This is a genomic window from Parasphingorhabdus halotolerans (assembly GCF_012516475.1).
Lineage (GTDB): Bacteria > Pseudomonadota > Alphaproteobacteria > Sphingomonadales > Sphingomonadaceae > Parasphingorhabdus > Parasphingorhabdus halotolerans.
This window is the reverse complement of record NZ_CP051217.1, coordinates 517,991-745,542: the sequence shown is the minus strand read 5'-3', so window position 1 is coordinate 745,542 and position 227,552 is coordinate 517,991. Positions and strand designations below refer to the sequence as shown.

Genomic DNA, 227,552 nt, shown 5'->3' with positions numbered 1-227,552 from the left:
CAGATCAACAGCCAGCCGCGAACTGCCCCAGGCCAGTGTAATTCCGCCGCCGCCATGTCCGTAATTATGGACTATTTGTTTGTCGCCCAGCGCTTCGCGGCGCACAACAAACCCTGTGGGACGATAAGGGCGAAGCCCGACCAATTGTCTTATGACGCGGTCTTGCGAAACATTTACAGGTGAAAGGCATTTCTGCGGACCGGGTAGGGCGATGCCGGTATCAGCCACAGTGGTACATCCGTTAACAAATACGGTGCTACCGAGCGCAATGCCGCTGGCAAGAAGGGATCTGCGATTGATGGAACCAGATGCAAGCACAACGCTAACAATAGGCAGTTATTGCTCGCTGTCCAGTATCTCCATCGTGAACTGATCATTGGTATATACGCAGGTCTCTGCAGCGATTATCATTGCTTTTTTGGCAAGCTTCTCAGCATTTTTTTCATAGTCGAGCAGCGCTTTCGCCGCGGACAACGCGAAGTTTCCGCCCGACCCAATCGCCGCAATGCCACGCGTTGGTTCAAGCACATCTCCGTTGCCAGTGAGGATTAATGTCACTTCTTTATCAGCGACAATCATCATGGCTTCCAGATTGCGAAGATATTTATCAGTGCGCCAGTCTTTGGCCAGTTCCACCGCCGCACGCATGAGTTGCCCATTATGGCGTTCCAGCTTTGCTTCCAGTCGCTCGAACAGGGTGAAAGCATCCGCTGTCGCGCCAGCAAAGCCGCCAATGACAGAGCCATCATGAAGTTGGCGGACTTTGCGTGCATTGGGTTTCATCACCGTGTCGCCCATCGATACTTGGCCATCGCCGATTACGACAACTTTGCCACTTTTACGGACGGATAAGATGGTGGTGCCATGCCATTGTTGCATGCCGTGGTGTTGATCATTTGTCATATATGGGGATATGGGAAATCCTCGGCGCAAGTGCAACAGAGAGAATTTCAGCTTTGCATCATTATCCGGACTTCGTCTCCGGAATACATCCGCACATCCATGGATTCGATTTTCAGACCGGCGATTGCGGCATTGAATGTCGCCACGTGGGGTTCTTGAAAATGAGCGTTGAGATCATCTTCACTGCGCCAACGTTCACAAATATGGAAAATGCTTGGATCCGAGATATCTTGCGCGAAGCTGTAATGCAGGCAGCCCACTTCCTTATCGCTGGCTTTGGCAATTTCAATAACCGGAGATATTATATCGTCTAACGATTCGGAAGCGACTTTAATTACGCCTTGTACGAATATCATGTTTCAACTCCCACATGGCTGCTTTCCGGAATTGCGTTGCGATATGGCAAAAAAATGGCGACCAGAAGGCCGCCATCTTAAAATTCCACAACGACCTCAGCTCAAGGGCTGGTTGGCGTATTTTCACTGCCGTCGGCCGCGATAATAATACCAGCGATGACTGCTGCTGCAGCGAGAATTGCGAGAATGATTCCAGACCCGCCTTCAACATTGCTTTCCTCATCTGCTGATGCCGCAGCACGAACAGGCTGAGATGCTGGGGCTGCCTGTGCGAACACAGGTGCGCTTACCAGCGATGCGGCTGCTACTGCAGCCATTCCAATTTTACCGAAACGCATAATTTGCTCCTTCAGGGTTTCGCATTTCACTCAATACGTTGAGTGCTCTGCCATATCAAGTTACGTTAATCAACCAATATTTCCGTAGCTTAAACTTTTTTCAGCCGTGTGACAAAGATCACACAATAAGACAAAGCATGCCAAAATTCAGCTATTTTGCGTCGCCTGTTGTGATCCATCAATCCGCTTTTTTTGATGAAGTAGCCGCATTTTGGCTCAGGCCATAATTATTTTTCCGTCTGGAATAAGGCCTTTCTGAACTTTCCTCGTGGTTATTTTCTTGATGTCCCATAGCTGTTAACCATAAAATTTGAAAATTTCCTCGACCTTTGTGCCGATTCGAAACACACGGACGTTAACTAGTTATTTGCCGTGGATTTTATAACTAACAAATTGTTAACAACGATTCATGGAACAAATAAGAAAACGGTCGCTGGTATTGAGAGAAGAAGGAGCTAGGCATCCTTTCCGGCTTTCTTTGCCGAGGGAAATCCTTCAAGTAGCGGAAGAGCAGGTTTTGGCGGAAGCAGAAAGTTCGCCAGAGAAATTTTGGCAAAACGAAGACCTTCACCTTTTTTTGCTCAGTTTTGTCGCATTTTTTACGGCGTTCTCCATTTTTATTTTCTGATTGCTTCGCCGGTTACCGGATCATCACAGGCTAGATGAAGCTGTTGGCCCAGCCATGCTGCAACAACGCACATGGCCGCAACCAAAAGCAGTTGCTCCGCCGCGCTCACGCCGATCATGCTCAGCGCCAGCGCAAGAACGGCACCGATAACCATGCAACCAGAATTCACAACATTATTTGCTGCGATTGTTCTCGCGGTTTCACTGATCGGGACTGTAGTGGTCAGGAATGCATAAAGCGGCACGACAAACATGCCCCCAGTAATCGCTATTCCTGCAAGAATGAGCAATACCGGCCAAGCCGTTGGTTCTTGCATGAAAGTCGAGATAGAAAAAAATTCGCCAACGGGAAGCGGCGTCCATCCGCGCACGATAAAGTAGAACATCACCACGAAAATACCCATCGCGATGACGCTAACCGGCGCAAATCGTGCGGACACTTTGCTTTTGAGCAAACGATTGATCAATATGGAACCGATCGCGATTCCTATTGAAAAAATGCCAAGGAAGAGGCTCACAACTTCGGGCGAACCCGAGAAAACGTTTTTCACCAATGGCTGGAATTGGATGATCAAAACCGAGCCAATCGTCCAGAAAAAGCTTATTGCGATAATTGAGAGATAAAGCTTGCGGACATGGAGCGTCGCTGAAATCAACCGAAATGAGGATCGAAAAACATTGAAGTCGATTTTTTCCATCGCCTTCTGCGACGGTGCGTCGGGTACAAATTGTGCCGCTATACGACCGACGATGGCGACTCCGAGCACGGCAGCAATAGCCAACTCGACGCCATGGCCATTGCGATCAATGATCAGGCCGCCAAGCACTGTGCCAAACAGAATGGCGATGTAAGTACCAGCTTCCACCAATCCCGTGCCTGCCAGAACTTCGTCGATTTCCAGATGTTGAGGAAGAATCGCATATTTAATCGGACCGAAAAACGTTGACTGCAATCCAAGCAAAAACAGCGCTAACAGCATGATGGTCTCGGATTCAATGAACAATCCGACTCCGCCGATAATAGCGATGGCTATCTCCAGAGTCTTAACCAGACGGATGATACGGGCCTTGTCATAATTGTCCGCGAGTTGGCCGGCCAGTGCAGAAAACAGGAAAAATGGGAGAATAAAGATGCCTGAAGCCAACGCGTTAAATGATGTTTCCCGTTCAGTCGCGCCTTCCAGCCCATAGATTCCGTAGGTGACCAATATGACCATCGAGAATTTGAACAAATTATCATTAAAAGCGCCTAGCAACTGCGTAATAAATAGTGGCCAGAATTTCCTTTTGGCCAAGAGTCGCAAGGTTGATGTCATTGTGAAAATTTCCCGTATTTGATCATGGTCAGGTTGTGGTCAGATCGCGGTTAGACAGGGAGGAATAGATTTCAGCGGCACAGTAGCGAAGTTGAACCAGAGCGCAAGCCAATGCACATGCTAGCTATCAACTCGCAAGATTTGTACAGGTCTCAGTGACGATTGGATTTCACTTTCATTAAAATTTCTTTAAGGCAGTTCGGCATGTTGAACGTCCCGAACATATTGACTCTGTCCCGCATCCTGACCGTGCCGTTTCTGGTGTGGCTGTTATGGGAACCTGATTGGAAATTGGGTTATTGGTTGGCGTTTGCTCTATATGGCTTAATGGCAATTACTGATTATTTTGACGGCTATCTTGCGCGAGCCCAAGGCACAGTGTCGAAGCTCGGTATTTTTCTCGACCCGATTGCCGACAAGATCATGGTCGCCTCGGTTGTACTTATTTTATGCGCTTCGGGCGATATTGAAGGCTATCACGTCATTGCCGCTTTGGTCATTTTGCTGCGTGAAATAGCTGTTTCGGGATTGCGCGAGTTTCTTGCTGGTTTGCAAGTTAGTGTTCCTGTGTCACGATTGGCCAAATGGAAAACCGCCTTCCAACTTATATCGCTGGGTGCTTTGATATTGGCTGGAGGCTTGCCAGCGTTGTTGTGGATTAAATCTATCGGCTTGGTAACATTGTGGGCAGCAGCTATTATAACTCTGATCACAGGGTGGGATTATCTTCGCGTTGGCCTGAAGCATATGGATTAAATGGCAGATACATTGACGATCATATATTTTGCTTGGGTAAAGGAGCGTCGCGGCTGCAGCGAAGAGCAAATAGTTCGCCCGGCAGCCGGAACCACAGTTGCCGAGCTTTTGCAGCAGTTGCAGCAACACGATGCAAGTTATCGTAGCGTATTTGCCGACACCGCCAAACTCCGTTTCGCGCTGGACCAAAACTTTGTGCAACATAGCGAGGCTATCGACGATGCCGATGAATTAGCGATATTTCCGCCGGTAACCGGTGGATGATAAAAGTTCATGTCAGTGAAGAGGATTTCGACACAGGAGCTGAAATAGCTGCATTGGCGAATTATGGCGGTGGGGCGATTGCCAACTTTATTGGACTGGTACGCGGCGACGGAGATGTGACCGGTTTGGAACTCGAACATTACCCAGCGATGACAGATAAAGCGCTGCATGCCATTGCTGATACTGCCGCTGATCGATGGCCACTGCATGGGATCACTATCATCCATCGTGTCGGAAAATTGGTGCTTGGCGATCAAATTGTGCTGGTGTGTACAGCGTCGGACCACCGGCAAGCGGCATTGGGTGCCTGTTCTTACATCATGGACCGCCTAAAAACCGATGCTCCATTCTGGAAAAAAGAATGGCGAGACGATGGCAGCAGCGACTGGGTGGAAGAACGTCAGATTGATCTTGATGCAGCAGAGAAGTGGCAGAACAGCTGAATCGTAAAAAATGACCCGGTCAATGGGCACCGGTAACCCAATTTTGTCCTTGTCGCATAATTTCCGCAAGCAGCTTAAATTCTTCTTTACGCGGACTATTTTTGCGCCAGACCAGAACGATGTCGCGATAGGCATTTTCTGATTTTATCGGCCGAGCGATAATATCGGTATGCTCGAGGATGCCGCTATCGATCGCCATTTTTGGTAGCAGGGTGAAGCCGAGACCATTGTCTACCATTTGCACCAGCGTATGCAGCGAGGTGCCCATCATGCGAGCGGATGCCCGCAATTCCGGTCTGTTGCAAGCGGCGAGGGCATGGTCTTTCAGGCAGTGACCGTCCTCCAGAAGCAGCAATTGATTTTCGTCAATCAAAGCGGGATCAATCACGGCAGGCGGATCGCGTGGATCATCTTTGGGAAAAGCGAAAAAAATCTCGTCATCAAATAATTTTTCCCATTCCACGTCACCGCAGGGGAATGGCTGAGCCAGCAGGACGCAATCAACATGACCATGATGGAGCGAATCGCACGCGGACTGGCTGGTCTCTTCCTTCAAATATAGTTTGAGCTCTGGTCGTTCTTTGCGAAGTTGGGGTAACAATTTTGGCAAAAGGAAAGGGGCAATTGTGGGTATAACGCTCATACGGACGTTACCGGTCAACGGCTTCCCTGCCGATCGGGCCATATCCGAGAGCTCTTCCGCTTCCCGCAAAATTCGGTGAGATTTATCGACAATCAGATCACCCAGTTCGGTAAACCGGACCACGCGCCGGGTTCTTTCAACCAAGATCAGATCCAGCAATGTTTCCAGCTCTTTAATTCCTGCCGAAAGCGTAGATTGGGTAACAAAGCAGGATTCTGCTGCACGACCAAAGTGGCCATGTTCTTTCAATGCAACAAGATATTGCAATTGCTTGAGGGTTGGCAGGTAGGATGACATCATTGAGTCTTTCGATGAACAGACCGACATTATCCTCTTTTGCCGATTAGTGCGAGTATTAACCGGATGGAATATCAGCCAGTTGCAAGAAAGGACTGGAAAAAGCGGCACGGTAGCCTTAGCTTTTATGGACAACTAACGTTGGAGATAAACATGTTGCGAGAACTGGGTCGATATTTGGATTCTATTAAAGCCCGCGATCCCGCGCCGAGATCACGCTGGGAGATACTCTTATATCCTGGCGTTCTGGCCATTGGTCTCCACCGCGTCGCCCATTGGCTTTTTCGTGGCGAACTCTATTTCGTGGCGCGATTTGTGAATCATTTCGCGCGCCTGTTCACAGGAATTGATATTCATCCGGGTGCAAAAATCGGGCGTCATTTATTTATAGACCACGGGTTTTCCGTCATCGGCGAAACGGCTGAGATTGGCGATAATGTAACAATTTACCAGTGTGTAACGCTTGGCGGCACCAACCCAACGAACGGCGTGGGCGGCAAGCGCCATCCTACTATCGAGGATGACGCAATTTTGGGATCAGGTGCGCAGATACTCGGTCCCATTACTGTAGGCAAACGCGCGCGTATCGGAGCGAATGCTGTTGTAACGCAAGACGTGCCAGAAGGTGCGACTATGGTAGGTGTGCGTGCTCGGCCAACTCTTGTCGAAGCTGAGCAATATCAAAAAGATTTTGTTCCCTATGGCACACCATGCAGTGAAGTTTTCGATCCTGCCACGCAAAAGCTTGAAATATTACAATGTGAGATGGAGCAGTTGCAAAGACGTATCGCTGCCTATGCCGAAGAGCGGGACAACAAAGATGTCGCGCACGACGAACCTGCCAAAGTCGGTAAAGCAAAGTCTGGTGGAGATAGCAATTAGTGCGACATTTCGGATCCAATATCGCGATATTCCCGGATAGTAATAGCCGGGCATTGCAAGTTGGATTTGATCGAAAAGAGCTGAACCGGATATTAAATTTATATGGCCGCATGGTGGCAGCCGGTAACTGGCGCGACTATGCCATTGATATGGGTAAAGATGCCGCCATTTTCGCAGCTTTCAAGCGGGCGTCAGAACGGCCGCAAATCCGCATTGAAAAACGACCCGCCGATCGGAATCGTCAGGGAATGTGGTCTCTTCATGGCGAGCATGGACAAATGTTGAAACGTGGTGAGGATCTTGCTGGCGTTTTGGCCCCGCTGGAACGCAGGTTGATGAAGCTGGTGTCCGATTAGAAAACAATCGACGAATTTTCTGCACGGGATATCTTTTGTCAAAAAACTGCAACATGATTGACTTCTTACGGAAATGAAAAATTCATAAAGCAGTCCTCAAGCAAGTAACAATTGACCAGGAATGCTCTCCCATGAAATTAAAAGCTGTAATATGTGCCGGTGCTGCTATCGCTGCCTTTTTGCCACTGCAGGCTCAGGCTGCTCCAATCACAAACGAAGAAGCGTCAGCGCTTCTCGACCGGTTGAACCAGCTGGAACAGGAAGTCGTGTCACTGCGCGCAAAACTCAGCAATGTCGAAACCGTTCAACAGGCGCAAACCGAGCAGGTTGCTGCGGTTGAAAAAGTAGCGCAGGCCAGGAGCGAAAATTCCATAAAGTGGAAAGGCGCGCCGGAAATTAAATCGGATGACGGCTGGAGCTTCAAGCCGCGAGGCCGCGCTTTGTTTGATTTTGCAAGCCTTTCAGCGCCATCGGCAATAAATACTCCTGACGAAGGCTTTTCGAACGAAGCACGTCGTATTCGTTTGGGCGTTCAAGGGACAATTCCTGGCGGTTTCGGATATAAGATTGAGGCTGATTTTGCTGATGGAGTAGAACTTACCGACGCTTATCTTGAATACAGCAAAGGCAACCTCGCTGTTATTGTTGGCCAGCACAATAACTTTCAATCGCTGGAAGAGCTCTCCAGCTCAAACGACACCAGCTTTATCGAGCGTTCCGCATTTACCGATGCTTTCGGTTTCGAGCGCAAAGTTGGCGTTTCAGCCCAAATAGAATCAGGTGACGCGTTGATTCAAGGCGGTGTCTTCACAGATAATTTAAGTGATCTGAACGGCGCCAATGACAGCATCGGATTTGACGGACGCATTGTCTACGCCCCAAAATTCGGCGATACGCAATTGCACTTTGGCGGATCAGCGCATTGGCGCGATCTTGGCGACACGATCACATCGGTCCGTTATCGCCAGAGACCATTGATCCACAGTGTTGACACGCGTTTCATCAATACCGGTAATATTACAGGCGCGACGAGCGAGACCAGCTATGGTCTGGAAGCGGCCGTCATCTCTGGCCGGTTTCACGCCGCGGCGGAGACTCATTGGGCTAAAGTTAGTCGCACCGGCATGGCCAACCCGACGTTTTTCGGCGGATCCATTGAGGCTGGCCTGTTCCTGACGGATGACAAACGGGAATATAAAGGCGGCGTCTTCAAAGGCGTCAAGGTTAGCAACCCGGTGGGAAGTGGCGGGCTAGGCGCTTGGCAAGTCAATGTCCGTTATGATCGGCTGGATTTGGTGGACGCAGGTATCATAGGTGGCACCCAGGACGGTTATATGGCGTCGCTGATATGGACACCGATCGACTATGTCCGGTTTCTGTTGAACTATGGCCACCTTGAATATGGTAATGCGTTTGGCATCGTCGCAGGGGCTCCCAGTGATTATTCCGTAGACGTATTTGGTGCTCGCGCACAAATATCCTTCTAGAATATTATATTCCGCAAGAACGGAAAAGGGGCTGGTTGGAACCAGCCCCTTTTTTGCGTGCTTTTGTAGCAATCTGAAGCTAGGCTGCGCAATCAGAATCCAGCGCATAGCCGGCAGACCGAACAGTGCGAATAATATCCGCACCGCCGTTAGCATTTAACGCTTTGCGTAACCTGCGGATATGGACATCGACAGTTCGCAACTCAATCTCGCTATCCTGTCCCCAAACGCTGTCCAGTAGGCGTTCGCGGGAGAAAACCCAATCAGGATGCTCCAGAAAATGACGGAGCAACCGAAATTCGGTTGGACCAAGCGCAACGGCCTTGTCAGAACGTTTTACTTTGTGGCCGACGGTGTCCATCTCGACATCACCGAATACCAGTTTTTCACCGGCGAGGGCAGGGCGGACACGCCTGAGTACGGCTTTCACTCTGGCGACCAGTTCTCTAGGGCTAAATGGCTTGGTAACATAATCATCTGCGCCAGTTTCAAGGCCACGAATTTTATCTTCCTCTTCTCCACGTGCGGTGAGCATGATAATCGGGATATTGGCCGTATCAGAAGACCTTCTCAGTCGTCTGCAAACTTCAATTCCCGACAGATTTTCAACCATCCAGTCGAGCAATATGACGTCCGGTCTATGCTCTTTGACCAGTAGCAGCGCTTCTTCGCCATCTGGCGTGTGGATTACGTCATATTCCTCTTTCTTGAAGTTCCAGGACAATAGTTCCGCGAGAGCGGCATCATCCTCAACCAGAAGAAGTTTAGCATTGGGCATTGTTAACTCTTGACCTCGGCATCGTCCCAAATATCGGTGGGGCTATCGCCACGATCGCGTTCCGGCATTTGCTCGCCCTTCGCCGCGAAGTATACCATTTCCGCGACATTGGTGGCGTGATCACCAATCCTTTCGAGGTTTTTGGCAATGAACAGAAGATGGGCGGCCTCGCCAATAGTTTTGGGATTTTCGATCATATGCGTGATTGTCGCTCGGAAGATGCTGGTGTAAAAATCATCAACAATTTGATCCCGTTCGCTGACTTCTTCGGCCAGATCAGCGTCTCGCCGGGCAAATGCTTCGAGCGCATCTCGCACCAGTTCCGATGCCACTTTTGACATTGAAGGGAGTAACGAAATGGGCCCTAGTGTTTTGCTCTGAGTGATCAAGGGAACGCGCTTCGCTATATTTTTTGCGTAATCGCCGATCCGTTCGACAACCCCCGAAATCTTGAATGTCGCAATTAGTTCGCGCAAATCATCAGCCATTGGCGCCCGCAATGCGATCGTCTGGAAGGTTAGATCATCAATCCTGCGCTCCAGATCATCAATGATTTTGTCATCCTCGACCACTTGCTTCGCTAGTTCGAGGTCATGTTTTTCCAACGCCTGCATTGCTTTCGCAATCGCCTGTTCACTGCGGCCACCAATCTCGGCGACCATGCCGCGCAATTCGTTAATGTCCGTATCGAAGGCTTTTACGGTATGTTCATTGCCGCTGTTCATTTTTCGATATCCCTATGTTCTATTCAGCCGTAGCGGCCAGTGATATAATCACGGGTTTTTTCTTGTCTCGGATTGGTAAAAATATCCGAAGTGACACCATATTCAATCAGCTCACCGAGGTGGAAAAACGCGGTGCGTTGAGAAACGCGGGCTGCCTGCTGCATATTGTGTGTGACGATTACGATAGCATATTTGCCCCGGATCTCGTGAATTAACTCTTCGATCTTCGCTGTGGCAATGGGATCCAATGCCGAACAGGGTTCGTCCATCAGGATGACTTCGGGATCAACTGCAATGGCACGCGCAATGCAAAGACGCTGCTGCTGGCCGCCCGATAATGCGGTGCCGCTATCGAGCAGTCGATCTTTTACTTCCCCCCATAAACCAGCGCGTTGTAGAGAGTTTTCGACTATCTCATCCAGTTCTTCCTTACCCGTCGCTAGCCCGTGAATGCGTGGCCCATATGCAATATTGTCATAGATTGATTTGGGAAAAGGATTAGGTTTTTGAAACACCATGCCAACCCTTGCCCGCAATTGTACCACGTCCATATTAGCCGCGTAGATGTCATTGCCGTCTAGCGTTATTTCGCCGGTCACCCGAGCGATGGGTATCGTGTCGTTCATGCGGTTAAGGCAACGCAGAAACGTTGATTTCCCACAGCCCGAAGGACCGATAAATGCGGTCACATTTTCCATGTTCACATCGATGGACACATCTTTGATTGCCTGCTTGTCGCCGTAAAAGACATCAACATTGCGGGTCGTCATTTTCGGAGAACCTTCTCCCGCAGAGATTTTGCTATGCTCAACGTCAGTCATGCTATTGCTTTCATTAGAAATATCGCTGCTTAAACTATCGTTCATTGTGTCACCTACCAGCGGGTTTCAAAGCGGTTGCGTAAATAAATTGCCACTGCGTTCATGGTTAGCAAAAAGAGCAACAGCACGATTATGGCTGCCGAGGTCTTCTCAACAAAACCGCGGTTAACTTCATCGGACCATAAGAAAATTTGAACGGGAAGAACAGTGGCAGGGTCAGTAACGCCATTGGGTGGCGTCGCAATAAAGGCCCGCATCCCGATCATCAAAAGTGGCGCGGTCTCACCGAGCGCGCGCGCCATGCCAATGATAGTGCCGGTTAATATTCCGGGCAGGGCAAGAGGCAGAACATGATGAAAAACAACTTGCATCGGGCTGGCACCAATCCCTAGCGCTGCCTCACGGATGGAAGGGGGAACGGCCTTTATGGCATTTCGGCCCGATATGACGATCACCGGCATGGTCATTAAAGCGAGCGTCAGGCCACCGACCAGTGCAGCAGATCGCGGAAGGCCAAATACGTTGAGGAAAACCGCTAAACCGAGCAGGCCGAAGATGATGGATGGTACTGCCGCAAGGTTGTTAATCGATACTTCTATTAGATCAGTATAGCGGTTTTTAGGTGCATATTCTTCGAGATATAGCGCTGCCAAAACGCCGACCGGGAAAGCGAGCAAAAGGGTTATGAACATTGTTATTAGCGAACCCTTCAGGGCTCCCCATATGCCTACTTGCATAGGATCGGTGGCGTCTGAATTACCAAGAAAATTCCAGTTAAATCCGGTGCTCAGTTTGTTGCCGAATTGCGTGATTATCTTCTCTGCGCCGTCGCTTCCGTCGCCTTTATAAGCAACATCTATTTCTGATTCTACCGGAAGATATAATATCGTTTTCTGCTCAACCAGCTTGGGGTTTTCAAGAACGGCTGCTTTGGCAATTTGCCATGCTCCAGCTGAAAATAGTCTGGATCCATCGTTGCCATATTCAATGTCTATGGCAGCGCCAATAATGTTTTGCATGCCCAGAGAATTGATATTGGCTTCAGCATTGGCGCCTTCGTACTGGCTTGCTTTGGCGCTGCCAGTAAGGGCTGGAAAGTCGACTTCGAGGGGCAGTTCGGTCTGGGTAAATCCTTTAAATCCATTTCCCACCATGACAATCAGAAGAAATGCTAAAAAGCTTGCAGAAAGGACGATTGCGCAAAGTCCAATCGCCTTGAACCGGCGTTCGGAAGCATAGCGCTTTTTGATGCGCTTCTGCATAGCCTCTCCTTGCCAGTTGGTAGGCGTCGGGTCGACAGGTGATTGGGCTGCGTTATTCATAAGCTTCCCGATATTTCTTAACTACGCGCAGTGCGATCAGGTTGAGCAGTAAAGTAACGATGAAGAGCACCAGGCCAAGGGCAAAGGCAGCGAGCGTTTTTGGACTATCAAATTCCTGATCGCCGGTAAGAAGTTGCACAATTTGAGTGGTCACGGTGGTGACGCTCTGAAACGGGTTGGCAGTCATATTGGCTGCAAGTCCGGCCGCCATCACCACGATCATCGTCTCACCAATGGCCCGACTGACGGCCAGCAATACACCACCGACAACACCGGGTAATGCGGCTGGAATAAGCACTTTCTTGATCGTCTCGCTTTTGGTCGCGCCCATTGCCAGCGATCCGTCGCGCATAGCGCTTGGCACGGCGGCGATGCTATCATCGGCCATCGAAGAAACGAAGGGAATAATCATAATCCCCATCACAACGCCAGCTGCCAAAGCGGACTCTGACGACGCGCTTGATATGCCTATCGAGACAGCAAAGTCGCGAAGCGCGGGCGCAACCGTTAGCGCGGCAAAATAGCCGTAGACCACCGTCGGTACACCCGCGAGAACTTCCAATATTGGCTTCATCCATGCCCGGAAGCTAGAATGCGCATATTGTGTAAGATATATGGCGCTCATCAATCCCAGAGGGATTGCTACGATCATTGCAATGATAGCGCCAATGAATACCGTTCCCCAGAATAATGGGATAGCGCCAAAACCGGACTGACCTCTTGGCCCGGCAACGGCTTTCGGGTTCCATTCGGTGCCGAACAGAAATTCAATCGGCGAGACCATGGAGAAAAACCTGGCGGACTCAAATATGAGTGACAGGAAAATTCCGACTGTGGTTACGATCGCGATGAGAGATGCAAAGAGAAGTACCATCATCGTAACGCGTTCCACCTTGGTACGCGCTCGCATCTCCGGTTTGACACGAAGCCAGGCAAATACGCCAAAGGCAAAAACTAGCAAAGCTGCAGCGATACCGCCGATAGTCCGATAATAGGATGTCGCAGCGCGATAGGGCTCGACCATCGATTGGGAGAGCGGGTTGAATGCTTTGACTTGATTGCCATTCGCGATTGCGCGCGCCTCCGCCAATATTGAGCCACGGGCGAACGAGTCTTTGGGTAGTTGTTCCGCTGCCGGACTTGAGAGGGCTGCGTCCGTTATCAGTGATGGACTGGTGAAATTCCAAACCGTCAGGAAGACCAGTGCCGGTGCAATTGCCCAGAGCGCCACATACCAACCGTGATAGTTCGGGCGCGAGTGGATAGCGCTTCTGTCTGATTTGACGACAGCAAAGCGGCGCGCTTTTGCACGACCAAATATCCAGGCAATGCCGCCCAATCCGATGATAAGAAAAAAAAGTGCGGAACCTGTCACTGGAAAGCAAAATGCCTTATTTGAGAGCAGGGCCGCTGCGATGAAACAGCGGCCCTATTTTAGTAGTAATTATTTCAATTCTGAACCGGTCAACGTTGGCTGACTCTTGGCCGCCTCCGTCATTTTGGCACGCATATCATCAGGAGATGCGATAAGGCCAGCCTTAACCAAATAGCCATCCTTGCCACCTGCATTAACGAATTCGGTTACATAATTCGCCAAGCCCGGAATGACACCGACATGTTGTTTCTTCATGTAGATGTAAAGGGGTCGCGCGCCTGGATAACTGCCAGATGCGATCGCATCATAAGTCGGTTCAACGCCGGAGACCGCAATGCCGCGAACGCTATCGGTGTTCTCCTCCAGGAAGCTATAACCGAAAATACCGACGCTATTCGGATTGGCTTTCAGCTTCTGAACAATGAGGTTATCGTTTTCACCGGCATCAATATAGGCCCCGTCTGCGCGCACGTCATGACAGATCGCTTTATACTCATCCTCGTTGGAATCTTTAAGCGCTTTGGTCGCGGCGTCGGTTTTACATCCGACTTCCATGATCAGTTCGGTCAGCGCATCGCGGGTACCGGATGTTGAGGGAGGGCCATAAACACTAATAGCGATATCTGGCAGAGATGAATCAACGTCTGACCATTTCTTGGTTTCATTCTTCTTGCCATAAGGTTTTTCTGCGATCGCTTCATAAACCTGCTTGGGTGTCAAAGCGAATTTTATGCCATCATTCGCTTGTGCGATGGCGATGCCGTCGATTCCGATCTGGATTTCGACGATATCGGTCACGCCATTTTTCTTGCAATCCTCAAACTCGGACGCCTTCATCCGCCGGGAAGCATTGGCAATATCTGGTGTGTCTGCGCCAACGCCAGCGCAAAATAATTTCATGCCGCCGCCGGTTCCGGTTGATTCCAGAATGGGTGAAGTGTTGCCACTGCCGGCGAACTGTTCGGCGACCGCTTTAGCAAAAGGAAAAACTGTGGATGAACCGACGATTCTGATTTCGCTACGTGTACCACCTTGGCCGCCAGATGCCTGATCCTGACAAGCGGCAAGCGCAAGCGACGATACCGCTATTAGAGCGATTTTTTTCAACATTATGAAGTCCCCGTAAATTGAGATAAGAATATCAAATACTCAGAATCGTGGCTTCTATTTGCCGTCCGAGTGAGTCATTTTTAGGCCCGCGCAATGTCCCTGATATTACGGTTTTATGACTCATTTGTTACATCCGCATTGTCTGCGGCTGATTTGGCAATGGGTAAGAAAACGGATACGGTTGTTCCCTGGCTGATAACGCTACTTATCTCTAATCTTCCTCCATGGCGTTCAGCGATATGTTTTACGATCGCCAGCCCGAGGCCCGTGCCTCCAATTGCCTTGCTTCGGCCTTTATCGACGCGATAAAAGCGTTCGGTTAATCGCGTAAGATGTTCGGGCGCGATCCCGTCACCTTGATCCGATACGGACAATTTCAATATCGCCCCTGATCGATTTATCGTTGCGTGAACCTTTATGGGTGTCCCCTTCCTACCATATTTAAATGCATTGCTCACCAGATTCTGGATCAGTTGCGCCAATTGAGACCTGTCACCGACTATGAAGGGCATGTTAGTTGGCAAATCGACTAGATAATCCCGGTCTTTTTTGCCGCGACTGTTCAAAAAGAAACCCTTGGATTCTGCTATTAACTTCGAAAGATCGACAGGTTCATTTGGCAGCTGAAACTTCTCTGCTTCGATTCGCGAAAGCGACATCAGATCCTCAACCAGTCGTTGCATCCGGTCTGCCTCGTCGAACATAATTTTAAGAAATCTGGCTCTTGTATCATCATCCTTACCGGCTGCCGGATTCTGCAAGGTTTCTATAAAGCCCTTAATTGCGGCAAGCGGAGTGCGTAGCTCGTGACTGGCATTGGCAACAAAATCGGTCCGCATGCGCTCCGCAGCATAGCTGCTACTCTGGTCGGAAAGCTGGACAAGTTTGAGGCCATCATTGAGTGAATTTATTCTGAGTTCCCATCTCTGCTCGGCGCTTCCCACACCAACCAGCAATATTGGTTCTCCTGAATGATTGGTTTCCGGATTTGCCAATCGATCAGCCGCTGCGGGGTGACGGATAGCCACCCGGACATCTTCTCCAACAATGTGGTTGCCGAGAATTTTCCGGGCAGACGCGTTCGCCATCGCAACTTTCGCATTGCGAATGAGCATGACCGGATCACTGAGAGGATCAATCAGGTTTTGGTAGGCCTCAATGCGCCCTTGAGAGATGTAGCGCTCTCTCTGGCGATCCAGAAGAATTTTGTCGGCTATGTGTTTGTCAGGACTATCATATATCGCAATGGCGATTGCGCTTATCCCCGCCGCTGACATAATGATAATTTGCGCAAGAGTGCTGCCTGATTGCGCTGAAATCAACGCGCCTAATATCGTAAGCAATATCGCGATAAATATCCGGAAGGGGGAAAGAGAGCTCATTTTGACATGTTCCGTCCCGTGTTTAGGCTGACCGGCGCGATACTGACAATGATATTTCGAGATCATCCCGAATTATCTTGAATTATCCCGGTGTTAAAACATTTTCCGGATTTGTCCCGAATATGGACGCGGCGATCAGGCGTAGCAGTGTTTACTCGCCTTTAACGTCTTTCCGGCTTATGAAATGATTGATGAAAATTCTGGGCCGCTCCAGAACAGTTTTGGCAGATGTTGATATGACGACTGAAAATGACGGAAATGTTGAGCAACGCAATGACGCGGCTGAAAACCGTGGCATTGTATCACGCCGCCGTGCATTGATGATGGGCGCAGTCACCACCGCTGCTGTGGTCAGCATTAAGCCAGCTTTGGCGCAAACCGCCGGTTCCGTGCTCAATTGCGAGATTCCGGTGCCCGGTAATCACGCGGCTGGCGGCTATATTGCACCCGATGGCAAAATTGTCTCACCCGACACACCGGGCGCTTTCCCGCCAGCAGGTCGCAATTTTACCGGCGAACAAGTGAAGCGTGCGATGAATGGTCGTTCTCTGCCAGGCACCTCTTACGATCAATCCAAGGCTTATGTGAACTACATCCGCAGGTTGCAATCCGGACAGAGCGGTTTCACCTGTTATGCATCGTTGCAAATGCCGCGATAATCGGTTTCGTCACTACCGAAAATCCAAACGAATATTAATATTTCCATGCTAGCGCACTGACTTGTTTTAATTCAGTTGCTAGTGACCAGAAATGACTGCGCTTTACAAGGCTTTGATACCGGCTGAACTCATTCAGCATGATCTGGACAGCATGACGCTGATTTTCCAGAAAGCGTCCGGTATCACCCATATAGTTGCAGACCCCATTCCGGCGATTTTGGAAGTAATGGGACAGGAGCTTCTCTCCGTCTTGGAGATTGGTGCGCGGCTTGTGGATAGCTTTGATCTGGACGGTGACGCTTTGGAAGGCGGCTCAGTGGAAGACGTCCTGATCGCCCGTTTGGAGGAGCTTCGCGTTCTGGGCTTGGTCGAACGGGTCAGCGCTGCGTGAGCGACATGCATGAAGCATTACTCAGTATAGGCCCGGCGCGGTTTCGAATAGCCTCGCAATGGCGACAACCGGTTGAGTTGCTGAATAATCTGTATAAAGCATATCCTAAGCCGGAAGACGGCTTTGCCGACTTCACAGTTCGGCTAGAAGCACAAAAACCGTGGCGGCGCTTTATCAGGCCGTCGGTCCATATTAGCGGCGATTATTGGTTGCCGGATGCAGCGCCATTGCCGCTCGAACAGAGTCTGCTCGCGGCTGAAATGGGGATGAACTTGCAAATGGCGCTGGGTTGGCGACAGCATTTATTGCTCCATGCCAGCTCGGTTGAAAAAGATGGGCGGGCGCTGTTAATGACAGGTCTTTCCGGTTCCGGTAAATCAACCTTATCCGCCATGCTGGGAGAGCGTGGTTGGCGATTCATGGGAGATGAATTTGCTCTGGTTTGTCCGGCCACTGGCGATATCCATCCATTTCCGCGCCTCATCAGTTTGAAGAACGAAGCCATTGGCGCGATGCAAAAACTGATATCTGAAGACCGGTTTGGGCCGTTGATGAAAGACACGCCGAAAGGTGACATCCGCCATGTGGTGCCGAACATGGAGGCGATGGAGGCTCAAAAGCGGCCTGCAAAACCGGCGTTGTTGCTATTTCCCCGCTTCGGCTATGACGCGGCATTGCGCGATATGGGCAAATCGGAAATTTTCGTTCGTCTCACCCAAGCTTCGACCAATTACGTCGCATTGGGCGAGACCGGGTTTCATGCTCTGACGCGGTTTGTGGATAGCGTTCCCACCCGGGCGATGGACTATCAGTCGGGTGAGGAAGCGATCGCAATGATCGACAAGCTTTGGAAAAACCTCACATGATGCGCGATGCGATGTCTTTGGTCCGCGCCTTGCGTGACCCATCGAGCGTGGCTTCGCTGAATGGAGCAGGGTGGACGCAGCTTATCAGTATCGCTCGGGCTGAGTCCCTAATGGGAAGTTTGGCACACAGGCTTCGTGACATTGATGTTCCAGACCAAGTAAAACCAATCCTGCAAGACGCAATTGAAGCGCATGATCTGGCGCGAAAACAGGCGCTTTGGGAGGCGGATTGCGCCAGGCGTGCGCTCGCGGATTTGGACTGCAAGGTCGTGTTAATGAAAGGCACCGCCTATGTCGCTGCGAATTTGCAGGCGGGCATTGGCCGCAGCATCGGTGATCTGGACATCATGGTGGCGCGTGACAAGTTGCAGGAAGTAGAAGAAGCGCTTCTTGATGCAGGATGGGAATGGGTGAAACCAGACCCCTATGACGATCAATATTATCGCGAACACATGCATGAGTTGCCGCCGCTGATTCATCGCGAGCGGGACCGGATGATCGACGTGCACCATACGATATTGCCGCTGACCGCAAAGCCAAAGCCGGATGCCGCAAACATGATGGATTGCGCGGTAGGGCTTGATACCGGATTAGACGTGCTCGATCCCGGCGATATGATAGTACACTCTGCAGCGCATTTGATGGCAGATGGTGACTTGGCAGGGGGGCTGAGAAATCTCTGGGACATTGACCAATTGGTTCGTCAATTTACCAATGAATATCCCGATTTTTTATTGCATATCGCGGAACAAGCATGGCTTCATGAGTTGTCTAAGCCTGTTAATGGAGCGCTAAGGTTGGCAAACCAGTTATATGGAACACCCTTGATAGAATATAAATCGCCAATGAGAGTTCGATATAATCGCCGGTTCAGAGATAGGTTTTTCGTTCGCCGTCTGCTTGCCCGCGACGGCTATGGTCGCGAAACGCGAAAATTCACTCGGTTCGCGTTTTACGTTCGCTCGCATTGGTTGCGTATGCCGCCGCTGATGCTGGCAAGGCACTTGTGGACCAAATGGCGCAAAGGTGTCGCAGCACATAGCAAATAGAGATACAGGCTGGCATCGGCCCGCGCTGCATGGCATGGGCGTATGAAACTATATAGCTGCACATTTAATTTCGGAGTTCCTGCATGAGTAATCGCCCCTTAGCCGCCATAATACTGGCCGCCGGACAAGGCACGCGGATGAAATCGGAAAAGCATAAAGTGCTGCATCCGATTGCCGGAAAACCGATGCTGCATCACTTGCTGGACAGCTTTGCTGCGGCCAATATTGACCGGTCGGTCGTGGTAGTGGGTGTCAAACGCGAACAGGTCGAAGCCGCTGTGGCGGACTATCCAGTGGACATTGCGGTTCAGTCGGAACAACTCGGCACAGGCCACGCGGTATTACAGGCGCAGCCCGCGCTTGAGGGGTTTGACGGCGATATTATGGCGTGTTTCGGTGATGTCCCGATGGTGCAGCCAGAGACTATTTCGGCAATGGTGGCGCGATTGCATGAGGATGATAAACCCGCTTGTGTCGTGCTGGGCTTTCGGCCCGACGATACAAAGGCTTACGGACGGATTATTTCCGAAAATGGCCTGATTAGTAAAATGGTCGAGCATAAAGATGCCAGCGAAGCCGAACGCGGCGTGAACCTTTGCAATAGCGGGCTTTTACTGGCGCGTTCGGAAGATATGTTCGGGCTTTTGGCGCGCGTTGATAATGACAATGCCCAGGGGGAATATTACCTGCCCGATATGGTGACTGTCGCATTGGCTGAAAACCGCGCTTGTGCTGTCATCGAATGCGCCGAATGGGAAGTTGCCGGCGTCAATAGCCGCGCGGAACTCGCCGCCGTCGAGGGGGAATGGCAACAACGCCGCCGCGCGCAGGCAATGGCCGATGGCGTCAGCTTAATTGCACCGGAAACTGTTTGGTTTTCAAGTGATACGCAGGTTTCTTCAGATGTCATCATAGAACCCAATGTTATTTTTGGCCCCGGCGTTTCGATCGCCAGCGGCGCTACGATCTACGGCCATAGCCATATCGAAGGCGCTACCATCGGCGCGAACGCTAAGGTAGGCCCGTTTGCCAGACTACGCCCCGGCGCGGTGATGGAAGAGGGATCGAAAGTCGGCAATTTTGTCGAGATGAAAAAAGCCACGCTCGGCAAGGGCGCAAAGGCCAATCACCTGACCTATCTGGGCGATGCCGAAGTGGGCGAGGGCGCCAATATCGGTGCGGGCACGATCACCTGCAATTATGACGGCTATTTCAAATATAAAACTGTGATCGGTAAAGGCGCATTTATCGGAAGCAACAGCGCGTTGGTCGCGCCGGTGAATATCGGAGACGGCGCGATTGTCGGGGCAGGGGCGACTTTGACAAAGGACGTGGCCGCCGGTGATCTTGCGCTGGTGCGGGCGGAGCAGACCGCGAAAGAAGGTTGGGCAGACCGGTTTAATAAAGCGAGTGCCAAGAAGAAGGCTGGGAAGTAATTTGGACAATCAAAAATATCGTATCAGATTGCGACGAAGGAATATTCCTGAAACTGAGATTTTGGAGGATATCGGTTCTGTTGCCCACGAACTTAAATTAAAGTCTTTGACCCGAATTCAATACGATGAACGAGGGGCGTTTGGTGCAAGTACGGTGATACGTAAGTTTGGAAGCTGGAATAAAGCCTTGGTGGCAGCCGGCCTGAAAGTCAAGAATCGCCAAGACATCTCAAATGATGAGCTGTTTGAGAATCTTATTGAGGTGTGGACGAAACTAGGTCGCCAACCTTTTGGGAAAGAAATGTCGAATAAATCCAAAGGATCTAAATTCTCAAGTGGTACATACGAGAAGCGATTTGGATCTTGGAACGGAGCCTTACTTGCTTTTGCAGAATATTTGGACACGCCAGTGACCACTCTTCCTAACGATACATTGGAAGACACGAAGCCAAACGTCATGAAAAAACGAACAGCCAGAGATGTAAATTGGAGGCTGCGGGCAAAAATACTCATTCGTGATAATTGTATTTGTCAAATGTGCGGCGATAGCCCTGCCAAAACACCTGAATGCTTATTGCACGTCGATCATATTCTAGCATGGTCGAATGGTGGTGAAACTACAGAAGAGAACCTTCAGACGCTTTGTGCGGTATGTAATATCGGAAAATCAAATGCATTCTAGTTGACATGATATCACGATATGATATCAGTATATCATTATGGCTCGTATCCTAGCTGACCTCCCTGAAGAAGACGTGAAATGGCTCGACGCGCTTGCTGCCGAGCAGGGCAAATCGCGGGCGCAGCTTTTGCGGGAGGCGGTGGCGGAATATCGCGCCGAAGTCAGCAAGGACTGGATAGAGGCTGGTTTTGGTATTTGGGCAAAGCACGGCATCGGCATGAATGCAGATGAATATGACCGGAAGCGGCGCGCGGAATGGACCCGCCCCTGGGATGACGATTATGACGAAGTCCGCGCTGAATCACCCGACTGTTTCACAGAGGAAGATGACAAGGAAAGAGCGCATTATCTGGCGCTCACTAAAAAAAAGATTTCTGAGTCCAAGAAGACCAAGCTGTGAGCGGTTATAGTCTGGACGCCAATATCCTGATCGACGCGCTTTTGGGACATCGTCCGGCATTTCATGAAATGTCACGGATCGCCGCAAGTGGCGCGCGTATGTGGATTAGCCGGATGGCTTGGATCGAGGCGCTTTCCAAAGGTAGTGACGATGTTGTCCGTGAGACTGCCCAGTTTCTCGAACGCTTTGGCCTTGATGAAATTGATGATGAAATCGCTCATCGCGCTGCGGCCTTGCGCCGGGAGCGTCCCCGGCTTAAATCGCCTGACGCCATTATTCTCGCGACCTCGCTCATTCGGGGCCGCGTGTTAGTTACTCGAAATACAAAGGATTTTCCGGCCAATATGCCGGGCATCCGCGTACCCTATACGCTCTAAAAGAAAGCCTGAACTCTATGTGCGGAATTATTGGAATTGTTGGCAAGGACGCTGTCTCGGACCGGTTGGTGGACGGCCTGAAACGCATGGAATATCGCGGTTATGACAGCGCGGGCGTTTGTACAGTGCATAACGGTCAGCTCATCCGCCGCCGCGCAGAGGGCAAGCTGGCGGGTCTGGTGCAGGTGCTGAAAACCGATGATGCTGCGGGTAATACCGGGATTGCGCACACACGCTGGGCGACCCACGGCGCGCCGACCACCAATAATGCGCATCCCCATGCGACCGATGAAATAGCTCTGGTTCACAATGGGATAATCGAAAATTTTAAGACTCTTCGTGATGAGCTGACCGCGCGGGGCAGAACGTTTGAAAGCGAAACCGATACCGAAGTCGTTGCGCATCTGGTTAGCGAGCAGGTTGAAGCAGGAAAATCGCCGCAAGACGCAGTGAAAGCGGTTCTGCCGATGCTGCGCGGGGCTTTTGCTCTGGCGATCGCGTTCAAGTCGCATCCCGATATGCTGATTGGTGCGCGATTGGGGTCGCCGCTGGTTGTCGGTTACGGAGATGGCGAGACTTATCTGGGGTCGGACGCATTGGCTCTGGCGCCTTTGACGCAGAAAATCGCTTATCTGGAAGAAGGCGACTGGGTTGTTGTAACCCGCGATGGTGCTGCGATTTATAACGAGAATAACGAGCCGGTGGAGCGCGAAATCACGACGTCCGGCGTGTCGGCGGCAACCATCGAAAAGGGCAATTACCGGCATTATATGCAAAAAGAAATTTTTGAGCAGCCCACTGTGGTCGCCCAAACGCTGCGGTCTTATATCCGGCCATTGGAAGAGCAGGTTGCTTTGCCGCAAATGGATTTCGATCTGAAAGATATTAAGCGCGTTACTATTGTGGCGTGCGGGACGTCTTTTTATGCGGGCATGGTTGCGAAATACTGGTTTGAGACATTTGCGCGGGTTCCCGTTGATCTCGATTTTGCGTCCGAATTCCGGTACCGCGATCCGGTGCTGGAACAAGGCGGTCTGGCGCTGTTTATCTCGCAATCGGGGGAGACGGCCGATACGTTGGCGGCGCTCCGTCACGCGAAAGCCGAGGGCCAGAAAATCGCGGTTGTCGTTAACGTCCCGACCAGTTCGATGGCGCGTGAGGCTGATTTGTTGCTGCCAACCCATGCTGGTCCTGAAATTGGTGTGGCATCGACCAAGGCGTTTTCCTGCCAGCTAGCGGTATTGGCCGCCCTGGCTGCGCATCTGGCCGTCGTCAAAGGCAAAATGACCCGCGATGAGGAGCGCGATGTGGTGATGCATTTGACCGAAGCGCCTGCCGCTCTCAACGCTGCGCTTGCTCATGACGCAGACATTGCTGACATGGCGCATCTGATCGCACCTGCACGTGATGTGCTGTATCTGGGGCGCGGTCCGGATTACCCTTTGGCGTTGGAGGGTGCGCTGAAACTAAAAGAAATTAGTTATATCCACGCCGAGGGTTATGCGTCCGGTGAAATGAAGCACGGACCGATCGCGTTGATCGACGAAGCGGTGCCGGTGATCGTGCTCGCTCCATCCGGGCCGTTGTTTGAAAAAACCGTCAGCAATATGCAGGAAGTGATGGCGCGCGGCGGCAAGGTTGTGCTGATTTCCGATGCAGAGGGTATTGCCGAAGCCGGAGACGGCTGCATGGCGACCATTGAAATGCCGAAAGTGCATCCTCTTATTGCCCCTTTGGTTTACGCCGTGCCGGTGCAGTTGCTGGCCTATCACGTGGCTTGCGCGAAGGGGACCGATGTCGATCAACCCCGCAATCTGGCTAAAAGTGTGACGGTGGAGTGATAGGGTTTTGAATTTGCTCCTAATTCTTGCAGCACTTTCCGGCGCTTTAGCTGTCACAGCGGGAGCTTTTGGCGCACATGGCGCAAGCGGTGAAGCAGCGGAGTGGCTAAAGACCGGCGCGCAATACCAGCTTGTTCATGTCGTCGCCGCTTTATTTGCTTTGCAATGCGACTTTCGCGGCCCGGCATGGTTATTTGTAGTTGGAGGGGCGGTTTTTGGCATAACGCTCTATTTAATGGCGCTTGGTTTTCCTCGCTGGCTTGGCGCAGTGACGCCTATCGGTGGCGCATTGCTTATTGGCGGTTGGTTGTGGTTAGCTTATTCAGGTGTGCGCGGCGGATGATGAAAGTCACCGGCTCCTGCCACTGCAGCGCCGTTCATTTTGAAGCATCGATTGAGCCGAAGCCCGGGCTGCTCGACTGCAACTGCTCAATCTGTTCCCGAACCGGTTTTCTTCATCTTATCGTGCCGCACGAGAGGTTTACGCTGCTATCCAGCGAGGACGCGCTTACGAGTTATAAATTTGGCAGTGGGCAGGCGGATCATTTGTTCTGCAAGCATTGCGGGGTGAAATGCTTTTACCAGCCACGTTCGCATCCTGATGCCTGGAGTGTGAATTATAACTGCCTTGATACCGGGCATGGGTTGGAGCCGGTCATTGTCGCATTTGATGGGCAGAATTGGGAAGAGGCTAAGGCTGGGCTGGAGTGAGTCTGTGCTCCGACCTTTGAGCCGGAGCTTTCTTTAAGCAGCAACCGCTCTCCAAGATTCCGGGTAAAGTCCCGAACACAGTGTCACCGGCATCGAGCAATTTAAGCAACAAAAAAAAGACGGTCCGTATCGGGGGGCGATACGAACCGTCTATAGGGTTTGCGACCCTAATTTTTCAAGTCTGTGTTACGCCAAATCAAAACGATCCGCGTTCATCACCTTGGTCCAAGCGGCCACGAAATCCTTGACGAATTTCTCACCATTGTCGGACTGGGCATAGACTTCGGAAACGGCGCGCAGTTGCGAGTTTGAGCCGAAGATCAGGTCGGTGCGCGTTGCGTGCCATTTTTCGCCGCCGCTGGCACGATCGCTGCCGACATATTCCTCGTCACCACTGCCATCGACCACTTTCCATGCCGTACCCATGTCGAGCAGGTTGACGAAGAAGTCATTGGTCAACTGACCTACCTTGTCGGTAAGCACGCCATGCTTGCTGTTACCTGTATTGGCGCCCAGAACACGAAGACCGCCAACCAAGACTGTCATTTCCGGAATGGACAGCCCAAGCAAGCTGGCCCTGTCGAGCAGCAACTCTTCGGTTTTCACGCTCATTTTGGTGCTAAGATAATTGCGGAAACCATCGGCTTTTGGTTCCAGTGGCTCAAAGCTTTCAGCATCGGTCTGCTCGTCTGTCGCATCACCGCGTCCACCAGTGAAAGGCACGCTTATATTAAAGCCTGCATCTGTCGCTGCCTTTTCAACCGCTGCGGTTCCGGCCAGAACGATAGCATCTGCTAAGGACAGATTACCACGCAGTTCTTCGATTTTGTCCAGAACTTTTGACAGCTCGGATGGATCGTTTGCCGCCCAGCCTTTTTGCGGGGCCAGACGAACGCGCGCGCCATTGGCACCGCCGCGATGGTCGGACTTGCGGTAAGTGGAAGCGGATGCCCAAGCTGCTTTTACCAGTTCGGAGATAGTCAGGCCGCTGCCCAGAATGGCTGATTTGAACGAGGAGACATCACTGCCACTCGGCATGGAGCCAGCAGGGATAGGATCCTGCCAGATCAAGTCTTCAGCAGGAACTTCCGGACCAATATAGCGAACTTTTGGACCCATATCGCGGTGGCAAAGTTTAAACCATGCCCGGGCAAATGCATCATCCAGCGCCGCTTGATCGTTACGGAATTTTTCCGAAATCTTGCGATAGTCCGGATCCATTTTCAGAGCCATGTCGGCGGTCGTCATCATGGTTGGGACTTTTTTGGAAGGATCATGGGCATCTGGTGCCATATCTTCTTCCTTCTGGTTGATCGGCTGCCATTGCTGAGCGCCTGCCGGGGAATGGACTAGCTCGTAGTCATAATCCATCAACAGACGGAAATAGTCACCCGTCCACTTCGTTGGTGTATTGGTCCAGGCTCCTTCGATACCGGAAGTCGTGGTATGGCCTTTCCCGATTTCATCGGGATTGGTCATCCAGCCAAAGCCCATAAGCTCGAGTGCTTCTGATTCAGGTGCGCCGCTGAGCGTTTCTGGATCAACTGCGCCGTGCGCTTTACCAAATGCATGACCGCCAGCGGTAAGAGCGACGGTTTCTTCGTCGTTCATCGCCATGCGCTCAAACGTGACGCGCATATCGCGGGCAGATAGTAGCGGATCAGGGTTGCCGCCCGGACCTTCTGGATTGACATAAATGAGGCCCATCTGGATCGCAGCGAGCGGGTTTTCCAGATCCCATTCTTTATCAGGCTGAATGCGGGTTTCGGCACCGGAATCGACCATTACTTCTTCCGTGCCCCAGTAAATATCATTTTCCGGTTCAAACACATCGGCGCGGCCGCCGCCGAAGCCAAATACCGGTCCGCCCATGGATTCAATGGCGACGTTGCCGGTCAGAATGAACAGATCGGCCCAGCTAACTTGGTTGCCATATTTTTGTTTGATGGGCCAAAGCAGGCGGCGCGCTTTATCGAGGTTGCCGTTATCGGGCCAGCTATTCAGCGGCGCAAAGCGTTGTTGCCCGCTGCTGGCACCGCCGCGACCGTCTGCGGTACGATAGGTGCCCGCTGCGTGCCATGCCATGCGGATAAAAAACGGGCCGTAGTGACCATAGTCTGCTGGCCACCAGGACTGGCTGTCGGTCATTAATGCGGTCAGGTCAGCCTTCAACGCTGCATAGTCTATTGATTTAAATGCTTCGGCATAATTGAAATCTTCGCCCATCGGATCGGGAGAAGTACCGTTCTGGGTGAGGATGTTGAGTTGCAACTGATCAGGCCACCAGTCCTTGTTGGTGCGACCGAGCAATCCGCGGACGCCGCCGTCACTTCCTGTAAAAGGGCATTTTCCGCTCATTTCTCCGGTTTTCATGTCCATGTGAGTATCTCCTATGATTTTCAGGGGTTTTCGAAACTATTAGTATGGCATCACCATAACGCGAAAGTTTCAGTCAGCAAAATCAATTAAAACACTCTGGTTGATTGATATAATCGATTACCTGAAAGTTCGGCAGGATGGACTGACGTGATCTGCTGCAATGATTGACCGCCATCCGGATCAGGCATATAAGCTGCAGATCGAAGGAGGCGGCCATGCGGGTCGCCTTTTCTATTTTCTCGTGAAAGGAAATTCACATGACGATCACCCCGCTAATGCCCGTTTACCCCCGGTGTGGTTTTCGTCCTGTGCGAGGCGAGGGCGCTTGGTTGATTTCCGAGGATGGCAGTCGTGCTTTAGATTTTGCCAGCGGTATTGCGGTCAATATATTGGGACACGGCCATCCGCATCTGACTGCGGCGATACAAGAGCAGGCCGCAACTCTTATGCACGTCTCCAATCTTTACGGCAGTCCACAAGGAGAGAAATTCGCCCAGCGTCTGGTCGATACAACGTTTGCGGACACGATTTTCTTCACTAACAGTGGTGCGGAAGCGGTGGAATGCGCAATAAAAGCAGCGCGCGCCTATCACCAGTCGCAAGACAGTGAACGGTTTGAGATTATCACTTTTAAAAATGCATTCCATGGACGGACAATGGCAACGATCTCTGCGTCCAACCAGGAGAAGATGCACCATGGATTTTCGCCGCTTTTGAGCGGATTCAAATATGTCGAATTTGATGATCTGGATGGCGCGAAAGCGGCCATCGGTCCGAATACCGCAGGTTTTCTTGTAGAACCCATCCAGGGAGAGGGTGGCGTGCGTCCGGCTTCACAAGAATTTATGGAAGGTTTGCGCGATCTTGCCGACGAGCATGATCTGATGCTGGTGCTTGATGAAGTGCAATGCGGCGTGGCGCGGACCGGCAAGCTTTATGCGCACGAGCTTTACGACATTGAGCCTGATATCATGGCAACCGCCAAAGGCATTGGCGGCGGTTTTCCGCTCGGTGCTTGCCTGGCGACAGAAAAAGCGGCACGCGGCATGGTTGTGGGTACCCATGGCTCGACCTATGGAGGCAATCCTTTGGCTATGGCTGCTGGCAACGCGGTTTGGGATGTCGTCGCAAATGACGAGTTTCTGGAGAATGTCCGTACGATGGGTGATAAACTCCGAGCGGCGATTGAGCAGTTTATTGGCAATTATCCGGACTTGTTCGAAGGTGTGCGAGGCGAGGGCCTGATGCTCGGTATCATGATGACTCATCCGACCAGAGGATTTGTCGGTCATCTGCGTGATAACCACGGATTGCTGACCGTCGCTGCGGGAGACGATACTTTGCGTGTATTGCCGCCACTCAATATTACTGATGCTGAAATTTCGACGTTCATCGAAAAATTATCTGCAGGAGCGGCTGACTATGTTCAGCCGGAGGCAGCGTGATCCGACATTTTCTAGACCTTTCAGACGCTGGTGGTGATGCTATCGCAATGATGATCGCCGATGCGATTGACCGGAAAGAAGCGCGTGTTTCATGGCCGAAAGGCAAGGTGGATGCAGATGCGCCATTAGCTGGCCATGTGCTCGCCATGATCTTTGAAAAAAGCAGCACCCGCACGCGTGTTTCCTTTGATGTCGCTATTCGCCAATTGGGTGGCACCAGCATTGTGATGGATAGCGGGTCCATGCAGCTGGGACGCGGGGAAACGGTTGCCGATACCGCGAAAGTTCTTTCGCGCATGTGCGATGCAATCATGATCCGCACAGATGATCATGCGAAAATTGAAGAACTTGCTGCCAATGCAACTGTGCCGGTCATAAATGGCCTGACTGACCTATCGCACCCCTGCCAGATAGTCGCGGATTTACTAACACTCGTTGAGCGTGGTAAAGCGTTGCCTGGACTGGAGGTGTGCTGGCTTGGCGATGGTAACAACGTACTCAACTCGATTGTTGAGGCGGCAGGGTTGATGAAATTCAACGTCCGTATCGGCTGTCCGCAAGGCTATGATCCTGATCAGGCTTTTATCGAAACCGCGCAGTCTGCGGGCGTAAAAATATCCGTGCATCGAGATGAGATGGAAGCGGTCAGCGGCGCAGATGTTGTCATTACCGATACATGGGTGTCGATGGGGCAGGAGCATGTCCATAATAAAATGGCTGCAATGATGCCCTATCAGGTTAATGACGTGATGATGGAACAGGCCAAGTCGGACGCGCTGTTTATGCACTGTCTGCCTGCTCACCGCGGTGAAGAAGTCATGCCATCGGTAATCGACGGGCCGCAATCGGTCGTGTGGGACGAGGCCGAAAACCGCATCCATGCACAAAAATCCGTTTTGCGATGGGTGTTCAATCAAATCTAATGGCAGATATCTCGCTTATAGATCAAACGCTTTCCTTTTCCATCCCGGCAAAACATTGCCGCGGTAGGGCAGTTCGCTTGGGTACGGTGCTCGATGAGATATTGCTGGCACATAATTACCCTGAGCAGATCAAAGCCCTTCTGGCCGAGGCAGTTTGCCTTACCGCCATGCTGGGCAGCTTGCTAAAGGATGAAGGCTCGCAGCTCACATTGCAGGCACAGACAGAAAGCGGCGTTATCAGCCTGCTGGCATGTGACTATAAAAACGGTGGGCTGCGTGGTTATGTGCAGTTTGATGCCGAACGATTAGCTTTGCAGCCTATCGAACCAAGCCTGATGGCACTCTTTGGTAAAGGTTATCTGGCGATTACCTTTGACCAGCCGCCGCCACGGGGCCGGAGCCAGGGCATTGTTGCGTTAGAAGGTGCAAGCCTTTCGGAGGCAGTTCAGAATTATTTTCTTCAATCTGAGCAATTGCCGACAATAATCCGTGTCGCAGTGAACTGTGATGGTGCGCACAGCGTGGCGGGTGGCTTGCTGGTACAGTATCTTCCGGAAGGTGAGGACGGCAAAGAACGGCTGCACGTTCGGATGGATCATCCCGAATGGGAGCATGTCGCGGTCATGGGCGGTAGCGTTACGCCGAATGAGCTCACTGATCCAGCGCTTGCGCTGGAAGATTTGCTATGGCGATTGTTCAGCGAGAGCGACGAAGTGAGGGTTTTGAGCGGTAAACCGTGCGTTAAGGCTTGCCGCTGTAATGAAGATCATATCCGGGACGTCATTGCGCGTTTTCCGAAAGAAGATAAGGAAGATATGATTGGCGAAGATGGAACTATTTCGATTGATTGCGCGTTTTGCAGCAAGAAGTTCATCATCTCGGGCGCGAGCCTGAACAATTAAATTTGTTCAATATCCTGGTTAACGCGGTGATTTGTCCAAAAAGTCCTATCGAAGGCCGCAATTGGACGCGATAATTGCCACAATTGGGCGCTATAAAAATCTGATTCGAGGCGATTTTGCGATTCTCGATCACCACACGGAGTAGGGGCATGAAGTTTTTGAATTTGATAAAAACAGCCGGATTATCTTCCGTAGCGTTTTTTGCGTTCACCGTAGCAGCACCGGCGCAAGCACCGGACCTTGCGCTTTTAGATGGCCTGCAAAAGGGCAGCTGGACTCTGAAAGAACGTGGCGCGTCAGATAGCAGTAAGCGCATTTGTCTTGGTGATGCCAAATTGCTTCTGCAAGTTCAACACGGCAGTGCCAAATGTACTCGCTATGTCATCGAAGACAAGCCAAACGTCCTCCGCGTTAGTTACAAATGCGGAAATCTTGGACATGGTGTCACGGAAATTCGGCGCGAATCGAGTGGATTGATCCAGCTGAATTCCCAGGGCATTTCTAGCGGCTCACCATTCTCTTTTTCTGCAGAAGGTCGTAGAACTGGCGCTTGCTGACTTTAATTACTCCAGAAACTATACTGTTCAATCTGATGGATCCCCTAGCGCGAAATCCGCCGAAGCTATTTGGCGCTGGCTATCCCAACCACTTGCTTGTCTGCGTCAAGGTGGTTAGCGGGAGCGCACTATGGAAAGCACCAATCAAGTAACCCCGACCAAAACGGCAATAGTGCTCCTCTCGGGCGGAATGGATTCGATGGTTTCGGGCGCTTTGGCGCGGGAACAGGGCTATAAAATCATCGCGCTAACAATCGACTATAACCAACGCCACAAAATTGAGTTGCAGTCCGCCGTTCAGATTGCCGCCAAGCTTGATGTTGCCGAACATATCGTTCTCCCGCTTGATCTCAGCCGCTTTGGTGGTTCTGCGCTAACCGACAACATTGATGTACCAAAAAGCGGTGTGACCAACGAAATTCCGGTAACCTATGTGCCGGCGCGCAATCTTATTTTCCTTTCGCTTACCCTCGGATTGGCAGAGGCGCGGGATGCACGAGATATTTTTATTGGTGTGAACGCGCTGGATTATTCCGGTTACCCCGATTGCCGGCCCGAGTTTATTGAAGGCTTTGAGCGACTCGCAGACCTTGCAACCAAAGCTGGAGATGAAGGAAGCGGCTTCACTATTCAAACACCTCTGCAATATATGACGAAGGCGGATATCGCCAAGGTGGCGGTGCGACTTGATATTGATCCGGCGCTTAGCTGGTCTTGCTACGATCCTGCTGAAGGCAACCTGCATTGCGGCTATTGCGACAGCTGCCGGTTGCGGCAAAAAGGTTTTGAGGAAGCCGGTATTGCCGATCCCACCCGCTATGCCGCCAAATCATGAGTTATGCGGTCAAAGAGATTTTCCTGACTCTGCAGGGCGAGGGTGTTCACGCTGGCCGCCGGGCTGTATTTATGCGTTTCACCGGCTGTAATCTCTGGTCTGGTCTCGAAAAAGACCGGGCAAGCGCGGTCTGCCAGTTTTGTGATACGGATTTTGTCGGGATGGACGGCGCGGGAGGTGGTCGCTTCAAAACTGCAGCTGATCTCGCGAAGGCTGCGGCTTCTGTTTGGGGTAATGACCCGGAACTGCGCTTCATTGTTATCACAGGCGGGGAGCCGATGCTGCAAATTGATGAAGTCCTAATCCAAGCGCTGCACGATGCCGGATTTGAAATTGCGATTGAATCCAACGGTACGCTGCCAGTGCCCCGTTCAATTGATTGGATTTGCATCAGCCCCAAAGCAGGCAGTACAACCGTACAGCGATCCGGTGATGAACTGAAACTGGTATGGCCACAGAAAGGAAGCGATTGGCAGGATATGGCACATTGGGATTTTGCCAATCACCTTGTTCAGCCGATGGATGCGCGCGGAGATGATGCTGCGAGCGCGGCCAATCTGGAGAGCGCCATCGCGTTTGTCCAGGCCAATCCGAAATGGCGATTGTCATTGCAGACCCATAAAATTCTGGGATTGGCGTAGGTCACTAGTCAAACAAGCGCTTGGTTTAACGGACGGATAAGCATCGCGCAAAATTGGGACTTTGTACCGACTATTCCTCTGAACTCTCATCTTCGGCTTTAGCTTCTTCGCTGTTACCGGCCTCATCTCCCTCGACCGCTTCTCCATCAGCCAATGAATCGGTAGATTGCTGTGTATCAACATCCACCATATCATCGCTTATTGTGCCATCGATGACATCAACCTCATCCATCCGGGTTTCGGTCGTATTATCTGCTTCCGGCGCTTCATTGTCACCAGAACAGGCTGAAATCACAGATGATAAAAGAACGAGCGAAGCAAGGTGAGCAAATTTGATCATGATATTTCCTTGTTGATTTATGTGATGAATATAAGGCTTCGATGCTATTTGGCAATTTCCTGAAAAAAAGCCGCTGCGGTTTTTTTCAGCGCACTATCAAATTCCGCCATTTTTATTTTATGTCCTAGTGCTTTGAGACTGGTAACTGGATATTCGCTGATCCCGCAGGGGATAATACCGTTAAAATGGCTGAGGTCAGGATCAATATTGACCGAGAAGCCATGCATCGTGACCCACTTTCGGATACGAATGCCAATAGCTCCGATTTTGGCTTCTTGGCCATCAGGCGTATCGCACCAGATGCCGACGCGACCTTCTACCGCGCGCGCATCGATGCCGAACTCTCCCAGTGCTGCAATCACCCATGCTTCGAGCGCATGTACAAAACCCCGAACATCCGCATTGCGCCTTTTGAGGTCGAGAATGATATAGCCCACCCGTTGACCCGGGCCATGATAAGTATGCCGACCGCCGCGGCCAGTTTCAAAAACGGGGAATTGCGAACTGAGCAGCTCAGTCGGGTCGGAACTTGTACCAGCTGTGTAAAGCGGGGGATGTTCCAGAAACCAAATCAGCTCTTCCTCCTCACCCGCTTGCACGGCTGTATTGCGCGCTTCCATTTCTTCCAGCGCGTCAGGATAGGCAATCAGCCGTTCACTGGTGCGCCACTCAACTTGATTTACGTCATTCATAGAAATTTCGTGCACTCTCACGGCTGTGGTGGCAAGAGCAGGATGGAATTTATGAGTAAGAGGGTGTCGCCGTGAAGCTTGATCAAATGAAATGCTGGAACGATGCCATGGCGTTGCTGGGTGGCCACAAAGAAGCTGTGGCAGCCATTGCTGGCGTTTTTATTCTATTGCCAAATTTGCTCTGGGCACAATTTGTCGGTGAACCACAGATTGACGGAATGACGGATCCAGCTGAAATAAACGCTGCGCAGATAGCTTTTTTGGTCGATCATTCGTTCAGTCTATTTGCTTCAAATCTCGTCATAGCGTTCGGTACGTTAGCGCTTTACATATTATTTGCTCCCAATCAGCAAGGGACCGTAGCAGATGTTTTGAAAGCGGCCGCAGGCTTGTTTATTTTCTTTTTCATCGCGAATATCCTGGTTGCATTTGCGCTGTTTTTCGGATTTCTATTGCTTATTATACCCGGACTATATCTGCTTGGCCGTTTCGCGCTGGTGCCGATGGTGATAGCGGATCGTGGTGAGCGCAATCCAGTTGAAGCCCTAAAAGCAAATTGGGCGCTCACGATGAATAATGGCTGGTCGATTTTCTTTTTTCTGGCGATTATTATCCTGGTTGGCGGAATTACCGTGCTGGTGGCGGGATTGGTCGTTGGATTGATTAGCGGTCTGATCAATGGCGGGCAGGGTATTCCGCTCTTCGAAAATCTGGTTTCGTCGGGCCTAGGTACCGTGTTTCAGGTGATTTTAGTTGCGGTGATTGCTTCGATTTACAAGCAACTGACCGGTAAAACGTAGAATGTGGAAGAAATATTCAGCTGAGCAGCGGAATATGGGGAGCTGCGCTACGCGGCAAATGTCCAGACAAACGCGGGTCGGGCTGCATCCCAACTTCCTGCTTATAGGCTCTGAAACCGCTGTTTTGATAAAAACCAAGCGCCCTTGGGGAATCAAGCGTGCATGTATGGAGCCACACCCGCTCCACTCCTGATCGCCAGGCGCGCCGCAAGGCTTCGACCATCATCCAGCGGCCGTGACCGGACCCGTTCATTTCAGGCACCAGCCCAAAAAATCCGATTTCGCATTGTCCGGCTTCTCTGAAATCAAGCTCGATAAATCCAACTGCGCGGGAGCCATCGAGTATCTTATGGAGTTGAACATCATCATGTTGAATCACAGCGATAAGCTGATCCTTGTCCAACAAAAGCCGCGAGAACCAGAGCCAGTTTTCGCCTACCTTGCGAAACATTGCCAGATATTCATCAGGTTCTGGGTTAGGCCATTCTGAAATCTCCAACCCGGAAGGAATATCTGACAACGCTGGTTCTTTTGTCATTTCCAAATATGTCACAATAGTCGCCAAATGGCCTTCGGGTATTTCCATTACCGTCATATTCCTCGGCTAAGTCCACTTGGCCTCGGGCGGCAGGCTCATCAAAATGGCATCGACATTACCACCGGTTTTTAAGCCAAAAGTGGTGCCGCGATCATAAACCAGATTAAACTCAGCGTAGCGTCCGCGCCATACCAGTTGCTGCTCTTTCTCTTCGGGAGACCATTCCATATTCATCCTGCGACGCACCAGCTTCGGGAAAACATCGAGAAATGCCCGCCCGACATCTTGCGTGAAAGCAAAGTGGCGATCAAAGTCTACATCTTTCTCAAGCTCAAGATGGTCATAAAATATACCGCCAACGCCGCGATGGGCGTTGCGGTGAGGGATATAAAAATAGTCATCAGCCCATTTTTTAAACTTTGGAAAATATTCCGGGCTGTGGGGCGCGCATGCAGACCGAAACCGGGCATGGAACTCTTCCGTGTCTTCCTCGTAAGGTATCGGCGGATTGAGGTCCGCACCGCCGCCAAACCAGCGTTTGGTGGTGCACAGGAATCGCGTGTTCATATGTACAGCAGGAACATGGGGGTTTGCCATATGCGCCACCAGACTGATGCCGGTGGCGAAGAACTGCGGGTTTTCCTCCGCGCCGTGGATGGATTTTGCGAACTCCTCGCTGAATGTGCCATCAACGGTAGAAATATTCACTCCGACCTTCTCGAAGACCTTGCCCTTCATCAGTCCCTGTGTACCGCCGCCGCCAGGGCTACCATCGGGATTGGACCGGTCCCACGGAATATAGTCAAACTTGGTATCGCTGCCAGCCTCGGTTTCAATCGCCTCAAACTCGGCACAGATGGAATCGCGCAATTCCGTGAACCAAGCCTGAGCCGTTAACTGCTGTTCGTCCAACTGTGTCGTCATTGCGGGTAACGTCCTGTTTGCCTGAGTGCTTCTCCTAAAGCCATGCCAGCCGAAACAGCAAGGTTCAAGCTGCGCATGCCCTTTCTCATCGGGATTGTGATTCGGGCATTTGCGCGTTCATGTACACTCAGGGGAACCCCTGATCCTTCCGAACCAAATAATAATATATCATCATTTTCAAATTCAAACTCATGATACGGCATAGCGGCTTTGCTGGAGAGCAATACCAGTCTCGAAGAGCGAGAATCAGAAAATCCAAGAAATGTATCCCAATCAGCGTGGCGCGTGAAATCCGCCTGTTCGAAATAGTCCATCCCTGCGCGTTTCAAGCTTCGATCGCTAAACGGGAAACCACAGGGTTCAATGATATCGACAGCAACATCCATACAGGCGCATGTCCTTAGAATCGTTCCTAAATTTCCAGCGATATCGGGTTGGTAAACAGCTACTCTCATGGGTACGAGTGCATGGGGGAGAAAACAATGTGCGGTCAATCGAAAATTCACTGTTGGCAAACACCCCGTTTGGCGGCTATCAGGCGCGCAATTCGCTGCATGGTCAAACCGCTATTGAGGGATAGCGTATGATCGGGCAGTCTGGGGTATAAACCAAACTTTAAGGGCACGTTTGCATGGCAACTGTTGAAACGGCTGATTCGATAGGTTCAGACGAAGAAACCGAAGGCGTTCGCCGTCGGGATTTTATAAATATAGCGGCGGTGAGCTTTGCTGGCGCTGGCGCGGTGGCCACGGTATTTCCACTGGTCAACCAGATGAACCCGAGCGCCGATGTATTGGCGTTGGCGTCTATTGAGGTTGATATTTCCGCGATTGAGCGTGGGCAGGCGGTTAAAACCTCATGGCGCAAACAACCCATTTTTATCCGCAATCTTACAGATGCCGAAATTGCTGAAGCTAATGCAGTGGCAGTTGATGATCTCCGCGATCCACAGACTTTGGCTGAGCGCACGTCCGTCGGCAAAGAAAATTGGCTGATCACTCTGGGTGTGTGTACACATCTTGGCTGTGTTCCGCTCGGCGCGGCGCAAGGCGAAGTGAAAGGCGAGTATGGCGGTTATTTCTGCCCTTGCCACGGTTCGCACTATGATACCGCAGCGCGTATCCGCAAAGGCCCGGCACCAAAAAACCTTGAAGTGCCAGAGCATGAATTCCTATCAGACACCGTCGTGAAAATCGGCTAAGGGGCAGAAACAAATGAGCTTTCCTTGGGCAAAACAATATACGCCAACGACCGAATTTGGTCAGTGGATGGACGAGAAACTTCCGATACCGCGTTTGGTGTACGGAAGCCTTGGTGCTGGATACCCCACACCGCGCAACCTGAATTATATGTGGAACTTCGGTTCTCTCGCCGGGATATTCTTGGTTATCCAGATCGTAACAGGCATTATTTTGGCGATGCACTATGCTGCCAACGCTGATATCGCTTTTGATTCCGTCGAGCATATTATGCGCGACGTTAACAGCGGTTGGATGATCCGATACGCGCACGCCAACGGTGCCAGCTTCTTCTTTATCGCGATTTATCTACATATCGCTCGCGGGCTGTATTATGGGTCTTACAAAGCGCCGCGTGAGATGTTGTGGTTGCTCGGTGTGGTGATCTATCTGCTCGCTATGGCTACCGCGTTTCTTGGTTATGTGCTTCCTTGGGGTCAAATGAGCTTTTGGGGTGCCAAAGTGATAACCGGTTTGTTCGAGGCCATTCCGCTAGTGGGCAAACCCATTCAAGAGCTTCTTCTTGGCGGATTTGCACCAGATAACGCGGCCCTCAATCGGTTCTTCTCGCTGCACTATTTGCTTCCGTTCGTTACAGCTGGTGTAATTATCATGCACATTTGGGCTTTGCATATTCCCGGCTCCAACAATCCGACCGGCGTTGATGTAAAAGGACCGCAGGATACTGTACCTTTTCACCCATATTATACAGCCAAAGATGGCTGGACACTCGGCGTTTTCCTCATCCTGTTCACGGCGATGATGTTCTTCCTGCCCAATGCTTTGGGTCACGCCGACAACTATATTCCGGCGAATCCGCTTTCGACGCCAGCGCACATTGTACCGGAATGGTATTTCTGGCCTTGGTACGCGATCCTGCGCGCATTCACATTCGACTTGCTGTTCATTCCAGCAAAACTTCTGGGTGTAATGGCGATGTTCTCGGCAATCCTGGTATGGTTCTTCCTGCCTTGGCTTGATACGTCGCCGGTTCGCTCTGGCACTTACCGCCCTAAAATGCGCATCGCTTTCTGGATTTTGATCTTTATGACAGCGGTATTGTTCTACTGTGGCGGCGCACCAGCTGAAGAGCCGTTTGTGATGATGAGCCAGGTCGCAGGCTCGTACTATTTCGCTTATTTTCTGATCATTCTGCCGCTTCTCTCGCGAATTGAAAAGCCGTTGCCGCTGCCCAATTCGATCACGGAAGCGGTGACAGGCAAGCCGCTAGACCAATCAACCATTCCTGCCGGAGTGGCCGCTGGTCACGGCGTAGCGACAACGAAATAAGAACAGGGTTATATCGTAATGGTTAGAATTATCGGTGTTTTGGTAGGTCTGTTCTTTTCGGGCTGGCTACTTATTTCTTTTTTCATGGGCGCAGCCGCCTATATCAGTGAGCCACCGAAAGAGACGGTAGAGCACCAGTTCCACAAACATGCCAAGGAAGTTTCGTTCAAAAGTGACGGACCTTTGGGCAAATTTGATCGGCAGCAATTGCAGCGCGGCTTTCAGGTTTACAAAGAAGTTTGTGCCGCTTGTCACTCGCTTCGTCTGGTCGCATTCCGAAATTTGGAAGACTTGGGCTATAACGAAGATGAAGTGAAAGCGATCGCTGCAAACTGGGCAATTGAAGCACCTTCGATTGATCCGGCCACTGGCGAAGCCAGCACACGTCCTGCACTGCCCGCAGACAAGTTCCCCAAACCGTTCGCCAACGAGGTTGCAGCGGCTGCGGCAAACAACAACGCCATTCCACCTGATCTATCGCTGATTACCAAAGCGCGTGAGGGTGGCGCTCCTTATGTCTATTCACTTTTGACAGGTTATCAGGACCCTCCAGCTGATTTGCCGGAGGCAAATCGCCCCGGTCCCGGGCTTCACTACAATCCGTATTTTGCGAATCTTAACCTTGCAATGGCACCACCTATTACCGCAGCTGATCAGGTAAGTTATAGCGACGGCACCAAAGCGTCTGTCGATCAGATGGCCAAAGATGTCTCGGCATTCCTTATCTGGTCTGCAGAACCAAAGCTGGAAGCACGCCATCAAGCAGGCTGGGCGGTTATCGCATTCCTGTTGATAGCAACCATATTGGCCTTCATGTCGTTCAAGACGATCTGGGCTGACGTCAAAGCCGAGAAGAAAAAAGACTGATTTTATATCAGTTTATCGAAAAAAACCCGCTGTAACAGGCGGGCTTTTTTGTATCTGTGGTCACATTACAGAATGGAATTGAGCTTCAATTTGCCAGCACTCCAGCGATGGCCTTCTGCCATCCTGCCAAACGATGTGCGCGATCAGCGCTATCCATAGATGGTTCATATGAACTCATTCCCGAAATCATAGCGGAAGCGTCATCTAAAGTTTCGTAGATACCACATCCCACGGCTGCCAACATCGCAGCGCCAAGTGCCGTAGTTTCGATAAACTCAGGCCGCTCCACGGGAATGTTCAGAACATCTGCCAAATCTTGAACCATCCAGTCATTGGCGACCATTCCTCCATCAATCCGCAGGCTCTCCCAATCCGTGCCATCGGCAGAAAAGGCAGTTTTCAAGTCATGACACTGATGTGCGATGGACTCTAAAGCCGCGCGTACGATATGTGCTTTTGTGGCCGAAAAACTAAGGCCGGAAATCGTACATGTGGCATCAGCTCGCCAATGCGGTGCGCCCAGTCCGGATAGGGCCGGTACCAAATAAACACCGCCATTGTTGGCAACAGATCGTGCCAGTTCTTCACTTTCTCCGGCAAATTCAATCAGCCCAACGTCATCGCGGAGCCATTGCATCAGGCTGCCTGCTACAAATACGGACCCTTCTAGGGCAAAGGTTCGCTCGCCGTTCAGTTGGTAGAGAACGGTGGAAAGCAGGCGGTTCTCTGACTTTGGCGGGTTGTCGCCGCTGTTGGTGAGAATAAAAGCTCCGGTGCCAAAGGTGGCTTTCGTTTGACCCATAGCAAAACAAGCCTGACCAATGGTCGCTGCCTGCTGGTCGCCGGCAGAGCCGCAAATCGGGATCGCGCTGCCAAATAGCGTGGGTAGGGTTGCACCTAAATCCCCGGCACAATCAACAATATTTGGCAAAGCTGCTTTGGGAATATCAAACAGATCCAGCAGCTCATCATCCCAAACTTGCCCGTTTAGCGGCATTAGCATAGTTCTGCTTGCGTTGCTGGCGTCTGTAATATGTATGCCACCGGTCAGGCGAAAAATCAGATATGATTCAATCGTACCGAAGGCCAGATTGTCGCCTGCTGCTTTTACTTCCGGTACATTTTCAAGCATCCACCCGATTTTGCTGCCTGAGAAATAAGGGTCGAGAAGCAATCCGGTTTTTTGTTGAACCAATGGCTCCAATCCTTTGTCCTTTAAAGCATCGCATTTTTCGGCCGTTCTGCGATCTTGCCAGACAATAGCCTTACACAATGGCTCTCCTGAGCGTTTATCCCAAGCGACCACTGTTTCGCGCTGGTTGGTGATCCCAATTGCGGCAATTTTATCGGCCCCGCCCGCTTGCTCAACCATCTTCTGGCAGCATCGCAGGGTTTTTTCCCAAATCTCGGTGGCGTCATGCTCCACTAGTCCCGGGGACGGATAATATTGTTGTAGCGCCTCTTGCTGAGAACTGCGTAATTTTCCATCGCAGCCAAACAGCATGGCACGTGTGGAGGTGGTGCCTTCATCGATTACCAAAATTTGTTTTGCAGACATGCAGATTTGCTCCCTATTAACGATGGCACGCTAAATTATCGCTTCCAAAACGCAAGTCCGATTGCATTGTCGCATTTATTCACTATTGCACTGCAACATGTATGATTTGGCGATTATTGGCGGCGGCATCAACGGCGTGGGTATTGCCCGCGATGCAGCGGGCAGGGGGCTGAAAGTCCTTCTGGTCGAGCGCGATGATCTTGCATCGCATACGTCTTCGACCAGCACCAAGCTCGTACACGGCGGCTTGCGCTATCTCGAGCACTATGAATTCAGTCTTGTCCGTAAGGCGCTGAAGGAGCGGGAAGTGCTGCTGCGCGCTGCACCACATATCATCTGGCCGATGCGGTTCGTTTTGCCGGTAGATGAGGGCATGCGGCCCGCATGGCTGCTTCGGCTCGGTCTGTTCCTCTATGACCATCTTGGTTCCCGTTCGATACTGCCCGGTACAAAAAGCCTGAACCTGCTTAAAGATAAGCGCGGTGATCCGCTTCAAAAACGCTTGAAAAAGGGTTTTGCCTATTCTGATTGCTGGGTGGAAGACGCGCGCCTCGTAGCTCTTACCGCTAGAGATGCAAAAGAACGTGGCGCGGATATTCGCACAAAGACTGAATGTTTCGGGCTTGACCGCCAACAGGATGCTTGGTCATTGCAGCTCATTTCAAATGGCACGTCCGTCACCGAACAAGCAAAAGTCCTGATCAACGCTGCCGGTCCTTGGGTTGATCCGGTGACCGCAATGTATGACCAAAGCAGCAATGCCGCCAAGTTGCGTCTCGTTAAAGGCAGCCATATTGTGATCGCCCGCAAATTCGAAGGCGATCACAGTTATATTTTCCAGAATAAAGATGAACGGATCATCTTCGCGATTCCCTATGAAGGCGACCATACGCTGATTGGTACAACCGATCAGCCCTGGAGTTACGAAGAGGGGCCGGCCAAAATCAGCGATGGCGAAATTGATTATCTTTGTGATGCCGCGAGCGAATATTTCACCGAGCCGGTTACTCGCGATGATGTGCAATGGACCTATTCCGGCGTACGACCGCTATTCGATGACCATAGCCGCACTGCGGCTACAGTGACGCGGGATTATGTTTTCGACTATGATAATAAAGCCGGCGCGCCGGTGCTTTCCATTTTTGGCGGGAAAATAACGACATATCGTGTGCTAGCGTTGCAAGCGATGAAAACGCTCTCTAACGTGCTGAGCATCGACGCGTCCGACTGGACAAAAGACGCGCCGCTTCCCGGCGGGAATTTCGCAGTTCGGGATGCGGAGAAGCTGGTCGAAGAATATCACAATCAATGGGCTTTTTTGGAAAAAGCAACAATCCGTCGATTGGTGCGGGCTTATGGCACGGATGCAGCTTTGATATTGGCAGATTCTCAAACGTCCGCTGATCTTGGAAAATATTTTGGAGCGGGGCTTTACCAAGCAGAGCTTGAATGGCTGATCCGCTATGAATTCGTGAAAACAGCGGAAGACGCGCTTTGGCGGCGCTCCAAGCTTGGCCTTCACATGAACAACAACGAAAAGTCGAAAGTTTCGGACTGGTTCACGGCGCAAAACACAGCCGCGCAGTCACAGGCCAATGTTTCCTGATTGACGGCGCATCGAAGCGGTGGCAATAGCGCGCTTGCTTCTCTGCAAAGTGAGATGCGGGTGTAGCTCAATGGTAGAGCAGAAGCCTTCCAAGCTTACGACGAGGGTTCGATTCCCTTCACCCGCTCCAAGGCTCCCTTGTATCGCCCATTGTTAGATTTGGTTTTTGTTTGCCAGTCACTTGATGCGGAGGCTAGGAAGCAACTGTGAATATAAGCGTTTTCATGAACCGCAAGTTGATATGTTGCTCGGTCTCGCTGGTAGGGCTTTTTGTGACGATGCCCACCTTCGCAGCGGTTGGAGGATCTTCCAACAGCCAATTAACGGACGATTCGAAAGCCGTCGCCGGGTCTCAACGTGCTTCTGAAGCGACAGAAAATATCGGCACGAATACTGATTCAGAAGCAACCAATCCTGAGGGAGCGGCTTCCTTGTCCACTTTATGCGGCAACGGTCAAGGGAAGGCCGATGGTGCCGAGACTAAAAAGCGCCGAGGCATTTTCGGCATGGCCGATCGGCTGAGTACCATGACACGGAAAATCCCGATAGTGGGTGACTTCATGGTCGATTCGGCAAATAGCCTGTCACAGTTTGTTGCTTGCCGACTTTACCCCGAAGAACAAAAACAAGCTACGGAAGCAACGGACGAAGCAACGCGTGGCGCAAAAATCGGCAAGAAAGTTGAATGGCAAAGCACGATCAGGGAAAATGTATCCGGGAGTTCAACAGTCACTTCGAAAAACAAACTCGCTAACGGCACACCCTGCATGATTCTGGCAGACATTATAATCGTTGATGGCGAGGAACTAAAGGTTTCTAAAACAATGTGTCGCTTGACCGGGGCATCCCGCTATACAATTATGGCTGCATGAGTTCGCCTCGGTTGACTTAAAATTCCATCAGAAACTTTCCAGCGGATTAACCGCTTGCGCCAATTGATACAATTTGCGACAATTTTCGTCTGTTCTGACAAATTTCAGGGACATATCTCCTATAGAAGAATGTTTATGGTGATCGGAAATGATCGCTACCCTGAACAAGAACCTGAGGATTGTGATGATGAAAAAGACAATATTATTTTCGAGCGCAGCGGCAATGCTTTTTGCCGGTAGCGTTGCGATTGCAGCACCTGGCGGCAAAGGCGTGAACGCCGATGCCGATGGTGATGGCGTTATTAGCCGAGCAGAAATGATAGCATCTCTTGATACCAAATTTGCCAAGCGCGACGTCAACGGTGACGGCCAGATTTCAAAGGCTGACCGAGAAGCCAAACGGACTGAGCGATTTGCGGCAATGGACGCCAATGGCGATGGCGGCATATCGCAAGCGGAAATGGAAGCGCACCGCGCCGAACGCAAAGCCGAGCGATTTGCCCGCGCTGATGCCAATGGTGACGGTAAGTTGACTGCCGAAGAAATGCAGCAGATGCAAGGTAAACGCGGCGGGCGAAATGGCGCCAAGAGCATGCGCGGAAAGGGTCATAAAGGCCATCGCGGTGGCGGTGATCGTGGCGCAATGATGAAGCAGGTGGACACCAATGGCGATCAGATGATCAGCAAAGCTGAATTTACAGCAGCGGCCATGGCGCGTTTTGACGAGATTGATGCCAACAATGACGGCAGGATCACCAAGGAAGAACGTCAAGCAAAGCGCGCTGAACGCCGCGCCAACCGAGATAAAAGAGGCGGTTAATCCCTGAACCAATACTCTTTTATGCGAACGGATCGTCAGCCAATCTCCCTCCTCCCAAATTGCTGGCGGTCCGTTCCATTTATTTTTGCATGTGCTAGGTAAGACTTATGTCGAGCAAAACGCATATTCTATTGGTGGACGATGAAAGCTCTCTTAGAGAACCGCTCGCAGACTATCTGATCAAGCAGGGCTTTCGGGTGCAACAGGCAGAAGATGCGAGTATCGCCCGCTCTTTGCTCAACGCATATAATTTTGATATCATTTTATCGGATGTCATGATGCCCGGAGAAGATGGGCTCAGCTTCTGTCGCTATGTCCGCGAACGGACAGAAATTCCGGTTATTTTCATCAGCGCAAAAACCGAGGAAACGGAACGAATAATTGGCCTCGAATTGGGTGCAGATGACTATATCACCAAACCCTTCAGCCCCCGCGAACTGATCGCACGGATCAAGGTTGTGCTGCGCCGCGCCAATAACGGCAATAGCGTCAAAATATCGCGGCACGGTAATGTGTTCCAGTTTTCTGGTTGGACGCTGAAGATCGATCAGCGCGCTCTTCTTGATGCTGAGGGTGTTAATGTTCCGCTTTCTAGCGGTGAATATCAAATGCTTTTGGCATTGCTATCCCGTGCAGGGCAGGTGCTCAATCGCGACCAGCTTCTAGACATTACGCAAGGGCGCGAGGCTAACGCATTTGACCGCGCGGTTGATAACCAGATCAGTCGTTTGCGCCGCAAGATTGAAGCCGATCCAAAAAATCCCGAGATCATAAAAACCGTCTGGGGCGGCGGTTATGTTTTGGCTGGTGAAGTACAATCCTTGTGAGCCGTTTTCTTCCCCGAAGCCTGGTTGGGCAATTGCTTTTGTTAGTCGCTGCAATGCTTCTCGCCGCTCAAGCGATTAACGCGGTGTTGCTCTTTCGTGGTGCGGAAAATCAAAATCGGATTGAAGCATCTGCCTCTGCTGTAGCGCGGATTGCAGGCGAAATGGAACGCCTGGAAGAAAGGGAAACTCGCGGGCGGCGAGAAGGTCGAAATCGTCAACCCCGGTTTCGCAGAAATCGACCAGAAGTTTCGACTGAACCCTATGTAGATTCGAAATTTGAACGAATCCCGGAACTTGAGAAACGCGCGACGGAAGCAATGACCAATATGAGCTATGGCGTTGCAGATATTCGTGCATCTCAAGTCAAAAATCTTCCGCCTCCATTCCGCAATAGCGCTATTGGTATGCGTTTTAGGGAACGACCGCTGGGACGTGCTTTTGCTTCGCAGCGTGACAATCAGGAGATACAAGCATTTGTCTTGATATCTGCCAAGATGAAAGATGGCCGCTGGCTCAATTTGGCGTCTGCTCAGCGGGACCGTAATCCGCAGCTCATCAGAAATCTGATTTTTCAAACCGTACTGCTCTATTTGTTGCTACTTATTCCGTTGATAGTTTTAGGCCGCTTTATTTCCAAGCCGCTGAAGGCACTGACACAAAATGCTCGCGATTTCGATCCGAGCAAAACCGCTAATGACGTGGCGGCGGGTGGGCCACCCGACGTGCAGCACTTGATCGAAGCTTTCAATATGATGCAGTCTCGCGTCGGTGCGATGTTGAATGAAAAAGACGTTATGCTGGGCGCTATTGGTCATGATTTAAGAACCCCGCTGGCTGCACTGCGCGTTCGTGTTGAAAGCGTCGAAAATGTGGATGACCGCGAAAAGATGATTGCGGGCATTGAGGATATTGATCAGACGCTCGACGATATCCTGTCGCTAGCTCGGCTAGGGCGATCTGGGTCGGAGGCGGAACTCACGGATGTAAGCGCACTGATTGAAACTGTTGTCGATGAATTTGTGGACATGGGTAAGCAAGTGTCCTTTGAGCGAAGGGGACGTATCAATGCTCCATTGAGGACCACATTAATCCGAAGAGCATTGCGCAATCTAATAAGTAATGCTGTGAAGTACGGAAAGTCTGCCGATATTGCTGTGGATAAAACAGAAGATAAGCTGGTTATAACAGTGGATGACATCGGACCAGGGATTCCCGATGATCAAATGGAAAATATGTTCGAGCCTTTTGTAAGGGCCGACGCATCACGAAATCGTGCTTCCGGAGGTTCTGGCCTTGGCCTTACGCTGGCTCGAGCAATAGCGCGCGGTCAAGGTGGGGACATCACATTGAAAAACCTCGAAGATGGAGGTTTGCGGGCCAGCCTAATTATCTCGATTGCGTAAGGAAGATTACAATTTGACTTCTTCGGTCAACCTCAAATTAATACTCCCTGTTAGTTAGAGATTGGACTATTGTTGATGAATGACGACACTGGAGTGTATTTTGAATCCAATCCCAATAGATGAACTGGAAACAAGCTTGATGCATCTTATTGATGTGTTGAATGATGGTGATGGCAGGCGATAATTGATTGTGGGGCTAAAGTTAGGATCAGGACTCATTAACTGAGCCAGAAGATGACGGTTGCAGCGATTGCGATGGCTGACAAGAAGGTGTGTGCACAGCGATCATAGCGGGTGTGGATACGCCTCCAGTCTTTGAGTTTGCCAAACATGTTCTCGATTTTGTGGCGCTGGCGGTAAAGGGACTTGTCGAAATTTGCAGGTAACAGCCGCCCCTTGCGCGGCGGGATACACGGTGTGATGCCTTTGGCTTTCAGCGCCGCCCGATATTCATCGCTGTCATAGCCTGCGCGTCTCCCCGTGCCCCCGGCACGGCACGATGCTCGGTGTCGCCGATCATTGTAGCGGCATGCTCTGGAAGTGCCGGATATGTGAGCTTTGCACCAATATGGTCACTCGTCTGCCCTTCGGTCAGGCACAAGATTACCGGCCTGCCGTTACCATCGCACACGGCATGGAGTTTGCTGTTCAGGTTCGGTTCTCGCCGATCCCCCGGATCAGCTACGCTGCCTCACCCCTTGGTACGTCCAATATATCGGGAAACAGACCCTTTTTTAAAAGGCTGGCAGCGGTACGATGGGCTTTCAAATGGGTGGCGTCGATCATCAGGCAGTCATCGGCATCGCTGGTAGCAGCCAGAGTGGATAATATCTTGTTAAAGACGCCCAGACGGCTCCAGCGAACAAAGCGGTTATAGATCGTCTTGTGCGGACCGTAGGCAGCCGGGGCGTCGCGCCAGCGCAGGCCATTGCGAATGACAAAGATGATCCCGCTCAATATCCGCTGGTCATCCACCCTGAGAACGCCATGCGATAACGGAAAATACGGCTCTATCTTGCGCATCTGCGCTTTGCTCAACATGATCAAATCACTCATCAACGGCACCTCCTTCAGTGCCGCTACCGAATCAACCTTCTCCCAATCATGCAAGCAATTTAATAGGTCCTGACCCTAGTGATACTTCTAATAAGAGTCTGACCGATAATTATATTTTTATTAAAAAAATGGCTTATAATGGATTTTTTCGTTTAGAATATAGTGTCATCCGATATATAAACCCGCGTAAGACTGCCAAATACAGACTTCTAAGTTCTATATTTTCGATCTCACCATCCTAATTAAGTTATTGAAAATATGTGACTTAGTTTTCGGTCAGACACTAAGGATGTCACAGCACAATTATTGTACTGTGGCCCTTTTTTTTTGCGGAATTTTATTCCCATGCTATGTGTCGTTAACTCCCGCTCGAAACCATTTTCCGCCAGAGCCGGTAGCCCTTGTAGATCAGGAAGATGCAAAATATTAGCAGCGCCGTCGCGACGACTAATGCGATGGCCGGGTTTGTGAATGCGAGCACCAGCAATCCGCCAGCGGCAATATCTTCCCCGGTCGATACCACGGCATTGCTGACCGGTTCTGGACTGGTATTGACGATGGCGCGGGCTCCTGCCTTGGCACCATGGCTCATCAAAGCCGCACCGCCGCCAAGCAGGAAGATAATCACCTGCCAGGCGGGATCACTGGCATCGACGACGGCTAGCGCGAGCAAAGCGCCGCCGATCGGGCGAATGATCGTGTGAATCGTGTCCCAGACGCTATCGAGCCACAATATTTTGTCAGCAAAAAACTCCGCCAGTGCGCCCAATCCACTAATTCCCAAAACCCACGGATTAGCCAGCGCATCCAGCATTTGCAGGTTTTCCGGAAGACTGATCCATTGAAGGCGCATAGCCAGACCTGTAACAAATACCGTCAGATAAAGCCGCCATCCTGAAAGGAGGCTGACACTGCCGGCGAGACCCAGAAGTTCTATTATTCCCATATCATCTGATTGCCACGAACTGTGTGGCTTGGCAAATTTGAACTTTTGCCGACTTCAGCAATCCGATCGCCCTCAGTTTCCTTTTGCATTGGGTAAGGATGCTGTTCATATAACTTGCATGAACGATAATTCTTCGATTGATGACACCCCGAAACTTGACGCGCTGACTGGCAAGCCGATGCCAAAGCCAATTCCTGCCTCAACATTGGTAATCTTTCGCGACAAGCCCGGCGCGCAGGCTCCGGATCTTTTGATGGTCGAGCGGTCAGCGAAAATGGCGTTTGCGGCAGGCGCCGCTGTGTTTCCTGGCGGGCGTGTCGACGAAGCAGATTACGATTTTGCTTCCTCGCTTGGGCACGACGATATCGAAGAATATGGAGCGCGCATAGCTGCGATTAGGGAGTCGATTGAGGAAACCGGTATCGCGGTTGGTGTTAACGGGGATTTGCGTTCGCAGCGTGTTCTTGACGCACGGGCAGCCCTGCATGAGGGAACGATATTATCGGAAATCTGTACCCAATTTGACTGGCAATTGGAGTTGGAAAAATTGGTGCCATTCACCCGCTGGTGCCCGCCATTTGCCGAACGCCGGGTTTTCGATACACGGTTTTACATGATCTCGCATGATGACCATAACGCGGAAGCGACCGTTGACGAGACAGAGAATTATAATCTTTTCTGGAGCAGCGCGCAGGGTGTTCTGGACAAAGCTGCAGCTGGCGAAGTGAAAATCATTTTTCCGACCAAGCGCAACCTGGAGCGTCTCGCCCAGTTTAATTCTTATGATGAGGCGGTCAACCACAGTAGCCAGCACCCTGTCGAGATGGTCTCGCCGACAATGGAAAAACGGGATGGGTCCGTATTTCTTTGTATTCCGGAAGGTCTCGGTTATCCGATCACATCAGAACCGATGGATGCTGTGCAACGCGGGTTTGATAAAGAGCCCAAAGATTGAATTGGTGCGCCCGGCAGGACTCGAACCTGCTGCCTCAAGATTAGAAGTCTCGCGCTCTATCCAGATGAGCTACGGGCGCCAATTCGATTTTTGCTGTAGCGATGTTTTTCTCTGCTGCAAACCGGCATATGAAGTTGCAGGATAAAAGATTGAATATTGGCTGATGTTGGTTAAGCATCTGCTGATGGGTGATTATCACATTAAGCGGACCACTGCAGCCAGCCAGGTCGGTCATAGTTTTCGATATTTTGATTTTGTGATGGCTGCTTTCGTCACCATCCTTCTGCTCTCCAATGTCATTGGCGCGGCAAAGCCTACGTTCATCACGATAAGTGGCGAACAATGGGTTTATGGAGCCGGCATCCTGTTTTTTCCGTTGGGTTACGTGATCGGAGACGTGCTGACAGAAGTCTATGGGTATGCGCGCGCGCGGCGGGTTATCTGGGCAGGGTTTGCAGCGGTCACCTTCATGGCCTTTATGAGTTGGGTAGTTGTTGCATTGCCGCCTGCTGAGGGATGGGAAGGGCAGGCCGCCTATGAAAGTGTGTTTGGACAAGTCCCGCGGATCGTGGCCGCTTCGATATTCGCATTCTGGGCCGGGGAATTTGTAAACAGCTACGTGATGGCTCGGATGAAGGTTTGGACGCAAGGCAAAATGCTTTGGACCCGCACTATTGGCTCGACAATCGTCGGGCAGGGCGTCGATAGCCTGATTTTCTATCCGCTGGCTTTCCTTGGTGTTTGGGAGACATCAGTTGTTTTAACTGTGATGGCAACAAACTGGCTGCTGAAAGTGCTTTGGGAAGTTGTCCTCACTCCCGTGACTTATGCAGTGGTTGGATGGTTGAAAAAGCGGGAAGGCGTTGATGTATTTGATGAAAAAACCAACTTCACGCCATTTAGCACCTCGATTTGACTCGGTTTAACGCAGGTATCCGCTCTTTTCACAACGCCAGGCAAACCAGGCAAAGCCGACTGCGAAGATCGGAATGAGTATTGGCATGACTATTTCGGCACCGGAAAGCATATCCCAATATCCTTTGAACAGAAACAACCCGCCAAATTGGGTAAAAACAGCAAGCATGGATACCATGAACAGACGCACCGCTATCCGTTGGCGCAATAGCAGCAATACCGATGCGACAAACCCGGCCAGTACCGCAATGGCGAAAGCGGCGGTTAGCCAAAATGGTTGATCTATCATTAATTCCTGCTGATTGGCCGGTAAAGCTGCAAACTCGGCGGCGCTCATGGTGATTTGCCGAATATATTCACCTACACCCATGCCGTTCCAAAGGAGTGCTAATATTCCCACAATCCAGAACCAGATCGGCGGTTTTGTTCTGCCTATTGAAGTCATTTGTTCCGTCCTCCCCTTGCTCCTTGCGTTCTTGCGACTCTCCCGTCCCAATTTCAAGAAAATCGACTGATATTTCGTTCTTCGTCAGGCGTTTCTAGGCTAAAGAGTAGCGATGGTTGAACGCAACAAGCCGCTGATAATGACCGCAACTATGGCGGAAGCTGATTTCGCTTGGGCGGATAAACTGCGAAAGCGCTATTTTCCACCGGAGAGGAATATGATTGCAGCACATATCACTTTATTCCATCATTTACCGCCCGGTGCGCATTCAGAGATTAAGTCCAGTATCCTGGAATTGACGCGGAACAACAAGCCACCAGCAGCCTCGCTGCAACGCTTGATCCATTTGGGTTATGGTGTCGCTTATCAAATCCATTCCCCCGAACTACTGGCCATGAGAATGGAGTTGGCGGATCAATTTCACGGACTGTTGACGGTCCAGGATCAACAGACGCCCAGATTGCATGTCACCGTCCAAAACAAGGTGACCGCTAAAGAGTCCAAGCAGCTGTTTGCCGAGCTTTCTGCGGAATTTGAGCCACGGCCTTTCCGGATTAAAGGTCTAGGACTCAGTTATTATATGGATGGCCCTTGGGAAACCATCGGCCAATGGTCTTTCAGAGGTGTTTAAACCAGCCCGACTTCCTTGATCGGAATATCTGTATTTGCCAATTCGACCGTGTTCAAAGCAAGCCCTTCGACGACCGCTTTACGGCCTTGGACGTAGTCTTTCGTCGCGTTGACGCAATCAAGTGCAATGACTTTTCCATCCCGCAAATAGACGATGGAGAAGTGCCGATCATCGGGATTTCCGCGCACGATATATTCGTCATGGCCAGTGGATATGCCCACCGTTTGCAGCTTCAGATCATATTGATTTGACCAGAACCATGGTACTGCGTCATATTCACATTCTTCGCCCATGATGTCCAAGGCAGCGACTTTCGCCTGGTCATTGGCATTTTGTACAGATTCCAGACGAATATGGGCTCCATTTGCATAACGATTGCTGTGGGCTGCGCAGTCTCCAATGGCGTAGATTTTGTTGAGGCTTGTACGGCAATGCTGGTCCACATCAACGCCGTTGCCGGTCGCAGCGCCTGCTGCGACCAATGGCCCGGTTTCGGGTATTATCCCGATCCCGACGATCACCATATCCGCCGGCAATATCCGGCCGTCTGCCAATTTTACGGCTGTTGCCATGCCGTCGTCATTTGTTTCGAAGCCTTCGACTGTCGCCTCCAGTTCAATCGTCACGCCTTGCCGTCGATGTTCGGCTTCGTAAAAGCGCGATAACGTTTCCCCGGCAACGCGGGATAAAACCCGGTCCAGGGATTCTACAACTGTTACCTTTTTTTCCAATTTTGTTAACACTGCCGCTGCTTCAAGGCCAATATAGCCGCCGCCGACAACGACAACATTTTGGGTTGTTGGTAGCGCGGCCATTATCTTATCGACATCGGCTCTGGAACGGACTGCGTGGATGTTGCGCGCCTGACTACCGGCGCAATCCAGCATTCGCGGCGAACCGCCCGTGGCCCAGATGAGCTTCCCGAACTTGACTTCATCGTCATTTGCCAGAGTGACTTTGCGCTCGTCAGGATCAACTTTGGCGACCCGGCAACCCGTTAGTAGATCAATATTACGCTCGCCCCAAAAGCTCTCGGGGCGTAGCATGATCCGTTCAAACTCTTTTTCTCCAGCGAGATACTCCTTAGAGAGCGGGGGTCGCTCGTAAGGAGGGTATTTCTCATTGCCTATCAGCGCAATGCTACCTTCAAATTTCTGCTGACGCAGCGCAATGGCAGCCTGCGCCCCGGCATGGCCGGCACCGACAATCAAAATGTCGTAAAATTCGTTCATATTTCGCCCCTAGTGACCGCAAAGCGGTAAGATCTAGTGCATTAGCGTGGTTGGCGCTTTCTTTGCAAGCTATAGCAGAAAATCGACGGCAACTTGTTGACCATATAAGACGCTGTGACTATAGCGCCGCGATCAAAGGAAGTTTCAAGGCAGCCATGGCTGTTTGACATGTCCGATGGCGGAGTAGCTCAGGTGGTTAGAGCAGTGGAATCATAATCCATGTGTCGGGGGTTCGAGTCCCTCCTCCGCTACCAGAATTTCAGGTAGGTCAGTGACGGTCGGAAGATTGGGAATGATACTTTCTTGGTTTAATAGAATTCTTGGCCGCCAAATTGAGCCTTACCACTTGCCTCAATAGCCACTGCATCCCTATTTGATGAAAAACAGATTCGATAGGAAAGCGCCATGACCGAAACATACCGTACCAAAATGCTTATACTGGGCTCCGGTCCAGCGGGATTATCCGCAGCGATCTATGGTGCGCGGGCTGGTATGGAACCGATTGTTGTGCAGGGGCTTCAACCTGGTGGACAGCTCACTATCACGACAGATGTCGAGAATTATCCAGGTTTTCGTGACGTTGTTCAGGGGCCTTGGCTGATGGAGGAGATGACGGCACAGGCCGAAAGTGTCGGGACCCGGATGATTTTTGATACGATTGTGGATGTCGATCTATCTCAGCGCCCGTTCAAGATGATCGGCGACGGTGGTGATGTTTATTTGGGTGATACGTTGGTCATCGCCACCGGAGCGCAAGCGAAATGGCTTAATGTGCCGGGTGAAGAGGCGTTGAGCGGGAAGGGCGTGTCAGCTTGTGCAACCTGCGATGGTTTTTTCTACCGCGGCAAAAAGGTCGTGGTAATTGGCGGCGGGAATACTGCGGTTGAAGAAGCGCTCTATATGACTAACCACAGCGATGATGTGACGCTTATTCATCGGCGTGATAGCTTGCGATCAGAGAAAATCCTGCAAGACAGGTTGTTTGCGAACCCCAAAATTAGCGTGATGTGGAATAAAACGGTTGAACAGTTTGTCGCAGGCGGTGATCCTAAAGGCCTTGTCGGTGTCGACCTGATAGATACACAAACCGGTGAGAAGAGCCATATCGCGACCAATGGGGCATTTGTGGCGATTGGCCACGCGCCAGCCACCGAGATATTCAAAGAGCATCTGGATTTGATCGATGGTGGTTACATTGAGGTAGAGCCCGGCACGCCGAAAACCAAGATTCCCGGTCTATTTGCGTGTGGTGATGTGATGGATCACGTCTATCGTCAAGCGGTGACGGCAGCGGGGACCGGATGTATGGCAGCTCTCGACGCTGAACGGTTCTTAGCGAAAGAAGAATTTGAACTAATGGCGGCTGAGTAGTTCAGGCGCTTTCCAGAAATTCTAAAATCTCATTTTCCAGCCACTTTCGAGCGAAGTCGTCGGCGAAACTGTGGGATGCGCTTTCCAGTGTGTTTGAAGTTATGTTGGTTTTGGTTTTAACTGCGCGAAAGTCACTGCTGTTCCAGGCGGCCTGAAAGGCAAGGGCGGTGGTGTCGCGCTTGGCGAGCAGGATGCGGCACGGGCGTTCCAATTCCAGAAGAGCATCCCTTAGCTTGATAGAAAGTCCAGTATTTTCTTGTTTCTGAGTTACTTGTTTCAGGCCACCAAGAAACTTTCTGAAGTCGATTTTACCACTTAGGGCATCGATAATAGTGCGCGGGTTTTTGAGCCGGTTCCAGTAACGCGCGCGGATGGCTGATGCGGCAGTTTTTGATGCCGTTTCGCTTGTCGATTCGGAAGTTTCGATAACCCAGGGATTAGCGAGGATAAGGCCATCGAGCCTGGAAAACAGAGCTAGAGACGTTGCTGCGTCACAATTTCCAAATCCGATAATTTTTTTGAGGTTGGGTACCGTTTGCCCAAGATATTGTGTGGCGGCCAGAATATCGGCTCGGGATGTTAAAAACTCTCCATTGTGGCCGCTGCTGTCACCAATTCCCCGGCGATCATATCTAAAAACCGGGAAATCCTTTTGTGATAGAGATTCGGCTAGTCTCGCCATTCCCGCGTGGGCGCCAGCTCTTATCTCATTGCCTCCACTAACAATCAGCAATGCTGTAGTGTGCGACCCGCTATCAAGCGTCCCGTACAGCGCGTCTCCATCACAATTAAATTGATGGAATGAGCGTGTCATGAGTTTATCCAGCTTGCCAGATCATTGGCCATTGCCGTTGATATCAGCTGATCAGCATCAGGCTCTGCACGCAGCCATAAGGCGGAACCAGCGAGTTTCACATCTGCATCCGCGCTGTCGGATTCCAGCCTCACAACACGTGTATTCTCTAGCGTTATAGGTTCAGCTTGATCCAGTTCAGCGAACATGGAAGGTCCAATGATATTGCCAGCGAGATTGAGATTACTGGAAATAGCCTGATCTTGCAGGTCTGTCATTTTTGTGACGTTGCCCGCTTCTTTATCGGATGCAATGCGGGTTCGCATCATCGTCCGCAGCATGGAACGACCTTTGGCAGGTGAAAACCGCCAGCGAGGCAGTTCGCAGTCGAAATCATCGATCAGGCAGCCGCCCCGGAATGATGCGATAGATTTGCAATCAGTGTGTTGACTGATGCACATATTGAGCGCGCTACGCCAAAGGGTTAAATTTGCTTCACCTTGCGGAAACAGGCTTTCGTTGGTGCCCGGGAGATCTGGGAGTATGCTGCCAATGCGGCACTCATCAAGGAGGTGCATCGCATCGACGAGCGCCCGTCGCATGCGGTTCATTTCATCAAATAGCGGCGGCACCAATAAGATTTTGATTTGGTGCTGACTGCCAGAAATCAGGCAAAGTTCATCATATTCATCAAAATGATAGCTCGAAAACTCGAGTTTTCCGTTCACTCAGCCACTTTCATTTCAGTAAAAGCGACAAGATTGCCGAAAGTTTCAAACAGTTCGCCATCAACTTCGTCATCTTCGATCATGATATCCAGTCGGTCTTCCAATTCCGTTAGCAAGGCGGCAACGGCCATGCTGTCAAGTTCGGGCAGGGCTCCAAAGAGCTCGGTTTCAGCAGTAAATTCGGCTACTTGTTCGGCATCTAACCCCAAGATATCCCGCATCACAGCACGAACTGCAGCTTCCGGCGTCAGATCAATATTTTCGGACATTGGCCCCCCGATTCACAAATAACGGCGCATCCCTAGAGGGATCAACGCTTTCCTACAAGGTCTGACGCATATCGTTTTATGATCGGAAGCCAAGAAAATGGATGATTGGGCCAGAAAAGCTCCAGACGATAACGGTCGCGAACTTCTTCCATCCATTCGCGCTTGTAGGAATCGTTGCCGGTGCCAAAATCAATAAGGTTTACTTGGTCGATGTCTATCACATGCTGGAACATGGCAACAGAAAGCAGCGTTCCCGGGGACGATCGTGTAGCATCTTCAACATGCGCAAGTTTATGGATAAGCGCCTCGCCATTTTCAACCGTCCAGAATTGTGCTGCGACCGGAACACCGTCAATATAGGCCAAACCTAAGCGTAAGCACCCTGCTTCCGCTTCTTGCTGTGCCAATATTTTCAGGAAATCAGGATTACCTTCTTCCGGTTTCCAGCTTTTTGAATAAACATCAAGATAATCGTGCCAATGCTCAGCGGAAAAACTGGTTTCAATTCTTATCGAAACCAGATTTTTCTTTGCCTTGCGTCGTACGGTGTTGAGCAGGCGACTGGGCCTTTCAGACCAATACTGGTCAAATGTCCGGCCCTTTACGCGCAATATATGATTATTATCCACTTTGGTTTTAAAGACGATCCAGCCAGCCTGTTCAAACCCGCGTTCAGATAGACTCGCGGCGGCGTCTTCTTCTGAAACCGGTGCAATTTCAATATAGTGCGAATGTGCTTTTAGCGTCTTTGCCAAGCTCGCTAGCAGCGCCAATTTTGTGACTTCATCAAAATCGCCAGTGAATATCGGCCGAAACGTAAAGTTATACCAGTTGGCGAGCGCCGTATGTTTGCCCCAGCCCTTTTTAATCAGAAACATCCAGGCCTGAGCGCCGTTTTCTTCGCTGGATACAATCAGCGGCCGATTGTCCGCGAGACAGACCTTATGCAGTTTATCAACCCATTCGATCCGATCAAAAAGTGACTTTTGAAAGGATCGGCCGAGCTTTTCACCAGCAACCGCTTGCGCTGACTGAAAATTATCGTGATATTCACTGTTCATGGTTAAGGTAGTGCCTGACACTATTTCGTTCTTCTTCCCATAGGTTTTTGCATTTGAACACTCAATCACACAAAACTGCTTTTCCGCTAGACCGACTTGCGCTTGGGAGGAATGCGGATGCTCCCGCTTTGGTCACGCGTTCGGGAACCCTTAGCTACAAGATGTTAAATCATCGTGTGGGAAAGCTTGCCGCTTGGTTAAAATCCCGGAATTTGGAGCAGGGTGCTCGCGTTGCATCATGGCTGCCCAAAACAGAAATGGCTTGTTTGATGCCGCTGGCGTCCGTGCGGGCGGGGTTAGTGCATGTTCCGATCAATCCGGTCTTAAGACCAGCACAAGTGCGGCATATCATCGATGATAGCGGCGCTAAACTGATGGTTACCAATGCTGGCAGATCAAAGACCGTTGAAAACGAACCGATAGAAGGATGTGCGGTCGTTGAAGACAGGTCATTGGATGAGAAGCTTGATCAATCGGGTGAAATTCTGGAAGCGAACAGCCCGTCATGTGATACAGAAAATCTTGCGGCGATTCTATATACCAGCGGTTCAACCGGGCATCCCAAAGGCGTTATGCTTAGCCATGCCAATTTAAGTTTGGGCGCAATAAGCGTTGCGGAATATTTAAAGCTCGCAACTGATGATCGCACTCTATGCGTTTTACCGCTAAGTTTTGATTATGGCCAAAACCAATTGCTTTCAACTTGGTACGCGGGCGGCTGCGCAGTGCCTTTGGATTATCTCACCCCCCGCGATGTTATAAAGGCCTGTGCCCGGGAACGAATCACGACCTTGGCAGCAGTTCCACCACTTTGGGTGCAGTTGGTCGAGCAAGAGTGGCCAAATGATGCGGTTGCAGCGATGCGACGACTAACCAATAGCGGCGGCGCCTTGACACCTACTTTGGTCAAGAAACTGCGCGCGATATTTGGAAGCAAGACTGATATTTTTGCGATGTATGGTCTGACCGAGGCGTTTCGCTCGACCTATCTCGATCCGGCATTGATTGACGATAATCCAACCAGCATGGGCAAAGCGATACCATTTGCCGAAATCATGGTGGTTGGTGACTCTGGCGAAGTTGCGGCAATCGGCCAAGAAGGCGAATTGGTGCATGCCGGACCATTGGTGGCTCAGGGATACTGGCAAGATAAAGAACGGACGGCAGAGCGATTTAAACCCGCGCCAAATGCATCGCAATATGGCGGCCTGGCGGTTTGGTCTGGCGATACTGTCCGCCGGGAAGCCGATGGTTTGCTCTATTTCATTGGTCGCGCTGATAATATGATCAAAAGTTCCGGTAACCGGATCAGCCCGACAGAGATCGAAGAAGCAGCTGTGGAATCCGGGTTGATTGTGGAGGCGGTGGCGCTTGGTGTACCAGATGAGCGACTTGGACATGCGATAAAGCTTTTGGTGAGATCAGATGGGCCTTCTGATGAAGTTGCAAGCCAGCTTGCGACCTATCTAAAACGCAATTTACCGAATTTTATGCACCCTCGCGATATTATCGTGATGAAGGAGTTTCCCAAAAACCCGAACGGGAAGCTGGATAGAAATGCACTGGCAGAGGCTGAAACACTATGAACAAAGTTAAGCCCGTTGGTCCGATACCGGCTGGGTATGACACATTGCACGAAGAATTGGCAATTGGCGGCGCTATGGCCAGCGCGTTGGTGCGTCAACATGGTTCACCGTTGTTTGTCTATTCCAAACAATTGCTTACGCGTCGCATGGCCGACTTGCGGGCAGCGATGCCGGAAAAGCTAAATATTCACTATGCGATGAAGGCCAATCCATTTGGACCAGTGCTCAAACATATGGTTTCACTGGCTGACGGGATTGATATCGCATCGGCGGGAGAGCTTTTGATGGCATTGGCTTCTGGGGCGAAACCCGAGCACATCAGTTTTGCAGGCCCCGGCAAACGCGATGAGGAATTGCTGCGCGCCATAGAAGCGGGTGTGACAATAAATATCGAGTCGCCAACCGAATGTGATCGTGCTTTGTTGATTGGCGCAGGCGCAGGCCAGAATCCTAAGCTGGCTATTCGCGTAAACCCGACCTTCGATCTCAAGGGTTCGGGAATGAAGATGGGTGGTGGTGCCAAGCCTTTTGGAATGGATGTCGAGCTGGTTGCGTCTACGGTCAGGAAAATAATCGAAGCGGGTGCGCACTGGCGGGGATTTCATATTTTTGCTGGCTCCCAAGCCTTGAAGGCTGATGCGATTATAGAAACGCAGACCCAAACCATCGCGCTTGCTGCCCAACTGGCTGATGATATTGGTGCGGCACCAGAGCACGTAAATCTCGGCGGTGGTTTTGGAATCCCTTATTTCCCGGGCGATGAGGCAGTGGATATTGCTAGAGTCGGAGATGCCTTGAAAGCGCAACTGGGTGATTTGCCGATAATTCTTCAAGACACCCAGTTCGCTATCGAGTTGGGTAGATATCTTGTCGGCGAAGCGGGCGTCTATCTCACTCAAATCGTTGACCGCAAACAAAGCTGTGGCGAAACATTCTTGGTAACGGACGGCGGATTGCATCATCAGCTGGCTGCCAGCGGAAATTTCGGAACAGTCGTTCGCCGAAACTATCCAGCTGCAATCGCTACGAAATATAATTTCGAGCCGACTGAGACAGTGTCTATAGTGGGCTGCCTTTGTACACCATTGGACCGTTTATCTGACAATGCTGCCATGCCAAAGGCCAATGTCGGTGATATCGTCGCGATCTTCTGCGCAGGCGCTTATGGCGCGACTGCAAGCCCTGCGAATTTTCTCGGTCAGGGGCCAGCAAAAGAGATACTAATCGATTGACTTCTAACGCGATGTAAAATCCTTCAATGGGTTGATTGTTAATCTGAAATTCAGGTAATCCTAACGCTATCTTCACTATTTTCTAGCATAGCCATCTCGTGACTTTGCGTGATCCGCCCATTTTTTTGACGAAAATTGGCAACTCACATGGGGGCAAAAACGAGGTGATGAAGATGAATTCTGCGTTTAAAAACAAAAGCCTACCGAAACTATTTATCGGCACAGGTCTGGCGTCTCTGACACTGGCAGGTTGTACCGGCGTGTCATCAGGGCCGCAACTACCGCCCGCGTCCTTTGTGTCCATGCAGGAAGGGCCGGGCGATGAATATATCATTGGCCCGCTTGATGAACTGACGATCTTTGTGTGGCGTAACCCGGAGCTGGGCGCAAAGGTTCAAGTCCGTCCGGATGGCCGGATCACAACACCGCTGATTACCGACATGCCAGCTGTAGGCAAAACGCCGGCCATGCTTGCGGAAGATCTGAAACTACAGCTCTCACAATATATCAATGAGCCGCTAGTGTCGGTTATCGTAAATAATTTCTCCGGGACCTTCTCGCAGCAAATCCGTGTTGTTGGTGCGACAGAGAAACCGGCTTCCATCCCTTACCGTGCAAATATGACATTGCTCGATGCGATGATCTCGGTGGGTGGGCTTTCTGAATTTGCTTCGGGCAACAAAGCCCGTTTGATTCGCTCGAACCAAGGCACTGGCGGGCAGATGGAATATGCATTGCGGCTCGGCGATCTGCTGAAACGCGGAGACACCAAAGCCAACGTAATGCTGCGTCCGGGTGATGTGATCATCATTCCTGAGAGCATGTTTTGAACTTTGAACTGATCCATTTTATTTAGGGAACGGCACGACTGATGAACGGCCTTTATGACGAAATTCGAGTAGCAATCCACAGCGTCTGGAACCGGCGCTGGATGGCACTTGCTGTTGCCTGGGGGCTTTGCCTTCTGGGTTGGCTGGTCGTCGCGCTCATTCCCAATGGTTACGAATCAAAGGCTCGCGTTTTTGTGGAAATGCAGTCGATCCTGTCGGACAAAGTAGGTGTTGACGCCCGTGAACGTGCGAAAAATATGGAGCGCGTTCAGGAAACTCTGGCTTCTACGATTAATCTCGAAAAAGTTGTTCGCGGCACTGATCTCAATCTTTCGGTTGCCAGTGATCGGGAACTTGCTGGCAAAGTTGAGATGCTGCGCAAGAATATCGAAATCAAATCCGAGAAAGACAATCTCTTCGAAATAACGGCGACATCGTCGGCTAGCAATTTGTCGGATGCCGAAAACGCAAAGCTGTCTCGTGAGATTGTTCAGAAGATGATCGACATTTTCGTTGAAGAAAATCTCTCTGGTGACCGCGATGAAACAAATTCGACGATTAAATTCCTAGATGCCCAGCTCGCCAGCCGTGAAAAGGATTTGCAGGAAGCGGAACAGAAACGGGTGCAGTTTGAAACCGAAAATCTTGGATTGTTGCCTGGCATAGGTTCGATCAGCCAACGCATGGAAGCATCGCGCGCTGAACTGAGCCAAATCGAATCCCAGCTTGGCCAGGCGTCAAGCTCACTGGCAGCTTTAAATGGACAACTGGCTGGAACGCCATCGACCATTTCTACGCCAGTATTTGGCGGCGGTGGATCCTCTGGCGGCGGTTCTGCTTTATCGCAGGCCCAAGGTGACTTGGCGTCCGCTCGCGCGGCCGGCAAAACCAACCAGCATCCGGATGTTATTGCTATTCAACGCCAGATTGCGGCCATTCGCGCGGCGGGCGGGGGCACCGCATCGGCTAGCGGCCCATCAAGCTACAAGACTCCAAACCCAGCTTATAGTTCGCTGCAGAGCATGCGTGCAGAACGTCAAGCTTCGGTTGCAGCGCTGCAGGCCCGTAAAAGTGCGTTGCAAGCGGATATGGCGCAATTGGCTTCAAAACAATCACTTGAACCAGGTGTTGCTGCCGAGATGTCTCGAATCAACAGGGATTATGAAGTGTTGAAAGAGCAGTATGACAAAATTCTTGCCGACCGCGAGCAAATCAAACTTCGCGGACAAGTCGAATCGCAAACGGATTCGGTAAAATTTAAAGTCATTGATCCGCCATCCAGCCCTCGTACGCCCGCAGCTCCAAATCGGCCGCTGTTGTTAGCGATGGTATTATTTGCCGGACTTGGTGGCGGTGTCGGTACTGCGTTTGCGCTCGGTCAATTGCAAACCAGCTATCCCACAGCAGCCAAGCTCGAAAAAGCGAGCGGCTTGCCGGTGATTGGTTCGGTTTCGACTATTCTCACCAGTGCACAACGTGAATTGCGGAAAAAGAAGATGCGACTGTTTTACAGCGCCGGCTGTGCCTTGGTCGGGGTGTTTGCCCTGTTGATGGTCGTTGAATTTATCCAGCGCGGCATGGTGGCCTGAGGAGACGGAAATGAACAAATATAACCCTCTCAATAAATCAGGATCACTGCTCGAACGTGCAGGCGAAATCTATGATTATGTTCCGGTACGCCGTGATGGTGTAACACCAAATTATGCGCCGGAGATTCTGCCATCGGAATTGCATCAACAACAGATGGTTCCGTTCGCTCGCCGGTCTGCACCAGTATATGATGGCCCGAGGGTCATTGTTGATCGTGACAAATTGCGGGAAGCCGGGTTCATTGTGCCAGACGGACCGGTTACCGGAATTTCGGAAGAATTTCGCATTATTAAGCGTCAGCTGCTGTTATCCGCCAAAGGCAATTCCAAGCGAACGCCGGTGCCGCATGGCGAGCGCATATTGGTTGGCTCGGCGCACCCGAATGAAGGCAAGACTTTCTGTGCCCTCAATCTGGCCCTTTCGATCGCTGCTGAAAAAGATAATGAAGTGCTGCTGGTTGATGCTGATTTTGCCAAGCCAAGTATATTGTCCAGCCTTGGTCTTGAAGGCAGCAAGGGTTTGATGGATGCACTCGCCGATCCGGATTTGCCGGTCGAAGACTGCATAATTCATACTGATATTCCCGGTCTCGCAATCCTGCCAGCGGGCGATCAGACCAATAACGATACCGAATTTCTCGCGTCGTCACGCACCGAGCAAGTGCTCAACCGGTTAACCCAGCATAATCCGACCCGGATCGTTATTTTCGATTCACCACCGGTATTATCTGCTTCTCCGGCTTCTGTTCTTGCGACTCATGTTGGCCAAGTTCTGATGATTGTAAAAGCCGACGAAACCACTGAAACAGCCCTGCGCGATGCGCTGAGCCTGATGGCTGGCTGTGATCACATCCAACTCCTTCTCAATGGCACGAAGTTCTCGCCAACCGGTCGCCGGTTTGGATCTTATTACGGATATGGAGAGTAACCATGACCACGAAAACGATGAATATTCTAAAATTCGGCGCGCTGCTGTCGCCTCTCATGGCAATTGCTGCGCAGCCAGCGCATGCGCGTGACCGAAATGTTGAAGTTGCTCCCTATCTGGAAGTGCAGCAGATATTGGTAGCGGACCTCAAGGATGGTACCGATGTTTTGACCTATACCAGTGTGGCAGCAGGCATTGAAACCTCAATCACAACGCGTCAGGCAGAAGCACAAGTCAATTTGCGTTATGAACGCAGATTCTTTTATTCCGACGGTTTGAACGATGATGATATTTTCAGCGGTCTGGCGCGCGGTAATGTCCAGGTTGTACCGAATGTTCTATCTCTGGAAGGGGGCGCCTTGGCGACGCGCAGCCGGATAGATCTGCGCGGCCAATCACCATCGAACCTTGTGGGTGATATTGATAACGTCACTCAGGTATATTCAGTTTACGCCGGGCCAACGCTTGCAACCAATGTTGGCGCGCTTGATGTAAACGCTGCTTACCGTGTTGGTTATACCAAGGTCGAGAGTGAAGATGCTGGCATTTTACCGACTGGCCAGCAACCGATTGACGTATTTGACGACAGCGTCAGCCACGCTGCAAGCGCAAGCGTCGGTATGCAGCCTGGCGAATTGCCGTTTGGCTGGTCCGTTGGCGGTGGCTGGGAGCGTGAAGATTCCGGACAACTGGATCAGCGCTATGAAGGCAAATATGCGCGAGCTGATGTAACCGTTCCCGTGACGCCAACATTGGCGCTTGTCGGAGGTATTGGCTACGAAGATATTCAAATATCCGAGCGTGATGCGCTGCGTGATGTGAACGGTGATCCGATTGTAGGTGATGACGGTCGTCTGGTCACTGACGAAGCGTCGCCGCGACTTTTGTCTTATGACCAAGATGGTATAATCTGGGATGCTGGTGTTATGTGGCGCCCAAGCCGGCGGACATCGCTCGAAGCGCGTGTGGGCCAGCGCTATGGCAGTACCACTTATGCCGGTAGCCTTGGGTATCAGCCTAATGAAAACACGTCTTTGAATGTGTCGGTTTATGACACCGTCACCGGCTTTGGTAGTTTGCTCAATAACAACCTTGCATCGCTGGGGACCAGTTTCTCTAGCAACCGAAATCCTCTAAGTGGAGAACTCAATGGCTGTGCCTTTGGTCAGACAAGTAGCCTGTGCTTCAATGATGCGCTGCAATCAGTAGCATCGTCCAACTTCCGCGCACGCGGCGTTAATGGCCAGTTGGCTTATAACTATGGCGGCTGGAACACTTCAGTCGCAGTCGGTTATTCGCGCCGCACCTATATTGCCTCGCAATTTGGCGCATTGGCTGGATTTGATGGTCTCGTGGATCAAAATTATTATGCAAACTTTGCTATCGGCACGCAGATCGACGAGCGATCCAGTTTCGATGCGAATGTTTACGCAAACTTGCTGGACAGCGGTTTTGCGGGTGCTCCCAATGTACTCGGCCTTGGAGCCAATGCGGCCTATTATCGTCAGATAATTCCAGGCTTGTCAGGCTCTGCAGCGGTTGGTCTTGATAGCTTCCAGCAGGATGGGTTTGACAGCGAACTTACAGCATCGGCTCTTCTGGGCCTAAGATATGATTTTTAATAGCATCATCGCCAGAATTGGTTGGAGATAAAGACAATGTACGAAACATATTATGGACTTAATAGCAGGCCTTTCCAGCTCACGCCGGATCCGCACTACTATTTTGAGAGTTTGACTCACCGTAAAGCATTGTCCTATTTGGGATATGGTCTGGCGCAAGGCGAGGGCTTTATCGTAATCACTGGCGATGTCGGGGCGGGGAAAACCACTCTGGTGAGCCACTTGATGGCGACCATCGACAAGTCCCGACTGACCGCTGCTAATATCGTAACAACGAAATTAGACAGCCAGGATATTGTACGCGTTGCAGCCAATCATTTCGATATTGATACCGACAACATGGATAAGGCCCAGTTGCTTAGTGCGATTGAGGAATTCTTGCACAGTGAAGCGCGCAATGGTCGTCGCTGCCTTTTGATAGTCGATGAATCGCAAAACCTCCCTACCGGTGCGCTTGAAGAATTGCGCATGCTTTCCAATTTTCAGCTCGGCGGTCAGGCTCTGCTACAGATATTCTTGCTAGGTCAGCCTGAGTTTCGCGATATGTTGCAAAACTCCAACCAGCTTGAGCAATTGCGTCAGCGGGTCATTGCGCATCATCATCTGGAACCAATGGGCGCTGATGAGATTGAACCCTATATCACGCATCGCTTGTCGAAGAGCGGTTGGTCTGGGCGTCCAAAGATCACGTCAGACGTCTTCCGCGTGCTATATTCAGAAACACAAGGTGTACCGCGCAAAATCAATACTTTGATGAGCAGAGTGTTGTTGATGGGCGCAGTCGAGCAAGTTGAACTGATCGACCAACCGTTACTGGGTCGCGTGCTTGCCGACTTGAACGGCGATAAGGTGGAAATTTCTACTCCTGCGGCGCCGGTCGCTCCCGATGTCGCTGCCAAGAGCCCATTGTGGGAGAAGCCGGCGAAAGCAAAAACTGCTCCCGCACCGACTGAAGAAGCTGAAAAATCGGTACCAGTTAGCAAGTCTGCAAACAATGCAGAGCCAAATGACGTGTTAGCTTTGCGCAGCATCGTCAGTGAAGCGGAAAATCCGAAGGTCTCGCCACAACCAGAATCTTTAAAAGCCGAATCGGCATCAGTGAGCAGTCCTGACAAGGGTGTCGTGGCAAGAGTAGATATTGTGTCAAAACGCTTGTCATTGCTTGAATCGCGAATGAACGGCCAAGAAGAAAACCTGCACCGCGTCTTGACGATGCTGGTGGATTGGGTCGAAAGCGATATCCGGAGCAAGGAAAGCTATGTCAATGCAGGACGCGCGGCCTGAATCTTTCAAAAAGGCAGATGCTCATGCGCTGCTCAACGCCATGTCGGTGGATATCGAAGACTGGTTTCAGGTGGGAGCATTTGAAACTGTAATCGATCGTGCCGATTGGGATTCGCTTGACCACCGGGTTGAGCGGAACACTGACGCTGTGCTTGAATTATTTGATCGCGCTGGCGTGAAATCAACTTTTTTCACTTTAGCTTGGGTCGCCGAGCGCTATCCTAAACTAATGTTGCGGATTGCCGGTGCCGGGCATGAGGTCGCGAGTCATGGATATGATCACGGGCGCGTTTTTACCATGACCCCCGACCAATTTCGTGCAGATCTTGAGCGTAGCCGCAAAATTCTGGAAGACACTTCGGGTCAGACCGTTACAGGCTATCGCGCGCCAAGCTTCTCAATCGACAAACGTACGCCTTGGGCGCATGAAATTTTAGCTGAACAGGGCTATGCTTATTCTTCCAGTGTCGCGCCGATCAAGCACGATCACTACGGCTGGGAAGGCTCTCCGCGCTTTGCCTGGAAGCCGGTACCCGGATCAGATTTGATTGAGTTACCGGTTACCACAGTCAAAGTAGGGCAGCGTATTTTAGCTGCTGGAGGTGGCGGTTTCTTTAGACTTTTGCCTTATGCGCTGTATGACTGGGCGGTCAAAAAAATGCATCGGGACGATGGTCGCGGCGCAATTTTCTATTTTCATCCTTGGGAAATTGACCCGGATCAGCCTCGCGTTGAGAACGCTTCTCTAAAATCAAAATTGCGCCATTATACACAGCTGTCGGCTATGGAAGGTAAATTGGAGCGTGCACTGAAAGATCAAAATTGGGGCAGGGTAGATCGGCTTGCTTTGCTGGAAACGGAGCTGGCACGATGAATATGCTATTTAAACCAGTCTCTTTGACCACACGTTTTTTAAGTGAAAACGACACCAACGAACTTCGGCGTATCGACGCATTTGTAATGGCACATCCTGATGGCACAGCATTTCACAGGCCGAACTGGGTGCGCGCTGTTTCGGACGCTTGCGGACATGGATGGCGTTATGTTTTGGCGGAAAACGGTAATGGCGAACTTGTCGGCATTCTGCCGCTCCACCTGATCCATTCCAACCTGTTTGGAAGAGCCTTGGTTTCAGCTGGCTTCGCAGTTGGCGGCGGTATTTTGAGCAGTGATGATCTGGCAACTCAGTTGCTCGCTCAGCAAAGCTGGAATTTCGCCGAGCGCCATAGCTTCCCTAGCGTTGAACTGCGCGGTGGACCAAGTCCGACCGGAGAGTGGCAAAACAAGGAAGGTGTCTATGCCGGCTTTATTTGCGACATGGCCGCCGATGATGAAGCGCAGTTGTTGGCCATTCCTCGCAAACAAAGGGCAGAAGTCCGCAAAGGTCTCAAAAATGAATTAACCGTCTCTGTTGGTAATGCCCAGCAAGACCGCGACGATCACTATGCCGTTTACGCCGAAAGTGTTCGCAATCTTGGGACGCCGGTGTTTCCCAAAGCCCTATTTGATGCAGTGCTCGACCAATTTGGCGATCATGCGGATATTTTGACTGTTAAATCTGGTGGCAAAGCTGTCGCCAGCGTTTTGAGTCTTTACCATAATGGAACCGCAATGCCCTATTGGGGCGGAGGCACACGGGATGCGCGCCGGCTCCGTGCTAACGACGTCATGTATTATTCGCTGATGAATCACGCTCGGGGGCGTGGTTGCAGCAAATTTGATTTTGGTCGTTCCAAGGTTGGCACCGGCGCTTATTCGTTCAAAAAAAACTGGGGCTTTGAGCCAAAGCCGCTTTCATATGCCATTCGCACAGCCAATGGCGAAGAAGCGCGGGACGTGAATCCGATGAGCCCGAAATATCGACTGCAAGTTGCGCTATGGCAGCGCTTGCCACTTTCCATCGCCAATCGTCTGGGGCCGGTGATAGCAAAAGGCCTCGGTTGATGGGCGACATATTGTTCCTGACACACCGCGTGCCGTGGCCTCCCAATCGCGGTGACAAAATACGATCGCACCATATTCTGCGGAAACTGATGGAGTTCGCGCCAGTGCATCTGGCATGTTTTGCTGATGATGAAGCTGAGGCTGCTGAAACAAGCGATCTGCAAAATGGTCTGACGTCCTGTCATATCGTCAGAAGGACGAAGCCACAATGGATGGCGGGCATTGAGGCGCTGGTTTCGGGCAAGTCAATATCGGTTACTTCATTTGGAAGCAAACAGCTGCAGAATTGGATTGGTGGATTAATCAATCATGGCAACGTTGATTGCATCTTCGTGTTTTCCGGCCAAATGGCGCAATACATCCCTGATAGCTTCTCTGGTCGCGTGATAATGGATTTTGCCGATGTCGATAGCGCGAAGTTCGAAAGCTATGGCGATGAAGGCTACTGGCCGATGTCATGGATTAATAAACGCGAAGGACGTTTGTTAAAAGCGTTTGAGTATAAGACTGGCGCACGTTCTGATAAATCTCTCTTTGTCAGCACCGCTGAAGCACAATTGTTCCAGCAACGTTCCGGTTTGAGCACTGCCAAAATTATGGCGCTCGGCAATGGAATAGATCTGGAATTTTACCGGCCAGAGGTTGTTGAAACAACCAAGCTGGGAGGTGCTGGACCATTGCTAGTTTTTACTGGGCAAATGGACTATCGGCCAAATATAGAAGCCGTCGCAAGCTTCTCCAAACACGTCATGCCAAAAATTCTCGTGCATTTCCCCGATACGCAATTTGCGATAGTCGGGCGAGCACCGACGGAAGCTGTTTGGGGACTGGACGGCAAAAATGGCACCCAAGTCGTGGGCGCTGTTGACGATATCCGTACTTGGTTAAAGGCGGCTGATGTCGTTGTTGCGCCGCTGCGTATCGCTCGCGGTATCCAGAATAAGATTCTCGAAGCGATGGCGATGGGCAAGCCAGTCGTAGCATCCGGTGATGCTGCCGAGGGTATTGATGCCATACATGGCCAGCATTTTCTAGTCGCCGAGAACATCCAACAGGAAGCATCGCTTATTTGTAACTTGCTTGAAGACCCAACCGAGGCTGATTGGCTTGGAAGCAATGCCGCGAAGCTGGTCCGCGATCAATACAGCTGGGAACATCAGCTATTTGAGCTGCCCGGTATTTGCGGCCTCGATGACCACCAGTTTGCGGAAGCGGCTGAATGAACAGCGCGGCAGTAAATACTCAATTTGAAGCCAATGCTCCGGACGTTCGCCTTTCGATTTGGCGTGAGCATTTGAAATTACTGGTTATCGCCTCGGCAATCATCCTCGCTCTGTTATGGCGCGATGCGTGGGATATGATGGCGACGTGGTGGGATATTTCTACCTATAATCACTGCCTGTTGATCGTGCCGATATTATACTGGCTGGTTCAGCAACGCAGCGATGAATTGAAGAAAATTGCACCACAGATTTGGACACCCGGCCTGCTTTGGGTTGGCATCGCGTCGATCGGGTGGCTGCTCGGAGAAGCTGCAGGCGTGTCTTTTGCGCGGCAACTGGGATTGATCATGATGCTGCAAGGCGCAGCGATAACCCTGCTCGGACCCAAAGTGTCCCGAGGTCTTGTATTTCCCTTATTCTACAGCTTTTTTTTGGTGCCATTCGGCGAAGAGCTTGTTCCTTTTTTGCAGACCATTACAGCCAAAATGTCGATGGTATTTTTAGATTGGGCGGCAATCCCCGCATTTATTGATGGGGTCTTTATCTCAACACCGACCGGCTATTTTGAAGTTGCAGAGGCTTGCTCAGGTGTAAAATTTCTGATCGCGATGATCGCTTATGGAGCGTTAGTGAGCAATGTCTGTTTTCAAAGCTGGAAGCGACGTTTGCTGTTTATGCTGGCGGCAATGGTCATGCCCATATTGGCGAATGGCATCCGCGCTTTTGGAACAATCTATATCGCCCATCACACCTCTACTGATTTCGCATCTGGCTTTGATCATATATTTTATGGCTGGTTCTTCTTTGCCTTTGTTTTGGTGCTGGTCATGGCAATTGGGTGGCCGTTTTTTGATCGCAAGATCGACGAGAAGATGATTGAAGGTGAAGCAATTAACGCTCTGGAATTCAGAAAATCTAAGCTGACGCCAAAATATGCCATCGTCGTTTTATTGGCGATTGTAACGACTCCGTTTCTCTGGACTTCCATTCTAGCGTCACAATCCTCCCAAGTTCCCGAAAATATCGCATTGCCGGAGGTCGCGGGTTGGGAGATCGTTTCGTATGATCCAGCATTCTCTTGGAAACCGAGGTTTGATGGCGCCAATCATTCTCTCCTTGGACGATATCGTAATGCCTCCACCGGCCAAAATGTTGATCTCGCGATATCCGTATTTGATCAGCAGGAAGATGGCCGTGAGATTGTGGGCTACGGGCAGGGCGCCTTTGATCCTGAGTCAGATTGGTCATGGAGCCGCGACCTCCCTGCACCGGTAGGTGCCACGGCGTTGCAAATAACCGCGCCGGGTCCGGTGACGCGAGACGTGCTGTCCTTTTACCGGATCGGCAACAAGCTGACCGGAAGCGGCACCGCAGTGAAGCTGGAAACGTTAAAAATGAAGTTGCTTGGCGGCAATCAGCAAGCAGTTGCTGTACTGGTGTCGGCGGAAAAAACGGATGACAGGGACCAGCGCCAAGCAATCGATCAATTCCTGAGCGATTTGGGTCCAATCGATAAATTGGCTGACGAAATGGCAGGGCTGCGCTAGGGCGCACATCATGTGTGGCATTGCGGGAATTTTTCATCTGGAGACGGCTAAACCTGTTGACCCGGCACGCCTTAAGAAAATGGCCGACAGGCTGGCGCACCGCGGCCCGGATGGTTCGGGTATCTGGACTGCGCCCGGTGTTGGTTTGGGGCATCGTCGACTTTCCATAATTGATATCGAGGGAAGTCCGCAACCTATGCTGACTGCCGATGAGGCGCTGGTAATCAGCTTCAATGGCGAGATTTACAATTTTCAGGAAGTGCGGGCAAAACTGGAAACAAAGGGCCACGTCTTTCGGACTGAAGGCGATACCGAAGTTATTCTCTATGCCTACAAGCAATGGGGTGTCGATTGCCTGAAACATCTCAACGGCATGTTTGCCTTTGCAATTTTTGACCAACGTACAAAGCAGCTCTTTCTGGCGCGGGATCGACTGGGCGTTAAGCCATTATTCTATGCGCCGGTATCGGATGGCAGCGTGATTTTTGGTTCTGAACTGAAAGCGCTTTTGGCCAATCCGTTGCTCCGCCGCGAGCCGGAACTGCGCGCTGTCGATGATTATCTAGCGTTCGGCTATGTTCCCGATACAATTTCGCTCTTAAAGGGCGTGAAGAAATTACCGGCAGGCCATTATCTGCTTTTGGAGCAGGGCAAACCGGAGCCGCAATCCGTCCAATATTGGGATATGGATTTCAGTCAGCGGAGCAAGGCGTCTGCGGGTGAACTGGAAGAAGAGCTCGTCGCATTGATGAAAGAAGCGGTGAGTCTTCGGATGATCGCCGATGTTCCTCTCGGCGCGTTTCTTTCCGGCGGGGTTGATAGCAGTGCGGTTGTGGCTCTCATGTCTGAAAAGAGCCGCCAACCGGTGAAGACCTGTTCTATCGGTTTCGATCAGGCATCACTCGATGAAACAGGTTATGCTGAGCGCATAGCGCAACGCTTCAAGACAGATCATCGTTCGCGGACCGTTGCCGCCGATGATTTTGGTTTGATTGATACGTTGACCGATCATTTCGACGAACCCTTTGCCGATGGTTCGGCATTGCCAACCTATCGTGTGTGTGAACTCGCGCGGCAGAACGTGACTGTTGCACTTTCCGGTGATGGAGCGGATGAGGCGCTTGCCGGGTATCGCCGCCATGTTTTTCACAACGCTGAAGAGCAGGTGAGAGGGCGCATCCCGCAATTTATTCGGGGGCCAGCATTGGGATGGTTGGGGTCGGTCTATCCCAAGGCTGATTGGGCGCCCCGTCCTTTTCGTGCGAAATCAACCCTGCTGTCGCTCGCAAGGACGGGGCCAGAGGGCTATGCAGAGGCTGTGGGCGTAACGACACCTGCTGGGCGAACAACGATATACTCCGACGAGATGGTCGCCAAGCTTGGCGGCTACAAAGGCGAATCGCAAATGATCGACCTGATGGAAAGCGCGCCCGCTCAGAACGGTCTCGATCAAGCGCAATATGCCGACATGAAAATGTGGCTTCCCGGCGATATCCTGACAAAAGTAGATCGCACCAGCATGGCTGTTAGTCTGGAAGCGCGGGAGCCGTTGCTGGACTACAAGCTGATGGAATTTGCCGCTAAACTGCCGACCAATCTTCGGGTGCGTAAAGGGCAGGGGAAGTATCTGCTTAAGAAATCGATGGAACGCTATCTGCCGGAAGATATTCTCTACCGCCCCAAAATGGGTTTTGTAACGCCGATCGCACAATGGTTTCGCGGGCCATTGGCTGAGGAAGCCCGAGGCATTGCCAAGGCTGGTGCTTTGGCCCGCATGGGCTGGTTTGATCCGCAAGCACTCAGCAAGGTCGCCGATGATCATATCGCAGGCAAGTCCGATAACAGCCGGTTGTTGTGGCAATTGTTGATACTCGACAAATCGCTAGTGCGGCTATTCAATCTCTGATTTGGGATAGATTGCTTCGACGAAGAACAATCCATCCGGCGGCGCATTAAGGCCTAAAGCATTGCGGTTTTTAGCAACCAGAGCGTTCTTCAAATCCTGCCCATTCCACTTTCCGGTTCCGACCAGTTTCAGTGACCCGACCATCGAACGCACCTGATGGTGAAGGAAGGACCGCGCGGCGACCTCGACTTCTATCTCTTCGCCAAAGCGAGTGACGGAAATGCTGTCCAGCGTCTTCACTGGGCTTTGTGCCTGACAATTGACCGAACGGAATGTTGTGAAATCATGCTCGCCAACTAGATGTTGCGCCGCTTTGTGCATGATATCGCTATCCAGTTCCTGCGCCACTTGCCAGCTTTGCCCGATATCTAAGGCCAAGGGCGCACGCCGGTTTGTAATCTTGTAGACATAGCGCCGACCAATACATGAAAAACGCGCATGCCATTCTTCATCAACCTCTTCACAGGCCAATATCGCAACCGGATGAGGGCGTAACTTGGCGTTAAAACCCTCCATCAGGCGAAATGCGGACAGGTGGGTTTCTAGATCGAAATGCGCGCGCATCGCCAAAGCGTGAACCCCGGCATCTGTGCGACCTGCAGCAAAGACCCTTATGTCTTGCCCGGTGATGCCTTTGATCGCCTGCTCTATAGTTTGCTGGACACTGGGGCCGTGATCTTGATGCTGCCAGCCCATGAACGAACGGCCATCATACTCTATGGTCAGCGCATAGCGGCTCATTGCAAGACCGTGCCGACAGGAATTTTTGTGCCGTTAAGAAAATCTTTGAGCTGCATGGCTGGCTTACCGGCCTTTTGAATGAGTGTGGGCCTAATCGAACCTCTGCCACATCCAATTTTAAGTTCACCGTCGATAGTTACTCCGACTTCACCCGATTGTTCGCTGATTTCTGCCGCGTGTATCCGATAGCGATTGCCATCATATTCAAAAAATGCGCCCGGCATTGGATTAAATGCTCTTATCTGTCGCTCCACTAGTTCGGCGCTTTGGGCAAAATCCAGTCGTGCTTCCTCTTTGGTAATTTTTTTGGCGTAAGTTGCCAGCGCATCATCCTGGACATCGGCAGGATATTTGTCGGGCGCTGCAAGATATTGAACCATGAGTTTTGCGCCATTTCCTGCAAGTTCATCAGTCAGCTCACCAGCGGTTTTACGATCAACAGGTGTCACCCATTTTAGCAACATTGGCCCGGTATCTAATCCTGCGTCCATCTGCATAATCGTAACGCCTGTCTCTTCATCCCCAACCAATATCGCCCGCTGTACAGGAGCGGCACCGCGCCATCGGGGTAGCAGGGAGCCATGAATATTCAGGCAGCCCATTTTCGGAGCATCGAGAACGGCTTGCGGTAATATCAGCCCATAGGCCGCCACAACCGCCGCATCGAGATTGAGTGCTGCAAATTCCGCCTGCGCGGTATCATCTTTCAGCGATACGGGTGTGCGGACTTCGAGCCCCAGTTCCTCGGCTACTTTCTGAACGGGCGAGGGGTCAGCTTCTTCCCACGTCCAGCGCGACGCGGCGGTTGTGAATAGACAGCGGCAATTTCATGCCCTGCGGCGTGCAAGGCTTTCAGCGGCGGTACCGCGAAATAAGGAGTACCCATGAAGGCAATTCGCAATGTCTGTTCCTCAATTTTCATGGTCAGAACCCGATAGGGTCACACAGGGTCACAACCCCTAATGGCAAAATAAATTACTGCAACTCCCAGTCAGACTGCTGCGTCCAATATTCTCTTGAAAAACTACCGAATTGAAAAAGTCAAAGCTCATTTAGAAAGGTTTATCCGCGTGCTTGAGTGTAGGACAGCAATTTTGCACTTGGCAGCGGGCAGTGGCTGCTCCTAATGACCATTCATGGCATCGCAAGAGATTGAAAATCTGGTTCAGGCCCTCGCCAAACTACCCGGCCTGGGTCCGCGCTCGGCGCGGCGGGCGGTGCTTTACCTTCTAAAGCGCCCTGAAACCGCGATGAGGCCGATTTTGGCGGCGATGGAGCGGGTGAATGAACGCCTTGTCAGCTGCGGGATATGCGGTAATGTCGATACGCAGGATCCTTGCCAGATTTGCAATGATCCGCGCCGGGACGAAAAATCGCTTTGTGTGGTGGAAGAAGTATCCGATCTCTGGGCACTGGATAAATCACGTCTGTTTCCGGGAAAATTTCATGTGCTTGGCGGGAAACTGTCGGCTCTCGATGGTGTGCGGCCAGAAGATATCGCGATAGACAAGCTTATCAGGCGTGTTGATGCCGGTGGTATTGATGAAGTGGTGCTGGCCATGAACGCGACTTTGGAAGGGCAAACGACGGCGCATTATATCGCCGAGCGGTTGGAGAATTATCCCATTAGATTGAGTCAGTTATCGCACGGCATTCCCGTGGGTGGTGAACTCGATTATCTGGACGAGGGAACGCTGGCACAAGCCCTGCGCGCCCGTCGACCGATCAACGCTGAATGACGCGCGGAGCTGGTTGACGAATCTCCTTGTAATCCCTAAATTTCGGTCATGGCTATATTACCGATCATCGAGGTGCCTGATCCGCGCCTGAAAACCGTGTCTGAACCCGTTACCGAGTTTAACGACGAACTCAAAACGCTAATCGCAGACATGTTTGAAACCTTATATGACGCGCCTGGCATCGGGCTTGCCGCCATTCAGGTTGGCGTGGCCAAGAGAATTTTGGTTATCGATCTCCAGGAACCCGTGCCCCACGATCACGACCACGAGCACGGAGAACATTGTGATCATCAGCATGAAGTGATCAACGACCCGCGTGTATTCATCAATCCGGAAATTCTTGATCCGTCTGAGGATTTGAATGTTTACAACGAAGGCTGCCTCTCGGTTCCCGACCAATATGCCGATGTCGAACGCCCCGCGATTATAACAGCGCGCTGGCAGGATGAAACGGGAAAGCAGCATGAAGAGCGGCTCGAAGGTCTGTTGGCGACTTGTTTGCAGCATGAGATGGATCATCTGGAGGGGATTTTGTTCATCGATCACCTCTCGCGTCTGAAACGCAAGATGGTGCTCAAAAAGCTCGAGAAACAGCGCAAAGAACATGGGATTGCTGCTTAAGTTTTCATACAGTTCGTCATGCTGAGCTTGATTCAGTAACCAGAGCCGCACGCCACCTGACGTTGTGTTCTTACGCTCTGGATTGCGGATCAAGTCCGGGATGATGAATTGGCAGTTGCAACCCTCTTCGACCCGGGCTAAGTTCTCTTTTCGTTCCTATTGAAAAGGCAGTGGTTTGGATCCCGTAGTCGTCATAATTTGCATCGTGATCGCCCTTCTCGGAGGACTCGCGCTTGGTTGGTTTGTCGGCGGAAAACCGGCAAAGACGGCTGCTGAAACTGCTGATGCCTTGCGCATTACACTGGATGGCGTCCGCGATGAGCGCGACGCTGCAAAAACTGAACTCGCGGCGCTGCAGGCGGATGTGCGCAATCATGAAAAGCAGATGCAGCAAATGATCGAAGCCAAAGAGGCATTGTCGGCGCAGTTTTCAGAAATCGGCTCCAAGATGCTCGAAACCGCTCAGCGCCAGTTTCTGGAACGCGCGGACCAGCGTTTCGATCAGGCCAACGAAAAAGGCGGCGAGAAAATCGCTAAACTTCTCCAGCCGGTGCATGAGAGACTGGCAACCTATGAAGCATCAATTACCAAGATCGAGAAAGAGCGCACCGAATCATACGCCGGGATTACCGCGACAATCGAGCAGGTCCGGCAAGGGCAGGACAGGGTGCAACAAGAGGCGGCGCGCCTCGTCAACTCGCTCCGCAATGCGCCCAAATCCCGCGGTCGCTGGGGCGAGCAACAGCTTAAAAATGTTCTCGAGACCTGTGGATTGTCCGAGCACACCGACTTTGTAACGGAACAATCCATTGATACCGAAGAAGGTCGTTTGCGCCCTGATGCGGTTATCAGCGTGCCTGGCGGACGCAAACTGGTAATTGATGCCAAGGTTTCGCTCAACGATTATCAAGATGCTTTTGAGGCCGATGACGAAGATGCGCGCAGTTTTGCCATGGGACGGCATTGTTTGTCGATGAAAACCCACATCGATGGGCTTTCAAAGAAAGCCTATTGGGACCAGTTTGAAGATGCGCCGGATTATGTGATCATGTTTGTACCCGGCGAACATTTTCTTGCCGCAGCGCTCGAGCATGAGCCGACACTTTGGGACCATGCTTTTGAGAAAAAAGTGTTGCTCGCCACACCAACCAATCTCGTAGCCATTGCCCGCACAGTTGCAGGCGTATGGCGGCAGGAGAAAATGGCGGCTGAAGCGAAGCAAATTGGTCAATTGGGCAAAGAAATGTACGATAGGCTCGCGACTGCGGGCGAACATCTGAAGCGCATGGGGTCAGGCCTGGGCACTGCAGTTGGTAATTATAACAAATTTGTCGGCAGTTTTGAACGCAATATCATGGCGACAGGTCGCAAATTTGCCGAGCTACAGATTGAAACCGGCAAAAAAGACCTAGAGCCTGTCCCCGAAATTGAAGCGCTACCGCGCTATTCAACAGACGTCGAAGCTGCGCTAATTGAAGATGATCGCGAATTGAAAGATGAGGCCGCCGAATAGGCTGCGTTAGGCTCAAGGCGCAGTGTCGCCGCCTTCGGTGATGTCGCCGCCGCACCCTTCCAGAGTGCCAATGCCGCCAGCCGTTGCGGTCACGGTATCGGCATATACGCGATCACTCATACCATCATTGCATTCCTTGCCTGTCATGATCGTCAGGTTCATATTATGCTTGTCATCAAAGCCTTTCACGATCCAGCCATCCGCCGTTTTTCGAGAGGAATTGATCGGAATAGAGAATTTATCCTCACCATAACTGGCGGTCACATCCATTGTGTTTTCTGAAATGTTCACAGACCAGCCTGGTTCGGTGCCACCAGCTTTATAGGCCCCCAAAGGTTCTTCAACGGCAGGCGGCGCTTCTTTCTCTTCGCCACATCCGGCAAGTGCCAGTGCGGCAAACGGCAACAACGCGGCGTATTTGAACATGAAACTTCTCCCCACGGGGACCGTAGCACGATGCCACGCCAAAACATAATTTGCCTTATTTCCGGGCTTGATTGAGCACTTCATAGGCCATAACGGCCGTCGCGACCGCCGCGTTCAGGCTGTCGGCTTTTCCCATCATCGGCATCTTAACAAGGGCATCGCATTCTTGTTCATATTCGGCGGGTAAGCCCTGTGCTTCATTGCCGACCAGCAGAAACGTTGGAGCTTGATAGCGTATCGCTTGATAGTCAGCGTCGGTGTTCAGGCTTGTCCCGATGAGTTGTCCATCACCACGACGTAGCCATTCCAGGAAATCGCCCCACGATGTTGATGTAACGCTTTGCGTAAATATAGCCCCCATGCTCGCGCGCACGGCTTCAACCGAAAAGGGATCTACGCAATCATCGACAAGGATTAACCCGCCAGCACCCACTGCATCACCCGTCCTCAGGATGGTTCCGAGGTTGCCCGGATCACGCAGCGATTGGGCGACCAGCCAGATATTGGATGCCGTTCGATCAATGTCAGCCAGCGCAGTGGCGTGATCTTCATATATGCCAATGATTGATTGCGGATTGGACTTGCCCGAAAGTTTGGCAATTATCGCCTCGCTGGTTTCGATCACTTCGCCGCCGCTGGCAACTGTGGCTTCTTCAATCTTTTGCGCCAGCGGATGCAATTGCGTATCTTCCACGACAACCAGCAATTTGGGCGTTTTTCCGGCGTCCAGCGCCTCGGTCAAGATGCGCAGACCTTCAGCGAGAAAATGGCCTTCACGCTTGCGATATTTTTTTTCGCGCAGGCTTTTCAGTCGCTTTATTGTCGGATTGGAAAAACCGGTTATTTGTCGGCGCATATCTTTCAGTCTTCGCCAAAACCGTCGAAAACCAGCCCGGTCAATTTCTCTAATGCCGCGTCCGCATTTTCGCCCTCGACAATAATCTCGATGCTATCACCTTTTGCAGCGCCGAGCATCATCAGACCCATTATCGATGTACCGGTTACCTCGGACCCGTCTTTGGCGACTTTCACGATCAATCCGTCCGGAAGCTTGCTGACATAGGTTACAAACTTGGCGCTGGCCCGCGCATGCAAGCCCCGATTGTTAGTGATTTCCACCAATTTACGATGCTCGCTCATGCGTCGCTTCCCAATATTTCGGATGCAACGCTGATATATTTTTTACCCGCCTCTTTTGCTGCTGTCACAGCGTCGTCAATGTTCATTTTTTTACGCGCACCATCCAGGCGGATCAGCATCGGCAAATTAACACCTGCGATCACTTCCACCTTGCCTTTGTCGAGCAATGAGATTGCAAGATTTGATGGCGTTCCGCCAAATAAATCTGTCAGAATGATTACGCCGTGGCCATCATCTACTTTCGCTATGGAACTGGCGATCTGTTCGCGTTTTTCTTCCATGTCATCACGAGGCCCGATGCAAACAGCCGCAATTGACTTTTGTGGACCGACAACATGCTCCATAGCGATGACAAATTCGGTCGCCAACTGTCCGTGGGTAACGAGAACCAAGCCGATCATTACAGTCAAATTCCCTTGTTCTCGTCAATTTTAGATGCCGAATTTTGAGACATAGATTCCAAAGCGTCCATTGGTCGTGATGTCAGATTTCGATGTGAAACCGTGGGCGAAAATCGAGCTTTACGCAAGTTTTTGCTGAGTGTTTCTGCGACATGTACTGATCTGTGACGACCACCGGTACAACCAATACCAATATTGACATAAGCTTTTCCGGCTGCCTGATATTTTGGCAGTAAAAACTTAAGCAAGTCTTCAATCTTGGTCAGGGCTTCGTGATAGGAAGGGTCCTTGGCAATATACTCCGCGACTGGCGCATCGAGACCGGTCATCAATTTCAATTCTGGTTCCCAAAACGGGTTGGCGAGAAACCGCACGTCAAACAGCAGGTCGATATTATTCGGTAATCCCCTGGAGAAGCCGAAACTGGTGATGGTGACGGTTGTCGTACCGGAGCCTTCCAATTCAAATTGCTGTCTGACTTCTTTTTCCAAAGCATTTGCAGACAGACCGGTTGTATCAATCACATGATCCGCCCACCGACGAAATGGTTCGAGTTGAGACCGCTCCATTGCAATGCCTTCAGCCGCTGGACGGTCCTGAGCCAGCGGGTGACGGCGCCGAGTCTCGGCATATCGCCTTTCGATTTCACCGCCTGCACAATCCAAAAACAATGTGGAAATGAGAAAATTTTCGCTTTCCTGAAGCTTCTTTATCCTGCCTATCAGCGTATCAGGATTAAAGCCGCGGGTCCGGCTATCGAAGCCTAGTGCCAATGGCGGATCATTATTTTCCCGGGAACTGGAGGGCGGGGTCTTGAGCAATCTTTCGACCAGCCGGAGCGGAAAATTGTCTATCGTCTCCCAACCAACATCTTCCAGTGTTTTTATCGCAGTCGACTTTCCCGCACCGGATAATCCGGTCACCAACAACACCCTTTTTGCGCTTTGGGAAACCATAGTCATCCTTTTAGACGCGGAAGGTAGCGAATTGCCATCTCTACTTTGATCGGTGCGCTGGGTTCCATCGGATTAATGACTATGGTTGGCAAGGTATAGCCCAGCAAATCTGAGGTCGGGCTATCCATAGGGAATCGCTCTGCCGATTTTTTTAGTTGAACAATTATTCGCAACGGGACGTCAGACACATAATCAAGTTTGATGATTCCGATTGATGCCACTTCAATTTTGCCAGCGATCGTCGGAGGCGGGGATATATTTATTTTATCTTCGCCAGGAGTGAGAACACAATAGTCGTCGCTGATCAGAACGGCCCCGCGATCAATTAGCCTCAAAGCAAGATCAGATTTGCCAGACCCCGATTTACCCCTGATCATGATCCCATGACCATGGATGGCAACGCTCGTCGCATGGACTTTCTGGCTTTCAATTTGTGTCATAAAATTGGCGATGTTGACGCTGAGGGCAGTTTGATTTCAAACAGGGCTCCGGGGTCCCCATTAGGTTTGTCTTTGACGCATATCGTGCCTTCATGACCTTCTATAATCGTTTTTGCGATAGCCAGGCCCAGGCCGCTATGCCTGCCAAAGACTTCTCCCGCAGGGCGATCCGAATGAAACCGGTTGAAAATGTTTTCGCGGTGTTCGGATGCTACTCCGGGTCCCTGGTCGCAAATATGAATGACAACCTCATCGTCATCTGGTGTCGCTAGTATTTCGATTAGTCCATCGTCGGGTGAAAATGAGACTGCGTTATCGAGGATGTTGCTAAAAACCCGCTCTAATCTGCCATCATCACCCATGACCATAGCGACACCTCTCGCTGGTCTGGCAAATGCAATTTTGACGCCCGCATTGGTGTCCCGCTGTTCTCTAGCTGCCAGCAGCTGGTCAAGCATTTGACCTATATCGACAGGCTCGAACCTGGTTCGGGCTAATTCTGCATCGACCCGGGATGCTTCGGAAATATCATTGATCAGCCGGTCGATCCGGCGCACGTCATCGCTGGCGACTTCAAGTAGCTGGTTTTGCAATTCTGGCTGCTTGACGGTTTGCAAACCTTCCAGCGCTGATCGAAGGGAAGCCAGCGGGTTTTTGATTTCGTGGCTGACATCGGCGGCAAATGCCTCGGTCGCATCAATCCGGTGACGCAATGCGCCGCTCATATCGGCCAATGCGCGAGCCAATTGACCGATTTCGTCTTTCCGGTCCGGCATTCTGGGTATCGAAATTTCCGGTTCCCGTCCCAATCTCACGCGAACAGCTGCGCGTGCCAGTCGCCGGATGGGGCGAACGATGGTGCGGGCTAGGAACAAGGAAAGGAGGATAGAAACTAGCGCTGCCAATAGCATTACTATTATGACACTGCCGCGCTCTGCACGAACAATGCGTGTTATGTCGCGCGGGTTCAACGTCAAGAGTATCTGGTTGTTGGTACCCGCCTGAACAGTTCCGGCAATTAACATAGGGGTGCGATCGGGGGCATATTTGACGCTGCTCGCAGTTTTGCCAGTACTTGCAGCAGTTTTGAGTTCTTGCCAAGATCCGGTTTGGTCATTTTCCGGTTCCTGATAGTCCGAAATAGGCTTGCTTAAAACAACATATTCAATGGCCTTATCGAGAGCGCGCGCGGCATCCTTCCTCCAGGGCTGGGTTTCAGGATCGATAAGTTCGTATGTTGGATCTGACAGTTCGAAACTGTCACTCAGTTTTTCACCGTTCGGGCTATATATCCGTATCCGCGCGCTCAGCCTGTTCGCAAATCGTTCGATAAGCACAGAGTGATAATCCGGCGATGAATGAACCAGGGCGTCGCCGATCAACTCGGTTTGCACTTCTGCCTGTTCTAATCTTTCTTCCGTCAGTCTGCTGCGATAGTTATCCAGATAGAACAGGCTGCCAGCGAGCAGGGCAATGGTCAGTATGTTCACCGCCAGTATCCGGCTTGTCAAAGACAAACGTGCCGACCAGCGCAGAGTTAGGTCCGTGCCCAATTCTGGTGGACGACTGTTATTCGGTGTAGCGATAACCGGCTCCATAGAGCGTATCAATGGCGTCAAATTCCGGATCAACTTCGCGGAACTTCCGGCGCAGGCGTTTTATGTGACTATCGATCGTACGATCATCGACATAGACGTCGTCCTGATACGCTGCGTCCATCAGCAGATTGCGGCTTTTGACAACGCCGGGACGAGTGGCCAGCGTTTCCAGTATCATAAACTCTGTGACCGTAAGCGTCACATTCTGGCCATCCCACTTCACCAGATGGCGCGGCGGATCCATTTCAAGCTTGCCTCTAACCAGAGGTTCCGAAATTTCTTCCATGTCTCCGTTATCGGAAGACTTCATGAGTTCAGCGCGGCGCAAAATTGATTTGACTCGGGCAATTAGAAGTCGCTGTGAGAAAGGCTTTTTTATGTAATCATCAGCGCCCATCGCAAGACCTAGGGCCTCATCTAGTTCCTCGTCCTTGGATGTAAGGAATATAACCGGCACGTTGCTTTTTTCCCGAACCCGGCGAAGCAACTCCAGACCGTCCATTTTGGGCATTTTTATATCGAAAATTCCCAAGTCAGGCGGGTTGTCCAAAATCGCCTGCAGTGCTGCCTCACTATCGGAATATACCCGAGTCACAAAACCTTCTGCCTGCATCGCGATTGATACGGACGTCAGGATATTTCGATCGTCATCGACCAGGGCGATATTCGCTGCCATAAATTTCCGTTCAACCTCTGCGACTTTTGGAAATATGATCTAACCCTTGCGTCGCGGGCTTACAAGAACGGAATAATCTGATGATATTTTTGAAAAAGAGCCGGATTTGCAGCAATATTGGTCCAAATCATGTATAGTGGGTCCCAAGATATTTGACCGACTCGATATGGTGCGATAAGCGCCATCACAATTCTATAACACTGCACCGCAGATCACCATTTTCAAGCATTAGGGATTAGTTTTGCCACAGAAGTCAGCCGTTTCATTGAACGATCAGGGTTTTACGACAAGTGCCGAGCAGCACTGGAATTTGGGAACGGAGGCTTTGGTTGAAGCCGCTGTATCGCGCGGTGAGGGACATCTCGCCAAGGATGGTCCTCTGGTGGTCGAGACAGGCGCGCATACCGGCCGTTCCGCAAATGACAAGTTCATCGTCCGCGATTCTGAAACAGAGGATAGTGTCTGGTGGGGCAAGACCAACAAAGGCATGACGCCCGAGCATTTTGCTGCGTTGAAAGCCGATTTTCTTGCTGCTCTTGCCGAAAAAGAAACATTGTTTGTGCAAGATCTTTTTGGCGGTTCGCAACCTGAGCACCGTGTGAACGTGCGGGTTATCAATGAAAAAGCGTGGCATAACCTTTTTATCCGGACGATGCTGGTGCGCCCGGCGGCAGAAGAACTCGGTTCATTTGTGCCTGAATATACGATTATTGATCTGCCAAGCTTCCAGGCCGACCCTGAGCGCCATGGCACGCGTAGCGGAACAGTTGTCGTGGTGAACTTGAGTGAAAAGCTCATTCTCATTGGCGGTACGGCTTATGCAGGTGAGATGAAGAAATCCGTATTTGGATTGCTCAATTATCTTCTGCCACTCGATTCGGTTATGCCGATGCATTGTTCAGCCAACATCGGCCCTGAAGGTGATACAGCGGTATTCTTCGGTCTTTCCGGCACCGGAAAAACAACCCTTTCTGCCGATGCCAGCCGCACGTTGATTGGTGATGATGAACATGGGTGGTCTGATACTGCGGTGTTTAACTTCGAAGGCGGTTGCTACGCAAAAATGATCCGTCTTTCGGAAGAAGCAGAGCCAGAAATTTATGCGACAACCCGTCGTTTCGGTACGGTTCTGGAAAATGTCGTGATGGACCCGGATACCCGGGAACTTGATCTTGATGACAACAGCAAGGCAGAAAATACCCGCGGCGCTTATCCGATCGACTTTATCCCCAACACATCTGAAAAGAATATGGGGCCGGTTCCCAAGAACATCATTATGTTGACGGCCGATGCTTTTGGTGTTTTGCCTCCGATATCGCGGCTCACGCCCGAGCAAGCGATGTATCACTTCCTTTCTGGTTATACCGCGAAGGTCGCCGGTACGGAAATTGGCGTTACGGAACCGGAAGCGACCTTCTCAACATGTTTTGGCGCGCCATTCATGCCACGCCACCCTTCAGTTTACGGGAATCTGCTGAAAGAGCGTATCGCCAAGGGTGGTGTGCGTTGCTGGCTAGTTAATACTGGTTGGACAGGTGGTAAATATGGCGAAGGCAATCGCATGCCGATCAAAGCCACGCGCGCTCTGCTCAACGCAGCGCTTGATGGCAGCCTGAACGACGGCGCATTCCGTACAGACGACAATTTTGGTTTTGAAGTGCCGGTTGCGGTGCCAGGTGTAGACAGCGCCATACTGGATCCGCGTTCAACATGGTCGGACCCGGCAGCTTATGATGAAACCGCACAGAAACTGGTGAAATTATTCATCGATAATTTTGAGCAGTTTGCCGAGCATGTCGATCAAAACGTTCGTGAGGCTGCGCCAACTGCAGCATAGCGGGAATATTAATGCGCCGGCAGAGAATGTCGGCGCAGTTCTCCGATCTAGACAATAATTTCCACAGATAGATGTTTGCTATCCCCGCTGGGTTGAAATCTAATTGTTTCGTCAACGTCGAGCCCGCTCGTTTCGATAGCGTTGTCTATAGGGCCATTTGTAGCCAAATCATGGGCTATCCGAACCAACCTTTTGATGGATTCGTTTTCCGGAAAATCAGGCGGTGCTTGAAAAACCACTTCCTGACCGCAAAAATAATCAAGGCCTGTGGTGTGAAGTGCGCCATCGCTGGACTTGTTGACCGCAACCTGGATCAGCGCTGGAACTGGACCGCCTGCGATATAGTCATTTGCTGCTTCCACAAAAAATCCGAAGTCAATATTATGCCGGGCAGGCAACCATGAAACATGGGTGGCATTCACAATATCGCCCGTCAATATGGCAAGCTTCAAAAGCGCACGATTTATAGTAGCAACATGCTTGCCACTCTTGATGTTTTCCCCAAGAGCAATGCCAATGGCAGACGAATCGGATACCGGTTTTTTGCAAAAGCTATTGGCGAGCGTATCAATTTCGAAACCCTTGTTCAGTTCTGCTGGCGCGTACCTCGACAATAAAAAGGACATGCCATCCAGAATGACTTCACATTGCTCAGACGCATTGTTTGCTTGCGGAGCATAAGTGGCCTGACCTTCACTCTTCAGTTGCTTTACAAGACTGGAGATTCGAAAATGAGTAGAAAGCTTTGCAACAACGAGAAGGGGTTGGTCATATTGCATCAACGGTTGCCTTTGCGCGTGTCGCTCAGTTAGATGTTCACAATAAATTTATGTTATGAACCTGATATGTTCTATACAATTGCAGTTATTCGATCAATCTTCAGTTTGGTCTAAAATGGACATAACCAATGAAACGGAAGCGACCAAGCCCGAATCATGACGGCTGAATAAGCTGAGTGCAAATAATGCATTTGATAAATAGTGTTTTTACACCGACGAAGATCGCGTAAGCCGTGATGCGATAAGGGAAAGGAGCAGTGTAAAGTATAAAATGTCTGATCTGGTTTTATCTATCCTGATGCTGGCCGGTGCCGCCCTGCTGGCTGGTGGCATCTACATTTTGCGCAAAGGCAATAACAAGCAACAAGGCTTGCTTATGTTAGCAGCGTCGCTCGTCATGTTCGGCAATGTTGCGATCTGGTCTATTCCGCTACCAGAGGGGGATAAAACGCCCGATACTAAAGCCACGGAATAGCGCTATTTTATCGGTGAATCCGGCGCGAGTCTCATGTTCAGATAATTATCCACCGAGCCCATCAGAAGCTCCATTTCATTTTCGTAAAAATGATTGGCCCGCGGAATTTCATCATGGTGAATGGTGATATGCTTTTGTGTGCGGAGTTTGTCGACCAACTTTTGCACTGCGCTCGGGGTTACTACCTCGTCATTCACACCTTGAATAATGATGCCCGATGAAGGGCAGGGCGCTAGGAAGTTGAAATCATACATATTGGCCGGCGGGGATACCGAGATGAAGCCGCGCACTTCGGGACGTCGCATCAATAGCTGCATACCGATCCATGCACCAAAGCTATAGCCGGCAATCCAGGTGGTCTGTGCTTCAGGATGGAAGCTCTGCACCCAATCCAGAGCAGCAGCGGCATCCGACAATTCCCCGATGCCATTGTCAAAAGTGCCTTGCGAGCGACCGACACCGCGAAAATTGAACCGCAATGTGGCGAAGCCGCGTTTCACAAAAGTTTTATACATCGCTTGCGTGATCCGGTCATTCATCGTGCCGCCTGCTTGCGGATGTGGGTGAAGGATCATGGCGACAGGAGCGCGGTCGCGTGGTGGAGGGCTAAACCGGCCTTCCAGGCGACCTTCAGGACCGGTAAAAATTACATCTGGCATAGGTTTTTCAATTCTGTAACGTGTTTTCTGATCGAAAGACTGCAAAAGTGCGAATTGCTTTTGCGCTGATTGAAGCGCCTATATAAGGAGAGTTGATAATATCGCAACTCAATCCCGCACCATCTGGGCAGTCATCGAAAGTTTTCGCTAGCAACATGCAAGATCAGAAACGTATTTATCTCGATTATGCCGCTACTACACCCATGCTGGACGCTGCAAAACAAGCTTGCCGCGAGGGTTTTGAACATTGGGCTAATCCGTCATCTCCACATGCCGATGGCCGCGCAGCGCAATCAATGCTGGAAAATGCCCGGAGCCGTTTTAAAGCCGCACTGGGTTGGGACGGTGATGTGATTTTCACGAGCGGAGCCAGCGAGGCCATTGCAATCGCACTGCAGCACTCAAGGCCTCCCGTTCAGCTTATTTCTACTGTTGAGCATGATGTGGTTCTGCGGTTCGGCAAATCCGCAAAGCCGCTTCCTGTCGATCTTAACGGGATGGTCGTGCCGATGAACCTCAATCATGTTCTGAAGGGCGTCGAAGGGCCTGCGCTGGTGGCTATCCAATCAGTGAACAACGAAACAGGTGTGATGCAGGATCTGGCATCGCTCGCCAAAGTTACCAAAGACCGCAGCGCCTATTTGCTAGCAGACTGCTCGCAATCTGCTGGTAAAATGCCGCTACCTGATGTGGATATGATTGTCGTCGCGGCGCATAAATTTGGTGGCCCTCCTGGCGTTGGGGCTTTGTTGATCAAGGATTTGAAATTGCTCGATGCACGCGGCGGTCAGGAACAAGGCTATCGTTCAGGTACCCAAAATCTGCCCTATATCATGGGAATGGTGGCCGCGCTGGAAGCGCCGTCCAATTGGGCAGGCCGGGCGACGGAACTGCGCCAGCATCTGGATGATGCGATCAAGAAGGAAGGCGGCACCGTGATCGCTGACAACGCGCCGCGCATTGCGACGATCGCCAGCTATCATATGCCGGGCGTTGCCGCGAATACGCAGTTGATAAAATTCGATATGGCCGGTTTTTCGGTGTCGGCAGGCAGCGCCTGTTCCTCTGGTACGCTGAAACCCAGCCATGTTCTGGAGGCGATGGGGATTGACGGAGCTATAGCCAAAGAAGTGATCCGTGTCAGCATAGGACGCGATACCACGCGCACGCACGTTTATGCGTTTATCGACCAGTGGAAGTCGATCTTTGCCGAAGCGCGGCGCGCTTAACTTAAGCGATGACAGAACCGATTTACCTCGATAATCAGGCAACAACGCCACTGGCACCAGAGGTATTTGAGGCAATGGTGCCGTGGCTCCGCGATAACTTCGGTAATCCCCATAGTCCGCATATTCTTGGGAGAAAGTCTGCTGCTGCAGTCGAAGTAGCACGACAGCAGGTTTGTGCGCTACTGCCCAATGATGGAGAAATGATATTTACCGGTAGCGCAACGGAGGCGATCAATCTCGGTTTTGGCGCGGTGAAGGCTTTTCTGTCGGAGGGTCGCAATAAGATTGTCGTTTTGGTGAGTGAACATGCAGCTGTGAGAGACACGGCGCTGTCCTATCAGGCGCAGGGTTTTGAGGTGATACTGCATCCGGTCGGCAGTGATGGCCTTGTTTCGATGGAACAGATGGAAGCCACAATCGACCAAAAAACTGCGCTCGTTGCTGCCATGCTGGTCAACAACGAAATTGGTGTCATTCAGCCGGTTGGAGCCATAACCGATATCGCTCACAAAGCCGGCGCGCTTATGTTTTGCGATGCTGTGCAAGGCTATGGACGTGTCGCGATTCCGACAAATATTGATATGATCGCGCTCTCCGGGCACAAGATTTACGGACCAAAGGGCATTGGCGCACTTTGGGTGAAAAATGGTCTGAAGGTGCCAACATTGATCCACGGCGGTGGGCAGGAGCGTGGCGTGCGCTCAGGAACATTGTCTCCGGCTTTGTGTGTGGGGCTTGGGAAGGCGACTGAGCTTTGCGCTGACCGCTGGGATGCGGACGCGATGTCTATCGCCAATCTCGCTAAAAGCGCCCGCGAAAAATTTGCCAATTGGACGGTGAACGGGTCTCAGGATCAGCGCTATCCAGGCAATCTCAATATCCGCCGTGATGGACTGGACGTTGCGCGGCTTATGTCTGATGTGCGCGGGGTCGCCTTTTCTGCAGGGTCCGCCTGCGCCAGTGGATCGGGCAGGCCCAGCCACGTTCTGGCAGCGCTCGGTTTGCAACCGGCGGAAATCAAATCATCAATCCGCTTGGGCTTTGGTCGATATACAACAGTGGAAGAAATCGAACAGGCGGCCTCACTGATAAATCGGGCAGCGGAGGAGCAGCTATGAGCGAGATCGCAGTTAATTTTGTAAGTGCAGATGGCCAGCGAACTGTGACCGCCAAAGCCACAGAGGGTGAATGCTTGCTGACCGTAGCGCAAATCCACGATCAACCGCTGGAAGGCACTTGCGAAGGACAGATGGCTTGTTCCACTTGCCACGTCATTGTCGACGCGAGGGATTTCGATAAATTACCGGAGGCGACCGAGATGGAAGAAGACATGCTAGACTTGGCAGCCGGTGCGCGGCGCACGAGCCGGTTGGCGTGTCAGATTACCCTCACGGAGGCGCTGGATGGATTGACGGTGCGGATACCGGCCGAAAGCCGAAATATGCAGGGATTGTAACAAACTATGCTGGATCGTCGGAATTTCATTAGAGCTATGGGCTTGGCTGCGGCTGCAACGGTATCATTGCCGTTAAGGGCCGCAGAAAAGCCGACTGTATTCAAATATCAGGATAGCGCCGCAAGGCGTGCAATTGAAGCACTTGAAAAAAGTACGGGCGGTAGATTGGGCGTTGCTCTCACGCGGAAAAATGGCGAGATTGATTTTGCTTATCGCGGCGACGAACGCTTTGCGATGTGTTCGACATTCAAACTGCCACTTGCGTGGGCTGTGCTTGAAGCAGGCCAGAAAGGTCTGCTAGATCTCAAAGCCCCGATTGCGCTTACGGAAAATGACCTCGTGCCTTATGCGCCATTTGTTGAGGAGCGGCTGCGAGACGGCGGTGAAACAAATTTGCATGAACTGATCGAAGCGGCAGTAATAACAAGCGATAATGCCGCAGCAAATTTGGCTCTCGAGGCAATCGGCGGGCCGGAAGCCCTGACGCGCTATTTTCGCTCACAAGGTGATACAATCACGAGGCTCGACAGGATTGAGCCTGATCTCAACGAAAACCGAATTGGTGATGTAAGGGATACCACAAGTCCAGCAGCATTCTCGCAACTTATTCATGAAATCATGATAAAAAACCCCTGTTGCAGCAGTAAAACTATCGTTTACGAATGGATGGCTCGCAGCCAAACAGGGCTGGCGCGGATTCGACTGGGTATCCCTTATGGATGGCCGGTGGGAAATAAGACCGGGACCGCGCCAGATGGTCTGGCCTACAACGATGTGGCAATATTCTGGCCTTCGTTTGCTGGTTACGATGGCGATGACCCACGGATATTATCGATTTTTATGGATCGTCCGACTGCTCCTGCGGCGGAAGTCGAGCGCAGGATCGCCGAAGTCGCGAAGATTGCTGCATGGATTGCGGCACGGAAATATGACACTTGAAACTGAACGCAAAGCTGGCCATATGCGACGCGGGAGTCGGGTGGACGTAGTGTTCGCCAACCCGGTCAGATCCGGAAGGAAGCAGCCGTAACGATTTTTCTGCGGGTCGCCCGGCTCCTACTTGATAAAATTTACACAGCTTTTGGGCTTTGGGCGTGATGAGGCGCTTTAAGCCTTCGACAATTTTGTGCCTTGCGCCTAAACTGGTCCTCCATGTCCGATTCATCTGATATTTTTGCAGCCAGCGACGTCGAAGCGCCGGAGCAACCGGCACCCGGTTCCGCGCAACCTTATCGCGTATTGGCGCGGAAATACCGGCCTTCCAGCTTTGACGAGTTGATTGGGCAGGACGCGATGGTGCAGACGCTAGGCAATGCCATTAAACGCGACCGGCTCGCCCATGCATTCCTGATGACCGGCGTCCGCGGGGTCGGGAAAACAACGACCGCGCGCCTTATCGCCAAAGCGCTCAACTGCATTGGCGAAGACGGGCAGGGCGGACCGACCATCAATCCGTGCGGCAAATGCGAACCTTGCCGATCAATTGCCGAAGGCAGTTTTATTGATGTCATCGAGATGGATGCCGCTAGCCATACCGGAGTTGATGACGTTCGCGAAATTATCGAAGCCGTGCGCTATTCCTCGGTTTCCGCGCGTTACAAGATCTACATTATAGACGAAGTCCACATGCTGTCGAAAAACGCGTTCAACGCACTGTTGAAAACGCTGGAGGAACCGCCTAGCCATGTGAAATTCATATTCGCGACGACTGAAGTGAACAAAGTGCCGATCACGGTGCTGTCCCGCTGCCAACGCTTTGATTTGAAGCGGATTACCCCGGAGCTGCTGGCCGAAAATTTTCGCATGATATGTGAAAAGGAAGGCGTTGAAGCCGACGACGATGCTCTCAATCTGATTGCGCAAGCGGCCGAAGGATCTGCGCGCGATGGCCAGTCGATTTTGGATCAGGCCATTGCTCATGCCGATATGGACGGCGGCGGCAGGATCAAAGCCACACAAATCCGGGAAATGCTGGGCCTGTCGGATCGCAGCGCCGTGCGCCGTTTATTTGGCCATTTGCTGGCTGGCGATTCGACTGCATTGCTAGATGCCATTGGCGAGCATTATAAAATCGGGGTGGAGCCGCTTTCCTTGATGAATGGCTTGTTGTCGCTTTCGCATCAAGTGACGCTCTACAAAGTCGGTCGCGCCAATGATCCGACGTTGTCCGAAGAGGCTAAAGCCCAGCTCGCACAATGGTCGGAAGAACTTTCTTATCCAGTTCTCCACAGGCTATGGCAGCTTCTTCTCAAAGGTTATGAAGAGGTGCAACAGGCACATCTTCCACGCGAGGCTTGCGATATGGCATTGCTGCGCGTGCTTTGTGCGGCAGAAATGCCTGATCCCGGCACACTAACGAAGATGCTGAGTGACGCGCAATCAACTGCCTCGCCCGCGACACAGAAAACAGTTCCTGAATCGGCGCAATCATCAGAGCCTGTCGCTGCGAAAACGCTGGAAGTCGCTAATGATATTCCGCAGAACGCTTCCGATAGCCGGTTGCCGAAGACTTTTGATGAGGCGGTCGAGTTGATCGGTGGTGTCGATGCGAAACTTGAAGGTTTTCTTAGGAGCTACATGCGGTTGATCGAATTTAGTCCTCCCAAGATTATATTCGAAAAATCAGCGTCGTTGCGGGCTGATGATATTAAGACAATGGCTGGATTGTTGCAGAATATAACCGGAGTGCAATGGCAGATTGCCGAAGGGGTTGGCGAAGCGAACCCAAGTATTTCCGAACAAATTCAGCTGGATAAAGAGGCCGAGCGCCAGGCCATTCTCGATACCCCGTTGGTCAAAGCGGCGATGAAGGCCTTTCCGGATGCCGAATTGCTGGATGAAGTGACAGACGATAATTTACCAGAATCAAGGAGCTCATAGTCATGAAATCAATGGAAGAAATGATGAAAGCCGCGCAAGAAGCGGCGCAAACCGTTCAGACACAGATGGAAGAGGCGCAGAAAAAGCTCGACAGTCTAGAAGTGGAAGGCAAATCTGGCGGTGGACTGGTTTCTGTTAAAGCCACTGCCAAGGGCCGGATACTGGGGGTTAGCATTGATGACAGTCTCATAAAAGCAGAAGAAAAGGGCATTTTGGAAGATCTGGTCGCCGCAGCGTTTAACGATGCGCGGGACAAAGCCGATGCGTTGAGCAACCAAGAAATGAGCAAGATGACGAGCGGTATGCAGTTACCCCCAGGTTTTAAACTCCCTTTTTAGGCGTTTGCGGGCTTTTGTCGCTTCTTGCTTGAAGTGATGTTGGAAGGCACCATATATCTGGCACAAGCGCGCGATTGATTACTGCGACCGCGCAACGTTTTGGAGTATCCATGTCACAACCTAAATCCGTTTCTACCCCTGAAACCAAAGCTCTGCCGCTTCTTCCGTTGCGCGATATTGTGGTGTTTCCCAATATGATTGTGCCGTTGTTTGTCGGCCGTGACAAATCCGTTGTGGCGCTGGAAAAAGCGATGGATTCAAACAAGGAAATTTTCCTTGTCGCGCAGCTTGATCCGGCAGAGGATGATCCTGGCCGCGATCAGCTATATGATCTTGGCGTTGTGGCGACGGTATTACAGCTTTTGAAATTGCCAGATGGCACTGTGCGGGTGCTGGTAGAAGGCAAGCAACGTGCAAGCCATATCGCACTGGATGATCAGGCTGACGGTTATGTGCTGGCCCAAATTGAATTGATGAACGAGGGTACGGCTGAAGGTCCAGAGGTCGCGGCGTTGATGCGCTCGGTTGTCGACCAGTTTGAGAATTATTCCAAACTGAACAAGAAAATGCCGGCTGAAACTGTTGTGCAGCTTGGCGAAATCGAGAATGTCTCCAAACTTGCTGATGCAGTTGCCGCGAATATAAATGTGAAGGTGGCCGATAAACAGAGTCTTCTGATCGAGAGTGATCCGATGAAGCGTCTTGAAATGGTGTTTGCGTTCATGGAAGGCGAACTTGGCGTTCTCCAGGTTGAAAAGAAGATTCGTGGCCGCGTTAAGCGCCAGATGGAGAAAACCCAGCGCGAATATTATCTCAATGAGCAGATGAAAGCTATCCAGCGTGAATTGGGCGATGAAGATGGCGAGGGCGATGAGCTCTCCGCGCTTGGCAAGAAGATTGAAGAGACAAAGCTCTCCAAGGAAGCCAAAACCAAGGCTGGAACCGAATTTAAAAAGCTCAAGGGCATGCAACCGATGTCGGCCGAGGCGACGGTAGTGCGCAATTACCTTGATGTCCTGCTCGGCCTGCCGTGGGGCAAAAAATCGCGACTGAAAAAAGATATCAAGCAAGCCGAGAAAATTCTCGATGACGATCATTTCGCGCTCGAAAAGGTGAAAGAGCGCATCGTGGAATATCTCGCTGTCCAGGCGCGCACGAATAAACTCAAAGGCCCGATTTTGTGCCTTGTGGGTCCTCCCGGCGTTGGCAAAACGTCGCTAGGACGTTCCATTGCTCGCGCAACAGGTCGCGAATTTGTACGCCAGTCTCTAGGTGGTGTCCGTGATGAGGCCGAAATACGTGGCCATCGCCGGACGTATATCGGATCGCTCCCCGGCAAGATTGTATCCAATCTTAAAAAAGCGGGCACATCTAATCCATTGTTCTTGCTGGATGAGATCGACAAGCTGGGTCAGGATTTCCGCGGCGATCCTGCCTCCGCGCTACTTGAAGTGCTTGATCCAGAACAAAATGATAAATTCCAGGATCACTATCTGGAAATCGATATTGATCTGTCGGACATCATGTTTGTGACCACGGCAAACTCGCTCAATCTTCCGCAGCCGCTGTTGGACAGGATGGAAATCATCCGTCTCGAAGGGTATACTGAGGACGAAAAGGTGGAGATCGCCAAGCGTCATTTGCTCGAGAAGCAGATTGAAGCACATGGTCTGAAAGACGGAGAATTTGCGTTGCACGACGATGCACTGCGCGATCTCATCCGCTACTATACCCGCGAAGCTGGTGTTCGCACACTGGAACGGGAAATTGCCAAGTTAGCCCGTAAGGCACTGCGCCGGATACTGGAAGGCGAATATAAAAGTATAGAAATCACCACGGACAATCTTTCGGAATATGCTGGCGTACGCAAGTTTCGGCACGGCGTCGGTGAGGAAGTAAATCAGGTGGGTGCGGTCACTGGACTGGCTTGGACAGAAGTTGGCGGCGAATTGCTGACGATTGAGTCGGTGACAGTTTCCGGAAAAGGCCAGATCAGGACAACCGGCAAGCTCGGCGATGTCATGCAGGAATCCGTTCAGGCAGCTTTGTCATTCGTTAAAGCGCGCGCACCTTCCTACGGGATCAAGCCCAGCCTGTTTGCTCGCAAGGATATTCATATTCACTTGCCCGAGGGCGCTGTGCCAAAAGACGGTCCATCTGCCGGTGTTGGTATCGTCACCGCAATTGTTTCTACGTTGACGGGAATTGCTGTGCGCCGTGATGTTGCAATGACCGGAGAGGTCACTCTTCGCGGTCGTGTTTTGCCCATCGGCGGACTGAAAGAAAAATTACTGGCCGCCCTGCGGGGAGGCATTACGACAGTGCTTATTCCAGCGGAAAATGAGAAAGATCTGGTCGAGATACCTGAGAATATAACGTCCAATCTCAAGATTATTCCAGTGAGTCATGTTGACGAGGCTCTAGCAATAGCCCTTACGGAAAAGGTTGAGCCGATTGAATGGAGTGATGCTGACGAGCTTGCCAGCCATGCGACCGCGCCGGTTTCCGATGATGCCGGTTCGATAGCGCGCCACTAAAATTTGTTATTCTGCGAGTCGTGGCGACAGGCAGAGACGTTGCCTTTTTGACCTGAAAACTGGCAAAACAGGCAGGAGAATATTGAATCTGCATCGTTTTGAATGATTCAACGTAAAAATTACAACTTTGGCGCAGAAAATAGCGGTTTTCCTTTGACTCACATGGGTGTTTTGTACTTACTGCGGTCAGACAGAGTCGCGTCTAAAAATATCTTTAGTCTTTAGAGAAGGGGGGATACCCATAATGAATAAACAGGATCTTATCAGTAGTGTTGCAGACCACAGCGGCCTCAGCAAAAGCGATGCGGGCAAAGCCGTAGACGCAGTTTTTGATTCCATCACCAAAGCACTCAGCGGCGGCGGCGAAGTTCGCCTCGTTGGTTTCGGTACATTCTCAACATCAAAGCGTAAAGCTTCAACCGGCCGTAACCCACGTACAGGCGAGCCAATGCAGATTCCTGCATCCACACAGGCAAAATTCAAAGCCGGCAAAGGCTTGAAAGACGCCGTAAACAAATAAGCAATCCGGGGGCGCTCAATGCGTCCCCCTGTTGTTTTCGCGCTTTGTTCGAAAAATTCAGGCGGGTACCCATAAATGGGACCCGCCTTTTTCGTGGTTAAATCCGTTGGCTGCAGGTAGTTATGCCGGTCATTGGAGGGCTTTTCGCTGTCGCCTGGACTTTTTAATGAAACCATCCGGATCCCCGAACATCCACCATTCGGAACATTCCAGAACTCCATAACAGTTAAGATAAATGGAGCTAAGATGGCAGGCGCAGCACGCCTTTCATCGGCAATCACTCCAGTTTGCAATATTCACGGCAGACGATTTATTACTCGAAAGCGCTTCGCGCCGTCATCGTTCCTTTTCTGGAATATTGCATCTGTAAATCCGATTGTCGCGTTTAAAGTATCAGCTAGATTCGTGCTCAACTTGCTTCGAGACGCCTGACTTCAACGTTGATTTTGACATCGCAAATATTTGACGGCGTATTTCTGCAGGCGAGGCCTTTCAGACCCGGGAATCCGGCATCGTTGGCGAACAGGAAAAGACGACCTTTCTGTGGGGTCTTGATGATCGCAATGGCCCTCGTTTCTCCGTCATTATGCTTTATCGTTTCGAACTTGATCACTTTAATGGAAATATCGTCACCGACTCTTTCACTATTTGCTTCCAGAGATTGACTCGAGTAATCGCGAACGAGATAAAGCGGCTGAATCCATCTGGCCGGAACAATCCGGCGAAACGGAGTGCCAAACAGGAGTGACAAACGGTCGGCAAGCCCGCTAGTTTTCTTGGCGTCGGTATCGGAGAACAAATCCCAGACGCTCACTCCAAAAAGAGCAGAATCCCGATCCGACCGGCTCTGCCCAATTGCAACGAAGGCAATTTCATATGTTTCTTTTTCTTTGATAGTTATCCCGGTATCGTTGCAGGATTTATCCAAGATATATTTTCTATTTACCAACCCCTGTTCCGCAGCTTCGATTCCGCACAAACTGCCGTTCCGTTCCGCATATACCATCCAGCCTTGCACGCCGATACTGGCGGCAAGATAGGCGATCAGTCCAACCGCAGCCATTCCCAGAAAATTGGGTGTGAGGGACCATTTAAGAAATTGGAGGATGCGCTGGTAGGAGTAATTGTCGCGCAAGCGGTTTTTCATTTTCAGGTTTTGAGCAGGGTCGTCCAGCGCCGCCCACCACATTGTCCGAGAGCCATCTCGCAACAGGCGTTCCAGAAATCCGCCGGAGATGAGCAACGCCAATATGGTTACCAGCAAACCCAAAAAAACGACCGGTTGCTGTTCAAATTCAACCAGCCAATATTCGGCAAACCCCGGAAGGATCGGCGTGAACAGGTTGGCTGCCAGTCCCCCGACCCAGCGATCATCGACATTGTTAGGAGAACCCGACATTGATGCTGGCCAAAGCGGCATCGCTAGAAACAGTAAAGTCAGTGTAAGAGAAGCAAAATAGATACCTCTTCGCCACGAAACATGATCCCATATGCGTTCCTGTTCGACTGCGCGATCAGCAATTTTTTCACCGGAAAGCAAATGAGCAATTTTTTTGTCCAGATTATGTCTATCCTTGTTGTTTAGGATATTGAGTTTACCTTCAATATCAAATGTCCTGGGCAACCCGACTGGTGCATAATTGTCGGTTCCGGCGGCGATGCGTACCAATACAGTCGAATGAATGCTGCAATGCGTAAGCAGTCCACGATATTTCATTTTTGGGGCGCCGGCAGGATCCGATCTTGATGGAAATGTAACCAGCGGATCGCGGTGGGACAATGTGCGGCCGATCTTATCCCTGTCTCCCTCATGATGCATGAAGGCCGTTATCTTTCTGGGCTGATACCGATAATAGGCACCAATCCCCTGCCTGCTATTATGGATCGGGCCAAAAATATTAGCGCCCTTACGCAAACGCTCGACTTCGCTTGGCAGGAATTCAAGGCGATCGCCGATTTCGTCAATCATCCACATTAGTGAAACATAGCTTAGGCTCTCATCGGGATAACCGCCGCCAACATCAGCATGCATGCCGCAGAACCAAACCTGTTTTATTCGACCTCTTTTGAAGTTTTTGACCTTGTCGAATTCGATTTCCAGTTTCTCGCGTTCTGCACTTGCGAGGTTTTCATCTTCCAATTTTTTGATTAGCTTTCCGCTGTAAATACGCTGTTCCTCTTCATGAACTTCATCCCATACGAGCGGGCGGAAAGAGGCACGTTCGTCGTCGAGAGCGAGGGCATGGCGCGCCATTTTTACTTTTCCGGACAGCATGTAGTCGGTCATACTGAGCGGAGCCACCCAGCGGTCAATGCCACGAGTTATCTCCATAATAGGCCCACCATAGGCACCGACCGTATCCCAAACGCCAACAAAATCGATTTCGGCCATGTCTCGGCTGACCTCCTGCGGAAAAGGATCCAGAAGCCAAGCAAAGAACCGGGTGTTGACGTCACGCACGAAACGCATGGATTTGGTGATCCAAGGGAATGATCCAGGCACGTTAGCCCTTACAAATTCCCGATATGCGGCATTTGACAAACTGTTCAGATGACGCTCGTCCCGATATTCTGTTATCACTCCCTGATCTGCGATCAGCGCCGTCAATATCCGGACCGTATAAGCACCGCGACTGAAACCGAAAACAAAAATCTCGTCGCCCGGAGTGTAGTTGCGGCACAGGAATCGGTAAAGATGGATAACATTGCGGCGCAAGCCCAAACCGAATATCCCGCCCAGGATTGCTATCGGCTTAAATGATGAATTGCCGACACCATCACTGTAACTTCCGATTTGCATCGTATCGCCCGACGAAACATAGCCGAAGTCAATCGCCTGATAAATCCGCCAGACATTCGTCTTGAACAGTTTCGCGCTGCTGTTGCCAGTGCCATCGGAAAACAGGATTATCCTTTTTTTGATTGGCATCGGCGGCGGTTCGGACGCCGCCGTTTTTCGAGTATTTTCTTCAAGCATATTTGGCGGTGTGAAGGGGCAAATCCAAAGAAGAATGACAATCACGATAGGTACCAGCAAGGCGACCAGCAGCGTAGTCAGTCCGGATATCCAGAACTGGTAGCCCGTGTATAGCGAGAGTATGAAAAGACTGGCAGCGTAGATCTTGCGCCGAACCTTGACCGGCGGCATTGAGCGGCGAAGGGTTTCAGGCATCGCGTATCTCCAGCCTGACCAAATACTCGGCCACAATGACAGGGTATTGTTTCAGGCAACCGTTTTACACGCTACTCGCGGCTATTTTAGTTTCGGGCTATAGTAAAGCATTAATTGGTTCCATTCAAGCTCGTGGACTTCTCTAATTCACAGATCTTGGCTCATCGCGTAATAAATCGAGAATTTTGAACCGCAGAACCTTATTTAGTCTGGTGTTACTCAAATCCTCTTGGTGCCGAATTTATCTAATTTCTGAAAAGATTCGCTGGAAATCTTGCATTTGCAACAGACTTGTGGCGGTGCAACCGACACGGTGCACTGCGCATCGACCAAAAGGTTGGATTTGAATTTTTGCCCGAGATCACCGAATTTTGGAATTTTTTAATGTCTGCAATCGGTGGTCAGCAGAACGTCCGCTCGTTCCCAGAAACTCAACAAACGGAAATTTGTTTTCCAAGGTATTTCCTTGTCATATGAAATATCCGATACTCGGCTAATCGAACTCGAGTTACTTGTTGGCTAGCAACGTTTCCATCATTGCCAATGCCGATTCCCGACCAAGCTTTTCTATCAAAGGACGGTCAGTTTCATCGCCTATCTCGAAGGTTACCGTAGGCACGCCATATTTTTTGTGAACATAATTTTTGGAGTTTGCTTGCCCCAGATTATGATTGGCATCCCGCTTCACAGGATAATCCGGCATTCTGGTTTGCAGCAAATCCAGCCATTCCTTCAGGAATAGCGGCGGATTAGTGGGGTAGTCATCCGGGATGGTATAAAACACATCATTCTGGGTAGAATGAAAATCAATGAATAGACGAAGCTGTTGATCTGGTGCGCTTTCAATGTCGCCAAGCAGCTTGTCCATCAACTGCGTTTCGGGTTGCGCAAATGGCCCCCAATCGCGGTTGAGATCGGTACCGCCAGTATTGTGTCGCCAATAACCATGATCAACGCCATCGGGATTTAGCACCGGCACAACTATAGTCTCAAACCGCTCGCGAAAAAGCTTGGCCAATGGTTCATCAGAAAGCAGGGTTTCGACAAACGGCATCATCACCAGCGCGCCTGTTATTTCAGGAGGATGCTGGCGGCCGATCAGGACAATCTGTTCACGCGGATTGCCCCCGGTGGCTTTGATCGACATCGCTGGAATTTTTTGCCTTCAGCGGATTTACCGAGCAAGGACTGTTCGACCAATGGAGATTGTGATACTTGACCGACCCATGCAGCATAGTCAGATGATGAAATGATTTCCTGACCAGCAACGAACACGGGCTTTTCGCCAAGCGTGATAATCATCTTTGCCTGCGCGACCCCGTCAATATCTTCGAGCGCAACAGAGTCTGGAGATAAATTAGTCCAGTTAATGCCATCGGTGCTGGTCTTGGGCCAATAGCGGTGACCGCAATGTTCATAATTAAGGCTAATTTGCACCGCGCCTGTATTGCGCGGCGTCAAGCGAAACGCATACCATGCGCTGCAGTTAATCGGTGGTTCGTCTTCCGGTTCAATCTTTATGGCAAGGCCGGTTTGGTTCACGGCCTCACAGGAGGCAATATTGCCAGTTGGAAAGTCAGTATCTAGAACCACATTTGGCGTTTCGCAGCGACCGGGAGCAGCTACAACAGGTGCAACCTCAACTGTGTTCGCGCAACCGCCCAGAATAAGTACTGCAGTTAACGTCGAAAGATAATATTTGGACATTCGCAGAAGGTGGTACATTTTGGTCGTGGCGGGGCTAGGATATTCCATAGCCCCGCCGTTTTGCATCAAAACTTCTTGCGGAGTTCAACAATAAACTGCCGTCCACGCGAGCTATGCAATTCGCTGAAATAGCCATAGCTCTCATCGGCAAGCGGCGGGTCTTCGTTGAACAAATTGTTGATACCGAATTTCAACCTTGTTCCGCTGAGCGCCGTATTGTTATCAACCGTATAGCTGATTGAAGCGTTCATGGTGAACTGATCGTTGACCCGGAAGAAGTTGGCATTTGGATCATCGGAGACGATGAGAACATCGCGGGTCACGCTGGTATCCCAAACCGCGCCGACATATTTGCCGAACACAGTCACATCAACCGGTCCGCTGCCCCAGCTTATCGAGCCGCTCAGGCGCCATTTCGGACGACCTTCGATTTCGAGCAACTCGCCAAGGCCACCAACACCGACATCGGTTGGCAGTGTCCCCGCTGCAATGGCATCGAGCAACTCCTGTCCATCCGGTCCTGCCGACTGGACAAAGGACTTCAGGCGCGCTGCATTGAGACGGAGCCGGATATCACCAATGCCGAACTCAGGCACATTATAGAACATGCCAAAGTCCCAGCCTTTTGATACACGGCTGTCCAGGTTGAGATAAGGATCAAGCACCTGGATGATGCTGCCAGCGGCAGCCAGACTGGTTCCGGCAAACAGCGCGAGTGCATCCGCATCCGGGGCATTGCGCTGAACATTCGGGTTGGTGCTGCCGTTTTGACGCCGAAGCAGGTCGAGTGCGATGGCGTTGTCATCACCAAATACACCCACGATACCGCGCTGTTTTACGCGCCAGTAATCGGCGGTTAGCGTCAGACCAGGAATAAATTCCGGCTCCAGCACTGCGCCGAGATTGATGCTCTGCGTTTTCTCTGGTTGCAACGTGTTGGTACCGGAACGGAAGCTGACGGTGCCGGTTCCACTACATGCGCCCAGATTGGCGATGATATTCTTTTCCACCTGCGCCTGACAGGTAACAAAATCATCACGTGTATTGGAGCGGGTGGTACCAGCATCATTCACCTGGACCAGATTTGGTGCGCGGAAGCCTTTGGACCAGGCACCCCGGAAAATTACGCCAGGAACCGGTGTCCATGATGCCGCAGCACGGGGAACAATGGTCGTTTCATCAATATCCTTGAAATGTTCCATTCGGCCGGCAACCTGGACGTTCAATTCGTGGATCAGAGGAATATCCATATCTTCGGAAACCAGCGGGATGAAGGCTTCGGCAAAGGCCGAAAACACATCACGGCGTCCGCTAGTGTCAGGAGATGGGCTTGACCCCACAACATCGCTGCCGTTGAAGTCGCCGGTGACACTATCGGTAAAGGTAATCGTGCCATCCAAACGTGGATCACGGTCATCCTTGAAAGTCTCACGGCGGAACTCAACGCCGGTCGCGATACCGACATCTCCGCCCGGAAGGGTGAACAGATCATCGCGCGAAACCTTGAAATCGGCCAGTGCCAAAGTGGTTTCGCCTTTGCGGAACACATCAATGCTGATCGCATCGATAACCGCCTGCGGGTTGGGAGTACAATCGCCATTATTGGGGCCAGTGCCTTGATTTTCAAGGCAGCCGCCATTGAACGGATTATAGGCATCCGGTGTGGTGCGATTAAGCGACTGCTGCAAAAGGGTCAACGAAATGCGGCCACGGGTTAGATCGATGCTGTTGGCTTGTGAATAAACAAAGCCTGTATCGAAGTCCCATTCACCAAAATTACCTTTCAAGCCTGCGACCAGGCGGTAGCTGTCCTTGTTAACCGAAACATCGCGGGTGCCAACATCGACAAAACGCATACGCTCCATAATGATGTCCGCACCGCCCGCAGCGATTGTCGTCCCGGGCAGGCGGTTGGGGCTTCCTATTGGACCAAATGGATTCCAGTAAGCAGTCCGGGCAATTCCAACAGGAACAGCTGATAGCAGCGCGGAAGCCTCGTTAGCACGCCGACTTTCGGAACGATAATAGCTGCCTTCCAGATAAAACTCGATCGAATCGCTCAAATCATAGTTGAACAAGGCCGCGGCGTTATAGCGGTTCTTGCGCGAGAACAGATCGACACCGAAATTGGTATTGTATCTTACATCGGTAGTTGGCGTGGTGCCGTTACGCGCACAAATTCCATTACCAAACTCCAGGCGACAGCCGGGGAATGTCGAGGGTTGTAGGTAGAAATCATCATCACCAATTGGCGTGCGTGAAGATGGTGCCTGAATATCGAACTGCCCAAAGGGAGAGCTGGTCGAACGGTTGTTGAAAGACGCATCGCCTTCGAATGGAGTGCCAATCAGCAGATCACGGCGATCATCAAAAGCGGCGTAATCACGGATCGTCACAGGTGCGCCATTTTCATGGAAATAACTGCCATAAACGGTCAAGTTCCCCCGGCCATCGGCAAAATCAAAGCCATAGCCGCCGGAGATGCTGGTGCTGTAAAGGCTAGTGCCATCCGATGCACGCCAGTCGGCTTCAATAAAGCCGCCGGTCATATTGCCTTTAAGGATCGTATTGACCACACCGGCTACGGCATCTGCCCCGTAAACAGCCGATGCGCCATCGCGGAGAATTTCGAGCCTTTTCACACTGCCTGGCGGAATTTCATTGGTATCTGGAGAGACCACAGGAACCAGAAGCTCGGTCTGAAAACCGGGGTGCAGGTTCATCCGGCGGCCGTTGATCAGCAGCAAGGTGTTACCCGTGCCCAGGTCGCGCAGGTTAATCGAGGCAATGTCACCACGCGCGCCGTTGACGCCGCCGGTCGTGTTTTGTTCATTAAAAGCCGTTGTACCAACTTGCGGAATGGCGGCAAAAAGCTCTTCGCCGGAGGCCGCGCCGGTCGCTTCGATCGCAACTTCATCGAGCACCGTTACCGGGAGAACATCATTGATTTTTGCACCCTGAATCTGGGAACCGGTAACGACGATGATTGTTTCACCGTCTTCAGCTTCAGTGGTTTGCGCCAGAGCGGCATTGGCGCTGATCAGCGCGGTCGTCCCCAGCAAAAATGCGCCGACATTACGGTTTCCAGACATAACTTAACCCCCGTGTAGAAAAACAGAAAACAAGCAGAACGAAACAAAATAAAACTTTAGAATAGGTGGCCGATGATGTGCGCGTTGTCTCTGTGCGACATTTCGGCCAGCAGACGAATTAAGGCGCTTCATTTTGGCAATGGTCAATTGCAATTCGGAGTATGTTCGTTCACTTTCGATTCCTGTGATATTTATATCACAATGACGCTCGCGCCTAACGTCAGTTTTTGAACATCATCGTACAACCCCGGAATATTCCTTTTTTGGAGCGATTGTCGAAGGTCCGCGTTTTTTGCGAAAGCTCTAGCGCATCTTTGTCCAGAGGCCATCCGCACGCTTAGTAATCATGGCTTGTCTACAAAACAATCTACTCCGCTCAAGAAGTCTCTTGATCCCAATCCAGAATCAAAAGAGAAAGGACTGTTAGTGTTCGAAACGTGTTCAAATGAACCAATGAAAATTGCTGGTTCTATCCAGCAGGTTGGAATCTTCAACGTTACCGACAATTTTTGAACAACTAAATCACGTCCTCTTTACCCAGATAAGTCATTATATAATATATGAAAAATGGTAGACGCTACAGGGTTCGAACCTGTGACCCGCTGATTAAGAGTCAGCTGCTCTACCAACTGAGCTAAGCGTCCGTATGTTTGGTATGAGGGCTATATAGTCTCTGTTTGGCAAAGAACAACCGGCCTCTATACGTTTTATCCGAATGCTCCGCCGCGTTTGCCTGGATTGCGATCAATCGACATTAATATCCCGACACAGATCATGATGGTCATCATTGACGAGCCGCCATGGCTGAGAAACGGAAGCGGGATGCCGACAACCGGAGCGAGGCCCATCACCATCATTAAATTAATTGCGACATAGAAGAATATGGTCGTGGTCAGTCCTGCTGCGGTCAATTTGGCAAACCGGCTGTTGGCTCTTATCGAAACAGCCAGGCCCCAACGGAACAGCAGGAAAAATCCGAACAAGATGACCATGCCGCCGACAAGGCCCCATTCCTCTGCCATTGTTGCAAAAACAAAATCCGTGTGGCCTTCCGGTAGATAATCAAGATGGCTTTGCGTGCCATTGAGGAAACCTTTGCCAAATATCCCGCCGGAACCGATTGCGATTTTCGATTGGGTGATGTGATATCCCGCACCAAGCGGATCATTCTCCGGGTTAATGAAGGTTGTGACCCGACGCTGTTGATATTCTTCCAGACCGAAAAAGAAGGCGAGGGGAGCAATGACCGACAATGCCGCTGCGCCGCCGATAAACAGGCGCATTGGCAATCCTGCAAGAAATGCGACCGTAAGCGCGCCTGCAACCACAGTGATTGTTGTACCCAGATCGGGCTGTAGCAATATCAGGGCGCTTGGAACGGCAACAAGCACCAGTAAGGGCCATATTGCGCCCCATGTCCGGATTTGCGTCGGTGGCAACAGGTCATAAAACCGCGCAACCGCCAATATGATCGCAGGTTTCATCAATTCTGAAGGTTGAATGCGGATGATCCCCAGATTGAGCCAGCGCTGACTGCCGCCACTAACAGCGCCGATGAGTTCCACACCAAGCAGCATCACCACGATTATAATATATACCGGGAAGGCTGTGGTCTTCCAGAAATTTTCCTTGAGGCGGGAAAACACGATTGCCATGGCGAGAAAAATCAGAAAGCGGATCATATGCCGTCCCGCCCACGGCTCCACGCTGCCGCCAGCCGCGGAATAGAGGACCACGAAACCGAAAGAGGCCATGGCAGAGAGTAAGAAGATTGTTCGCCACGGCAGCTGCGCTATCGGTGCAGGGATGAAATCGCTCAAAGTTTATTGTCCCGCTTGCGGTGCAGGCTCGGTCACTGGCGTGCCATCAGCATCGAGTTCGGGATCAGGTGCCACCCGGCCTTCTGCAATTGCTTTTTCCAGGTCTTTTTTGGAACGATAGGCAGCCATCTTCTTTTCGAGCCGCTGTTCGATATTGCCGCCCCAGCCTTGCTCCATGCTTTCCAACACGCTCATCGCCTTTTCCCGGTCGTAGAGAAACGTCAATACATCGCGCGCAACCGGGTAGGCTGCACCAGAACCTCCGCCATGTTCGATAACGACGGATGCAGCATAGCGCGGATTATCGACCGGCGCGAAGCAGATGAACAGGCCGTGATCGCGATATTTCCAGGGAACGCCTTTGCCGCCGCGACCGAAATCAAGGCTGACAACCTGCGCAGTACCAGTCTTGCCTGCCATTTTTACGTTTTCAACCGGTAACCTCGCCCGGCCAGCCGTACCGGGACCATTAACCACATCGCTCATCGCCTTGCGTACATATTCGATATGTTCAGGATCAAAATCGAGCGATTTGGGCGGCTTGCGTTTCTTGTCCAGAAGCAAATGCGGTTGCAGGTTGTATCCCGTCGCCAGCCGAGCCGACATAACTGCCAGCTGAAGCGGGTTGGCAAGCATATAGCCTTGACCAATAGTGGAGTTCACCGTGTCAAACGCACCCCATTTTTGCTTATATTTTTTCATTTTCCAGTCAGGATTGGGGACGGTTCCATAAAATTGGCTGGCGACTTCAAGATCAAATTCCTGACCCATGCCAAGTTTGTTAGCCATTGCCGCGATGGCGTCCATGCCAACTTGCTGGGCGAATTTGTAGAAATAAACATCGCAGCTTTGATATATGCCCTTCGCCATATTTACGGTGCCATGGCCGCGGCGGTTCCAGCAGTGGAAAAACCGATTTCCAACCCGTAAACCACCGCCGCATGACGCCGTTGCATCCGGGCTGAGCCCTGCTTCTAAAAATGCCATAGCCACCATCGGCTTAACCGTTGAACCGGGAGGGAATAGTCCGCGCAAGGATTTATCCCGCAGCGGAACATGATCATCTTCCCGGAGCATGCCATATTCGCTGGTGCCAATGCCGTCAGAAAAACTATTAGGATCAAAAGACGGCATCGATGTCATCGTCAAAATATCGCCAGTCTTGCAATCCAGAACAACCACGGCTCCGCTTTCCGGTCCAAGCCGGCGCGCGGCATATTCCTGCAGATCAATATCAATTGTCAGTTGTAACGCCTTGCCGGGAACATCGGGCTGCGTATCAAGTTCGCGAATAATTTTACCGCGTGCCGTCACTTCGACCCGCTTGGCACCGGGTTTGCCTTGCAGGCGATCTTCAAAGAGTTTTTCGATACCATCCTTGCCGATTTTATAGCCCGGCGTAATCAGGATCGGATTTGGATTCTCTTTATAGTCCTCGGCAGAAGGGATGCCGACATAACCCACCAGATGACCAACGGCCCCGCCGGTTGGATAATTGCGGGAAAAGCCTTGCTGGGGCGAGACACCGGGCAAATCCGGCAACCGAACCGTCACAGCAGCATATTTTTCCCAATCCAGGCCGGTCGCGACTTGCACAGGCTGGAAACTATTCGCTTTGGACAATTCTTTATTTATCCGCTCCACGTCCTCCGGTTCAAGCGACAGGAGCTCAGCCAGCGTAGCGACCGTTTTCTCCTTGTCCGGTGTCCGGTCAGGAATAATGTCCACCCGGAAGTCGGACTTGTTATTGGCAATAGGCTTGCCATTACGGTCGATCAGCCAGCCGCGCCGTGGTGGGATAAGCGTCAGATTAACGCGGTTGCTCTCGGACAAAAGTTGATAGCGTTCATTTTCCGCGACAGAAATATAGGCCATGCGTCCGGCAAGCAATACGCCGATGCCGGCCTGCAAACCGCCAATGACAGTTGCGCGCCGGGTAAACGTGAGGTTCTGCATCGCCCCGCTGATTGTTTTGCTGCCCTTCATGCAGAAATCCGCCAGTCATCAATAGAACCGATCAACCGGGCAATGAAAGGGTAGAGCAATACTGACAATAAAATCTGCGGGAACAAGATATCAAGTCTCAGTAAGTTGGCGGGGAAGTCGATTATCATCATACTGCTTATTAGCACAAAAACGATCGCAAGGGATGCAATAAGCCAGTCCTGCCAATAATCTCTAGTGTTGGCCTTTCGATCCAGCGTTTCCAAAACGACGAACATCACGGACCACAAAAACGCGGCGCTGCCGAAAGGTTGACCGCTGAAAATATCATCAACCAATCCCAACGGAAAGCCCGCCCATACCGGCCAGTATCCAGGACGTATAAGTCGCCACGCCAGCAGAACCAGCAAACCCATGGGCGGAAGAATGGGGTAATCGGTAATGATAGGCAAGGCGGTTACCATCGAACCCAATATAACCGTGATTGTCGGGATCGCCTTAATACGAAGCTGCGAAGGCTCCCGGTTTATTTTTGAGCGATAGGATTTGGCCATTACTGGCCGCCTTCAGGTATTTCAGCTGGTCGTTCCGCTTCATCCTTTGCAATCTGTCGCATGGTTTCCGCCTGGAAAATTGGCTGTACAATGACGTGGCTCACCTTTGCCGAATTAGCCAAAATCCGGGCGATGGCTCCGGTCTCGGTTTTGCGAATCACGATAGCGACCGGGATTCCGGGGCTATACAGGCCACCACTGCCCGAAGTGATCAATAAGTCACCACCTTTAAACGGATTGGTCCCCAGATTAATCGGACGGACATCTACCGTTCCATCACCGCGACCAGTTGCGAATGCGGGTAATTCATCACTCGCGCGTTTGACAGGTGTGACGTTCTTGGCATCGGAAACCAATAATATTCGCGATGTGCTGGGGCCCGTTTCGAGTACCCGGCCAACGAGACCTTCGGGTGCTCGCACCGGTTGACCGACCAGCAGGCCGCTCGTTGAACCCAGACCCAATGTAGCAATGCGCCGCGAGCTCGACGATGTTGAACTGATCAGTCGGCCCAGCGCGATGGAATCGCCTACATCTTCTTTGAGTTTAAGCAACCGCTTCAACCGCTCATTCTCTTGTTTGAGTGCCCGCGCTTCTAATATCTCGATGCGGCTTTTTTCAAGTTCTTCGAGCATCGCAGCGTTTTTAGAGGCAGCGTAGAAATAGGCGGAGATATTATTGCTCGCGCTTCCGGTAGCACCGCGAGCTTCAGACAATGTTTTACTAACCGGCGCGGTCACTTCGGCCCCGATTGTGCGCAATGTTGAAAAGCCGCGTGGATCGACGATCGAGATAAGCAGCAGTAAGAGCCCCACAACAGCGCCTAATATGCCCAGCATATAGCCAGCGAATATCGAATATTGCGCCCGCTTGGAAAATCCTGGACGCCGGTTTTTTGGCGGCGCCATGCCCGTTCATCCTTTCACTACAAATTTAGTTCTGCGCATTGACGCATCAAGCTGTTGTTAGCACGCCGCGGAACATTTCATCTTCCATTGCCCTGCCAGTGCCGATTGCAACGCAAGCGAGTGGATCTTCTGCCACTGTAACCGGCAAACCGGTTTCATCGCTCAATGCAGCATCCAGTCCGCTGATCAACGCGCCGCCGCCAGTGAGCACGATCCCCTGGTCGACAATATCAGCGGCTAGTTCAGGTGCTGTATTCTCTAGAGCAATACGAACGCCTTCGATAATCGTGCCGATTGGCTCGCTCAGTGCTTCGGCAATCTGGCCCTGATTGATCGAAATTTCTTTCGGGACACCGTTTACCAGATCACGGCCCTTGATGTGGATCGTGTGGCCCACGCCATCGGCAGGTGCCTGTGCAACGCCGAAATCTTTCTTGATCCGCTCAGCTGTGGTTTCCCCGATCAGGAGATTATGATGCCGGCGGACATAGGAAACAATCGCTTCATCCATTTTATCGCCGCCGGTGCGCACTGATGTTGTATAGGCAAGTCCGCGCAGCGATAGAACTGCAACTTCCGTAGTGCCGCCGCCAATATCAACGACCATTGATCCGATGGGTTCGGTAACCGGCATATCCGCGCCAATCGCGGCCGCCATCGGCTCTTCAATCAGATAAACCTGGCTTGCCCCTGCGTTGGAAGCCGCATCGCGAATTGCGCGACGCTCGACCGAAGTCGAACCGCTCGGTACGCAGATCACGATTTCAGGATAGCTGAATAACCGCCTTTTGCCGTGCACTTTTTGGATGAAGTGCTTGATCATCTGCTCCGCGACATCAATGTCGGCAATCACACCATCCCGCAAAGGGCGAATGGCTTCAATGCTATCAGGCGTTTTGCCCATCATCATTTTTGCGTCGTTGCCGACGGCCTTGACTTTTTTCACGCCGTTTATTGTTTCAATCGCCACAACCGAAGGCTCGTTCAATACGATTCCCTGACCGCGTACATATACAACCGTATTTGCCGTGCCGAGATCAATTGCCATGTCCTGCGAGCGAAACTTGAACAGATTTCCGAATACCATGCTTTTTGTCCATATTTTCTTATAGTTGGGCCACAAGCCTCAACGGTTCACCATAGCGATGTTTAAACTGAACGGGGCATGAAATTAACGGCGAGGTTAACCATGAGAATCGGTCAGTAAATCAGGGGTCGCTTGGCAAGATCGCTTGGGCTAGGAAGGCCAATATGTCAATAAGAAGACTCCCTAATAGCCTGATCAATCGTATTGCTGCCGGTGAAGTGGTCGAGCGACCCGCCAGCGCGTTAAAAGAGCTGGTTGAAAACGCTATCGATGCTGGAGCAGACCAGATCAATATCCGCCTGGAGCAGGGTGGCCTCAATCTCGTGGAAGTTGCTGACAATGGCTCGGGTATGACACGGCAAGATATTGCGCTCGCGCTGGAACGGCACGCGACATCGAAACTGCCGGACGATGCTATTGAACTGGTTACGACCATGGGCTTTCGCGGCGAAGCGCTGCCATCAATCGCCAGCGTCTCAAAACTCACCATCGAGAGCCGCACTTCGGGTGCTGATGGTTGGCGGCGGGTTGTCGATCATGGAGATGTAGTGGATGATCGACCGGCAGCGATTCCACCGGGAACGAAAGTGCGGGTTGAAGGGCTTTTTGCAAAGGTGCCCGCGAGACGTAAATTCTTGCGAACGGCGCGCAGTGAATATGCAGCCTGTGTTGATATCGTTCGCCGTCTTGCAATGGCGCGGCCAGATATCGGATTTACGCTGAACCACGAAGGACGAAACGCTATCGCGGTACAAGCGGGTGAAACAGGCCCGGACCGGGTGGCGGCGCTCACTAATCGCGAATTGCGGGCCAATAGTGTGGGTGTCGATCTCGAACGGGAAGATGTAAGATTGACCGGCGTGGCGGGATTGCCGACCTATAATCGCGGTGTGGCGGATCACCAGTTTCTGTTCGTCAATGGTCGTCCGGTGAGAGACAGGTTGCTCGTCGGCGCTGTGCGTGGCGCTTATGCAGAGATGCTGGCGCGGGACCGGCATCCGGTGGTTGCACTGTTTATAGATATGCCGCCGGAGTTAGTGGACGTGAATGTTCATCCGGCAAAAACCGAGGTGCGTTTCCGCGAACCTGCAATGATCCGCGGAATGATTGTAAGTGGATTGCGCCGAGCGCTGGATGAAGGCGGCTTTCGCGCAGTACAGCGCCCGGCAGAATCGGCCTTGGCCAACTGGCAAACAGAGCCGCAGTCTCCCGATCCGCAGGTAAATATTTTTACATCGCAAGGGGTGATTGGAGGCAGGGCAACCATCCAGTCACAACCTTACCCATCAGCATCCGTCGCAGATAATGCCAGTGCTTTCGCAAATTTTCAGAATGGTGATGAACTCGCGCCACTGATGGGGCAGGCGGAAGCGGCGGCAGAACCGGTTCCCGATGCGAACCGCTACCCGTTGGGCATTGCCCGGGGTCAGGTATCGAAAACCTATATAGTAGCCGAAGCAGAAGACGGACTCGTCATCGTCGATCAACATGCGGCCCACGAGCGGCTCGTGCTGGAGCGGATGCGCAAGGCGGTTGAGGGCGGCAAAGTTGCTTCGCAGGCATTGCTCATGGCAGAAGTGGTCGATCTGGATGAAAACGCGTGTGACCGGCTTGAGGCGCGCGCCGAGGAGCTTTCCGAACTTGGGCTGGAACTTGAACGTTTTGGTCCATCTGCGATGCTGGTGCGGGCAACGCCTGCTATGCTCGGTTCCGGCGATGTCAAAGGGCTGGTCACCGACTTGGCCGATGAACTTGGCGCTTATGATGAAGCTTTGTCTTTGAAGGAGCGCATCGACCATGTTGCCTCGACAATGGCTTGCCACGGATCGGTGCGGGCAGGGCGGGTGCTCAATGTTGCCGAAATGAATGCTCTTTTGCGCGAGATGGAAGTGACACCCCATTCAGGCCAGTGCAATCACGGCCGCCCCACATGGGTAAAGCTGGCGCACAGCGATATTGAGAAATTATTCGGGAGAAAGTAATGAAGTCTATTGGTACTGGCATGGTTGGGTTGGCTTTGGCAGCCTGTACGCCAATCAATGGCAGCGACGCTTCGGGTGACAAGGGAACAACCGAGCAAGCGGCAGAAACCGAAAATGCGATGCCGGTCGAACCGATAGGCGATATCGGCGACGGTATTGAGCGCCCGATGCTGCAACCTATGAGCTATCAGGAATTTAGTGGCCCGATTGAAGCCGGGGCCGGTTGCAGTTTCAAAACCGAATTTGATAGATCACCACTATTTGTTGCAACGTCAGAAGACGTTGCGGACAAACATGGCAGAGCGGCGATCAAGTTAAACGACACAATCGTTGTCTTGGCGCATTCCGGAATGGGGCTTACGCAACTGGAGCAAGGTGGCGTTTTTACAACTGACGCGCTAGAAATCACTATTGAACATCCCGGCGGCGAACCGACCAGCGAAGGCGAAGAGACCTATTTCTGGCCCGCGACTCTCAAAATTCTGCAAGATGAAGGTGGAACTAATATGTACGAGGGCAAATATGAGTGTGGGGCTTAATCGCCGCGCACTTCAATCAGACCAGTGCTTTCCATCGTCATAACCCGATCGCCATTTTGATTGAGCACCGTAATCCGGCCCTTTAATATTCCCATATAGGGCCTTTTCCGAGATATTCGTTTGGACAATGTTTCGCTTTCGCAGTGCAGCGTGTCGCACGGGTAAACCGGTTTCAGCCAGCGCAGATTATCGACGCCTGGCGAGCCAAGGCCCGCTTGCTTGTTGGCATTCATATTATCCACAACCATCCGCATCATCATTGCCGCACTGAGCCATCCGCTGCATGATATCCGTCCGAAATGGGTTTTTGCTGCGGCTTCGTCGTCAATGTGAAAAGATTGCGGATCATATTTATGAGCGAAATCCAGCGCCTCTTCGCGGGTCACTTTATATTCGCCGAAACTGGTTACCTTGCCGACTTCGATATCTTCGTAATAGAGCATTTTATACTGATTTCTCTGATTATCCCCTAGACACTCCCGCGCCTCTCCAATCGGGTTAGCTACGCCTGATTATCGCAAGAAACAAGTTTGCGATGGGGATTATTTCGCCAGCGCGTCTTCAAATGGGTGCAGATTACCGTCGCTGGCATTGGGCTCGATATTTGCCAGGCGCGCTACCAGCGAATAAACATCGACATTGTCGAATATTGGCATTTTTCCCTTGGCAGCAATGGCTGGCCCACTCGCCAAAAAAAACGCCGTCATATCGGGATGGCGATTATCGTATCCATGACCGCCGCCAATGCCCGTCATCCATTCCGGGACATCCTGATAAACGACCCAGCCAGTTTCCGGCAGGCATATGATTGACGGTACCCGAGCGTTTTGGCCATATCGAAAATGCTCGGGGATTTGCGAACGCTCCCAACATTGCATGTTATCATGGGTTTTCAGGAATGCGGCTCTTATCGCATCCATGTCCCCTGTTAGCGATTCTATTCCGGCATAGTTGCCATCCTCGACCAAGCGATATTGATCGCGGGGCATGATCGTGTCCAGATAGATGATCCGTTCCGGCGCTGTCTCCGCCATTCCGTGATCCGAGACGATAACAAAATTGACTGGCTGGCCCAGTACATCCAGCTGCGCTTTTAAATCGCCGATGTTCTGATCGACAGCTTTTATGGCGGCATCCAGCCGGTCACTGGGTGCAGGGCCGAAATAATGGCCGGCTGAATCGACCGTATCAAAATATAATGTGATCAGTTTGGGACGGATTTGCGCCGGACGACGCATCCAGTCGATTATGGCGTTGACGCGACGGTCATTGGAAAGCTTTTCGTTGAACGGCCACCAGTCACCGGGGCGTTTTCCGTCCAGTTCCACTTCGGAGCCGGGCCAGAACATGGTGGCGCTTCTCACACCCTGTTTTTCTGCGGTAATCCAGATTGGTTCAGCCTGATCCCACCAAAACGGGTCTTTCGTAGCCATTTTGAAAACTTCACCGGGACGAGCGGTATCTTCCATGGTGTTACCCACAATCCCGTGGTTGTCTGGCGTCTTTCCGGTAACCAGAGTCCAGTGATTGGGAAATGTTTTCGTAGGGAAGCTCGGGCGCATCGGCGCGTGAACGCCGGCAGTGGCTAAGGCGGCGAGATTGGGGGTGATACCACGATCCATATAATCGGGACGGAAGCCATCGATGGAAATCAGAATTGTTACGGGTCCACGGATTTCTGCAGATTCTGAAGTTGCATCATCTTGATCTGGTGTGTTTGTGGCAGCCAAGGCCGGAGAAAGCGCTAGAAGAATGGAGCCAAAAAGGGTCGTTAAAATGCTACGAATCATGCCGCTCTGTCTCCACTCTGTCTCCACCGATGTATTGTTCTAGCCTTATCCTACCAAAGATCAGACGTTAAACTTGAAGTTCATGATGTCGCCATCTTGCGCGACATATTCCTTGCCCTCTTGCCGCAATTTTCCGGCCTCGCGCGCTGCGCTTTCGCCGCCCAGCGTCACATAGTCGTCAAATGCAATGGTTTCAGCCTTGATGAAACCACGCTGGAAATCGGTGTGAATTTCACCAGCTGCTTCGGGGGCCTTTGCGCCTTTGTGCACGGTCCACGCGCGTGCTTCCTTGGGTCCACAGGTGAAGAATGTTTGCAGATTGAGCAAGGAATAACCAGCCCGAATAACCCGGGCGAGGCCGGATTCTTCGAGGCCCAACTCCGCAAGATACTCAGCACGCTCATCGGCTGCCATACCCACAAGTTCTGATTCAATCGCGGCGGATACAATAACTGCTTCCGCGCCTTCGGCCTTGGCTTTCTCAAAAACCGCCGCACTCATGGCATTACCGTTTGCCGCATCGCCTTCGTCGACATTGCAGACATAAAGAACCGGTTTTGCCGTAATTAGTTGGGATTGATCAAACACGCGCTGTTCTTCTTCATCCTTGGGCTCGGTCAAACGCGCCGGTTTGCCTTCGCGGAGCAATTCAAGTGATTGCCCCAACACACTTAAAGCAACCTTGGCTTCCTTGTCGCCGCCCCGGGCTTTCTTTTCAAATCCGGGAACGCGCTTTTCCAGGCTTTCCAGATCGGAGAGCAGCAGTTCTGTTTCGACAACTTCGGCATCGGAAATGGGATCGATCTTGTTGGAAACATGCTGGATGTCATCATCTTCAAAGCAACGCAGCACATGGACGATGGCGTCCACTTCGCGGATATTGCCAAGGAACTGATTACCCAGACCTTCACCCTGCGATGCGCCTTTAACAAGACCCGCGATATCCACAAACGCCAACTGCGTTTCGATAATCTTCGCGCTGCCCGCAATTTTGGCGATCTGTTGAAGGCGCGGATCAGGCACGGCGACCTGACCGACATTGGGTTCAATCGTGCAAAACGGATAGTTAGCCGCCTGCGCCGCCTGTGTTTCCGTCAGCGCATTGAAAAGCGTTGATTTTCCGACGTTGGGAAGTCCAACGATACCGCATTTAAAACCCATTTAATCACTCCGCCCTGCTGAACTTGTTTCAGCATCTCCTGCCGAATCCAAAACAGCGTTTAGTCGCTTGATATCCTGAAACAAGTTCAGGATGACGAAAATCTAATCCTGCATCCTCAACGCCAACTCACTCATAAATCGCGCATTATCACCTTTTGCCAACCAATCAGCCTCCGCTGCAATCGCGCCCAGCATGCCCGCCAGATCATCAATCTCTGCCTTGGCATAATTGCCCAGCACATGGCCATAAACGCGGGACTTATGCCCGGGATGGCCGATGCCAATACGCACACGCCGGAAGTCCGGGCCAATATGCGCATCGATAGAGCGTAACCCGTTATGGCCGGCTGTTCCGCCGCCGACTTTCACTTTCACTTTAAAAGCTTCCAGATCAAGCTCGTCATGGAAAACGGTTACATCCGAAGGTTTCAGTTTGAAGAACCGCATCGCTTCGCCCACCGCGCGACCGCTTTCGTTCATGAAAGTCGCAGGCTTGAGGAGTAAAAGTTTCTCATCAGCCAGTTGACCATCAATCGCCCAACCCTGGAATTTCTGCTTGGGCGCTGGGAATCCGTGCACCTCTTCCAGCGCATCGATCACCATGAAGCCGACATTATGGCGGTGGAGCGCATATTGCGCACCCGGATTGCCAAGGCCGACCCATAGTTGCATTTTCCGTTTTCCTTAAAGTGCAGATACAAAAAACCGTCCATGCTTCGATTGATCGGCATGAACGGTTTTTCGTTACATCGTTTGGTGGGGCGAGGTCTAGTCTTCCGACTTGCCTTCTTCGTCGCCTTCGCCTTCAGCGTCTTCGCCGTCAGCACCCTCTGCGCCTTCTTCGTCCTCGGCTGCTTCTTCGTCTTCATCATCGGAAGATTTGAGAGCAGATGGAGCGACAACGCCGGCAATAGTAAAGTCACGTTCAATGACCACTTCCGCGCCGTCAGGCAGTGTGATTTCGGAAATATGGATAGAATCTCCGATTTCCATTCCGGTAACGTCGATCTCGATCTGATCAGGAATTTTATCTGCATCACACATGAGTTCAAGCTCGTGACGAACCACGTTCAGAACGCCGCCACGTTTGAGGCCAGGTGACTCCTCTTCGTTCACAAATACCACAGGAATGTTGACCTCGACCTTCGCGCCTTTGGCGAGCCGGAAAAAGTCCACATGGAGAGGGCGATCCGAAACCGGATCAAAAGCAACATCTTTTGGCAGAGTGCGGGTGGCTTTGCCGCCCACTTCAACCATGATCAGCGAGTTCATGAAGTGGCCGGTGCCAAGCAGCTTTCTCAGCGCTTTTTCTTCGACATGAATTGGTTCTGCGTCTTTTTTATCGCCATAGATAACGGCGGGGATGCGGCCTTCGCGACGTAATGCACGGGAGGCTCCCTTGCCAGCCCGTTCGCGAGGCTCGGCTGCCAGTGTCAGCTGATCACTCATAATGTTGCTCCAAAAGTTAGATTATTTCAAAAATTCCGCCACGCCTCCAGGGTGCACATGGCCGGAAAGAGGGCGCTATAAGTAGCAGCGCGCCGAAACGCAAGGGTTTATGTAGCGCGTTTCCCTGCCGCCAGCGGTTTAGCGGAAAAAGCCAATTTGATTGCTGGTGGCCAGCAAAGCACCGTTTTTTGACCAGAGCTCGACGCGGGAATCGGTTTTATGGTTCCGGCAGGCGGCGCCATCGACCCGGAGCAGCAGATAATCGGATCCCGCTTCGGCAATATCCTGTTCGCTGGCATAGATATAAGTCGACATGGATACGGTGGAGCCCATCCGCAGATCTTCACTCAGAAAGAAGGTGCGCGGCATTGGCGTGTCGCAGATCGAGAAGAGACTTGCGCGATCGATTGGTCGCCCGTCTGATTCTTTTATCCAGACTAATGCCTCGGGTCTTTCATTGACGGTAAACGGCACGCCTTTAACCAGCTTTTGGTCATAGGTTACGACCCAGCCGGGGCCATGGGATTTTTGCCGTGCATATCTATCGAATTCTCTGGCGATAGCGCATCAGGCATTGCTGTTTGATATTCGAGGTCTGCCTTGCGGCGATTGCTGGAAACAAGATCGGCAGCGATTATCAGCGAACCGTTTTGCGATAGCTCTACCCGCCAGAATTGTGTCGAAGCGCCAGAGCGCAAAAGCTTCGCGGAAACCTCAACCTCGCCCGGACCAACACCGGACAGATAGGTCGTCGTTTGGGAAACCAACGGGCTGCGGCACTCTTCATGCATCTCAATCGCTTTGGCAGCAATCGCAGCCACCCAGCCGCCAAACATCATGCCGGTGGGGTTGCGATATACCGCGCTGGCCTCAATTATGTATTGGCCATCGCCCAGCGGAATGAGCGCTGTTTCGCGGTCGAATGTGAATGTCATGAATTTGCCCTGAAATCTGTTGGAATATTATTGAATTTTTTCAACCTTGAAGCCGCGCTTCTCCAGCATCGTCTGTACCGCATCGGAACCCGCCAGATGGGCCGCGCCAACAGCCACAAACGAGGTTCCGGCACCTTGCAGTTGTTTCTCCAGCTGGTTGGCCCAGTCCCTGTTCCTTGCAGTCAGCAAGGTTTCGCGTAGTTGTGGATCATCCAATATGCCGCCATCGGAAAGCTCAACGATCTTGTCGGTGTCGCCGCTAATCCACGCGTTGAATAATTCTTCGAACGATTCTTTGGTCTCGCCTGATTCTTTCACCACGCTGGCTAGCATCTGTCGCTGTTGTGCTTCGGGTAACTGGTCAAAATAACCGAGTTGCTGGGCTATTGTTTCCAGTCCCTGAATAGGCTTTTTGGACTGCCGGAATTGTGCCGACAGCTTTTTTTCGACCCCTTCACCCGAACTCAAACCAAGATTATTGGTTTGCGCGGAAGCCAGAGACAGTGCGACCGCCCATGTTTCCATACGGTTGAGCGCCATAGCCGGTATGGCAATTTTACGCATCAAACCATCAAGCTCATCGCGCAACGAGGGTGCAATGCGAGTGTCAACGCTTGGTTGATCGGTTGAAATCGCAAGTTTGGAAAATATTTTTGCTGCGGCTTTCGTGTCTTCAAGACCGAGTACTTCAATTATAAGTCGGTCGGATTCCGTTATGGCGGCCTCAAGCGCGGGAGAATGCCATTGCACATCCTTGGGGAGCAAATGGATGGTCCCGAACATATAGGCTGTTCCCTGCTGCTCGGGCTTGGTTCCAGTGACTTTCCAAAGACCAGGGTGCCCCTGCTTGACGGTGTCCAGCGCTGGTGGACCGGGCGTGTTGCTGCAGGCTGCAAGACACGCTGCGAGAATGATACTGAGAAATGCTCTTAGATGATGCATGATGCTAATCTGGTGTCTGGATGGGAAAAAATAAGATGGCCACGCAAAAACTTGCGATATTTCGATCTAATATTCAATCCGATTGATGACAAATCCCTTTTTCTCAAGCTGCGCCTGCAAACTGCCTTCGCCCGCCAAATGCCCCGCTCCCACGGCGAGAAAGACTGTGCCCGGCTGCTCCATTCGTTTCTCCACCCATTTGGCCCAATTGGCATTTCGCCGGACCAGCAAAGTTTCATATAGTATTTTTTCATCGAGGCCCGCGTTCATCAGTTCCGCCAGAGCATCGGTGTTTCCCAAGGCCCATTGCGCGACCATATTTTCCATGCCGTCGGCCACTTCGCCCAATGAATCGACGGTGAAATTGAGGAAGCGGATTTGCACATCCTCCGGCAAATTATCAAAAAAGCCCAATTGCTCTCGCGGTGTTTCGAGCCCAACAAGTTTCATACCTTTGACTTTAGCCGATGCGGTAAGATCATCTTCCACACCTTTATTGGCATCATAGCCAGCTTGCACGAGCGGGATCAGCGACATGGTCACGCTGGCAAACCAGGGATCCATCGGGTCAAACGAAGCAACCGGCACTTTCAATTCGGCCATAGCGGCTTCATAATCCGCGCGATCCTCTGGAGTGAGCTTGTCGCGCAAGGAAATGCCGGTTTTATCAATGGCAAGATCGTTGACAACTTTTACCATCTCGGCGGGGTCTGGATCGAGCATTTCGGTAACCAGTTCCTCCGATTCGTCAAATGCGTCTTTCACCGCCTCGTCAAACCAGCTTAAACCCGGCTTCAATATATGCACTGTGCCAAACAAATATATGGTGGTGTCATCGTCTTTGAGTACCCACAGGGCGGGATCAGGATCTGCCGGCATGGTTGCGATGGTAATTGTGGCTTCTTGCGTTGCGACGGCATTGTCACCAGCCGATGCGACGCTGATTTTTGACGGCGAACATGCGGCGACGATCAAAGACAGCGCGAGGGAAATCGGGAGCAGCAATGCATTTGGCAGCCAAGGTTTTGACGGCAAAAATCTGTTCATTAAACTACTCCTGATGATCGGCCCGAAAGTCGAGCCGATTGGTGAACCGTGTCCTAATTCAGCATTTATGAACGGATTCCCAGAAAAATATATCCGTAAGATATCTAAATCGGTTGAGCGCGCTGGCGACTCTCAAATATTTCTGTTAATTGCATGATTAAATCAGGAGAGATTGAAATGAGCCAAGTCCACGCCCGTACCTGCCATATTTGCGAAGCCAATTGCGGCGTATTGGTGGAAGTGGAGGGCCGCGAGATTCTCTCAATTAAGGGCAATCCGGATCATGTGCTCAGCCGCGGCCATATTTGCCCGAAAGCAACCGCGATTGCGGATTTGCAGGATGACCCGGACCGGTTGCACAAACCGGTCAAGAAAGTCGATGGCAAGTGGCAGGAAATCAGCTGGGAAGTTGCGTTTGCCGAGATCGCGGCGAAGCTCACAGACCTGAAGGGTCAGGGCGCAAAGCCCGCCATGTATATGGGTAATCCCAGTGCCCATGATTACGGGATATCCACCCAGATAAGCCAGCTGCGTCGAGCCATTGGCCTCAAAAACATCTACTCCGCATCCACGCTCGATCAGATTCCGCATCATGTCGTGCAATATCATATGTACGGCCATGTCAGTCTCGCGGCGGTGCCTGATATTGATCGTTGCCAGTATTTGGTAATTATCGGCGGAAATCCAGTCGCTTCCAATGGTAGTATCTGGACGGTCCCGGATTTCAAGAAACGCGTAAAAGAAATGCAGGGGCGCGATGGCCAACTGGTTGTCGTCGATCCTCGACGCACCGAAACCGCCAAGATTGCCGACGCTCATCATTTTGTAAAGCCGGGGACCGATACTGCTCTTCTTATCGGCATATTGAAAAGCGTTTTTGATAGCGGGCTGGCAAATACGTCACGTCTAGATGCCATATTGGACGATAGCTGGAGCGCAATTGAACCGGCAATTGCTGGTTTTGATATGGACGCTTTGGCGGCCCATTGCGGCGTTCCCGTGGAAGTTGTGCAGGACATAGCGGCGCAATTGGCTGCCGATCAACCTGCAGCAATCTATGGCCGGATGGGTGTGTCGGTTTGCGAGTTTGGTACGCTGAACCAGTGGTTGATCCAGGTCATAAACATCGCCACCGATAATCTTGACCGCGAGGGCGGAACCATGGTTCCCGAACCGGCACTGGATACGATCAATATCGTGGGGCAAGGATCGGTACGCAAAGCCGATACGGTGCGCGGCGAAATGCCGTCGGTGATGAGCGAATTGCCGATGGTAACATTTGCGGATGAATTGCTGCGCGATGATGAAGAGCGGATACGTTCTTTGTTTGTGATTACCGGAAATCCGGTACTTTCCGCACCGGATGGTGCGAAACTGGATCGTGCATTGGAAAATCTCGATCTGATGGTGTCATTCGATATGTATGTAACGGCAACGAGCCGTCATGCCGACTATATCTTGCCGCCATGCGGGCCGATGGAGAAAGACCATTATCCGTTTTTCTTCGGGCCTTTGGCGATCCGCAATTATGCGAGCTATTCGCCAGCAATTTTTGATATGCCTGAGGGCGAAAAGGCGGATTGGGAAATTATCGCAGAACTGGCGCGTGAGATTCTAGCCACTGATGGTCAGGATGTTCCCAATATCCGCGAGCCTCGAGATGTTCTGGATGAAATGCTGCGAAGCTCGCCGGCCGGTCTGACGCTGGCGGAGGTTGAAGCGGCGCCCAATGGTATCGATCTGGGGCCGCTGCGGCCATGCATGGCCGAGCGTCTGCGAACCGACGACAAGAAGATCAATGCGGCGCACCCTGATTTTCTGGCAGAGTTGCAGCGTTTTTCTGCTTCTCTCGATAGCGAACAGCCTGAAACATTGCGGCTTATTGGTCGTCGCCATGTGCGCCAGAATAATAGCTGGTTGCACAATTCAAAGCGGCTGCAAAAAGGCCCTAATCGCTGCACCTTGATGATCAATCCCGCCGATGCTGCGGAACGGGGTCTCGCCGATGGCGATATGGCGAGCGTCGCCAGTAGGGTGAATAGCGTCGATATTGTGGTGGAAGTTACCGATGACGTCATGACGGGCGTCGTGTCTATCCCGCATGGTTTTGGACATCGGCGCGACGGTGTTGAGCTGTCCGTAGCACGAGAAAACCCCAATGTTTCGCTGAATGATCTGACCGATCCGGAAGGTTTTGATCCTTTGTCGGGCAATGCGGTTTTGAACGCGACTCCGGTGGCAGTGACCAAGGCAGAAGAGTTAGTTGCAGCGGAGTAACTGCTCCGTCATCGCGAACGCAGTGAAGCAATCCAGGGCGTCGTTCGGTCGCTCTGGATTGCCGCGTCGCCGTCGGCTCTTCGCAATGACATGTTGGGGCCACAACACCCTTGACCCTATGCCGCCCATTCGCCAAAGCAGCCGATAAATATTGCAGCCGCGAAGAAAGCCTTCATTTTGACCGATCAGAAGCCTCTCAGCTTCCAGCAGATTATCCTGAAACTCCACGAATACTGGGGCGAACGCGGCTGTTCGATATTGCAGCCCTATGATATGCGGATGGGGGCAGGGACTTTTCACCCGGCCACCACTTTGCGGGCACTGGGGCCTGATCCGTGGAATGCCGCTTTTGCGCAGCCATGCCGCCGTCCTACCGATGGTCGCTATGGCGAAAACCCCAACCGGTTGCAGCATTATTACCAGTATCAGGTGGTGTTGAAGCCATCGCCGCCAGACATTCAACAGCTTTATCTCGATAGCCTTGTCGCGATTGGCATTGATCCGATGTTGCATGACATCCGGTTTGTAGAGGATGACTGGGAAAGCCCGACGCTGGGCGCATGGGGTTTGGGCTGGGAAGTCTGGTGCGACGGGATGGAGGTGACGCAGTTCACCTATTTCCAGCAGATGGGCGGATTTGATTGCAAACCTGTGGCCGGTGAGCTGACCTACGGGCTCGAACGCCTCGCGATGTATATTCAGGGCGTCGATAGCGTTTATGATCTGGATTATAACGGCGCCGGAGTCACTTACGGCGATATCTTCCTGGAAAATGAGAAGCAGATGTCGGAATGGAATTTCGAGGTTGCCGATACGGACACGCTGTTTGAATTGTTCAAAATGGCGACGAAAGAATGCAAGCTGTGTCTGGAAAAAGAGCTGCCGCTTCCCGCCTACGAGCAGGCCATTGAAGCAAGCCACGTGTTTAACCTGTTGCAAGCACGCGGGGTAATTTCGGTGCAGGAACGCGCGAGTTATATGGGTCAGGTGCGTGATCTGGCCAAGGGTAGCTGTGAAGTCTATATGGCGAAGAACGGGTGGGCGGCGTGATGACATCATCAGCCACCATCCGTCATTGCGAGCGCAGCGAAGCAATCCAGAGCGTCTGCACGTGCCGCTCTCGCTCTGGATTGCCGCGTCGCTCCGCTCCTCGCAATGACGAGTTTGTGGGAGCGCGTCGCAATGACTGACTTCCTGCTAGAAATCCTGTCCGAAGAAATTCCCGCGCGGATGCAGGCGAAGGCGCGGATTGATCTGGAAAATCTGTTTGTCGCGCAAATGGATGAGGCGGGTCTTAAGGCGTCTGACATATCGGTCTATTCGACACCAAGACGGCTTGCACTGATTGCAAAAGACCTGCCCGCGCAGACCGAAGCCGTGAATGAAGAAGCCAAGGGGCCGCCCGAAGCGGCTCCCGATCAGGCTGTGGACGGCTTCTGCCGCAAAAATGGCGTCACCCGCGACCAGCTGGAAGTCCGTGACGTCAAAGGGCGCGCGACGTATTTTGCGGTTATCAACAAACCGGGTCAGGACACCAAAGAAGTTCTCGCAGCCGCCATTCCCGCAATTATCAAGGCGTTTCCCTGGCCCAAATCGATGCGTTGGGGCGAGGCTAGCCTGTCCACTGAAAGCCTGCGCTGGGTGCGACCTCTTAGCGGGATTGTCGCGATATTTGGCGATGATCTGGTGGAATGCAGCATTGACGTTGTGACGTCTGGGTTTGAGACGGTCGGGCATCGGTTCCATCATCAGGGCATGATTACCATAGGCAATGCTGGCGACTATGCAGAGAAACTGCGAGCCTGCCATGTTTTGGTCGATCATGAAGAGCGGCAGGATATTATCCGCGAGGGTGCTGCCAAAGCGGCGTCCGACGCTGGTTTGGAACTGGTTGAAGATGAAGGACTGGTTATCGAGAACGCTGGCTTGACCGAATGGCCGGTGCCCTTGCTGGGGTCATTTGATCCAGCGTTTCTGGATGTGCCGGAAGAGGTGATCCAGCTGACAGCTCGCGTAAATCAGAAATATTTTGTTTGCCAATATGCAGGCGAAGCGAGCAGTGCTCCGGACAACGATCCGGAGCGCCCGTCGTCTTCGCGCTTAGCCGAGGAGAGCTCCGCATCAAGTGCGGAGCACAAGGGTGGTTTAACCTCGAATTTCGTCTGCACAGCAAACATAGGCGCCTCCGATGGCGGAAAAGCCATTGTTGCAGGCAATGAAAAGGTCCTCACAGCACGATTATCCGATGCGAAATTCTTCTGGGAACTTGACCAGAAGACGCCGCTGGAGGATCATGCAAAGAAATTGAGCAACATTGTGTTCCATGAAAAACTGGGTACGGTTGCCGACAAGGTAGAGCGTGTGGCCAAGTTGGCCGAGTGGTTGGTTTCTTTAGAAGGGAATGGTTTTTACCAGTCCAGCCCCGGTGATACATTTCATAGTGAAGTGTCTGAGGCCGCACGTCTCTGCAAAGCCGATCTCGTCACCGAAATGGTCGGCGAGTTCCCTGAGCTACAAGGCTTGATGGGCGGCTATTATGCAGAGAAAGAGGGCAAGTCGCAGGCGGTAGCAAACGCGATCCGCGATCATTACAAGCCGGTCGGACAGGGCGATGAAGTGCCCACCGATCCGGTGACGGTTGCGGTGAGTCTGGCGGATAAGCTGGATACTTTATTAGCCTTCTTCGTCATCGATGAGAAACCGACAGGTTCAAAAGATCCTTTTGCGCTAAGAAGGGCGGCTTTAGGAATACTGCGTTTAATCGAAGAAAATGTTATTCGTTTCAAATTAGTCGATGCGCTCGACGCAGGTTTGATTGGCACTGATCTGGGTAGATATCGATACAATCGGGCCGAAAATCCTGATGCAGGGCATCCGACAATAAAGACGGAAATATTGGAGTTTCTGGCCGACCGCCTCAAAGTCCAGCAACGCGAAGCGGGTGTTCGCCATGACCTGATCGACGCGGTGTTTGCTCTTGGCGGTGAAGATGATCTGGTCCGCTTGCTCGCCCGGGTGAAGGCTTTGCAGGCTTTTGTGGAGACGCCGGACGGAGAGAATTTGCTCGCCGGCTACAAGCGGGCTTCGAATATTTTGAAGAAAGAGGGCGGGGAGAACTCACCCCTCCCCTTCAGGGGAGGGCCGGGGGTGGGGATTCTGACCAACAGAGCTCTGCCGAGGATAGTCCCCACCCCAACCCCTCCCTGAAGAGGAGGGGCTTAATGAGCCTCTTTCCTACACGCCTGATAGAGCCGAAAGCGACCTCATCACCGCTCTCGACACCGCAGAGCCAAAGGCAGCAACGGCCATCGAAGCCGAAGATTTCGAAGGTGCCATGGCCGCGCTCGCGTCTCTCCGCGTGCCGATTGACGCATTTTTCGAAAATGTCACCGTAAACGACGATGACCCCGCCAAGCGCGCTGCCAGGCTTGCTTTGCTGGCGCGGGTGCGGGATGCTGTCCACACTGTCGCTGATTTCTCCAAAATTGAAGGTTAGAATATGACCCAATATGTATATCGTTTCGGTGGTGGAATGGACGCAGACGGCGCGCCTCCGGTCAAATCCGATGCGGTAAACCTGTTGGGCGGCAAGGGCGCGAATCTGGCGGAAATGGCCAATATCGGCCTGCCAGTGCCTCCCGGTTTTACCATTTCCACCGAAATGTGCACCGAATATATGAACAACGACGGGAAATATCCCGACAGCCTGACCGCCGAAGTGGCTCAGGGCGTGGCGCATATCGAAAGCGTGACCGGCAAGAAATTTGGCGATGCGGCCGATCCATTGCTGGTTTCTGTGCGTTCCGGCGCCCGTGCCTCGATGCCGGGCATGATGGACACGGTGCTCAATCTCGGGCTGAACGATGAGACTGTGGAAGGGCTTGCTAAAACTTCTGGCGACGAGCGTTTTGCCTGGGACAGTTATCGGCGTTTCATCCAGATGTATTCCGATGTGGTGCTGCAGCTCGATCATGACGCTTTTGAAGAGGCGCTGGAAATAGCCAAGGAAGACAATGGCTTTTTTACAGATACTGAGATGGAAGCTCAACATTGGAAGGCGCTGGTCGCCGAATATAAAGGGCTCGTCGAGGAAGAGTGGGGCAAACCGTTTCCGCAGGATGTGAATGACCAGCTCTGGGGTGCGGTAAGCGCTGTATTTGGCAGCTGGCAGGCAGAACGCGCCAAAATTTATCGCCGTCTCAATGATATTCCTTCCGAATGGGGCACGGCGGTCAACGTGCAGGCGATGGTATTCGGCAATATGGGCGAAACCAGCGCGACCGGCGTAGCTTTTACGCGCAATCCCTCCACCGGCGATGCCGCTTATTATGGCGAGTGGCTGATAAACGCGCAGGGCGAGGATGTTGTTGCAGGCATTCGTACGCCGCAATATCTCAGCAAAGCCGCCCGCGAAGAGGCCAATGCCAAGCCGCTGTCGATGGAAGAGGCGATGGCTGACACTTATAATGAGCTGACCGACGTGTTCGACCTGCTCGAACGCCATTACCGCGATATGCAGGATATCGAATTCACCGTCGAGCGCGGGAAACTTTGGATGTTGCAGACCCGTTCGGGCAAGCGCACTGCCAAGGCGGCGCTGAAAATCGCGGTGGATATGGCGAATGATGGCCTGATTACCGAAGAAGAGGCGGTGCTGCGGGTTGATCCGATGGCGCTTGACCAATTGCTCCACCCGACTCTGGATCCCGACGCCATCCGCGATGTGCTGACCACAGGATTGCCCGCTTCTCCTGGCGCTGCGAGCGGATTGATTGTGTTCGACAGCGACACCGCCGAACGGCGCACGGAACTGGGCGATGATGTCATATTGGTGCGGGTGGAAACCTCTCCGGAAGATATCAGCGGCATGCACGCCGCCAAAGGCATCCTGACAGCGCGTGGCGGTATGACGTCACACGCGGCCGTGGTCGCCAGAGGCATGGGTAGACCGTGTGTTTCCGGCGCTGGTACGATTTCAATCAACAACGAAACCAAGGCAATGAAGGTCGGAGACCGCACCCTGAAAGAGGGCGATATGCTGACCATTGATGGCAGCAATGGTCAGGTGATGGCCGGTCGGGTCGAAACGATCCAGCCCGAACTGGTCGGCGATTTCGGCGTATTGATGGTCTGGGCTGACAAGGTTCGCCGCCTCGGGGTCCGTACCAATGCCGAAACCCCACATGATTGCCAGGTTGCCCGTGATTTTGGTGCAGAGGGCATTGGCCTGTGCCGCACCGAACATATGTTCTTTGACGCCAGCCGGATTACCAACGTCCGCCAGATGATTCTAGCCCCTGACGAAGCGGGACGCCGGGTGGCATTGGCGAAATTGCTACCCGAACAACGTGCCGATTTCCGGCAGATTTTCGAGGTTATGGTTGGCTTGCCGGTGACCATCCGCTTACTAGATCCTCCGCTGCACGAATTCTTGCCGCATCATCAATCGGAATTTGAAGACGTCGCGAAAGCCGCGGATGTCGGGGTTGAAACACTAAAACAGCGCGCTAACGAGCTTCACGAGTTTAACCCGATGCTCGGTCATCGCGGGTGCCGTCTTGGCGTCACCTATCCGGAAATCTACGAAATGCAGGCGCGGGCAATTTTTGAAGCGGCATGTGAAGTGGCCGAGAAGAGCGGAGAAGCGCCGATTCCAGAGGTGATGATCCCGCTGGTTGCGACCGCTCGTGAACTGGAACTGATGAAAGACGTTGTCGACCGGATGGCGAAAGAAGTGTTCGCCGAAAAGGGACGCGAGATAGAATATCTCGTCGGCACAATGATCGAACTGCCGCGTGCTGCCCTGATGGCCGGAAAAATCGCCGAACATGGTGAGTTTTTCAGCTTTGGCACCAACGATCTGACGCAGACCACACTGGGCGTCTCCCGCGACGATGCGGGACGTTTTCTCACCCAATATGTCGATAAGGGCATATTCCCCCGCGATCCTTTCGTCAGCCTTGATATTGAAGGGGTCGGCCAGTTGATTGAAATCGCCGCCGAGCGGGGCAGGGCGGGGCGACCCGACATTAAACTAGGCATCTGCGGCGAGCATGGCGGCGATCCCGCCTCCATCGCATTCTGCGAGAAAACCGGCCTCGATTACGTCAGCGCATCCCCATATCGAGTGCCAATCGCAAGGCTTGCGGCAGCGCAAGCGGCATTGGCCAAAAAATAGCAATTATGGGTTGCCACGCGGGGCATCTCCCCCTATCTGCACCCTCTGGTTAGCGCCCATAGCTCAGCTGGATAGAGTACTTGACTACGAATCAAGGGGTCGGGAGTTCGAATCTTCCTGGGCGCGCCATTTCCCTGATAGTATTGATGAGATGGCCTTTGGTGCACTTGCGCCTGCTGCCGTGGTAGCGTAAATCGCGGTTATGGTGTCCAGATACTTTAAGGAAATCCCTCTTGGCCGATTATTCCAATTCGATTGCTGATGCTCTAGCCGAGCGGGAAGCTAAGAAAATTCCTGTACCGGATGAGGTGCAAGATGCCGTCCGAACACTGTTGGAATGGGCAGGCGATGATCCGACACGAGAGGGTCTGGTTGATACGCCAAAACGTGTCGCCCGCGCCTGGAAAGAATATTGCGAAGGCTATGGTGAAAACCCCGCGATGCATCTGGCGCGTACTTTTGAAGAGGTGGGCGGATACGACGAACTTGTGCTACTGAAGGACATTCCGTTTCATTCGCATTGTGAGCACCACATGGCGCCAATCATTGGTAAAGCGAGCATCGCCTATATGCCGACCGATAAAGTTGTTGGAATTTCCAAGCTTGCCCGCGTGTTGCATGGCTTCTCGCGGCGCTTGCAGGTGCAAGAACGGCTCACGGCCGAAGTGGCAGAATGCATCTGGGATAATCTCAAGCCACATGGAGTGGCGGTGGTGATTGAGGCTAGCCATAGCTGTATGACAGCGCGCGGCGTTCGTACTCCGGGCGTTGGAATGACAACGTCACGGCTGCTCGGCTGCTTTCTGGAAGATGCGAGGAGCCGTAAGGAAGTTATGAGCCTGATGGGCTATTGATTAACCATGAGGGTTGTTGGGCAGAACAAAACTTGCCACGGCATTCACCGTCCTTTAGCGCATCCATTGCCGCATCAGATTATACTGGACAGCCTGCAAACGCGTGTAATTTTCATGCCTCATATTGAGACCTTCAAGAGCCGCGACTTCGTTTAATTCATACAGAAGATTGCGTTTCACAACATCGGGGATTTTACTCTGAATGAACGTGATCGCAACCATGCGTTCACCTGCCGTTACCGGTTCGACTTCATGCAAAGTATAAGATGGATAAACAATAGCGGTACCTGGCAACCCCTTGAACCGCATCCCTGCTTCTCCTTGGGTCACATGCAAAGCACCGCCTTTGGAGTCATTCACATCGCTGAGAAAGATTGTGCAGCTAATATCGGAACGGATTGGACCATCGGGCAGAGGGATGATGGCACTATCGGCATGCAGACCGTAATTCATTCCCGGTTGATATCGGGTGATCAGCGGTGGAGCGACTTTTTCCGGGAAAGCGAAATCGACAAACTCGCGATTGGACATCAGCGCATCAAGCATGATTTTTGACGATTTGTTGTACGCATCATGATCGTGCAGCTGGAGATTATTCTTTATTTTAGAATGCGGGTTGCTGATTTTTCCATCGACGAATTTTCCCGATGCAGCAATTTTCTTCAGTTCATTGACCTGAGATTGATCCAGTAAGTCTAATTGCTTGAACATTAGCGCCTCTTTTCAGTCAATTCGAGTATCTCTGCCACCAATGGGTGCTGGTCTGCCAGTTGCCCAATCCATAGCATTGCTGAACGGATTGGGGCAGCATGATTTTGCGATGCTTCTGCAAGCAACTCTTCCCGTAGGCTTGCGCTATAATCATGTTCCGGGGCTTTGGAATAGGAAGACATTATCGGTCCAGAGACCAACTGCGTAGCTTGGCTTGATGACAAAGGAAGGTTAAAATGAACCGCAAGATTTTGCAGTTGACCAATGGGTCCAGAAAGAAAATGGTCAAAATTCATCCAGAGGATATCGCTTTCGGGAAGTGCTTTTTTTGCGTTTAGCAATGTCGCCAATTCACTCAACCAGCTCAATGCTACGCGATGGGTTGGCGGCAACTCCCACAAATTTATCGGCTGACCGCCCAATATGTTGTTGAGTCTCTGCAACCTGGCGCCGGCCATGACCAACGTTTCCTGCATTGAGGCTTCACCAGCCAGGATGGTAGGAATATAACGTTGCAGTGGAACATAAAGAAACAGCGCCTTGCTTTGTGGTAACAATAATTGCGTCGCAATTTCATTCACAAAGCTACTAGCCTTGATCATGACACGCTGGTCGCTTCGAAAACCACGCGAGAGCCAGCCTATGGCTTGTTGAAAGCGGGTCGAAAAGCGCTCCGGAGGCCAGAAACTGTGCGGTTCGTCGATGGTCTTCCAGACTTCACAGATATTCCGCAAAATCTGAGGTTCCCTGAGCGCTAAAAGGCCCTCCATCTCGCCTAGCAATCGGGAAATCAGTGTCGAACCGACATGACCGATGTGGAAAATGTAATGCGGGGAGGGTGCTGGCGGAAGTTGGACTTTTGAAAGCGCATCCCAGGGAACAAATTGTCTTTGCAATTGTGGTGTGATTATCCGTTGATCAAGAAAACTGGACTTGCGATAATCTTCTTCACTCAGGTGGGAGATCAAGACTTGATCGCTGGGCAAATCCACCAAATGTGCAAGCAGGCTGGCATCTCGCGAAAATTGATTCTGCCAATTGTTGTTCAATGGATTCTCTCTTTCATGAAAAAGCCCGAAGTTGGACGGTTACTATGTAACGCACCAGCTCCGGGCTTTTCAATCGATTTAAAGGAAGACGTTAACCTTTGTCTTCAGAACCTTCTTCTGCGGGCGCAGCTTCAGCTGCTTCATCGGCGGCGGCCGTTTCATCAGCAGTTTCGTCGCCGGATGGAGAAGCATCACCCTCAGAGCCATCATCTTCGCTTTCAGGTGCCAAGGCAGCAGCAGCCAGTTCAGCCTGCTCTTCCTCAAACATCTGTGCGATCACGTCGATGCCGTCTTTCTGAAGATCAGCTTCGTCATCCGAACGTGCAACATTGGCCTGGATGGTAACATTGACCTCAGGATGCAGACGAACACGAACATCGAAAACACCAATGGTTTTAATTGGCTTCTCGAGAATGACCATGCTTTTCTCAACAGCGGCACCATCGGCATTCAACGCCTCAACGATGTCACGAACCGAAACTGAACCATAAAGCTGGCCGCTGGCAGAAGATGCACGGATCAAAACGATCTGCTTGCCATCCACATTGCCGGACGCTGATTCAGCTTCCTTGCGTTTCGCTTCATTGTCCGCTTCAATCTGCTTGCGATTGGCTTCAAAAACCTTTTTGTTGGCTTCGTTAGCACGCAGAGCTTTTTTGTTCGGTAACAGGAAGTTACGGGCATAGCCGTTCTTCACGGTAACAACATCACCGATACAGCCGAGTTTCTCGACTTTTTCGAGCAAAATAATATCCATAGTCTTGCTCCTACTTCACGAGATACGGCAGCAGGCCGAGATGACGAGCGCGTTTGATTGCTTTGGACAATTCGCGCTGCTTCTTGGCGGAGACTGCGGTGATACGACTAGGTACGATCTTGCCGCGTTCGGAAATATATCCGCCCAGCGTCTTCACATCTTTATAGTCGATTGGAATGGCGTTTTTACCGGAAAAGGGGCAGCTTTTGCGGCGACGGAAAAATGGACGTCCCATATTTATAACTCCTTCTCTGGATTAATCGTTGTCGAAATCGCGGCGCGGTTTGCGTTCACGATCACGTTCGGGTTTGCGCATCATAATGGACGGACCTTCTTCATGCTCATCCACGCGGATAGTCAGGAAGCGGAGGACGTCTTCGTTGATACGGGTCTGGCGTTCCAGTTCGGCAATAACGGTGCCTGGCGCGTCGAGACGCAGCATCACATAGTGCGCTTTGCGGTTTTTCTGGATCTTGTAGGCCAGCGTGCGCAAGCCCCAAGTTTCCGTCAAAACGACTTTGCCTTCGTTACTTTCAACAATTTTGGTGGCTTCCTGCGCAAGAGCATCAACCTGAGCCTGGCTCAAATCCTGACGCGCGAGGAAGACATGCTCATACATTGGCATGCAGTATTTCCTTCATTTCTACCGATCGCTGACGCCGCACCATGCAGACACGCCCCTCCGGCCTTCTTTGTTTTCCGCGTGATTCGGCAGCGCAAACCTCGCGGAAGCCGCGCCTATGGCGGAATTGTTAGAGGAATGCAAGGTTTGCGTTGTGCCTAGAGCGAGCGCGAGTTCTTACGATATGACGCGTATGGTGAGGCTGTTGCCAATGCTGTAATAAGTCCGTTTCTATAGGGTATAAATGAACGGACACTGGTCACGCTTTCTTGGGCAATCATGTGATGAAATTTGCAAAAAAAGGGGAGCACTCGAAAATACTCCCCCTTTTTTCAACGGTTGTGTAGTTCCGGCTAGCTACGTGAAGGGAAGATACCCTGGGTTACAACACAATACATAAGTGCTTGATAAGGCTGCATGTTGTTCTGCGACTGACCTCCGCCCATATTCGACTGGTGAATAGCCCTGGCATTCATTGGAACTTCGGCGGCCGTAGTATCAGGACCATAGACTTTGTCGCCGTTGATTGACACAGACAGCATGGCATCTGTCGGGTTGGCTGTGGTTCCCACATTACCCTCAGCGATCAGTTTGACACCGTGATTATGCTGCGGCATTTGCGCGACGGTCATTGTGTTGGTCTCGGTTCCGCCAACAGAACCTAGGTTACGTTGGGACAGGCCTGGGCCCCTTCCGTTGTGGATAGGCACACGGCCCCTTTGGATGTTACAGGATTTGGCAAGTTTAACAAATGCGGTTATCAGGAAAAACGGATCAGTTCTGCTATGGCAGCTACGGAGGCGTAAGTTGAATGACCGCTAGCTGTTTGTAAAATGTGCATTACGTAGAAAACGACGTTTTTCTATTTTTCTTTTTATTTTTTTTCCGGCTCAAAAAACCCGAACATGTCCCCGCCGATTTTGCGCATCTGAATTTTGTCTGCGCCTTTGGTAATTCTATAACGCCAAGGATGTCGATAAATATACTGAAATGGCTTGTGGAATTACGAAATTGCAGGAATTATGCAAAGTCATGGTCAGATCTGACCTGCTAACATTACGCGCACCACGCAGTCGCCGACAAACGCACCGATTATTTTAGGGGTATGAGATGTTTGAAACCATACTGTCCGAGATTACCAATAATATTCTTACGATTACGCTCAACCGCCCCGAAAAGCTAAACGCGTTGTCACCAAAATTGCTGGCAGAAGTCAAAACAGAGTTGGAGCGCGCTGCCACAAACGACGATATCTCCGTCGTCATATTTAAATCGGCAGGAAGAGCGTTTTGCGTTGGTTATGATCTCAATGAGGAACATTGGATCACCTCTCAATATCCTGCAAATCATCCGGAGGGCGTTAACCGGGAGCAAGATCAAAAAGATATTAATGCACTGCTGGACTATTGGCTCGATATGTGGCGGTTTCCCAAGCCTATTATTTGTCAGGTGCAGGGAGCCTGTCTTTCCGGCGCGGGTGAGTTGCTCGCTGTTTCTGATCTCGTCGTGGCCAGCGAAGAAGCCAGCTTTGGGCATCCTGCTGGCAGGGATCTGGGCATCCCCCGACAGTCTTCTTTTGGCCGCTCACGATCGGGATGCGCAAAACAAAAGAAATGCTCTATACTGCTCGCAGCATGACCGCTGTTGAGGCAGAAAAACTGGGACTTGTTAACAAGGTCGTGCCCTCCGCAGACCTCGAAAAGGAAACGCGTGCCCTAGCGGCAGACATTGCGAAAACACCGGTCAAACACCTGATGATTTTAAAGCATGCAACCAACAATTTTTATAATAATATGAGTTTAGAAAAATCCACTCGCGAAGCGTCTAATCTGGACGCTGAATTTCATCAAAGTCCTGTCTTCCTGGCATTTTTCAAGTTGGTTCATGAAAAAGGAATGAAAGCGGCGCTGCAAGAGCGAAAACGGCTGTTTGGCTGAATTTCTTTCACCCACTTTTCTCGCTTTTGCTCCGCACTAATGTTATAGCTAGCAGCCGCTACATCTATTTCTTTCTGTTCAAAAACCCGAACATATCCCCACCAATTTTGCGCATTTGAATTTCTTCCGCGCCTTCAGTGATCCGGTAGCGGCGGTGATGCCGATAAATATGCTCAAAGGGTTTGTGCCGGGAATAGCCCATGCCGCCATGGACCTGCATTGCGCGGTCGGCAGCGTCACAGCAGAGGCGGTTCGCGCGGTAGTTGCACATACTGACCTGCGCCGAGAGATATTTGGCGACGTCCGGCTTTGGCATCGTGTCCATCTTTGCCGCGGTCGCATAAATTAACTGTCGCAGCATCGCCGCTTCGGTGTGCAGTTCAACCAACGGGAACTGGATGCCCTGATTAACTGATAGCGGCTTGCCAAATGGTTTGCGTTCGCCGGCATATTTGACTGATTCATCGATGCAATATTGCGCAGCCCCCAAGGAAGAAGCCGCCTGACGAATTCTGTTTTCGTGGACAAAATGCTGCGCACAGGCCAGGCCCATATCGAGATCACCCAGCACCGCATCGGCAGGAATCCATACATTGGTATAGCTGCATTTTGGATGGTCAGTGGGCATATTGAATGTCCACATATATTCGCCGATCTCGAAGCCCTCCGTATCGACCGGAACGATGAAACAGCCAATACCCTTCGCGTCACCATCCTTGCCGCTATGCCGCGCAAAAGTCATAACGTGTGAGGCCTTATGCAAGCCGGTGGTCCACATCTTGTTGCCATTGATCAACCAGCCGTCAACGCCATCGCGGGTTTCCGGTACCGCCGTGGTGTCCATCCATGTCGCGTCAGAACCATGATCTTTTTCGGTAAGGCCAAAGCACCAACCCATGCGTCCGGCGAGCATCTCGGGAATATAGTCCTTCTTTTGCTGCTCTGTACCAAAATCCCGAAGCATCAGAGGTTGCACCAGATTGCCGACGATGGAATTTTCATTCTGGAGGTCGTTGTGCAATCCAAGGCCCTTGTGCGCCAGATGTTCCCTGATCCGCGCCATTCCCAGATTCGTGCCATCCTGCCCGCCAAACTGTTTCGGCAGCGCATAGCGGTAATGACCGGCAGCGTCGGCGGTGCGGCGCATCTCGACCAGTAAATCTTCCCACTCTTTGGTTGGAAGTCCCTGATCTTCCCAATTGGTCCGTGCATCCTCTCGGCGATGGTCGAAAAACCGTATATTATCATCGCGTTGCTCGATCGGCTTTATTTCGTCTTCGATAAACTGGTCGAGCACGTCGAGATAGCCTTCTATTTCCTGCGGGATTTCAAAATTGCTCATGATGTGCTCCATTTCTTTAGGGCCACCTTCAGGCCCGCATATTTTGGTTGATCGATCGACAAACGTTCCAGCGCCGACAACCTGAGATGATCCCACACGCCCGGCGCTAACATATCCAGGGACCCATCTGAAAGAGCTTGGCAAAACTGTCCATAATCATATCCGATAGCGGCCAGGCGCTTGTCACTCGTGGTTGCAAACCGATCGCCCCAATCAAAACGTCGTTGCAAAATGCCCAGAGCGTTTCCGGCAACCCGGGACTGGAATTTCTCATGACCTTTCAATCCGGGCTGAACGGTTTCCTTGTTCCAGTCAGACAATGCGGTTAGAACTTCGCCGTAGCCCGTTTCGCCTTCAATTGTTTCAGGCTGGGGTGCTTTCCAGTCCAGCACGGTGCAGACTTCCAGCGGCAGCATTTCTTCGAACAATAATGCCAGATCAATTTCGACCTCGGATACCCGGCGGCCAATCACTGTGCGTTCCAGCGACCGATCACCGCCGCTACGCCAGATTTCACCCATTACCATGCAGGCAACACCCCACCAGAGGGTCGAATACACGAGCCAGAAGCGGAAACGATCAGGATCAACTGTTTCGCCGGTCTGCTCGGAATAGGCGTCCAAAAAATTCTCTGCCGTGTCAAAGCCACCCGCGACTTTCTCATAATTGCCAAATCGCCAGCTAGGCGTGCAGAGATACGCGAGATCCTGAACGGGATCGCCGATGCGCGCTAGTTCCCAATCCAGAACCGCAGAAATGCCGGAAGGGCCGATCATCAGATTGCCCATACGGAAATCACCGTGGACAAGTTTCTTTACCTCGGTTTCCGGTGCGTTTTCGAAAAGCCAACGGAATGCGTATTCGTAAATGGGGATAGCGCCACCAATTTCGTGATATTTGTCTTTTTGTAATTGTATCAACTGTTTGGGTGTAAAATATTCCAATTTTTCCGAGATTGTTGTTAAATCCATAGCGTGAATACGTGCCAATTCCACCGCGCAATGTTCGGTCAAATTCGCTTCAGCGATCGCGTAATCTGGGTTGCCAAGTATTTTGTGCGGCAGCGTTTCTCCCTTTGCGCGGAGCATCACAAAACCTTCGCCCAAGCCATCGACAGATGTGAGGCGCGCTTTTACGATCGGCGCGGTGACGCCTGATTTTACCGCCAATTCAATGACGTCTGCCTGAGTGCCTAGTGGAACTCCACGCAATCCTTCGTCGTCAGAAGAAATGCCGGATGGCAGGCGGCGCAGGACAAATTCCTCGTCACTATAATCAAAAGCCCAACTCTCCATGCTGGCACCGCCTGAAAGTCGAGCAAGATTTGACAGTGCTCCAAAATTACCAAACCGATTTTGACAGAAGACCTCTAATTTTTGCTGGAGCTTATCATGCATGCCATTGGTTTAATCGCCTGATTAATATTTGCAATGGTTTTGGAAAACCAGAGTGGAAACTTGCATGGGGTTCCAAAGGCTCTTACTTGCGAAAGTAACAAAGAACGAAGGGGCACATATGCGAGCATTTATTTTTCCGGGGCAGGGTAGCCAGGCTGTGGGTATGGGCAAAGAATTGGCTGCGGCCAGCAGCACAGCCCGCGAGGTCTTCCAGGAGGTCGACCACGCGCTGGATCAGAATTTATTCAAACTGATGTGCGAAGGCCCCGAAGAGGAGCTGCTACTCACCGAAAACGCGCAGCCAGCTATCATGGCCAATGCTATTGCCACGCTTCGGGTGATGGAAAAAGAAGGTGGAAAATCGCTTTCCGACCTTTGTGCATTCGTTGCCGGGCATAGTTTGGGCGAATACACCGCGCTTTGCGCCGCTGGCGCAGTGAACCTGACCACGACTGCCGAATTGCTGAAGCTGCGCGGCCAATCGATGCAAAAGGCTGTGCCGGTAGGCGAGGGCGGCATGGCGGCTTTGCTTGGTGCCGACATCAAGAAGGCATCGGGACTGGCGAAAGCATCAGCCGAAGGAGAGGTCTGCACCGTTGCCAATGACAATGATCCGACGCAGGTTGTTATCTCCGGTCATATCGGCGCTATACAACGCGCTATCGAAGCGGTGAAGGATCATGATATTAAGCGTGGCGTTCTCTTGCCGGTATCCGCACCTTTTCATTGTTCCTTGATGACACCGGCAGCAGAAGCGATGGATGCAGCGCTGGCAGAAGTTACCATATTACCTCCCGTCGTACCGGTATTCGCCAATGTCACAGCACATGCGGTAAGTGATACCGACGAAATCCGCCGTTTATTGGTTGAGCAAGTGACCGGAACCGTGCGTTGGAGGGAATCGGTTGGCAATATGGCGGAAGCCGGTGTCGAGCAATTTGTCGAATTCGGCGGAAAGGTGCTGGGTGGCATGGTCAAGCGGATCAACAAGGACGTGGAAGCCAGCAGCCTTATTTCGATGGATGAAATTGAAGGGTTTCTGAAAGGACTGTAATTGGTTCAGTCCCATGCCATTGTCTGGATTGACACATCCAACCGTTCCCTGCTGGATGATGTTGCAGAAGGTGTGTTTGACAAATCCATCCAAACCGAATTCGTCGATGTCTATCTCGCCAATGCAATGAACTGGCTTGCTGTTGCCGTTGTCGATGGTCTGATTGTGGGTCAATGTATGTCAGTTGTGCTGCAAACGCCGGACAAGGGAACGGAAATTTTTCTGAACGAGATCGGCACGGGAGATGTTTGGCGGCGAAAGGGAATTGCCGATTCACTGATAGCCGCACTTTTCGATCGCGCTGATGAAGCGGGTATTGATGAAATATGGCTGGGGACGGAGCCTGACAATCTAGCGGCGAGAGGGCTTTACAAAAAACATGCCGCAACCCAGGAGGATGCGGTAATCTATTATCTGGACTGGTGAGGAAACGAATATGTTTGATTTAACGGGAATGACAGCCTTGGTAACCGGTGCTTCGGGTGGGATTGGGTCTGCTATTGCGGCCTCTTTGGCGGAGCGCGGGGCTACATTGGCAGTTTCCGGTACGCGCAAGCTGACCTTGATGGAACAGGTTCCGAAATTGGCAGGCAAAGGCCATATCATGCTGCCGTGTGATCTCTCCAATCCCGAAGAAGTCGATGCGCTGGTGCCAGCCGCTGTCGAGAAATTGGGAAAGCTCGATATATTGGTCAATAATGCCGGTATTACCAGGGACGGTCTGATCATGCGGATGTCTGACGAAGACTGGTCCAATGTGCTGCAGGTCAATCTGGAATCCGCTTTCCGCCTCGCGCGCGCGGCTGCTCGACCGATGATGAAGGCGCGGCATGGACGGATTATCTCGATAACCTCGGTTGTCGGTGCGACCGGAAATCCCGGCCAGGTTAATTATGTTGCTTCAAAAGCTGGCCTCGTAGGAATGTCAAAGGCATTGGCGCAGGAACTGGCTTCCCGCGGTATTACCGTGAACTGCGTTGCGCCGGGTTTTATTGAATCGCCAATGACCGACGCGCTGACCGATGAACAGAAAGATGCGATAAACAAAAAAATTCCGGCAGGGAAAATGGGAACAGGTGGAGATATTGGGGCTGCCGTCGCATATCTTGCCAGCAATGAGGCATCTTATGTCACCGGACAAACCATCCACGTTAACGGCGGAATGGCGATGATTAGCTGATATTGTCCAAATTCATCCGCAATAGTTGCGAATTGCAGCGCAGTTAGACTTGCAAGGTGCGTTGCATCGCACTAGGACAAAACCGAAAACTAATATCAACAAAAAGGACCTCTCATGAGTGAGACTGCAGACCGCGTAAAAAAGATTGTTGTTGAGCATCTTGGTGTAGAAGCCGACAAAGTGACCGAAGAGGCCGCGTTCATTGATGATCTGGGCGCAGACAGCCTCGATATTGTGGAGCTCGTGATGGCGTTCGAAGAAGAATTCAGCGTGGAAATTCCTGACGATGCAGCGGAAAAAATTGGCACCGTCAAAGACGCGATTGATTTCATCGAGAAAAACAAAGACTGATTGATTTTGGGATGCAGCCTGTTTGAGGTTGGCATCCCAGGGCCAATGATCGCTATCGAATTGCAAAGCGGCTCACCGGCCTGGGAGTTTCCTGAACCGGTGGCCGTTTTTTATATCTGGAATATCTCGCCGCTGGCGGAATAACTGATTTAGGAGCTGAATATGCGTCGTGTCGTAGTGACCGGATTAGGTTTGGTGACACCTCTGGGCGGGGATGTGGAAACGACTTGGAGCAATATACTGGCTTCAAAATCAGGTGCGGGTCAGATCACGCGCTTTGACGCTTCTGATCAAAAATGTACAATCGCTTGCGAAGTGAAGCCAGCCGACCATGAATATGGTTTTGATCCCGATCTGCGGGTCGACCACAAGGTCCAGCGCCAGGTCGACCCATTTATCATTTACGGGATTGATGCGGCAGGACAGGCTCTGGAAGATGCCGGTCTCACCGATATGTCGGATGAAGACAAGCTTCGGACAGGTTGCTCTATCGGATCCGGTATCGGCGGATTGCCGGGGATTGAAAAAGAATCTCTGGTGCTTCACGAACGTGGCCCAAGCCGGGTCAGTCCGCATTTTGTCCACGGGCGGTTGATCAATCTCATTTCCGGTCAGGTGTCAATTAAATACGGCCTGATGGGTCCCAATCACGCGGTTGTTACAGCCTGTTCGACTGGCGCACACAGCATTGGCGATGCCGCGCGGATGATTGCGCTGGATGATGCCGACGTCATGCTCGCAGGCGGTGCAGAAGCAACGATTTGCCCCATCGGTATTGCCGGATTTGCGCAGGCTAAGGCACTTTCCACACGCAATGACAATCCGCAAGGCGCATCGCGACCCTATGACAAGAACCGTGACGGTTTTGTAATGGGTGAGGGCGCTGGCGTCGTCTGTCTGGAAGAATTTGAACGCGCCAAGGCGCGTGGAGCCCATATTTACGCCGAAGTGGTTGGATATGGCCTTTCTGGAGACGCCCACCATGTGACCGCCCCGCATCCTGACGGTGTTGGCGCTTACCGGTCGATGGAAATGGCTCTGAAACGTTCCGGTCTGTCCACCGCTGATATCGACTATGTCAATGCGCATGGCACATCAACTATGGCCGATACGCTGGAACTAGCAGCAGTGAAACGGCTGTTTGGAGATGATATCAAAACCATGTCGATGAGTTCGACCAAATCGGCCATTGGCCATTTACTGGGAGGCGCGGGGGCTGTGGAAGCCATATTCTGTATTTTGGCGATGCGCGACCAGATTGTTCCGCCGACGCTAAACCTCACCGATCCCGATGAAGGCTGTGAGGGGGTTGATCTGGTGCCATTGGTGGCCAAAAAGCGCAGCGTGAAAGCCGTGCTCAGCAACAGCTTCGGCTTTGGCGGCACAAATGCCAGCATCATCATGAAGGCTGTATAAGAAGAACATGCGCCGTTTTGGTTGCCTGATAATTGTTGTTGCGGCGATCATCTGTGCGCTGCTCGCCGGGAATTTCATCTATGGCTGGAATGCCAGCGGTCCGCTTGAAAATGAGCGAACGATTGTTATCAAGCCAGGCTCCAGCCTCGGACTTGCTGCAGAGGCGATGGAAGCGGAAGGCGTTATTAAATCTGCTGAAACATTTCTCAATCGGGCTAAAATATTTGGTGGTTCCGAGCCGATAAAGGCTGGCGAATTCCAGATCCCAGCCGGCGCTTCCAACGCCCAGATCCTGGAGATATTGCAAGGCGGGAAGGCTGTTCAGCGGCTTGTTACCATCCCCGAAGGCACACCATCAATCATTGTGTATGAAAAACTCATGGCGGAGAAACTGCTCAAAGGCGATATTCCGGTGCCTGCGGAAGGCTCTGTGCTGCCTGACAGCTACGCCTTTGAACGAGGAGAGCCACGGGCGGCGGTTTTGAAACGCATGCAAACGGCGATGGACAAGACAATCGAAGAACTCTGGCCCAAGAGAAAACCCGGCATCGTCGTTAAAAATCGAAACGAGTTGCTGACCTTGGCTTCCATCGTCGAAAAAGAGACCGCATTAGCCCGCGAACGGCGCACGGTTGCCGCAGTTTATAGCAATCGCGTGAAGAAAAATATGATGCTGCAGGCCGATCCGACGATCATATATCCGATTACCAAGGGCAAGCCATTAGGCCGCCGTATCCGGCAGTCGGAAATTGCCGCGGTCAATGATTATAACACCTATGCGATGATCGGTTTGCCCAAAGGACCGATCGCCAACCCCGGTCGATCCTCGATCGAAGCGGTGCTCAATCCGGTAGAAACAGAATATCTGTTTTTTGTGGCTGACGGAAAAGGCGGCCATGTGTTCGCCAGAACACTGCAAGAGCATAATGCCAATGTCGAGAAATGGTTCGCAATCCGCCGTCAACGCGGAGAAATGTGAAGCGCGAGAAAACGACGGACAATGTCCTTTAGCGAGGTGATAAGACTGCAATTGCTGCCATTCGGATAGCGCCCCAATTACGGACATTAGACGCGAATTTTTGATATCCCGAAAGCTGCTATGCGTTGCGTCTCAACATCAGAGCCGCAAAGGACCTAGCTGTCGACAACGTTGATAAGATTACCTGATGGGTCGCGGAAACGGATCAGGCAGGAAAATGAATTCCGCACAGTTTGTTGCCGTCGGGATCACGAAAATAGGCCAGTTCGATGGTGCCCATGGAGGCAGTTTCGCGCGGTCCGGGGGGAGCTTCGATCGAGGTTCCGCCAGCGGCAACGGCGGTATCGTGAAGCTGCTTCACCTGCTCGGGCGAGTCGCAGGAAAAGGCGACTGTGCTGCCGTTGGCGACGCTTGCCGGTTCGTCGTTGATCGGCTGGCTGACGATGAAGTTAGTTCCGTTGCCGTTATTGTAGATCAGGCGGGTATGGCCGCTGTCGGCGATGTTCCGCGTTCCTTCCCCTGCACCCAAGGTGCCGAGCACCGTGTCGTAGAAGCGCTTGGATTGTTCAATGTCGTTCGATCCGACCATGGTGTGAAAAAGCACGCATACTCTCCTGAAGGCTGATCGACTTCCGATCGCCATTAGCGGTCTCACCTAACGGGCACGTAATCCGCAGTCAACCCCGGCCCTCGGAATGTCCGCTATTGGATCGGCAGCCGACCGGCTGCTTCGCTGCGCTACCAGCTGAAAGCTGACAGTCAGTTATCGGCCCAAATGCGGTCATCCGAATATGATCTGTCCAATGGCAGCATCCCACCCAATTGCTGCCGATAAAATGGCCATTCTCAATTTCAACGCTCTTGGGACCAATCGGCGCTAGTAATCAAACCGCCCCTTCAAACTATCCCGCGCCGCCCGATATTCATTAGTCAGTTTATCAACCATTTCCTGCACGGAACGCACTTCATCGATGGCACCGATGCCCTGGCCGCTGCCCCAGATGTCTTTCCAGGCTTTTTTGTCGGTATTACCCCCGGAACCGAAGTTCATCGTTTTATAGTCACCTTGAGGCAAATTATCCGGATCAAGACCAGCGTTTTCGATGGAACCGCGCAAATAGTTGCCGCTGACGCCGGTGAACAGGTCGGAATACACAATGTCTTTGGCTTTGCCTTCAACAATGCCGTCCTTGTACCCCTGATCCGCATTGGCCTCTTTGGTCGCGATAAATGCGGAACCCATATAGCCAAGGTCCGCGCCCATGGCCTGCGCACCCAGTATCGAAGCACCGCAGCCAATGGCGCCAGACAGCGCAACCGGACCATCAAACCACTCGCGGATTTCCTGCATCAGCGCGAACGGGGATGTAACGCCGGCATGGCCGCCCGCGCCCGCAGCAACGGGAATAAGACCGTCAGCGCCTTTCTCGATCGCCTTGTGAGCAAATTTATCGTTGATAATGTCGTGAAGGGTTATCCCGCCCCAGCTGTGAACAGCCTTGTTCAGGTCTTCAATCGCGCCGAGCGATGTTATGATCAGCGGAACTTTCCACTTCGCACAGGTTTCCATGTCCTGATCGAGGCGGTCGTTTGATTTGTGGACTATCTGGTTTACCGCATACGGTGCTGCCGGTTTGTCAGGGTTGTCGCGGTTCCACGCCGCAAGTTCCTCGGTGATCTGGTGCATCCACTCGTCCAGCATTGATTGCGGGCGCGCATTGAGGGCAGGAAAGGAACCGACAATGCCGGCTTTGCACTGGGCAATCACCAGCTCTGGACCGGAAACAATAAATAATGGTGATCCGATAAGTGGCAGGCGCAGATTGTCAAAAATTGCTGGTAAAGTCATAAATTCCCCATTGGATAGATGCGTTTATCGGGACATATACGAAGGCCCGTTCGATGCTACTGTTATTTTAATCGAACAATTAAGAAAGATGCCCTTTCGATCACCTAAATCCGGTTTACGGCGCTGAGCAAGGCCTCAACTGATGCGCGCGCGACATCGCTATTAATCCCGACACCATAAAATTCACGCCCGTCAGCGGATTTGCACTCAATATAAGCGGCGGCCTGCGCGTCTTTGCCAGAACCCAGCGCATGTTCTGAATAGTCCATTATCTCCAGTTCAACGCCGAGCGCAGAAGAAACCGCATCAACCACGCTGGATATCAACCCGTTGCCGCGCCCACTGACAGAGATTGTGCCATCCGGTCCTTTAACCTTACCGACAAATATCCGGTCGGTTCCGGATTTACTTTCGTCATAGTCGACCAGGCTATATCGTCCGCTGCCATCAAGGTGATAGCGCTGTCGGAATACACCCCAGATATCTTCGGACGATAGCTCGCGGCTCGTTTCATCGGCCAGTTCCTGGACCGTCCGGCTGAAATTGGCTTGCAGGCGCTTGGGCAGTTTCAGTCCCTGATCCTGTTCCAATATCCAGGCAATACCGCCCTTGCCAGACTGGCTGTTAACCCGGATGACCGCTTCATAGTCGCGGCCAATATCACGCGGATCAATCGGCAAATAGGGAACATTCCACAGCTCGTCATTGCGCTGTTCTTGCGCCGTGAAACCCTTTTTAATCGCATCCTGATGCGAACCGGAAAAGGCGGTGAACACCAGTTCGCCCGCATAAGGGTGGCGGGCAGGAACCGGCAACTGGTTGCAATATTCTACCGTTTTGACAATCTCGTCCATGTTCGAAAAATCAATTTCTGGATCAATACCTTGAGTATACATATTCAGGCCCAATGTCACCAAATCCACATTGCCAGTGCGCTCGCCATTGCCGAACAAGCAACCTTCCACCCGGTCTGCACCAGCCATCAAGCCCAGTTCGGATGCGGCTATTCCGGAGCCGCGATCATTATGAGTGTGCAGACTGATTATAACATGGTCGCGCTTGCTGATATGCTTGCACATCCATTCGACCTGATCAGCGTAGATATTGGGGGTGGACGCTTCCACCGTAGCAGGAAGGTTCAAAATCAACGGTTTTTCAGCTGTCGGCTCCAGTATTTCCATCACCGCCTCGACGACTTCCAAACTGAAATCCAGTTCAGCAGTTGAAAATGTTTCCGGTGAATATTCAAAATGCCAGTCGGTATCGGGATATTTCTCCGCCTGTTCGCGTAATATCGAAGCACCTTCACGGGCGATATCCTTGACGCCTTGTTTGTCCAGCTTGAACACGACATCGCGCCAGGCAGGGGAGACCGCGTTATAAAGATGCACAATCGCCTGCTTCGCTCCTTCAAGGCTGGCAAAACTGGTTTCGATCAGGTCCCGGCGGGATTGGGTCAAAACTTGCACCATGACGTCATCCGGGATCTTGCCTGATTTCACGAGACCAGAGATAAAATCAAAGTCGGTAGCGCCCGCAGACGGAAAGCCAACTTCAATTTCCTTGATCCCGATTTTTATCAGTAAATCAAAAAAACGTTGCTTCTTTTGCGCGTCCATCGGGTCAATTAGAGCCTGATTGCCGTCGCGCAGATCGGTCGAGAGCCAGCGTGGGGCTTTGGTTATGGTTTTTGACGGCCACTGCCGATCTGGCAAATCAATTTGCGGAAACGGGCGATATTTATGTGATGGATTTGGGTGCATGGTTCTTCTCTTATGCTGCTCGCGAGACAGCGCAAAGGTCAATCTCGGTCCGTTGATTTCATTTGGTGGAAAATCATCCCTTAGGCGGGGTGCTGCGGCTTGCGCGCAGCGGCAATGGCACGCCTAAGGGCGGGTAAGTCGAAGGAGTATTAGTTCAGACCGTTGCATCATTTCCATATCCAGAATTCACCAATATTTGTCCAGCGCTAATTTGCTTGAGCCGAACTCCGGACAGGCATATATGGAATGCATGAGCAGCCGTTTTTTGATCATTGCGGTTCTGATGTCCGCTACAGTCGCACAAGCGCAGGACGATGATCGTCATCCTGTCGCCGAAAACAACAATTGGTCGATCATGGATTCCGATTGCTCGATCGATGCCGAATGGGCTGATGGCAAGGGTGTAGTAGTGAGCTTGCACGAAGGTCATTATGATCTTGAAGTCTATTATCCCAAATTCAAAGGGGTTATTGGAGAGAAGGTCATTCCAGTAAAAATTGGCGCTGGGGAACATTTTGCTGATGCCAAAACATACGATGTTCTTGGATATAATGTACCGGAGAACAAGTCTTACACCGCCGGGATCACAGACGATCTGTTGGATCGCATCGCCGAAAGCAACGCTTTGCAATTATATCGCGGTAACATCTTGCTGGCGGACCTGGATGTGTCGGGTTTCCGCGAAGCATTTACAAAGCTGAAATCGTGCGAAGCAGAGAAGAACGATGCAGCAGCCCTCGCGGCAGATGATGCGATGGCTTCCGATAGCTATGCGGAGGGCATGTCGGATGCGGCGGCTGATGCAGCCGCGGCAGCAGCAGAGGCCGTCGACAATGCTGCCGTGGACGCCATGAAGCCGCAATAAAAAATACTATTTTTCAATACTTTGATAATTATTTTTGATTGACTGAAACTTTTACAGGCGAACTCGCGAAATATCTCTTGAGGGTTACAGCCTAAACAGAATTTCTCTCTATCAAAGCTGTTTCGCCGAATGAGAAGGACATTCAAATGAAATCGAAATTTCTGGCGATCACAATGATCGCATTTCTACCCATCGCCTGTTCACCGCCCGCAGCGGATGATGCAGCCGATACCGACACCGGCTCAACTGTTACCGAAACTGGCGATACTATGCCTGGCACAGATATGCCTATGATCGATTTTGCACGGGTCACTGATGACATGCAGGGCCCGGTATTTATCGATCCCAAAGGCCCGGCAAATGTTGCTGTAAGCGGCTATGATCCGGTAAGTTATTTTGAGGGCGACGGCGTTCCTGTTAAAGGATCAAAAGATTTCGGCGTGAAATATAACGATTTTGACTATTATTTTTCCAGCGCTGCAAATGCTGAAAAGTTCAAGGCCGATCCGGCTGCCTTTGCGCCGCAATATGGTGGACATTGCGCATGGGCGATGTCCCGTGGCCGTCTCGCTTCAGGTGATCCGACGAAGTACAAGATTGTTGATGGCAAGCTCTATCTGAATTTTAATCAAATGGTGCAGGACACCTGGCTGACAGATATTCCCGGATTTATCGAGAAAGCCGACGCCGCGTGGCCGAAGGTTCCCGAAGATGCGACTTTTGATAATCAGTAATTATTGACGTCGACATTGAAAAGCGGCGAAGACCAACTCTTCGCCGCTTTTTTTGGTCTATTGCTTTTCAAACGCCACGCTGATCTTGAGGTGGACCTCATCCGAGACGACCGGAATACCGTACATTACACCGAAATCCGAACGCTTGATGATCGTTTTTCCGTGGAAGCCGACCGTTTCTTTCTTGTTGAACGGATTGGTACCGGCACCGGAAAATTTTGCATCAATGGTGACGGGTTTGGTGACACCATTCAGGGTCAGGTCGCCATTGATTGTCGCATCGGTCCCGTTTTCGGCGACTTTTACTGCCGTTGACACAAAGCGGGCAGCATCCGGTTCAGGGCCGAAGAAATCCGGGTTTCCACCTTCTTCCTTGGGTGCGCGCAGAAGGTGGCCGGTAAGACCTTCACTCGCGGTTGTAACCTCGGCCACCGGAATGCTGATATCGACTTTTGCCGCTTGTGGATTGACGGGATCAAGTTGCATGGTGCCAGTTATATTGCCGAACAGGCCGATATAATCGTTGAACCCAAAGTGACTGACCTTCCAGCTAACAAGGGTATGGCCTGGATCAGTAGCGTAGCTACCCGCTGCCACCCGGCTTGTATCCATCTGGCCGGGAATCGACGGATCAGGTGCCTTTCCGTGATTATCAGCGATTGCGGGAATAGCTATCGCAATAGCCACGGCGGCGGCTCCCACGGGTAACATTGCCTTGAACTTCCTATGCATTGGGGGACTCCTTTTGATCAATCGCCATAAACTAGCGACCGATCATCCCAATTGCCAGCGAGTTCGTGGTTTAGTTTTTCTCTTTATCCACCAGCTTGTTAGCGCCAATCCAGGGCATCATCGCGCGAAGCTGCGCGCCGGTTTCCTCAATCGGGTGGGCTTCAGCGGCTTTGCGGGCAGCTTTGAGTTCCGGTTGTCCAGCGCGGTTATCCAGAACGAAGTTTTTCACAAAGCGACCGGATTGAATATCGGCCAATACGCGTTTCATTTCCGCTTTGGTTTCAGCAGTGATGATGCGTGGTCCAGTTGTAATATCGCCATATTCTGCGGTGTTGGAGATGGAATAGCGCATATTGGCAATCCCGCCTTCATAAAGCAGATCAACGATCAGCTTGGTTTCGTGCAGACATTCAAAATAGGCCATTTCCGGAGCATAACCGGCTTCGGTCAGTGTTTCGAACCCGGCCTGGATAAGATGGGTGATGCCACCGCAAAGAACGGCTTGCTCACCGAACAGATCGGTTTCACACTCTTCACGGAAATTGGTTTCGATAATCCCGGAACGTCCGCCACCAACGCCGGAGGCATAGGCCAGCGCAACATCATGGGCATTGCCGGAAACATCGCGGTCGATTGCGATCAGGCACGGAACACCGCCACCGCGTTGATATTCGCTGCGCACTGTGTGACCGGGCCCTTTGGGCGCGATCATGATAACATCAAGATCTTCCCGCGCTTCGATCAGACCAAAGTGGATATTGAGACCGTGCGCGAAGGCGAGGGCGGCACCCTGCTTCATATTGTCATGCAAATCATCGGCGTAAATCGCGGCCTGATGCTCGTCTGGCGCAAGAATCATTACGATATCAGCCCACTTTGCCGCATCCTGATTGGTCATAACTTTGAAGCCAGCGCTTTCTGCTTTCTTGGCAGTCGCAGAACCAGCTCGGAGCGCAATCGCGACGTCGTTTACACCGCTATCGCGCAAGTTCTGCGCATGAGCATGGCCCTGGCTGCCATAACCGACAATTGCGATTTTCTTGTCTTTGATCAGGCCGAGGTCGGCGTCGGCGTCGTAATAAACTTTCATCAAATGGTCCTTTGAATTTTAGATGATTGCAATAATGGTGAGTATTCCGATGGCAAAGAGAAAGGGCCATCCGATATGTCTGCCTTTAGTGACGACAGCATCGTAAACTCCGGAAAGTAAAAACACGCCTCCAGTTATCGCCAGTAGCATTTTGTCCGCAGTCTCAAAACGTTGTGCGGCATCGAACAGAATATAGACTGCAATCAATCCCAGTAAGCTCGTGAAATGCCAAGCGAAACGGATGACCTGCTTTGCCAGATCGGCTTGCATCACGCCATCGTTGGATTTAACCAGCGGCGTTATCAGACGATTTTCCCCGACAATCGAGTGGATTAACAACGTAGCCACCGCAAGACATGCGGCGAGAAAGAGCAGTATTTCATTCATCCGGCGTTCGGACCGCGTCCGACTGCAACAACCCCTGTTCGGCCGACTTCAACGAGCCCAACTTCTCGCATGAGCGCCACAAAGGTTTGAATTTTCTCAGGCGCACCCGTGATCTCAAAAATAAAGCTCTCGGTAGACGCATCGACAATCCGCGCGCGATAGGCATCGGCAAGACGCATGGCCTCGATCCGGTTATCGCCTTTGCCTGCGACTTTAACCAATGCCAGTTCACGTTGCACGTGTGGTCCGGATTCCGTCAGATCCCGAACGCTGTGGACGGGCACAAGCCGGTCGAGCTGGTGGATAATCTGTTCGATAACATGTGGAGGACCGTTGGTGGCGATTGTAATCCGGCTAATTGCGTGATCTTCGCTGATATCAGCCACAGTCAGGCTTTCGATATTGTAACCGCGTGCGGTGAACATACCCGCGATACGCGCCAAAATACCGGCCTCGTTGTCCACGAGAACGGCGAGAACATGGCGTTCGACGGCTTCGTCTTGAATATGCATTATACAAGTGCCTTTGCAGTATCGTCCATCGTGCCTTTTACGTCCTCTGCGGTAAGCAGCATTTCGGTATGCGCTGCGCCAGACGGAATCATCGGGAAGCAATTGGCGAGTTTTGCGACCCGGCAATCCACTAAAACAGGGCCGTCGGTATTGATCATCTTGTCGATTCCGGCTTCCAGATCAGCAGGATCTTCGATACGGATACCGGTCCAGTCGTAACTCTCGGCAAGCTTCACAAAATCTGGAAGACTATCGCTGTAACTATTTGAATAACGGCTCTCATAGGTCAATTCCTGCCACTGGCGGACCATGCCCATATACTCATTATTGAGAATGAATATTTTCACTGGCAGCCGATATTGGGTTGCGGTGCCCAGCTCCTGAATATTCATCTGGATCGACGCTTCACCGGCAATATCTATGACCAACGCGTCAGGATCACCGAGTTGCGCCCCAATCGCCGCCGGCAGGCCATAGCCCATTGTCCCCAAGCCGCCGCTGGTCAGCCATTTATTGGGTAATTCAAAATCAAAATGCTGCGCCGCCCACATCTGATGCTGGCCAACTTCGGTTGTGATGATCGGGCTACGCTCATGCGTTGCTTCCCACAACTTGCGGATGGCAAGTTGCGGCATGATTTCTTCTTTGTTTTCCGGGAATTCGAGACAATTGGTTGCGCGCCAGCCTTTGATCCGCGCCCACCATTCGTCATATCCCGGAGCCGAGAACTTGCGCCCCTTCAGAACCGCCAGTAATTGTTCCATCACCCGGCCAACGTCGCCAACAATCGGCAGATCAACGCGGATGGTCTTGTTGATGGACGACCGGTCGATATCGACATGGATTTTTGTGCTATTTGGCGAAAATGCGTCAATCCGGCCTGTGATACGATCATCAAAGCGAGCGCCAAGGCAGATAACCAGATCGGCCTTGTTCATCGCCATATTTGCTTCAAAAGTGCCGTGCATGCCCAACATGCCAAGCCATTGATCGGACGAGGCAGGAAATGCGCCAAGACCCATCAATGTTGAAGTAACCGGTGCGCCCATTAGCGCCGCCAATTCCTGCAATGTCTGGCTGGCTTTTGGTCCGCTGTTTATGATACCGCCGCCGGTATAGAGCACCGGTGCTTTGGCCTTCATGATCAGTTCGGCAGCTTCGTTAATCGCTTTGAAATCGCCTTCAGTCTGCGGTTGATAGCGGCCATTATGTTTGCCGTTATGGCGCGAAAACTCAGCTTCGGCGACTTGCACGTTTTTGGGAATATCGATCACAACCGGGCCAGGGCGGCCTTGTGTGGCAATATGAAAAGCTTCCTGAACAACGCCCGCCAGGTCCGAGGGTTTTTTCACCAGATAATTATGTTTGGTGCAATGCCGCGTTATGCCGACGGTATCTGCTTCCTGAAAGGCATCTGAGCCGATCAGATTGGTCGCAACCTGACCGGTTATGACCACCATCGGAATGCTGTCCATCAACGCATCGGTTATGCCAGTGACTGCGTTGGTTGCGCCGGGACCGGAGGTGACCAGCACAACGCCGGGTTTGCCAGTGGAGCGCGCATAGCCCTCAGCCGCATGGGTGGCGGCCTGTTCATGGCGCACAAGAATATGCTTGATTTTCGGGTGCTCATAGAGCGCGTCATAAATCGGCAAGACTGCGCCGCCAGGATAACCGAATACGGTATCCACGCCGAGTTCCATCAGGGTTTCGACCAATATATCTGCGCCGGATTTTTCGGCCACGTGATGCTCCATTAACTGTGCCAACCTAGGGAGGACGGCGGTTTGATAGGCGATGCGGTCTTTGTGTGCAATGCACAACTTCTGGGACAAAGCCGCATAAAGTCCGGCTCGCTACACACACTATTATGTTATGTCAACATCTAATATTGTAATATAGTTTCAATATTGTTGATAATGTCGTTATTTAATATCTCTTCCAACCGTTTCCATTCCGGTGGGGACTGATTGCGAAACCAGGTATATTGCCGCTTCGCATAGCGGCGGGTTGCCATTTGCGCATTTGATATTGCGGTATCTCGATCAATCTCGTCCCTTAGCATTGCGGCAATATCCCGCACACCAATGGCGCGCATAACCGGACAATCGTTGCGCAGATTAAGGCTCAGAAGATGCCGCACCTCGTCGGTCGCACCGCCGTTCATCATAATCTCAAACCGCAAGTCACAGCGCCCGTAAAGCCAATCGCGCGGTGGCAGCAATATCAACGGCTTTAGCAAAATGTCGCTCGCTATGCCGCCTGTCATATGCTGATGCCAATAGTCCAGCGGGTGGCCAGTCGAACGCACAACTTCCAAAGCGCGCATAATCCGGCTTGTATCTGTGGGATTCAGGCGCTTTGCCGATATAGGGTCTTCTGCGAGAAGCGCGGTTTGAGCCTCCATCGTCTCCATCGCCCTGATTTCAGCGCGGATTTCTGGATCAATTTCCGGGATGGGAGCGATACCGTTGAGCAGCGTCCTTATATAAAGGCCCGTCCCACCCACTAATATCGGTAGATGGTCTTTTTCATGGGCGGACGTAATTGCCGTCTTGGCGTCATTTGCCCAGCGCGCCGCTGAACAAGCTTCGGCACCGTTTATATATCCATATAACTTGTGCGGTACGCCTTCCATTTCCGATTCCGTAGGCCTTGCGCTCAATATTTGCAGATCACGATACACTTGCGCGCTGTCGGCGTTGATTATCACCGATTGCCGGTTTTGCAGGGCTTGCTTTTTGGCCAGCTCCAGTGCCAATGCGGATTTACCGCTGGCGGTTGGGCCAACGATCAATACCACTTCCTTTTGTTTATTCGGAGAAATCATGCTCATCGCCACGCTAATAGCAGCAGAAACGTTGAAAAAGGGAGAGCTAAATTCGGCTCGGGATATGCTCGTTGCTGGAGGCTGTGTGATTGCCGAAACCGGTGAGATTATTGACGGCAGAGTGGTGGATATTTTCTTTGAAGGATCAATGGAAGATGGGCGTGACGCCTTGACGTCACTAGATGGTGTGACTGATATTGCCGTTCAACCCGCTGAAAATCGTGAGAAAAAACTACTGATATCCGATATGGATAGCACCATGATAACCGTCGAATGTATCGACGAACTCGCAGATTACGCGGGCATCAAGGCCCAAATAGCGGAAATCACCGAGCGCGCGATGCAGGGCGAACTCGATTTTGAAGAGGCCTTGCGGGGCAGGGTAGCTTTGCTGGCTGGTCTTGAAGTCTCGGCAATCCAGCGCTGCCTTGATGATCGAGTAAAGATCATGCCGGGGGCCGAAATTCTGGTAAAGACGATGGCACAACGCGGCGCAAAAACGATTTTGGTGTCTGGTGGTTTCACCAGCTTTGCAGAACCGGTTGCCAGGCAAATCGGGTTTGAGCGGTTCGAGGCCAATGTGCTGGGAGCAGCGCAAGAAAAACTAACGGGTGCTCTCAATGGGCCGATAGTTGACGCGAGCCGCAAAGCAGAAATATTGCAATCCGCGGCGGGAAAACATGGTTTGCAGCTCGCAGATTGCATTGCTGTAGGGGACGGAGCTAATGATATCCCCATGATACAGGCGGCAGGAATGGGCGTGGCTTATCATGCCAAACCCAAAGCGGCACAGGCCGCAGATGTAGCTATCCAGCACAACGATTTAACGGCGCTGCTATATATTCAGGGCATTGCATCCACTGACTGGGCTAAAACCGGATAAAAGCAACGCGGCATTAACGCGCTTTTACGATGCAGGCGTTTCCGGTCGCCTTAACATTGCTGCACATGGTCTCGGCCTGCGCGCGGGTCGCAAATGGTCCGGCTTGCAAGCGGGTTATGCCGCCCGCTTTCACCAGATAGGGTTGTGTATTTGCGAGGGCGGTAACGCGGGATTCCAAGTTGCCCCACAGGTTTTTTGCCTTATTCTCATCGCTAAAGGCACCCAATTGCACGCGCCATTTTCCATCAGCCACTGCTTGAACCGGAGCCGCCGCTGCAGCAACAACAGTTGCTGGAGGCGGGTTGGTATATGTCGCGCCCGGAGCGGTTGGAACGGGCTGCGGTACTGGAGCGGGCGCTGGGGGTATTGCTTGCGATGGTGGCAACTGGGCGGTTTGTATCGGCCCAGAAGGTTGGGCAGGGCGTAACCCGCCAACTTGCGCTGTACGTACACGCTTTTCTTGCTGCTCCATCTGCCCGGCCAACTCAATAGCGGCCCGGCGTTTATCGATCGGGATATATTTATCCATCTGCGCCATATTGGACGTAGCCTGCGGGAGGCCTTGCGAAGACGCGCGTGTCATCAGCGCATAGGCGCGCACCCAGTCTTTTTCGACAAAGTCGCCATTAAAGTGGCCGGTACCCAGAACATATTGCGCACGCGGCTCGCCGCGGTTGGCTGATTCTTGTAAATAAGGTAGCGCTTCGGACCGCCGATTGCTCTGGAACAGAATCAATCCGTAATTGTCCTGTGCCTGAAGATGGCCCTGATCAGCGGCTTTCCTGTACCACTTTTCAGCTTCACTCAGATCCATCGGAACGCCACGACCCAGTTTGTAAGCTTGTGCCAGATTGAATTGCGCATCCGCATTTCCGGAAGCCGCAGGCCCCCGCCACTCAGCAATCGCGGCTTTAAAGTCACCGCGGCCCCAGGCATCGACGCCGTCTTTAACATCGGCGAATGAGGGGGCTGCAAATCCGAATGCTGCTGTAACGAACAGCAATTTCAATGCGGCAATTGAATTTTTCATACGGGAAACCCCCTGAATTAATATGGTCAGCAAATCATAAAAGCTTGATGTTAAGCAATATTTGCCACGGACGCTAATACGCGCAGGCTGGATGTGTCTAGCAAAAACAATATGAGCAAGACATGAATCCTCGTCTAACGTGATGTAACTTTTTTTGGTCTCGGAAAAAAACATTGGTGTCGCGTTAACCCTATTTTAGCGCTGCTGTGTCAGACAGGCCCCTAAATATTGATTGAAGCGTCCCAATGGACCTTGAATGAACAAGGGGAATGATGTGCGAGTTTTAGCGATGGCATCGCAAAAAGGCGGTTCAGGCAAGACAACATTGTCTGGCCATCTCGCCGTTCAGGCGGAACTAGCCGGCGCCGGCCCGGTCGTCCTAATCGATATCGATCCGCAAGGGTCACTGGCTGATTGGTGGAACGAACGCGAAGCAGAACTTCCCGCATTTGCGCAAACCACCGTATCCCGCCTCGCGGCTGATCTGGCAATTTTGCGCCAGCAAGGCTTCAAGCTTGCCGTCATTGATACGCCGCCTGCTATTACCATGGCCATCCAAAGCGTTATCTCGGTCGCTGAACTGATTGTTATACCTACGCGGCCAAGTCCCCATGATTTGCGCGCCGTTGGAGCGACCGTTGATTTATGTGATCGAGCCGGAAAACCTCTGTTGTTTGTTGTAAACGGCGCGACACCAAAAGCAAAAATTACTTCTGAAGCAGCTGTCGCCCTTTCACAACATGGCACGGTCGCTCCGATTACCGTGCATCACCGAACCGATTTTGCCGGTTCGATGATCGACGGACGGACGGTCATGGAAATTGATCCGGACGGCCGCTCATCGCAGGAAATTATTCAACTCTGGAGCTATATTTCTGATCGGCTTGAAAAGAACTTCCGCCGGACAGTATTTTCCGCTCCCAGCTTATCACATAGCGCAAGCCAGGGATTTCAGCGCCCCGGTTCCGGCACCGGCTTTGGTCGCCGGGTTATTGGTTCTTGATGGAAAGGGCCGATAAAATGAGCGAACCCAAACCACTGGCATCTTTGTCTTCCTCCTTGCTGGCCCGCAAAGGCGGCGCCAAGCCGGCCATGCGTCGTCAGGGATTGAATTTCCCTGATCAGGAGTTTTCCAGCGATGATCCGCATGAGGACCTGGGCTGGAATGACATGGGTTACGACGTGAACCCAGATCACGAAGCATTTGACGCAAACGAAATTAACCTTAATCCGCTTGCAGGCGCGATTCCAGAAGCGCTTCCGGCTGTGAAACAGCAGCAGGAAGAAATCGCCGAGAAGCTTGGCACAAAACCCGAAACGGTTTTGACGAACAAGCCGGTGCGTGAAACCGATGCTCCGCCTCCAGCGCCGCTATCCATTTCTCGCGAAGTTGCGCCACTGGCGGAGCATAGCGCTGTAGTGAAAGCTGCTCAGGATTATAATCAGCGACCAAAACGGGTGCGGCCAGCAACCAAATCCAGAACGAGCAAAGCGAAAACCGCATTTACGCTTCGTTTGGACCCGGAACGGCATTTGAAACTGCGATTGGCAACAGCCGTAAAGAACGTTTCGGCACAGCAATTGGTAACCAAAGCTGTCGACGAATATTTGAAGACTATTCCTGAACTAGAAGAACTGGCGGAGCGTGTACCAGCACGCGGCGCTGCATAATTGATTTTGATTGCGAGGGCATTGATATGAAACGCGATATGATACTGAAACTTGCTGCTTCGACCATGGTAATGGGCACCGTGCTTACAGGCTGCGGCCCGTTTGGCGGCGGGTCTGTGGCATCTTCGTCCAGCAAACCGGCATCGGTAAAAGATGGTCCGCGATATGCGAAAAAAGCGACCAAGGCACTTGCCAAAGGCGAAACAGATAAAGCGATCGCATTTGCCGAACGCTCTGTTGCAGCGGTTGGCAACGATGCCGAGACCCGCGCTTTGCTTGGTCAATCCTATATGACAGCAGGCCGCTTCAGCTCTGCTGAACGCAGCTTTGAAGATGCGATGGAACTGGGTAAAGTCGACGCTCGCACGGTATTGAGCCTGAGCCTCGCGCAGCTTGCGCAAGGCAAAGCCGATGAAGCGAAACGCGTCGTTGCCGATAACCGCCAGTATATTCCGACCGCCGACTATGGTTTGGCGTTGGCTTTGGCTGGCGATTCAAAAACAGCAATTGCTGTACTTGAACAGGCCATTCGCAATTCTGATGCAACCGGGCGCACCCGCCAGAACCTGGGCTTGGCCTACGCTTTGGATGGTCGCTGGAGAGAAGCCAAGCTGCTAGCGTCACAGGATATGACACCGGCAACTGTCGACAAACGGATAATGCAATGGGCTCAAATGGCTCGTCCTGGTGCCTATGAGACCCGCGTGGCATCTTTGCTAAACATCACACCAATGCCGAATGATCCCGGTCAACCAATGCGTTTGGCGCTGAATGCGGCTCCTACCGTTGATGCAATCGCTCAAACAAGCCCGTCACAAGATTATAGCCGTGAAGTGGCGAGCTTTGACCGCAACACGCCATTGCCAGCAGTTGGCCCGGCACCACGTCAATCTGCGGAAGTAGATTTTACGGCTAAAGAAAATAACGTGAAGGTTACGAAAGTTGACCTGCCTGCAAGCATGTCTGCCAAGCCGGTTGCTGTCGCTCCTGCCGCTGCACCATTGATCAAGGCAGTGCCTTCGCCCGAGAAAATTTTGCCAGCTGACAAGTTCATTGTTGAAGGTGAAAAAGCGCCAGCAGCCAAACCTGCTCCAGTGAGAACAGCAGCGATTCAGGCTGTATCTGCGGTAAAACCGGTCATGCAGCAAGTTGCGTTTACACCAAAGCCACAAGCGGTATCCTCTGGAACGCATCTGGTACAACTTGGTGCGTATTCATCAGCCGAAGGTGCGAAACGGGCATGGGGCATTCTTTCTTCCCAAAATGCTGACCTTGTGGCTTTCAAATATGCAAGCTCACGCGTAACCGTGAAGGGCAAAACACTCTATCGTTTGGCTGCTATGGGTTTTGGCAATGCGCAAACTGCAGAAGCCATGTGTGCGGGCATTAAGGCCAAGGGTGGCAATTGCATTGTGCGTAACGTTCCTGGGGTCTCTAAAACCAGCCCGACTCGTATGGCCAGCACAGCTCCGAAGAAACTTGCTGTACGCTAAAATAATTCAAGATCGCAAATATATGAGGGCGGGAGCGCTAGAGCGCTTTTCCGCCCTTATATATGGCTTTGACACGGCCCTGCACGGGCAGCTTGTCAAACGGCGTGTTCCCCGCTGATGCCGCCATTTTGCGGGCATCTACCTGCCAGGGAGCGTCAGGATCAATCAAAATAAAGTCTGCTTCGTAACCCGGCGCGATTTTTCCGGCTTTGACGCCGAGAATTTTAGCAGGAGACTCTGACAACAGCTGGAACAACCGGTTCATGCTGATCGTTTCATCGCGAACAAGGTTAAGCGATAACGCGAGCAGGGTCTCCGCGCCCGCCATTCCGGATTGGGCCTCAGCAAACGGTAGACGTTTGTCCTCTGGTCCGCGCGGATCATGTCCGGATGATATGACATCAATTGTTCCGTCTTTTATCGCTGCAAGGCAGGCTTGCCGATCATCTTCGCACCGCAGAGGAGGCGACAGTTTCGCAAAAGTTTTGAAATCGCTGACTGCAATGTCAGACAGGAAAAGGTGGGCAGGTGTAATTCCGCAGGTCACAGGCAAGCCTTCCGCTTTGGCTTCCCGAACAAGATCCAATGCCTGTTTCGTGGTCACTTGCCGGAAATGGACATGAGCGCCGCTTTCGTGAACCAGCGCAATGTCGCGCGCGATGGACAAGGCTTCGGCTGACGCAGGGGCACTGGATAGCCCAAGTCTGGTTGCCGTTTCTCCGGACGTTGCAACAGCATTTCCAGCCAATCCACCATCTTCGCTGTGCACGATCACCGGCATATCAAGGGCTTTGCAATATTGCAGCAGTCTGAGCATGATACCACTGTCGGAAATCCACCGACGTCCGGTGGAAACGGACCGCGCACCAGCCTGTTTCATCAGACCGATTTCTGCCAATTCCTTGCCCGCCAAACCTTTGGTCGCTGCCGCGAGCGGGTGAGACCAGAGATCAGGTTTTCCCTCGGTAGCGTTGTGTTTGATCATCGCTGGCAAATCGAGAACCGGAGACTGGTCGGGCATCAATGCGGCACGGGTGATCCCGCCGAAATGAAAGGCCGGTTTATCTATGGCAAATACGCCAAGGTCGACAATGCCGGGTGCCGTTATCGCATTGCCGCAATCGACAATTATTGAATCAGATGAGTCGCTTGCATCGCCAACCTGCGATATTTTGTCACCTTCTACATATATTGATTGGGTTTCCAGAAGGTCAGATCCTGGCAAGATCGGGCGGGCATTGGAAAAGACTGTCTTCATGACCAGCCCTCCACTTCCCGTGAGCGTCTTGTCAGCACATCCAGACAAGCCATCCGCACGGCAACACCCATTTCTACCTGTTCCGTGATCGCCGAACGTTTGGCATCATCAGCGACATCGCTACTGATTTCAATGCCGCGGTTCATCGGTCCGGGATGCATAACCAGAGCATCAGGTTTTGCCTTCTTCAGTCGCTCTTTGGTGAGGCCATAGAGATAATGATATTCCCGAGGACTGGGAATGAAATCCCCGTTCATCCGTTCATTCTGGAGTCGAAGCATCATCACTACGTCTGCGCCATCCAGCGCAGCGTCGAAATCGCTAAATGATTCCACATTCATTCGATCCAGGGCGGCGGGCAGAAGTGATGGCGGCCCGCAAACGCGAACCTTTGCCCCCAATGTCGTCAGGCAATAGATGTTAGACCGTGCCACCCGGCTGTGCATCACATCACCGCATATTGTCACTGTAAGCCCGCTAATGTCGCCTTTGCGGCGCTGTATGGTCAGCGCATCGAGCAGCGCTTGTGTAGGATGCTCATGGCTGCCATCGCCGGCATTGAGCACGGGGCAATCAACCTTATCGGCAATCAACTGGACTGCGCCCGAACTGCCATGACGAATGACTATGGCATCGGCGCGCATGGCGTTGAGTGTAACGGCGGTGTCGATCAGGGTTTCGCCCTTTTTCAGGCTGGATTGCGCGGCATGCATATTCACAACATCTGCGCCCATGCGCTTGCCCGCAATCTCGAACGAAAGAAGCGTTCTGGTGCTGTTTTCGAAGAACGCATTTATGACTGTGAGGCCGTCGAGTCGGTCAGCATGCTTGCTGGATTTGCGGTTTAAATCGACCCATTGCTCCGCCTCTTTAAGGAGGAACAAAATCTCCCAGGGTTGCAATCCTGCAATACCCAATAGATGGCGATGTGGGAAAGCATCAGAACCGGAAGGAAACTGATGAGGCGAACTGGTGGATGGCGATGTCATTAAAACGAGGTCTATAAGCGTCTCAACCCGATGCGGCAAGCCCGTCTATTGCGCCTTGCAATATATAGGCTGCCGCCATCTTGTCGATTACCTTGCCACGCTTCTTGCGGGTGACGTCAGACGCAATCAGATCACGCTCCACAGCTTGCGTGCTCCAGCGTTCGTCCCATAGCAGAATCGGCAAGCCCAATGGTTTGAGATTTTGCGCGAAAGCCTTGGCCGCCTGGGTCTGTTTGCTCATGCTGCCATCGAGGTTCAACGGCAGTCCCGCCACCAGACCAACAATATTCTGCTCGGCAATAACCGCCGTTATCCGTTCCAGGTCCTTGGAAAATTTGCGCCGCTCGATCGTTTCAGCTGCCGTGGCAAAAGTCCATTGGGCATCGCATAGCGCCAGACCAACGGTTTTGGTGCCAATATCAAGTCCCAGCAGTCGCCCACCATCTGGCAAAGCAGACAGGAACACTGCTTTGTCATCTGTCATCAACGCGCGAGAAATGTCTGCATCCTCCGCAAGACGTCAGCCCGGATATTGGACCAGAACAGGCTGTAATCGTAAACATGATAGTTATTGCCGGGCAGGGTATAGGGGCCAAGATCAGGTGGATCACCGATCAGCAGGAACCCGCGATCATCACAGCGAGCCGGAACAGCGCCTGCCACCAGGGTTGCATCGCTCAATTCGTTATTCGGCACCAGAGTCCCCAGATTCATCTCCGCCTTGGCCTCGGATCGCAAATCTCCATTTATCGGATTGGTGCAAAGCAGCTTGGTATCTTTCCGTGGTTCCCCGTTAAACCCGATTGTTGTGTCGTAAACTTCGATAATCCGTCCATATTCAGCAGGTTCGGCAAAACTTTCCCAGCCCAATATACATTTGGCTTGATCGGGCGCTTCGCAAACAGTGAGGCCCATTGCCGGCACATCTGCGTCGACTGAAACGGGCCATCCGACAACATAGGCGGCAACGATGCGATTGGCGAGTGGGGTTCCGGCAACGCGATCTTTCAGCAAATTGGTAAGATGAAGGCTACCCTGACTATGACCAGCCAGCACAATTGGCTGGTTTTCCGGAATATGCTCAATGAAATAATCAAATGCGATGAGGACATCCTGATAGGCGGCATCGAGCGCCATTTGGCCTTCAGGCTTTTCTGTCAGAAACGCTCCGATGGTAGCTTGCCGGTAACGCGGCGCCCAAACGTCGCCGATCTGGTTGAATGCGCTGGCCTGACCGCGCAGGAATATACGCGCAAGAGCCTGCGATTCTTTATCGTCCAATGGAGCGTTCCATCGGTCCCTTTTCGTAAAGGACGTGGGATGAATGAAGAAAACAGCAGCCCGGCTTTTCTCGCTGATCGGCGATTCCCCTTCCTCGAAGCCAGTGGGGAGCCAGAGAGCAGGGTTGTTTTTGGTCAATTCTGGTCGTGCGAGCCACATAGACTTTTCAGCATAGACATTATCTTCGAGCACGGCTTGCTGCTCAAATTCCGTATCCGGTACAAAGGCGATTTCCATCAAATCTTCACCGTAAACACGGTAGACAAATGCACCAAGGATCACCAAAAAGGTCAAGCCTGCGACAAAATATAAAAACTTACGCGCCAATTTTTTACTCCAATAGGCTGAAACCCGCTCATTCAACTTGAAGCGGCTTCGCGCCAATGCTAGCGGCGCGAGATACACAATTTCATCCATTAATACCGCAAAAAATATGAACCGGAATAGAATGTACAATGTCAGTCGATAAAGACACCGTAAAAAAAATCGCCAGCCTGTCGCGGATTGCGATCAGTGAGGCCGAGGCCGATGCGCTGGTCCCCGAGCTTAATAATATTCTGGGATGGGTCGAGCAACTGGGTGAAGTGAACACCAAAAATGTTCAGCCAATGACCGCAGTAATCCCAAATAAACTGCGTCTGCGCGAGGATGTTGTGACCGATGGCGAAATTCGCGAGAAGGTGCTGGCGAATGCGCCTGCGGCAGAACATGGCTTTTTCGGCGTGCCCAAGGTGATTGAATAATGACCGAAATATTTGAACTGGGCATAGCGGATATCCGCAGCGGCATTTCCGCCGGTGATTTTACCGCCAAAGAAGTGGCTGAAACGTTTATAAGCCGCGTGAGCGCGGCCAAGTCGCTCAATGCGTTTCTGGTTGAAACACCTGAACATGCTCTTGCGGCGGCTGATGCGGCCGACAAGGCCAAAGCTGCGGGTGAAAAACTAGGCAAAATGGCTGGTGTGCCGATTGGTATGAAAGATCTGTTTTGCACGCAAGGCGTGGCGACGACTGCGGCAAGCGGCATTCTAGAAGGCTTCGTGCCGCAATATGAGTCCACCATTTCCTCCAACCTGTTCAAGGCCGGGGCAGGGATGCTCGGCAAGTTGAATATGGACCAGTTTGCGATGGGTTCGTCCAATGAGACCAGCGCCTTTGGCAATGTTATTTCTCCTTGGCGGCGCAATGATGGCGGCAATACTGATCTGGCGCCGGGCGGTTCTTCAGGCGGCAGCGCCGCGGCTGTATCCGGGCGCATTGCTCCGGCGGCGACGGGCACCGATACCGGCGGCTCCATCCGTCAACCTGCTGCGTTTGTCGGCATTACTGGCTTTAAACCAACCTACGGGCGTTGCTCGCGCTGGGGCACGATTGCTTTTGCAAGCTCGCTCGATCAGGCCGGGCCGATGGCCCGCGATACGCGTGATTGCGCAATAATGCTGGGAGCGATGGCTGGTTTTGATGCGAAAGACTCCACTTCGCTTGATCTCCCGGTCCCTGATTGGGAAGCGGCGCTCAACAGCAATCTGGCGGGCAAGAAAATCGGTATTCCCAAGGAATATCGCGTCGATAATATGCCGCCCGAAATTGATGCGCTCTGGCAGCAGGGCATAGAATGGATGAAGGATGCAGGCGCGACCATCGTTGAGGTCTCCCTGCCACACACCAAATATGCGCTGCCTGCTTACTATATCATAGCTCCAGCGGAGGCTTCGTCGAATCTGGCGCGTTATGACGGCGTGCGTTACGGCCTGCGTGAGATGCCTAGCCAAGAAAAAGGGGAACGCGCAGGGCTGCAGGATATGTACGCCGCAACCCGCGAAGCTGGTTTTGGACCAGAAGTGAAGCGCCGGATCATGATCGGCACATATGTGCTGTCTGCTGGCTTTTATGACGCCTACTACACGCAGGCGCAAAAAGTTCGCACGTTGATTTCGCAGGATTTCGACAAGGCTTGGGAAAGCTGCGACTTGCTGCTGACGCCAACCGCGCCAAGCGCGGCTTTCGGATTGGGCGAGAAAAGCGATGATCCGCTGGCGATGTATTTGAACGACGTGTTCACGGTGCCAAGTTCACTCGCCGGATTACCAGCGATGTCTGTTCCCGGCGGGTTGGACATGCAAGGCTTGCCGCTGGGATTGCAGATTATCGGCAAGGCGCTGGATGAGCAGAGCGTGTTTAACGCTGGACTGGCCTTGGAAGAGCGAGCTGGGTTTGTGGCCAAGCCGGAGCAATGGTGGTGAATGAACTGAAATCTCCTCAAAAGTGGGGGTTTCGAAAACCTTTTGCTGTGGCTGCTACACTAGCATTAACTCTATCTTTGATTGAATTGTTAAGCGGTTTGTCAAAATTTGACGGGAATTTTGTAGTAACATTTTTCACAACGGTGATCGGTTTTGCGTTCTGGGCATATCTAATTGTTAGAATTCGTAATTGGTTTATATTTAAGCGGAAAAATAATGACTGAATCAAAATATCTAATACAGGGCGCAACGGGCGATTGGGAGGTCGTAATCGGCCTTGAAGTCCATGCGCAAATTACCTCCAACGCAAAGCTTTTCTCTGGCGCATCCACCGAATTTGGCGCCGAACCGAACACGCAGGTCAGTCTCGTAGACGCCGCGATGCCCGGAATGCTACCCACGCTGAACGGCGAATGCGTCCGTCAGGCGGTGCGCACCGGCCTTGCGATCAATGCGCAGATCAACAAATATTCACGCTTTGACCGGAAAAATTATTTCTACGCCGATTTGCCGCAGGGGTATCAGATTTCCCAGCTTTATCATCCGATTGTGGGTGAGGGCGTTGTCCAGATTTCGCTCGATGAAAAAGACCCTGACGCGCACGGCAAGGCGATTGGTGTCGAACGTATCCATATCGAGCAGGACGCCGGCAAGCTGATGCACGACCAGCATCCAACCATGTCCTACGTCGACCTCAACCGTTGCGGTGTTGCGCTGATGGAGATTGTCTCCAAGCCGGATATGGCTTCTCCCAAGGAAGCAGCGGCCTATGTGCGGAAATTGCGCTCAATTCTTCGTTATGTCGGCAGCTGTGATGGTAATATGGAGCAGGGCTCGATGCGCGCCGATGTAAATGTCAGCGTCCGCAAACCGGGCGGCGAGCTTGGCACGCGCACGGAAACCAAAAACGTCAACTCGATGCGCTTCATCCAGCAGGTGATTGAATATGAAGCCCAGCGTCAGGTCAATCTGATCGAAGACGGCGGCGAAGTGGTGCAGGAAACACGTCTGTTTGACACCGACAAGGGCGTTACTCGTTCCATGCGTTCCAAAGAGGATGCGCATGATTATCGCTATTTCCCCGACCCGGACTTGCTACCGCTGGAACTGGAAGATGATTTCATTTTCGATTGCAAAGCGAGCCTGCCCGAACTCCCTGACGAGAAACGCGCGCGTTACAAGAACGTGCTGGGGCTGAGCGCATACAATGCGGCCATTCTGACGGCAGATCACGAAACCGCGATGTGGTTTGAGGAATTGCTTGAAACCACCGACAAGCCCGAAGAAATTGCCAGTTCTGCGGCAAATTGGCTGACCTCCGAGCTATTCGGTGCGCTCAACAAAATGGGCGTCGGCATCGAAAACAGCCCGGTATCGCCAGCACAGGCAGCAGAATTGCTAGGCTTGGTCGCAGATGGCACCATTTCGGGGAAAATCGCGAAGCAGGTCTTTGAAATCATGCTCGAAACCGGAGACGGTGCAGCGAAAATAGTTGAAGATCAGGGCCTAAAACAGGAGTCCGATACGGGCGCGATCGAAGCGGTGATCGCTGACGTCATTGCGTCAAACCAGGATAAAGTAGAACAATATCGCGGTGGCAAGGACAAGCTGTTCGGCTTCTTTGTAGGGCAAACCATGAAGGCGATGCAGGGCAAAGCCAATCCGCAAGTGGTGAATGAATTGCTGAAGAAAACTCTTGCTTGAATTGATACTGACGCTAATGTTATTCCCATAGGGGAAACAGTATGAATTTGCGCTATGCTTTGATAACTATGCTCTTTTTGTCGGCCTGTTCAACAACTAAAGTAAATTACACGCCGGTTACTCAGCAAATAAGTGAACCGCCGCTAAATACGTCAACTGAAACGCCTATTGGCGGTGCCATGTTAAAACAGGGCGCATTAACTGAGACAAAAGGGATAGCTCTTGCTCAGAAAAATAACATCAATAATTACACTTTTTCAAAGGGTTTTTATCCTCAAATTGGAGAGGACGCAGAATATACCTATCATTCATACCAGATGGGACTAGGTCTCAGTGGTTTTGGTGGATTGATGATAACGGGAGGATTGCTCGGCCCAATGCAAAACGATGTTGTTTCGCTCCGCGCGACAAAAGGTAGCAACCAATTGTGTGTCGATAGAAGTATGGGTGCCAAAGCTTGTGACACTGAGATCGGCTACACGCGAACAACTAAGCCGATTGTTAGCGAAGCAAACTTTCAACAGACGCTAATATACAGCGGACGTGTCGGAGACCGAATTAAAGTCGGCTATCGAGAGTTTTCAGGTAATAACGCTCGCCCGGCGTTTTCAAATGAGGTTGATTACGACCTATCTCAATCGATGGAGATCGCCTACAAGGGCGCTCTGATTATGGTTGAAGAAGCGGATAACAAGAAAATTCGCTACACTGTGATCAAAAATTTCAACACAGATTAACGACTAAACCGCTCTTGCCCTTCACGTGCCTTTCCGCTAGGCGCGCGTGTCAATCGAACTTCGATAGATTTTGAATAGCATAAATTGGGCGGGCGTGGCGGAATTGGTAGACGCGCCAGATTTAGGTTCTGGTATCTTAGGGTGTGGGGGTTCGAGTCCCTTCGCCCGCACCAAATGTGCTAAGAAACATCTGACGAAAAATTTGAACATAATGAAAGCTTTGTAGAGAAACCATGAAGATTGTTGAAACGCTGAACGAAGGCCTGAAGCGGGCCTATGACATTAAAATCACCGCGAAAGACATTGAGGATCGCGTTGCTGCTGAAGTCAAAAAACTCGCCCCGCAAGTCAACATGCCCGGTTTCCGCAAAGGCAAAGTGCCCGCCAATCTCGTGCGCAAAATGCATAATGATGCGCTGATGCAGGATGCTCTGAGCAGCTCGGTACAAGAAGGCGTTCAGAAAACTATCGAAGACAATAAGCTGCGCCCCGCCATGCAGCCTAGCGTCGATCTGGCCGAAGGCTATGAGCCGGGTAAAGATGCCAATGTGAAGGTTGAGCTGGAAATATTGCCAGATGTTCCCACACCATCAGTCGACGGCATTAAGCTGGAACGCCTGCAGGTTGAAGCCGACAAGAAAACGGTGGACGAAGCGCTTCAGAAATTTGCCGATAGCCAGAAACAATTTGAAACTGCGGCAAAATCTTACAAAGCCGCGATTGGCGACCAGTGTCTTATCGACTTTGAAGGAAAAGTGGATGGCGTGCCGTTTGAAGGTGGCAAAGGCGAGGGCATGGCGATTGAGCTTGGCTCCGGTCGTCTGATTCCCGGTTTTGAAGACCAGCTCGTTGGCAAGAAGGCCAATGACGAAGTGCTCGTAAAAGTCACCTTCCCCGATGACTATAATGTCGAAGACCTCAAGGGCAAAGACGCGACCTTTGATGTTGTAATCGGTGAAGTGCAGAAGCCCAAGGTGGCTAAGGCTGATGACGAAATGGCGAAATCCATGGGCCTTGAAGGCATTGACCATCTTTCCGAGCTTCTCAAGGGTCAGATTGAGCAAGAACTCAATGGCCTCACCCGAACGCACATGAAGCGCAAATTGCTTGATCAATTGGCCGCCAGCCACGATTTCGAAGTGCCGCCGACAATGGTAGAAGCGGAATTTAACCAGATCTGGCAGCAGCTTGAGCAAGAAGCGGCGCAGGAAGACGATCCCGAAGCAGCCAAAAAAGAAATGGAAGCGGAGAAGGAGGAATATCGCGATATTGCTGTCCGTCGTGTTCGCCTTGGTTTGCTGCTTTCCGAAATTGGTCAGGCAAACGGTGTAGAGGTTTCCCAGCAGGAAATGGGCATGCTGATCCAGCAGGCGGCCCAGCAGTACCGCGAGGAAGACCGGCAGCGGTTTGTTGAATACATCCAGCAGGATCCGATGGCAGCAGCCCAGCTTCGTGCGCCGATGTATGAAGACAAGGTTGTCGATTTCCTCTTCGACAAAGCTGAAGTCACCGACAAAAAAGTGACCCGCGAAGAGCTGGAAGCAGCAATCGAAGCGGAAGACGATGCGGAAACCAAACCCGCTGCCAAAAAGAAAACGCCAGCTAAAAAAGCACCTGCCAAGAAGGCGGCGGCAAAGAAGTCTGCTGATAAAGCCGCTCCAGCGAAAAAGCCTGTGGCTAAAAAAGCACCGGCCAAAGCTGTGGCAGAGAAAAAGGCACCAGCTAAAAAGGCCCCTGCCAAAACCGCGCCGGCGAAAAAGCCAGCGGCAAAGAAAGCTGCTGTCAAAAAGTAGGGCTTAAAACATCACGAACAAAAAAAGGGCTCCCGGATCAGGAGCCTTTTTTTTCCAAACGATATGGCCCGGCTTAGAATTTAACTTCACTGGCCGAGTTGATCACCGTGCCGAGAATGCCATATTCCTTCGCCTCTGTGGTCGACATCCAGTAATCGCGATCTATATCCTTGAGCACGCGTTCGAGAGACTGGCCGGTCGCTTCAGCGATTTTTTCCGCTATCCGCGTCCGCATTTTTACGATTTCCTCGGCCTGAATTGCAATGTCAGACGCTTTGCCGCGCGAGCCACCGGAAGGTTGGTGAATAAGAAAGCGCGTGTTGGGCAAGCAGAACCGCCGCTCGGGCGCGACGCCCAGAAAGATATGTGTAGCGATGCTAGCGACCCAACCCGTGCCAATGACCGCAACCGGCGATGAGATGTAGCTGATTAGGTCATGGATGGTGTCTCCCGATTCCACATGGCCGCCGGGAGAGTTCACAAAAATCTTGATCGGATCATTGTTCAGGTGATCGAGATAGAGCAGCTGCGTGGACACGCGCTCGGCCAGTTTCTGGTCAACCCCGCCAAAAATCATGATTGTCCGCGCTTCAAGAAACTTTGTCATCATCGCGCCGGGCAGGGCACCAGCCGTTTTTTCATCCTCGTCGTCATCATTGTCGAGATGCGAGGACAGGCTGTTCTGGATGATCGTCATATTCTGCTCCGTTTCGGTTTTTTTGCTGGCTTGGTGCAAGTCAGCGAATATCGTTGCCATGATCTAGGCATCCGCCAAGCGCAGTGCAATGTTCAATCGCGACCAGCAGCACGAGGATTGCAAAAACTTTGCATTTATCGCCGATTTCATCGTCGCCGATAGTTAAAGCACTTGAACAATCTGCGGGAAATGCCGATGTAGGCTCCAACCAAAAACAGGACTCCAAAAAACTTATGTATGATCCGATAAATAATGATCCCGTCCACAGCGCTCTGGTCCCGATGGTGGTGGAGCAATCCAACCGCGGCGAGCGCAGCTTTGATATTTTTTCTCGGCTGCTGCGGGAGCGCATCGTATTCGTGACCGGACAGGTTGAGGATCATATGGCTTCGATCATCACCGCGCAGCTGCTGTTTCTGGAGTCGGAAAATCCGAAAAAGGATATTTATCTCTACATTAATTCCCCCGGCGGCGTTGTGACCGCTGGCATGGCGATCCATGATACCATGCAATATATCCGTCCCCGCGTGGGCACGGTGTGCGTGGGGCAGGCCGCGTCGATGGGTAGTTTCCTGCTCGCTGCGGGCGAACCGGGAATGCGTATGGCGACAACCAACGCGCGGATCATGGTGCACCAGCCTTCAGGCGGCGCGCAGGGCATGGCGAGTGATATTGAAATTCAAGCCAAGGAAATCCTGCGGATTCGGCACCGGATGAATGAGCTTTATGCCAAATATACCGGCAAGAAGATCGAGGAAATCGAAGCAGCGATGGACCGCGATACCTTCCTTGAGGCGGACGAAGCCAAAGCCTTCGGCATTGTCGACGAAGTCTATGACAAGCGCCCGAAACCGGCAGAAGATGATAAATAGAGCGTTAGCGCTGGGCTAAACGAAAATTAAGCTCAATTTGTTAGGCGTTACACGATAGAAGAGTTGCAGTTCAAAAAAGCTGTAGCAATTTGCGATATGCGGGTTAGATTGGCTTGTTTGAAGGGCGAAATAGCCCGGTTTTAAGGACTTTTTATGACGAAATTGACGGGATCTGATTCGAAGAGCACGCTATATTGCTCGTTCTGCGGAAAATCCCAACACGAAGTCCGCAAGCTGATTGCTGGCCCGACGGTTTTCATTTGCGATGAATGTGTCGAGCTTTGCAACGATATTATCCGTGAAGAATCCAAAGGCGCTGCGACGGGCAAAAAAGATGGCGAAGTGCCCACGCCGCGGGAAATTTGTGAAGTTCTGAATGATTATGTGATCGGTCAGGATCGCGCCAAGCGCGTTCTTTCGGTTGCGGTGCATAATCACTATAAACGCCTCAATCACGCGGCGAAATCGGGCGATATCGAGTTGGCGAAATCCAACATTTTGCTCGTTGGCCCTACCGGTTGCGGTAAAACGCTGCTTGCGCAGACGCTGGCGAAGACTTTTGATGTGCCCTTCACGATGGCCGACGCCACGACGCTTACAGAAGCAGGCTATGTTGGTGAAGATGTCGAGAATATTATCCTGAAATTGCTGCAATCGTCGGATTACAACGTTGAGAAAGCCCAGCGCGGCATCGTTTACATTGATGAAATCGACAAAATTAGCCGCAAGGCGGAAAATCCCTCGATTACTCGCGATGTATCGGGCGAGGGTGTGCAACAGGCGCTGCTCAAGCTCATGGAAGGCACAACGGCCAGTGTGCCACCGCAGGGCGGCCGTAAACATCCTCAGCAGGAATTTCTGCAGGTGGATACAACCAATATCTTGTTTATCTGCGGTGGCGCATTTGCGGGTCTTGAAAAGATTATTGGCGACCGTCTAGAGTCGAAATCAATCGGCTTTGGTGCTCATGTCGCAGCGGAAGACGAGAAGCGAATCGGCAAGTTGCTCGCTCAGGGCGAACCCGAAGATTTACTGAAATTCGGCTTGATTCCGGAGTTTGTTGGCCGCTTGCCAGTGATAGCGACTCTGGAAGACCTCGACATTGATGCGCTCGTGACCATCCTCCAGGAACCCAAAAACGCGCTGGTGAAGCAATATCGCAAGCTGTTTGAACTGGAAGATGTTGGATTGACGTTCACCGACGATGCGCTGGTTGCGGTCGCGAAGAAGGCGATTGAACGTAAAACCGGCGCGCGCGGGTTGCGCTCTATCGTCGAGAATATCCTGCTGGATACAATGTTCGATCTGCCCGATTTGGAAGGCGTCGATGAAATTGTGATCGACAAGGATGTCGTCGCTGGCTCGAAAGACCCGGTGAAGGTGATTGCCAAGAGCAGCAAGGCCAAGAAGGAAGATGCTGCTTAGTTAGCGACGTTGCGGACAAGCATCCCCGCATTACTTATAAATACACCCATCAAGCTTATCGCGCTTCACAACACCAATCCGCGCCGCAATCGAGTTGCCATAGCGCCGCGTAAATCCAGACGCGCCGTTTACCGCACGCTTTTTGGGTGAGGGCAGAGCCGCCGCTATTCTCGCCGCTTCTGTCGGGGTCACGTCAGCGACATCTTTCTTGAAATAGCGCTGCGAACCGGCCTGCACGCCATAAGTGCCTATGCCGGTCTCGGCCACATTCAAGTAAACTTCCATAATCCGCTTCTTGCTCCAGATCGTTTCGATCAGGAAAGTGAAATAGGCCTCCAGCCCTTTGCGGAAGAAGCCGCCGCCTTGCCAAAGGAACACATTTTTGGCGGTCTGCTGGGATATGGTCGAGCCACCTCTTATGCGTCCGCCCTGAGCATTGCGTTTGATTGCCGTCTCGATTGCTTCGCGATCAAAGCCGTCATGGCTACAAAATTTGCTGTCTTCGGCTGCAATCACTGCGCGGGCCATGTTGGGGGAGATGTCGCCGAACGACGTCCAGTCTTTGGTGAAACCGTTCTCGTCCATCACCATAGTGGCAGTGAACGGCGGAGGGATGAAAGCCATTAGCCCGACCCACGCCACGGTGATGAGGACGAAATATATCACGAATTTGAAGAGAAATTTGATCAGCCGCATGGTTGGGGTTTAATGAGAAGTCTCGGTGAAAACAATGACGATCGAATTAGATGTCATTGTGAGCGCAGCGAAGCAATCCAGGCCGTCGCATGTTCTCTCTGGATTGCCGCGTCGCCTGCGGCTCCTCGCAATGACGATATAGCCAAGTCTAAAGATCCCCTCCCCCTTTAGAGGGGAGAGGGATAATGCGTAAATTCGGAATTTGTATGAACCTTCAGAATCAACCCGCTGTTAAAAGCTGCTTTTCACCGGCAATGCGAAGCATAGCCTTTTGCAGCTTCTCGAACGCGCGGACTTCAATCTGGCGAATGCGTTCGCGGCTCACGCTGTAGACTTTGCTAAGGTCTTCCAGCGTTTTGGGATCTTCCGAAAGCCGGCGCTCAGCCAAAATGTGCTGCTCGCGCTCATTCAGCGATTCCATCGCTTCGTTAAGCATGTCATGCCGGAATTCAGCTTCCTGATCAGCGGCAATCTGCTCATCGTGTAGCGGCGAATCGTCTTCGAGTGTGTCCTGCCATTGGCCACTGTCACCATCTTCCGACGAAAGCGAGACATTGAGCGAGGCATCGCCGCCCATCGACATGCGGCGGTTCATATTAACCACTTCATGCTCGGACACTCCCAAATCGGTTGAAATCTTGGCCAAATCTTCTGGTGACAGATCGCCATCTTCAAACGCATCAAGATTGTTTTTCATCCGGCGCAGGTTGAAGAATAACTTCTTCTGCGCGGCCGTGGTCCCCATTTTTACGAGGCTCCAGCTACGCAACACATATTCCTGTATCGACGCGCGGATCCACCACATAGCGTAGGTCGCCAAGCGAAACCCTCTATCGGGTTCAAATTTCTTGACGCCCTGCATCAGGCCGACATTGCCTTCGGAAATCAGGTCCGAGACGGGCAGGCCATACCCGCGGAAACCCATGGCAATTTTCGCCACAAGCCGCAGGTGGGACGTCACTAGCTGGGCAGCTGCTTCCTGATCTTTATGTTCAGCATAGCGCTTCGCCAGCATATATTCTTTTTCGGGAGTCAGAATCGGGAATTTACGGACTTCTGACAAATACCGGTTCAGGCTTGCATCCCCCCTAAAGCAGGGATTTTTGCCGGAACATTGCTACCATTAGACATTCATTGTTCCTTCATTGTTGTGCCGCCGAGCCTCATCAAGCACTCTTTGGTCAAAAACCTATATAAGGTGTAATAGTTATACACGCAACTTGCTGAATAGTTCCTGCATATCGGCGGGTAAATCGATAGAAAACAGCAATTTTTCCTCCGTTATGGGGTGAACAAATCCAAGGATAGCAGCATGCAGGGCCTGTCGTCCAAATTGAATATCTTTTCTGCGAGAAACTAAAGATTTTCGACGAGAACCATATAGCGGATCACCAATAAGGCTATACCCGATATGGGACATATGGACGCGGACCTGGTGGGTGCGGCCTGTCTCGAGCACACATTCGACCAAAGCCGAGTTATTCAGCGCCTCTTTGACGGTGTAATGGGTCATCGCCGGCTTGCCTTTATCGTCACCCACAACCGCCATTTTTTTGCGATGGACGTTGCTGCGGCCAATATTGCCCTCGATGGTTGCAGAAACAGGATTCGGTCGCCCGTGGACAATCGCGAGATATTTGCGATCAATATCATGTTTGGCGAACAACGCGCTTAATCCCTTGTGCGCCGCATCGGTTTTTGCAGCGACCATCAGGCCGGAAGTGTCTTTGTCAATCCGGTGGACGATACCAGGCCGCATCACGCCGCCAATCCCCGAAAGTTCACCTTTGCAGTGGTGGAGCAAGGCGTTGACCAAAGTTCCGTCAGGATGGCCTGCAGCGGGGTGCACCACAAGACCCGCCGGTTTGTTGATGACGATCAGATGCGTGTCTTCAAACACGACATCCAGCGGAATATCCTGTGCTTTTGCCGGACCTTCGACCGCAACTGGAACCGTGAGAGCAAAATTCTTGCCCGCGCAGGTTTTGGAAGAAGGATTCTTGCAAATCACGCCATCGATCAACAGATTTTCTGAAATGATGAGCGTCTTGATACGTTCTCTTGAAAGATCGGTGATGAGACCAGAAAGCGCTGCATCGAGCCGCTGTTTTTTGTCGCTTTCGGGCACGATGCCGGATTTTATGGATTGCCCTGAATTCATCGGGTAGATGTGGGCGATGATCCTGAGCTTATCAAGCGACATATTATCTCATTTGCAACAACAGGCACGTAATGGTGTTCCTTTGGAAATCTGCGGTTTGCTATTTGGCGAGAACCAGATTGTTTCCGGCTTCAAACAAGCCCGCAATATTGCCCAACATGCCAACCGGCAGTTCGAGATTGATCCTGCTGCTCTGATAGAGGCTGAACGCGCAGCAAGGGATGGCGGACCGGCGATAGTGGGCTATTATCATTCACACCCCCGAGGTGATGTACAACCATCGCAAACCGATGCCGCCAGTGCCGCAGCTGATGAGCGGATTTGGCTGATTATAAACGGTCGGGATGCTTCTGCATGGCGGGCAACCGAAAATGGCGAAATATTTGGTCGGTTCAACCCAATCGCCCTTGATTGCCAGTGAACAAATCGCCAAACAAGTTTCCAATAATCTTCCCCTAGTTAAAGGCGTACCTGAATGTCTGAATCCGATGTCGATCTTGCAGCATTGCTGTGCTCCAAACTTTGCCATGACCTGCTTAGCCCGGTGGGCGCAATCAACAATGGCCTCGAATTGCTGGAAGACGAGAATGATCCTGAAATGCGGGATCGTTGCTTTGATCTGGTTGCAGATAGCGCCAGAGCATCGGCCGATAAGCTCAAATATTTCCGGCTCGCATTTGGCGCTGCGGGCGGTTTCGGAGATGTCGTCGATCCTGCTGAGGCCAAGCAACTGGTTGAAAGCCTTGTGGGTGATAACGGAAAAATAGCTTTGGGCTGGGCCGTGCAAAGCGAAGCGCTGCCCAAAAAGGCGATCAAGATACTATTGAATCTGGCCCTTATCGCCCGGGAGGCTCTGGTTCGCGGTGGCCGTCTTGATGTGGGCGCCGAAAAGGGCGACCTAGGAATCGAAGTGGTTGTTCGCGCTGAAGGCCCAAAAATTGCGCTGGATGAAGGCATCCGTGCTGCTCTTGAGGGTGGTTTGCCTGATTCCGAGCTCAGTGCCCGAACGGCAGCCGCCTATATGTCACGCAAACTGGCGACGGCCAACGGCGGCGATCTGAGAATTTCGCCCGCATCGGGAACTGAGCTGCTATTGGGTGCCATTGTCACCGCATAATTGCGATTGGAGGAGCGGGTTGCATGGATATGATCTGGACGCCTTCTCCTAATTTTGACGAGCGCAAATTGCCGATCAGCATCTTAGTGATGCATTATACCGGAATGAAGAGCGCAGCCGCAGCAATCAATCAGCTGGTTGACCCCGAAGCCAAGGTTTCTGCGCATTATGTTGTCACCGAGGATGGACAAGTCGTGCACATGGTGCGCGAGGAAAATCGCGCATGGCATGCCGGGCGCGGCTATTGGCGGGGGATTACGGATGTAAATAGCGCTAGCATCGGCATTGAAATCGTCAATCCCGGGCATGAATGGGGCTATGTTCCCTTTCCGGAAGAGCAGATGGATAGCGTGACCCGGCTCGCACATGAAATAGTCAAACGGCACCATATCAACCCTGCAAACGTGATTGGCCACAGCGACCTTGCCCCGGCAAGAAAGCAGGACCCCGGGGAGCTGTTTGATTGGGACAGGCTGGCACGGCATGGCATTGCGCTCAAGAAGCCGCCCCTCAATCTGGGTGATCCCCCGTGGACCGATGCTGGCTTCATGCTTGCTCTGGAGCGGTATGGCTATGACATTACCGCGCAGAAAGATGCAGTGGTCGCGTTCCAACGCCGCTTCCGTCCTGCCAATATCGACGGGGTGATTGATGGCGAGTGCCGTGCAATTTTATTGTCGTTAATGCTCGACAGGGAACGCGGAATCACTAAATAGGCTCTCACCAGAGGGTCGGCCAATCGCTTTGATGTGCAAGCATTGAGGAGGAAAGTCCGGGCTCCACGATTTAGAGGTGCCGGATAACGTCCGGCGGGCAGGGGAGTGATCGCCTGTTCAGGGATAGTGCAACAGAAAGCAGGTCGCAACGCCTTTGGGCATGTGACGATGAAAGGGTGCGGTAAGAGCGCACCGCGGGTCTGGCAACAGGTCTGGCACGGTAAACCCCACCTGGAGCAAAACCAAATAGGGGCGGCTCATGGCGAATTCGGCCTGCTGCCCGGGTTGGTTGCTTGAGCTGCGCAGCAATGCACAGCCTAGATGAATGATTGGCTATCTCGCGCCATCTTTTGATTGGAGCGGGAGGACAGAACCCGGCTTACAGACCCTCTGGAATTTTACATTTCATATTTGCGTTGGACGCGATGCGTGTTAGTCTTTCGCATGAGGAAATTTCTGCTCGGTTGCATATTTGTTTTTGGCCTTTTTGGTTGGAACGCATCGGCAAGCGCCAAATGCGCGTCGGTGACAGGGGATCGCGGTGTCGCGCTGCTAATCGGAATCGGGGCTTATGATGACCTGAACTGGCCCGCGCTGCCCAATGCGGTGAACGACATCGATCATGTCTGCGTAGCTTTCGCCAAAGCGGGGTTTGAAATTATCGATGTGCGTAACGCGTCGATCGCCGAGTTAAACAGTGCCACTGAGCTCTTTGAAGCCAAAGCATCCGCGGCTAATAGCGCCGTCGTCTATTATGCCGGCCATGGTTTCGAGTATAATGGTCGCAATTTCATGGTTCCCGTCGATGCACCGCTCTTTGCTTCAAAAGAACAGTTGGACAGCCATTTCCTGCCGCTGGACAAGTTGTTAAAGGCTGCCTCACAAGCCAAACGCTTTAATCTGTTTTTCATGGATGCCTGCCGCACACCTGATCCCATCGTGCGGTTGAAAGATGTTAACTCCGATGATCCGGAAGGCAATGTTTCTCCTATGGGTCTATTGGAAATGACTCAGGGTGCGGTTTTCTACTCCACCGCCAAGGGACGGCCAGCGCTGGACGCAGCCCCCGTTGATTCCAAAACCAGCCCCTTCGCCAAAGCCATAGCGACGAAGCTTGCCATTCCCGGGCTTGAGCTGTCCGACTATTTCAAGGTAGTGTCGCGCGAAGTCTATGCGAATACCCGCGAATTGGAACTCGGCCCGCAACAACCATTTCATTATGGTAGCTGGTTTGAAGATTTTTATCTCAACCCGCCACAAAAGCCTGCGACCGGTTTAAATGCAACTGACCCCAGTTCGAAAGCCGGAGGTCGAGCGAGTATAGGAGCTGAAGCCGGGGCTTATCTTCCGGCCATCGCGACCAAAGCGTTATCTTCAATCCAGATTTCGATGGACCGGTTGGCCATTGAAGACGAGACCATATTAATCGGTGAAGTGCTAAGCAATCACGGCGTTGCGGATTTGACTTTGCTCGCAGTAAATGGTGACGCGCTAGCCCAATCCCTTCTGGGATATATGTATCATCTGGGTGTCGGAGTCAGCGCAGATTTGAAACAGGCCCGCGAATGGCTTGAGAAATCTGCCGAACAGGGTCACCCGGCAGGGCAGACCGAATTGGCGTGGTTTCTCCAGGAAAATGATCCGGCAGAGACTGCCCGATCGCTGGAATTATACCAGCTGGCGGCAGCACAAGGATATGCCAAAGCGCAGTCCCACCTTGGTTTTGCGCTATGGGAAGGCAAACTTGGCCTTACCGATAAAAAGCGGGCGCTCGAATTATTCGCTGCGGCTTCTGACCGCGGACATCCCTACGCGACCTATGCCCTTGGCATATATGGCGGGCAGGTCGAGGAAGCGGTGCGCAAACTGCGGGTACTCGCCGATACTGGCAATGTGGAAGGCAATAACTGGATATGCGAGTTGCGCTATCAATTTGGCCAGGCCGCGACCGTCGCCAAGGATTGCTCGCTTGCAGCCCGGGGTGGATATGCCGGAGCCCGGGCAATTTGGGCGCAACTTCATGATCGCGGGCAAGGTATCCCGAAATCCCCGAGCGAGGCACGCTATTGGGCGAAGCTTGCGACCAGTCAGGCCGAGCTTAAACTGCGCCCTGATCTGGAGCGCGCCACATCGAATATCCTGTCGCGCGATTAGCCAATTTAAGAGACTGGTAGTGAAGCGGAGTATTTGTTAAAGGCGCTCTATGCCGAAAGTAAAACGATCCGACAATTGGGGTTTCCCGCGCTGGGGAAGCTATGAAAGCTCTCGCGAGACGCAGCAATTGCGTAAATGTGACCGTCATGGCTGCGACGAGGCGGGCATTTGCCCGGCACCTAAATCACCCAATAGCCCGGAAAAATGGTATTTTTGCCAGAATCACGCCGCTGAATATAATCGCGGATGGGATTATTTCGAAGGGCTTGACAAGGAAGAGCGTAAACAGCGCGAAGCCGATGAGCAGCGCGATGCCAATGCCTATCAGGAAGCTTCACATTATAGCTGGATGGGATCGGGTGATGGCAGTCGCTCACGCGATGAAATGACGGCGCTGGATATATTTGACCTTCCGCCAGACATTGAGTTTGAAGCAGTGAAAAAGGCGTGGCGTGATATGGCAAAGAAATATCACCCCGATGTCAATCCGGGTGACGCGGAGGCAGCGAAGAAATTTCAGACGGCGCAAGCGGCATTTGATGTGCTCAAAGTGGCGGAAGAACGCCGCGTGTGGAAACCGGTTTAGGGTCTGGTTAGACTGGACTGGATTTCCACGAGCTCTTCGGTCGTAAAACTTCCCGAAATCACGATCTCACCCCCGAGTATAGGCTCCATCAAAACGGGTTCGGAAACCATCTTTCCATCAATGTAGATCGCAATTCTCTTGCCGATCTTGCATCGCTGCAATTTCACGAACTCTGTATTGCCAACATCAGTGAGAGTGAGTTGCAAAACCGGTGTGGCTGTAATCGGATCAAGACTAGCCGATGCCGAATGCACTTTTTCCGGAGTCAAATGGAAGGTCGGCGTTTCCTCCACCACTGCAGCATCTGCAGGTTTGTAGCAGTCATTTTGCTTGGACGGCTGAACCGCAGGATCGACCAGGGCTGCCAGCAAAAGAAAGGCGCCAATCGGGCTCATTTTTTATATCGCTCCGCCGTCTGATTGATGAGCGCAATCATGTTCGGAATACCTTGCGTTCTGTTGGAACTGAGCTGGTTTTTGAGATCAAATGGCTCCAGCTGCGCCGCAATGTCCTTGGTCAGAATTTGCGTTGCTTCCTGATCCTGGACCGTCTCCAGCACCAGTGCGATAATGCCCTTGGTGATCGCCGCATTGCTGTCTGCCAGAAAATGCAGGCGGCCGTCGTCCAGTTGTGTCGGGTAAACCCAGACAGAAGCCGAGCAACCGCGGACCAGCGTCGCATCGGTTTTCAGCGCATCTGGCATGGGATCCAGTTCTTTGCCGAGATCAATCAGAAGTCGGTATCGATCGTCGGCTTCGAGAAATTCATATTCTTCGATCAAATCTTCAAGCTTGCTCATGGGGAGGGCGGTTAGCAGGGGATTGCGGGAAGGTCACCTGCTTTATTTTCGTTCGTCCTGAGCCTGTCGAAGGATCGCTTGCAGTGCAGCCGATGCTTCAACCGGCTAAGCACGCGCAGTCTTGTTAAAGTTCAACACCCGCCGCAATGGCTTCCAGTTTGCGGATGCGTTCCTTGAGATCAGCAACCTCAATGCGGGACGTCGCGCTGGGCGGGTGATCTTCGCGATGTTGCTCGATCTCGCGCGATTTCAGCGCGATCCAGTCCCGCCATCCGCGCAGCGCGACCAGCGACACTACGGTCAGGCCGATCAATGAAAAGGCTGCGGTTATCAAATAAAGTGCAGGTTCTTGCATGACATCCATCCTCGTGAATAAGGGGCCAACTCATCGGTCCCGAAGTTTTTCAATTTCATTTGCCAGTTCGCGACCACCGCGATCATCTGTTGCGATCTTTTCGAGCACCTGAACGCGCTCTTTGAGATATTTGACTTCTTCCTGAAGCCGCGCAGAATCCGGGTCACTCAACATGATTGGGTTGCCATCTCTATCTTCCGCGATGCCTTTGCTCGCCTGGAGTTTGGTGTTCATCACTTTACCAATTGTGATTACAATGATGATGGCGACAACCATTTCAAACGGGTTCATATTAAATCATTCCTTCTTATCGCTTCGCGTTCAGCTATCCTTGAGTTTTGCTATTTCCTGTTCCAGTTCGCGTGCGCCTCGGCCATCGGTTACGATCTGCTCCAGCACCGCAACGCGGTCTTTCAGATATTTCATGTCGTCTTGCATTTTTTGACCGTCTTGGTCTTGGGGTAATCGATCACCAAGCAGCATTAGCTCTTTTTGCTTGTCGGCCATCTTGCTCTGATGCCGTGTCCATATCGCTAGACCGCCCAAGAGAAATGGTGCCAGTGGTATCAATACCCAAATAAGATCGCTCATCAGTTCAATTCCTTTGTTTCAGAGCCGTCACGCAGATCTTCAATCTGCTCGGCAATATCCACTCCTTTGTCGGTGACAATGCGTTCCAGAACCCGAACACGCTGTTCAAGTCGTTCGTTGTGCGCCGCATATTGCGCGGCCTTTTCGGCTGTTTCATTACCCAGGATTTCAAGCTCCTTGGTCTTGAATTTAAGCCGTTCCTTGTAGAGGTGACTGCCCACTCCCAGCGTGACCGGCAAACCAACCACGATCAGGAAAAATGTTATAATCTCACCGGGTCCCATATAGATTTCCTCTCAGTTTGCCCGCTTATCGCGGAGCTGTTCGATTTCTTGAGTCAGCCGGTGGCTGTCATCGGTGACGATGCGCTCTACATTGGCGAGGCGGTCTTTCATTGACCCAATCTCGGCGCGCAGTTCGGCATTTTCGTTTGTGAGCAGCTTCACCCGCTCAGCCGCTTCCTTATCCGTGCGGGGATGCACTGCCTGACCCCATGCACCATCAAGCGGATAGCCATTCTTGATACGCAACCAGGTTGTGAGTACCCAGCCACCTACCGCAATGCCGGTAACGACGGCAATCATGGGGAATATGTCTTTGAAAAACGCAATTTTTTCGGGGGTCATTCTAGTTATCCTGTGATCTTAGAGCTTCGATTTCGTCGGCGGTGCGCTTGGCAGGATCAGTGGCGATACGCTCCAGCACTTGCAGGCGTTCCTGCAGGCGGTCGATCTTGCCGACCAGTTCTGCATTCTCGTTGGAAAGCAGTTCAATCTTGCGTTCCGCGTCGGGGTTCCGTCGTGCGGTCTTTCCTCCCCATTCATCTTCCAGATCATAGCCGTGTTTTGCCCTGATCCAGTTGTTGATAAGCCAGCTCACAGTACAGACCGCAATGATAGCGATTACAAATCCTGGTCCACCCCAATTCATGGTTTTTCTCCCTCAAATCCTCTGAAGTTAGCGTAAGTTCTCAATCTCGTTAGAGAGAGATGTGTTACTGGTGGTGTAATAAAGCTCCATGTCCGCCAGCTTGCGGTCGATTTCGCGGAACCGTGATTTAATGTCGCGGGTCGTGCGGCGAGGTGACTGGCGTACGCCTTGCCAAAATTTTAGTTCTTCCGGATCACGATGATAAAGCTCGATTGGCTTTGCATCAGAGATTTTCGCTGCAATCCAATAGGCAATTAATGTCCAGGGGAAAGCAAATGTCACCGTGGCGACAATTGCCGCAAACCGGACCCAAGCGACATTTATGCCGGTGTAATCAGCAATCCCTGCACAGACACCGCTCCATTTCGCACGCTGCTTATCGAGATAAAATTTGGTCCGGGACGAAGTCATGATGGTTGCCTTTCCTTGTTCACAAGTTTGTCAAAATTCTCCAGAGTCGGTGCGGGCTCAGCTGCGGGAGCCGAAAGTGCCGACTGACGCCAGTCCGGATTGTCCGCCGCCATAATGCGTTCAATCGTATCCATGCGGTCATCGAGCCGACGCGCCATGTGATGCAGCTCTTCCAACAGATTTTCATCTTCATTGGTTATCGTCGCTGCGGTTTTCCATTTTGTGACATAGTGAAAAATTAGCCAGGGCAGGCCTATAAAAAGAGTCCCCATAACGATGGGAATGATGATGAGTTCTTCCTGCATTATTTATCACCTTTCTGGCTCGATTTGTTCATGGCCGCCTTCATCGCTTCCAGTTCGTCATCAACTTCATCACGGCTTTCCAAAGCGGCGATCTGGTTTTCCAGCGTCTGTGGTTCGCCGCCCATGTTCATGGAGTCAGCGCGCCCTTCGGCAAAATCGACCTGACGTTCGAGATATTCAAACTTGGAAAAAGCATCATGCACCTTCTCGCTGTTGTACATTTCACGAATTTTATAACGGTTTTCGGCGCTTTCGAGGCGATTGACCAGGCTGCTCTGGCGTGACCGTGCTTCCTGCAACTTCTTTTGCAGCTTGGCGATATCGCCTTCATTGGCGCGAAGGGCATCATCAAGCACTTTGATTTCTATCTTGAGTTGGTCGGCCATGTCCGCTGCCTTGCGTTTTTCAACCAGCGCCGCCTTGGCCAAATCTTCGCGATCCTTGGAAAGCGCGAGTTGGGCTTTCTCATGCCAGTCAGCATCAAGCTGTTCCAGCTTGTCGATGTGGCGGCGCATTTCTTTTTGGTCGGCGATGGTACGGGCAGCAGACGCGCGCACTTCAACCAGCGTTTCCTCCATTTCCAATATGATCATGCGGATCAGTTTGGAAGGATCTTCCGCTTTGTCGAGCATGTCGGTCACATTGGCGGCGATGATGTCGCGTGTCCTTGAAAAAATACCCATAGTGAAACTCCGGTAGTTGCTAGCAGCATATTTACTGTATTGTGGTCTGGATTGGTTCGAACGTTCAGACCGGCCTTGGTTGTCGTAATCAAAAAAATTGTCGTCGTCTAATATTTCAAAAGGTGGCCGGGACGTGACCTTCGTCAGGGGGAAAGAAGGGGTCCCGGCCATTTCGTCTGTCATGCCTTGTGGCCCAGGGGGTCGTGGCTGACAGTTGGGGAACTGTTGTTATTGTCGATCATCATCGATCCTTGCGCCTCGGCGGGACCGACGGCGCTCACGAGAATCGTCATGCCAAACAGCGCGACGGAAATGAGGGCTGAAAAATCTGTTCTGCTCAGGTTCGCTAATTTTGACATGTAATCCTCCTCGGCAATCGGTATCTGATTTCGTGTCCCTTGCGGGTTCGAAACCAACATTGCAGGAGGTGTGCCAATTTTACCAAGTTATTGATAAATAAGGATAACTAACAAAATTTCATAAAATGAATATAGTATTAATTGCTATTTATTAGGATTCTGCGCTAAGTGTTGGGCATGGAGCGCGAGAGTCAATTTATTGGTGAGTCGGGGGCCTTTCTCGATGCTGTAGAAAAGGCCAGCCGGGCTGCGGGTTTGAACCGCCCAGTTCTTGTAGTCGGTGAGCGCGGAACAGGCAAGGAGCTGATTGCCGAGCGCCTTCACCGCTTGAGTGCGCGCTGGGATGGCCCATTGATCACCCTAAACTGCGCTGCCATGCCGGAAACGTTGATCGAAGCGGAGTTGTTCGGCCATGAGGCGGGCGCTTTTACCGGTGCCACCAAGGCACGGGCAGGGCGCTTTGAAGAAGCAGATGGCGGGACGCTTTTTCTGGACGAGCTGGGAACATTATCATCGGGCGCGCAGGAACGCTTGCTCCGCGCGGTCGAATATGGTGAAATTACCCGCATCGGGTCGTCGCGGCCCGTCCGCGTGGATGTCCGCATCGTCGCCGCGACGAACGCCGACCTCCCCAAAATGGCTGACGAGGGCAGTTTTCGTGCTGATCTTCTGGATCGCCTCTCGTTTGAAGTCGTAACTCTGCCACCCCTGCGGGTCAGGGAAGGTGATGTCACCGTTTTGTCCGATTATTTTGGCAGGCGTATGGCAGCCGAACTGGATTGGCCCGAATGGCCGGGGCTGGGGAAATTGGCGTCAGAAGCGCTGGAACGGCATAGCTGGCCGGGCAATGTCCGCGAACTGCGCAATGTGATTGAGCGGGCGGTATACCAATGGGGTGATTATAGCAGGCCGGTGGATCATGTGGTGTTTGATCCCTTCGCATCTCCCTGGAAACCGCAAGAGATGCCCCGGAAAAAAACTGCCGAAGAAGCCTCCAATGGTTCCATCCAACCGCCGGCATCGACCACGTCGTCAGTTCCGCCGTCGCCAATTCCCCAGTTTGATGCGGTGGACGACATGAAGGAGGCGGTTGAGGCGTTTGAGAAACGCATATTGGAAGAGGCTCTGGCTAAATCGCGTTATAATCAGCGACAGACGGCCAAGGCGCTCAATTTGACCTATGATCAACTTCGGCACTCACTGAAACGCCACGACCTTCTGGGGCAATAGCTAAGGCAAGAAAAAAAGGGGTCAAAATCGACCCCTTTTCCGTATTCATGATACCACAATGGTTAGCCGTGATTGGCATTTACCATCGCGTAGAACATGGGCAGCGACAGCAGCACATTGGTCCGTGATGCCATCATTGCTATTTTGGCGGCAGCAGCCTTCGCGTCAGCATCAGCGTCCACAAAACCAAGCACTTTTTTCTGGTTTGGCCAGATGATGAACCACACATTGGCAGCCATTATGATCGCCATCCACATCCCGACGCCTATCATCTGGAAGGGTTCTTTCAACATAAGTGCTTGATGCACATAGCCTGTGGCCCAAGCCACATAGAGACCGGTTACCACGGTAAACAGCGCTGCCCAGCGGAAATAGAATAATACTTTCGGCGCGATATGCTTGCCAACGGCGGGCTTCAGTTCATCTGGAATGCTCGGCATCAAAGGGACCTGGACAAAGTTGAGATAGTAAAGCAGCCCGATCCAGAGCACGCCAAAAAACAGATGCAGCCAGCGTCCGATTGTATTGCCAGTGACCAAATCGCCATGCATGCCAAACATCAGTGCAATAGCTGCGATAAGCCCGACCAGCAGCACTAGATTCAAATTTCCAAAAAACTTTGCCATATTATTTCTCCCCCAAGGATTGTTTGTAATATCAGTGAAATAATATGCTTACATGCGGCAAATGTCACTATGAAAGGGGTATTGCTTTGGAATACGAGTAAAAAGACAGGTGCAAAGCACCCAATTTTTTCCCTATGCGTATAATCATCGAACACACCCAATATGGAGAAACCCCCAATGGCTTTTGAACTTCCCGCGCTCCCCTATGGCAAAACTGATTTCGGTGATCTGATCTCCGAAGAGACATTCAACTATCATCATGGCAAACATCATAATGCCTATGTCACCAAAACCAACGATGCGATTGCCGGCACGGCCCATGAAGGTAAGAAACTCTCTGAAATTGTAAAAACCGCAGACGGCGGACTGTTTAACAATTCAGCGCAAGTCTGGAACCACAGTTTCTACTGGCTCTGTTTGAGTCCTGAAAAGAAAGAAATACCGGCTAACCTCAAGTCCCGTATTGAAGCTGACTTTGGCTCGGTTGAAGAATTTAAGGAAAAATTCAAAGCGGAAGCCGTTGGCCATTTTTCAAATGGTTGGGCATGGCTGATATTAAACGGCGACAAGCTTGAAATCACGTCCTTACATGACGCCGATTCCCCCATTGCTCACGATATGAAACCTCTGCTGACGCTCGACGTTTGGGAACATGCCTATTATCTGGATTACCAGAATATGCGCCCTGATTATGTTTCAGCATTGCTCGACAATGCGATTGACTGGGATTTTGTCGCCAAAAACCTCGATGGAGAAGGCGTTAGCCGCGCTGATCAAGGTTAGTTTTTAAAGAGCTTCGAGAAACCGCGCTCCTGCAAGGGGTGCGGTTTTTTACTGAGGTGGAATTTCCTGGCTGGGGTCCGCCGTTTCCTCAATCGCCAAGCCATGGCGCATCAGCATCGGGATATTCGCCATCGCAAATACGAACGACACCACCGTCATGCCCCAGACCTTAACGGTCAGCCACGTATCAAAACTCAGAGTGAAAACCATGATTTCATTGGCGACCGCCATAGCTACGAAAAACAGAGCCCAATTGCGGGAAAGCTTCATCCAGCCTTCCTGATCCAGTCCCTCAAATGCTGCCTGAAGCAAATATTTGAGCATCGCCTTGCCGCGCAACAACCCGAATATCAGTATCGCTGCGAAGCCGGCGTAGATGATGGTTGGCTTGTGCTGAATGAAGACGGGATCGTTAAAATAAATGGTGAGCGCGCCAAAACCGATGATCAGCACCGCTGAAATCCAAAGCATGGGGGACACTTTGCCGATTTTCCATTTGGAGACGATGACGGCGATGATGATGGCAATCATGAAGGCGGCTGTTCCGGCTATGATGCCTGAAAATTTATAAGCCAGAAAAAATATCAGCAGCGGCCCGAAATCCAGCGCAAAACTTAGGCCTTTGTGTTCAGCAGGTTTTTCTGCGTCATTTGAGTCGTTTGTGGTCGTACGCTCAGTCATTCTCTGATTCCTGCAATGGCTGCAGCCACTTCTTCCGGATCAAAAGGTCGCAAATCATCAAGTGTTTCTCCAACGCCAATCGCATGGATTGGCATATCAAATTGTTTGGCAGCGGCAACGAGCACCCCACCGCGCGCTGTTCCGTCGAGTTTGGTCATGATTAGGCCGGTAACCTTTGCTACTTCCTTAAACACCTCGATTTGGGACAAGGCGTTCTGGCCGGTCGTTGCATCAAGCACCAAAACAATATCGTGCGGAGCAGCCGGATTGAGCCGACCAAGCACACGCCGGATCTTATCTAGCTCATCCATAAGCTCGGCGCGGTTTTGCAGTCGCCCGGCTGTATCGACGATTAACACGTCAATGCCGGTCGCCGTCGCCTGTTTTACCGCATCGTAGACGATGCTGGCACTATCGCCGCCCTCAGGACCGCTGATAATCGGCACACCAAGCCGCTCTGCCCATATTTTGAGCTGACCAATGGCTGCGGCGCGAAAAGTGTCACCGGCAGCGAGCATTACGCCGTAATCCTGCTCGAGGAACAAATGCGCGAGCTTGGCGATGGTGGTGGTTTTTCCCGATCCATTGACACCGATCACCAGAATCACTTGCGGGCGTGGAAAAGCATCGATTTCCAGCGCCGAAGCCACTGGCTCCAATATCGCGGCAATCTCGGACTTGATGATCTGTTTCACCGCATCCTCGGTAAGCCCTTTTTCAAAGCGCTCTCCAGCCAGTTTCTCGCGGATGGATGCCGCCGTGGCAGGCCCCAAATCGGACATGATGAGCGCATCTTCAATATCGTCCAATGTCGCCTCGTCGAGCTTCGCTTTGGTCACGAGTCCGGTAAGATTTTCGCTCAGGCGAGAAGATGTTTTGCTGAGACCACCAAACAAGCGATCCTTCCAGCCCGGGGTCTCGCTCATGCTGTGGGCCTTCCGATCAATCTTTTGTCATTATGGGCTATTATTTGCACCGGAATAATCTGACCTTCAGGAACTGGCTGCTCAAGAAAAATTTTTGCAAAACTCTCGGTATAGCCTGATTTTCCGCCTAGTTCTGCCAGCACAGATTGCTTCGAATTCACAAGGCCTTCCTGCCAAGTCGCAAGGTTTTTGGCAACCTTGCCTCGCAATATTTTTGCGCGTTGCTTGACGATTTTAACATCCACTTGCGGCATCTTGGCAGCGGGTGTCCCGCGCTTCGGCGAATAAGGGAAAATATGTCCATGCACGATTTTGCATTGGTCGAGAATATCGAGACTCTGCTGGAACATGGCTTCAGTTTCTGTCGGAAAGCCGGCAATAATATCCGCGCCGATTGCGATGTCCGGCCGGACATCGGTCAATCGCTCTACCAGCTCAATGGCTTGCTCGCGGTGGTGCCGCCGTTTCATGCGCTTGAGGATCATGTTATTGCCCGATTGCAGCGAGAGATGCACATGTGGCATGATGCGGTGTTCTTCGGTCAAAAGCGCGAACAGACGGTCATCAATTTCGATACCGTCGAGCGATGACAGCCGCAGCCTTGGCAAATCTGGCACATGTTTGATTACCCGCTCGACAAGTTGCCCAAGCGTTGGCGCGCCGGGCAGGTCAGGTCCATAGCTGGTCACATCGACACCGGTGAGAACGACTTCCTGAAAGCCCTGATCGACCAGCGCTTTGACATGATCGACTACCTGACCGGCAGGCACCGACCGGCTGTTTCCACGGCCATAGGGTATGATGCAAAATGTACAGCGATGATCGCAGCCGTTCTGGATTTCCACAAACGCCCGGGACCGATCAGAAAAGGCGCTAACCATGTGCGGCGCGGTCTCCCGAACCTGCATGATATCCGAAACCCGGATGTCAGGCTGATTGCTCTCCAGTCCAAATTTGAAATTGGCAGCATCATATTTGTCGAAATTGCCAACCACTCCGGCAGTTTCCGGCATGTCTGCAAACATCTTGGGATCGACTTGGGCAGCGCACCCCGTCACCACAATATTCTTGTCCGGATTGGCCTTTTTTGCGCGCCTTACTGCCTGACGGGTTTGACGGACGGCTTCGTTGGTCACCGCGCAGCTGTTGACGATAACCAGATTGTCTCCGGATATCTGGTTTGCCATCAAATTTTGCCGCAAAGCTTCGCTTTCCGCGATGTTAAGACGGCATCCCATGCTGATGATTTCCGGACCGCTCATCCGAAATTGTTCCAATCGGCTTCGCCGGAAAACACATAGGTTGTCGGGCCCTGCATGGATATCGAGCCGCCATCTTCCCAGGCGATATTCAATATTCCGCCGGGGAGATGAACATCGACCGGGCCTTTCACCAAACCGCGTCTGATAGCCGCCACAGCGGTGGCGCAAGCGCCCGTTCCGCAGGCCAATGTAACGCCGACGCCGCGCTCCCAGACTCTCAGATAAATACTATTGCCTGAAATATGGGCAATATTGACGTTTACCTTTTCAGGAAAAACGGGATCGACTTCGATGATCGGGCCAAGGCGCTCCAGCGGTACATTATTGATATCGTCAACAAAGAAAATAACATGAGGATTGCCCACATTTACCACCACCGGATCATGCAAATCTTCCCATCCGATAGGCATGTGAAGACTGTCCATAGCGTAGGCGAGGGGAATGGCTTCCCATTCAAAGCGTGGTTTGCCCATATCGACAATAGCACCACCGTCGATTGCTCTCCCCAGCAGCATGCCGCCTTCGGTTTCTATCGAAGTTGTATCGCCGAGCAGTTTGGCAACGCAGCGCGTTGCATTTCCGCAAGATTCCACTTCGCTGCCGTCTGCATTGAATATCTGCATTTTTACATCGGCTTTATCGGAACTGCGCAGAACGATCAGCTGATCGCAACCGATGCCGTTTTTCCGGTTGGCAATTGCAGCCGCACGCACAGGATATATCTCAAGCGCATACTCGCGCGCGTCAATAACCACAAAGTCATTGCCCAGCCCATGCATTTTATGGAATTGCCCTAGCGTCATGAGGGCGATTTAGGGATGCAGGGGCAGCAAGTCCAGCGATTCAGAAATTAGGGAACTTTGCTTCAGCCGACTTTTTGTTGCGGTACAGCCAAGGGAACGATGGGATCGTTGCTGGAGTTCGATCCAACTGCGATTTCATCGGCGCGCTGTGAGGGAAGCAAGTTCCGCTCTGCAAGAATTTTGCGCGTTTGCTCGGTTGAGAGCGGCCGTCCGTAATACCAGCCTTGACCTTTTGCACAGCCAATGTTGCGAAGTTCATTTTCGATTTCTTTGTCTTCAATGCCTTCGGCCGTGATCGGCATGCCCAGGCTTTCGCCCAGTCCAGTAATTGCCTTCACGATGGCTGCACTTTCAGAGTTCTCCAGAATCGACGAAACGAAACTGCGATCAATTTTGATGCGGTCAAAGGGCAGGGCGCGCAAGTGGGCAAGCGAAGAATAGCCGGTGCCGAAATCATCCAGTGCAATGCGAATGCCCTGGTTTTTCAGCGAGCCCACAATGGACTGCGCAAGGCTGAGGTTTTCGAACAATGAGCTTTCGGTGATTTCAATTTCAAGCCGGTTTGGCGGGAAACCGGTTTCGACCAACAACTTCACGATTTTCTGCGCCAACCAGGGATCAAGCAGTTGAATCGGTGAAATATTCACTGAAATCGTGAGGCTTTGGTCCCAGTTTTTTGCATCGTCGAAAGCCTGACGCAAAATGCTCAGAGAAAGATCGCCGATCATTCCGGTTTCTTCAGCGATCGGAATAAACACTTCGGGAGAAACCAAGCCTTGCGTTGGAGATTCCCAGCGTGCGAGCATCTCAAAGCCGGTCAGTTTACCGGTCGCAAGGTCAATTTGTTGCTCATAATATGGCACAAATTCGCCCTTTGGAATGCCGGAACGCATACCGGATTCAAGCGTGTTACGTGTCTGGAGTTCCTGCTCCATCGAATTATCGAACCAGCAGAAGCGGTTACGGCCCTGCTTTTTGGCGCTGTACATTGCGATGTCCGCACGGCGCATTAGCACATCAACGCTCTCTGATTCAAAATCAAAACGAGACATGCCGATAGAGGTGGTAACAACAAGATGGTTGCCATTTTCAACGATCGGAGAAGCGATACTATCAATCAGGTCGTCAGCGATGCGATCGACCATTTCAGGTTGATCCGGATCGAATATGAACGCGCAGGCGAATTCATCGCCACCCAAACGCGCCAATAAGCTGTTCGGCGGTACGACTTTGGAAACCCGATTAGCCACTTCCCGCAGTACGACATCACCGGCGCTATGACCATGAACATCGTTCACGTTCTTGAAGTTGTCGAGGTCGAGCATCAAAAAGGTGATGCTTTTGTTCTTCTTCTTCGCCGCAGCAATCATATCCGATGTCTTCTCGGTTATCGTCCTGCGGTTGAGAAATCCTGTGAGGGGGTCCGTCACAGCCAAGGAATGTGCGCGTTCTTCTGCAGCAGTGCGTTCAGTAACTTCTGCCGACAAATCGCGATATCGACGCCAGCCAAATAATATGAGGGCAATGTTGAGCAGAAATGCCGAAACCAGCATGTTATCCGCACCACCACCATATCCGGATAGAGCCTGAACGGTTTCGGTAAGAACTGTGCCGCCCGTGCCAACAAACATCAATATTGCAAAAATAACAACGAGGCCGGCAATCGCATCGCGACTGGCTGTTATCACATGATTGTTTTTTGACTTCGGCGTTTTAGTGTCGGACTTTTCTTGCCCCATGTTCATTTCCCACTGATTTGAAGCTAATCAATGCCATGACAATCCTCAATTTCTGGTTAACAGTGGTTCATCTACGGGAATTCAGGGGTTGCGAGCGGTTGAAGGATCGACTATGTGACCCAAACAAAGCGGTTTCTAGGAGCCGCAAGACTAACATAGAGTTCAAAAAGCTCACACGTCGGTTAGCGAGGTTTCGCCCACCGGCGTTTTTTGCGTTTCAATAATTTATAGCCGCTTCCGGCGGCTTTGGAAAGAAAGGGCGGTGACATGTTTGATAAATTAAGCGACCGCCTTGGCGGAGTTTTTGACAAGCTGCGTGGACGCGGAGCGCTGAAGGAAGAAGATGTTCGCAGCGCGATGCGCGAAGTACGTATTGCGCTTCTGGAAGCTGATGTCGCCCTTCCCGTTGTTAAAGAATTTGTAGAAAAAGTTACCGAGAAGGCCGTCGGTCAATCGGTATTAAAGTCAGTCACGCCCGGTCAACAGGTCGTCAAGATCGTCAATGATGGTCTGACCGAGATGCTCGGTTCGGAAGTTAGCGGACTTAACCTCTCGGTCGCGCCTCCCGCCATCATTATGATGGTTGGTTTGCAGGGCTCGGGTAAAACGACCACGTCCGCCAAGCTGGCGAAACGGCTGAAAGACAAGGACAACAAGAAGGTCATGATGGCCTCGCTCGATGTCAATCGTCCCGCAGCGCAGGAGCAATTGGCTGTTTTGGGCGAGCAGATAAGCGCTGCAACCCTGCCGATTGTTCAAGGCCAGCAGCCGGTTGAAATCGCCAAACGCGCCCTGCAGGCATCAAAATTGCAGGGCTTTGATGTTCTAATTCTCGATACCGCAGGCCGTCTCCACGTTGACCAGCAATTGATGGACGAGATGAAAGCGGTTGCCGACATCGCTACTCCGCAGGAAATTCTGCTCGTTGTCGATGCACTGACCGGTCAGGATGCGGTCAATGTTGCGAAAAACTTCTCCGATCAGGTCGATCTGAGCGGTGTCATTCTTACCCGTATGGATGGTGATGCACGCGGCGGTGCGGCACTATCGATGCGTTCTATAACGGGCAAGCCAATAAAATTTGTCGGTGTTGGCGAAAAAATCGATGCGCTGGAAGAATTCCATCCAGAGCGGGTTGCTGGTCGTATTCTTGGCATGGGCGATGTTGTCAGCCTGGTTGAAAAAGCCGCTGCGACGATCGATCAGGAAGAATCAGAGGCGCTGGCGGCCAAAATGGCCAAGGGCGAGTTTGATCTCAATGATCTGCGAACCCAGCTTCGGCAAATGACCAAAATGGGCGGGCTTGGTGCCTTGGCGTCAATGATGCCGGGTATGAAGAAAGCCAAGGCCGCGATGGCTGGTGGCGCGATGGATGATAAAGTGCTGCTGCGGATGGATGCCATCATCGGTTCCATGACGAAGAAAGAGCGCATGCGGCCCGGTTTGCTGAATGCCAAACGCAAAGTGCGCGTTGCCAAAGGATCTGGCACCACCGTGCAAGATGTCAACAAGCTCCTGAAAATGCATCAGGAAATGGCCAAAGCGATGAAGCGCATTCGCAAAATGGGCGGACTGAAAGGCATGATGTCGATGTTTGGCGGCGGTGGCGGTGCTGCTGGTGCGGGCATGGGCGGCCAAAGCGGTGGAATGGCCGGAGCGCCGGGCTTGCCGGATATGAGCGGCCTTCCAGCTGATCTGCAGAATTTATTGAATAAGAAGAAATGACTCCAACAATCTGAATTTATACGTTTTTAGAAAGGTTTATTTATGTCAGTAGCAATGAGAATGTCCCGTGGCGGTTCCAAGAAGCGCCCTTATTACAAGATCGTGATCGCCGATGTCCGCGCGCCGCGTGACGGCAAGTTTATCGAACGCATCGGTAGCTACAACCCGCTGCTCGCAAAAGATGATGAAAAGCGTGTGGTGCTTGATACCGAGCGTGCGAAACATTGGCTGGACATCGGCGCCAAGCCGTCTGACCGCGTCGCCCGTTTTCTCGATGCTGCAGGCTTGTTGAAGCGTGAAGCACGCAACAACCCGAACAAGGGCAAGCCAGGCGAAAAAGCGACAGAACGCGTAGAAGAAAAAGCGGAAAAAGCAGCGGCGGCTGAAGAAGCAGCGAAAGAAGCTGCCGCAGCTCCTGCTGAAGAAGCTCCAGTAGAAGAAGCTGCTGCGGAAACGCCTGCGGAAGAAACGCCTGCCGCTGAAGAAGCCGCTCCTGCAGAAGTAGCTAAGGCCGAAGAAGCTCCTGCTGAAGACGCAGCCGCCGAAGACAAGGCTGAAGGCTAACCAATTGGCGTTTGCGCTCTCCATTCGTCCTGAGTTTGTCGAAGGACAGTGGGGCGCGCAAATGTGCTTCGACAGGCTCTGCACGAACGGATTATTATGACTGTCGATGCCGACAAACCCGTCCCCCTTGCCGTCATTATTGGCGCGCATGGGGTGACCGGGGAAGTCCGGCTCAAGCTGTTCTGCGATAGTCTCGACAGCCTCAAACCGCACAAGACGTTCAACGTCGGAAAACTGACGCTGAAATCCGTCAAACCCCATAAAATGGGAGCGATTGCGCGCTTTGCTGAAATCACCAACCGTAATGGCGCAGAGGCGGCGCGCGGTACTGAACTCACTGTCCCGCGTTCTGCCCTGCCTGCGCTCGAGGAAGATGAATTCTATCATATCGACATAATCGGCCTGCGCTGTGTTTCTGACAACGGCGAAGAACTGGGCAAATTATTCGCGATCTACGAATTCGGCGCTGGCGATGTGATCGAAATAGAACGCCCCAGCGGCAAAAAATTCATGGTCCCGGCTAAGGCGGTTGATATGCGCAGCGATCCGGCGATTGTGATGGCGGAGTTTGTTGAATCCTCCTGATTGACTGATGCCATATTTTTGTATATACTTAATGTATATACGGAGTTCGCTATGGGCAAATCAGAAAAAATTACGCAGGGCAATGACAAAAATTACCGCGGAAAGGTATTCAAATCCGGCAATTCCGTTGCCTTACGGCTCCCCAAAGCGCTGGGAATAAAGGAAGGTACCGAAATGATCCTGCGCGAAGTGCATGGGCGTTATATTGCGGAGCCGGTACCAAATAAACCGAAAAAGCTGAGTTTGGACGGGCTCTACGGATCGATCAAAGGGATAAAGCGCCTGCCGTTTGAACAGAAGAGCCGCAGTTGGTCTGAACAGAAAGACAGGAATGGTTGAACCAGAATTTCTGCTGGATACCAATATCTGCATTTACCTGCTTGAAGGAAAATCCGAAATTGCGGCAAACCGTTTTACAAATTGTTTTGTAGGGCAAATTGTTACGTCGGCTATTGTCTATGCTGAAGTTATATTTGGGGCACAAAGGTTTGATGCAGTCGGACAGGCCAGAGCGTTTTTTACAAACATTCCGATATTGCCGTTTGATCAGGAAGTGGCCGAAGTCTATTCACGGCTCTCTTTCAAACGCGGCAGCTATGATCGCCTGATCGGCGCGCAGGCCTTGTCGCTTGATTTGACATTGGTGACGAATAATGAAGCGGATTTTGGCGATATACCGGAGTTAAACGTCGAGAACTGGACGGTTGCTGCATGAACGGGATTAAACGTCCAAACGCTTAAATCCCATACTCAATAAGCACCCCAGCTCACATCATAGGTCACCTTACTGTCAAACGCGCGGTGATTGACGTCATGCTTGAAGCTGTAGACGCCGGTTTCGGGGACTTCATATTCCCAGCGTCCCTGCTGGTCGCCATGAATCCATTTCGCATTGTCGGATATGCCGATTTCATAAATCGGTCGGATATCCAGCCACATCCCGCTCGTCTGTTTGGTGACCTTCATGTCATAGTCGTAAAAGGCCGTCTGTCCCTTGACCAGAAACATGCTGTTTGGCCCCAGTGATGACGAGACAACGCCCTCGTTGCTGGAAAATTTGTGATAATGATGGGTGCGGTGTTCATATCCGAGATAGGGGAACAGGCCGCTGATATAGACGAACAGCCAGATGCTCAGCACCGCCGTAAACAGGTAAAACCCCCATCCCGCAGCCTGTTTGGCACGCGAGGGTCCGACAATGTTTCCCAGCTCAATCCGGTTGGCATGGCGGCTGCGCGCATTCCGTTTCCGCCGGGAGGACAGATTGGTAAAATTATACCCGATGCGGAGGATCTGCTCGATATTCATGAGGGCAGTATAGCGAGCAATGCTGAAGAATTGGTTGACTTGGGCCTGATGCCATAGTTTGAGCCAATTCATGATACTGGTTTCAACCATCCTGTTTTTAATTTTGTTTACGATTGGATTCATTGTCGTCGCAACACGGCGCTACCCGGATATAAACAGGGCGTGGTTGCCTTTTTGGGCGAGTTTACCGGTGCCAGGGTTGACCTTCCTCTACTGGCTCTATGGAATATGGTGGATACAATCTGACCTATGCACGGATGTTGACATCTGCGACAGCGGCGGAATGCTGGCGATGACGGTGGGCGTCGGCGTCGGTTTTTTTGCGAGCTTCTTTGTCTGTTTCATCACAGCCTTCGTCTGGATAAACTCCAGGAGAGGCAAATGACCTTTAATGCCCAAATCCTGACCCTTTACCCGGAAATGTTCCCCGGACCGCTTGGTACATCGCTGGCGGGTAGAGCGCTGGAGGAGGGGAAGTGGGCTTGTAACTCCATAAATCCGCGCGATTTTGCGACGGATAAGCATAAATCGGTCGATGACACGCCGGCGGGTGGCGGCGCCGGGATGGTTTTGCGGGCTGACGTCATGGCGGCAGCTCTGGATTTTGCGGTGGAGCGGATCGCGGAACAGGTTACGGCAAGCGATACCGCTCGTCCTGAGCTTGTCAAAGGACAGGTTGGTGCCACCGCCGGTCGTACTTCAACAGGCTCAGCACGAACGGCTATTAGCGCGCCAATGCCCCCCATCCTCGCCATGACACCACGCGGAAAGCCGCTCACCCAAGCGCGTGTCCGCGAAATTGCGTCCGGTCCTGGTGTCACCATAATCTGCGGCCGTTTTGAAGGTTTTGACGAGCGGTTGTTCGAAGCTCGTAATATCGAGGAAGTCTCGATCGGAGATTACATCTTGTCCGGTGGAGAAATGGGTGCTTTGGTTCTTTTAGACGCTTGCATTCGGCTGCTGCCCGGGGTAATGGGCGCGTCTTCTAGCGGAGATGACGAGAGTTTCGAACACGGAATTCTGGAATATCCACAATATACCCGACCTCAAAAATGGGAAGGGCGTATCATCCCTGAAGTCTTGCGATCGGGGGATCATGCGAAAATAGCTGCTTGGCGGAAACAACGGGCAGAGGAAGATACACGGCTAAGGCGGCCGGATTTATGGGAGCGTCACAGGGACACTCCGGATCAGTCGCCCTCTGGTGCGCAGGAAAAAGATAAGGAAGATCGGTCATGAACCTGATCCAGACGATTGAAGCAGAAGAAGTCGCGGCATTTACCGCGTCCAAAGAAATTCCAGAATTCCGCGCCGGTGATACGCTGCGCGTCGGTGTCCGCGTCGTTGAAGGCGAACGCGTTCGTACCCAGAATTATGAAGGTGTCTGCATCGCACGCACCAATCGCGGCATGGGCTCCAACTTTACCGTACGGAAAATGTCCTTCGGCGAAGGTGTTGAGCGTGTGTTTCCGCTCTATTCTCCCAATATTGAGAGCATTACAGTGGTTCGCCGTGGTATCGTGCGTCGTGCAAAACTATATTATCTGCGCGGTCGTACTGGTAAGCGTGCCCGTATTGCGGAACGTCGTTTGAATGCGCCCAAGGATACAGCTGCGACAGTCAAACCGGCAGCAGCAAAGCCAGCTGAAAAGGAAGCCGAAGCGAAATAGGATACGCTTCATAGTACGTTTTCAAACAGCCGGTTTTCCAGATGGATAACCGGCTGTTTTCATATTATATGCAGGAAAAGTTTCATGGGTTACAAAGTTGCAGTCGTAGGCGCCACAGGCAATGTCGGGCGTGAAATGCTGAACGTTTTGGTTGAACGCGAGTTTCCGTTTGACGAGATCGCCGCGGTCGCATCATCGCGCTCGCAGGGCATGGAGATTGAACTCGGCGATACCGACAAGATGCTCAAGGTCAAAAATATCGAGCATTTCGACTTTGCTGGCTGGGATATTGCATTGTTTGCAGCCGGGTCTGATTCCGCCAAGGAATATGCGCCGAAAGCGGCTGCTGCAGGCTGTGTGGTGATCGACAATAGCTCATTGTACCGGATGGACCCCGATGTGCCGCTAATCGTTCCTGAGGTGAACCCCGAAGCGATTGATGACTATAAGAAACGCAACATCATCGCTAATCCCAATTGCTCGACCGCTCAAATGGTTGTGGCGTTAAAGCCGCTCCATGATGCGGCCGTGATCAAACGCGTGGTTGTCTCCACCTATCAGTCGGTTTCCGGCGCAGGCAAAGGCGGCATGGATGAGCTTTTCGAGCAATCCCGAGCGATTTTTGTTGGTGATCCCAAGACCAACAGCGTGTTCACCAAGCAGATCGCGTTCAACGTAATTCCGCATATCGATGTTTTTCTGGACGATGGCTCGACCAAGGAAGAATGGAAGATGGTCGTCGAAACCAAGAAAATCCTCGATTCCAGGATCAAGGTCACGGCTACTTGCGTCCGCGTTCCGGTATTCGTTGGACACAGCGAGTCGATCAATATCGAGTTTGAAAAGGAACTCTCGGCCAAAGACGCCCAGAAAATCCTCCGCGACGCGCCGGGCATCATGTTGGTCGATAAGCGCGAGGATGAAGGCTATGTGACGCCGGTAGAATGTGTCGGCGATGGTGCCACTTACATCAGCCGCGTCCGGGAAGACCCGACGGTGAAAAATGGCCTGAACATCTGGTGCGTCAGCGATAATCTCCGCAAGGGCGCAGCGCTTAATGCGGTGCAGATTGCCGAGTTGCTTGGGCGGAAGCATTTGCAAAAGGGCTAGGACAAGCCGACCACCCAGTTGGGGCAATGCTTCTCAATTTGTCGCGGCGATTCTGCTGACCGGTGATCGCACCTGTTCGCAGTCAGTATCTGTTCGCCGCACGATACGCTCGGATTACCCGTAAAACGGGCAATATCGTCGATCGCGTTCATGTGTCAGAAATGATGGACTGAACAATTAGGGCTTCCATGCAGCTCATCTTGCAGTGCGAGATGAAGAGAAAACTGATAGCCGGACGCGTGATCACAGGTTCGGTCGGGTGAAAACCTACGAATACATAGGGGGCTCTTATTGTTTGAAGGAGCATAATAATGAGCGTCACTTCCAGAAGTTTAAAAATCACCGTGGCACTTGGCACATTTGCCATATTGGTGCCAACGGGCGTGTCTGCGCAGCAGCAAGGTCCGGAAGCTGGTAGAGAAGACATCATCGTGTCCGGCCAGCAAGCGGAATTTGATGCGACTATGGCCACCGAAGGGCCTGAGCTTAAAGGCATTATTTCAGCACGTAGCGCCGGCAGGTTGCAAGTCACGGCCGATGACGGCACGCAGGCAATTGTAGCCATCAATGACACCACCAAGATCAAGGCCAGTGGCGGTTTCCTGGGCCTCAATCGCAATCAGCTTGCTGCAGATTCGCTGCTCAACGGTTTGCCAGTTACCGTTGACACCTTGCAGTGGAACGGCGAACTGGTGGCCAGCCAGATTGAGCTAAAAAACAAGGACCTCAAGACCGCCAGCATGATCCGCAACGGTACGGCGCAGGGCTTTGCCGAACAGACAGCAGCGACCGAGGCCTTGCGCGGTCGAATGGGGGACATTGACAAGTATAATATCAAGGGCACGACAAACGTGAACTTTGACACCGGGAAGTGGAAGCTCACCCCACAGGCCGAAAACGAGCTTTGCGCCGCAGCAAATCAGGCCGAAGCGATGGACAATGCTCTGCTGCTCGTTGTTGGCTACACCGATTCGGTTGGCAGCCAGGAGTATAACCAGACACTAAGCGAACGGCGGGCGAGCCGCGTCGTGAACCATCTCCAGCAAGCCTGCGGCTGGAAACCCTATCGCATGCTCACTCCCACCGGAATGGCCGAAGCGGATCCACTGGCGGACAATGAAACCCCAGAAGGCAAGGCGCAGAATCGCCGTGTTGCGGTGAACATATTGGTCAGCAAGAGCGTTGATGGGCTTTGATCTTTGGCCGGCTTTGCTCGCCGCGACACCCTAGTTAAGAGACCGGCAGTTCGGTTGCGAACGAATTTAATGCTGGTAGAATTTCATGGCTATAATCATTTGGTAAATTTACTTCGCTAAACTTACGCAATGTCAATTCTAATCAATCTGGTTTGCGGATTGGTCGCCAGTATGATTGTTGTCGATCTCGTCCGGTTGAACGCCAGGGCGCCGCGCGTCAGGGCCGGGTGGGTGCATCTGCGACCCTCGGCCCTGCACTGGACTGCATTGGCGTTGGGTTTGGTACTTATCGGATTGTTCGGCTGGATCTGGCTGTTTGTCGGTTCGTCGCGGACGGACGGGGCGGAGCAGATGCGGATTTTGGGCTGGCTTCTGCTGGCATTTTCGGTTGGAACCCTGCTGGCAATCTGGCAAGTGCGCCGCGTTCTGAAATTCGCAATCCGGTTCCGCGGCCAACGTGTTGTCTTTCGACAGGATCAGGGCGGGGAGCGGGAAATCGACTTTCAGGAAATCGCCAGCGCCCGCCTCTCGCTGCTGCGCGGTTACACGATAAAGCTGAAATCGGGGAAAATAATCTTCGTTGATCCCTACGCAACGGGTGCGGCCAAACTCGTTAAACGCATCGATCAATTTCTGGCGCTGTCAAAATAGTTTCCCCGTCATTCAACTCATTCGGGGTAGGCAAATTCCCGCTTTAACCTGGATGACGGATATGTAATATCGTGGCTATGACACACACCGCAGACGTTTACTGGTCCTTCCGTTCGCCCTACAGCTATCTCGCTACGCGGCGATATGTGGAGTTGACTAAAAAATATGATCTCCGGATCAACCAACGCTTTGTCTATCCGCTGGCGATCCGTGATCCGGATTTTTTTGAAAAGAACCATCCCAACTGGCTCGGCTATACCTTCCGGGACATTTTTCGCGTGGCGCAGTTCATGGATATCCCGCTGGCGCCGCCCAACCCAGATCCTATCGTGCAGGATGTCCAGACCCGCAAGATTGCAGAGGAACAACCCTATATTTTCGAACTGACCCGCATGGGGCAGGCGGCCTCTCGGCGGGGCAAGGGGCTGGAGTTTGCCAATGAGGTTTCGCAGCTGATCTGGGGCGGAACGCCGGGGTGGAATGAAGGCGACCATTTGAAAGGCGCTGCAGAACGCGCTGCTGTTAATCTGGATGAACTGCGCGCTGAAGCCAATACCCAACCGGAAGAGCTGGACGCCGAGATCGCCGATAACCAGAAGGCGCTCGAGGCTTCGGGTCATTGGGGCGTGCCCACTTTGGTTTTTGAAGGCGAACCTTTTTTCGGGCAGGACCGCATTGAGCTTGCCGTCTGGCGGATGAAGCAAAAGGGCCTCGCCGAGCGTTAGGGCATAATTACCGCTTAATGAAATTTTGTCATTGCGAGCAGCGCCAAGCAATCCAGAGCATCGCTCTATCTCTTTGGATTGCCGCGTCGCTATCGCTTCTCGCAATGACGATTTAGCTCGACGATACTTAGGAACAAAATGAAGCTTTTCTAAATCGCATTAAGACGTTACGCTCAGGCTATGCCACAATTTCGCCCCACCGCCGTTACCGCGATCTTTCAAACGAATGTTTTCAACATTGGAAATGGCAGAAAAAGAGGCATCCTTGGTGGCAGATTGGTCAACTTTGGGATCAGTCATGACGGATGAACTGACCGGAGGCTGTCTTTGCGGCGCGGTGAAATATACGCTGAAACCCGGTTTCCGGATGAAACCCTATGCATGCCATTGCACAGACTGCCAGAAGCGGACGGGTAGTTCCTTCAGTATGCATATGCTGGTGACCGAGGCCGATTTGACCGTTGTCGGCGAGTTGAATGAAGGACATGTTATCCAACCAAACGGCGCAATAAGCACAATAGCGGGCTGCGCGAAATGTCTGGGGCGTATCTACGCAGCCAATGATCAGCGGCCCGGCGTTGTGAGTTTGAGAGTGGGAACGCTGGACGATAGCATGAAAATGAGCCCGTCTGCGCATTTCTGGGTTTCCAGCAAACAGCCCTGGATCATCATTCCCGAAGGCACGCCGTCGTTAGAAACGCAACCGCAATCTAACGAGGAATGGATCAAATATGTGGGTCCCGATCAGTGAACTTATCTGATTGGCACTTCTCATCCTTTGATAACGTAAACCTCAAAATCCACGAGATGGGAGTAGGCCGACCGATCATCCTGCTCCACGGCCTGTTCTCCAACGCCGACACCAACTGGATCAAATTCGGTCATGCGGCGACACTGGCCGACGCCGGGTTTCGCGTCATCATGCCTGATCTGCGTGCGCACGGTCAAAGCGATGCGCCGCATGATCCTACCGCCTATCCTGCGGATGTGCTGGTCAAGGACACTTTCGCCCTCATTGCGCATCTGGAGTTAACAGATTACGATTTGGGCGGCTTTTCCCTCGGCGCTCGCACGACTGCCAAGCTCCTCACACAGGGCCTGACACCCCGCAAAGCGATATTGGCTGGCATGGGCCTGGAGGGCCTTGCAGGTTGGCAACGCCGACGTGATTTTTTCCTCAAGGCAATAGAATTGCGCGATACGGCCAAGCGCGGCGATCCGCATTGGTTTGCGATCCAGTTCATGAAAAGCCAGAAGATTGATCCCGTCGCTGCGGCGCATTTGCTGGGAAGTTTTACCGATATGGAACCTGATGCTCTCGATGCAATCCCGATGCCGGTGCTGGTGCTATGCGGCGCGGAAGACCGCGACAATGGCGATCCTCAAAAATTGGCAGATGCATTACTGAGCGGACAGCTCGTAGAAATTCCCGGAACCCATATGAGTTGTGTTACAAAGCCGGAACTGGGGTTTGAGTTGGTTCGTTTTTTAACAACGTAAGGCGGGAAGAACATGTCGGGACTAATGCACTGGAAATATTTCTGGATATTCTGGCTCGGCGGTTTGGCTGTTTTTGCGATGCTTGTTGTGACAAGCGGTCCACTAATGACCGATGTCGCTCCACAAGGCATATTGGATCACCAGAGTGCGACCACCGCTGAACGAGTAAATGCAATTCAGGCAAGCTGGGCTGCTTTGGGTCAAATCAACTACGCCAAGTGGTCGATGATCGGCGATCTCGTTTTCATAGGTCTTTATATGAGCGGGGGTATCATCGGCGGGCGGCTGATATGGCAAGAAGCCCGCTCTCCATCGCTCAAGAAACTCGGGCTGTTTTGCGTTGTCGCATATTTTCTGTTCGGTGCGTTCGACTATACTGAAACCATCAGCCAAATCATCCAGCTTTTACAGAACAATGGAAGCGACCTACTCGCTGGAATTGCAGGATTTTGCCAGCCGCTGAAATCGTTGAGTTTTGTTGCGGGGACCATAGGCATGATCGCCGCCTTGATCTGGCGGAGAAGCGAAAGTCGCGCTTGACGCTCACGCAATAAAGTTTCAATTCATACCAAAGTCAATTGAGTAGAGGATCGACCCATGAAAACCGCAGTATCAATATTTGCCCTTGCCGCCATGGCAATTACCACGCCTGCGCAAGCCAAACATCATGAAGAAGGCGCAATGGCAGACAAGGCCCCGCCAACTGCGGAAGATGCAAAGAAATTTGTCGAAGAAACCGAGCAGAAGATGTTTGATTTCTCGGTCGATGCTGCCCGCACATACTGGATTAACTCGACCTATATCACGGATGACACGGACGCTTTGGCGGCGAAAGTGGGGGCTCAAGGAACCACCATGTCGGTTCAGGCGGCGATTGATGCGGCAAAATATAAGAATGTAAAAGGTCTTGATTCCGTTACCACACGAAAGCTGAACAAATTGCGTGGCGGGATCGTTTTGCCTGCGCCTACAACGGAAGGCGCTGCGACGGAACTTAACACTATTGCGACCAAGCTCAACTCCGCTTACGGCAAGGGCAAGGGAACCTTGAACGGCAAGGAAATCAACGGTTCCGACATTGAAGCCGCGATGGGGACAAACCGCAATCCCGAAGAGCTCAAGGAAATGTGGACCAGCTGGCACACGCAGGTCGGTGGCCCGATGAAAGACGATTATGCCCGGATGGTCGAAATCGCCAATGACGGCGCGAAGGAGCTGGGCTTTGCCGACGTTGGCGCGATGTGGCGTTCTGGTTATGATATGCCAGCAGACGATTTCGCCAAATTGACCGACAAGCTTTGGGGCCAGGTGAAACCGCTCTATGATGAACTGCATTGTTACACGCGTGAAAAACTCAATGAGAAATATGGCGATGACGTGCAGCCCGCAACCGGCCCGATCCGTGCTGATCTGCTCGGCAATATGTGGGCGCAAGAATGGGGCAATATCTATGATATCGTCGCACCGGCAGGGGCAGGGGATATTGGTTTTGATACAACCGAGTTGCTCACGGCCAAAGGCTATGATGCAATAAAAATGGTCAAAGCGGGTGAGGGGTTTTTCTCGTCCCTAGGCTTTGATCCGCTGCCGGAAACTTTCTATCAACGGTCGCTATTTACCAAGCCTGCCGACCGCGAAGTTGTCTGCCATGCCAGCGCATGGGATATCGACAATGTGGATGATATCCGCATCAAAATGTGCATCAAGGTGAATGGCGACGATTTCACGACCATCCACCATGAGCTTGGCCACAACTATTATCAGCGCGCCTATAACAAGCAGAGCTATTTGCATCTCGATGGTGCCAATGACGGATTTCACGAGGCGATTGGCGATATGATCGCATTGTCGATTACGCCGGAATATCTGGTACAGGTGGACCTGCTCGATAAAGGCAAGGTTCCCAATGCGGACAAAGACACAGGCTTGTTGCTGCGTCAGGCGATGGACAAAGTTGCGTTTCTGCCTTTCGGCCTATTGGTCGATAAATGGCGGTGGCAGGTGTTCTCTGGCGATATCACGCCCGATAATTACACCAAGGCGTGGCACGATCTGAAACTGCAATATCAGGGCATTACGCCGCCGGAAGATCGCTCGGATGCGCCGTTTGATGCCGGAGCGAAATATCATATACCCGGCAACACGCCCTATTCGCGTTATTTCCTCGCGCGTATCTTACAGTTCCAGTTCTACAAAGCGGCATGCGACGCTGCTGGCTGGAAAGGCCCGCTGCATCGCTGTTCGTTCTACGGCAACAAGAAAGTAGGCGCGAAGCTGAACGCGATGCTCGAAATGGGCGCGTCGAAGCCGTGGCCAGACGCGCTTGAAGCCTTTACCGGCAAGCGTGAAATGGATGGATCGGCAATGATCAGCTATTTTGCGCCGCTTATGACTTGGCTGAAGAAAGAAAACGCAGGGAAAAGCTGCGGGTGGTAAAACGAAAAAGGGCGGAGAAACCAATCTCCGCCCTTTTTTTATCCGTTGAAACGATCAAAGCTGATCGAGCATATATTCTGCTGCGCTGACCTTGAAGTCGCCTGGTGCCTCGACATTCACTTCTTCGACCACGCCGTCATTGACGATCATCGAAAAGCGCTGGCCGCGAGTACCCATGCCGAAGCCGGACCCATCCATTGTAAGGCCAACAGCTTTGGCAAATTCGCCATTACCATCCGCAAGCATGGTGATATCTTCTGATCCTGCTGCATTGTTCCACGCACCCATCACAAAGGCATCATTGACTGCGGTGCAGGCAATTTCATCGACGCCTTTGGCTTTGAGTTCAGCCGCTTTTTCGACATAGCCTGGGAGATGCTTGGCGGAACAGGTTGGCGTAAATGCGCCTGGCACAGAAAAAAGTGCCACTTTCTTGCCAGCGAAATAATCGCTCGAGGCCACTTGTTCCGGGCCATCTGCGGTTGCCTTGACGAGATTTACCTCAGGAATTTTATCGCCTTTATTGATCATTTCATTGCTCCTTTTGATGATTTAGCCAGTGCGGCTTCATTCCTGCATAATGTTGGTGACAAGATGATGAAATGCAAGCTGTTTGCATTGATAAATTCGCTCTGTCCTAGCGGGACGCTACTCTCTATGTTCAGCCGATGATTTCACCGCAATATTTCTCCGGACAATTTCTGCTGGCAACGCCGGGTATGGCTGATCCGCGCTTTGCCCGATCCATCATCGCGATATGTTCGCATGATCATAACGGGGCTTTGGGTATAAATATCGGATCCCTTGCCGATTTCATCACCTTCCACGGCATATTGGAACAATTTGATATTGATGTCGCGACTCTGCCGGACCGCGATGTTTACCTCGGCGGACCGGTGGAAACAAATCGCGGCTTTATATTACACAGCCTTGATGCCAATTATTTTGAAACGTTGCAGGTCGGTGATCGCTGGGGGCTTAGTAGTTCCGTTGAGATGCTCAAAGCGATTGCGGAAGGGAAAGGGCCCAAAAAATGGGTTTCGGCGCTGGGGTATTCCGGATGGGACCCCAATCAACTCGAAAGCGAGCTTACACAAAATGGCTGGTCGATTGCACAAGGCGATCCGGAGTGGATTTTTGAGCAGGAATCTGGCGACAAATGGGAGATGGCTTGGGAGGCTCAAGGGATTGACCCAGCCCAGCTATCAGGAAACTTCGGGACCGCCTGACCTTGTCAACTATGTGAAGTTTGTAATATAATTACAAATATAAAGAAATCTTTATATTTGCTTTCTCAGCCACCCAAAGCTATAGCGTCGCCATTGATGTCGTCCTGAATCCGGGGCGACTTTTGGCTTTCTAAGGAGAATGACGTGGCCACTGTAGCAGACCAAGTGAAGCAAGATTACGTAATTAAAGATATTTCTCAGGCAGATTATGGTCGGAAAGAAATCGAGATCGCCGAAACGGAAATGCCCGGCCTTATGGCGCTGCGCGAAGAATTTGGCGCTGAAAAGCCGCTAAAAGGTGCGCGGATTACAGGCTCGCTGCATATGACAATTCAAACCGCTGTGTTGATTGAAACGCTGCTCGATCTTGGCGCTGAAGTGCGTTGGGCATCTTGCAACATTTTCTCGACCCAGGACCATGCGGCAGCAGCGATTGCTGCTGGCGGCACCCCGGTATTTGCGATCAAGGGCGAAACACTGGAAGAATATTGGGCTTATGTTGAACGTATTTTCGACTGGGGCCAGGACCAGACTTGCAACCTAATTCTCGACGATGGCGGCGATGCTACCATGTTTGCTCTTTGGGGCGCACGGGTTGAAGCGGGCGAAGAGCTTTTCAAACCAGAGAACGAAGATGAAGAAGTGTTCGTCGCAACATTGACGCGTTTTCTGGCTAAGCGCCCCGGCTATCTGACCAAGACAGTTGAAAACATCAAAGGTGTTTCGGAAGAAACAACCACCGGTGTTCACCGTCTTTATGAACTCGCCAAAATCGGCAAATTGCCTTTCCCGGCGATCAACGTGAACGACAGCGTTACCAAGTCCAAGTTCGATAACCTTTATGGCTGTAAAGAATCTCTGGTTGATGCCATTCGCCGTGCAACCGATGTGATGCTTGCCGGTAAAGTCGCCTGTGTCGCTGGCTTCGGTGATGTTGGCAAAGGCTCAGCCCAGTCACTTCGCAATGGTGGCGCGCGGGTGCTGGTAACTGAAATTGATCCAATTTGTGCGCTTCAGGCCGCTATGGAAGGCTTCGAAGTTGTCAGCATGGAAGAAGCAACCAAGCGTGCTGATATTTTTGTAACGACAACGGGTAACAAAGATGTGATCACGGTAGATCATATGCGAGATATGAAAGATCGTGCGATTGTCTGTAACATCGGTCACTTTGACAGCGAAATCCAGATCGGCGCTCTCAAGAATATGAAATGGACCGAAATCAAGCCACAGGTTGACGAAGTTGAATTTGCCGACGGCAAGAAGCTCATCATTCTGGCGCAGGGTCGTCTGGTGAATTTGGGCTGTGCTACCGGTCACCCAAGCTTCGTGATGTCCGCAAGCTTCACCAATCAGGTGCTGGCGCAGATTGAACTTTGGTTGCGTCCCGAGCAGTACAAGAATGACGTTTACGTTCTGCCGAAGCATCTCGACGAAAAAGTGGCTCAACTCCACCTTTCAAAATTGGGCGTTACGCTAACCAAATTGTCCGATGAACAAGCCAATTATATCGGCGTGTCATCCGAGGGGCCGTTTAAACCGGACCATTACCGCTACTAGGATTAGCGTCTTCAATTAAAAAAGGCCGGGTGAAGCATATAAAGCTTCACCCGGCCTTTTCATTTCTGGGTAACTGTTAGCGTGCCGTAAACTGGGTCTGGTTTCTTCCCGGTCTATTCGGAAAGCTTGGCCATTTATTTTGCGCCATAATATGCGCGCTGGATGATTTTATTCCGGCTTGTTGCTCGTAAATCCAGTAATTTCTGAGAATAATGGAAACATAGCCGCGCGTTTCGACATAGGGGATGCTTTCCATGAATAGCAGCGGATCATCATTGTCTCGCACTTCGCTATTCCATTTTTGCACCGCGCCGGGGCCAGCATTGTAAGCGGCAGCGATTTTGGGCAACTTGCCGCCGGTGATAGAAGATTTCCCGAGGTACTCCAGATAGGATTGGCCATATTCCAGATTAGTCGACACTTTGAAAAGGTCGGATTGCGAAAAGCTTTTGCCATTAGCGCGCGCAATATCTCCGGCAGTTCCGGGACGTACTTGCATCAAACCGATAGCGTTTGCCGGGCTCACTGCCTTGACGCGAAACGCTGACTCTTGGAGCGTATGCGCATAAACCAGTGCAGGATCGACGCGCCATCCACCATCAGGTGTCCATTTAGGTGCCGGATAACGCGCTTGTACATCGGGTTTAAATCCGCGCGGCGCATTATACGAAAGCCACAACTGGGTACGGGGAAGGCTCAATTCGCGAGCCAATTTTACCAGCGCCCCATGATCGTTATCATCGCCGATTGTCGCTTGGTGACGCAACACTTCATCGGCCAGAGCGTCTTCGCCAATTTCTACTAGAGCAATGGCGGCTTTGACATTTTCATGTCTTTCCAGTGTTCTCCAATCCGCTTTTTCGAATTTTTCAGCAGATTCCGTTTTGGCGTTCACCATGCCAAGTGCCTCGGCAGCCAATAGTCCGTAAAAACTGTCGTCCTGCTTCGCCGCTGTCTGGAGCTTGCCTTGCACATTCTGCGGTTTGCCACATTTCATGTCAGAACGCGCACCCCAATAGAGACCAGCGGCTCTTAACTCGGCATTGTCACCACGCCGCGCCACTCTATCAAAAGCGTCGCTCGCCGATACGCAATCATTTAACCGCCAAGATGCCAGACCAGCGACCCAATCGGCATGAACGACCCATGTGCCGCTGCCGCCTTGTGCCTTGCGCGCCATGCGCAGGGCGGCAGCGTCGTCATTTTCAATATAATAGGACCAGGCAATGCGTTGCTCGAGTTCCGTCCGGGCTTCCGAAGACATAGCGCCAGCGCGCTCAGATAATAGCGACTCTGCCGATTGCGGAGAATCCGTCTTGATGAAACTCAATATCTGTCCGCGAATGCTATTAGCTGTGCTGTCACTTTCTACGGAGTTGGGCTTACCACGATTATCCGCGCCGGGAATATAGGACAGACGTCTGCGCTCCGGCAATGCGGGGAGTATCTGCGCGCCTCTTGTGGTCGCCAGACGTCCCAATTGTTCCGCTTGCGGGATTTGTGGTGCCTCGTTGACCAACGTCAGCAAGGGCCCCAATTCCGCTCGAGGGGAGTTAGGGGCCAGAAAATACTCGGCTTTCGCAATGGATTTTAAGGGGCCGTCGGGTGCCTGATCAATAAGATTCTTGGCGACATCCCACTGATTGCTTTCCATCGCTTTGAACAGGGATCGGTAATGCTCGGACTGGTTTCGTTTAAGCTGCGACGGCACATCTTTGGCAACCGATGCACTTTGGTAAAGCAGCGCTCCTCCATCGTCGGCCATAACAGCGTTGTAAGGGAGGGCTAAGAAAGCGGCGGTGAGAGCAATTTTCAATTTCACAGGTCGGCTATCCTTGTTAACATTTGCAAATCCTTCCAGGCGTCGGCTTTGAGTTCAGGCCGATGGAGCAGGATCCGCGGGTGGAACGTTGCGATTGCCTCCGTTTTGGATGAAACATGGTTAATATATTGTTTCTTTTGACGCGCCATCAAAAAATCTTGATCAAAAAATATGCGTGCAGCAGTGTCACCAAACACTATGATACGCTTGGGGTCCACCAGATCGATATGGTGTAACGCGCGTTTTTTGAGCATCTCGAAGCAGGAATGATCAAGCCGGCCATCAATCGTACGTCCCAACGACAAGGCCGAAAAATAGCTGTTTAGCTCGTTGCAACCAATCGCTTTCAGCATGTTCAAAACCAATTGACGCTCTGCCGGTGCATAGTAGCTATCATTCGCTAGGCCCTGAGCCTCCGGCATAGCGACAATTACCATGATTTCAGGATTTTGGTTTCCTTTGGGCAGGACAAAATCTCTTGCCCATTGCGCTTCTATCAAGTTTTCCGGTTTAGACAGCTGATTAACAAAGGCTACAAGTTCGAGTGGATAATTTTCGCTAACAGCCGTAGCAGCTTTGGATGGGGCGTCTTCTGTTGCCCTTGGCAAACGGGATACGGCCGTTTCGGAAACCATTTGCGGCGTCCGCTCAATTTTTACGCCTTGCTCCAACAATGACATCGGTTCACCGACGAAATTTGTGTCGACGCCAGCGAGTGCCCACCAGTCTTGCAGACTTGCTATCAAGTCCTGCGGAGAGGGACCGCCATTGTTTGGAGCAGAAAAATTCATAGATGCACAGAGTCATGAGTTGACGAATTGGTCAATTGCTGGCCATGCATTATTCTGTTCAGCGGGTTGCAGTTTGCGGCAGGCTGAATGTAAGAGGATTGCGAAGTAATTTTACAGGAAGAATGTGATGAGTGAACGAGAATCAATGCCTTATGACGTCGTTATCGTCGGCGGCGGCCCTGCAGGGCTGAGCGCGGCGATCCGTTTCAAACAATTGGCTGACGAAGCAAACAAAGATTTGTCGGTTTGCATTCTCGAAAAAGGGTCAGAAATTGGCGCGCACATTCTCTCTGGCGCTGTGGTTGATCCCAAAGCCCTGGATGAACTTTTGCCGAATTGGCGCGAAGAAGATTGTCCAATGGCACAAACGCCGGTGACGGAAAACCATCATTGGGTTCTGACAAAAAAGAAGAAATACCCGCTTCCGCATCTGATGACACCGTCGTTCATGCACAACAAGGGAACCTACACCGGTTCTCTCGGCAATCTTTGTCGCTGGCTAGGAGAACGCGCCGAGAATATGGGCGTAGAGATTTTTCCGGGGTTCGCCGCAGCGGAAATTCTTTATAATGAAGATGGTTCTGTGAAGGGCGTGGCCACCGGTGACATGGGCATTGCAAGAGATGGAAGCCACAAACCTGAATATGAACCAGGTCTGGAACTCCACGCAAAATATACATTTTTTGCCGAAGGTGTCCGCGGGCATCTCACCAAGATATTGAAAAAGCAATTTGCACTGGACGCCGATAGCGAACCACAGATTTATGGCTTGGGTATTAAAGAGCTCTGGGACATTGATCCGGCCAAACATGAACCGGGCCGCGTCATTCACACGCAAGGGTGGCCGCTTAGCGAAGGCGCCAATGGTGGCGGTTTTCTTTATCATCAGGCTGATGGTCAAGTCGCATTGGGTTTTGTAACATGGCTCAACTACGAGAACCCCTATCTTTCGCCCTTTGAGGAAATGCAGCGCTGGAAGACACATCCGGAAATTCGCAAAATTCTGGAAGGCGGCAAACGTGTCTCTTATGGCGCGCGCGCGATTAACGACGGCGGATTTCAAGCCGTTCCAAAGTTATATTTCCCCGGCGGTGCGCTGATCGGATGCTCGGCAGGCTTTGTAAACGTTCCCCGGATCAAAGGCACGCACACCGCAATGAAGACAGGTATGATGGCGGCAGAAGCGGCTTTCGAGGCCATTATTGCGGAACGGACCAGCGATGAACTTGCTGCCTATGGAGATGCCTATGAAAATAGCTGGGTGCGCGAAGAACTTCGCGTTGTTCGCAATGTCTTGCCCAATGTCGAAAAATATGGGGACTTCCTCGGAACGATTTTTTCCGGAATCAACATGTGGGCCGAGAATTTGAAAATCGAAATGCCGTTCACCATGAAACTGCACCCTGACCACCTGCAGACAAAACGAGCGGAGCATTGTCGCCCGATCAAATATCCAAAGCCAGATGGCGTGATTACCTTTGACCGTTTGTCATCTGTGTTCCTTTCCAACACCAACCACGAGGAAGATCAACCGGTTCATTTGCAACTCAAAGATCCCAGTATTCCGGTCGATGTGAATCTTCCGGTATTTGCCGGACCTTCACAACGTTACTGCCCTGCAGGTGTATATGAATTTGTCGAAGATGAAGCAGGCAACCCAAAATTTCAAATCAACGCGCAAAATTGCGTACACTGCAAAACCTGCGATATTAAGGATCCCATGCAGAACATCAACTGGGTCGTTCCCGAAGGCGGCGGAGGTCCCAATTACCCAAATATGTAAAATCACTGCCTTCGCTTTGATGCTGTTGGTATCCGTCAACGCGGAGGCAAAGCGCACCACCGAAACGGACCCGCTAAACCGGTTTGTTGAAGCGAGACTCATAGAATCAAGCGACCGGCAAGCTGCTGCTGTAATTTATGCTGATGCCCTTAAATCTGCGCCAGAGAATGCTCTTTTGGCTGGTAAATCCTATGTAAAATCCGTCGAGGTTGGAGATTTCGAACTCGCTGTAAACGCCATACGCGCACTCGAACTGCGCGGCAGCCTTGATGCTGAAATGCCGTTGCTTTTGTTTGTCGATGCCTATTCCAAAAAAAACTGGCAGGGCGCGAATACGGCGCTACTTGAACTGGAATCGTTGCGGAACTTCGGTTTCGCCGTTCCGTTGCTCAAGGCCTGGATAGCAAACGAAAAGGGAGAGGACTTTGCTCCGTATCTCGCCGAGGCCAAAAAGGATAATACCGCTGCTTTCTATCATGATGATCAATTATTGCTGCATTATCTCCAAGCCGGAGACACCAAAGCACGTTCGCTGATATCAGCTATCGTACAGCTGAACGATGTAAGATCCGGACCCGTTCGGATAATTGCGGCCCGCCACTATCTCGATCAGGATAGACAGGATTTGGCACTACACATATTACGGTTCAAGCGCACCGGACCCGAAGCCAGATTGCATGAACTTATTACCAACGGTGAAGGTACGGCGGCCGCTAGAAAAATCACCAGTAAATCCGGTATGGCCTATCTTTTCCAAAGACTATCAGCGGATTTACTTCAACAAAGGGCCAATTTTCTGGCACTTGTCAACGCCCAGCTCAGCGAGCGACTTGTGTCCGACTATGATTTCAGCAAATTGATATTGGGGCAGGCTTATAACGCCACAGACAATCAGAAGCAGTCCATTGCAAGTTTTGCTGCAATCGATAAATCTAGCCCTTACCATCTCGTAGGCCTAAACTCGGAAATTTCGGGCTATCTTGCCACTAACCAGTTTGAACAGGCCCATCAGCGGCTGGATAGCTTAATCCCAAGTGACAAAGCTCCGCCGGAATATTTTATATTGAAGGGCCAAGTTTTCCAATCCGAGGCAAATTTCAGCGCCGCTGCCGAGATGTTCACATTGGCAGTTAACGCAGCTGAAACTCGGGGATTTTCAGACAATCTGATGGCAAATTACTGGCTGGCGCTTGGCGGAGCGCAAGAACAAGCAGGCCAATGGCCTGAGGGTTTGGCGTCGTTACAAAAGGCTAATGAACTGCAGCCCAATTCTGCCAATATCTTAAACTATCTTGGCTACGCGCAACTCGAACGTCGGGAAAATACAGTGGAAGCGCTGGCTGTGATTGAAAAGGCGCACGAACTGCGTTCAAATTCGCCAGCGATAAAGGATTCACTGGGATGGGCCTATTATTTGAACGGTCAAAATAGCCGTGCACTTGAATATCTTGAGGACGCGTTGTCTGGTCAACCCCAGGATGCCACGATTAACGAGCATCTTGGCGACGTATATTGGTCCATCGGCAGGAAATATGAAGCGCGTTACGCTTGGCGGTCTGCGAGACTCTTTGCCGAAGCTGATGATCAGAAACGTCTATCGGACAAGATTGACGCAGGGCTTACGCCTGAGTTGGTATCACCCTAGTTTCGCCAGTGTTATTGGATGACATCCACACCGAAACCGCGTTCGCGAAGATAAACCTCGCTCTGCACGTCCGCGCGCGTCTGCCCAACGGCTATCATGAGCTGGAAACAATTTTTGCTTTTTTGCAAAGCGGCGACACGTTGATGGTAACCGCATCTGATGAAATTTCGCTAGAGATATTCGGTCTCTTCGGTGAAGAACTGAGTAACACAAATAACCTTGTCTTGGACGCAGCGCAGCTTATGCGACCTCTCGCCAAAACAGGCTGTGGCGCAGCCTTAAGTTTGCAGAAATACCTGCCAATAGCATCGGGAATCGGTGGAGGTTCGGCCGATGCCGCTGCAACTATGCGGTTGTTGAACAGATTTTGGGGCATAAACTTGCCTGAGGCTTCGCTCATGGAGCTGGCAGCGCCGCTTGGAGCCGATGTGCCCGCTTGTATATCGAGCAAAACCTGCCGCGCGACCGGCATCGGTCACGACATGGAACCAATAGAAGATGACAGCCTTGACGGGTCATGGGTAGTGCTCGTCAATCCGCTTGTGCAGATCTCCACTGCGCAGGTTTTTGGAGCATGGGATGGAGTTGACCGTGGTGCGCTTGCAAACGGGCCTTTGAAAAAAACAATATTATCAGGTCGAAATGATCTTCAGGATGTCGCGATTTCATTTGCACCTGAAATTGCCGAAATTCTGGAACTTTTAGAAGAATCTGACGCCCTGTTTTCCAGAATGTCGGGATCAGGAGCCACGTGTTTTGCGCTGTTCAATTCAAAACTCGCTGCACAAAATATGATTCAGGAATTAAGGGCTAACTTTCCGGGCTTTTGGACCATGATGGATACACTCAAATGACGACACCCTTTGAAATAGTTGGAATTCCGACTGACAATTCCATTCTCATCGTCGCCGATCATGCATCGAATACAGTGCCTGCCAATATTGATTTGGGGATTTCGCAGAGTTTCCTAGAAGATCATATCGCGTATGATATAGGAAGCGCCGCTGTCTCGAGGGAGATGGCGCTGAGATCTGGTTATCTCGCAATCCTGGCTGGATATTCGCGCCTCGTTGTCGATCTCAATCGCTATCCCGATGAAGAGGCGGTAATTCCATTGCGCAGCGATGGTGTGGAGATTCCGAACAACCTGCTCGATCTGCCGGACAGAGTCGATCGGATAGACAGGTATTTTAAGCCTTATCACCAGCGTGTTGCGCAGCTTATCGCCGATATAAGACCAAGCCTTGTTGTAGCGTTACACAGCTTCACGCCAAAGCTGAGATCAAACCCGCAGCTTGAGCGGCCCTGGGACGTCGGTGTGATGTACAACGATTACGAGACCGCTCCGCGTATGGCACTGCAGTTTCTTGAGGAGGAGCAATTGGTTGTCGGCGATCAATTGCCGTATTCCGGTAAGGATCTAAATGCGACAATGAACCGTCAGGCAGAAGCAATCGGGCAACCCTATATCGGGATTGAAATAAGGCAGGACCATATCACCGAAGAAAAAGGTCAAAAGCGGTTTGCCGAAATTCTGATTAGAGTATGCAATAAGATACAAACAGGGCTTGCTTGACGAAGCCAGTTTTGGAAATAGGCGACAGTGCCTTTTTAGGCGCGGAAAACAGGAAATGAACATGACCCGGAAATTCGATAAAGCCAAGTTGCCCAGTCGCCACGTCAGCGTGGGACCGGAACGGGCGCCGCAGCGTAGCTATTATTACGCAATGGGCATGGATGAAGAAGATATTGCAAAGCCATTTGTCGGTATTGCGTCAGCAGGCAACGACAGCGCGCCGTGCAATACCTTGCTGGATGCACAAGCCAATATCGCGCGGCAAGGCGTCATTGAAGCTGGCGGAACGCCGCGGCGGTTTAATACGATCACGGTGACGGATGGAATCGCCATGGGTCACCAAGGGATGAAATCATCGCTGGTTTCCCGCGAAGTTATAGCAGATTCCGTTGAACTCAGTGTTCGCGGCCATTGCTATGACGCGGTCATTGGATATGCGGGCTGTGATAAAAGCCTGCCCGGCATGATGATGGCGATGCTCCGGCTCAATGTGCCATCGATTTTTGTCTATGGCGGATCGATATTACCCGGGCGTTTTCACGATCGTGATGTAACGGTTGTTGATGTGTTCGAGGCAGTTGGCCAACACAGCGCAGGAAACTGTCCGTTGCAGGAATTGATTGAGCTGGAAAAAATCGCTTGCCCGGGTCACGGCGCATGCGGTGGTCAGTTTACCGCCAATACAATGGCCTGCGTTGCGGAAGCTATTGGACTATCCTTACCAAACAGCAATATGGCACCGGCACCATATGAAAGCCGGGATGACATGGCTATCGCGGCCGGTCGTCAGATCATGGAGCTCATCGCACTTAATCTGCGTCCACGGGATATTTGCACCAGAGAGGCTTTCCAAAACGCGGCGCGCGTAGTGGCTGCAACCGGCGGCTCGACCAACGCAGCCTTGCATCTCCCGGCAATGGCGAGTGAGGCGGGAATCGACTTTGACCTGTTTGATGTCGCAGAAACGTTCAAAACCACGCCGTATCTGGCTGACCTGAAACCTGGCGGGAAATATGTCGCGCGAGACATGCATGATGCCGGCGGTGTTTACATGCTGATGAAAACCATGATGGAAAACGGCTTGCTGCACGGCAACTGCATGACAGTGTCCGGCAAGACGCTAGGCGAAAATATTGATGAGATAACATGGAATCCCGATCAAAAGGTCATATACGATGTGAAAAACGCTATTACCGAAACCGGCGGCGTCGTGGGCCTGAAAGGTTCGCTTGCTCCCGAAGGCGCGATTGTGAAAGTTGCCGGGATGGCGCGCCTCCAATTTAGAGGTCCGGCACAGGTCTTTGAGTGTGAAGAAGATGCTTACGCCGCAGTTGAACAGCGACAAATCAAGGAAGGCGCAGTCGTCATCATCCGCAACGAAGGCCCAAAAGGCGGCCCGGGCATGCGTGAGATGCTCGCCACTACGGCAGCACTTTACGGGCAAGGCATGGGCGAAAAAGTGGCCTTGATCACTGATGGCCGCTTTTCAGGTGCGACCAGAGGCTTTTGTATCGGCCATGTTGGTCCGGAGGCGGCTGATGGCGGCCCGATTGGATTGATCGAAGAAGGTGATATGATCAATATCGATGCTGAGGCTGGAATCATCGATCTCGAGGTAAACGATGCTATCTTGGCCGAACGCAAAACGCGCTACGTGCCACATGGTAATGATTATGCATCCGGCGCGCTTTGGCGCTATGCACAAAACGTAGGTCCAGCCTATAAAGGCGCGACAACCCATCCGGGAGCGAAGGCAGAAAAACATGTATACGCGGACATTTAGCCTATTTGCCATTGTCGCGGCGCTCAGCGCATGTGGAAAGCCGGACAATGATGTGCTCGCCGAAGCAGAAGAGCGGGCGGCTGCGCAAAAACTGGATGATGGGAAAATTGAATGCGCCATCAACGGCGACACCGACTTCAATCGTGGTTGCGAGACCGAGCGGCTATCCGGCGAAAATGGCGTTACGCTGATCATTCGCCATCCAGACGGCGGTTTCAGAAGGTTTAACATCTTGACTGATGGACGTGGTCTGGAAGCTGCGGATGGTTCAGAAAAAGCTGCTATATCTATCGTTGAAGATGGGAAAATTCTGGTCAGCGTTGGACAAGACAAATATATCATGCCCGCGCAGCTGAAACCTTCGAAACCACCGATAGAGGCTGCCGCTGCCGAAGCTGCGCCAGATGCCACCAATCCTGCGGCTGGCGACTAGCACATTATGATCAATGCCGGTTACATCCTCACTGCAGCCGAGATGCGGCATGCAGAACAAGAGCTGATGGACTCTGGCGTTACCGTCGATCAATTGATGAAACGAGCAGGCGAGGGCGCGGCGCAACTCATTTGGCGTATTTCTGCCAATAGCCGCACAACCGTTTTATGCGGCCCCGGCAATAATGGCGGTGACGGATATGTGATCGCCCAATGGTTGCTGGAAAAAGGTGTCGACGTAACTGTTGCGGCCTGCAGTGATCCCAAAACGGCTGCCGCAAAAAACGCAAAATCGCTCTGGAAGGGCGAAACTATGGCAATCGAAAACGCTGTCCAGAGCCCGCAAGTTATTGATTGTGTGTTCGGCACAGGATTGACAAGAGCGGTGTCCAAAGAACTCTATGGCCACATAGAACGCCTTCTTTCGGGCGCGCAGAATCGGATCGCGGTCGACTTGCCGAGCGGTGTTGATACGGACACGGGGCACTTGCTGAATCCGGTATCTCAATACGACTTCACAATTGCTTTGGGCGCGTCCAAGCCCGCGCACTTCCTGGAGCCGGCACGAAGCGTCGTCGGCGAGATAGTTGGGGTCGACATCGGAATTTCAAAGCCGTCCCAATTTCGTGTCTTTTTGCACCGGTCGCTGAAAGTACCGGGCGCGGACGATCATAAATATAGCCGTGGGCTTGTCGTGATCATTGCCGGAAAAATGCACGGCGCGGCGCAACTTGCCGCTTTGGCCGCGCAGCAATCGGGCGCGGGCTATGTGAAAATATTTGCTCCTGCCGGGTTCCTGTCTCCCAATCACAGTATCGTCGTGCAGACATATTCCAGCCCGGAAGAATTGGGGCAGCTGTTGTCGGATGACCGAATATCGATGGTCGTTGTAGGCCCCGGCTTAGGCTTGGGCGATCAACAATCAGGGGTTTTGAAAACTGCGATGGCTTCAGAAAAAGCATTGTTACTGGATGCAGATGCTTTGACATTACTCGGGAACGATTTTGTTGAACGGGTCAGCAACCGCGACGCTCCAACAATCGCGACGCCACATCAAGGAGAGTTTGCCAGAATATCTGGCGAGTTCGATGATTCAAAACTGACTTCTGCTCGGGATTTGTCCCGCAGAAGTGGCGCGACCATTGCTCTGAAGGGGCCTGACACCGTGATAGCCCAACCAAGCGGCCACACAGAGATCAACAATGAAGCCTGTCATTGGCTTTCTACAGCGGGAACCGGCGATGTGCTGTCCGGTATCATCGCATCGCGCTATGCGGTTGAAAAAAATTGCGCTAAGGCGGCATCACAGGGACAATGGCTCCATACCCGCGCCGCGCAGCTTTCCGGGGCGTCTTTTTCGCCTGAGCAACTGATCGGTAACATCTCGAAAGCGATGCAGGAAAGCATATCATGACGGCAAATGCCGAAAATATAATAGTTCGCGTTGCTGCCAAAGGTGACGGGGTGACCGCTGATGGCCGTCATGTTGCGTTTTCCGCCCCGCTGGATGAAGTTCTCGATGATGGAGGGCTAATCAAAGGCCCGCATCATGTCGAGCCGCCATGCCGCCATTTTAAGGAATGTGGTGGATGTAGTCTCCAGCAACTGGACGCGGAAAGCTATGCGCAGTTTGTCACGGACCGGGTGAACTATGCGTTGGAAGGGCAGGGCTTGAGTCCTACAAAGTTGCACGCTCCACAAATATCAAAACCAAAAAGCCGGGTCCGGGCCAGTTTGCGGGCCGCAATGGTCGGGAATATTTTCAAACTGGGGTTTAGCGGTGCGGGGAGCCACCGCATTGTTGATCTGCAACAATGCGAAATCATGCATCCGGAATTATTTGCGGTGATCGCGCCTTTGCGGACATTTCTCCAGTCTGTTGCCCGGCGCAAGCATGATATGAATATCGAACTGACGCTTGCCGACCAAGGTGTTGATTTACTTATTAAAAACTACGAACCGGATTCGCTGGATCAGCATCAGGCATTGTCAGAGTTCGCCCAGCAAACCGGCATCGCGCGATTATCGCTGGATAACGGCTATGGACCGGAAACACAGTGGGAGCCTAATCCGGTCACCGTGACGCTCGGCAATGTCCCGGTCGCGTTGCCGCATTCCAGTTTTCTGCAATCGACAGCGGACGGCAAGGATGCGCTGATTGCAGCGATGCTGGAAACAGTCGGCGACACCAAATTGATAGCGGATTTGTTCGCAGGCCTCGGCACTTTTTCGTTCGCTTTGGGCGGGGAACGAAAAATCTATGCCGCAGAAGGCTCGCGCGATGCCATTAGCGCTTTAAAATCGGCGGCCAATATTGCCCGGTTGCAGGTTTTTACCGAACATCGTGATTTATATCGTCGTCCTCTCAGCCCGGAAGAGTTGAACCGTTTCGGCGCTGTCATCCTTGATCCTCCGCGTGCGGGTGCGCGGGATCAAATCGTTCAGTTGGCAAAATCGGAGGTTCCCAAAATCTGCTACATTAGCTGTAATCCGGCAAGTTTTGCGCGCGACGCGAAAACACTTTGCGAAGCGGGTTACAAGCTCAAAGAAGTTTGGCCTGTGGGTCAGTTTCTCTGGTCCACCCACGTCGAACTAGTGTCCAGTTTCGTGAGATAACAGCGCTCAGCTCTTCTCAGCATCGCCCCAGGTTACGCCAAGCTGTTCCCGGGTATCAACCGTCAAATCAAACACATCGGGACGAGAATAATGTCCATCAACATCCAGCGCTGCTTTGGCCTCCAATCCCTTGTTGAGATCAATATCTGCCTGCAGAATAATATTCTCTTGCCCTGCTTCTACCAATACCAAACCATCCGGCGCGATTATCTGGCTTCCGCCAAATTGGAGTCGCTGATCAGGGATTTCGCCAAACAGCGCCTTGGCATCGGCATCGCCGTCGACCAGTTTTAGGCCGTTCATCAAATCATCCCGGTGTAAAAGGGTTCCTGCTGCCAAAACATGGCAACCGCCCTCAAAAGCATAATGTCTGGATGCGATGGAGTAAGTTTCCCTTACTGTGGGCCATGCGGAGACATGCACCGCTTCCCCCAGATTGTGCATCGCTGCTCGCGCCATTGGCATCCAGTGCTCCCAGCAGATAAGATGCCCCACATTGCCCCATTCCGCCTGATGGACGTTGATAGTTGATCCATCGCCGCGGTTCCAGATCAGGCGTTCCGCGTGGGTTGGAACCAGTTTTCGATGATTAAGCGGTATCTTGCCGGGTCTGAACATAAGTTGGGTGTTATAAAGACTGGACCGATGCCGCTCATGTGCGCCAATGGAAATGCAGACATCGCGTGTATCACAAAGCTCTTGTAGCCCCACAAAGCGCGGATCATTGGCCACGACAGCCTGTTCCATCAAAATCCGGTGGAGTGCTTTTGTTCCGGGATGATCCCATAAAGCAGCTCCCGGGGCCTCATCGAGCCAGATCGGGTAGCCACCCAAAAAAGTTTCACCAAACGCTATGAGCTGCGCACCATCTTCAGCCGCTTGTTTCGCCAGTTTTTCGGCTTGAGCGATACCATGATTAATCGCGAGGGGGATCGGCGCCGTCTGCACAATCGCCGCGCATATGGTTTGAATGATACTGCTCCTTAGTGAAACACAGCAATGGCAGCATGCAGCGCAAGCGCCATCAGGCACAAGCTGGATAGCGCGAATATCCCGAACCGGATGACGACGCGATTCACTGTGGCCTGCACCAGACTATGGACAACCCGCAGTCCAACATAAGCCCAAGCCAAAACCGAGTTGAGTCCATCACCGGCACCGACCAACGCAAGCACGATGCAAACCGCGTAAAATAGCGTTGGTTGTTCCAGCAAGTGATTGTAATTATGCGCTTTCCACTGGACGTTGGCAGGCAAGACATTGTCGAGATCGGAACCTTTTCCGCCGACCATATTCGCCGCATCCAGCCCTTCCGCTTTGCTCATGGCCGGGAGTCGCGTGGCATACATCCATATCCACATGACCATAGTCCAGATGATGAGTGCCACGACCGGTTGTAAAATCGGACTATTTTCCATTTGAAGATTCCCTACTTTTATCGAGTGTGTTGTTTCCAGAATTCAAAACAATGTCGCCCAAATGGCGTTGACTGCCATGACCATCAGGCAAATTGTTGATGCCAGGAACAGCATGAAACGAACGTTGACCAGATTTATCGTGGCTTGCCAGATGCTGTGGATAATGCGCAGCACAACATAGGCCCACGCCAGCCAAAGATTGAGCCCGCTGCCTGCTTCCGCGAGAGCCAATATTATGACGGTCGCATAAAACAGCGTTGGTTGTTCCATCAGGTGGGTATAATTATGGGATTTCCAGGCGACTTTATCCGGCATATTCGGGTCAATGTCCGGGCCGCGCCCTCCTGGTTTTGCCGTAATATCGATTCCCAGACTTTTGGCTGCGGGTAGACGGGTTGCAGCCATCCAGAACAGCATGATCAACGACCATAAGACCAATAGCGCCGCCGGCGCCAGTATCGCGGTATCCATAGATGATCTCCCCAAATCCAGCGGAGAAACTGCGTCACAAACTGTAAATTGTCAAATGCAACTTGTTTTGCGCGCTAAGCGCCGGGGAAAGACACCACGTTTTCACGGTCGTTGCGATCGAGATTATCGCCAAGATAAAGACTATCCATCGGCTCATCTTGCATATCATATTCGACGTGTGAGCCATAGCCGTTAAACTTCGTTCGCATCGCAGAGCCATATGCGCCCAGCATGCCTATTTCGATATAGTCGCCAGCCTTCATGTCATCGGGAAGAATGAACGGTCCAGCCATATAATCCATATCGTCGCAAGTGGGACCATAGAAGCTGAACTCTGCCATCGTAGATTCGGTTTGACGGCCGACGATCTGTGCAGGAAAGCGCCAACCAATATGAGCCGCGTCAAACAACGTGCCATAAGCGCCGTCATTAATGTAAAGCTCATTGGAACGCCGTTTCTCGACCTTGACCAATAAGGACGTATATTCTGCCGCCAAAGCACGGCCTGGCTCACACCACAGTTCGGCCGAGTAGCTGATCGGTAAATCTTCAAATGTCCGGTCAATGGCTTTGAAATAATGGTTGAGCGATTGCGGCTCCATATCGGGATAGATCGAGGGAAAGCCGCCGCCAACGTTGACGATGTCGACGGTTACCGAGGCTTCGACAATTGCTGTACGAACACGCTCGAGTGCATGAACAAAGGCAAGTGGAGACATGGCCTGGCTACCAACATGGAAACAAATACCCAGTTCGTCAGCTGACTGCCGCGCACGCTGAAGCAACTCCGCCGAGTCCGCGACATCAACACCAAATTTTGATGCAAGGCTGATTTCGGCGAATTCCGAGGCAACTCTTATCCGGACGCACAAAGTCAGGTCTTCAGCATTCCCCGTTGCGCGTTCAATCTTATCGAGTTCTTCGATGCCGTCGAGCGAGAAAATCCGAACGCCATGCTCATGATAAGCCTCGCGGATGGACTGCTCCTGCTTCAGCGGATTCATGTAACAAAGCACCGCCTCGGGAAGAACCCGGCGAACAAGTCTCACTTCGTCGATCGACGCAACGTCAAAATGGGTAATCCCCGAATCCCACAGAATTTCCAGCAGCTCAGGCGATGGATTAGCCTTCACCGCGTAAAGTGATTTGCCGGGAAATTGCTCGACAAAATATCGCGCTGCGCGCCGCGCGGCATGCGGACGGTTCAGCAAAACTGGGATGTCTGGGCTAAGAGCTTTCGCTAGCTCTCCAGCATTCTGGAAAATGTGCAACTCAAGGGACCCCCTAAAAGACTGTGATCGATTGAGCTGCCTTGCGGATTAACTAAAGTACTCAGCAAGCGGCCATGGGGCAGCAGGGCGTGCATATATGTACGCTTGAGGCCTCTGTAAAGACCAAAATCCTTCTAAATGCTGAACGAGAAAGCAATTTTTAACTGAGGCGATCGCGAAATGTGGTCCAGTCGAATTTCTTCACGCAGCGCAGATCGTCGGTTTCGCTGTTCCAAAGCCAGATGGAGGGCAGGGGCACCCCGTTAAAGGTGCTGGTTTTGACCATCGAATAATGCGCCTGATCGAGAAACGCGATGCGCTGTCCAACATGCGGTGGCTCGGGAAGGGCATAATCGCCAATAATATCACCAGCAAGGCAACTCGGACCGCCGAGACGGGTGGTTTCTCCATCTCTCAATTCGCCGAGCATCGCGGGCCGATAGGGCGCCTCAATAACGTCCGGCATATGGCAAGTCGCGGATATATCCGTAATTCCGACTGGCATTTTGTTCTCGAACACGTCAAGGATTTCTCCGACCAGTATGCCCGCATCCAGCGCGACAGCTTCGCCGGGCTCCAGATAAATTTGACAGCCTGTTGCGTCGGCCACGAAGTCGAGAAATTCGATCAACTCTTCGCGCTGGTAATCGGAACGGGTGATGTGGTGCCCTCCGCCGAAATTCAGCCATTTCAGATCATCGACATTATCTGCGATGTAGGGCGCAATTGCTTCCCATGTGCGGTAAAGCGGCTCGAAATCCTGCTCGCAAAGCGTATGGAAATGGAGGCCATCAATAGCGCCAAAATGCTCTTCGGTGAGTTGGTCAATTGGAAAACCTAACCGACTATGGGGCTGGCAGGGGTCATATTTTGGCACTTCGCCCTCGGCATGGAGAGGATTGATGCGAAGGCCGATATCAAACTGCTCGCCGCCATCCCGCAGTCCTCTGATCAGCGCGGAACGGCGCGCAATTTGACCGGGCGTGTTAAATATAACATGATCGGACATCGCGGCGATCTCAGGCAGTTCATCAGGCTTGAACGCCGGTGAATAGGTTGCCACTTCGCCCTGATATTTGTCAAATGCGAGTCGCGCTTCCCAAAGCCCCGAAGCACAGACACCATCGAGATATTCATCAATCAGCGGCGCAACTTCCCACATTGAAAATGCCTTGAGCGCAGATAAAATCTTCGCACCGGAGCGCGTTTTAACTTCGCTCAATATTTCCAGATTGGAGCGCAGTTTGACTTCATCAATTACGAAAGCCGGCGAGGGCACTCGCGAGAGATCAAAATGCCCAAACGCGCCGGGATCGCCTGCTCTGGTTTCCATCCTCAAAAGCCCAAAGGCGCTTCCATCTCTTCCACCGTCCAAGGCAAACCATGCTCGTTCAGCATTTCCATAAAGGGATCAGGATCAAATTGTTCCATATTAAACACACCTTCCCCCTTCCACTTACCGCTCAAAACGAGCGCCGCGCCAATCATCGCCGGGACGCCAGTGGTGTAGCTCACACCCTGATTGCCGGTTTCTTCAAACGCCGCTTCGTGGCTACAGATATTTTTAACATACAACGTCTTTTTTACGCCGTCTTTCTCGCCGGTCGCAATCACGCCGATATTCGTGTTGCCTTTGGTGGTTTCGCCGAGGCTAGCTGGTTCCGGAAGAACCGCTTTCAAAAATTGCAATGGCACGATTTTCTGGCCCTGATATTCGATTTCCTCGATCGAAGTCATGCCGACATTTTGCAATACTTCCAAATGGGTGAGATACGCATCACCAAAGGTCATCCAGAAACGAATGCGCTGGATTTCCGGAAGATGGGTCTTCAGAGATTCAATCTCCTCATGATACATGAGGTACATATTCTTCTCGCCTACCGCCTCGAAATCAAACACCTGTTTATGCGAAAGAGCAGGACTCTCGATCCATGCGCCCTTTTCCCAATGGCGCGCCGGAGCAGTCACTTCGCGGATGTTGATCTCGGGATTGAAGTTGGTCGCAAAATGCTGGCCGTGATCGCCGCCATTGCAGTCGAGAATGTCGAGCGTGTCGATCCGGTCGAAATGGTGTTTTTTCAGCCAGCATGTGAATACCGAGGTCACGCCGGGATCGAAGCCCGAACCGAGCAGCGCCAAGATACCCGCATTCTTGAAACGGTCCTGATAATCCCATTGCCATTTATATTCGAACTTCGCCTCGTCAATTGGCTCGTAATTGGCGGTGTCCATATAGTCGGTTTTGGTCGCCAGACACGCATCCATGATCGGTAAATCCTGGTAAGGGAGGGCTAGGTTCACAACCAACGCCGGTTGCACTTTTTCAATCAGTTCGGTCATCGCCGCTACATCATCGGCATCGATTGCGCCGGTTTCAATATCAACACCAGTGCGCTGCTTTACCGACGCCGCAATATCCTCGCATTTTGATACGGTACGGCTCGCCAGCATGACCTCTGAAAACGGCCCTTCGCCCGATGCAATGAGCTGCGCCATCTTGTGCACCGCAACCGAACTCACACCGCCTGCACCAATCACCAAAACTTTGCTCATATTGTTCACTCAATCTGCTGGAGAATTTGTTCAACCGCATATAGGAAGTCATCATGACAGAGCAAAGACTTTTGGAACGTTTACTGGACCCTGCGCGCAAACCGACGTTGGCTGGCGTTGAAAGGGCAGCAAGAAAAATCTCGGATATACTGCCACCAACACCGCTATTGCCGCTGGAAATCGGGGATAAAACCATCTTGTGCAAGGCGGAATGTTTGCAACCTATCGGCGCGTTCAAAATTCGCGGCGGGTGGCACAGACTCACTGATTTGGATGAACAACAGCGATCACGCGGTGTGATTGCTTTTTCAAGTGGCAATCACGCGCAAGGTGTCGCCTGGGCTGCAAAGAGGCTCGGTATTGCAGCAACGGTCGTTATGCCGACGGATGCACCAAAGGCAAAAATGGAAAATACCAAGGCGCTGGGCGCTCGGGTCATTACCTATGATCGCCTGTCTGAATCGCGGGAAAATATTGCGGCAAAACTGTCGGCTGAAACCGGCGGTACCGTAGTGCCTAGTTTTGACGATCCGTGGGTGGTCGAAGGCCAGGGCAGTTGCGGAATTGAACTGCGCTACCAGATGATTGCGCAAACTGGCGGCGAACCGGACAACATAATTGTTTGTTGCGGCGGCGGAGGATTGGCGACAGGGACTGCGCTCGCCAATCCGAACGCTAAAATTACTGTGGTCGAGCCTGAAGGCTGGGATGATATGGCGCGTTCGCTGGAACTGGGGCACATTGTGCCTGTCAAAGAAAACCCGCCCGCTACCCAATGTGATGCGCTGCAAACGCTGGAAGTATCCTCGATCACCTTTGATATTCTATATGAACGCGGCATTCACGGCGTGAGTGTCACGCAAGCGGAAGTGCACATCGCGATGCGTCTGGCATTTGAGAAACTTCGCGTGGTTGTGGAACCCGGTGGAGCTGTAGCACTGGCAGCAGCAATAGCGGGTAAGATTGACACAACGACTAGAACTGTTGTCACGCTATCAGGCGGCAATGTCGATGCGGAATTGTTCGCTAAAATTATCAGCGGCTAGGTAATCATCGCTTTCAACGTGGATACCATGTCAGCCTCGTCCGCCGGCTTGTCTGTCCTGATCCGGGAAATTCTCGGAAACCGCATAGCCAAGCCGGACTTGTGACGTTTGCTTTCGTGGATGGAATCGAATGCTACTTCCAGCACCATCGTCTTTTCCACCTCACGAACTGGGCCAAAGCGGTTCAAGGTGTTTTGGCGAACAAACCGATCGAGCATTTTCAGTTCCTCATCGGTAAAGCCCGAATAAGCCTTGCCGACGGGATATAATTCGCCGCCATTTTTAGGATCGTCGGTCCAGCAACCAAAAGTATAATCCGAATAAAAGGATGATCGCTTGCCAGACCCGCGCTGGGCATACATCATCACACAATCAGCTACGAGAGGGTCGCGTTTCCATTTATACCAGAGCCCAGTTTTGCGCCCTGCTATATAAGGACTGTCGCGGCGCTTGAGCATTACGCCTTCAATCGCAGCATCGCGTGCGCCGTCTCTGATCTGGGCCAGATGTCCAAAATCATCAGCTTCCAAAATGCTTGAAATATCAAACCGTGAACCGTCAAGCTTGGGCACGAATGTCTCCAGCGACTGCCGCCTCTTCGTCCATTGCAGATGACGCAAATCATGCTCGCCGTCGTATAATATGTCATAAAGACGGACGAATGCAGGAAAGTCATCTAGCATTTTCTTCGACACTTTTTTCCGACCCAATCTTTGTTGCAAAGCATTGAAGCTCGCCGCCTCACCGCCCTGAAAATCGCCCCGAACAAGCAATTCACCGTCGACGACGCCGACAGCATCAAATGCCTGCGCAACATCGGGGAAGGCCGGGGTAATATCATCGCCGCCGCGGCTATACAGGCGCGTTTCGTTGCCCGTGCCAACGATCTGAATACGGATGCCATCCCATTTCCATTCCGCGACATAGTCTTTGAGGTCGACAGTCCTTTCTTCAAGCGGATGGGCCAGCATGAAGGGACGAAAAAACGGCACGCCCTTCAAGTCGGGCTTGCCTGCTTTACCCTCACCCCAAGCGAATAGTTCTGAATAAGGAGGTTTAAGGGAATGCCAAACCTCTTCTATTTCTTCGACGGCAATACCATAGGCTAGAGCAAAAGCTGTTTTTGCCAAGCGCGCAGATACGCCAATCCGCATCGCGCCAGTTGCAAATTTTATCAGCGCATAGCGCCCGTTAGAATCCAGTTGATCCATTAAATTCGCCAGCAACATAGGGGCTTGCGCTCTGCTGACCTCAGACAATTGGGTCACAACATTATCTACCGACAACATATTATCTGGTACAAAATTCTCGGTTTCCGGCCAGATCAGCGCGACGGTTTCCGCCGTATCGCCGACAAAGTCCCGACTGAGCTTGAATAATGTTTCATCGATGCGATCTTTCGCCATATTCCTTACAGCGGAAATTTTAACCTTCGGAAAATCGATTTGCTCGGTGAGCGCCGCCAGCACCCACCCCCGATCAGGATCCGGTGCAGTTTTCAGATATTCGCTTATTAACCGCAATTTGGCGTTGCGCGAACGCGTATAGATCAACCGGTCAAGAAGCTCGGAAAATGCCTGCATCAGTCATCGTCCTCTTCGCGCCCAATCATTGCTAAAGCGCGCGCTTTCATCTGGTTGAGTTCGCACCAGTGAACCAGCGCATCTTCGCGGCCATGGGTTATCCAAGTTTCAGTGGGCGCAACGTCTTTGATCGTTTGGGTCAATTCATCCCAATCTGCATGATCAGACATGATGATGGGAAGCTCAATGTTGCGCTGCCGGGCTCGCTGCCGCACCCGCATCCATCCGGACGCCATCGCGGTTAGGGGATTGGGCAAGCGGCGGCTCCAGCGATCATTCAAAGCCGAAGGCGGCGCGAGCACGATTTGCCCGCGCATCTCATCCTTGGGGGTGTCAAGGACTGGCCGGATTTCTCCCAGGCTCACACCCAAATCCTCATAAAGAGTGCACATTTTCTCCAGTGCGCCGTGGAGATATAT

General features: G+C 51.9%; 237 protein-coding genes, 6 tRNA genes, 2 other RNA genes and 3 pseudogenes (2 of these 248 running past the window's edge). 131 read left to right on the top strand and 117 right to left on the bottom strand.

The window, feature by feature from the left end; translation table 11 throughout:
- The 4 genes from HF685_RS03640 to HF685_RS03625 all read right to left on the bottom strand — a co-directional run.
- A protein-coding gene (locus HF685_RS03640; RefSeq protein ID WP_246218725.1) for an FAD-dependent oxidoreductase crosses the window boundary here: on the bottom strand, window positions 1-318 show its beginning. The gene continues 819 nt to the left of window position 1, outside the view; 318 of the gene's 1,137 nt are visible here — the first part of the coding sequence; it begins with the start codon at window positions 316-318; its stop codon lies beyond the left edge, outside the window.
- An 18-nt stretch (window positions 319-336) separates the two neighbouring features.
- The gene (gene hslV / locus HF685_RS03635; protein WP_168821191.1) at window positions 337-879 is read right to left on the bottom strand and encodes an ATP-dependent protease subunit HslV; all 543 of its coding nucleotides are present in this window, start codon (window positions 877-879) and stop codon (window positions 337-339) included.
- Window positions 880-950: 71 nt separating this feature from the next.
- On the bottom strand, window positions 951-1,259 hold the full coding sequence (locus HF685_RS03630; RefSeq protein ID WP_168818342.1) for a putative quinol monooxygenase: 309 nt from the start codon (window positions 1,257-1,259) through the stop codon (window positions 951-953).
- 101 nt (window positions 1,260-1,360) lie between these two features.
- A complete protein-coding gene (locus HF685_RS03625) occupies window positions 1,361-1,597 on the bottom strand; it encodes a hypothetical protein (RefSeq protein ID WP_168818341.1) in 237 nt (78 codons plus the stop codon).
- 409 nt (window positions 1,598-2,006) lie between these two features.
- Here HF685_RS03625 and HF685_RS03620 point away from each other — a divergent pair, with 409 nt between their 5' ends.
- Entirely contained in the window at window positions 2,007-2,225 is a 219-nt protein-coding gene (locus HF685_RS03620) for a hypothetical protein (RefSeq protein ID WP_211051336.1), read from the top strand.
- Here the strand turns inward: HF685_RS03620 and HF685_RS03615 are convergent.
- On the bottom strand, window positions 2,215-3,540 hold the full coding sequence (locus tag HF685_RS03615; protein WP_168818340.1) for an MFS transporter: 1,326 nt from the start codon (window positions 3,538-3,540) through the stop codon (window positions 2,215-2,217). The genes HF685_RS03620 and HF685_RS03615 overlap by 11 nt on opposite strands.
- 204 nt (window positions 3,541-3,744) lie before the next feature.
- On the opposite strand from HF685_RS03615, the gene pgsA reads away from it, so the two are divergent.
- The 3 genes from pgsA to HF685_RS03600 are packed head-to-tail and all read left to right on the top strand — an operon-like array spanning window position 3,745 to window position 5,003.
- Entirely contained in the window at window positions 3,745-4,296 is a 552-nt protein-coding gene (pgsA, locus tag HF685_RS03610) for a CDP-diacylglycerol--glycerol-3-phosphate 3-phosphatidyltransferase (protein WP_168818339.1), read from the top strand.
- Entirely contained in the window at window positions 4,297-4,560 is a 264-nt protein-coding gene (gene moaD / locus HF685_RS03605; protein ID WP_168818338.1) for a molybdopterin converting factor subunit 1, read from the top strand. It begins immediately after the preceding gene.
- Window positions 4,557-5,003, top strand: coding sequence for a molybdenum cofactor biosynthesis protein MoaE (locus tag HF685_RS03600; RefSeq protein WP_168818337.1), 447 nt, complete (start codon window positions 4,557-4,559; stop codon window positions 5,001-5,003). Before moaD ends, HF685_RS03600 begins: the two co-directional genes overlap by 4 nt.
- 19 nt (window positions 5,004-5,022) lie before the next feature.
- Here HF685_RS03600 and HF685_RS03595 read toward each other — a convergent pair whose 3' ends face one another.
- Window positions 5,023-5,943, bottom strand: coding sequence for a hydrogen peroxide-inducible genes activator (locus HF685_RS03595; protein ID WP_168821186.1), 921 nt, complete (start codon window positions 5,941-5,943; stop codon window positions 5,023-5,025).
- Window positions 5,944-6,096: 153 nt separating this feature from the next.
- Between HF685_RS03595 and epsC the strand changes: the two genes are divergently transcribed.
- The 3 genes from epsC to HF685_RS03580 all read left to right on the top strand — a co-directional run bounded on the left by epsC (window position 6,097) and on the right by HF685_RS03580 (window position 8,668).
- Window positions 6,097-6,825, top strand: coding sequence for a serine O-acetyltransferase EpsC (gene epsC / locus HF685_RS03590; protein ID WP_168818336.1), 729 nt, complete (start codon window positions 6,097-6,099; stop codon window positions 6,823-6,825).
- Window positions 6,825-7,181 carry a DUF2794 domain-containing protein gene (locus tag HF685_RS03585; protein WP_425500172.1) on the top strand — a complete coding sequence of 119 codons (357 nt, stop codon included), beginning with the start codon at window positions 6,825-6,827 and terminating at the stop codon, window positions 7,179-7,181. Before epsC ends, HF685_RS03585 begins: the two co-directional genes overlap by 1 nt.
- A 131-nt stretch (window positions 7,182-7,312) precedes the next feature.
- Window positions 7,313-8,668, top strand: coding sequence for an OprO/OprP family phosphate-selective porin (locus HF685_RS03580; protein WP_168818335.1), 1,356 nt, complete (start codon window positions 7,313-7,315; stop codon window positions 8,666-8,668).
- Window positions 8,669-8,747: 79 nt separating this feature from the next.
- Here HF685_RS03580 and phoB read toward each other — a convergent pair whose 3' ends face one another.
- The 7 genes from phoB to HF685_RS03545 all read right to left on the bottom strand — a co-directional run bounded on the left by phoB (window position 8,748) and on the right by HF685_RS03545 (window position 16,181).
- On the bottom strand, window positions 8,748-9,446 hold the full coding sequence (phoB, locus tag HF685_RS03575) for a phosphate regulon transcriptional regulator PhoB (RefSeq protein ID WP_168818334.1): 699 nt from the start codon (window positions 9,444-9,446) through the stop codon (window positions 8,748-8,750).
- A 2-nt stretch (window positions 9,447-9,448) separates the two neighbouring features.
- Window positions 9,449-10,171 carry a phosphate signaling complex protein PhoU gene (phoU, locus tag HF685_RS03570; protein ID WP_168818333.1) on the bottom strand — a complete coding sequence of 241 codons (723 nt, stop codon included), beginning with the start codon at window positions 10,169-10,171 and terminating at the stop codon, window positions 9,449-9,451.
- Window positions 10,172-10,194: 23 nt separating this feature from the next.
- Complete coding sequence (gene pstB, locus HF685_RS03565) at window positions 10,195-10,992, bottom strand: phosphate ABC transporter ATP-binding protein PstB (RefSeq protein ID WP_168821182.1); 798 nt, start codon at window positions 10,990-10,992, stop codon at window positions 10,195-10,197.
- Window positions 10,993-11,045: 53 nt separating this feature from the next.
- Window positions 11,046-12,254: a phosphate ABC transporter permease PstA gene (gene pstA / locus HF685_RS03560; protein WP_246218724.1), complete on the bottom strand. Its 1,209-nt coding sequence runs from the start codon at window positions 12,252-12,254 to the stop codon at window positions 11,046-11,048.
- Window positions 12,255-12,306: 52 nt separating this feature from the next.
- On the bottom strand, window positions 12,307-13,689 hold the full coding sequence (pstC, locus tag HF685_RS03555; protein ID WP_168818331.1) for a phosphate ABC transporter permease subunit PstC: 1,383 nt from the start codon (window positions 13,687-13,689) through the stop codon (window positions 12,307-12,309).
- 69 nt (window positions 13,690-13,758) lie between these two features.
- Window positions 13,759-14,799, bottom strand: coding sequence for a substrate-binding domain-containing protein (locus HF685_RS03550; protein ID WP_168818330.1), 1,041 nt, complete (start codon window positions 14,797-14,799; stop codon window positions 13,759-13,761).
- 113 nt (window positions 14,800-14,912) lie between these two features.
- Window positions 14,913-16,181, bottom strand: a complete 1,269-nt coding sequence (locus HF685_RS03545) for an ATP-binding protein (RefSeq protein ID WP_168818329.1) — start codon at window positions 16,179-16,181, stop codon at window positions 14,913-14,915.
- Window positions 16,182-16,501: 320 nt separating this feature from the next.
- Between HF685_RS03545 and HF685_RS03540 the strand changes: the two genes are divergently transcribed.
- From HF685_RS03540 to HF685_RS03490, 11 genes are all read left to right on the top strand, one after another.
- On the top strand, window positions 16,502-16,840 hold the full coding sequence (locus HF685_RS03540) for a hypothetical protein (RefSeq protein WP_246218811.1): 339 nt from the start codon (window positions 16,502-16,504) through the stop codon (window positions 16,838-16,840).
- A 91-nt stretch (window positions 16,841-16,931) separates the two neighbouring features.
- Window positions 16,932-17,231, top strand: a complete 300-nt coding sequence (locus HF685_RS03535) for an HPr-rel-A system PqqD family peptide chaperone (protein ID WP_168818328.1) — start codon at window positions 16,932-16,934, stop codon at window positions 17,229-17,231.
- A gap of 5 nt (window positions 17,232-17,236) precedes the next feature.
- Window positions 17,237-18,097 (top strand): HprK-related kinase A, encoded by an 861-nt coding sequence (locus HF685_RS03530; RefSeq protein ID WP_168821177.1) that lies wholly within the window; start codon window positions 17,237-17,239, stop codon window positions 18,095-18,097.
- Entirely contained in the window at window positions 18,097-19,146 is a 1,050-nt protein-coding gene (locus HF685_RS03525; RefSeq protein WP_168821175.1) for a nucleotidyltransferase domain-containing protein, read from the top strand. The genes HF685_RS03530 and HF685_RS03525 overlap by 1 nt, the downstream gene beginning before the upstream one ends.
- 83 nt (window positions 19,147-19,229) lie before the next feature.
- Window positions 19,230-20,582, top strand: coding sequence for a bifunctional UDP-N-acetylglucosamine diphosphorylase/glucosamine-1-phosphate N-acetyltransferase GlmU (gene glmU, locus HF685_RS03520; RefSeq protein WP_168818327.1), 1,353 nt, complete (start codon window positions 19,230-19,232; stop codon window positions 20,580-20,582).
- A 1-nt stretch (window position 20,583) separates the two neighbouring features.
- Entirely contained in the window at window positions 20,584-21,264 is a 681-nt protein-coding gene (locus HF685_RS03515) for a homing endonuclease associated repeat-containing protein (RefSeq protein WP_168818326.1), read from the top strand.
- A gap of 37 nt (window positions 21,265-21,301) precedes the next feature.
- On the top strand, window positions 21,302-21,664 hold the full coding sequence (locus HF685_RS03510) for a ribbon-helix-helix domain-containing protein (RefSeq protein ID WP_168818325.1): 363 nt from the start codon (window positions 21,302-21,304) through the stop codon (window positions 21,662-21,664).
- Window positions 21,661-22,041: a PIN domain-containing protein gene (locus HF685_RS03505; protein ID WP_168818324.1), complete on the top strand. Its 381-nt coding sequence runs from the start codon at window positions 21,661-21,663 to the stop codon at window positions 22,039-22,041. Before HF685_RS03510 ends, HF685_RS03505 begins: the two co-directional genes overlap by 4 nt.
- A gap of 17 nt (window positions 22,042-22,058) precedes the next feature.
- The gene (gene glmS, locus HF685_RS03500) at window positions 22,059-23,882 is read left to right on the top strand and encodes a glutamine--fructose-6-phosphate transaminase (isomerizing) (RefSeq protein WP_168818323.1); all 1,824 of its coding nucleotides are present in this window, start codon (window positions 22,059-22,061) and stop codon (window positions 23,880-23,882) included.
- Between the two features lie 13 nt (window positions 23,883-23,895).
- Window positions 23,896-24,225 carry a DUF423 domain-containing protein gene (locus tag HF685_RS03495; protein WP_425500171.1) on the top strand — a complete coding sequence of 110 codons (330 nt, stop codon included), beginning with the start codon at window positions 23,896-23,898 and terminating at the stop codon, window positions 24,223-24,225.
- Window positions 24,222-24,593 (top strand): GFA family protein, encoded by a 372-nt coding sequence (locus tag HF685_RS03490; protein WP_246218723.1) that lies wholly within the window; start codon window positions 24,222-24,224, stop codon window positions 24,591-24,593. The genes HF685_RS03495 and HF685_RS03490 overlap by 4 nt, the downstream gene beginning before the upstream one ends.
- A gap of 186 nt (window positions 24,594-24,779) precedes the next feature.
- On the opposite strand, the gene katG is transcribed toward HF685_RS03490, so the two are convergent.
- Window positions 24,780-26,972 carry a catalase/peroxidase HPI gene (katG, locus tag HF685_RS03485; RefSeq protein ID WP_168818321.1) on the bottom strand — a complete coding sequence of 731 codons (2,193 nt, stop codon included), beginning with the start codon at window positions 26,970-26,972 and terminating at the stop codon, window positions 24,780-24,782.
- Window positions 26,973-27,229: 257 nt separating this feature from the next.
- Between katG and HF685_RS03480 the strand changes: the two genes are divergently transcribed.
- The 6 genes from HF685_RS03480 (at window position 27,230) to queE (ending at window position 32,275) form a co-directional block, all read left to right on the top strand.
- A complete protein-coding gene (locus HF685_RS03480) occupies window positions 27,230-28,417 on the top strand; it encodes an aspartate aminotransferase family protein (RefSeq protein ID WP_168818320.1) in 1,188 nt (395 codons plus the stop codon).
- Window positions 28,414-29,340 (top strand): ornithine carbamoyltransferase, encoded by a 927-nt coding sequence (argF, locus tag HF685_RS03475; RefSeq protein ID WP_168818319.1) that lies wholly within the window; start codon window positions 28,414-28,416, stop codon window positions 29,338-29,340. Before HF685_RS03480 ends, argF begins: the two co-directional genes overlap by 4 nt.
- Entirely contained in the window at window positions 29,340-30,242 is a 903-nt protein-coding gene (gene hslO, locus HF685_RS03470; protein ID WP_168818318.1) for an Hsp33 family molecular chaperone HslO, read from the top strand. The genes argF and hslO overlap by 1 nt, the downstream gene beginning before the upstream one ends.
- Before the next feature lie 149 nt (window positions 30,243-30,391).
- The gene (locus tag HF685_RS03465) at window positions 30,392-30,799 is read left to right on the top strand and encodes a DUF3617 domain-containing protein (protein WP_168818317.1); all 408 of its coding nucleotides are present in this window, start codon (window positions 30,392-30,394) and stop codon (window positions 30,797-30,799) included.
- A 130-nt stretch (window positions 30,800-30,929) separates the two neighbouring features.
- Complete coding sequence (gene queC / locus HF685_RS03460) at window positions 30,930-31,634, top strand: 7-cyano-7-deazaguanine synthase QueC (RefSeq protein ID WP_168818316.1); 705 nt, start codon at window positions 30,930-30,932, stop codon at window positions 31,632-31,634.
- Window positions 31,631-32,275: a 7-carboxy-7-deazaguanine synthase gene (queE, locus tag HF685_RS03455; RefSeq protein WP_168818315.1), complete on the top strand. Its 645-nt coding sequence runs from the start codon at window positions 31,631-31,633 to the stop codon at window positions 32,273-32,275. Before queC ends, queE begins: the two co-directional genes overlap by 4 nt.
- A gap of 70 nt (window positions 32,276-32,345) precedes the next feature.
- Here queE and HF685_RS03450 read toward each other — a convergent pair whose 3' ends face one another.
- A complete protein-coding gene (locus HF685_RS03450) occupies window positions 32,346-32,615 on the bottom strand; it encodes a hypothetical protein (protein ID WP_168818314.1) in 270 nt (89 codons plus the stop codon).
- 44 nt (window positions 32,616-32,659) lie between these two features.
- Complete coding sequence (gene lipB / locus HF685_RS03445; RefSeq protein WP_168818313.1) at window positions 32,660-33,307, bottom strand: lipoyl(octanoyl) transferase LipB; 648 nt, start codon at window positions 33,305-33,307, stop codon at window positions 32,660-32,662.
- 71 nt (window positions 33,308-33,378) lie between these two features.
- Here lipB and HF685_RS03440 point away from each other — a divergent pair, with 71 nt between their 5' ends.
- A complete protein-coding gene (locus HF685_RS03440; RefSeq protein ID WP_168818312.1) occupies window positions 33,379-34,107 on the top strand; it encodes a hypothetical protein in 729 nt (242 codons plus the stop codon).
- A gap of 16 nt (window positions 34,108-34,123) precedes the next feature.
- On the opposite strand, the gene HF685_RS03435 is transcribed toward HF685_RS03440, so the two are convergent.
- The 3 genes from HF685_RS03435 to HF685_RS03425 form a co-directional block, all read right to left on the bottom strand.
- Window positions 34,124-34,645, bottom strand: a complete 522-nt coding sequence (locus tag HF685_RS03435; protein WP_246218722.1) for a GNAT family N-acetyltransferase — start codon at window positions 34,643-34,645, stop codon at window positions 34,124-34,126.
- Window positions 34,646-34,711: 66 nt separating this feature from the next.
- Complete coding sequence (gene hemF / locus HF685_RS03430) at window positions 34,712-35,569, bottom strand: oxygen-dependent coproporphyrinogen oxidase (RefSeq protein WP_168818310.1); 858 nt, start codon at window positions 35,567-35,569, stop codon at window positions 34,712-34,714.
- Window positions 35,566-36,024 carry a tRNA (cytidine(34)-2'-O)-methyltransferase gene (locus tag HF685_RS03425; RefSeq protein ID WP_168818309.1) on the bottom strand — a complete coding sequence of 153 codons (459 nt, stop codon included), beginning with the start codon at window positions 36,022-36,024 and terminating at the stop codon, window positions 35,566-35,568. Before HF685_RS03425 ends, hemF begins: the two co-directional genes overlap by 4 nt.
- 176 nt (window positions 36,025-36,200) lie before the next feature.
- Here HF685_RS03425 and petA point away from each other — a divergent pair, with 176 nt between their 5' ends.
- From petA to HF685_RS03410, 3 genes are read left to right on the top strand one after another with little or no spacing between them, the layout of a single operon-like run.
- Window positions 36,201-36,770, top strand: a complete 570-nt coding sequence (gene petA / locus HF685_RS03420; RefSeq protein WP_168818308.1) for a ubiquinol-cytochrome c reductase iron-sulfur subunit — start codon at window positions 36,201-36,203, stop codon at window positions 36,768-36,770.
- 13 nt (window positions 36,771-36,783) lie between these two features.
- A complete protein-coding gene (locus tag HF685_RS03415; protein ID WP_168818307.1) occupies window positions 36,784-38,097 on the top strand; it encodes a cytochrome b in 1,314 nt (437 codons plus the stop codon).
- Window positions 38,098-38,115: 18 nt separating this feature from the next.
- Window positions 38,116-38,964: a cytochrome c1 gene (locus HF685_RS03410; RefSeq protein WP_168818306.1), complete on the top strand. Its 849-nt coding sequence runs from the start codon at window positions 38,116-38,118 to the stop codon at window positions 38,962-38,964.
- A gap of 85 nt (window positions 38,965-39,049) precedes the next feature.
- Here HF685_RS03410 and glpK read toward each other — a convergent pair whose 3' ends face one another.
- Complete coding sequence (gene glpK, locus HF685_RS03405; protein ID WP_168818305.1) at window positions 39,050-40,522, bottom strand: glycerol kinase GlpK; 1,473 nt, start codon at window positions 40,520-40,522, stop codon at window positions 39,050-39,052.
- Between the two features lie 97 nt (window positions 40,523-40,619).
- Between glpK and glpD the strand changes: the two genes are divergently transcribed.
- From glpD to HF685_RS03375, 6 genes are all read left to right on the top strand, one after another.
- The gene (gene glpD / locus HF685_RS03400) at window positions 40,620-42,128 is read left to right on the top strand and encodes a glycerol-3-phosphate dehydrogenase (RefSeq protein ID WP_168818304.1); all 1,509 of its coding nucleotides are present in this window, start codon (window positions 40,620-40,622) and stop codon (window positions 42,126-42,128) included.
- Window positions 42,129-42,184: 56 nt separating this feature from the next.
- Window positions 42,185-42,258, top strand: a tRNA-Gly gene (locus tag HF685_RS03395).
- A 94-nt stretch (window positions 42,259-42,352) separates the two neighbouring features.
- Complete coding sequence (locus HF685_RS03390; RefSeq protein WP_168818303.1) at window positions 42,353-43,000, top strand: hypothetical protein; 648 nt, start codon at window positions 42,353-42,355, stop codon at window positions 42,998-43,000.
- Window positions 43,001-43,148: 148 nt separating this feature from the next.
- Window positions 43,149-43,820, top strand: a complete 672-nt coding sequence (locus HF685_RS03385; protein WP_246218721.1) for an EF-hand domain-containing protein — start codon at window positions 43,149-43,151, stop codon at window positions 43,818-43,820.
- Window positions 43,821-43,927: 107 nt separating this feature from the next.
- Window positions 43,928-44,647, top strand: a complete 720-nt coding sequence (locus HF685_RS03380) for a response regulator (RefSeq protein ID WP_168818302.1) — start codon at window positions 43,928-43,930, stop codon at window positions 44,645-44,647.
- 326 nt (window positions 44,648-44,973) lie between these two features.
- Complete coding sequence (locus HF685_RS03375; protein ID WP_168818301.1) at window positions 44,974-46,050, top strand: sensor histidine kinase; 1,077 nt, start codon at window positions 44,974-44,976, stop codon at window positions 46,048-46,050.
- Between the two features lie 218 nt (window positions 46,051-46,268).
- Here the strand turns inward: HF685_RS03375 and HF685_RS03370 are convergent.
- A pseudogene (locus HF685_RS03370) lies at window positions 46,269-47,106 on the bottom strand (IS5 family transposase).
- A 358-nt stretch (window positions 47,107-47,464) separates the two neighbouring features.
- Window positions 47,465-48,052 carry a DUF4126 domain-containing protein gene (locus HF685_RS03365; protein ID WP_168818300.1) on the bottom strand — a complete coding sequence of 196 codons (588 nt, stop codon included), beginning with the start codon at window positions 48,050-48,052 and terminating at the stop codon, window positions 47,465-47,467.
- 118 nt (window positions 48,053-48,170) lie between these two features.
- On the opposite strand from HF685_RS03365, the gene HF685_RS03360 reads away from it, so the two are divergent.
- A complete protein-coding gene (locus HF685_RS03360; protein ID WP_246218720.1) occupies window positions 48,171-49,007 on the top strand; it encodes an NUDIX hydrolase in 837 nt (278 codons plus the stop codon).
- A gap of 2 nt (window positions 49,008-49,009) precedes the next feature.
- Here the strand turns inward: HF685_RS03360 and HF685_RS03355 are convergent.
- Window positions 49,010-49,086 (bottom strand) — tRNA-Arg (locus HF685_RS03355).
- 105 nt (window positions 49,087-49,191) lie between these two features.
- Between HF685_RS03355 and HF685_RS03350 the strand changes: the two genes are divergently transcribed.
- Complete coding sequence (locus HF685_RS03350) at window positions 49,192-49,923, top strand: queuosine precursor transporter (RefSeq protein ID WP_168821168.1); 732 nt, start codon at window positions 49,192-49,194, stop codon at window positions 49,921-49,923.
- A gap of 6 nt (window positions 49,924-49,929) precedes the next feature.
- Here HF685_RS03350 and HF685_RS03345 read toward each other — a convergent pair whose 3' ends face one another.
- Entirely contained in the window at window positions 49,930-50,367 is a 438-nt protein-coding gene (locus HF685_RS03345; protein WP_168818299.1) for a hypothetical protein, read from the bottom strand.
- Between the two features lie 151 nt (window positions 50,368-50,518).
- On the opposite strand from HF685_RS03345, the gene HF685_RS03340 reads away from it, so the two are divergent.
- Window positions 50,519-50,998, top strand: coding sequence for a 2'-5' RNA ligase family protein (locus HF685_RS03340; protein WP_168818298.1), 480 nt, complete (start codon window positions 50,519-50,521; stop codon window positions 50,996-50,998).
- Here HF685_RS03340 and HF685_RS03335 read toward each other — a convergent pair.
- Complete coding sequence (locus HF685_RS03335; protein ID WP_168818297.1) at window positions 50,995-52,230, bottom strand: NAD(P)/FAD-dependent oxidoreductase; 1,236 nt, start codon at window positions 52,228-52,230, stop codon at window positions 50,995-50,997. The two genes, HF685_RS03340 and HF685_RS03335, sit on opposite strands and share 4 nt — an antisense overlap.
- A 177-nt stretch (window positions 52,231-52,407) precedes the next feature.
- Here HF685_RS03335 and HF685_RS03330 point away from each other — a divergent pair.
- Together HF685_RS03330 and trxB are read left to right on the top strand one after the other, a co-directional pair.
- A tRNA-Met gene (locus HF685_RS03330) sits at window positions 52,408-52,484 on the top strand.
- A gap of 151 nt (window positions 52,485-52,635) precedes the next feature.
- Entirely contained in the window at window positions 52,636-53,601 is a 966-nt protein-coding gene (gene trxB, locus HF685_RS03325; protein WP_168818296.1) for a thioredoxin-disulfide reductase, read from the top strand.
- 1 nt (window position 53,602) lies between these two features.
- Here trxB and HF685_RS03320 read toward each other — a convergent pair whose 3' ends face one another.
- From HF685_RS03320 to HF685_RS03305, 4 genes are read right to left on the bottom strand one after another with little or no spacing between them, the layout of a single operon-like run.
- Entirely contained in the window at window positions 53,603-54,415 is an 813-nt protein-coding gene (locus HF685_RS03320; protein WP_168818295.1) for a hydrolase 1, exosortase A system-associated, read from the bottom strand.
- Window positions 54,412-55,122, bottom strand: coding sequence for an alpha/beta hydrolase family protein (locus HF685_RS03315; RefSeq protein ID WP_168818294.1), 711 nt, complete (start codon window positions 55,120-55,122; stop codon window positions 54,412-54,414). Before HF685_RS03315 ends, HF685_RS03320 begins: the two co-directional genes overlap by 4 nt.
- Window positions 55,119-55,391, bottom strand: coding sequence for an acyl carrier protein (locus HF685_RS03310; RefSeq protein WP_168818293.1), 273 nt, complete (start codon window positions 55,389-55,391; stop codon window positions 55,119-55,121). Before HF685_RS03310 ends, HF685_RS03315 begins: the two co-directional genes overlap by 4 nt.
- 41 nt (window positions 55,392-55,432) lie before the next feature.
- A complete protein-coding gene (locus HF685_RS03305) occupies window positions 55,433-56,452 on the bottom strand; it encodes a GNAT family N-acetyltransferase (protein ID WP_168818292.1) in 1,020 nt (339 codons plus the stop codon).
- A 53-nt stretch (window positions 56,453-56,505) separates the two neighbouring features.
- Here HF685_RS03305 and HF685_RS03300 point away from each other — a divergent pair, with 53 nt between their 5' ends.
- From HF685_RS03300 to HF685_RS03245, 12 genes are all read left to right on the top strand, one after another.
- Window positions 56,506-58,038 (top strand): acyl-CoA ligase (AMP-forming), exosortase A system-associated, encoded by a 1,533-nt coding sequence (locus tag HF685_RS03300; RefSeq protein ID WP_168818291.1) that lies wholly within the window; start codon window positions 56,506-56,508, stop codon window positions 58,036-58,038.
- Window positions 58,035-59,270, top strand: a complete 1,236-nt coding sequence (locus HF685_RS03295; RefSeq protein ID WP_168818290.1) for a pyridoxal-dependent decarboxylase, exosortase A system-associated — start codon at window positions 58,035-58,037, stop codon at window positions 59,268-59,270. The genes HF685_RS03300 and HF685_RS03295 overlap by 4 nt, the downstream gene beginning before the upstream one ends.
- Before the next feature lie 173 nt (window positions 59,271-59,443).
- Entirely contained in the window at window positions 59,444-60,100 is a 657-nt protein-coding gene (locus HF685_RS03290; protein ID WP_168821166.1) for an XrtA/PEP-CTERM system exopolysaccharide export protein, read from the top strand.
- Between the two features lie 41 nt (window positions 60,101-60,141).
- On the top strand, window positions 60,142-61,689 hold the full coding sequence (locus HF685_RS03285) for an XrtA system polysaccharide chain length determinant (RefSeq protein WP_168818289.1): 1,548 nt from the start codon (window positions 60,142-60,144) through the stop codon (window positions 61,687-61,689).
- Between the two features lie 10 nt (window positions 61,690-61,699).
- Complete coding sequence (locus HF685_RS03280; RefSeq protein ID WP_168818288.1) at window positions 61,700-62,617, top strand: AAA family ATPase; 918 nt, start codon at window positions 61,700-61,702, stop codon at window positions 62,615-62,617.
- Between the two features lie 2 nt (window positions 62,618-62,619).
- Window positions 62,620-64,239 carry a porin family protein gene (locus HF685_RS03275; RefSeq protein ID WP_168818287.1) on the top strand — a complete coding sequence of 540 codons (1,620 nt, stop codon included), beginning with the start codon at window positions 62,620-62,622 and terminating at the stop codon, window positions 64,237-64,239.
- A 36-nt stretch (window positions 64,240-64,275) separates the two neighbouring features.
- The gene (locus HF685_RS03270) at window positions 64,276-65,523 is read left to right on the top strand and encodes an XrtA/PEP-CTERM system-associated ATPase (protein WP_168818286.1); all 1,248 of its coding nucleotides are present in this window, start codon (window positions 64,276-64,278) and stop codon (window positions 65,521-65,523) included.
- Window positions 65,498-66,397: an XrtA system polysaccharide deacetylase gene (locus tag HF685_RS03265; RefSeq protein WP_246218719.1), complete on the top strand. Its 900-nt coding sequence runs from the start codon at window positions 65,498-65,500 to the stop codon at window positions 66,395-66,397. Before HF685_RS03270 ends, HF685_RS03265 begins: the two co-directional genes overlap by 26 nt.
- Window positions 66,394-67,467 carry a FemAB family XrtA/PEP-CTERM system-associated protein gene (locus HF685_RS03260; protein ID WP_168818285.1) on the top strand — a complete coding sequence of 358 codons (1,074 nt, stop codon included), beginning with the start codon at window positions 66,394-66,396 and terminating at the stop codon, window positions 67,465-67,467. Before HF685_RS03265 ends, HF685_RS03260 begins: the two co-directional genes overlap by 4 nt.
- The gene (locus tag HF685_RS03255; RefSeq protein ID WP_211051331.1) at window positions 67,467-68,690 is read left to right on the top strand and encodes a TIGR03087 family PEP-CTERM/XrtA system glycosyltransferase; all 1,224 of its coding nucleotides are present in this window, start codon (window positions 67,467-67,469) and stop codon (window positions 68,688-68,690) included. Before HF685_RS03260 ends, HF685_RS03255 begins: the two co-directional genes overlap by 1 nt.
- A complete protein-coding gene (gene xrtA / locus HF685_RS03250; RefSeq protein ID WP_168818283.1) occupies window positions 68,687-70,237 on the top strand; it encodes an exosortase A in 1,551 nt (516 codons plus the stop codon). Before HF685_RS03255 ends, xrtA begins: the two co-directional genes overlap by 4 nt.
- A gap of 10 nt (window positions 70,238-70,247) precedes the next feature.
- A complete protein-coding gene (locus tag HF685_RS03245) occupies window positions 70,248-72,143 on the top strand; it encodes an XrtA/PEP-CTERM system amidotransferase (RefSeq protein ID WP_168818282.1) in 1,896 nt (631 codons plus the stop codon).
- On the opposite strand, the gene truA is transcribed toward HF685_RS03245, so the two are convergent.
- Both truA and fmt read right to left on the bottom strand, forming a co-directional pair.
- Window positions 72,129-72,884, bottom strand: a complete 756-nt coding sequence (truA, locus tag HF685_RS03240; protein ID WP_168818281.1) for a tRNA pseudouridine(38-40) synthase TruA — start codon at window positions 72,882-72,884, stop codon at window positions 72,129-72,131. The two genes, HF685_RS03245 and truA, sit on opposite strands and share 15 nt — an antisense overlap.
- Window positions 72,881-73,785 (bottom strand): annotated as a pseudogene (gene fmt / locus HF685_RS03235) (methionyl-tRNA formyltransferase). The gene truA and the pseudogene fmt overlap by 4 nt, the downstream one beginning before the upstream one ends.
- A 235-nt stretch (window positions 73,786-74,020) precedes the next feature.
- On the opposite strand from fmt, the gene recR reads away from it, so the two are divergent.
- From recR to HF685_RS03220, 3 genes are all read left to right on the top strand, one after another.
- On the top strand, window positions 74,021-74,623 hold the full coding sequence (gene recR / locus HF685_RS03230; RefSeq protein ID WP_168818280.1) for a recombination mediator RecR: 603 nt from the start codon (window positions 74,021-74,023) through the stop codon (window positions 74,621-74,623).
- Window positions 74,624-74,671: 48 nt separating this feature from the next.
- Complete coding sequence (def, locus tag HF685_RS03225; RefSeq protein WP_168818279.1) at window positions 74,672-75,244, top strand: peptide deformylase; 573 nt, start codon at window positions 74,672-74,674, stop codon at window positions 75,242-75,244.
- Between the two features lie 175 nt (window positions 75,245-75,419).
- The gene (locus tag HF685_RS03220) at window positions 75,420-76,757 is read left to right on the top strand and encodes a DNA recombination protein RmuC (protein WP_168818278.1); all 1,338 of its coding nucleotides are present in this window, start codon (window positions 75,420-75,422) and stop codon (window positions 76,755-76,757) included.
- Window positions 76,758-76,769: 12 nt separating this feature from the next.
- Here HF685_RS03220 and HF685_RS03215 read toward each other — a convergent pair whose 3' ends face one another.
- From HF685_RS03215 to HF685_RS03180, 8 genes are read right to left on the bottom strand one after another with little or no spacing between them, the layout of a single operon-like run.
- Entirely contained in the window at window positions 76,770-77,183 is a 414-nt protein-coding gene (locus HF685_RS03215) for a hypothetical protein (RefSeq protein ID WP_168818277.1), read from the bottom strand.
- A 55-nt stretch (window positions 77,184-77,238) separates the two neighbouring features.
- The gene (locus HF685_RS03210; protein WP_168818276.1) at window positions 77,239-78,039 is read right to left on the bottom strand and encodes a TrmH family RNA methyltransferase; all 801 of its coding nucleotides are present in this window, start codon (window positions 78,037-78,039) and stop codon (window positions 77,239-77,241) included.
- 5 nt (window positions 78,040-78,044) lie between these two features.
- Window positions 78,045-78,323, bottom strand: coding sequence for an HPr family phosphocarrier protein (locus HF685_RS03205; RefSeq protein ID WP_168818275.1), 279 nt, complete (start codon window positions 78,321-78,323; stop codon window positions 78,045-78,047).
- Window positions 78,320-78,724, bottom strand: a complete 405-nt coding sequence (locus HF685_RS03200; RefSeq protein WP_168818274.1) for a PTS sugar transporter subunit IIA — start codon at window positions 78,722-78,724, stop codon at window positions 78,320-78,322. Before HF685_RS03200 ends, HF685_RS03205 begins: the two co-directional genes overlap by 4 nt.
- Window positions 78,725-78,729: 5 nt before the next feature.
- Entirely contained in the window at window positions 78,730-79,680 is a 951-nt protein-coding gene (rapZ, locus tag HF685_RS03195) for an RNase adapter RapZ (protein ID WP_168821162.1), read from the bottom strand.
- 2 nt (window positions 79,681-79,682) lie between these two features.
- The gene (locus tag HF685_RS03190) at window positions 79,683-80,120 is read right to left on the bottom strand and encodes an HPr kinase/phosphorylase (protein WP_168818273.1); all 438 of its coding nucleotides are present in this window, start codon (window positions 80,118-80,120) and stop codon (window positions 79,683-79,685) included.
- Window positions 80,117-81,718, bottom strand: a complete 1,602-nt coding sequence (locus HF685_RS03185; protein ID WP_168821160.1) for an ATP-binding protein — start codon at window positions 81,716-81,718, stop codon at window positions 80,117-80,119. The genes HF685_RS03190 and HF685_RS03185 overlap by 4 nt, the downstream gene beginning before the upstream one ends.
- Window positions 81,690-82,394, bottom strand: a complete 705-nt coding sequence (locus HF685_RS03180) for a response regulator transcription factor (protein ID WP_168818272.1) — start codon at window positions 82,392-82,394, stop codon at window positions 81,690-81,692. The genes HF685_RS03185 and HF685_RS03180 overlap by 29 nt, the downstream gene beginning before the upstream one ends.
- A 241-nt stretch (window positions 82,395-82,635) precedes the next feature.
- On the opposite strand from HF685_RS03180, the gene HF685_RS03175 reads away from it, so the two are divergent.
- Entirely contained in the window at window positions 82,636-84,231 is a 1,596-nt protein-coding gene (locus HF685_RS03175; protein ID WP_168818271.1) for a phosphoenolpyruvate carboxykinase, read from the top strand.
- 47 nt (window positions 84,232-84,278) lie between these two features.
- On the opposite strand, the gene HF685_RS03170 is transcribed toward HF685_RS03175, so the two are convergent.
- Window positions 84,279-85,010, bottom strand: coding sequence for a hypothetical protein (locus HF685_RS03170; RefSeq protein ID WP_168818270.1), 732 nt, complete (start codon window positions 85,008-85,010; stop codon window positions 84,279-84,281).
- 271 nt (window positions 85,011-85,281) lie between these two features.
- On the opposite strand from HF685_RS03170, the gene HF685_RS03165 reads away from it, so the two are divergent.
- Window positions 85,282-85,485: a hypothetical protein gene (locus HF685_RS03165; RefSeq protein ID WP_168818269.1), complete on the top strand. Its 204-nt coding sequence runs from the start codon at window positions 85,282-85,284 to the stop codon at window positions 85,483-85,485.
- A 2-nt stretch (window positions 85,486-85,487) separates the two neighbouring features.
- On the opposite strand, the gene HF685_RS03160 is transcribed toward HF685_RS03165, so the two are convergent.
- Window positions 85,488-86,144 carry an alpha/beta hydrolase gene (locus tag HF685_RS03160; protein ID WP_168818268.1) on the bottom strand — a complete coding sequence of 219 codons (657 nt, stop codon included), beginning with the start codon at window positions 86,142-86,144 and terminating at the stop codon, window positions 85,488-85,490.
- Window positions 86,145-86,299: 155 nt separating this feature from the next.
- Here HF685_RS03160 and HF685_RS03155 point away from each other — a divergent pair, with 155 nt between their 5' ends.
- From HF685_RS03155 to HF685_RS03115, 9 genes are all read left to right on the top strand, one after another.
- Entirely contained in the window at window positions 86,300-87,373 is a 1,074-nt protein-coding gene (locus HF685_RS03155; RefSeq protein ID WP_168818267.1) for a cysteine desulfurase family protein, read from the top strand.
- Window positions 87,374-87,381: 8 nt separating this feature from the next.
- The gene (locus HF685_RS03150; protein WP_168818266.1) at window positions 87,382-88,491 is read left to right on the top strand and encodes a cysteine desulfurase family protein; all 1,110 of its coding nucleotides are present in this window, start codon (window positions 87,382-87,384) and stop codon (window positions 88,489-88,491) included.
- Window positions 88,488-88,829, top strand: a complete 342-nt coding sequence (locus HF685_RS03145) for a 2Fe-2S iron-sulfur cluster-binding protein (RefSeq protein WP_168818265.1) — start codon at window positions 88,488-88,490, stop codon at window positions 88,827-88,829. The genes HF685_RS03150 and HF685_RS03145 overlap by 4 nt, the downstream gene beginning before the upstream one ends.
- Before the next feature lie 6 nt (window positions 88,830-88,835).
- Window positions 88,836-89,768, top strand: coding sequence for a class A beta-lactamase (bla, locus tag HF685_RS03140; RefSeq protein ID WP_168818264.1), 933 nt, complete (start codon window positions 88,836-88,838; stop codon window positions 89,766-89,768).
- A 29-nt stretch (window positions 89,769-89,797) separates the two neighbouring features.
- Window positions 89,798-89,892: signal recognition particle sRNA small type (gene ffs, locus HF685_RS03135), an RNA gene on the top strand.
- Window positions 89,893-89,981: 89 nt separating this feature from the next.
- Entirely contained in the window at window positions 89,982-91,709 is a 1,728-nt protein-coding gene (locus tag HF685_RS03130) for a DNA polymerase III subunit gamma/tau (RefSeq protein ID WP_168818263.1), read from the top strand.
- A gap of 2 nt (window positions 91,710-91,711) precedes the next feature.
- The gene (locus HF685_RS03125) at window positions 91,712-92,047 is read left to right on the top strand and encodes a YbaB/EbfC family nucleoid-associated protein (RefSeq protein WP_168818262.1); all 336 of its coding nucleotides are present in this window, start codon (window positions 91,712-91,714) and stop codon (window positions 92,045-92,047) included.
- Window positions 92,048-92,157: 110 nt separating this feature from the next.
- Window positions 92,158-94,584, top strand: coding sequence for an endopeptidase La (lon, locus tag HF685_RS03120; RefSeq protein ID WP_168818261.1), 2,427 nt, complete (start codon window positions 92,158-92,160; stop codon window positions 94,582-94,584).
- A gap of 244 nt (window positions 94,585-94,828) precedes the next feature.
- Entirely contained in the window at window positions 94,829-95,104 is a 276-nt protein-coding gene (locus HF685_RS03115; protein ID WP_168818260.1) for an HU family DNA-binding protein, read from the top strand.
- A 409-nt stretch (window positions 95,105-95,513) separates the two neighbouring features.
- Here the strand turns inward: HF685_RS03115 and HF685_RS03110 are convergent, their stop codons facing one another.
- The 10 genes from HF685_RS03110 to HF685_RS03065 form a co-directional block, all read right to left on the bottom strand.
- On the bottom strand, window positions 95,514-98,276 hold the full coding sequence (locus tag HF685_RS03110) for a DUF2235 domain-containing protein (protein ID WP_168818259.1): 2,763 nt from the start codon (window positions 98,274-98,276) through the stop codon (window positions 95,514-95,516).
- A 508-nt stretch (window positions 98,277-98,784) separates the two neighbouring features.
- Window positions 98,785-99,423, bottom strand: a complete 639-nt coding sequence (locus HF685_RS03105) for a M14 family metallopeptidase (RefSeq protein ID WP_168818258.1) — start codon at window positions 99,421-99,423, stop codon at window positions 98,785-98,787.
- Window positions 99,375-99,983 carry a M14-type cytosolic carboxypeptidase gene (locus tag HF685_RS03100; protein ID WP_211051330.1) on the bottom strand — a complete coding sequence of 203 codons (609 nt, stop codon included), beginning with the start codon at window positions 99,981-99,983 and terminating at the stop codon, window positions 99,375-99,377. The genes HF685_RS03105 and HF685_RS03100 overlap by 49 nt, the downstream gene beginning before the upstream one ends.
- 65 nt (window positions 99,984-100,048) lie before the next feature.
- The gene (locus tag HF685_RS03095) at window positions 100,049-103,075 is read right to left on the bottom strand and encodes a TonB-dependent receptor domain-containing protein (protein WP_168818256.1); all 3,027 of its coding nucleotides are present in this window, start codon (window positions 103,073-103,075) and stop codon (window positions 100,049-100,051) included.
- 568 nt (window positions 103,076-103,643) lie between these two features.
- Window positions 103,644-103,719, bottom strand: a tRNA-Lys gene (locus tag HF685_RS03090).
- 63 nt (window positions 103,720-103,782) lie between these two features.
- Entirely contained in the window at window positions 103,783-104,829 is a 1,047-nt protein-coding gene (gene rodA, locus HF685_RS03085) for a rod shape-determining protein RodA (protein WP_168821157.1), read from the bottom strand.
- Between the two features lie 69 nt (window positions 104,830-104,898).
- Window positions 104,899-106,881, bottom strand: coding sequence for a penicillin-binding protein 2 (gene mrdA / locus HF685_RS03080; RefSeq protein ID WP_168818255.1), 1,983 nt, complete (start codon window positions 106,879-106,881; stop codon window positions 104,899-104,901).
- A complete protein-coding gene (gene mreD, locus HF685_RS03075; protein ID WP_168818254.1) occupies window positions 106,878-107,303 on the bottom strand; it encodes a rod shape-determining protein MreD in 426 nt (141 codons plus the stop codon). The genes mrdA and mreD overlap by 4 nt, the downstream gene beginning before the upstream one ends.
- A gap of 89 nt (window positions 107,304-107,392) precedes the next feature.
- A complete protein-coding gene (gene mreC, locus HF685_RS03070; RefSeq protein ID WP_168818253.1) occupies window positions 107,393-108,301 on the bottom strand; it encodes a rod shape-determining protein MreC in 909 nt (302 codons plus the stop codon).
- Between the two features lie 46 nt (window positions 108,302-108,347).
- Entirely contained in the window at window positions 108,348-109,388 is a 1,041-nt protein-coding gene (locus tag HF685_RS03065) for a rod shape-determining protein (protein ID WP_168818252.1), read from the bottom strand.
- 164 nt (window positions 109,389-109,552) lie between these two features.
- Here HF685_RS03065 and mutL point away from each other — a divergent pair, with 164 nt between their 5' ends.
- Both mutL and HF685_RS03055 read left to right on the top strand, forming a co-directional pair.
- Window positions 109,553-111,370: a DNA mismatch repair endonuclease MutL gene (mutL, locus tag HF685_RS03060; protein ID WP_168818251.1), complete on the top strand. Its 1,818-nt coding sequence runs from the start codon at window positions 109,553-109,555 to the stop codon at window positions 111,368-111,370.
- A complete protein-coding gene (locus HF685_RS03055) occupies window positions 111,370-111,909 on the top strand; it encodes a hypothetical protein (protein ID WP_168818250.1) in 540 nt (179 codons plus the stop codon). Before mutL ends, HF685_RS03055 begins: the two co-directional genes overlap by 1 nt.
- On the opposite strand, the gene HF685_RS03050 is transcribed toward HF685_RS03055, so the two are convergent.
- The 9 genes from HF685_RS03050 to HF685_RS03010 form a co-directional block, all read right to left on the bottom strand.
- Complete coding sequence (locus HF685_RS03050; protein WP_168818249.1) at window positions 111,906-112,352, bottom strand: MaoC family dehydratase; 447 nt, start codon at window positions 112,350-112,352, stop codon at window positions 111,906-111,908. The genes HF685_RS03055 and HF685_RS03050 overlap by 4 nt on opposite strands.
- A gap of 99 nt (window positions 112,353-112,451) precedes the next feature.
- Window positions 112,452-113,699 (bottom strand): alkaline phosphatase family protein, encoded by a 1,248-nt coding sequence (locus tag HF685_RS03045; RefSeq protein WP_168818248.1) that lies wholly within the window; start codon window positions 113,697-113,699, stop codon window positions 112,452-112,454.
- 60 nt (window positions 113,700-113,759) lie between these two features.
- Complete coding sequence (ychF, locus tag HF685_RS03040; protein WP_168818247.1) at window positions 113,760-114,860, bottom strand: redox-regulated ATPase YchF; 1,101 nt, start codon at window positions 114,858-114,860, stop codon at window positions 113,760-113,762.
- Window positions 114,861-114,962: 102 nt separating this feature from the next.
- Window positions 114,963-115,532 (bottom strand): aminoacyl-tRNA hydrolase, encoded by a 570-nt coding sequence (pth, locus tag HF685_RS03035; protein ID WP_168818246.1) that lies wholly within the window; start codon window positions 115,530-115,532, stop codon window positions 114,963-114,965.
- Window positions 115,533-115,628: 96 nt separating this feature from the next.
- The gene (locus tag HF685_RS03030; protein WP_168818245.1) at window positions 115,629-116,309 is read right to left on the bottom strand and encodes a 50S ribosomal protein L25/general stress protein Ctc; all 681 of its coding nucleotides are present in this window, start codon (window positions 116,307-116,309) and stop codon (window positions 115,629-115,631) included.
- A 138-nt stretch (window positions 116,310-116,447) separates the two neighbouring features.
- Window positions 116,448-116,783 (bottom strand): thioesterase family protein, encoded by a 336-nt coding sequence (locus HF685_RS16535; protein ID WP_281352813.1) that lies wholly within the window; start codon window positions 116,781-116,783, stop codon window positions 116,448-116,450.
- A 26-nt stretch (window positions 116,784-116,809) separates the two neighbouring features.
- Entirely contained in the window at window positions 116,810-117,244 is a 435-nt protein-coding gene (locus HF685_RS16530; RefSeq protein WP_168818244.1) for an acyl-CoA thioesterase, read from the bottom strand.
- A 27-nt stretch (window positions 117,245-117,271) separates the two neighbouring features.
- Window positions 117,272-118,186, bottom strand: coding sequence for a TraB/GumN family protein (locus HF685_RS03015; protein WP_168818243.1), 915 nt, complete (start codon window positions 118,184-118,186; stop codon window positions 117,272-117,274).
- Window positions 118,187-118,252: 66 nt separating this feature from the next.
- Window positions 118,253-119,233 carry a TraB/GumN family protein gene (locus HF685_RS03010; protein WP_168818242.1) on the bottom strand — a complete coding sequence of 327 codons (981 nt, stop codon included), beginning with the start codon at window positions 119,231-119,233 and terminating at the stop codon, window positions 118,253-118,255.
- Between the two features lie 177 nt (window positions 119,234-119,410).
- Here HF685_RS03010 and HF685_RS03005 point away from each other — a divergent pair, with 177 nt between their 5' ends.
- From HF685_RS03005 to folE, 7 genes are all read left to right on the top strand, one after another.
- Window positions 119,411-121,510 (top strand): molybdopterin oxidoreductase family protein, encoded by a 2,100-nt coding sequence (locus HF685_RS03005; protein WP_168818241.1) that lies wholly within the window; start codon window positions 119,411-119,413, stop codon window positions 121,508-121,510.
- A gap of 177 nt (window positions 121,511-121,687) precedes the next feature.
- A complete protein-coding gene (locus HF685_RS03000; protein WP_246218717.1) occupies window positions 121,688-122,560 on the top strand; it encodes a glycine--tRNA ligase subunit alpha in 873 nt (290 codons plus the stop codon).
- Window positions 122,561-122,692: 132 nt separating this feature from the next.
- Window positions 122,693-124,717, top strand: coding sequence for a glycine--tRNA ligase subunit beta (gene glyS / locus HF685_RS02995; protein ID WP_168818240.1), 2,025 nt, complete (start codon window positions 122,693-122,695; stop codon window positions 124,715-124,717).
- Window positions 124,718-124,775: 58 nt separating this feature from the next.
- Window positions 124,776-125,006, top strand: coding sequence for a DALR anticodon-binding domain-containing protein (locus tag HF685_RS02990; RefSeq protein WP_168821151.1), 231 nt, complete (start codon window positions 124,776-124,778; stop codon window positions 125,004-125,006).
- 3 nt (window positions 125,007-125,009) lie between these two features.
- Window positions 125,010-127,688, top strand: a complete 2,679-nt coding sequence (ppdK, locus tag HF685_RS02985) for a pyruvate, phosphate dikinase (RefSeq protein ID WP_168818239.1) — start codon at window positions 125,010-125,012, stop codon at window positions 127,686-127,688.
- A 52-nt stretch (window positions 127,689-127,740) separates the two neighbouring features.
- Window positions 127,741-127,817 (top strand) — tRNA-Arg (locus HF685_RS02980).
- Window positions 127,818-127,921: 104 nt separating this feature from the next.
- On the top strand, window positions 127,922-128,542 hold the full coding sequence (gene folE / locus HF685_RS02975; RefSeq protein WP_425500170.1) for a GTP cyclohydrolase I FolE: 621 nt from the start codon (window positions 127,922-127,924) through the stop codon (window positions 128,540-128,542).
- A gap of 54 nt (window positions 128,543-128,596) precedes the next feature.
- On the opposite strand, the gene HF685_RS02970 is transcribed toward folE, so the two are convergent.
- The 6 genes from HF685_RS02970 to HF685_RS02945 form a co-directional block, all read right to left on the bottom strand.
- Window positions 128,597-129,253 (bottom strand): Fe2+-dependent dioxygenase, encoded by a 657-nt coding sequence (locus HF685_RS02970; RefSeq protein WP_168818238.1) that lies wholly within the window; start codon window positions 129,251-129,253, stop codon window positions 128,597-128,599.
- Window positions 129,253-130,302 carry a hypothetical protein gene (locus HF685_RS02965; protein ID WP_168818237.1) on the bottom strand — a complete coding sequence of 350 codons (1,050 nt, stop codon included), beginning with the start codon at window positions 130,300-130,302 and terminating at the stop codon, window positions 129,253-129,255. The genes HF685_RS02970 and HF685_RS02965 overlap by 1 nt, the downstream gene beginning before the upstream one ends.
- Window positions 130,303-130,393: 91 nt before the next feature.
- Entirely contained in the window at window positions 130,394-131,059 is a 666-nt protein-coding gene (gene rplI, locus HF685_RS02960; protein WP_168818236.1) for a 50S ribosomal protein L9, read from the bottom strand.
- A 10-nt stretch (window positions 131,060-131,069) separates the two neighbouring features.
- Window positions 131,070-131,294, bottom strand: coding sequence for a 30S ribosomal protein S18 (gene rpsR / locus HF685_RS02955; protein WP_168818235.1), 225 nt, complete (start codon window positions 131,292-131,294; stop codon window positions 131,070-131,072).
- Window positions 131,295-131,315: 21 nt separating this feature from the next.
- Complete coding sequence (gene rpsF / locus HF685_RS02950; RefSeq protein WP_168818234.1) at window positions 131,316-131,684, bottom strand: 30S ribosomal protein S6; 369 nt, start codon at window positions 131,682-131,684, stop codon at window positions 131,316-131,318.
- A 350-nt stretch (window positions 131,685-132,034) separates the two neighbouring features.
- Window positions 132,035-132,313 carry a phage tail protein gene (locus HF685_RS02945; protein WP_168818233.1) on the bottom strand — a complete coding sequence of 93 codons (279 nt, stop codon included), beginning with the start codon at window positions 132,311-132,313 and terminating at the stop codon, window positions 132,035-132,037.
- Between the two features lie 478 nt (window positions 132,314-132,791).
- On the opposite strand from HF685_RS02945, the gene HF685_RS16525 reads away from it, so the two are divergent.
- Together HF685_RS16525 and HF685_RS16520 are read left to right on the top strand one after the other, a co-directional pair.
- Entirely contained in the window at window positions 132,792-133,319 is a 528-nt protein-coding gene (locus HF685_RS16525) for an enoyl-CoA hydratase/isomerase family protein (protein WP_211051328.1), read from the top strand.
- Window positions 133,277-133,618, top strand: coding sequence for an enoyl-CoA hydratase-related protein (locus HF685_RS16520; protein WP_211051326.1), 342 nt, complete (start codon window positions 133,277-133,279; stop codon window positions 133,616-133,618). The genes HF685_RS16525 and HF685_RS16520 overlap by 43 nt, the downstream gene beginning before the upstream one ends.
- Before the next feature lie 64 nt (window positions 133,619-133,682).
- Here HF685_RS16520 and HF685_RS02935 read toward each other — a convergent pair whose 3' ends face one another.
- Window positions 133,683-134,960, bottom strand: a complete 1,278-nt coding sequence (locus tag HF685_RS02935; RefSeq protein ID WP_168818232.1) for an acyl-CoA dehydrogenase family protein — start codon at window positions 134,958-134,960, stop codon at window positions 133,683-133,685.
- Complete coding sequence (locus tag HF685_RS02930; RefSeq protein WP_168818231.1) at window positions 134,957-136,255, bottom strand: phosphotransferase family protein; 1,299 nt, start codon at window positions 136,253-136,255, stop codon at window positions 134,957-134,959. The genes HF685_RS02935 and HF685_RS02930 overlap by 4 nt, the downstream gene beginning before the upstream one ends.
- Before the next feature lie 220 nt (window positions 136,256-136,475).
- Here HF685_RS02930 and fabD point away from each other — a divergent pair, with 220 nt between their 5' ends.
- The 6 genes from fabD to mltG all read left to right on the top strand — a co-directional run bounded on the left by fabD (window position 136,476) and on the right by mltG (window position 141,337).
- A complete protein-coding gene (gene fabD / locus HF685_RS02925; protein WP_168818230.1) occupies window positions 136,476-137,411 on the top strand; it encodes an ACP S-malonyltransferase in 936 nt (311 codons plus the stop codon).
- Window positions 137,412-137,837 (top strand): GNAT family N-acetyltransferase, encoded by a 426-nt coding sequence (locus HF685_RS02920; protein ID WP_168818229.1) that lies wholly within the window; start codon window positions 137,412-137,414, stop codon window positions 137,835-137,837.
- 10 nt (window positions 137,838-137,847) lie between these two features.
- Window positions 137,848-138,591, top strand: a complete 744-nt coding sequence (fabG, locus tag HF685_RS02915; RefSeq protein WP_168818228.1) for a 3-oxoacyl-[acyl-carrier-protein] reductase — start codon at window positions 137,848-137,850, stop codon at window positions 138,589-138,591.
- Between the two features lie 114 nt (window positions 138,592-138,705).
- On the top strand, window positions 138,706-138,942 hold the full coding sequence (locus HF685_RS02910) for an acyl carrier protein (protein WP_168818227.1): 237 nt from the start codon (window positions 138,706-138,708) through the stop codon (window positions 138,940-138,942).
- Window positions 138,943-139,104: 162 nt separating this feature from the next.
- Window positions 139,105-140,358, top strand: coding sequence for a beta-ketoacyl-ACP synthase II (fabF, locus tag HF685_RS02905; RefSeq protein ID WP_168818226.1), 1,254 nt, complete (start codon window positions 139,105-139,107; stop codon window positions 140,356-140,358).
- 7 nt (window positions 140,359-140,365) lie between these two features.
- Entirely contained in the window at window positions 140,366-141,337 is a 972-nt protein-coding gene (gene mltG, locus HF685_RS02900) for an endolytic transglycosylase MltG (protein WP_168818225.1), read from the top strand.
- Window positions 141,338-141,542: 205 nt separating this feature from the next.
- On the opposite strand, the gene HF685_RS02895 is transcribed toward mltG, so the two are convergent.
- The 3 genes from HF685_RS02895 to leuA all read right to left on the bottom strand — a co-directional run bounded on the left by HF685_RS02895 (window position 141,543) and on the right by leuA (window position 144,949).
- Window positions 141,543-141,941, bottom strand: coding sequence for a VOC family protein (locus HF685_RS02895; protein WP_142788162.1), 399 nt, complete (start codon window positions 141,939-141,941; stop codon window positions 141,543-141,545).
- Between the two features lie 273 nt (window positions 141,942-142,214).
- On the bottom strand, window positions 142,215-143,186 hold the full coding sequence (locus HF685_RS02890) for an NAD(P)H-dependent flavin oxidoreductase (protein ID WP_168818224.1): 972 nt from the start codon (window positions 143,184-143,186) through the stop codon (window positions 142,215-142,217).
- A gap of 104 nt (window positions 143,187-143,290) precedes the next feature.
- On the bottom strand, window positions 143,291-144,949 hold the full coding sequence (leuA, locus tag HF685_RS02885; protein ID WP_168818223.1) for a 2-isopropylmalate synthase: 1,659 nt from the start codon (window positions 144,947-144,949) through the stop codon (window positions 143,291-143,293).
- A gap of 250 nt (window positions 144,950-145,199) precedes the next feature.
- On the opposite strand from leuA, the gene HF685_RS02880 reads away from it, so the two are divergent.
- Window positions 145,200-145,814 (top strand): hypothetical protein, encoded by a 615-nt coding sequence (locus tag HF685_RS02880; protein WP_168818222.1) that lies wholly within the window; start codon window positions 145,200-145,202, stop codon window positions 145,812-145,814.
- 146 nt (window positions 145,815-145,960) lie between these two features.
- Window positions 145,961-146,548 (top strand): YHS domain-containing (seleno)protein, encoded by a 588-nt coding sequence (locus HF685_RS02875; protein ID WP_168818221.1) that lies wholly within the window; start codon window positions 145,961-145,963, stop codon window positions 146,546-146,548.
- Window positions 146,549-146,605: 57 nt separating this feature from the next.
- Here HF685_RS02875 and HF685_RS02870 read toward each other — a convergent pair whose 3' ends face one another.
- The 6 genes from HF685_RS02870 to miaA form a co-directional block, all read right to left on the bottom strand.
- Window positions 146,606-147,280: a YceI family protein gene (locus HF685_RS02870; protein WP_168818220.1), complete on the bottom strand. Its 675-nt coding sequence runs from the start codon at window positions 147,278-147,280 to the stop codon at window positions 146,606-146,608.
- A 70-nt stretch (window positions 147,281-147,350) separates the two neighbouring features.
- Complete coding sequence (ilvC, locus tag HF685_RS02865; RefSeq protein ID WP_168818219.1) at window positions 147,351-148,370, bottom strand: ketol-acid reductoisomerase; 1,020 nt, start codon at window positions 148,368-148,370, stop codon at window positions 147,351-147,353.
- A gap of 18 nt (window positions 148,371-148,388) precedes the next feature.
- Window positions 148,389-148,757, bottom strand: coding sequence for a hypothetical protein (locus tag HF685_RS02860; RefSeq protein ID WP_168818218.1), 369 nt, complete (start codon window positions 148,755-148,757; stop codon window positions 148,389-148,391).
- Entirely contained in the window at window positions 148,754-149,269 is a 516-nt protein-coding gene (gene ilvN / locus HF685_RS02855; RefSeq protein WP_168818217.1) for an acetolactate synthase small subunit, read from the bottom strand. Before ilvN ends, HF685_RS02860 begins: the two co-directional genes overlap by 4 nt.
- Window positions 149,269-151,014: an acetolactate synthase 3 large subunit gene (locus HF685_RS02850; RefSeq protein WP_168818216.1), complete on the bottom strand. Its 1,746-nt coding sequence runs from the start codon at window positions 151,012-151,014 to the stop codon at window positions 149,269-149,271. Before HF685_RS02850 ends, ilvN begins: the two co-directional genes overlap by 1 nt.
- A 140-nt stretch (window positions 151,015-151,154) precedes the next feature.
- Entirely contained in the window at window positions 151,155-152,099 is a 945-nt protein-coding gene (gene miaA, locus HF685_RS02845; protein ID WP_246218715.1) for a tRNA (adenosine(37)-N6)-dimethylallyltransferase MiaA, read from the bottom strand.
- Between miaA and serB the strand changes: the two genes are divergently transcribed.
- On the top strand, window positions 152,098-152,982 hold the full coding sequence (gene serB, locus HF685_RS02840; protein ID WP_168818214.1) for a phosphoserine phosphatase SerB: 885 nt from the start codon (window positions 152,098-152,100) through the stop codon (window positions 152,980-152,982). The two genes, miaA and serB, sit on opposite strands and share 2 nt — an antisense overlap.
- A gap of 13 nt (window positions 152,983-152,995) precedes the next feature.
- Here the strand turns inward: serB and HF685_RS02835 are convergent, their stop codons facing one another.
- Window positions 152,996-154,012 carry an SPOR domain-containing protein gene (locus HF685_RS02835; RefSeq protein WP_168818213.1) on the bottom strand — a complete coding sequence of 339 codons (1,017 nt, stop codon included), beginning with the start codon at window positions 154,010-154,012 and terminating at the stop codon, window positions 152,996-152,998.
- 274 nt (window positions 154,013-154,286) lie between these two features.
- Here HF685_RS02835 and HF685_RS02830 point away from each other — a divergent pair, with 274 nt between their 5' ends.
- The 3 genes from HF685_RS02830 to HF685_RS02820 are packed head-to-tail and all read left to right on the top strand — an operon-like array spanning window position 154,287 to window position 157,176.
- Window positions 154,287-155,015 (top strand): ParA family protein, encoded by a 729-nt coding sequence (locus tag HF685_RS02830; protein ID WP_168821147.1) that lies wholly within the window; start codon window positions 154,287-154,289, stop codon window positions 155,013-155,015.
- Between the two features lie 17 nt (window positions 155,016-155,032).
- Window positions 155,033-155,683 carry a hypothetical protein gene (locus tag HF685_RS02825; RefSeq protein WP_168818212.1) on the top strand — a complete coding sequence of 217 codons (651 nt, stop codon included), beginning with the start codon at window positions 155,033-155,035 and terminating at the stop codon, window positions 155,681-155,683.
- Window positions 155,684-155,709: 26 nt separating this feature from the next.
- Entirely contained in the window at window positions 155,710-157,176 is a 1,467-nt protein-coding gene (locus HF685_RS02820) for an SPOR domain-containing protein (RefSeq protein ID WP_168818211.1), read from the top strand.
- A 37-nt stretch (window positions 157,177-157,213) separates the two neighbouring features.
- Here the strand turns inward: HF685_RS02820 and HF685_RS02815 are convergent, their stop codons facing one another.
- The 4 genes from HF685_RS02815 to HF685_RS02800 are packed head-to-tail and all read right to left on the bottom strand — an operon-like array spanning window position 157,214 to window position 161,121.
- A complete protein-coding gene (locus HF685_RS02815; protein ID WP_168818210.1) occupies window positions 157,214-158,434 on the bottom strand; it encodes a dihydroorotase in 1,221 nt (406 codons plus the stop codon).
- A complete protein-coding gene (locus HF685_RS02810; RefSeq protein WP_168818209.1) occupies window positions 158,431-159,423 on the bottom strand; it encodes an aspartate carbamoyltransferase catalytic subunit in 993 nt (330 codons plus the stop codon). Before HF685_RS02810 ends, HF685_RS02815 begins: the two co-directional genes overlap by 4 nt.
- Window positions 159,424-159,445: 22 nt before the next feature.
- Window positions 159,446-159,907 (bottom strand): Holliday junction resolvase RuvX, encoded by a 462-nt coding sequence (gene ruvX / locus HF685_RS02805; protein WP_168818208.1) that lies wholly within the window; start codon window positions 159,905-159,907, stop codon window positions 159,446-159,448.
- Complete coding sequence (locus HF685_RS02800; RefSeq protein ID WP_343040075.1) at window positions 159,907-161,121, bottom strand: DUF3089 domain-containing protein; 1,215 nt, start codon at window positions 161,119-161,121, stop codon at window positions 159,907-159,909. The genes ruvX and HF685_RS02800 overlap by 1 nt, the downstream gene beginning before the upstream one ends.
- A 38-nt stretch (window positions 161,122-161,159) precedes the next feature.
- Here HF685_RS02800 and gatC point away from each other — a divergent pair, with 38 nt between their 5' ends.
- From gatC to tig, 7 genes are all read left to right on the top strand, one after another.
- The gene (gatC, locus tag HF685_RS02795; protein ID WP_168818207.1) at window positions 161,160-161,447 is read left to right on the top strand and encodes an Asp-tRNA(Asn)/Glu-tRNA(Gln) amidotransferase subunit GatC; all 288 of its coding nucleotides are present in this window, start codon (window positions 161,160-161,162) and stop codon (window positions 161,445-161,447) included.
- Complete coding sequence (gene gatA, locus HF685_RS02790) at window positions 161,447-162,946, top strand: Asp-tRNA(Asn)/Glu-tRNA(Gln) amidotransferase subunit GatA (protein ID WP_168818206.1); 1,500 nt, start codon at window positions 161,447-161,449, stop codon at window positions 162,944-162,946. The genes gatC and gatA overlap by 1 nt, the downstream gene beginning before the upstream one ends.
- Window positions 162,943-163,170, top strand: coding sequence for a hypothetical protein (locus tag HF685_RS02785; RefSeq protein ID WP_168818205.1), 228 nt, complete (start codon window positions 162,943-162,945; stop codon window positions 163,168-163,170). Before gatA ends, HF685_RS02785 begins: the two co-directional genes overlap by 4 nt.
- Complete coding sequence (gene gatB / locus HF685_RS02780) at window positions 163,163-164,650, top strand: Asp-tRNA(Asn)/Glu-tRNA(Gln) amidotransferase subunit GatB (protein ID WP_168818204.1); 1,488 nt, start codon at window positions 163,163-163,165, stop codon at window positions 164,648-164,650. The genes HF685_RS02785 and gatB overlap by 8 nt, the downstream gene beginning before the upstream one ends.
- Before the next feature lie 41 nt (window positions 164,651-164,691).
- Entirely contained in the window at window positions 164,692-165,387 is a 696-nt protein-coding gene (locus tag HF685_RS02775; RefSeq protein ID WP_168818203.1) for a hypothetical protein, read from the top strand.
- Between the two features lie 88 nt (window positions 165,388-165,475).
- Window positions 165,476-165,560 (top strand) — tRNA-Leu (locus HF685_RS02770).
- A gap of 60 nt (window positions 165,561-165,620) precedes the next feature.
- Window positions 165,621-167,180 carry a trigger factor gene (tig, locus tag HF685_RS02765; protein WP_168818202.1) on the top strand — a complete coding sequence of 520 codons (1,560 nt, stop codon included), beginning with the start codon at window positions 165,621-165,623 and terminating at the stop codon, window positions 167,178-167,180.
- Between the two features lie 73 nt (window positions 167,181-167,253).
- On the opposite strand, the gene HF685_RS02760 is transcribed toward tig, so the two are convergent.
- A complete protein-coding gene (locus tag HF685_RS02760) occupies window positions 167,254-167,937 on the bottom strand; it encodes an ATP-dependent Clp protease proteolytic subunit (RefSeq protein ID WP_246218714.1) in 684 nt (227 codons plus the stop codon).
- Between the two features lie 173 nt (window positions 167,938-168,110).
- Here HF685_RS02760 and HF685_RS02755 point away from each other — a divergent pair, with 173 nt between their 5' ends.
- Window positions 168,111-168,749, top strand: coding sequence for an ATP-dependent Clp protease proteolytic subunit (locus HF685_RS02755; protein WP_168818201.1), 639 nt, complete (start codon window positions 168,111-168,113; stop codon window positions 168,747-168,749).
- A 153-nt stretch (window positions 168,750-168,902) separates the two neighbouring features.
- Complete coding sequence (clpX, locus tag HF685_RS02750; protein WP_168818200.1) at window positions 168,903-170,174, top strand: ATP-dependent Clp protease ATP-binding subunit ClpX; 1,272 nt, start codon at window positions 168,903-168,905, stop codon at window positions 170,172-170,174.
- A gap of 30 nt (window positions 170,175-170,204) precedes the next feature.
- Here the strand turns inward: clpX and mtgA are convergent, their stop codons facing one another.
- From mtgA to HF685_RS02735, 3 genes and pseudogenes are all read right to left on the bottom strand, one after another.
- A complete protein-coding gene (gene mtgA / locus HF685_RS02745) occupies window positions 170,205-170,870 on the bottom strand; it encodes a monofunctional biosynthetic peptidoglycan transglycosylase (RefSeq protein ID WP_168818199.1) in 666 nt (221 codons plus the stop codon).
- Between the two features lie 220 nt (window positions 170,871-171,090).
- Window positions 171,091-172,001 (bottom strand): annotated as a pseudogene (gene rpoH, locus HF685_RS02740) (RNA polymerase sigma factor RpoH).
- Window positions 172,002-172,077: 76 nt separating this feature from the next.
- On the bottom strand, window positions 172,078-173,031 hold the full coding sequence (locus HF685_RS02735; protein WP_168821141.1) for an RluA family pseudouridine synthase: 954 nt from the start codon (window positions 173,029-173,031) through the stop codon (window positions 172,078-172,080).
- A 52-nt stretch (window positions 173,032-173,083) separates the two neighbouring features.
- On the opposite strand from HF685_RS02735, the gene HF685_RS02730 reads away from it, so the two are divergent.
- From HF685_RS02730 to HF685_RS02705, 6 genes are all read left to right on the top strand, one after another.
- Complete coding sequence (locus HF685_RS02730) at window positions 173,084-173,452, top strand: M67 family metallopeptidase (protein WP_246218713.1); 369 nt, start codon at window positions 173,084-173,086, stop codon at window positions 173,450-173,452.
- Between the two features lie 54 nt (window positions 173,453-173,506).
- Window positions 173,507-174,148 carry a histidine phosphotransferase family protein gene (locus HF685_RS02725; RefSeq protein ID WP_168818197.1) on the top strand — a complete coding sequence of 214 codons (642 nt, stop codon included), beginning with the start codon at window positions 173,507-173,509 and terminating at the stop codon, window positions 174,146-174,148.
- A gap of 23 nt (window positions 174,149-174,171) precedes the next feature.
- On the top strand, window positions 174,172-174,864 hold the full coding sequence (locus tag HF685_RS02720) for an N-acetylmuramoyl-L-alanine amidase (RefSeq protein ID WP_168818196.1): 693 nt from the start codon (window positions 174,172-174,174) through the stop codon (window positions 174,862-174,864).
- Between the two features lie 7 nt (window positions 174,865-174,871).
- An RNA gene (gene rnpB / locus HF685_RS02715) (RNase P RNA component class A) lies at window positions 174,872-175,262 on the top strand.
- A 127-nt stretch (window positions 175,263-175,389) separates the two neighbouring features.
- Window positions 175,390-177,018 (top strand): caspase family protein, encoded by a 1,629-nt coding sequence (locus HF685_RS02710; RefSeq protein WP_211051324.1) that lies wholly within the window; start codon window positions 175,390-175,392, stop codon window positions 177,016-177,018.
- Between the two features lie 49 nt (window positions 177,019-177,067).
- The gene (locus HF685_RS02705) at window positions 177,068-177,604 is read left to right on the top strand and encodes a J domain-containing protein (protein WP_168818194.1); all 537 of its coding nucleotides are present in this window, start codon (window positions 177,068-177,070) and stop codon (window positions 177,602-177,604) included.
- On the opposite strand, the gene HF685_RS02700 is transcribed toward HF685_RS02705, so the two are convergent.
- From HF685_RS02700 to HF685_RS02645, 12 genes are all read right to left on the bottom strand, one after another.
- The gene (locus HF685_RS02700; RefSeq protein WP_168818193.1) at window positions 177,601-177,999 is read right to left on the bottom strand and encodes a SecDF P1 head subdomain-containing protein; all 399 of its coding nucleotides are present in this window, start codon (window positions 177,997-177,999) and stop codon (window positions 177,601-177,603) included. The genes HF685_RS02705 and HF685_RS02700 overlap by 4 nt on opposite strands.
- Complete coding sequence (locus HF685_RS02695; protein WP_168818192.1) at window positions 177,996-178,403, bottom strand: SufE family protein; 408 nt, start codon at window positions 178,401-178,403, stop codon at window positions 177,996-177,998. Before HF685_RS02695 ends, HF685_RS02700 begins: the two co-directional genes overlap by 4 nt.
- A gap of 124 nt (window positions 178,404-178,527) precedes the next feature.
- Window positions 178,528-178,758 (bottom strand): hypothetical protein, encoded by a 231-nt coding sequence (locus HF685_RS02690; RefSeq protein ID WP_168818191.1) that lies wholly within the window; start codon window positions 178,756-178,758, stop codon window positions 178,528-178,530.
- Window positions 178,759-178,788: 30 nt separating this feature from the next.
- Window positions 178,789-179,049 (bottom strand): hypothetical protein, encoded by a 261-nt coding sequence (locus tag HF685_RS02685; RefSeq protein ID WP_168818190.1) that lies wholly within the window; start codon window positions 179,047-179,049, stop codon window positions 178,789-178,791.
- 30 nt (window positions 179,050-179,079) lie between these two features.
- Window positions 179,080-179,349 carry a hypothetical protein gene (locus HF685_RS02680; protein ID WP_168818189.1) on the bottom strand — a complete coding sequence of 90 codons (270 nt, stop codon included), beginning with the start codon at window positions 179,347-179,349 and terminating at the stop codon, window positions 179,080-179,082.
- On the bottom strand, window positions 179,349-179,633 hold the full coding sequence (locus HF685_RS02675; protein ID WP_168818188.1) for a hypothetical protein: 285 nt from the start codon (window positions 179,631-179,633) through the stop codon (window positions 179,349-179,351). Before HF685_RS02675 ends, HF685_RS02680 begins: the two co-directional genes overlap by 1 nt.
- Before the next feature lie 12 nt (window positions 179,634-179,645).
- Complete coding sequence (locus tag HF685_RS02670) at window positions 179,646-179,975, bottom strand: hypothetical protein (RefSeq protein ID WP_168818187.1); 330 nt, start codon at window positions 179,973-179,975, stop codon at window positions 179,646-179,648.
- Between the two features lies 1 nt (window position 179,976).
- Complete coding sequence (locus tag HF685_RS02665) at window positions 179,977-180,279, bottom strand: hypothetical protein (RefSeq protein ID WP_168818186.1); 303 nt, start codon at window positions 180,277-180,279, stop codon at window positions 179,977-179,979.
- A 27-nt stretch (window positions 180,280-180,306) separates the two neighbouring features.
- On the bottom strand, window positions 180,307-180,690 hold the full coding sequence (gene pspC / locus HF685_RS02660; protein WP_168818185.1) for an envelope stress response membrane protein PspC: 384 nt from the start codon (window positions 180,688-180,690) through the stop codon (window positions 180,307-180,309).
- On the bottom strand, window positions 180,687-180,995 hold the full coding sequence (gene pspB, locus HF685_RS02655) for an envelope stress response membrane protein PspB (RefSeq protein ID WP_168818184.1): 309 nt from the start codon (window positions 180,993-180,995) through the stop codon (window positions 180,687-180,689). Before pspB ends, pspC begins: the two co-directional genes overlap by 4 nt.
- Entirely contained in the window at window positions 180,995-181,678 is a 684-nt protein-coding gene (gene pspA / locus HF685_RS02650; protein WP_168818183.1) for a phage shock protein PspA, read from the bottom strand. Before pspA ends, pspB begins: the two co-directional genes overlap by 1 nt.
- A gap of 179 nt (window positions 181,679-181,857) precedes the next feature.
- A complete protein-coding gene (locus tag HF685_RS02645) occupies window positions 181,858-182,037 on the bottom strand; it encodes a hypothetical protein (protein WP_168818182.1) in 180 nt (59 codons plus the stop codon).
- Window positions 182,038-182,214: 177 nt separating this feature from the next.
- Here HF685_RS02645 and pspF point away from each other — a divergent pair, with 177 nt between their 5' ends.
- A complete protein-coding gene (gene pspF / locus HF685_RS02640) occupies window positions 182,215-183,267 on the top strand; it encodes a phage shock protein operon transcriptional activator (RefSeq protein WP_168818181.1) in 1,053 nt (350 codons plus the stop codon).
- Between the two features lie 62 nt (window positions 183,268-183,329).
- Here the strand turns inward: pspF and HF685_RS02635 are convergent, their stop codons facing one another.
- Window positions 183,330-183,893, bottom strand: a complete 564-nt coding sequence (locus tag HF685_RS02635) for a urate hydroxylase PuuD (RefSeq protein WP_168818180.1) — start codon at window positions 183,891-183,893, stop codon at window positions 183,330-183,332.
- 177 nt (window positions 183,894-184,070) lie between these two features.
- Here HF685_RS02635 and HF685_RS02630 point away from each other — a divergent pair, with 177 nt between their 5' ends.
- Window positions 184,071-184,676, top strand: coding sequence for a superoxide dismutase (locus HF685_RS02630; protein WP_168818179.1), 606 nt, complete (start codon window positions 184,071-184,073; stop codon window positions 184,674-184,676).
- A gap of 48 nt (window positions 184,677-184,724) precedes the next feature.
- Here the strand turns inward: HF685_RS02630 and ispZ are convergent, their stop codons facing one another.
- The 5 genes from ispZ to HF685_RS02605 form a co-directional block, all read right to left on the bottom strand.
- Window positions 184,725-185,357 (bottom strand): septation protein IspZ, encoded by a 633-nt coding sequence (gene ispZ / locus HF685_RS02625; RefSeq protein WP_168818178.1) that lies wholly within the window; start codon window positions 185,355-185,357, stop codon window positions 184,725-184,727.
- Window positions 185,354-186,283 (bottom strand): signal recognition particle-docking protein FtsY, encoded by a 930-nt coding sequence (ftsY, locus tag HF685_RS02620; protein ID WP_168818177.1) that lies wholly within the window; start codon window positions 186,281-186,283, stop codon window positions 185,354-185,356. The genes ispZ and ftsY overlap by 4 nt, the downstream gene beginning before the upstream one ends.
- Entirely contained in the window at window positions 186,280-187,545 is a 1,266-nt protein-coding gene (gene mtaB / locus HF685_RS02615; RefSeq protein WP_168818176.1) for a tRNA (N(6)-L-threonylcarbamoyladenosine(37)-C(2))-methylthiotransferase MtaB, read from the bottom strand. Before mtaB ends, ftsY begins: the two co-directional genes overlap by 4 nt.
- Window positions 187,542-188,348, bottom strand: a complete 807-nt coding sequence (dapF, locus tag HF685_RS02610) for a diaminopimelate epimerase (RefSeq protein WP_168818175.1) — start codon at window positions 188,346-188,348, stop codon at window positions 187,542-187,544. Before dapF ends, mtaB begins: the two co-directional genes overlap by 4 nt.
- A gap of 62 nt (window positions 188,349-188,410) precedes the next feature.
- Entirely contained in the window at window positions 188,411-190,087 is a 1,677-nt protein-coding gene (locus tag HF685_RS02605) for a putative bifunctional diguanylate cyclase/phosphodiesterase (RefSeq protein ID WP_246218712.1), read from the bottom strand.
- 267 nt (window positions 190,088-190,354) lie between these two features.
- Here HF685_RS02605 and ffh point away from each other — a divergent pair, with 267 nt between their 5' ends.
- The 5 genes from ffh (at window position 190,355) to HF685_RS02580 (ending at window position 193,676) form a co-directional block, all read left to right on the top strand.
- Complete coding sequence (gene ffh / locus HF685_RS02600; protein WP_168818173.1) at window positions 190,355-191,812, top strand: signal recognition particle protein; 1,458 nt, start codon at window positions 190,355-190,357, stop codon at window positions 191,810-191,812.
- Between the two features lie 42 nt (window positions 191,813-191,854).
- Complete coding sequence (gene rpsP, locus HF685_RS02595) at window positions 191,855-192,376, top strand: 30S ribosomal protein S16 (RefSeq protein ID WP_168818172.1); 522 nt, start codon at window positions 191,855-191,857, stop codon at window positions 192,374-192,376.
- Between the two features lie 96 nt (window positions 192,377-192,472).
- On the top strand, window positions 192,473-192,961 hold the full coding sequence (gene rimM / locus HF685_RS02590; RefSeq protein ID WP_168821138.1) for a ribosome maturation factor RimM: 489 nt from the start codon (window positions 192,473-192,475) through the stop codon (window positions 192,959-192,961).
- A gap of 51 nt (window positions 192,962-193,012) precedes the next feature.
- Complete coding sequence (locus tag HF685_RS02585) at window positions 193,013-193,300, top strand: AbrB/MazE/SpoVT family DNA-binding domain-containing protein (RefSeq protein WP_168821136.1); 288 nt, start codon at window positions 193,013-193,015, stop codon at window positions 193,298-193,300.
- Complete coding sequence (locus HF685_RS02580) at window positions 193,293-193,676, top strand: type II toxin-antitoxin system VapC family toxin (RefSeq protein WP_168818171.1); 384 nt, start codon at window positions 193,293-193,295, stop codon at window positions 193,674-193,676. Before HF685_RS02585 ends, HF685_RS02580 begins: the two co-directional genes overlap by 8 nt.
- Window positions 193,677-193,711: 35 nt before the next feature.
- Here the strand turns inward: HF685_RS02580 and HF685_RS02575 are convergent, their stop codons facing one another.
- The gene (locus tag HF685_RS02575; RefSeq protein ID WP_168818170.1) at window positions 193,712-194,341 is read right to left on the bottom strand and encodes a hypothetical protein; all 630 of its coding nucleotides are present in this window, start codon (window positions 194,339-194,341) and stop codon (window positions 193,712-193,714) included.
- Window positions 194,342-194,650: 309 nt separating this feature from the next.
- Here HF685_RS02575 and trmD point away from each other — a divergent pair, with 309 nt between their 5' ends.
- From trmD to HF685_RS02545, 6 genes are all read left to right on the top strand, one after another.
- Window positions 194,651-195,508 (top strand): tRNA (guanosine(37)-N1)-methyltransferase TrmD, encoded by an 858-nt coding sequence (gene trmD / locus HF685_RS02570; protein WP_168818169.1) that lies wholly within the window; start codon window positions 194,651-194,653, stop codon window positions 195,506-195,508.
- Window positions 195,505-195,939 carry a 50S ribosomal protein L19 gene (rplS, locus tag HF685_RS02565; RefSeq protein ID WP_168818168.1) on the top strand — a complete coding sequence of 145 codons (435 nt, stop codon included), beginning with the start codon at window positions 195,505-195,507 and terminating at the stop codon, window positions 195,937-195,939. Before trmD ends, rplS begins: the two co-directional genes overlap by 4 nt.
- An 84-nt stretch (window positions 195,940-196,023) precedes the next feature.
- Window positions 196,024-197,049 carry an aspartate-semialdehyde dehydrogenase gene (locus HF685_RS02560; RefSeq protein ID WP_168818167.1) on the top strand — a complete coding sequence of 342 codons (1,026 nt, stop codon included), beginning with the start codon at window positions 196,024-196,026 and terminating at the stop codon, window positions 197,047-197,049.
- A 311-nt stretch (window positions 197,050-197,360) separates the two neighbouring features.
- Window positions 197,361-198,245: an OmpA family protein gene (locus HF685_RS02555; RefSeq protein WP_168818166.1), complete on the top strand. Its 885-nt coding sequence runs from the start codon at window positions 197,361-197,363 to the stop codon at window positions 198,243-198,245.
- 129 nt (window positions 198,246-198,374) lie between these two features.
- On the top strand, window positions 198,375-198,896 hold the full coding sequence (locus HF685_RS02550; protein ID WP_168818165.1) for a hypothetical protein: 522 nt from the start codon (window positions 198,375-198,377) through the stop codon (window positions 198,894-198,896).
- Between the two features lie 77 nt (window positions 198,897-198,973).
- Window positions 198,974-199,621, top strand: coding sequence for a 2-hydroxychromene-2-carboxylate isomerase (locus HF685_RS02545; RefSeq protein WP_168821134.1), 648 nt, complete (start codon window positions 198,974-198,976; stop codon window positions 199,619-199,621).
- 159 nt (window positions 199,622-199,780) lie between these two features.
- Here the strand turns inward: HF685_RS02545 and HF685_RS16060 are convergent, their stop codons facing one another.
- A complete protein-coding gene (locus HF685_RS16060; RefSeq protein ID WP_211051321.1) occupies window positions 199,781-199,921 on the bottom strand; it encodes a hypothetical protein in 141 nt (46 codons plus the stop codon).
- On the opposite strand from HF685_RS16060, the gene HF685_RS02540 reads away from it, so the two are divergent.
- Genes HF685_RS02540 through HF685_RS02525 form a run of 4 tightly spaced genes read left to right on the top strand, consistent with a single transcriptional unit; the run spans window position 199,920 to window position 203,557 of the window.
- On the top strand, window positions 199,920-200,372 hold the full coding sequence (locus HF685_RS02540) for a GFA family protein (RefSeq protein WP_211051318.1): 453 nt from the start codon (window positions 199,920-199,922) through the stop codon (window positions 200,370-200,372). The two genes, HF685_RS16060 and HF685_RS02540, sit on opposite strands and share 2 nt — an antisense overlap.
- Complete coding sequence (locus HF685_RS02535) at window positions 200,369-201,121, top strand: alpha/beta fold hydrolase (RefSeq protein WP_425500169.1); 753 nt, start codon at window positions 200,369-200,371, stop codon at window positions 201,119-201,121. Before HF685_RS02540 ends, HF685_RS02535 begins: the two co-directional genes overlap by 4 nt.
- A gap of 12 nt (window positions 201,122-201,133) precedes the next feature.
- Window positions 201,134-201,661: a hypothetical protein gene (locus HF685_RS02530; RefSeq protein WP_168818162.1), complete on the top strand. Its 528-nt coding sequence runs from the start codon at window positions 201,134-201,136 to the stop codon at window positions 201,659-201,661.
- A 57-nt stretch (window positions 201,662-201,718) separates the two neighbouring features.
- Complete coding sequence (locus HF685_RS02525) at window positions 201,719-203,557, top strand: M2 family metallopeptidase (RefSeq protein WP_168818161.1); 1,839 nt, start codon at window positions 201,719-201,721, stop codon at window positions 203,555-203,557.
- A 54-nt stretch (window positions 203,558-203,611) separates the two neighbouring features.
- On the opposite strand, the gene HF685_RS02520 is transcribed toward HF685_RS02525, so the two are convergent.
- Window positions 203,612-204,088 carry a peroxiredoxin gene (locus HF685_RS02520; protein WP_168818160.1) on the bottom strand — a complete coding sequence of 159 codons (477 nt, stop codon included), beginning with the start codon at window positions 204,086-204,088 and terminating at the stop codon, window positions 203,612-203,614.
- 137 nt (window positions 204,089-204,225) lie between these two features.
- On the opposite strand from HF685_RS02520, the gene HF685_RS02515 reads away from it, so the two are divergent.
- Complete coding sequence (locus tag HF685_RS02515; RefSeq protein ID WP_168818159.1) at window positions 204,226-204,786, top strand: YqgE/AlgH family protein; 561 nt, start codon at window positions 204,226-204,228, stop codon at window positions 204,784-204,786.
- Between the two features lie 144 nt (window positions 204,787-204,930).
- Window positions 204,931-206,343, top strand: coding sequence for an adenosylhomocysteinase (ahcY, locus tag HF685_RS02510; protein ID WP_168818158.1), 1,413 nt, complete (start codon window positions 204,931-204,933; stop codon window positions 206,341-206,343).
- Between the two features lie 76 nt (window positions 206,344-206,419).
- On the opposite strand, the gene HF685_RS02505 is transcribed toward ahcY, so the two are convergent.
- A complete protein-coding gene (locus HF685_RS02505; protein WP_211051315.1) occupies window positions 206,420-208,159 on the bottom strand; it encodes a transglycosylase SLT domain-containing protein in 1,740 nt (579 codons plus the stop codon).
- 2 nt (window positions 208,160-208,161) lie between these two features.
- The gene (locus HF685_RS02500; RefSeq protein WP_168818156.1) at window positions 208,162-208,956 is read right to left on the bottom strand and encodes a uracil-DNA glycosylase family protein; all 795 of its coding nucleotides are present in this window, start codon (window positions 208,954-208,956) and stop codon (window positions 208,162-208,164) included.
- A 127-nt stretch (window positions 208,957-209,083) separates the two neighbouring features.
- Here HF685_RS02500 and HF685_RS02495 point away from each other — a divergent pair, with 127 nt between their 5' ends.
- The 8 genes from HF685_RS02495 to HF685_RS02460 all read left to right on the top strand — a co-directional run bounded on the left by HF685_RS02495 (window position 209,084) and on the right by HF685_RS02460 (window position 218,791).
- Complete coding sequence (locus HF685_RS02495) at window positions 209,084-210,739, top strand: electron transfer flavoprotein-ubiquinone oxidoreductase (RefSeq protein ID WP_168818155.1); 1,656 nt, start codon at window positions 209,084-209,086, stop codon at window positions 210,737-210,739.
- A 19-nt stretch (window positions 210,740-210,758) separates the two neighbouring features.
- The gene (locus HF685_RS02490) at window positions 210,759-212,384 is read left to right on the top strand and encodes a tetratricopeptide repeat protein (protein ID WP_168818154.1); all 1,626 of its coding nucleotides are present in this window, start codon (window positions 210,759-210,761) and stop codon (window positions 212,382-212,384) included.
- A gap of 8 nt (window positions 212,385-212,392) precedes the next feature.
- Window positions 212,393-213,238, top strand: a complete 846-nt coding sequence (locus tag HF685_RS02485) for a 4-(cytidine 5'-diphospho)-2-C-methyl-D-erythritol kinase (protein WP_246218711.1) — start codon at window positions 212,393-212,395, stop codon at window positions 213,236-213,238.
- Window positions 213,235-213,960 (top strand): N-formylglutamate amidohydrolase, encoded by a 726-nt coding sequence (locus tag HF685_RS02480; protein ID WP_168818153.1) that lies wholly within the window; start codon window positions 213,235-213,237, stop codon window positions 213,958-213,960. The genes HF685_RS02485 and HF685_RS02480 overlap by 4 nt, the downstream gene beginning before the upstream one ends.
- A gap of 61 nt (window positions 213,961-214,021) precedes the next feature.
- Window positions 214,022-215,743 carry a dihydroxy-acid dehydratase gene (gene ilvD, locus HF685_RS02475; protein WP_168818152.1) on the top strand — a complete coding sequence of 574 codons (1,722 nt, stop codon included), beginning with the start codon at window positions 214,022-214,024 and terminating at the stop codon, window positions 215,741-215,743.
- Complete coding sequence (locus tag HF685_RS02470) at window positions 215,724-216,176, top strand: hypothetical protein (RefSeq protein ID WP_211051312.1); 453 nt, start codon at window positions 215,724-215,726, stop codon at window positions 216,174-216,176. Before ilvD ends, HF685_RS02470 begins: the two co-directional genes overlap by 20 nt.
- 6 nt (window positions 216,177-216,182) lie before the next feature.
- Window positions 216,183-217,589: an NAD(P)H-hydrate dehydratase gene (locus HF685_RS02465; protein WP_168818151.1), complete on the top strand. Its 1,407-nt coding sequence runs from the start codon at window positions 216,183-216,185 to the stop codon at window positions 217,587-217,589.
- A complete protein-coding gene (locus tag HF685_RS02460) occupies window positions 217,586-218,791 on the top strand; it encodes a class I SAM-dependent RNA methyltransferase (RefSeq protein WP_168818150.1) in 1,206 nt (401 codons plus the stop codon). The genes HF685_RS02465 and HF685_RS02460 overlap by 4 nt, the downstream gene beginning before the upstream one ends.
- 6 nt (window positions 218,792-218,797) lie before the next feature.
- Here HF685_RS02460 and HF685_RS02455 read toward each other — a convergent pair whose 3' ends face one another.
- From HF685_RS02455 to HF685_RS02430, 6 genes are all read right to left on the bottom strand, one after another.
- Entirely contained in the window at window positions 218,798-219,739 is a 942-nt protein-coding gene (locus HF685_RS02455) for a carbon-nitrogen hydrolase family protein (RefSeq protein ID WP_246218710.1), read from the bottom strand.
- 35 nt (window positions 219,740-219,774) lie between these two features.
- Entirely contained in the window at window positions 219,775-220,209 is a 435-nt protein-coding gene (locus HF685_RS02450) for an MAPEG family protein (RefSeq protein WP_168818149.1), read from the bottom strand.
- A 42-nt stretch (window positions 220,210-220,251) separates the two neighbouring features.
- Entirely contained in the window at window positions 220,252-220,680 is a 429-nt protein-coding gene (locus HF685_RS02445; protein WP_168818148.1) for an MAPEG family protein, read from the bottom strand.
- A 74-nt stretch (window positions 220,681-220,754) separates the two neighbouring features.
- Window positions 220,755-221,951: a type III PLP-dependent enzyme gene (locus HF685_RS02440; RefSeq protein WP_168818147.1), complete on the bottom strand. Its 1,197-nt coding sequence runs from the start codon at window positions 221,949-221,951 to the stop codon at window positions 220,755-220,757.
- A 160-nt stretch (window positions 221,952-222,111) separates the two neighbouring features.
- Entirely contained in the window at window positions 222,112-223,284 is a 1,173-nt protein-coding gene (locus HF685_RS02435) for a carboxynorspermidine decarboxylase (protein WP_168818146.1), read from the bottom strand.
- 2 nt (window positions 223,285-223,286) lie between these two features.
- The gene (locus HF685_RS02430; RefSeq protein ID WP_168818145.1) at window positions 223,287-224,504 is read right to left on the bottom strand and encodes a saccharopine dehydrogenase family protein; all 1,218 of its coding nucleotides are present in this window, start codon (window positions 224,502-224,504) and stop codon (window positions 223,287-223,289) included.
- A gap of 53 nt (window positions 224,505-224,557) precedes the next feature.
- Here HF685_RS02430 and HF685_RS02425 point away from each other — a divergent pair, with 53 nt between their 5' ends.
- Window positions 224,558-225,550 (top strand): threonine ammonia-lyase, encoded by a 993-nt coding sequence (locus HF685_RS02425; protein ID WP_168818144.1) that lies wholly within the window; start codon window positions 224,558-224,560, stop codon window positions 225,548-225,550.
- Here HF685_RS02425 and HF685_RS02420 read toward each other — a convergent pair.
- Together HF685_RS02420 and HF685_RS02415 are read right to left on the bottom strand one after the other, a co-directional pair.
- On the bottom strand, window positions 225,547-227,133 hold the full coding sequence (locus HF685_RS02420) for a cisplatin damage response ATP-dependent DNA ligase (protein ID WP_168818143.1): 1,587 nt from the start codon (window positions 227,131-227,133) through the stop codon (window positions 225,547-225,549). The two genes, HF685_RS02425 and HF685_RS02420, sit on opposite strands and share 4 nt — an antisense overlap.
- Window positions 227,133-227,552, bottom strand: partial view of a ligase-associated DNA damage response exonuclease gene (locus tag HF685_RS02415; protein WP_168818142.1) — the final stretch only. 579 nt of this gene lie beyond the right edge of the window; the window shows 420 of its 999 coding nt (coding positions 580-999); its start codon lies off the right edge, out of view — the gene reads right to left on this strand; it ends in the stop codon at window positions 227,133-227,135. Before HF685_RS02415 ends, HF685_RS02420 begins: the two co-directional genes overlap by 1 nt.

Bases quoted from the DNA above. Each gene is read 5' to 3' on its own strand.
- hslV (WP_168821191.1), bottom strand. From the start codon at position 879: ATGCAACAATGGCATGGCACCACCATCTTATCCGTCCGTAAAAGTGGC.
- HF685_RS03630 (WP_168818342.1), bottom strand. From the start codon at position 1,259: ATGATATTCGTACAAGGCGTAATTAAAGTCGCTTCCGAATCGTTAGAC.
- HF685_RS03625 (WP_168818341.1), bottom strand. From the start codon at position 1,597: ATGCGTTTCGGTAAAATTGGAATGGCTGCAGTAGCAGCCGCATCGCTG.
- HF685_RS03620 (WP_211051336.1), top strand. From the start codon at position 2,007: ATGGAACAAATAAGAAAACGGTCGCTGGTATTGAGAGAAGAAGGAGCT.
- HF685_RS03615 (WP_168818340.1), bottom strand. From the start codon at position 3,540: ATGACATCAACCTTGCGACTCTTGGCCAAAAGGAAATTCTGGCCACTA.
- pgsA (WP_168818339.1), top strand. From the start codon at position 3,745: ATGTTGAACGTCCCGAACATATTGACTCTGTCCCGCATCCTGACCGTG.
- moaD (WP_168818338.1), top strand. From the start codon at position 4,297: ATGGCAGATACATTGACGATCATATATTTTGCTTGGGTAAAGGAGCGT.
- HF685_RS03600 (WP_168818337.1), top strand. From the start codon at position 4,557: ATGATAAAAGTTCATGTCAGTGAAGAGGATTTCGACACAGGAGCTGAA.
- HF685_RS03595 (WP_168821186.1), bottom strand. From the start codon at position 5,943: ATGTCATCCTACCTGCCAACCCTCAAGCAATTGCAATATCTTGTTGCA.
- epsC (WP_168818336.1), top strand. From the start codon at position 6,097: ATGTTGCGAGAACTGGGTCGATATTTGGATTCTATTAAAGCCCGCGAT.
- HF685_RS03580 (WP_168818335.1), top strand. From the start codon at position 7,313: ATGAAATTAAAAGCTGTAATATGTGCCGGTGCTGCTATCGCTGCCTTT.
- phoB (WP_168818334.1), bottom strand. From the start codon at position 9,446: ATGCCCAATGCTAAACTTCTTCTGGTTGAGGATGATGCCGCTCTCGCG.
- phoU (WP_168818333.1), bottom strand. From the start codon at position 10,171: ATGAACAGCGGCAATGAACATACCGTAAAAGCCTTCGATACGGACATT.
- pstB (WP_168821182.1), bottom strand. From the start codon at position 10,992: ATGACTGACGTTGAGCATAGCAAAATCTCTGCGGGAGAAGGTTCTCCG.
- pstA (WP_246218724.1), bottom strand. From the start codon at position 12,254: ATGCAGAAGCGCATCAAAAAGCGCTATGCTTCCGAACGCCGGTTCAAG.
- HF685_RS03550 (WP_168818330.1), bottom strand. From the start codon at position 14,799: ATGTTGAAAAAAATCGCTCTAATAGCGGTATCGTCGCTTGCGCTTGCC.
- HF685_RS03545 (WP_168818329.1), bottom strand. From the start codon at position 16,181: ATGAGCTCTCTTTCCCCCTTCCGGATATTTATCGCGATATTGCTTACG.
- HF685_RS03540 (WP_246218811.1), top strand. From the start codon at position 16,502: ATGATGGGCGCAGTCACCACCGCTGCTGTGGTCAGCATTAAGCCAGCT.
- HF685_RS03535 (WP_168818328.1), top strand. From the start codon at position 16,932: ATGACTGCGCTTTACAAGGCTTTGATACCGGCTGAACTCATTCAGCAT.
- HF685_RS03530 (WP_168821177.1), top strand. From the start codon at position 17,237: ATGCATGAAGCATTACTCAGTATAGGCCCGGCGCGGTTTCGAATAGCC.
- HF685_RS03525 (WP_168821175.1), top strand. From the start codon at position 18,097: ATGCGCGATGCGATGTCTTTGGTCCGCGCCTTGCGTGACCCATCGAGC.
- glmU (WP_168818327.1), top strand. From the start codon at position 19,230: ATGAGTAATCGCCCCTTAGCCGCCATAATACTGGCCGCCGGACAAGGC.
- HF685_RS03510 (WP_168818325.1), top strand. From the start codon at position 21,302: ATGGCTCGTATCCTAGCTGACCTCCCTGAAGAAGACGTGAAATGGCTC.
- glmS (WP_168818323.1), top strand. From the start codon at position 22,059: ATGTGCGGAATTATTGGAATTGTTGGCAAGGACGCTGTCTCGGACCGG.
- HF685_RS03490 (WP_246218723.1), top strand. From the start codon at position 24,222: ATGATGAAAGTCACCGGCTCCTGCCACTGCAGCGCCGTTCATTTTGAA.
- katG (WP_168818321.1), bottom strand. From the start codon at position 26,972: ATGGACATGAAAACCGGAGAAATGAGCGGAAAATGCCCTTTTACAGGA.
- HF685_RS03480 (WP_168818320.1), top strand. From the start codon at position 27,230: ATGACGATCACCCCGCTAATGCCCGTTTACCCCCGGTGTGGTTTTCGT.
- hslO (WP_168818318.1), top strand. From the start codon at position 29,340: ATGGCAGATATCTCGCTTATAGATCAAACGCTTTCCTTTTCCATCCCG.
- HF685_RS03465 (WP_168818317.1), top strand. From the start codon at position 30,392: ATGAAGTTTTTGAATTTGATAAAAACAGCCGGATTATCTTCCGTAGCG.
- queC (WP_168818316.1), top strand. From the start codon at position 30,930: ATGGAAAGCACCAATCAAGTAACCCCGACCAAAACGGCAATAGTGCTC.
- queE (WP_168818315.1), top strand. From the start codon at position 31,631: ATGAGTTATGCGGTCAAAGAGATTTTCCTGACTCTGCAGGGCGAGGGT.
- HF685_RS03450 (WP_168818314.1), bottom strand. From the start codon at position 32,615: ATGATCAAATTTGCTCACCTTGCTTCGCTCGTTCTTTTATCATCTGTG.
- lipB (WP_168818313.1), bottom strand. From the start codon at position 33,307: ATGAATGACGTAAATCAAGTTGAGTGGCGCACCAGTGAACGGCTGATT.
- HF685_RS03435 (WP_246218722.1), bottom strand. From the start codon at position 34,645: ATGACAAAAGAACCAGCGTTGTCAGATATTCCTTCCGGGTTGGAGATT.
- hemF (WP_168818310.1), bottom strand. From the start codon at position 35,569: ATGACGACACAGTTGGACGAACAGCAGTTAACGGCTCAGGCTTGGTTC.
- HF685_RS03425 (WP_168818309.1), bottom strand. From the start codon at position 36,024: ATGAGAGTAGCTGTTTACCAACCCGATATCGCTGGAAATTTAGGAACG.
- petA (WP_168818308.1), top strand. From the start codon at position 36,201: ATGGCAACTGTTGAAACGGCTGATTCGATAGGTTCAGACGAAGAAACC.
- HF685_RS03415 (WP_168818307.1), top strand. From the start codon at position 36,784: ATGAGCTTTCCTTGGGCAAAACAATATACGCCAACGACCGAATTTGGT.
- HF685_RS03410 (WP_168818306.1), top strand. From the start codon at position 38,116: ATGGTTAGAATTATCGGTGTTTTGGTAGGTCTGTTCTTTTCGGGCTGG.
- glpK (WP_168818305.1), bottom strand. From the start codon at position 40,522: ATGTCTGCAAAACAAATTTTGGTAATCGATGAAGGCACCACCTCCACA.
- glpD (WP_168818304.1), top strand. From the start codon at position 40,620: ATGTATGATTTGGCGATTATTGGCGGCGGCATCAACGGCGTGGGTATT.
- HF685_RS03390 (WP_168818303.1), top strand. From the start codon at position 42,353: ATGAACCGCAAGTTGATATGTTGCTCGGTCTCGCTGGTAGGGCTTTTT.
- HF685_RS03385 (WP_246218721.1), top strand. From the start codon at position 43,149: ATGATCGCTACCCTGAACAAGAACCTGAGGATTGTGATGATGAAAAAG.
- HF685_RS03380 (WP_168818302.1), top strand. From the start codon at position 43,928: ATGTCGAGCAAAACGCATATTCTATTGGTGGACGATGAAAGCTCTCTT.
- HF685_RS03375 (WP_168818301.1), top strand. From the start codon at position 44,974: ATGAGCTATGGCGTTGCAGATATTCGTGCATCTCAAGTCAAAAATCTT.
- HF685_RS03365 (WP_168818300.1), bottom strand. From the start codon at position 48,052: ATGGGAATAATAGAACTTCTGGGTCTCGCCGGCAGTGTCAGCCTCCTT.
- HF685_RS03360 (WP_246218720.1), top strand. From the start codon at position 48,171: ATGAACGATAATTCTTCGATTGATGACACCCCGAAACTTGACGCGCTG.
- HF685_RS03350 (WP_168821168.1), top strand. From the start codon at position 49,192: ATGGGTGATTATCACATTAAGCGGACCACTGCAGCCAGCCAGGTCGGT.
- HF685_RS03345 (WP_168818299.1), bottom strand. From the start codon at position 50,367: ATGACTTCAATAGGCAGAACAAAACCGCCGATCTGGTTCTGGATTGTG.
- HF685_RS03340 (WP_168818298.1), top strand. From the start codon at position 50,519: ATGGCGGAAGCTGATTTCGCTTGGGCGGATAAACTGCGAAAGCGCTAT.
- HF685_RS03335 (WP_168818297.1), bottom strand. From the start codon at position 52,230: ATGAACGAATTTTACGACATTTTGATTGTCGGTGCCGGCCATGCCGGG.
- trxB (WP_168818296.1), top strand. From the start codon at position 52,636: ATGACCGAAACATACCGTACCAAAATGCTTATACTGGGCTCCGGTCCA.
- HF685_RS03320 (WP_168818295.1), bottom strand. From the start codon at position 54,415: ATGACACGCTCATTCCATCAATTTAATTGTGATGGAGACGCGCTGTAC.
- HF685_RS03310 (WP_168818293.1), bottom strand. From the start codon at position 55,391: ATGTCCGAAAATATTGATCTGACGCCGGAAGCTGCAGTTCGTGCTGTG.
- HF685_RS03305 (WP_168818292.1), bottom strand. From the start codon at position 56,452: ATGAACAGTGAATATCACGATAATTTTCAGTCAGCGCAAGCGGTTGCT.
- HF685_RS03295 (WP_168818290.1), top strand. From the start codon at position 58,035: ATGAACAAAGTTAAGCCCGTTGGTCCGATACCGGCTGGGTATGACACA.
- HF685_RS03290 (WP_168821166.1), top strand. From the start codon at position 59,444: ATGAATTCTGCGTTTAAAAACAAAAGCCTACCGAAACTATTTATCGGC.
- HF685_RS03285 (WP_168818289.1), top strand. From the start codon at position 60,142: ATGAACGGCCTTTATGACGAAATTCGAGTAGCAATCCACAGCGTCTGG.
- HF685_RS03280 (WP_168818288.1), top strand. From the start codon at position 61,700: ATGAACAAATATAACCCTCTCAATAAATCAGGATCACTGCTCGAACGT.
- HF685_RS03275 (WP_168818287.1), top strand. From the start codon at position 62,620: ATGACCACGAAAACGATGAATATTCTAAAATTCGGCGCGCTGCTGTCG.
- HF685_RS03270 (WP_168818286.1), top strand. From the start codon at position 64,276: ATGTACGAAACATATTATGGACTTAATAGCAGGCCTTTCCAGCTCACG.
- HF685_RS03265 (WP_246218719.1), top strand. From the start codon at position 65,498: ATGTCAATGCAGGACGCGCGGCCTGAATCTTTCAAAAAGGCAGATGCT.
- HF685_RS03260 (WP_168818285.1), top strand. From the start codon at position 66,394: ATGAATATGCTATTTAAACCAGTCTCTTTGACCACACGTTTTTTAAGT.
- HF685_RS03255 (WP_211051331.1), top strand. From the start codon at position 67,467: ATGGGCGACATATTGTTCCTGACACACCGCGTGCCGTGGCCTCCCAAT.
- xrtA (WP_168818283.1), top strand. From the start codon at position 68,687: ATGAACAGCGCGGCAGTAAATACTCAATTTGAAGCCAATGCTCCGGAC.
- HF685_RS03245 (WP_168818282.1), top strand. From the start codon at position 70,248: ATGTGTGGCATTGCGGGAATTTTTCATCTGGAGACGGCTAAACCTGTT.
- truA (WP_168818281.1), bottom strand. From the start codon at position 72,884: ATGAGCCGCTATGCGCTGACCATAGAGTATGATGGCCGTTCGTTCATG.
- recR (WP_168818280.1), top strand. From the start codon at position 74,021: ATGGCATCGCAAGAGATTGAAAATCTGGTTCAGGCCCTCGCCAAACTA.
- def (WP_168818279.1), top strand. From the start codon at position 74,672: ATGGCTATATTACCGATCATCGAGGTGCCTGATCCGCGCCTGAAAACC.
- HF685_RS03215 (WP_168818277.1), bottom strand. From the start codon at position 77,183: ATGTTCAAATACGCCGCGTTGTTGCCGTTTGCCGCACTGGCACTTGCC.
- HF685_RS03210 (WP_168818276.1), bottom strand. From the start codon at position 78,039: ATGCGCCGACAAATAACCGGTTTTTCCAATCCGACAATAAAGCGACTG.
- HF685_RS03205 (WP_168818275.1), bottom strand. From the start codon at position 78,323: ATGAGCGAGCATCGTAAATTGGTGGAAATCACTAACAATCGGGGCTTG.
- HF685_RS03200 (WP_168818274.1), bottom strand. From the start codon at position 78,724: ATGATCGGCTTGGTTCTCGTTACCCACGGACAGTTGGCGACCGAATTT.
- rapZ (WP_168821162.1), bottom strand. From the start codon at position 79,680: ATGGTTTCCCAAAGCGCAAAAAGGGTGTTGTTGGTGACCGGATTATCC.
- HF685_RS03190 (WP_168818273.1), bottom strand. From the start codon at position 80,120: ATGACACAAATTGAAAGCCAGAAAGTCCATGCGACGAGCGTTGCCATC.
- HF685_RS03185 (WP_168821160.1), bottom strand. From the start codon at position 81,718: ATGGAGCCGGTTATCGCTACACCGAATAACAGTCGTCCACCAGAATTG.
- HF685_RS03180 (WP_168818272.1), bottom strand. From the start codon at position 82,394: ATGGCAGCGAATATCGCCCTGGTCGATGACGATCGAAATATCCTGACG.
- HF685_RS03170 (WP_168818270.1), bottom strand. From the start codon at position 85,010: ATGCAATATGACCAACCCCTTCTCGTTGTTGCAAAGCTTTCTACTCAT.
- HF685_RS03165 (WP_168818269.1), top strand. From the start codon at position 85,282: ATGTCTGATCTGGTTTTATCTATCCTGATGCTGGCCGGTGCCGCCCTG.
- HF685_RS03160 (WP_168818268.1), bottom strand. From the start codon at position 86,144: ATGCCAGATGTAATTTTTACCGGTCCTGAAGGTCGCCTGGAAGGCCGG.
- HF685_RS03155 (WP_168818267.1), top strand. From the start codon at position 86,300: ATGCAAGATCAGAAACGTATTTATCTCGATTATGCCGCTACTACACCC.
- HF685_RS03150 (WP_168818266.1), top strand. From the start codon at position 87,382: ATGACAGAACCGATTTACCTCGATAATCAGGCAACAACGCCACTGGCA.
- HF685_RS03145 (WP_168818265.1), top strand. From the start codon at position 88,488: ATGAGCGAGATCGCAGTTAATTTTGTAAGTGCAGATGGCCAGCGAACT.
- bla (WP_168818264.1), top strand. From the start codon at position 88,836: ATGCTGGATCGTCGGAATTTCATTAGAGCTATGGGCTTGGCTGCGGCT.
- HF685_RS03130 (WP_168818263.1), top strand. From the start codon at position 89,982: ATGTCCGATTCATCTGATATTTTTGCAGCCAGCGACGTCGAAGCGCCG.
- HF685_RS03125 (WP_168818262.1), top strand. From the start codon at position 91,712: ATGAAATCAATGGAAGAAATGATGAAAGCCGCGCAAGAAGCGGCGCAA.
- lon (WP_168818261.1), top strand. From the start codon at position 92,158: ATGTCACAACCTAAATCCGTTTCTACCCCTGAAACCAAAGCTCTGCCG.
- HF685_RS03115 (WP_168818260.1), top strand. From the start codon at position 94,829: ATGAATAAACAGGATCTTATCAGTAGTGTTGCAGACCACAGCGGCCTC.
- HF685_RS03110 (WP_168818259.1), bottom strand. From the start codon at position 98,276: ATGCCTGAAACCCTTCGCCGCTCAATGCCGCCGGTCAAGGTTCGGCGC.
- HF685_RS03105 (WP_168818258.1), bottom strand. From the start codon at position 99,423: ATGTCGATCAAAGCCACCGGGGGCAATCCGCGTGAACAGATTGTCCTG.
- HF685_RS03100 (WP_211051330.1), bottom strand. From the start codon at position 99,983: ATGTCCAAATATTATCTTTCGACGTTAACTGCAGTACTTATTCTGGGC.
- HF685_RS03095 (WP_168818256.1), bottom strand. From the start codon at position 103,075: ATGTCTGGAAACCGTAATGTCGGCGCATTTTTGCTGGGGACGACCGCG.
- rodA (WP_168821157.1), bottom strand. From the start codon at position 104,829: ATGGCCTCTTTCGGTTTCGTGGTCCTCTATTCCGCGGCTGGCGGCAGC.
- mrdA (WP_168818255.1), bottom strand. From the start codon at position 106,881: ATGAAGGGCAGCAAAACAATCAGCGGGGCGATGCAGAACCTCACGTTT.
- mreD (WP_168818254.1), bottom strand. From the start codon at position 107,303: ATGGTAACCGCCTTGCCTATCATTACCGATTACCCCATTCTTCCGCCC.
- mreC (WP_168818253.1), bottom strand. From the start codon at position 108,301: ATGGCGCCGCCAAAAAACCGGCGTCCAGGATTTTCCAAGCGGGCGCAA.
- HF685_RS03065 (WP_168818252.1), bottom strand. From the start codon at position 109,388: ATGGTATTCGGAAATCTGTTCAAGTTTCGCTCGCAGGACATGGCAATT.
- mutL (WP_168818251.1), top strand. From the start codon at position 109,553: ATGTCAATAAGAAGACTCCCTAATAGCCTGATCAATCGTATTGCTGCC.
- HF685_RS03055 (WP_168818250.1), top strand. From the start codon at position 111,370: ATGAAGTCTATTGGTACTGGCATGGTTGGGTTGGCTTTGGCAGCCTGT.
- HF685_RS03050 (WP_168818249.1), bottom strand. From the start codon at position 112,352: ATGCTCTATTACGAAGATATCGAAGTCGGCAAGGTAACCAGTTTCGGC.
- HF685_RS03045 (WP_168818248.1), bottom strand. From the start codon at position 113,699: ATGATTCGTAGCATTTTAACGACCCTTTTTGGCTCCATTCTTCTAGCG.
- ychF (WP_168818247.1), bottom strand. From the start codon at position 114,860: ATGGGTTTTAAATGCGGTATCGTTGGACTTCCCAACGTCGGAAAATCA.
- pth (WP_168818246.1), bottom strand. From the start codon at position 115,532: ATGCAACTATGGGTCGGCCTTGGCAATCCGGGTGCGCAATATGCGCTC.
- HF685_RS03030 (WP_168818245.1), bottom strand. From the start codon at position 116,309: ATGAGTGATCAGCTGACACTGGCAGCCGAGCCTCGCGAACGGGCTGGC.
- HF685_RS16530 (WP_168818244.1), bottom strand. From the start codon at position 117,244: ATGACATTCACATTCGACCGCGAAACAGCGCTCATTCCGCTGGGCGAT.
- HF685_RS03015 (WP_168818243.1), bottom strand. From the start codon at position 118,186: ATGCATCATCTAAGAGCATTTCTCAGTATCATTCTCGCAGCGTGTCTT.
- HF685_RS03010 (WP_168818242.1), bottom strand. From the start codon at position 119,233: ATGAACAGATTTTTGCCGTCAAAACCTTGGCTGCCAAATGCATTGCTG.
- HF685_RS03005 (WP_168818241.1), top strand. From the start codon at position 119,411: ATGAGCCAAGTCCACGCCCGTACCTGCCATATTTGCGAAGCCAATTGC.
- glyS (WP_168818240.1), top strand. From the start codon at position 122,693: ATGACTGACTTCCTGCTAGAAATCCTGTCCGAAGAAATTCCCGCGCGG.
- ppdK (WP_168818239.1), top strand. From the start codon at position 125,010: ATGACCCAATATGTATATCGTTTCGGTGGTGGAATGGACGCAGACGGC.
- HF685_RS02970 (WP_168818238.1), bottom strand. From the start codon at position 129,253: ATGTTCAAGCAATTAGACTTACTGGATCAATCTCAGGTCAATGAACTG.
- rplI (WP_168818236.1), bottom strand. From the start codon at position 131,059: ATGGATATTATTTTGCTCGAAAAAGTCGAGAAACTCGGCTGTATCGGT.
- rpsR (WP_168818235.1), bottom strand. From the start codon at position 131,294: ATGGGACGTCCATTTTTCCGTCGCCGCAAAAGCTGCCCCTTTTCCGGT.
- rpsF (WP_168818234.1), bottom strand. From the start codon at position 131,684: ATGCCAATGTATGAGCATGTCTTCCTCGCGCGTCAGGATTTGAGCCAG.
- HF685_RS02945 (WP_168818233.1), bottom strand. From the start codon at position 132,313: ATGACCGTCGCGCAAATGCCGCAGCATAATCACGGTGTCAAACTGATC.
- HF685_RS16525 (WP_211051328.1), top strand. From the start codon at position 132,792: ATGTTTGAAACCATACTGTCCGAGATTACCAATAATATTCTTACGATT.
- HF685_RS16520 (WP_211051326.1), top strand. From the start codon at position 133,277: ATGCGCAAAACAAAAGAAATGCTCTATACTGCTCGCAGCATGACCGCT.
- HF685_RS02935 (WP_168818232.1), bottom strand. From the start codon at position 134,960: ATGAGCAATTTTGAAATCCCGCAGGAAATAGAAGGCTATCTCGACGTG.
- HF685_RS02930 (WP_168818231.1), bottom strand. From the start codon at position 136,255: ATGGAGAGTTGGGCTTTTGATTATAGTGACGAGGAATTTGTCCTGCGC.
- fabD (WP_168818230.1), top strand. From the start codon at position 136,476: ATGCGAGCATTTATTTTTCCGGGGCAGGGTAGCCAGGCTGTGGGTATG.
- fabG (WP_168818228.1), top strand. From the start codon at position 137,848: ATGTTTGATTTAACGGGAATGACAGCCTTGGTAACCGGTGCTTCGGGT.
- HF685_RS02910 (WP_168818227.1), top strand. From the start codon at position 138,706: ATGAGTGAGACTGCAGACCGCGTAAAAAAGATTGTTGTTGAGCATCTT.
- fabF (WP_168818226.1), top strand. From the start codon at position 139,105: ATGCGTCGTGTCGTAGTGACCGGATTAGGTTTGGTGACACCTCTGGGC.
- mltG (WP_168818225.1), top strand. From the start codon at position 140,366: ATGCGCCGTTTTGGTTGCCTGATAATTGTTGTTGCGGCGATCATCTGT.
- HF685_RS02890 (WP_168818224.1), bottom strand. From the start codon at position 143,186: ATGACTTTACCAGCAATTTTTGACAATCTGCGCCTGCCACTTATCGGA.
- leuA (WP_168818223.1), bottom strand. From the start codon at position 144,949: ATGCACCCAAATCCATCACATAAATATCGCCCGTTTCCGCAAATTGAT.
- HF685_RS02880 (WP_168818222.1), top strand. From the start codon at position 145,200: ATGAGCAGCCGTTTTTTGATCATTGCGGTTCTGATGTCCGCTACAGTC.
- HF685_RS02875 (WP_168818221.1), top strand. From the start codon at position 145,961: ATGAAATCGAAATTTCTGGCGATCACAATGATCGCATTTCTACCCATC.
- HF685_RS02870 (WP_168818220.1), bottom strand. From the start codon at position 147,280: ATGCATAGGAAGTTCAAGGCAATGTTACCCGTGGGAGCCGCCGCCGTG.
- ilvC (WP_168818219.1), bottom strand. From the start codon at position 148,370: ATGAAAGTTTATTACGACGCCGACGCCGACCTCGGCCTGATCAAAGAC.
- HF685_RS02860 (WP_168818218.1), bottom strand. From the start codon at position 148,757: ATGAATGAAATACTGCTCTTTCTCGCCGCATGTCTTGCGGTGGCTACG.
- ilvN (WP_168818217.1), bottom strand. From the start codon at position 149,269: ATGCATATTCAAGACGAAGCCGTCGAACGCCATGTTCTCGCCGTTCTC.
- serB (WP_168818214.1), top strand. From the start codon at position 152,098: ATGCTCATCGCCACGCTAATAGCAGCAGAAACGTTGAAAAAGGGAGAG.
- miaA (WP_246218715.1), bottom strand. From the start codon at position 152,099: ATGATTTCTCCGAATAAACAAAAGGAAGTGGTATTGATCGTTGGCCCA.
- HF685_RS02835 (WP_168818213.1), bottom strand. From the start codon at position 154,012: ATGAAAAATTCAATTGCCGCATTGAAATTGCTGTTCGTTACAGCAGCA.
- HF685_RS02825 (WP_168818212.1), top strand. From the start codon at position 155,033: ATGAGCGAACCCAAACCACTGGCATCTTTGTCTTCCTCCTTGCTGGCC.
- HF685_RS02820 (WP_168818211.1), top strand. From the start codon at position 155,710: ATGAAACGCGATATGATACTGAAACTTGCTGCTTCGACCATGGTAATG.
- HF685_RS02815 (WP_168818210.1), bottom strand. From the start codon at position 158,434: ATGAAGACAGTCTTTTCCAATGCCCGCCCGATCTTGCCAGGATCTGAC.
- HF685_RS02810 (WP_168818209.1), bottom strand. From the start codon at position 159,423: ATGACATCGCCATCCACCAGTTCGCCTCATCAGTTTCCTTCCGGTTCT.
- ruvX (WP_168818208.1), bottom strand. From the start codon at position 159,907: ATGACAGATGACAAAGCAGTGTTCCTGTCTGCTTTGCCAGATGGTGGG.
- HF685_RS02800 (WP_343040075.1), bottom strand. From the start codon at position 161,121: ATGGATGAAATTGTGTATCTCGCGCCGCTAGCATTGGCGCGAAGCCGC.
- gatC (WP_168818207.1), top strand. From the start codon at position 161,160: ATGTCAGTCGATAAAGACACCGTAAAAAAAATCGCCAGCCTGTCGCGG.
- gatA (WP_168818206.1), top strand. From the start codon at position 161,447: ATGACCGAAATATTTGAACTGGGCATAGCGGATATCCGCAGCGGCATT.
- gatB (WP_168818204.1), top strand. From the start codon at position 163,163: ATGACTGAATCAAAATATCTAATACAGGGCGCAACGGGCGATTGGGAG.
- HF685_RS02775 (WP_168818203.1), top strand. From the start codon at position 164,692: ATGAATTTGCGCTATGCTTTGATAACTATGCTCTTTTTGTCGGCCTGT.
- tig (WP_168818202.1), top strand. From the start codon at position 165,621: ATGAAGATTGTTGAAACGCTGAACGAAGGCCTGAAGCGGGCCTATGAC.
- HF685_RS02760 (WP_246218714.1), bottom strand. From the start codon at position 167,937: ATGGCAACGATATTCGCTGACTTGCACCAAGCCAGCAAAAAAACCGAA.
- HF685_RS02755 (WP_168818201.1), top strand. From the start codon at position 168,111: ATGTATGATCCGATAAATAATGATCCCGTCCACAGCGCTCTGGTCCCG.
- clpX (WP_168818200.1), top strand. From the start codon at position 168,903: ATGACGAAATTGACGGGATCTGATTCGAAGAGCACGCTATATTGCTCG.
- mtgA (WP_168818199.1), bottom strand. From the start codon at position 170,870: ATGCGGCTGATCAAATTTCTCTTCAAATTCGTGATATATTTCGTCCTC.
- HF685_RS02735 (WP_168821141.1), bottom strand. From the start codon at position 173,031: ATGAATTCAGGGCAATCCATAAAATCCGGCATCGTGCCCGAAAGCGAC.
- HF685_RS02725 (WP_168818197.1), top strand. From the start codon at position 173,507: ATGTCTGAATCCGATGTCGATCTTGCAGCATTGCTGTGCTCCAAACTT.
- HF685_RS02720 (WP_168818196.1), top strand. From the start codon at position 174,172: ATGGATATGATCTGGACGCCTTCTCCTAATTTTGACGAGCGCAAATTG.
- HF685_RS02705 (WP_168818194.1), top strand. From the start codon at position 177,068: ATGCCGAAAGTAAAACGATCCGACAATTGGGGTTTCCCGCGCTGGGGA.
- HF685_RS02700 (WP_168818193.1), bottom strand. From the start codon at position 177,999: ATGAGCCCGATTGGCGCCTTTCTTTTGCTGGCAGCCCTGGTCGATCCT.
- HF685_RS02695 (WP_168818192.1), bottom strand. From the start codon at position 178,403: ATGAGCAAGCTTGAAGATTTGATCGAAGAATATGAATTTCTCGAAGCC.
- HF685_RS02690 (WP_168818191.1), bottom strand. From the start codon at position 178,758: ATGCAAGAACCTGCACTTTATTTGATAACCGCAGCCTTTTCATTGATC.
- HF685_RS02685 (WP_168818190.1), bottom strand. From the start codon at position 179,049: ATGAACCCGTTTGAAATGGTTGTCGCCATCATCATTGTAATCACAATT.
- HF685_RS02680 (WP_168818189.1), bottom strand. From the start codon at position 179,349: ATGAGCGATCTTATTTGGGTATTGATACCACTGGCACCATTTCTCTTG.
- HF685_RS02675 (WP_168818188.1), bottom strand. From the start codon at position 179,633: ATGGGACCCGGTGAGATTATAACATTTTTCCTGATCGTGGTTGGTTTG.
- HF685_RS02670 (WP_168818187.1), bottom strand. From the start codon at position 179,975: ATGACCCCCGAAAAAATTGCGTTTTTCAAAGACATATTCCCCATGATT.
- HF685_RS02665 (WP_168818186.1), bottom strand. From the start codon at position 180,279: ATGAATTGGGGTGGACCAGGATTTGTAATCGCTATCATTGCGGTCTGT.
- pspC (WP_168818185.1), bottom strand. From the start codon at position 180,690: ATGACTTCGTCCCGGACCAAATTTTATCTCGATAAGCAGCGTGCGAAA.
- pspB (WP_168818184.1), bottom strand. From the start codon at position 180,995: ATGCAGGAAGAACTCATCATCATTCCCATCGTTATGGGGACTCTTTTT.
- pspA (WP_168818183.1), bottom strand. From the start codon at position 181,678: ATGGGTATTTTTTCAAGGACACGCGACATCATCGCCGCCAATGTGACC.
- HF685_RS02645 (WP_168818182.1), bottom strand. From the start codon at position 182,037: ATGTCAAAATTAGCGAACCTGAGCAGAACAGATTTTTCAGCCCTCATT.
- pspF (WP_168818181.1), top strand. From the start codon at position 182,215: ATGGAGCGCGAGAGTCAATTTATTGGTGAGTCGGGGGCCTTTCTCGAT.
- HF685_RS02635 (WP_168818180.1), bottom strand. From the start codon at position 183,893: ATGGCAAAGTTTTTTGGAAATTTGAATCTAGTGCTGCTGGTCGGGCTT.
- HF685_RS02630 (WP_168818179.1), top strand. From the start codon at position 184,071: ATGGCTTTTGAACTTCCCGCGCTCCCCTATGGCAAAACTGATTTCGGT.
- ispZ (WP_168818178.1), bottom strand. From the start codon at position 185,357: ATGACTGAGCGTACGACCACAAACGACTCAAATGACGCAGAAAAACCT.
- ftsY (WP_168818177.1), bottom strand. From the start codon at position 186,283: ATGAGCGAGACCCCGGGCTGGAAGGATCGCTTGTTTGGTGGTCTCAGC.
- mtaB (WP_168818176.1), bottom strand. From the start codon at position 187,545: ATGAGCGGTCCGGAAATCATCAGCATGGGATGCCGTCTTAACATCGCG.
- dapF (WP_168818175.1), bottom strand. From the start codon at position 188,348: ATGACGCTAGGGCAATTCCATAAAATGCATGGGCTGGGCAATGACTTT.
- HF685_RS02605 (WP_246218712.1), bottom strand. From the start codon at position 190,087: ATGGGGCAAGAAAAGTCCGACACTAAAACGCCGAAGTCAAAAAACAAT.
- ffh (WP_168818173.1), top strand. From the start codon at position 190,355: ATGTTTGATAAATTAAGCGACCGCCTTGGCGGAGTTTTTGACAAGCTG.
- rpsP (WP_168818172.1), top strand. From the start codon at position 191,855: ATGTCAGTAGCAATGAGAATGTCCCGTGGCGGTTCCAAGAAGCGCCCT.
- rimM (WP_168821138.1), top strand. From the start codon at position 192,473: ATGACTGTCGATGCCGACAAACCCGTCCCCCTTGCCGTCATTATTGGC.
- HF685_RS02585 (WP_168821136.1), top strand. From the start codon at position 193,013: ATGGGCAAATCAGAAAAAATTACGCAGGGCAATGACAAAAATTACCGC.
- HF685_RS02580 (WP_168818171.1), top strand. From the start codon at position 193,293: ATGGTTGAACCAGAATTTCTGCTGGATACCAATATCTGCATTTACCTG.
- HF685_RS02575 (WP_168818170.1), bottom strand. From the start codon at position 194,341: ATGAATTGGCTCAAACTATGGCATCAGGCCCAAGTCAACCAATTCTTC.
- trmD (WP_168818169.1), top strand. From the start codon at position 194,651: ATGACCTTTAATGCCCAAATCCTGACCCTTTACCCGGAAATGTTCCCC.
- rplS (WP_168818168.1), top strand. From the start codon at position 195,505: ATGAACCTGATCCAGACGATTGAAGCAGAAGAAGTCGCGGCATTTACC.
- HF685_RS02560 (WP_168818167.1), top strand. From the start codon at position 196,024: ATGGGTTACAAAGTTGCAGTCGTAGGCGCCACAGGCAATGTCGGGCGT.
- HF685_RS02555 (WP_168818166.1), top strand. From the start codon at position 197,361: ATGAGCGTCACTTCCAGAAGTTTAAAAATCACCGTGGCACTTGGCACA.
- HF685_RS02550 (WP_168818165.1), top strand. From the start codon at position 198,375: ATGTCAATTCTAATCAATCTGGTTTGCGGATTGGTCGCCAGTATGATT.
- HF685_RS02545 (WP_168821134.1), top strand. From the start codon at position 198,974: ATGACACACACCGCAGACGTTTACTGGTCCTTCCGTTCGCCCTACAGC.
- HF685_RS02540 (WP_211051318.1), top strand. From the start codon at position 199,920: ATGACGGATGAACTGACCGGAGGCTGTCTTTGCGGCGCGGTGAAATAT.
- HF685_RS16060 (WP_211051321.1), bottom strand. From the start codon at position 199,921: ATGACTGATCCCAAAGTTGACCAATCTGCCACCAAGGATGCCTCTTTT.
- HF685_RS02530 (WP_168818162.1), top strand. From the start codon at position 201,134: ATGTCGGGACTAATGCACTGGAAATATTTCTGGATATTCTGGCTCGGC.
- HF685_RS02525 (WP_168818161.1), top strand. From the start codon at position 201,719: ATGAAAACCGCAGTATCAATATTTGCCCTTGCCGCCATGGCAATTACC.
- HF685_RS02520 (WP_168818160.1), bottom strand. From the start codon at position 204,088: ATGATCAATAAAGGCGATAAAATTCCTGAGGTAAATCTCGTCAAGGCA.
- HF685_RS02515 (WP_168818159.1), top strand. From the start codon at position 204,226: ATGATTTCACCGCAATATTTCTCCGGACAATTTCTGCTGGCAACGCCG.
- HF685_RS02500 (WP_168818156.1), bottom strand. From the start codon at position 208,956: ATGAATTTTTCTGCTCCAAACAATGGCGGTCCCTCTCCGCAGGACTTG.
- HF685_RS02495 (WP_168818155.1), top strand. From the start codon at position 209,084: ATGAGTGAACGAGAATCAATGCCTTATGACGTCGTTATCGTCGGCGGC.
- HF685_RS02490 (WP_168818154.1), top strand. From the start codon at position 210,759: ATGCTGTTGGTATCCGTCAACGCGGAGGCAAAGCGCACCACCGAAACG.
- HF685_RS02480 (WP_168818153.1), top strand. From the start codon at position 213,235: ATGACGACACCCTTTGAAATAGTTGGAATTCCGACTGACAATTCCATT.
- ilvD (WP_168818152.1), top strand. From the start codon at position 214,022: ATGACCCGGAAATTCGATAAAGCCAAGTTGCCCAGTCGCCACGTCAGC.
- HF685_RS02470 (WP_211051312.1), top strand. From the start codon at position 215,724: ATGTATACGCGGACATTTAGCCTATTTGCCATTGTCGCGGCGCTCAGC.
- HF685_RS02465 (WP_168818151.1), top strand. From the start codon at position 216,183: ATGATCAATGCCGGTTACATCCTCACTGCAGCCGAGATGCGGCATGCA.
- HF685_RS02460 (WP_168818150.1), top strand. From the start codon at position 217,586: ATGACGGCAAATGCCGAAAATATAATAGTTCGCGTTGCTGCCAAAGGT.
- HF685_RS02450 (WP_168818149.1), bottom strand. From the start codon at position 220,209: ATGGAAAATAGTCCGATTTTACAACCGGTCGTGGCACTCATCATCTGG.
- HF685_RS02445 (WP_168818148.1), bottom strand. From the start codon at position 220,680: ATGGATACCGCGATACTGGCGCCGGCGGCGCTATTGGTCTTATGGTCG.
- HF685_RS02435 (WP_168818146.1), bottom strand. From the start codon at position 223,284: ATGGAAACCAGAGCAGGCGATCCCGGCGCGTTTGGGCATTTTGATCTC.
- HF685_RS02430 (WP_168818145.1), bottom strand. From the start codon at position 224,504: ATGAGCAAAGTTTTGGTGATTGGTGCAGGCGGTGTGAGTTCGGTTGCG.
- HF685_RS02425 (WP_168818144.1), top strand. From the start codon at position 224,558: ATGACAGAGCAAAGACTTTTGGAACGTTTACTGGACCCTGCGCGCAAA.
- HF685_RS02420 (WP_168818143.1), bottom strand. From the start codon at position 227,133: ATGCAGGCATTTTCCGAGCTTCTTGACCGGTTGATCTATACGCGTTCG.